Here is a 230,686-nt window from a genome sequence, read left to right as displayed (position 1 = left end):
TTGGGGCCGCCGCCGACGGTGACGCCGTACTCGTCGATGGCCTGGAGCCAGCGCAGCGGCCGCCTGACGAAGGACAGCGGGGTGACCTGGACGCTGTGGCTGCCGAGGAAGACCGGGTGCAGCAGATGGGCGACCAGCCCCATGTCGTGGAAGTAGGGCAGCCAGCTCCCGAAGACGTCCTCGCCGGTGGTGTGCAGCAGCTTCTGCAGGGTGGCCTGGTTGGCGAGGAGGTTGCGGTGCGAGACCGTCACCCCGCGCGGTTCGGAGACCGAGCCGGAGGTGTACTGGAGGAAGACGAGGTCGTCGGGGCGGGCGGCGACGGGCCGCCACTGCTCCGGGTCGCCGATGCCGGGCACGTCGGTGACCTGACAGGCGGCGCCGGAACGGGAGTTGCGGGCGAGCCACAGCGCGACCTCGGGCGCGGCGGAGGTCTCGGTGAGCACCACCTGGGCACCGGTGTCCTTGAGGACGGCGGTGGTGCGGTTGAGCCGCTTGTCGCGGCCGGCCTCGCCCGGCAGCGGGACGGGGACCGCCACGGCTCCCGCGTACAGGCAGCCGGCGAAGGCCTTGAGGAACTCCACCGTCGAGGAGTAGGCCAGCAGCACGGGCTGTCCGGCCGCCCCGTACTCCTGGAGGCAGGCCGCGATGCGTCTCGCCTCCCGGTCGAGCTCTCCGTAGGTGAGGTGCTCGGCCACTGCTCCGCCGGCGGTGTCGCGGAGGAAGATGTGCACGTCCTTCTCGGCGAGTTCGGCCGTCCGGGCGCGGAGCAGTTCGGTGAAGGTGGCGAAGCGTGGCTCTGACATCCGCGGCATCCCCTCGCGTGTGCGGGCCCGTGGATGGTGCGGCCCTCGTTCCCGCCGATCCTCCGCAAACGTCCTTAAGGTTCGCTTGCGCGGGCCGCCGGTCAGCGGCTGCCGGGCTGCCTCTCAGGGGGCGACAGGGGTGCTCGCGGGCCGGGGGGAAGGGCGAGGCTCGGTCCATGAACACTCACACCGAAACCGGGAGTGCGCCGGGCACGGCGATCGTCTTCCCCGGGATGCAGCCGACGGCCTTCTCCGAGGTCGCCCGATTCATGCTGGTCAACCCGTACGCGCGCGAGCTGTACGCGATCGCCGACGAGACCCTGGGATACCGGCTGGCCGACCGCTACCGGGAGACCGAGGGCGACTACTCCGTGTACGGGCAGATCTCCTTCGTGGTGAACTGCCTCGCCCTGGCCCGCTGGGCCGGTGAGCGGCTGGGGATCGAGCCGTCCATGGTGACGGGACCGAGCTTCGGCGCCCGCGCCGCCGCCGTCCACGCCGGAGTGCTCGGCTTCACCGACGCGGTGACGATGACCGCCCGCCTGGCCGACACGATGGAGGAGTACTTCACCCGGGAACACCCCGCCCTGGTCACCCAGTCGATCGCCCGGGTGCCGCAGGACAGGATCGAGGAACTGCGCGGGGAGCTCCAGGAGCGCGGTGAGTGGAGCGACATCTCCTGCGTCGTCGACCACGACTTCACCATGCTCACCGTGCACGAATCGGTACTGGACTGGCTCCAGCGCAGGATCCGGTCGTTCGGCGGGATGCCGATGTACACGATGAAGCCGCCCATGCACTCGCACCTGTTCGGCGGGCTGCGCGACCGGGTGGCCGAGGAGATCTTCGACGGGCTCACCTGGTCCGACCCGCGGCTGCCGGTCGTCGCCGACCAGGACGGCCGCATCGTGACCACCGGTGCGGGGGTGCGCGAGATGCTGCTGGACGGCTTCGTCCGCACGGTGCGGTGGCCCTCGGTGGTCTCCACGCTCCAGGAGGCGGGGGTCGGCCGGCTGTACGTGTCCGGCGCGGACGGGCTGTTCACCCGGGTCGCGTGCACCACCCGTGCCTTCGAGGTGGTGCCGGTGACTCCCAGGTCGGCGATGCGTCCGCAGCGGCGGCGGCTGCCCGTGGCCGCCTGACGCCTCCGGGCACGCACAACGGCGGGAGTGGCCGGCGCCTCCTCGGCGCCGGCCACTCCCGCCCGCTTGCTACAGGCCGCTTGCTACTGACCGTCCACGCTGAAGGCGTAGAAGGTGCCCTCGGTGCTGCTTCCCGTGGTGCCGGCGCCGGCGGAGAACCGGGCGTACCCGTTGCCCCAGTAGACGGTGCCGTCGACGACCGCGGGTCCCGCGTTCGAGGAGTACGGCGCGGTGAAGTCCCACAGGTAGGCGCCGGTCGCCGCGTCGAGCGCGTACATGTGACCGCTGGTGGATCCGCCGAAGACGACGCCGTTCGCGGCCGTCAGCGCGCCCCAGGCCAGTCCGTCGGTACGGTCGGCGACCTGCCACAGGATCTTGCCGGTCTGCGGGTCGAGCGCCGCGAAGGAGCTGCGCGTGGTGGTGGTGCCGTCGGCCAGCTGGTAGGCCAGCCGGTTGAAGTTGGCCTCGGCGATGTAGATCCGCTTGTCGTCGTTGGCCGTGCCCCACTCGATGCCGCCGACGTGGCCGCCGGGGCCTGCCGCCGCGCTCCAGACCACGGCTCCGGTGGAGGCGTCCATCAGCCAGTACTCGCCGCTCTTCTCACCCGCGCCGATCACCTTGCGGGGACGGCCGTTCGGGCCCTTGATGGTGAACAGGTGCGCACCGTCGCCGAAGTCGTAGTCGTAACCGGGGTTCGGCGGGCAGTTGTTGGGCGGGAAGCCGGGGAGGCAGCCGGTGTTCCAGGCGTCGAAGCGCTTGGCTCCGGTGTTCCACTTGATCCGGCCGGTCGTCATGTCGAGCGCCAGCACGGTGTCCACGTAGTTGTCGGCCGCGTAGCACTCGGCGGGAGTGCCGCCGGCCGTCTGGCAGTCGGAGACCTCCTTCGGAACGGTGTAGTTGTTGCCGGTGGTGAAGTACACCGTGTTCGTCGACGGGTCCAGGGCCGGGGTGCCCCAGACGGCGACGCCGCTGTAGCCGCCGGCCACGCCCCCGTTGTCCGGGGTCGTGTACTGGCGCCACAGCACCTTGCCGGTGGCCGCGGAGATGGCGTTCACACTGCCGCGGAAGGTGCAGCAGGGGTACGCGGGGTCCAGTGCGCCCTCGGACTCACGGGAGGAGACGCCCTGGTAGATCACGCCGTTGTGCACGACCGGCGACTGCGTCAGCACCGCCTTGGACTGGGTGTCGATCTCCCGGGACCACACGAGGTCGCCGGTGGTCGCGTCGACCGACATCAGGACGGCCTTCGTCCAGTCGGCTATGTAGACCCTGCCGCCCACCACCGTGGGACTGGACCGGGAGACGGAATCCGCGTCACCGGTGTACTCGGACACCTTGTGCGACCAGATCGGACGGCCGGTCCTCGCGTTCACCTTGTGCAGATAGCCGCCCCAGTCGGGGAAGTAGACGGCGCCGCCCACCACCGCCGGGGTCGCCGACACATCACCGTGGGTGGCGTACGTCCACTTGGCCTTCAGCCGGTTCACGTTGTACTTGTTGATCACCTGCTCCTGGGAACTGGAGCGGCTGTTGCCCAGGTCGTGACCGCCGGTCGGCCACTGGGCCTGGGGTACGGACGCGTTGACCGGAGCGGTGCCCAGCGTGGCCGCCAGCGCGAGTGCGGCGAGCAGCGTGAACCTGCGGACCGTCTTCCGCAGGGACCAGGGTCTTGTGTACATGGCTGACTGTCCTCCTGGGGACGTGAATGACGGGGTCGTTCCTCGGGCTGCCCGGGCCGCTGTCCGGCCGCTGCGCCCGCTGAGGGGGCGGAGCACGCGGTGCGGTCCCTCAGCCGGGTTCATGGGACGGGCACCGGCACCCGGGTGCCGTGCCGTTCGGCCGCCAGCGCGGCGAGCGCCAGCCGGTCGGTCTTCTTGTTGGTGTTGAGGGGGAACTCGTCCAGCCGGTGGAAGTGGCGCGGGATCAGCTGGGCGGGCAGCACGGTCTCCAGATCGCGGCGCAATTCCCGCGGCGAGCGTTCCTCGCCGAGGTAGAAGGCCACCAGTTCGGTGCTGTTGGCCACCGGTACGCCGACCACGACGGCCCCGCCGACCGGTGAGGCGGCGCGCAACGCGTGCTCCACCTCGGCCAGTTCGACGCGATAGCCCTGCACCTGCACCTGGGAGTCCATACGGCCCAGATAGACGAGCTCACCACCGGAGAGCCGGCGGACGCGGTCACCCGTGCGGTACCAGCGCACCCCGTCCTGCTCCAGATACTTGCCCAGGCCGTCCTGCGGATCGAGATAGCCGTCCGACAACTGCGGCCCGGCCAGCCACAGTTCACCCTCATCGGCGGCGGGCTCACCGTGCTCGTCGAGCAGCAGCTCCGCATGACCGTCGTGGAGCAGGCCGAGCGGGACCACCCCGTTGACGCCGAGCCGGGTCGACTCCTCGGGCGACCAGCGGTGCCGGTGGGTGGTGATGGTCATCTCGGTCGGCCCGTAGACATTGATCACCGCCGATCCCGGCGCGGCCCGCTGCCAGGCGTCGGTGTCCTCGAACTGGAGGGCCTCCCCGCCGAAGAACGTCCAGCGCAGCGACGGCATCCGGCCCGGCACCAGCCGGCCGGTGCGGCGGGACAGCGAGATCACGCTCGGCGCGGAGAACCACACGGTGATGCCGTTCTCGGCCACGAAACCCGGCAGGTCGCGGTAGGCGTGCGGGGAGACGGAGACCAGCGGGGCGCCGGCCGCCCAGGCACACCACAGGTCCGAGACCGCCGAGTCCCAGTTGAGGTTGGCGGCCTGGGAGAAGACGTCCGCCTCGGTGAAGTCGTACCAGTCGTCCATCAGGGCGAAGTAGTGCGCCATGTTGCCGTGGGTCAGCCGGACGCCCTTGGGCCGGCCGGTGGACCCCGAGGTGAACAGGACGTACGCCACGTCCCCGGGTGCGGCGGAGCGCGGCGCCCGCAGCGCGGTGTCCGGACCGGCCGTCAGCGGCAGCAGCCCGGTGCCGTCGGCCAGGGCCCGCGCCCCGGCGCCGTCGAGGTGGGGCGCCAGCACCGGCAGGCTCCCGAGCTCCGCCCCCATACCCCCGGCGAGCAGGGCCGCCCCCTCCTCGTCCACGACCAGGGCGGAGACCTGCGCTGCGCCGAGCATCGAGACGACCTTGCCGGCCGGGAAGTCGGCCGGGACCGGCACCGCGGGAAGTCCCGCGTACAGGCTCGCCAGAATGGCGAGGTACGCGACGGGGCTGCGGCCGGCCAGGATGCCGACGGCCTTCGGCGGACCGCCGGGGGCGGCCAGCAGCGCACCCGCCCAGGACAGGGCCGTCTCATGGGCACGCGTGTAGTCGACGGTCTCCTTGCCGACGCGCACCGCCACCCCGTGCGGCGATTTCTCCAGACCGCGCAGGAAACGTGCGTGCAGCGCCTCTGACGCCAATGATTCCATTTCCGCTCCTCATTTCCCGGCACATTCACGGGACACGTTGACAGCCATCGACGGCCGCCCTCATCATTCCCTTATGCCAGAACTCACGAATCACACCTGGGACGAAGCCTTCGAGGCCGTCATCCGCCCGTTCCTGCCCTATCTGTCCCCCGGCGAAAAGCTCGCCGACAATTCCCCGCTCAAGGACCTGGGGCTGGACTCGATGGGCACGATCGAGCTGCTCGCAGCGCTGGAAAGCACCTACTCCGTGCGCTTCCTGGATGACGCGCTGAATCTGGAGAATTTCGCGAGCCCGGACATTCTCTGGAATACGCTGATAACCAAAACAGAATCCGCCGCGTGAGAAAAAGCACTCACCGCACGGCCCGGCACGGATATCCCATCCGAGTCGGGCCGCTCCTTTTTGCAGAAACCGCCGGATCCACAGAAACCGCCGGATCCACAGAAACCACCGGATCCACAGAAACCGCCGCAGCTCCTACAGAAGCCGCTGGAAACTGTCCTCGATGCGGTCCAGAACGGACCGGACATGCGGCAGCGCGAGCGGGTCCTCGGCGGCCAGCGCCATTTCCTGCTGCTCCGCGTTCTCGCCGTACAGCATGCTGGTGGCGCACTTGAACCGCAGCGCCCCGGCCTCGTCGCCGAGCAGATGTCCGGCCAGGACCACGATGCCCAGGTCCAGCATCCGCCGGGCCAGCGACGCCGAGTCGTCCACGCCGTGCTTGGCGAGCTCCTCGCGGACCGGCTCGAAGTCGGGGTAGACGTAGAAGGCCCCGGTGGGCGGCCGGCAGCGGGCTCCGGCGCCGACGGCGATGCGGTGGACCTCGCGGGCGACGGCCCCGTGCAGCCTGGCACTGACGCGCAGCCGCTCGCGGACCTCCTCGGGCTCACCGAAGGCGTACTCGGCGACCTCCTGCATCGGTCCCGCCAGCGTCGACCACACCTCGCTGGCCACGGAGACCACTCCACTGCGGATCCACTCGCCCCACGGGCCCTCGGGGAAGCGGGCCACCCCGATGCGCCAGCCGCCCACGGCCAGGCTCTTGCTGAGACCGGTGGCGACCACGGTGATCCCGGGCGCCACCTCGGCGGGGCTGAGGTAGTCGGCGGCCGGATCGTGCATGACGTCCCGGTAGATCTCGTCCGAGACGATCAGCAGTCCCTCCTCCTCCGCGATCGCGCACAGTTCGCGGATCATCGCGGGCGGGGCGAGGGTGCCGGTCGGGTTGTCCGGCAGGGTGAGCACCATGATGCGCGGATCGTGGCCCAGCGTCCGGGCCGCCCGGATGCACTCCCGCAGCGCGTCGGGGTCCGGCACCCCGCCGCACTCCTCGGGGATCGGCACGGCGATCGGGTGCTTGCCGGCCAGCCGGGCCTGCGGCGCGTACGTGTTCCACGCCGGGCGGGGCAGCAGCACATCACCCGGGACCGCCAGATTGATGGCCATGAGCAGCGGCTTGCTGCCCGGGGCGACCACGATCTGGTCCGGATCGGTGGGCAGCCGGCGGCGCCCGAAGTAGCCCGCGGCCGCGGCACGCACCCCGGCCGAACCGGCCACCGGGCCATAGGCGTTGCGGTGCGCCCCCGCGGTGAGCCGTTCCACGAGCGGTCCGAAGGCGGGAAGCCTGGACTCGCCGAAACCGAGGTGGATCAGCTGCTCACCGGCCGCCTGACGCTGCGCAACCAGCTGGTTGAGCGCCAGGTTCGGAGACATCCTCATGTCGCTCATGCCTGGCTCCCCACCGCTGCGGCCGCCCTGGTCCCGAAGAGCTCGGGTTCGCCCGACCATACCGGCCCGGCGATCGCGCGGGCTATGTCGGCGGGGACCGAGCGGTCGAACCGCAGCTCGTCCAGCCAGGCGGCGTCGGGGTCGTAGTGCGCCAGGAACGGACGGCCGACGAGCGAGGGGTCGCGGGCCTGCATCATGCGCAGCTGGAAGAAGCGGCCTTCGGGCTTCTCGATGATCCCGTCCACGGCCACCTTGCCGGGGGTCGCGGACATCACCGGGCCCCGGACCGTGCGGGCCAGTCCCGGCAGGGCGCTGTAGGCGTCACGGTAGATCTCCGCCGCGCGGGCGAGCGGCACCCGGAAGTAGTCGTGCGGGCCGGTGTCGCGCTCCACGAACATGTAGTACGGCACGGCGCCGGCCGCGAGTTCGGCCCGCCACATCCGGCTCCAGACGTCCGGGTCGTCGTTGACCTTGGCGATCAGCGGGGCCTGGCAGTAGACCAGGGCGCCGGTGGACCGGATCCGGGCGATCGCCCGCTGGGCGAGGTCCGTCTCGAGCTCGCGGGGGTGGCTGAAGTGGGCCATCACGGCGAGGTTGCGCCCGGAGGCGATGACCTTCTCGAACAGCCGCAGGACGTCGTCCGCGTCGGGGTCGGTGACGTAGCGCTGCGGCCAGTAGGCGACGGACTTCGTACCGATCCTGATGGTCCGTACGCTCTCCAGGGAGAGCAGCGGCTCCAGGTGGGTGCGCAGCCGCTCGGTGGTCATGACCATCGGGTCGCCGCCGGTGACGAGGACGTCGCCCGCGTCGGGGTGGGCCTCCAGGTAGGACATGAGCCCGCGCGGGTCGGGGGCGGCGAAGCGCAGTTCGGTGTCACCGACGAACTGGGCCCAGCGGAAGCAGTAGGTGCAGTACGCGTGGCAGGTCTGGCCCTGGCTCGGGAAGTACAGGACCGTCTCGCGGTACTTGTGCTGGAGGCCGGGGATCTCGACGCCCTCACGAGTGGGGACGTTGAGTTCCTTCTGCCCGGAGGGGTGCGGGTTGAGCCGGCCCCGGATCTGCTGCACCAGGGCGCGCAGGGCGACCTTGGCGGCGGGGTCGGCGGAGAGGGCGGCCAGATCCCGTTCGTTCTGTTCGGTCAGCATCCCCCGTTGCGGGAAGACGAGTTGGAACATCGGGTCGTCGGGGATGCGGTCCCAGTCGATGAGCTGCGACAGCACGTACTCGTTGACCCGGAAGGGCAGCACCATCGACACGAGCCGGACGGTCTCCCGTATGTCGGCGGGCAGGCCGTGGCGGTCGGCGATCTCATCGAGCTGCCGTGGTCCGTAGGCGCGGAACCGTGCCGCCTCGGCCGAATCGGTTGCCAGCAGGGACATGCGGATATTCCTCCAGCCTGGTGCCTGGCAGTTCGAGCGTGTGCTCGAACACGATGCGATGCTAGGGACGCGAATCGGCCACCGGACCCCAGAACCGACCCCAGCCCTACCCTTACGACGGCCCCCCGCCCCACGGGTCCGGACATGGCGAAGCCGCCCAGGAACGACGGGGGTTCGGCCCTGGGCGGCTGTCTGCGGACCCGGCCGGAGCCGGGGTCGGACGGGGTTACGCCATGCCGGTGCCGGGCTCCTGGGCGGCGGCCTTCGGAGTCTGTGCGGCGTCGGCCGCCGGCTCGGCGGCGCGCGCGTTGTCGTGCTGCACGGAGCGCAGGCCGATCAGGGCGACCACGGCCGCACCGGCCATCACCACCGCACCGGCCACCGACGCGACGTGCACCTCGGTGGTGAACGCGGCACGGGCCGCGTCGACCAGGCTTGCGGACGCGTCGCCCGACAGCCTGCCGGCCGCGGCCAGCGCACCGCCGATGGTCTCCCGCGCCTGGTCCAGCGCGCCGGCGGGCACCCCGGCCGGGGCGTCCAGCTCGTCGCTGTTGCGGTAGGCGGCGGAGCCGATGCTGCCGAGGACGGCGACACCGAGGGCGCCGCCGAGCTCCTGGCAGGTCTGGAGCAGCGCGGAGGCGGTACCGGCGCGCTCCGGCGGCACCTGACCGACGACGAGTTCGGTGACCAGGGTGAGGACCGGGGTGAGACCGACCGCGAGCGCGATGATGCCGATCAGGATCAGCACCAGGCCGTCCTTCTCCGGCACCTGGGTGAGCATCAGCAGGGCGACGGTGGCGAGCCCGAACCCGCTCGCGATGATGACGGCCGGCCGGACGGTGCGGACGAGGACGGTGGCCAGCGGCACGACGGCGCCCACCGCGAGGGTGCCGGGGATCGTCCACAGCGCGGACTTGAGGGCGCTCATCCCGAGGACCGACTGCATGTACTGGGTGGAGAAGAGCGAGTAGCCGACCAGGGTGAAACAGGCCAGCATGTTGACGGTCACCGAGGCGCCGAAGGCCTTGTTGCGGAACAGGGAGATGTCGATCATCGGGTCGCTGCTGGTGCGCTGACGGCGCAGGAACACCGGGACGAGGGCGAGTCCGACCACGATGGCGACGGCGCTGGTGACGGAGAAGCCGTCCGCGGCGATCTTCTTGAAGCCGTAGACGACCGGCAGGATGACGGCGAGCGAGAGTGCGGCGCTGACCAGGTCGAACTTCCCGGCCGCGGCGTCCTTGAACTCCGGCAGCAGGAACGGCGCCGCGACCAGCAGGAGCAGCATCACGGGAACGTTGATGAGGAAGACCGAACCCCACCAGAAACCGGCCAGCAGGGCCCCGCTGACCACCGGGCCCAGCGCCGCGCCGGCGGCCATGCCGGTGGACCAGACGGCGATGGCGGTGCGGCGCTGGGTCTGGTCGTGGAACAGGTTCCGGATGAGGGCGAGTGTGGACGGCATCAGGGTGGCGCCGCCGATGCCCTGGAACGCGCGGGCGCTGATCACCATCTCCGGGCTGGAGGCGTACGCGGCGAGCAGGGAGCCGCCGCCGAAGACCACGGCACCGATCAGCAGCAGCCGGCGGCGGCCGATGCGGTCACCGAGCGCACCCATGGTGAGCAGGACCCCGGCCAGGACGAAGCCGTAGATGTCGATCATCCACAGCTGCTGGTTGCCGGACGGCCTGAGGTCCTCGCTGATGGAAGGGATCGCGAAGTAGAGGACGGTCAGGTCCATCGAGACGAGCAGCACGGGCAGGAGCAGGACGCCGAGGGCGATCCACTCCTTGCGGCCCGCTGTGGGCTCCGTTCCGGAAGTGCCGTTCTCGCTCTGGGAGCTGGTCATGGGAGCAGTCCAATGCTGTGGGGTAGGGACGTAGGTACCAGTGAACGGAAAGACCTGCACGGCAGAGCCCTCCCTGCACCGGAACAGGGGTGGGAACAGGGACCTGAATAGGGGTGGGTACAGGGGTCGGGGCCCGGACGCGATGCCCGGACCCCGGCCGCCTCCGTACCCCGCTCAGCCCTCCGCGGCGACGAGCGCCGCCAGGGCCCTGCGGTCGGTCTTGCCGTTGGGGGTGAGCGGGAGCGCGGGGATCAGTTCGACCTTCCGGGGCACCATGTAGTCCGGCAGGGTCTCCTTGCAGAAGGCGCTGACCGCCACGGGCCGGGCGTCGAAGTCACGGGCGGGCACCACGTACGCGTACAGCTCGGGGTCCTCGCCCGGCCGCGGCCGCACCACCACGGCGGCCGCCTCGACGCCCGGGAACTCCACGAGCCGGCGCTCGATCTCGCCCAGCTCCACCCGGTTGCCGCGCATCTTGACCTGGAGATCGGAGCGCCCGACGAAGTAGAGCTCGCCGCTCTCGCCCCGGTAGGCAAGGTCGCTGGACTTGTACACGAGCTGCCCCGACCTCGGGTTGAGGGGATCGGGTACGAGCACGGACCGGGTGGCCTCGGGGTCGTCCCAGTACCCGGTGAAGAGCGAGGGCCCGCGCAGATGGATCTCACCCACCGCCCCCGGTTCCTCCACGGGCCTGCCGTCCTCGTCGATCAGGAGCATCTCCGCGCCGGGGTAGGCGAATCCGATGGACAGCTTGTCGATGCCCTCGGGCAGCGGGCTGGGCACATCGGTGAGGGAGAACGCCATCGCCTCGGTCGGGCCGAAGCAGTTCACCACCCGCACCTGCGGCAACAGGCTCTGCAACTGCCGCAGTTCGGGCAGCGGGAACGCCTCTCCGGAGAACAGCACCCCGCGCACCTGCCCGGCCAGCGCGGCCAGGCCCTTGGGTTCGTGACGCAGCAGGGGCCGCCAGATGGACGGGACACCGTCGACCTGGGTGGCTCCGGTGTCGGCGAGGAACCGCAGCAGCCTGCGCGGCCAGTGCATCAGTTCGCGCGGTACGGGGATCAGCTGGGCCCCGGAACCGAGGGCCAGGCCGATGTCCAGGAGCGCGAAGTCGAACTGGAGCGGCGAGGTGGTGGCCAGCCGGTCCTGCGCGGTGACGATGGAGTGCCGGAGCATGCCCCGGTAGAAGGAGAGAACCCCGCGGTGGCTCATGACCACACCCTTGGGGCGGCCCGTGGTGCCCGAGGTGAAGATCATGTACGCGGCGTCGGTGGAGACCGGTTCGCGGCGGTGCCGGGTACGCGGCACCGGGGCCCGTTCCACGACCACCCCTTCGGGGCCGAAGCGCGCCGTCCCGATGGACTCGGGCACCCCCTCGCGCACCCCCCGCACCGTCTGGAGGTGCAGGGCGGGTTCCGCGGTGGCGGCGATCGCCAGCAGCCGGGGGGTGGGGACGTCGGGGCTCACCGGGATGAAGGTGAGCCCGAGCATCGAGCAGGCGAGCAGTGCGGCCACGGCCGAGGCCGAGTTGTCGGACTCCAGGATCACCCGGTCCCCGATGTCGAGGCCGAGCGAGTCCAGGGTCACTGCGTAGTCGTGTGCCCTGCGCTCCAGCTGACGGTAGCTCAGCACCCGGTGCGTGCCGTCGTCACCGGCCTCCCAGGCGGCCGGGCTGTCCGGCGCGGTCCTGGCCGCCGCCAGCATGAACTCGTGGATGCGCTCCGCCGGTCCGGCGACCGCTGCCGGGTTCTGTGTGCTCAGGCTCATCGCCCGGTCCCTCCTGCTTGTCCGTGTGCCCGTCGTCCCGCGCTCATGAGGAGATCCGCTCCTTGAGGTCGTTCAGGTCCTTGAGCCAGCTGTCGATCACGGGGGCCGTCGTGTCGACGTGCTGCTCGACGATGGTGAAATGCGTGCCGGGAACGGTCGCCACGGTGTCCGCGCCCTCCCAGTCGGCCTGCCAGCCGTCGCCGGAATCGATCCCGGCGTCCTCGCCCGTCTCGAAGAGGTTCCCGGCCCGTACGAACAGCACGGGCGCCTCGATGTCCGCCTGGGTGAACTGCGGCAGCAGCTCCACGTACCGGCCCATCGCGGAGAGTTCGGCGCTGCTGAACGATCCGAGCGTGGCCGCCTTGTCGGGGACCGCGAAGGCCATCTGGTCGAAGATCGCGTCGTTCGTCCGGCCCATGTAGTACGTGTCCAGGAGGACCAGACCGGCCGGCCGTACCCCGTGCACCCGCTCCAGGCGTGCCACGGTGGCATGGGCGAGCAGGCCGCCCGAGGAGAAGCCGAGCAGGACGAACGGCTCTCCTCCCGCGGTACGCAGCACGGCCTCGGCGAGAACGTCCACGGCCGCGTCGAAGGACTCGGGCAGCGAGTCACCGCGTGCGAACCCGGGGGTGGGGATCCCGGACACCGGCATCGACAGCCGGGCCGCGAGCCGGGCGTGCTGGTGCACGCCACCCGCCACGGTCGGGGTGCTGAGGCAGATCAGCCGGGGCGGCGTCCGCCCGTCGGTGCCCGTCGCGCCGCGGGCCCCGTACGAGACCGCTGCGGGCAGCTCCGCCAGATCGGCCGCCGTGGCGAAGGACGGCCGTAGTGCGGCCACCGAGCGCAGCATGGCCAGTCCGGGCTGGAGGTTCCCCGACATGATCGCGTCGAGGAACAGCCCGTACAGGGTGTCGTCGAGCCGGCTGCCGGTGTCCGTTGCGGGCGCTGCGCCCTGCCCCGCGTCGCCCTCGGCCGCGGCCAGTCGGCCGGCGAGCAGCCGGGCCAGATCGAGCGGGCTCCTGCTGTCGAAGACCACCATGGCCGGCAGCGCGAGCCCGGAGGCCGCGTTGAGCCGGTTGCGCAGTTCGACGGCGGTCAGCGAGTCGAATCCGGCCTCCAGGAAGCCCGCTTCGGCGTCCACCGCCCCGGCGTCGGCGTGCCCGAGGACCTCGGCGGCGTGGCTGAGGACCTCTTCGAGCACGACCCGGGTCCGGGCCGCTTCGTCCAGCCCGCGCACCTTCTGGGCGAGCCCGCCGGTCTCCCGGGCGACGGCCGCCGCACCGGCCCGGCGACGCCCGGCGGGCGCCAGGGCCCGCAGCAGCGCGGGCACTTCATCGGTACGGGCCCGCAGCGCGCCCAGGTCGACGCGGAGCGGCACGAGCGCCGCGGCGTCGGCGGCGACCGCCGTGTCGAAGAGCCACAGGCCCTCCTCCTCGGTCAGTGCCGGGGTTCCGGTGCGCCGCATCCGCTGGAGGTCGGCCTCGCCGAGCCACTGGCTGAGCCCGGTCTCGGTGGCCCACAGCCCGAAGGCCATGGAGGTGGCGGCCAGACCCCGCGAGCGGCGGTGGGCCGCGAGCGCGTCGAGGAAGACGTTGGCCGCGGCGTAGTTGCCCTGCCCGGCGGCCATGACCAGGCCGCCGGCCGAGGAGAACAGCGCGAACACCGTCAGGTCGAGCCCCGCGGTCAGCTCGTGCAGATGCCAGGCGGCGTCCGCCTTGGCCCGCAGCACATGGTCCATCTGCTCGGGGGTGAGCGCCCCGACCAGCCCGTTGTGGGCGACGCCCGCCGCATGGACGACCCCGCGCAGCGGGTGCTCCGGGTCGATGCCCCCGATCAGCGCGGCCACGGCCGCCCGGTCGGAGACGTCGCAGGCGGCGATCTCCACCCGGGCCCCGAGCGCGGTCAGTTCGTCGCGGAGCCCGGCCGCGTTGGGCGCCCCGAGCCCCCGCCGGCCGGCGAGCAGCAGGTGACGTACGCCGTGCTCGGTCACCAGGTGGCGGGCGACGATCGCGCCCAGCCCCCCGGTGCCGCCGGTGATCAGGACGGTTCCTTCGGGGTCCCACGGTGTGTCACCGCCGGGCGCCGCGGAACGGGCGAGCCGGGGCGCGAGCACCTTGTCCCGGCGGACGGCGAGTTCGGGTTCGTCCGAGGCGAGCGCTGAGGCCAGCGCGCGCGGCGACGGCTCGCCCTCCTCCAGGTCCAGCAGAACGAAACGGCCGGGGTTCTCGGCCTGCGCGGCCCGCACCAGACCCCACACCGGGGCCTGGCGCACATCGACCGGGTCGCCGTCGGCGACGGCCGCCGCGGCCCGGGTCACCAGCACCAGCCGCGACTGTGCGAACCCCGGCCCGTCCAGCCACTGCTGCACGGCGGCCAGTGCCCCGTCCACGGCGGTGCGCATCCCTGCCGGGACCTCGTCCTCACCGCCCGCTGCGGGCCCGTCCGCCAGGACGGGCAGCAGCACCAGGTCCGGCACGGCGGCGCCCGCCGCTCCCAGCGCGTCGAGTCCCGGCACCACCGGAACCCCGGCCACCTCCAGGCCGGGTCCGGCGATCGCCCAGTCCCCGCGCGGCCCGCTGCCGGCGCCGACCGGCTGCCACTCGACGGCCAGCAGCGCGTCCCGGAACCCGCCGGCGGAGAGCTGCCCTGCCGCGACCGGCCGCAGTTGCAGCGCGTCCACCGAGGCCACGGGGGCCCCGGCCGGGTCGGTGAGGTCCAGGCGCACCGCGTTGCGCCGGCCTTCGACCGGTGCGAGCCGGACCCGTACAGCGGTCGCGGACGCGGCGTGCAGGGTGACGCCCGCCCAGGAGAAGGGGAGCAGCGCCTGCCCGTCGTCCTCCTCGGCGCCGAGCCCGCCGAAGCCGAGCGCGTGCAGGGAGGCGTCGAGCAGGGCGGGGTGGAGCCCGAAGCGCCCGGCGTCGGCGTGTGCCTGCTCGGGCAGTGCGATCTCGGCGTAGAGCGCGTCACCGTGCCGCCAGGCCGCAGTCAGCCCCTGGAACACCGGGCCGTAGCCGAACCCGCGCTCCTGAAGGCTGTCGTACAGCCCGTCGGCGTCCAGTTCCTCGGCGCCGGCGGGCGGCCAGGCAGTGAGCGCGTCGCCCGCCGCACCGCCGGCCGGGGCCAGCATGCCGTCCGCGTGCCGGGTCCACGGCTCCTCGGGGTGGCTCTCCGGGCGCGAGTACACCCGTACGGCCCGCCGGGCCTGTGCGTCGGGCTCGCCGACGACGACCTGGAGGGCGACTCCGCCCCGTTCGGGCAGGACGAGCGGTGCGTAGAGGGTCAGTTCCTCCAGCAGCCCGCAGCCGACATGGTCGGCGGCCCGCAGCGCGAGTTCCACGAAGCCGGTGCCGGGAAGCAGGACGGCGCCGTGCACGGCGTGATCGGCCACCCAGGGCTGGGTGTCCAGGGAGATCCTGGTGGTGAAGGTCACCGCGTCGGAGTCCGGGGACGCGACGACGGCCGCGAGCAGCGGGTGGTCCAGGGCGTCCTGGCCGACGGCAACGGCATCCGTGGCCGGCTTGGCCGCGTCGACCCAGTAGCGGGTGCGCTGGAAGGGGTACGTGGGAAGGTCGACGCGACGTGCACCGCTACCGGCGTAGAACGCCTCCCAGTCGACCCGTACGCCGTCGACGTGCAGACGGCCCACGGCCGCGACCAGGGACTCCGGCTCGGGCCGGTTCCGGCGCACGGCCGGCACGAGAACTCCCTCACCGCCGCCATCGCCGCGCGCGCCGTCGCCGCCGATGATCTGCTGGGCGAGACCGGTCAGGATCCCGTCCGGGCCGATCTCCAGGAAGCGCGTGACTCCCTGCCGCTCCAGCGCGCCCACGGCGTCGACGAAGCGCACGGCCTCGCGGACCTGGCCGACCCAGTACTCCGGCGACTGCCAGTCCGAGGACAGTTCGCCGGTGACGGTGGAGACCACCGGGAGACACGGCTCGGAGTAGGACAACCCCGCTGCCACAGAACGGAATTCATCCAGCATCGGCTCCATCAGGGCCGAGTGGAACGCGTGCGAGACGGCGAGCCGACTGGTCTTTCGGCCTGCGGCGGCGAAGTGCTCACCGACGGCGAGCGCGGCGGCCTCGGTACCCGAGACGACGACCGCCTGCGGCCCGTTGACGGCCGCGATCCCCACACCTTCGGTCAGCAACGGCAGCACCTCGGCCTCCGTCGCCTGGATGGCGACCATCGCGCCACCAGCAGGCAGGGCCTGCATCAGCCGGCCACGGGCGACCACCAGCCGGGCCGCGTCGGCGAGGGAGAGGACCCCTGCCACATGCGCGGCGGCCAGCTCGCCGATGGAGTGTCCGACCACCACATCCGGGGTCACACCCCACGCCTCGACGAGACGGAACAACGCCACCTCGAACGCGAACAGGGCGGGCTGAGCAAGGGCGGTCGCATTCAGCGCATCCGCGTCCTCACCCCACACCACCTCACGCAACGACCTCCCGAGGTGACCGTCGATCTCCGCGCACACCGCGTCGAACGCCTCCGCGAAGACGGGGAACGCCTCGTACAGCCCACGACCCATACCCAGTCGCTGCGCCCCCTGCCCGGTGAACAGGAACGCCGTCCTTCCGCTGCGGCGAGCCTGGCCGACGGCCACAGCGGGCGCGTTGCGCCCCTGAGCCAGTGCGGTCAGACCACGCAGCAGTTCCTCGTTCCGCGCACCGACCACCACGGCCCGGTGGGCGAATGTGGTGCGTGTGGCGATCAGTGAGAGGCCGAGGTCGGCCGGACCGGTCCCGGGCTGCTCCATGACCCGCTCCATCAGCCGTTCGGCCTGAGCGGCCAGGGCCTGCGGGGACTTGGCGGACAACACCCAGGGCACGGAAGGAAGTTCGGAGCCGGCGACTGTGGCCTCCTCCGGCGCCGCCTCGGGTGCTTCCTCGACGATCACGTGGGCGTTCGTCCCGCTGATGCCGAAGGAGGAGACGCCGGCCCGGCGGGGCCGGTCCATGGGCTGCCACTCCCGGGCCTCGGTGAGCAGGGCGACGTTTCCGGCGGCCCAGTCGACCTGGTCCGAGGGCGCGTCCACGTGCAGGGTCCTCGGCAGGACGCCGTGCCGCATGGCCATGACCATCTTGATGACGCCCGCGACGCCCGAGGACGCCTGCGTGTGGCCCATGTTGGACTTGATGGAGCCCAGCCACAGCGGCCGGTCCTCCTCGCGCCCCTGACCGTAGGTGGCCAGCAGTGCCTGGGCCTCGATGGGGTCACCGAGAGTGGTTCCGGTGCCGTGGGCCTCCACCGCGTCGACCTCGGCAGGCGCCAGGCCCGCGTTGGCGAGGGCCTGACGGATGACCCGCTGCTGCGAGGGCCCGTTCGGGGCGGTCATCCCGTTGCTGGCGCCGTCCTGGTTGAGCGCGGAGCCACGGAGCACGGCGACCACCGGGTGGCCGTTGCGGCGGGCGTCGGAGAGCCGCTCCAGCAGCAGCACGCCCGCGCCCTCGCCCCAGGCGACGCCGTCCGCGGAGGCCGCGAAGGACTTGGACCGGCCGTCGGGGGCGAGCCCGCGCTGCCGGCTGAACTCGATGAACATGCCCGGGGTGCCCATGACGGCGACACCGCCGGCCAGCGCCAGCGAGCATTCGCCCGCCCGCAGGGCCTGGGCGGCCATGTGCAGGGCGACCAGTGAGGACGAGCACGCGGTGTCGACGGTGACGGAGGGGCCTTCGAGGCCCAGCGTGTACGAGGTGCGGCCGGAGACGAGACTGCCGCCACTGCTGGCCGCGGCCTCCACGCCGAGTGCGTAGTCGTGGTACATCACCCCGGCGAACACACCGGTCGGTGAACCCTTGAGCTTCGTCGGATCGATCCCGGCCCGCTCGATCGCCTCCCAGGACACCTCCAGCAGCAACCGCTGCTGCGGATCCATCATCAGTGCCTCGTTGGGGCTGATCCCGAAGAACACCGGATCGAACTCGGGTGCGTCATAGAGGAAACCGCCTTCGCGGGTGTACGTCCTGCCCGGCGTACCCGGCTCCGGGTCGTACACCTCCGGATCCCACCCACGGTCGCCGGGGAAGTCACCAACGGCGTCGACCCCGTCCGCGACCAGGTTCCACAACCCCTCGGGCGTGGTCACCCCACCCGGATACCGGCAGCCCATACCGACGATCACCACCGGATCGTCGTCCCGGTCCGCTCCGCCACCGACGGGCAGGGTGCGGGCGGGCACGAGCGCGGCGCGGTCCGAACCGGCAACCTCTTCACCCACGAAGGCGGCGACGGCCTGCGCGGTCGGGTAGTCGAAGATCAGGGTGGCGGGGAGCCGAAGGCCCGTCGTGGCACCGAGCCGGTTGCGCAGTTCGACCGCGGCGAGCGAGTCGAAGCCCAACTCACTGAAGGCCCGCTCCGGTTCGATGGCGTCGGCGGAGGCGTGGCCGAGCACGCCGGCCACCTGCGTCCGTACGAGGTCGAGGAGCGCGGCAGCACGCGCATCGGCGTCAAGTCCGGCCAGGCGGGCGAGGAGCCCGTCACCGCCGTCCGCGGACTGTGCGCTGCGGCGTACGGGAACCCGTACGAGTCCTCGCAGCAGGGCGGGAAGGGCGGTGGCACGGGCGCGCAGGACGTTCGTGTCGACCCGGAGCGGCACGGTGGCGGCCAGGCCCGACGCCAGTGCGGCATCGAACAGGGCCAGGCCCTCGGCCTCGGAGAGGGCGGGCAGCCCCTGGGCCGCCATCCGCTCCTCGGCAAGCCCCAGCATGTCGACGCTGGTCATGCCGGTGTCGACGGCCCAGAGGCCGAAGGCCATGGAGCAGGCCGGCAAGCCCTCGGCACGACGATGAGCCGCGAGCGCGTCGAGGAACACGTTGGCCGCCGCGTAATTACCCTGCCCCGCCGCCAGCACCAGACCACCGGCCGACGAGAACATCACAAACGCCGACAAACCCATTCCGGCAGTCAGTTCATGCAAATGCCAGGCCGCATCCACCTTCGGACGCAACACCGCATCCACCCGCGCCACCGTCAACGACCCAACCACACCGTTGTCCGCAACACCCGCCACATGCACCACACCCGACAACGGATACGCCGGATCCACCGACCCGATCACCCCGGCCAGAGCATCCCGATCCGCCACATCACAAGCGGCGACAGCCACCGAAGCACCCATGCCGGAAAGCTCCGCCACCAGATCAGCAACACCGGGAGCATCCGCACCCCGACGCCCCACCAGCAACAGACTCCGCACCCCGTGCACGGACACCAGATGCCGGGCCACCCGCGCACCCAGACCACCCGTACCACCCGTGATCAGGACCGTCCCGTCCCCATCCCACACCGGACCCGAACCATCCCCCGCGGCACGGACCAGCCGGGGAACCCACACCACCCCCTCACGCACCACCAACTCCGGCTCACCCAGAGCCACCACACGCTCCCACGGCACCGAACCATCCGAATCCACCAGCACAAACCGGCCCGGATTCTCCGCCTGCGCCGCCCGCACCAAACCCCACACCGGAGCCTGACGCACATCCACATCACTGTCATCGACAGCCACCGCACCCCGCGTGGCCACCACCAACACCGCACCCTCAGCCCGCTCAACCGACAACCACTCCTGCACCGCCCCCAACACACCACCCACCAAACCGCGCACAGCACCCGGAACATCCCCGTCCAGGCCGCGCGTTCCGCACTCGAAGACGACGGGGGCGGGCACCTCGGCGGATGTCCGGGTGTTGGTGGAGACGGCTTCGGGCAGCGGGTTCCACGCGATTCGGAAGAGGGAGTCGTGCCCGCCGGTGTCGAGCTGCTCGGTGGAGACCGGACGGCCCACGACCGCGCCGACGGTGGCCACCGGGGCCCCGGTGCCGTCGGCGACCTGCAAGGAGAGGCTTTCCGGGGTGGGCTGGGTGATGCGTACCCGTACGACGGAGGCGCCCGCCGCGTGCAGGGTGACGTCCCGCCAGACGAAGGGCAGCACGGTCTCATCGCCGCCCGTTCCGTTCACGAGTGCCGCGTGCATGGCGGCATCCAGGAGTGCCGGGTGGATACCGAACTTCTCGGCTTCGGCGTGTGCCTGCTCCGGGAGGGCGACCTCCGCGTACAGCACATCGCCGTCCCGCCAGGCGGCCTTGAGGCCCTGGAACGTCGGCCCGTATCCGAAGCCCCGCTCGCGCAGCCCCTCGTACGCGCCGTCCAGCGACAGTGCGTCCGCGCCTGCGGGCGGCCAGGCCGAGAGGTCGAATCCGGTGGCCCCGGCGCCGGAGGCGAGTACGCCGTCGGCATGCAGGGTCCACGGCAGATCCGGCCGGTCCTCGGCGCGGGAGTAGACGCTCACCGAGCGCCGGGCAGAGGCGTCGGCAGCACCGAGGACCATCTGCACGGTCACGGCCCCGCGCTCGGGAAGGACGAGCGGCGCCTGTAGCGCCAGCTCCTCGAGCACGTTGCAGCCGACCTGGTCACCGGCCCGGATGGCCAGCTCCACGAAGCCGGTGCCCGGCAGCAGGATGCTCCCGAGGACGTCGTGGTCGACGATCCAGCCGTGCGTACCGGCGGACAGCCGGCCGGTGAAGGTGACCACATCGGTGTCGGGCGACGGCAGCACCGCACCGAGCAGCGGGTGACCGGCATCGGTCAGCCCGGCCGTCGCGATGCTGCCGCTGCCGCTGCCGATCCAGGAGTTGGCGAGGTACTCCTCGGTGCCGATCCAGTAGCGAGTGCGCTGGAAGGCGTAAGTGGGAAGGTCGACGCGGCGAGCACCGGATCCGGCGTAGAACGCCTCCCAGTCGACCCGGGAGCCCTCCACGTACAACCGGCCCAGGGCCGCGACCAGCGCCTCGGACTCGGAACGCTTCCTGCGCAGCAGGGGGACGAAGGTGGCGGAGTCGGCGGCGGTTCCGGCCCCGAGAGCGGTCAGTACGGCGTCCGGGCCGATCTCGACGAACGTACGCGCACCGAACTCCTCGGCGGCACGGACGGCGTCCGCGAACCGGACGGGTCGGCGGACCTGATCGACCCAGTACTCCGCAGACTGCCAATCCGAGGACAGTTCGCCGGTGACGGTGGAGACGACCGGGATGCGCGGCTCGCTGAAGGTCAGCTCCTCCGCCACGGCCCGGAGGTCCTCCAGCATCGGCTCCATCAGAGCTGAGTGGAAGGCGTGCGAGACAGCGAGCCGACTGGTCTTGCGGCCGGCAGCGGCGAAGTGCTCACCGACGGCGAGCACGGCAGCCTCAGTGCCCGAGACCACGACCGACTGCGGTCCGTTGACGGCGGCGATACCCACACCGTCGGTCAGCAGCGGCAGCACCTCGGCCTCGGTCGCCTGCACCGCGACCATCGCGCCACCGGCAGGAAGCGCCTGCATCAGCCGGCCACGCGCCACGACCAGCCGGGCCGCATCCGCAAGCGACAGAACCCCCGCCACATGCGCGGCGGCCAGCTCACCGATCGAGTGCCCGACCACCACATCAGGCGTCACACCCCACGCCTCGACCAGCCGGAACAACGCCACCTCAAAGGCGAACAGCGCGGGCTGAGCGATAGCGGTCGCATTCAGCGCATCCGCGTCCTCACCCCACACCACCTCACGCAACGACCTCCCAAGGTGACCGTCGACCTCCGCACACACCGCATCAAAGGCCTCCGCGAACACCGGGAACGCCTCGTACAACCCACGACCCATACCGACCCGCTGCGCACCCTGACCCGTGAACAGGAAAGCCGTCCTGCCCTGCGCGACAAGCCCCCGCACCAGATCCGGGTGCTCCTCACCGGCCGCGAGAGCAGCAAGCGCACCCGGCCGGTCGCCGAGCACCACCGCCCGGTGCTCGAACGCGGACTTCGATGTCACCAGGGAGAGCCCGATGTCCTCGGGCCTGTGGTCGCCGGCCACGGCCAGCAGCTGTTCGGCCTGACCTGCCAGTGCCTCGCCGGTCTTGGCCGACACCGCCCAAGGCACGATGGGGAGTTCGGCCCGCTCAGCGGTCTCCTCCGCGTCCGCGGGCGCCTCCTCGACGATCACATGGGCGTTCGTCCCACTGATCCCGAACGAGGAGATGCCCGCGCGCCTCGGGTGACCGGCCTGCTGCCACTCCCGGGCCTCGGTGAGCAGTTCCACCTCACCGGCCGACCAGTCCACCTGGTCCGAGCGCTCCTCCGCGTGCAACGTCGGCGGCAGCACACCGTGCCGCATCGCCATCACCATCTTGATGATCCCCGCAACACCCGCCGCCGCCTGCGTGTGACCCATATTCGACTTGATTGAGCCCAGCCACAGCGGCTGGCCCTCGGGCCTGCCCTGGCCATAGGTGGCAAGCAGGGCCTGCGCCTCGATCGGGTCGCCCAGGACCGTGCCGGTGCCGTGCGCCTCCACCGCATCGACCTCCGCCGCCGACAGACCGGCGTCCGCGAGGGCGCGACGGATCACCCGCTGCTGAGCAGGACCGTTCGGAGCGGTCAGGCCGTTGCTCGCACCGTCCTGGTTCAGGGCCGAACCCCGGACCACCGCCAGCACCGGGTGGCTGTTGCGGCGCGCGTCCGAGAGGCGCTCCAGCAGCAGGACACCCGCGCCCTCGCCCCAGCCCGTGCCGTTGGCACCGATGCCGAAGGACTTGCAGCGGCCGTCCGGGGCCAGGCCTCGCTGACGGCTGAACTCGACGAAGACCTCCGGGGTGGCCATGACGGCAACGCCGCCGGCCAGCGCGAGCGAGCACTCGCCCGAGCGCAGCGCCTGAGCGGCCATGTGCAGGGCCACCAGCGAGGACGAGCACGCCGTGTCGACCGTGACGGCGGGGCCTTCGAGGCCGAAGACGTACGAGACGCGGCCGGAGGCGATGGCTCCGGTGCTGTTGTTGGCCGCGTAGTCGTGGTACATCATTCCGGCGTAGTAGCCGGTCATGCTGCCCCGGAGCGTCTCCGGGTCGATCCCGGCCCGCTCGAAGGCCTCCCAGGCCGTCTCCAGCAGCAGGAACTGCTGCGGGTCCATGACGGCGGCCTCGTTGGGGCTGATCCCGAAGAACGCAGGGTCGAACTCGCCCGCCTCGTGCAGGAATCCGCCCTCGTTGGCGTAGCTGGTGTGCGGGCGCTCAGAGGCCGGGTCGTAGATGCGGTCCAGGTCCCAGCCCCGGTTGGCGGGGAAGCCGGTGACGGCGTCCACGCGGTCGGCGACGAGCTGCCACAGCTGCTCGGGGGTTCGCACACCGCCCGGGTAGCGGCAGGCCATGGAGACGATCACGATCGGATCGCTCTCCACCGAACCCGACCGGGCCATGCTGCCCGCCTGGCTCAACTCCTCCACTGTGCCGCTGAGTTCGTCGAGCAGGTGGCGGGCCAGGGCGCGCGGGCTGGGGTAGTCGAAGGCCAGGGTCGCGGGAAGCCGGACCTCGGCGGCGGCGCTGACCGCGTTACGGAACTCGACGGCCGTGAGCGAGTCGAAGCCGAGCTCGCTGAAGGCGCGGGTCTCGTCGACCGCGTCCGGGCCGGGGTAGCCGAGGGCCACCGCGACCTGGGTACGCACCAGGTCGAGCAGGACGCTCTCCTGCTCCTCCCGGTCCAGCCCGGCCAGCCGGCCGTGCAGGGCCCCGGCCGCCTCCGGCGCGGACGCGGCGGTACGCCGGGCCCGTACGCGCACCAGTTTCCGGAAGAGCGGCGGCAGGGCGTCGCCGGCCTCGGCGAGGGTACGTACGTCCAGCCGGATCGGCAGGGCGACAGGGGTGTCGACCGTCAGGGCCCGGTCGAAGAGGTCCAGGCCGTAGGCCGAGGTCAGGGCTCCGATTCCGGTGCGGCTCATCCGCTGGAGGTCGGCGTCGGTGAGAGCGCCGGACATGCCGCTCGCCCACAGTCCCCAGGCGAGGGACAGGGCGGGCAGACCGTGGGCGCGCCGGTGGGTGGCGAGCGCGTCGAGCACGGCGTTCGCCGCCCCGTAGTTGCCCTGTCCGGGAACACCCAGCACACCGGTGGCCGAGGAGAACAGCACGAAGGCCGACAGCTCCAGGTCCCGGGTCAGCTCGTGCAGATGGAGCGCGGCATCGGCCTTGGCGCGCAGCACGATGTCCAGGCTCTGCGGGGTCAGCGAGGCGATGAGTGCGTCGTCGAGCACACCGGCGAGATGGACGACGCCGGTGAGGGGTGCTCCGGCGGCGCGCGGTGCGCCGTTGACGAGGTCGGCCAGGGCGTCGCGGTCCGCGACGTCGCAGGCCTCGACGGTGGTCTGCGCCCCGAGGTCCCGGAGCTCGGCGCACAGCTGCGCCGCGCCGGGGGCGTCGATGCCGCGCCGGGAGACCAGCAGCAGGCTCCGTACGCCGTGGATCTCGACGAGCTGCCGGGCCACCAGGCGTCCGAGCGCGCCGGTCGCGCCGGTGACCAGGACGGTGCCGTTGCCGAAGTCCGGCCGTACGCGCTTGCCGGGGTCGTCGCTGAGCCGGACGAGGCGTGCGCCGTACACGGCGGTGCCGCGTACGAGGGTCTGGGACTCACCGGTGGCCAGCGCGGTGGCGGCCTGGGTGTCGCTGCCGAGGTCGGCGAGGTCCGCGAGGAACAGCCGCCCGGGGTTCTCCGCCTGCGCGGAGCGCACCAGGCCCCAGACGGCCGCCCCTGCCAGGTCGAGGACGTCCTCGTGGGGTTCGCCGGTACGGGCGCACGCCCCGCTGGTCGCGACGAGCAGACGCGAGGCCGTGTACCGGTCGTCGGCCAGCCAGCGCTGAAGTGCGGCGAGTACCTCGGTGGTGGCGGCGCGGACGCTCGCGGGGTCCGCGCCGGCGTGCCGGGAACGCAGGACGACGCTCTCGGGTACGGACCCGTCGGCGCGCAGGGTGGACCAGTCGGCCGGCACGGACTCCTGGCCCGTGGCCGGGAGTTCGACCCATTCCAGGCCGAACAGGGACTCGTGGGCGACCGCACGGGCGGCGGCGAGCTGCTCGGCGGAGACCTCGCGCATGACGAGGGAGTCGACGGACAGGACCGGCCGGCCCGTCTCGTCGGCGACGGACAGGCCGACCGCTCCCGCACCGTCCGGGGCGATACGGACCCGCAGGCGCGTGGCTCCGGAGGCGTGCAGCCGTACCCCCGTCCAGACGAACGGCAGGACCGGGCCGGTCGCTTCGGCGAAGAGGTCCGTGAACACGGAACCGTGCAGGGAGGCGTCCAGCAGCGCCGGGTGCAGACCGAAGTCGGCGGCCCCGGGCCTGGCCCGGTCGGGCAGTTCGACCTCGGCGAAGACCTCGGTGCCGGACTGCCAGGCACCCGTCAGACCACGGAAGGCGGGCCCGTACGCGAGTCCGGCGGCGGCCAGCGTCTCGTACACGCCGTCCGTGTCGATCGGGGTGGCGGCGGCCGGCGGCCAGGCGGCCAGGTCGAAGGGGGCCGAGTCCGCGGTGGTGGCCGCCAGGACACCGGCCGCGTGCAGCGTCCAGGGCTGGTCGGGCTGGTCGTCGCGGCGGGAGTGAACGCTGACCGGGCGGCGCCCGGAGGCATCGGCGGCGCCCACCTCGACCTGAAGGGCGACGGCACCCCGCTCGGGAAGGACCAGCGGCGACTGGAGCATCAGTTCTTCGAGCGACTCGCAGCCGACCTGGTCACCGGCCCGGACGGCCAGTTCGACGAAGCCGGTGCCGGGGAAGACCACGGAGTCCCCGACGACATGGTCGGCCAGCCAGGGCTGGGACGAGACGGAGACCCTGCCGGTCAGGACGACACCGCCGGAGTCGGCGAGGGAGACGACGGCGCCGAGCAGCGGGTGCCCGGCGGCCGCGAGACCGGCGGCGGAGAGGTCACCGGCGGAGCCGTTGCCCTCGACCCAGTAGCGGGTGCGCTGGAAGGGGTACGTGGGAAGGTCGACGCGACAAGCACCGGTACCGGTGTAGAGCGCCGCCCAGTCGATGTCGGCGCCGCGCGCCCAGACCGCTCCGAGCCCGGCCAGCGCCTCCCGGGCCTCGTCGCGGTCGCGGCGCAGCAGGGGGATGAAGGTGGTGTCGTCGGTGGCGGCGCCGGCCCCGAGGGCGGTCAGCACCGCGTCCGGGCCGATCTCCACGAACGTACGCGCGCCCAGCTCCTCGGCAGTGCGCACCGCGTCGGCGAAACGGACGGGGTTACGGACCTGGCCGACCCAGTACTCCGCGGACTGCCACTCCGCGCACTGTTCGCCGGTAACGGTGGAGACCACCGGGAACCGCGGCTCGCCGAAGGTCAACTCCTGGGCCACCGCACGGAACTCCTCCAGCATCGGTTCCATCAACGCCGAGTGGAACGCGTGCGAGACAGCCAGCCGGGTCGTCTTGCGGCCGACGGCGGCGAAGTGCTCACCGATGGCGAGGGCGGCCGCCTCCGTACCCGAGACCACAACAGCCGAAGGGCCGTTGACGGCCGCGATCCCAACCCCGTCGGTCAACAGCGGCAGCACTTCAGCCTCGGTCGCCTGCACGGCCACCATCGCGCCACCGGCAGGAAGCGCCTGCATCAGCCGGCCACGCGCCACGACCAGCCGGGCCGCATCCGCAAGCGACAGAACCCCCGCCACATGCGCGGCGGCCAGCTCACCGATCGAGTGCCCGACCACCACATCAGGCGTCACACCCCACGCCTCGACCAGCCGGAACAACGCCACCTCGAAAGCGAACAGGGCAGGCTGGGCGAACGCGGTCGCATTCAGCTCATCCGCATCCGCATCCGCGTCCGCGTCCCGGCCCCACATCACCTCACGCAACGACTGCCCGAGGGGCGCGTCGACCTCCGCACACACCGCGTCGAACGCCTCCGCGAACACCGGAAACGCCTCATACAGCCCACGGCCCATACCGACCCGCTGCGCACCCTGACCCGTGAACAGGAACGCCGTCCGGCCCTGCGTGACGACCCCCTGCACCAGCCCGGGATGCGGCTGTCCCCCGGCCAGTGCCGTGAGACCGGACAGAGCCGCGTCACGGCCGTCCGCGAGGACCATCGCGCGGTGTTCGAGTGCGGCACGTCCGGTCGCCAGGGAGTACGTCAGATCGGCAGCGCGCAGCTCCGGACCGGCTGTGGCATGGGCGTGCACCCGGCCGGCCTGCGCGGCGAGAGCCGCGGCGTCGCGGCCGGAGACCAGCCAGGGCAGGAAGGCGGGCAGCGGCACCACGGCCGCGGGCGCCTCGGGAGCTTCGTCCGCGGCCTCCGGGGTCTCGGACTGCTCCGGCGGGGCCTCTTCGAGGATGATGTGGGCGTTGGTGCCGCTCACGCCGAAGGCCGAGACACCGGCTCGCCTCGGCCGGTCCTCGACGCGTTCCCACTCCCGGGTCTCGGTCAGCAGCCGCACCCGGCCGGCCGACCAGTCGACGTGGCTCGACGGTTCGTCCACGTGCAGGGTCTTCGGGAGCACGCCGTGGCGTATCGCCTCGACCATCTTGATGATGCTGCCGACACCGGCGGCGGCCTGTGCGTGGCCCATGTTGGACTTGATGGAGCCCAGCCACAGCGGCCGGTCCTCCTCGCGCCCCTGACCGTAGGTGGCCAGCAGCGCCTGGGCCTCGATCGGGTCGCCCAGGGTCGTGCCGGTGCCGTGCCCCTCGACCACGTCGACATGGCCGGCGGAGAGCCGGGCGTTGGCGAGGGCCTGGCGGATGACGCGTTGCTGCGCACGGCCGTTGGGGGCGGTCAGGCCGTTGCTGGCGCCGTCCTGGTTGACGGCGCTGCCCCGCACGACGGCGAGCACGGGATGGCCGTTGCGCCGGGCGTCAACGAGCCGTTCGAGTACGAGCATGCCCGCGCCCTCGGACCAGCCGGTGCCGTCCGCGGCCTCGGCGAAGGCCTTGCAGCGGCCGTCGGGAGCGAGCCCGCGCTGCCGGCTGAACGCGATGAAGGGCGACGGGGTGGACATCACCATGACGCCGCCTGCGAGGGCCAGCGAACACTCCCGCTGCCGCAGGGCCTGGGCGGCCAGGTGGAGGGAGACGAGCGAGGAGGAGCAGGCCGTGTCGACGGTGACGGCGGGGCCTTCGAGGCCCAGGGTGTAGGAGATCCGGCCGGAGATGACGGCGGCCGCGTTGGCCGTGGTCATGTAGGCCTCGGCGACCTCGCCGGCCGCTCCGGTGAGGTACTCGTAGTCCTGGATTCCGGAGCCCGCGAACACACCGACGGGCTTTCCGCGCAACGACTCCGGGTTGATCCCGGCCCGCTCGATCGCCTCCCAGGACACCTCCAGCAGCAGCCGCTGCTGCGGGTCCATGGTGAGCGCCTCGTTGGGGCTGATCCCGAAGAAGCCGGCGTCGAATCCGGCGACGTCACGGACGAAGCCGCCCTCGTCGACGTAACTGCTGCCGGACCCGCCGGCGGATTCGGGCTCGGCGCCGCGCAGCCCGTCGAGGTCCCAGCCGCGGTCGGTGGGGAAGGTGGTGATGGCGTCCCGGCCCTCGGCCACGAGCCGCCACAGGTCGTCGGGGGTGCTGACGCCTCCCGGGTAGCGGCAGCTCATCGCCACGATGGCGATCGGCTCGTGGTCCTGGTTCTCGGCCTCCTGGAGCCGGCGCCGGGTCTGGTGCAGATCCGCCGTGACCCGCTTGAGGTAGTCGAGAAGCCTTGCGTCGTCATTGGACATGTTGGGTCCCACCGAGTCCTTGTTCATGCCGTGAGGTCGAGTCGGGTCGCGGAGTTGCGGGGCGGGGCCCGGTGCCGGTGTCACAGCACTGGCCGCGCGGTCGGTCAGGTGAGGCCGAGTTCGTTGTCGATGAAGGCGAAGACGTCATCCGCGGAGGCGGTTTCGAGCTGCTCGCCCACCCCTGGGCCGCCGGTGCCGGTCTGCGCGTCGAGGGTGGCGGTCAGCCGTGCCAGCAGGCTCTGCAGACGGGCGGTGATCCGGGTGGCCTCGATGTCTTCGGCGGCGAGTGCCGCAGCAGCCTCTTCGAGCCGGTCGAGCCGGTCCAGTACGGGGAGTTCGCCCAGGCTCTCGTCCTGACAGAGCTCGGACCACAGGTGGGCCGCGAGCGCCCCGGGGCTGGGGTGGTCGTAGATCATGCTGGTGGGCAGGGGGCGTCCCGTGGCGGCGACGAGTTTCGTCCGCAGGTCGACGGCGGCGACGGAGTCGAAGCCGAGGTCGGTGAAGCCGCGGTCGGGTGCGACCTCGGCGGGGTCCTCGTAGCCGAGGAGTGCGGCCACGTGTGTACGGACCAGGTCGAGCACCACGGACCGCTGTTCGGGCTGGGCCAGAGCCGCCAGCCGTTCCGCGAGGCCGGGGCCGTCACCCGCACCGTCCTGCGTACCGTCCGCGCCGAGGGCGGCGCGGACTTCGGACAGGCCGTCCAGGAGCGGGCGCGGCCGGGCGAGCGTGTACGTGGGGGCGAAGCGCTCCCAGTCGAAGTCGGCGACGACCGCGTGCGAGGTGCGGCCCGCCAGAATCCGGCGCAGCGCTCCGACGGCCAGGCCGGGCGGCATGGCGGGGGCACCCATCCGGCGCATGACGGCAGCGAGTTCGGCGTCGACCATGCCACCGTCCCACGAACCCCAGGCCACGGACGTGGCGGCGAGGCCGCGTGCGCGGCGGCTGTGGGCGAGACCGTCGAGGTAGGCGTTGGCGCTGCCGTACGCGGACTGGCCGGCGCTGCCCCAGACGGCGGCGCCGGAGGAGAAGAGGACGAACGCGTCGAGCGGGGTGTCCCCGAGGAGTTCGTCGAGATGGCGGGCGCCGAGCACCTTGGCCTCGGCCACCTCGGCGAGCTCGGCGGTCGTCAGTTCGCCGAGCGGGGCGATGCGCTGCGCCAGACCGGCCGCGTGGAAGACGGCGGTCAGACCGGGCAGCCCGGCGAGCAGCGTACGGACGGCTTCACGGTCGCCCATGTCGCAGGCCTCGACGGAGACCCGTGCGCCCATCGCGCCTATCCCGGCGACGAGTTCGGCGGCTCCGGGCGCTTCGGGACCGCGCCGGCCGACGAGGACGATGTGCTCCGCCCCGTCCGCGGCGAGCATCCGGGCGACATGGGCGCCGATCCCGCCGGTGCCCCCGGTGACCAGGACGGTGCCGCGGGCCTGCCACGGACCGGCCGGGTCGGGCTGCGCGGGACGGACCAGGCGGCGGGCGTAGCTGCCTTCGGGGCGGACGGCGACCTGGTCCTCGCCGGTGGCCCCGGAGAGGGTGTCGCACAGCCGCAACGCGGCGGCTTCGTCGAGGTCGGAATCGGAGCCGGAGCCGGAGCCGGCCGGGAGGTCGATGAGGCCGCCCCAGGTTCCGGGGGCCTCCAGGGCGAGCGCTGCCCCCAGCCCCCAGACTGCGGTCTGCTCGGGCCGCACGGGGCGGGCCGCCGCGTCGGCGTCGTCGGTGGCCACCGCACCCCGGGTGAGGCACCACACCGGGGCGGTCCACTGCCGGGCGGCCGTCTCCTGCACCAGGGCGACGGTGTCCACCAGGCCCTGGGAGAGCGTGGGGTGGGCGGGGTGCGGGGTGCTGTCGAGGGCGAGCAGGCTCAGGACCCCGGCCGGGGCGGCCGACTGCGCGGGGAGCGCGGAGCCCTGCACCCCACCGGCCTCCACCAGCACGGGGGTCGCACCCCGCGAGGTGAGCGCGGCGGCGAGGACGGCCGCGAGCGGCTGGTGCCCGGCGGTGTGGAGGACGAGCCAGTCCCCGGTGAGCGGGACGGGCGGCGCGGGGTCGGCGACCGGCGCCCAGGAGATCCGGTAGCGCAACGCGTCCACCGCCGAGGCCTCCCGCCGGCCGGCCCGCCAGCCGGTGAGCGCGGGCAGCACGGGGGCGAGGTCGGCGGGATCGATCCCGAGCCGCTCCGCGAGCCCTGTCGTGTCCTCGCGCTCCACGGCCTCCCAGAACTGCGCCTCGCCGGGGTCGGCGGCGGCCGGGTCGGTGGTGGCGGACGGGGCGTCGGGCTGGGCGGCCCAGTAGGTCCGGCGCTGGAAGGCGTAGGTGGGCAGGTCCACGCGGCGGGGCCGGCGGCCGGTGGCTGTTGCCGTTGCCGTGTCCCTATCCGTATCCGTGGCCGTGGCCGTATCAGCCGTGGCCGTGAAGAAGGCGTTCCAGTCGACGGGGACGCCTCGGGTGTGGGCGAGCGCGACGGCTTCGGCCATGACGCGCTCCTCGTCCCGGCCGCGGCGCAGGACGGCGGTGAACACCGGCCGGTCCGTCGCCTCGTCGAGCCCGGTCAGGCAGTCGGGGCCGAGCGGGGTGAGTGCGGCGTCGGGGCCGAGCTCCAGGAAGGTATGGACTCCCTTGGCCGCGAGCACACGTACGGCGTCGTCGAAACGGACGCTCGCACGCACGTGGCGTACCCAGTAGTCGGCGCAGCCCAGTTCGTCGTCGCCCGCGAGTTCACCGGTGACGGTGGAGACGACCGGGGTACGTGCGGTGCCGTACGTGATGCTCTCGGCGACCGTACGGAACGCGTCGAGCATCGGCTCCATCAGCGGGGAGTGGAAGGCGTGCGACACGGCGAGCCGCTTGGTCCTGCGCCCCAGGGCGGCGAAGTGCTCGGCGACGGCGAGGGCGTCGCTCTCGCCGCCCGAGATGATCACGGACGTCGGTCCGTTGAGGGCGGCGATGGCGGTGGCCGGGGTGAGCAGCGGCGTCACCTCGTCCTCGGCCGCCTCGACCGCGACCATCGCGCCGCCCTGCGGAAGGGCCTGCATCAGCCGGCCCCGGGCGGCGACCAGCCGGGCGGCGTCGGGCAGCGTGAGAACCCCGGCGACATGGGCGGCGGCGAACTCACCGACGGAGTGGCCGGCCAGGAAGTCGGGCCGGACGCCCCAGGACTCGATGAGCCGGTACAGGGCCACCTCGCAGGCGAACAGGGCGGGCTGGGCCTGGGCCGTACCGTCGAGAAGCGCACTGTCCTCGCCCCACATCACGCCGCGCAGCGGGATGTCCAGGTGCGCGTCGAGGGCCTCGACCGCCTCGTCGAAGGCGCGGGCGAACACCGGGTACGCGGCGTGCAGCGCGCGCCCCGTACCGAGCCGCTGGGCACCCTGGCCGGTGAACAGTACGGCGCTCAGCGCATCGGGCCGGGCCTCGCCGGTGAGGGTGCCGGACGTTCCGGCTGCGGCGGACCCGGAGGGCCCGGCGGCAAGCGCGCGCAGGGACCGTACGAGCTCGCCGGGGTCCGCGGCGCGGCTGTCGGCGACGACCACGGCACGGTGTTCCAGAGCGGCCCGGGTGGTGGCCAGCGACCAGCCGACATCGGCGAGCGCCTCCCCGGAGCGGGACTCCCCGGACCCCTCGGACTGGGACTCCTCGGACTGGGAATCCTCGGAGTGCGACTCCAGGTGGTCGGCGAGCCGGGCAGCCTGTGCGGCCAGTGCCTCGGGGCGGCGGGCGGAGACGAGGACGGGCACGAAGCGGGGTGCGGCCGACGCGGTTTCTTCGGTGGCGGCCGGGGAGCCCGAGGCGTCCGGGGCGGGTCCGTCGGTGGCGGCCGGGGCTTCCTCCACGATCACATGGACGTTCGTGCCGCTCAGCCCGAACGAGGACACTCCGGCCCGCCTGGCATGGCCGCGGTCCGGCCAGTCGATGGGCTCGGTCAGCAGCCGTACGGTGCCCGCGCTCCAGTCGACGTTGTGGCTCGGCTCGTCCACGTGCAGGGTGCGCGGCAGGACGCCGGCCCGCATGGCCTGCACCATCTTGATGACACCGCCGACCCCGGCCGCGGCCTGCGTGTGGCCGATGTTCGACTTGAACGAGCCCAGCCACAGCGGCTGGTCCGCGGACCGGTCCCGGCCGTACGCGGCGATGAGGGCCTGGGCCTCGATGGGGTCACCGAGAGTGGTTCCGGTGCCGTGCGCCTCGACGGCGTCGACATCGGCGGGGGCCAGCCCGCCCGAGGCCAGGGCCTGCTGGATGACCCGCTGCTGCGAAGGGCCGTTCGGCGCGGTCAGGCCGTTCGACGCGCCGTCGGAGTTCATCGCCGAGCCACGGATGACGGCGAGGACGGGGTGGCCGTGGCGGCGGGCGTCGGAGAGCCGCTCGACGAGGAGCATGCCCGCGCCCTCGGACCAGGTGGTGCCGTCGGCGGCGGCCGCGAAGGACTTGCACCGCCCGTCGGGGGCCAGGCCCCGGTCCTGGCTGAAGCCGACGAAGGAGTCCGGGCTCGCCATCACGGTGACACCGCCCGCGAGGGCCAGCGTGCACTCGCCTGAACGTACCGACTGCACGGCGAGGTGGAGGGCGACGAGTGAGGAGGAGCAGGCGGTGTCCACGGTGACGGCGGGGCCCTCGAGCCCCAGCGTGTAGGCGACCCGCCCGGATGCGACGCTGGCCAGGCCGCCGGTACCGCCGCCGCCCGGGTAGTCGTGGTAGACGACACCGGCGAAGACCCCGGTGCGGCTGCCCTTCAGGGAGGTGGGGTCGATCCCGGCCCGCTCGATGACCTCCCAGGACACCTCCAGCAGCAGCCGCTGCTGCGGGTCGGTGTCCCGCGCCTCGCGCGGACTGATCTTGAAGAAGTCCGCGTCGAACCCGCCCGCGTCGTGGAGGAAGCCGCCTTCCCGGCAGTACGTCTTGCCGGGCGTCCCCGGCTCCGGGTCGTACAGGGCCTCGATGTCCCAGCCCCGGCCGTCCGGGAAGAGCGAGACGGCGTCCCGGCCGGAGTCCACCAGGTGCCAGAGGTCCTCGGGCGACGTGATGCCGCCGGGGTAGCGGCAGCCCATCGCCACGATCGCGACCGGCTCGCTGCCGCGCTCCTCGAGCTCCGACAACTGGCGTCGGGTGCGCTGGAGTTCGGAGGTGGCGCGCTTGAGATAGTCCCGGAGCTTCTCGTCGTTGCTCATCGAACCTCAACCAATCTAGAGCTGATCGCTGGCTAGGAGATGCCGAATTCGCTGTCGAGCACGTCGAACAGCTCCTCGTCGGTGACCGTTTCGAAGTCGGGTCCTTCGCCGGTCGACGCCGGGTCGCCGTGTACGTCGCGCCAGCGCCGCACGATGGCTTCCAGCCGGGTGGTGATCGCGCCCGCGCGGGCGCCGATCGTCTCCGCGATCCCGTCGGCGGCGGGGAATCCGCTGAGCACGGCCTCGATCCGGTCGAGCTCGGCCAGGGCCGTGGCGGCCGGGTCACCGGCCGCCGAGTCGGACTCGGACTCCAGTCGCTCCGCCAGGAAGGCGGCGACGGCGCGCGGGGTCGGGTAGTCGAAGATCAGAGTGGCGGGCAGATCGCATCCGGAGGCGGCGGTCAGCCGCTTGCGCAGATCCACGGCCGCCAGCGAGTCGAAGCCCATGTCACGGAAGGCGAGATCGGTCTCGACGACCGCGCTGGAGGCGTGACCGAGGACGACGGCGACATGTGTACGCACCAGCGCCAGCAGCACCCGCCCCCTCTCGGCCGCCCCGAGCCCGCCGAGCTCCGCCCGCAGATCCGCCGCCGCCTTCCGGGACTCCTCGGCGGAGGGAGCCTCGTGGTCCGCCGCAGGCCCCCTGGGCTCGGAGCCGACGGAACCGCTGCCCTCGACCCAGTACCGGGTGCGCTGGAAGGCGTAGGTGGGAAGCTCGACCCGGCCCGCACCGGATCCGGCGTAGAACGCCTCCCAGTCGACCCGGATGCCGTCCACGTACAACCGGCCGATGGCCGCGACAAGAGCCTCGGACTCGGAACGATTCCTGCGCAGCAGGGGGACGAAGGTGGCGGAGTCGGCGGCGGTTCCGGCCCCGAGAGCGGTCAGTACCGCGTCCGGGCCGATCTCGACGAACGTACGCGCACCCCACTCCTCAGCAGTACGCACCGCGTCCGCGAACCGAACGGGCCGGCGGACCTGATCGACCCAGTACTCCGCAGACTGCCAATCCGAACACAGCTCCCCGGTGACGGTGGAGACGACCGGGATGCGCGGCTCGCTGAAGGTCAGCTCCTCCGCAACAGAACGGAACTCCTCCAACATCGGCTCCATCAACGCCGAGTGGAACGCGTGCGAAACAGCCAGCCGGGTCGTCTTACGGCCGGCGGCGGCGAAGTGCTCACCGACAGCGAGCACGGCCGCCTCGGTACCCGAAACCACAACAGACTCAGGGCCGTTGACGGCGGCGATCCCCACGCCATCGGTCAGCGACGGCAGTACTTCAGCCTCGGTCGCCTGCACCGCGACCATCGCGCCACCGGCCGGCAGCGCCTGCATCAGCCGGCCACGAGCGACCACCAGCCGGGCCGCGTCGGCAAGAGAGAGAACCCCCGCCACATGGGCAGCGGCAAGCTCACCGATCGAATGCCCCACCACCACATCCGGGGTGACGCCCCAGGCCTCAACGAGCCGGAACAACGCCACCTCAAAGGCAAAGAGCGCGGGCTGAGCAATCGCGGTCGCATTCAGCGCATCCGTATCCGCGTCCCCGGCCCACATCACCTCACGCAACGACTGCCCAAGGTGCGCGTCAATCTCCGCACACACCGCGTCGAACGCCCCCGCGAACACCGGGAACGCCTCGTACAACTCACGGCCCATACCGACCCGTTGCGCACCCTGCCCCGTGAACAGGAAAGCCGTCTTCCCGCCACGGCGAACCCGGCCGGCCACGAACCCCGGGTGCTCCTCGCCCCCCGCAAGAGCTGCGAGCGCGTCCAGCCGGTCGCCGAGAACCACGGCCCGATGGGTGAAGGCCGTACGTGTGGTGGCCAGGGAGAGCCCGATGTCCGCCGCATCGGTGTCGGGCTCCCCCATGACCTGTTCCCGCAGGCGGGCGGCCTGAGCGCTGAGGGACTGCTCAGTCTTCGCCGACACCACCCAAGGAACCACGGGAAGCCCGGCCCGCACGGCCGTCTTCCCCGTCTCCGCCGGCGCCTCCTCGACGATCACATGGGCGTTCGTCCCACTGATCCCGAAGGAGGACACACCGGCCCGCCGCACCGCGCCGGTGGGCACCCAGGCCCGCGACTCGGCCAGCAGCTCCACCGCGCCCGCCGACCAGTCCACCTGGTCCGACGGCGTGTCCGCGTACAGGGACTTCGGCAGGGTGCCGTGGCGCATCGCCATGACCATCTTGATGATGCCCGCGACACCGGCCGCAGCCTGGCTGTGGCCCATGTTGGACTTGATGGATCCCAGCCAGAGGGGCTGTCCCTCGGGCCGTTCCTGTCCGTACGTCTCCAGGAGGGCCTGGGCCTCGATCGGGTCGCCCAGGGTCGTGCCGGTGCCGTGGGCCTCCACCGCGTCGACCTCGGCGGCCGACAGACCGGCGTCGGCGAGAGCGCGACGGATCACCCGCTGCTGAGCAGGACCATTGGGAGCGGTGAGGCCGTTGCTCGCGCCGTCCTGGTTCAGGGCCGAACCCCGGACCACCGCCAGTACCGGGTGGCCGTTGCGGCGCGCGTCCGAGAGGCGCTCCAGCAGCAGGACACCCGCACCTTCCGAGCAGGCGACGCCGTCGGCGGACGCGGAGAAGGATTTCGAGCGGCCGTCGGAGGCGAGGCCCTGCTGGGTGCTGAAGTACACGAACATGTCGGGGCTCGGCATGACCGTCACCCCGCCGGCCAGGGCCAGCGAGCATTCACCGGACCTCAGTGCCTGCGCGGCCATGTGCAGCGCCACCAGCGAGGACGAGCAAGCCGTGTCGACGCTGACCGCCGGGCCCTCAAGACCCAGCGTGTAGGCCACCCGGCCGGAGACGACACTGCCCGCCGTGGTGCTTCCGGGCTCCACGCCGAGTGCGTAGTCGTGGTACATCACCCCGGCGAACACACCGGTCGCCGAACCCTTGAGCGTCGTCGGATCGATCCCGGCCCGCTCGATGGCCTCCCACGAAACCTCCAGTAGCAACCGCTGCTGCGGATCGGTCATCAGTGCCTCGTTGGGGCTGATCCCGAAGAACACCGGATCGAACTCGGGGGCGTCATAGAGGAAACCGCCTTCGCGGGCGTACGTCCTGCCCGGCGTACCCGGCTCCGGGTCGTACACCTCCGGATCCCACCCACGGTCCGCCGGAAACTCTCCGATGGCGTCGACCCCGTCCGCGACCAGGTTCCACAAACCCTCGGGCGTGGTCACCCCACCCGGATACCGGCACCCCATACCGACGATCACCACCGGATCGTCATGGTGCGCGGGACGGCCGCCGGAACCCTTCGAAACGCTGAGGCGGTGCTCGGCCTCCGCCAGCCGGCGACGGACCTCGCGCAGGTCGGTCGTGGCCCGCTTCAGATACTCGAGAAGTCGCTCCTCGTTGCTCACCGAGACCTACTCCCTCTGGTCGACGATCCGTGGCGACTCACTCACGCGGCGTCCAACGTTGATCGGATTTGAACGCTACTGAGAGCGCCGAGGGGCGGCCTACCCTTAGCCCACCCCTGCCCAGGGGCCGTGGTCGGACAGGGGAAATCACGCCAAAGGCCGGGGTGCGTGACGGCTGTCGTGCAGCTGTCACGCACCCCGGCCGGGTGACCGGTCCGCCGGTCAGGCGGTCCGGCACATCAGGGGATCGCGGGGGTGCCGAGCTCGTTGTCGAGGATGTCGAACAGCTCGTCCGCGGTGACCTCGTCGAGGTCGGGGCCGGCATCCGGGATCTCCGGCATGGCAGGGCCCAGGTCATCGGTCAGGGGTCCGTCGAGCCGGCCGGCCAACTCCCGGAGCCGCTCGACGAGTCGGGTACGCCCGGGTCCGGCCGGCGGGGCGTCGGTCGTCAGCAGGGCCTCCAGCTTCCCGAGGTCGGCCTCTGCCCTGGAAACGGGTTCGGCCGGAACCAGGCGGGCGTCGATGTACGCCGCGACCTCCGCCGCGCTCGGGTAGTCGAAGATCAGTGTCGCGGGCAGCCGCACACCGCTGACCGCCGTGAGCTGGTTGCGCAGTTCCACCGAGCCGAGCGAGTCGAAGCCCAGCTCCCCGAACGCACGGTCCGGCTCGATCGCCTCACCGGAGGAATGCCCCAGTACGGCAGCCGCACGGTCCCGTACGACGTCCAGGATGATCCGGGTCCGCTCCTCCTCGCTCCGCCCGGCGATGCGTTCGGCGAGCGAGGCTCCCTGCGGCTCGCCTGCGGTGGACCGCTTACGGGCCGGCGGGGCCATGCCCCGCAGGAGGGCCGGGAGTTCGTCGGTACGGGTGCGCAGCGCACCCACGTCCACCCGGAGCGGCACGGTGGCGGCCAGGCCCGACGCCAGTGCGGCATCGAACAGGGCCAGGCCCTCGGCCTCGGACAGCGCGGGAGTGCCGGCGCGGCGCATGCGCTCCAGATCGACATCGGCGAGGTGGGCTGCCATGCCGGTGTCGACGGCCCAGAGGCCGAAGGCCATGGAGCAGGCCGGAAGCCCCTCGGCACGACGATGAGCCGCGAGCGCGTCGAGGAACACGTTGGCCGCCGCGTAATTACCCTGCCCCGCCGCCAGCACCAGACCACCGGCCGACGAGAACATCACAAACGCCGACAGACCCATTCCGGCAGTCAGTTCATGCAAATGCCAGGCCGCATCCACCTTCGGACGCAACACCGCATCCACCCGCGCCACCGTCAACGACCCAACCACACCGTTGTCCGCAACACCCGCCACATGCACCACACCCGACAACGGATGCGCCGGATCCACCGACCCGATCACCCCGGCCAGAGCATCCCGATCCGCCACATCACAAGCAGCGACAACCACCGAAGCACCCATGCCGGAAAGCTCCGCCACAAGATCAGCAACACCGGGCGCATCCGCACCCCGACGCCCCACCAGCAACAGACTCCGCACCCCGTGCACGGACACCAGATGCCGGGCCACCCGCGCACCCAGACCACCCGTACCACCCGTGATCAGAACGGTCCCGTCCCCATCCCACACCGGACCCGAACCATCCCCCGCGGCACGGACCAGCCGGGGAACCCACACCACCCCCTCACGCACCACCAACTCCGGCTCACCCAGAGCCACCACACGCTCCCACGGCACCGAACCATCCGAATCCACCAGCACAAACCGGCCCGGATTCTCCGCCTGCGCCGCCCGCACCAAACCCCACACCGGAGCCTGACGCACATCCACATCACCGTCATCGACAGCCACCGCACCCCGCGTGGCCACCACCAACACCGCACCCTCAGCCCGCTCAACCGACAACCACTCCTGCACCGCCCCCAACACACCACCCACCAAACCGCGCACAGCACCCGGAACATCCCCGTTCCGATCCAGCTCGCACTCGTAAACGGCGGGGGCGGGCACCTCGGCCGGTTGCTCGTTCAGGGGTACGGGCTGCCAGTCCACCCGGAGCAGAGAATCACCGGCTCCGGTGCCGAGCTGGTCGGCCGACACGGGCCGGGAGAGGAGCGATTCCACGGACAGCACGGGGTTGCCGTGTTCGTCGGCGACCGTCAGCGAGAGCCCGTCCTGCTGTGCGACGGGGGTGATCCGCACCCGGAGCGCCTTGGCGCCGGCCGCATGCAGAGCGACTCCGTTCCACGCGAAGGGCAGCAGGGTCTGCCCGCCGTCCTCACGACCCGGAATGTCGAGCAGTCCGACGTGCATCGCCGCGTCCAACAAGGCCGGATGGAGCCCGAAGCGGGCGGCGTCCTCGTGTGCCTCTTCCGGAAGGCGGACCTCTGCGTAGAGCACGTCACCGAGCCGCCAGGCCGCGGTGAGGCCCTGGAACGCCGGCCCGTAGTGGTACCCGGCGGACGCGAGGTCCGGATAGGCGCCGGTGACGGTGAGCTCCTCGGCCCCTGTCGGCGGCCAGTCGGTGAGCCCCTCCAGCCGGTCCGCCTCCACCGGCGGAGACAGCACCCCTTCCGCGTGGCGGGTCCACGGCAGATCCGGCTGGTCGTCGGCGCGCGAGTGGATCGTCACGGATCGGCGCCCGGTGTCGTCCGCCGACCCCACTGCCACCTGAACAGCGATCCCGCCCAGCGGTTGCAGAACCAACGGAGCCTGCAAGGTGAGTTCCTCCAGCAACCCGCAGCCGAGCTGCTCGCCCGCCCGGATGGCCAGCTCCACGAAGCCGGTGCCCGGCAGCAGAACGCTTCCGAGGACATCGTGGTCGACGATCCAGCCGTGCGTACCGGCGGACAGCCGGCCCGTGAGCACGATCCCGCTGTCATCGGGCAGAACAACGGCCGCCCGGAGCACCGGGTGATCAAGGGCGATCTGCCCCGACGCCGCAGCGGTGTCACCGACAGCGGCGGGGGCATCGAGCCAGTAGCGGGCACGCTGGAAGGGGTACGTGGGCAGGTCGACCCGGCCCGCACCGGAACCGGCGTAGAACGCCTCCCAGTCGACCGTGGCCCCCTCCACGTACAACCGGCCCAGGGCCGCGACCAGGGCCTCGGACTCCGTACGGTTCCTGCGCACCAGCGCAACGAAAGTGCTGGAATCAGCGGCAGCACCGGCCCCGAGAGCAGTCAGTACGGCATCCGGGCCGATCTCGACGAACGTACGCGCGCCCCACACCTCGGCGGCACGGACGGCATCCGCGAAACGGACGGGCCGGCGGACCTGATCGACCCAGTACTCCGCAGACCGCCAATCCGAACACAGCTCCCCAGTGACCGTGGAGACCACCGAGAGCCGCGGCTCGCTGAAGACCAGCTCCTCCGCAACAGAACGGAACTCCTCCAACATCGGCTCCATCAGAGCCGAATGGAACGCGTGCGACACAGCCAGCCTGCTGGTCTTACGGCCGAGAGCGGCAAAGTGCTCACCCACAGCCAGGGCCGCGGCCTCCGAACCCGAAACCACCACCGCCTGCGGCCCGTTGACAGCCGCGACCCCCACACCGTCAGTCAGCAACGGCAGGACCTCGGCCTCCGAAGCCTGCACGGCGACCATCGCGCCACCAGCCGGCAACGCCTGCATCAACCGACCACGCGCAACCACCAACCGGGCCGCGTCGGCAAGCGACAACACACCCGCCACATGGGCAGCGGCAAGCTCTCCAATGGAATGCCCCACCACCACATCAGGCGTCACACCCCACGCCTCGATCAGCCGGAACAACGCCACCTCGAACGCGAACAGCGCAGGCTGAGCGATAGCGGTCGCGTTCAACGCATCCGCATCCTCACCCCACACCACCCCACGCAACGACAGCCCCAGATGCGCATCGACCTCCGCACACACCGCATCAAAGGCCCCCGCGAACACCGGGAACGCCTCGTACAGTCCGCGCCCCATCGCCAGCCGTTGCGCACCCTGTCCCGTGAACAGGAAAGCCGTCTTCCCACCACGACGAGCCTGGCCTACCACCAGCCCCGGGTGCTCCTCACCGGCCGCGAGAGCAGCAAGCGCACCCGGCCCGTCACCGAGCACCACCGCCCGGTGCTCGAACACGGACCTCGACGCCACCAGGGAGTACCCGATGTCCGCCGCATCGGTGTCGGGCTCTCCCATGACCTGTTCCCGCAGGCGGACGGCCTGAGCGCTGAGGGACTGCTCGGTCCTCGCCGACATCACCCAAGGAACCACGGGAAGTTCGGCCCGCACGGCCTTCTTCGCCGCCTCCGCGGGCGCCTCCTCGACGATCACATGGGCGTTCGTCCCGCTCAGCCCGAACGAAGAGATGCCCGCGCGCCTCGGGTGACCGGCCTGCTGCCACTCCCGGGCCTCGGTGAGCAGTTCCACCTCACCGGCCGACCAGTCCACCTGGTCCGAGCGCTCCTCCGCGTGCAACGTCGGCGGCAGCACACCGTGCCGCATCGCCATCACCATCTTGATGATCCCCGCAACACCCGCCGCCGCCTGCGTGTGACCCATATTCGACTTGATTGAGCCCAGCCACAGCGGCCGGTCCTGCTCGCGCCCCTGACCGTAAGTGGCCAGCAGGGCCTGCGCCTCGATCGGGTCGCCGAGCCGGGTCCCCGTACCGTGCGCCTCCACCGCGTCGACCTCGGCCGCCGACAGGCCCGCATCGGCCAGCGCCTGGCGGATCACCCGCTGCTGCGCCGGGCCGTTCGGAGCGGTGAGGCCGTTGCTCGCGCCGTCCTGGTTCAGGGCCGAACCCCGGACCACCGCCAGCACCGGATGGCCGTTGCGGCGCGCGTCCGACAGCCGCTCCAGCAGCAGCATGCCCGCGCCCTCGCCCCAGCCCGTACCGTCGGCGCCTGCGCCGAAGGACTTGCAGCGCCCGTCCGGGGAGAGACCGCGCTGCTCGCTGAAGTACACCAGCATGTCCGGAGTCGACATGACCGTGACGCCGCCCGCGAGGGCCAGCCCGCACTCGCCGGACCGCAGCGCCTGGGCAGCCGTGTGGAGCGCCACCAGGGAGGACGAGCACGCCGTGTCGACCGTGACCGCCGGGCCCTCCAGGCCCAGCGTGTACGCGACCCGGCCGGAGACCAGACTCCCGGCCGTTCCGCCCGCGTAGTCGTGGTACATCACTCCGGCGTACACACCGGTCCGGCTGCCCTTGAGCGTGGTCGGGTCCACCCCGGCCCGCTCGATCGCCTCCCAGGACACCTCCAGCAGCAACCGCTGCTGCGGGTCCATGGCCAGCGCCTCGCGCGGACTGATCCCGAAGAACGCCGGATCGAACTCCGCCGCGTCATAGAGAAACGCGCCGTCACGGGCATACGACTTCCCCGGCACACCCGGCTCGGGGTCGTACACACCCGGGTCCCAGCCCCGGTCGTCGGGCAGCGGGGCTATCGCATCGACGCCGTCCGCGACCAGCCGCCACAGTCCGTCCGGCGTGTTCACACCGCCCGGGTACCGGCAGGCCATGCCCACGATCACGATCGGGTCCTCGCCGCCCGCCCGGACGGCGGCGGCTGACGGTCCCGGCTCCGGGGCCGCGTCCGGAGTGCCGTCGAGGAGTGTCAGGACATATGCCGCGACGGCCTCGGCCGTCGGGTGGTCGAAGATCAGCGTGGCCGGGAGGCGCAGTCCGGTCTCGGCATCGAGCCGGTTGCGGAGTTCAACGGCGGTGAGGGAGTCGAATCCCAACTCGTCGAAGGCGCGCCCGGGTTCGATGGCGTCGCCCGTGGCGTGTCCGAGTACTGCCGCGATCTTCGTACGGACCAGGTCCAGGACGGCATCGGCGCGGGCGGCGCCGGTCAGGCCGGCGAGCCGGGTGCGCAGGACCGGGGATCCGGCACGGGCGGCCCGGCGGGCGGGGACCCGCACGAGGCCGCGCAACAGGGCGGGGGTCTCGTCGGTGTGCGTGCGCAGCACCGCCAGGTCGAGGCGGACAGGGACCGTGGCGGCCGCGCCCGACCGCAGCGCGGCGTCGAAGAGCGCGAGGCCCCGGTCTGCGGGGATCGCGGGGGTGCCGGCCTGCCGCATGCGTTCCAGCTCGGCGGATCCGAGCTGGGTGCCCATGCCTCCGGGGGTGTCCCACAGGCCGAAGGCCAGGGACGACGCCGGCAGGGCGCCGGCCCGGCGATGGGCGGCGAGAGCGTCGAGGAAGGCGTTCGCGGCGGCGTAGTTGGCCTGTCCCGTCGAGCCGAACGTACCGGCGACGGAGGAGAACAGGACGAACGCGGTGAGGTCGAGGTCGTCGGTGAGCTCGTGCAGCCACCAGGCGGCATCCGCCTTGGGGGCAAAGACACCGCGGAGGCGCTCGGCGGTGAGCGAGGTGACCATCGCGTCGTCGAGTACGCCCGCCGCGTGGACGATCGCGCGCAGCGGGTGGACCGGGTCCACCCCGGCCAGCAGCGCGGCCACGGCGTCGCGGTCGGCCACATCGCAGGCGGCAAGAGTCACGCTCGCGCCCAACTCCACCAGTTCGGCCCGCAGTTCAGTCGCTCCCGGAGCCTGGTCGCCACGGCGGCCGGCGAGCAGCAGGTGCCGTACTCCGTGTTCGGCCACCAGATGGCGTGCCACGAGTGCGCCCAGGCCTCCCGTACCGCCTGTGATCAGTACGGTCCCGGCCGTGTCCCACACCGGTTCGGGCCCGGGTCCGGCGGGGGCGTCGACCCGGGCCAGTCCGGGGACCAGCATCCGTCCGTCACGGACCGCCGCCTCCGGCTCCTCCCCGACGCCGACGCGCCCGAGGTCCTCGGAACCGTCCGTGTCCAGGAGTACGAACCTGCCGGGGTTCTCCGCCTGCGCGGCCCGCACCAGACCCCACACCGGGGCCTGACACACGTCGACCGGTTCGCCGTCGGCCACGGCGACGGCGCCGCGCGTGACGACCACCAGGCAGGAGGCGGCGAAACGCTGCTCGCCCAGCCACTGCTGGACCACCTCCAGGACCCGTTCGACCACGGCGTGGGCGGCGGACGGCACGTCCTGGTCCGCCACCACCGGCCGGGCGCACTCCAGAATCACCGTGCCGGCCACCGGGCCTTCGGCGGGTACGTCCTCCCACCTCAGCCACTCCCCCGACGAGGCGGAGCCGGCCGGCTGCCATACGACCCGGTACAGCGGATCCACGACCGGGCCTCCCGCGCCGGGCGCCTCTTCCAGCGCCCGGCCGACCACACCGCCGACCGATGCGACCGGGGCCCCGGCGGCGTCCGCGATCTCCAGCGAGATGCTCTGCGGGGTCGGCCGGGACACACGTACGCGGGCCGCGGACGTCCCGACCGCGAACAGCCGCACGTCCTTCCACACGAACGGCAGGACCGTGCCGCCGTCGTCGTCCCCGGCACCGTCCACCAGCGCCGCGTGCATCGAGGCGTCCAGCAGCGCCGGGTGCAGCCCGTACGCGTCGGCCGCGACGTCCTCGTCCAGCGCGACCTCCGCGTAGACGGCTCCGTCGAGCCGCCAGGCGGCCGTCAGGCCCTGGAAGGCCGGACCGTACGCGAGGCCCTGCTCGCGCAGGCTCTCGTACGCGCCGTCGAGCGGGAAGGGGACCGCGCCCTGCGGGGGCCACGCGGTCAGGTCGAAGGCGGGCTCCCCCATGCCTTCGGCCAGCACGCCTTCCGCGTGCAGGGTCCAGTCGGGGCCGGAGTCGCTCTCGTCCCGCGCGTACACCCCGACCGTACGGCGGGCCGTTTCATCGGCGGCTCCGACGACGACCTGCACGGCGACAGCGCCGTCCTCGGGGAGAACGAGGGGTGCGTGCAGGGCGAGTTCCTCGAGCACCTCGCAGCCGACGTGGTCACCGGCGCGAACGGCCAGCTCCACGAACCCCGCACCGGGGAAGAGGACCGTGTCCCGCACCACGTGGTCGGCGAGCCAGGGCTGCGCGGCGACAGCGAGCCGGCCGGTGAGCACGGCGCCACCGGAGTCGGCCAGGGTGACCACCGAGCCGAGCAGGGGGTGCGAGTGCTGGGCACTTCCCGGCCTGACCGCGTCGAGCCAGTAGCGGGTGCGCTGGAAGGAGTACGTGGGAAGGCCGACGCGACGTGCGCCGCTGCCGGCGTGGAACGCCTCCCAGTCGACCGTGGCCCCCTCCACGTACAACCGGCCCAGGGCCGCGACCAGCGCCTCGGACTCCGTACGGTTCCTGCGCAGCAGCGGGACGAACGTGCCGGGACCGGAGCCGGCGCCGAGAGCGGTCAGTACCGCGTCCGGACCGATCTCCACGAACGTCCGGACACCCCACTCCTCGGCAGTGCGCACAGCGTCCGAGAAGCGCACGGCCTCGCGGACCTGGTTGACCCAGTACTCCGGCGACTGCCAGTCCGACGACAGTTCGCCGGTGACGGTGGAGATGACCGGGAGACGCGGCTCGGCGAAGGAAAGCCCCGCCGCCACGGCCCGGAACTCCTCCAGCATCGGCTCCATCAACGCCGAGTGGAAGGCGTGCGAGACAGCCAGCCTGCTGGTCTTACGGCCGAGAGCGGCAAAGTGCTCACCCACAGCCAGGGCCGCCGCCTCCGAACCCGAAACCACCACCGAAGCTGGGCCGTTGACCGCCGCGATCCCTACCCCGTCGTTCAGCAACGGCAGCACCTCAGCCTCGGCCGCCTGCACCGCCACCATCGCGCCACCAGCCGGCAACGCCTGCATCAACCGACCACGCGCAACCACCAGCCGGGCCGCATCCGCAAGGGAGAGAACCCCCGCCACATGGGCACCGGCAAGCTCACCGATCGAATGCCCCACCACCACATCCGGGGTCACACCCCACGCCTCGACCAGCCGGAACAAGGAAACCTCGAACGCGAACAGCGCAGGCTGAGCGATAGCGGTCGCATTCAACGCATCCGCATCCTCACCCCACACCACCCCACGCAACGACAGCCCCAGATGCGCGTCGACCTCCGCACACACCGCGTCGAACGCCTCCGCGAACACCGGAAACGCCTCATACAGCCCACGGCCCATACCGACCCGCTGCGCACCCTGACCCGTGAACAAGAAGGCCGTGCGGCCCTGCGTGACGACCCCCTGCACCAGCCCCGGATGGTCCTCACCACCCGCGAGAGCGGCGAGCGCGCCCACGCGGTCGCCAAGGACCACCGCTCGATGGGGGAAGGCGGTACGCGTGGTGGCGAGGGAGTATCCGATGTCCTCGGGACTGTGGTCGTCGGCCACGGCCAGCAGCCGTTCCGCCTGACCGGCCAGCGCCTCGCCGGTCTTCGCCGACACCATCCAAGGAGCGGCGGGGAGTTCGGCCCGCACAGCCGTCTCCTCCGCCTCCGCGGGCGCCTCCTCGACGATCACATGGGCGTTCGTCCCGCTCAGCCCGAACGAGGAGATGCCCGCACGCCTCGGACGGCCGACGGGCTGCCACTCCCGGGCCTCGGTGAGCAGTTCCACCTCACCGGCCGACCAGTCCACCTGGTCCGAAGGCGTATCCACGTGCAAGGACTTCGGCAGCACACCGTGCCGCATCGCCATCACCATCTTGATGATGCCCGCGACACCGGCCGCCGCCTGCGTGTGGCCGAAGTTCGACTTCACCGAGCCCAGCCACAGCGGCTGCCCCTCGGGCCTGTTCCGGCCGTACGTGGCCAGCAGGGCCTGGGCCTCGATCGGGTCGCCGAGCCGGGTCCCCGTACCGTGCGCCTCCACCGCGTCGACCTCGGCCGCCGACAGGCCCGCGTCGGCCAGCGCCTGGCGGATGACCCGCTGCTGCGCCGGCCCGTTGGGCACGGTCATCGCGCTCGACGCACCGTCCTGGTTGACCGCGGACCCGCTGACCAGCGCGAGCACCGGGTGGCCGTTGCGGCGGGCGTCCGAGAGGCGCTCCAGCAGCAGGACACCGGCGCCCTCGCCCCAGCCCGTGCCGTCGGCAGCGGCTGCGAACGGCTTGCAGCGGCCGTCGGGGGCGAGGCCGCGCTGCTCGCTGAAGTACACCAGCATGTCCGGGGTCGACATGACCGTGACGCCGCCCGCGAGGGCCAGGGAGCATTCCCCGGACCGCAGCGCCTGGGCGGCCGTGTGCAGGGCCACCAAGGACGACGAGCACGCCGTGTCGATCGTGACGGCCGGGCCCTCCAGGCCCAGCGTGTACGCGACCCGGCCGGAGACGAAGCTGCCCGCGCTGCCGTCGGCGTAGTCGTGGTACATCACCCCGGCGTACACACCGGTCCGGCTGCCCTTGAGCGTGGTCGGGTCGACCCCGGCCCGCTCGATCGCCTCCCAGGACACCTCCAGCAGCAACCGCTGCTGCGGGTCCATGCCCAGCGCCTCACGCGGACTGATCCCGAAGAACGCCGGATCGAACTCCGCCGCCTCGTACAAGAACGCCCCGTCACGCGCGTACGACTTGCCCGGCGCACCCGGCTCGGGGTCGTACACATCCGGATCCCAGCCCCGGTCGGCCGGGAAGCCGGACACCGCGTCGACGCCGCCGGCCACCAGCCGCCACAGATCCTCCGGCGTGCCGGCCCCGCCGGGGTAGCGGCACGCCATGGCCACGATCGCGATCGGGTCGTTGTTCACGGAGGTGAGCCGCGCGTTCTCCTCGCGCAGCCGCTCATTGTCCGTGAGCGACTTACGGAGTGCTGCTACGACCTGTTCCATCGATGTGCTGGTCACGTCATCCTCATCATCCAGGTCGGGATCAGCTGAGTTCGCCGCCGGCCATGGCGGCTCGTACGAGGTCGTCCACGGCCATCTCCTCGATGGCCGGCCCCTGTGCCTCCGCCGCCTCGGCAGCCTCTGCCGGGTCGGTCTGCGCCAGGCCGAGCAGGGTGTCGAGCAGGCCGGACTCGCGCAGCCGCGCGGCCGGGATGGACAGCAGGGCCCGCCTGATGCCCTCCTCGTCCAGGGGTTCCCCGCCTGCGGGGGCGGCCGGTTCGGGCGCCAGCTCATCGAGCAGGAACCCGGCCAGGGACGCCGAGTTGGGGTAGTCGAACATCAGGGTGGCGGGCAGCCGCAGGCCGGTCGCCTTCTGGAGCCGGTTGCGCAGTTCGATCGCGCCGAGGGAGTCCAGACCGAGTTCGGTGAAGCCCCGGTCGGCCGCGACACCCGCCGGATCACCGTGGCCCAGTACGGCGGCGGCGTGACCCCGCACCAGTTCCTCCAGATAGCGGGTCTGCTCCGGTCCGGGCCGGAGTCCGGCCAGCTTGGCCCGTACGAGAGAGCCGCCGGTGTCACCGGCCCCTGCCGACGGAACCGTGGCGGGCCTCGGCCCCTTGCGGACGGGCGGACCGGCCAGTCCCCGCAGCAGGGCCGGGATCTCGTCGGCCCGCTCGCGCAGCGCGGCGCGGTCGAGCCGGACAGGTGCGAGCAGGGCCGCGTCCACGCCCAACGCCGCGTCGAACAGGGCGAGTCCGTCGGCGAAGGACAGCTCCAGCACCCCGGAGCGGCCCATCCGGCGCAGGTCGGCGTCGGTGAGCTCCGGTCCCTCTCCGACCGTTCCCTCCCACAGGCCCCAGGCCAGGGAGGTGGCGGCGAGTCCGGCGGCACGGCGTTCGCCGGCCAGGGCGTCGAGGAAGACGTTGGCGGCCGCGTAGGTGGCCTGCCCGGCGGAGAGGATCTGGCCGCCGGCCGAGGAGTAGAGCACGAACGCCGACAGGTTCAGGTTCTTCGTCAGCTCGTGGAGGTGCCAGGCCGCGTCGACCTTGGGCCGCAGCACCCTGCCCACCTGTTCCGGGGTGACGGCGCCGACCAGCGCGTTGTCCATGACTCCGGCGGCGTGCACGACCCCGGTCAGCGGGTGACCGGCCGGGATCTCGTCGAGCAGCGCGGCGAGCGCGTACCGGTCGGCCACGTCGACGGCGGCGATCCGCACCGACTCGGCACCCGACTCCGTCAGTTCCGCCATCAGTTCCGTCGCACCCGGGGCATCCGCACCCCGTCGGCTGGTGAGCACGAGATGGCGTACGCCCTTCGCGGCGACCAGATGCCTGGCGAGTACCGCGCCCAGCAGGCCGGTCCCGCCGGTGATCAGTACGGTGCCGTCCCGGGACCACACCGGGGACTCGCCGGTGGCCGTGGTGACGGCGTAGCGGGGGACCAGGACCTGGCCCCGCCGGACGGCGATCTCGGTCTCGGCCGAGGCGAGGGCGGCGGGCAGGGCCGCCATCGATTCGGGGGCGTCGTCGAGGTCGACGACGGTGAAGCGGCCCGGGTTCTCGGCCTGTGCCGCGCGCAGGACACCCCACAGCGGGGCCTGTACGCAGTCCACCTCGTCCCCGTCGTCCGCGACCACGGCGTTCCGGGTGACGAGCACCAGCCGCCCATCGGCGAAGCGCTCGTCGGCCAGCCACTGACCGAGCCCGTCGAGGAGCCGCCCGACGGACGTACGCACCTGCTCGGGCACGCCGCCCGCGGTACCGAAGACATCGGAGATGTCGGGCGCGGTCAGCAGAACCGTGCCCGGAACCCCGGGTTCGGAGAAGGCCTCGGCGAACGTGGAGACCGACCGGATGCCCGGCAGTGCGGCACCGACGACGAGCCAGTCGTCGGTGGAGGTGGGCGTCAGGGGGGCCTGGTTCGCCTGAGGCGCCTGCCAGTCGATACGGAACAAGGCCGCGCCCCGGCCGTCCCCGTCGCCCGCCAGTTGCGCGGCGGACACCTCACGCACCACCAGCGACTCGACCGTGGCCACGGGCTCGCCCGTCGGCGCGGTGATCCGCAGGGCGACGGCGTCGGGGCCCGGCTTGGTCAGCCGCACACGCAGGGCGGGGGAGCCGGTGGAGTGCAGGGTGACGCCGTTCCAGACGAAGGGCAGGGAGGCCCGGACGGGCCCCTCGTGGTCCCCGTCGAAGATGCGCTCGGCGTGCAGGGCGGCGTCGAGCAGGGCGGGGTGCAGAGCGAACGCGGCGGCGTCCGTGCGGGCGTGCTCGGGCAGGCTGATCTCGGCGAAGAGTTCGTCCCCGCGCCGCCAGGCCGCCGTCAGGCCCTGGAAGACGGGGCCGTACCCGTAGCCGAGGCCCGCGAGGTCCTCGTACATGCCGCTCACATCGACCGCACGGGCACCGGCCGGGGGCCAGGCCTCCAGGTCCGGCACGGCGGGCGCCGGCTCGGCGGCGAGGACACCGCGTGCGTTGCGGGTCCACGGGGCATCGGCGGCCAGATCCTCGGCCCGCGAGTAGACGACGACGTCGCGCCGCCCGGACTCGTCCGCCTCGCCCACGGTGACCTGCACGGCGACTCCGGCCTTGGCCGGCAGCAGCAGCGGGGTCTCCTGGGTGAGCTCCTCCAGCTGGGCGCAGCCTGCCTCGTGGCCGGCCCGGAGCGCCATCTCGACGTACGCGGTACCGGGCAGCAGCACGCTGCCGTGCACGGCGTGATCGGCGAGCCAGGGGTGCGTGGCGGCGGAGAGCCGTCCGGTGAGCACCGGAGCCCCGGTCTCCGGGGAGACGACGACGGCACTGAGCAGCGGGTGACCGGCGGCCAGCTGTCCGAGACCGGCGGCGTCGCCGACGGCGGCAGGGGCGTCGAGCCAGTAGCGGGTGCGCTGGAAGGGGTACGTGGGAAGGCCGACCCGACGGGCCCCGGTACCGGCGTGGAAGGCATCCCAGCCGACGTCGGCGCCGCGCGCCCAGACCGCTCCGAGCCCGGCCAGGGCCTCCCGGGCCTCGTCACGGTCGCGGCGCACCAGCGGAACGAAGGCGCTGTTCTCGTCGGAGGCGCAGCCGGCCCCGAGTGCGGTCAGCACCGCGTCCGGCCCGATCTCCACGAACGTACGCGCACCCAACTCCTCGGCGGCGCACACCGCATCGGCGAACCGGACGGGATGGCGGACCTGGTCGACCCAGTACTCCGGCGACTGCCAGTCCGACGAGAGTTCGCCGGTGACGGTGGAGATGACCGGGAGACGCGGCTCGGCGAAGGAAAGCCCCGCCGCCACGGCCCGGAAGTCGTCCAGCATCGGCTCCATCAGAGCCGAATGGAACGCGTGCGAGACAGCCAGCCTGCTGGTCTTACGGCCGAGAGCGGCAAAGTGCTCACCCACAGCAAGAGCCGCCGCCTCCGAACCCGAAACCACCACCGCCTGCGGCCCGTTGACAGCCGCGACCCCCACACCGTCAGTCAGCAACGGCAGGACCTCGGCCTCCGAAGCCTGCACGGCGACCATCGCGCCACCAGCCGGCAACGCCTGCATCAACCGACCACGCGCAACCACCAACCGGGCCGCATCCGCAAGCGACAACACACCCGCCACATGCGCGGCAGCCAGCTCACCGATCGAATGCCCCACCACCACATCAGGCGTCACACCCCACGCCTCAACCAGCCGGAACAAGGAAACCTCGAAGGCGAACAGCGCGGGCTGAGCGAACCCGGTCCCATTCAGCTCATCCGCATCCTCACCCCACACCACCCCACGCAACGACAGCCCCAGATGCGCGTCAATCTCCGCACACACCTCATCAAAGGCCTCCGCGAACACCGGGAACGCCTCGTACAGCTCACGGCCCATCCCGAGCCGCTGCGCACCCTGCCCCGTGAACAAGAAGGCCGTGCGGCCCTGCGTGACGACTCCTGGCGCAGCCTCTCCGGCGGCGAAGGCGCCCAGCTCGTGCAGCGCGCTCTGGGTGTCCGTGGCCAGGACCACCCCGCGGTGTTCCAGCGTCGCCCGGCCGGTGGCCAGGGTGTACGCGACATCGTGGAGGTCCAGTTCCGGTTCGGCGAGCAGGCGGGCTCGGAGGTCCGCGGCCTGGCGGGCGGGGGCCCCGGCGTCCGAACCCGAGAGCACCAGGGGCAGGGTTCGGCCGGTCACGGGCCGCACCCGCGGCTCCTCGGCCGGCTCCACCGGCTGCGGGGCCTCCTCCACGATCAGGTGTGCGTTGGTGCCGCTGAGCCCGAACGAGGAGACGGTCGCGCGGCGCGGCCTGTCCGCCCGGCGCGGCCAGGGCCGGGCCTCGGTGAGCAGGCGTACGTTTCCGGCGTCCCAGTCCACCTCGGGTGAGGGCTCGTCCACGTGCAGGGTCCGGGGCATCAGCCCGTTGCGCAGCGCCATGACGGACTTGATGACGCCACTGACCCCGGCCGCCGCCTGGGCGTGGCCGATGTTGGACTTGATGGAGCCCAGCCACACCGGGTCGTCGGCGGGCCGCCCCTGCCCGTAGGTGGCGAGGAGGGCCTGGGCCTCGATCGGGTCGCCGAGCCTGGTGCCCGTGCCGTGGCCCTCCACGAGGTCCACGTCCGCCGTCGTGAGGCCGCTCGCGGCGAGGGCGCGGTGGATGACCCGCTGCTGCGAGGGGCCGTTGGGGGCGGTGAGCCCGTTGCTCGCACCGTCCTGGTTGATGGCGGAGCCGCGGATCACGGCGAGGACGTCGTGGCCGAGGCGTTCCGCGTCGGAGAGCCGTTCGACGAGGAGCAGGCCGACGCCTTCCGCCCAGCCCGTGCCGTCGGCGCCACCCGCGAAGGCCTTGCAGCGGCCGTCGGCGGAGAGTCCGCGCTGCTGGGCGAACTCCACATAGATCTCGGGGGTCGACATCACCGTGACGCCGCCCGCGAGGGCCATGCCGACCTCGCCGCGCCGCAGGGCCTGACAGGCCATGTGGAGGGCCACCAGGGAGGAGGAGCAGGCGGTGTCGACGCTGACCGCGGGCCCTTCCAGGCCCAGGGTGTAGGCGACGCGGCCGGTGAGGATCGAGGCCGCGGTGCCGTTGCCGAGGTAGCCGGCGACGTCGTCGGGGATGTGCTGGAGCCGGGAGGCGTAGTCGTGGTACATCACACCGGCGTAGACACCGGTCTGGCTGCCGCGCATGGCCGTCGGGTCGATGCCCGCGTCCTCGAAGGCCTCCCAGGCCGCCTGGAGCAGGAGCCGCTGCTGCGGGTCCATGGCGATGGCCTCGCGGGGGCTGATCCCGAAGAACGCCGGGTCGAACTCGGCGGCGTCGTAGAGGAATCCGCCCTCGCGGGCGTAGGTCTTGCCGTGCAGGCCGGGCTCCGGGTCGTAGATCCCGTCGGTGTCCCAGCCCCGGTCGGCGGGGAAGCCGCCGACGGCGTCGCGGCCTTCGGCGACGAGCGTCCAGAGGTCCTCGGCGGAGCGGACCCCGCCGGGGAAGCGGCAGCTGATGCCGACGATCGCGATGGGCTCGTCGTCCGAGAGGACCGCGGGGGCCGTGTCGGCCGCCGTGGCCTCGGAATCGTCCTGCGTACCGCCGAGTTCGGTGTCAAGGTAGTCGGCGACGGCCCGGGTGTTCGGGTAGTCGAAGACGAGGGTGACGGGAAGCCGCAGTCCGGTCACGGAGTTGAGCGCGTTGCGCAGTTCCACCGCCGCCAGGGAGTCGAAGCCGAGTTCCTTGAAGGCCCGGTCGATCCCGACGGTGTCGGCGGACTCGTGGCCGAGGACGGCCGCGACCTGGCCGGCGACCAGTTCGCGCAGGGTCTGGCGCCGTTCGGCGGCGGTGAGGGAACCCAGCCGGCGGGCCAGGCTGTCGCCGACGGGTGCGGCGGCCGCCGCGGTGCGGCGGAGCGCGGGCCGGGCTGCGGCCGCGACGGCACGCAGCAGCGGCGGGACGTCGGTGCCCCGGGCGTGCAGAGCGGCCGGGTCGACGAGGAGCGGGGCCAGCAGGGCGTGCCGGGTGCGCAGGGCCTCGTCGAAGAGTTCGATGCCGCGGGCGGCCGGCAGGGCCGGGAGGCCGAGCCGGTTCATCTTCTCCACGTCGGCGTCGGTGAGTTCGCCGCCGAGCCCGGTGTTGACGGCCCACAGCCCGTACGCGAGGGAGGTGGCCGGCAGTCCGGCGGCGCGCCGGTGGGCGGCGAGTGCGTCCAGGAACACGTTGGCGGCCGCGTAGTTGGCCTGGCCGGCGGGCAGGACGAGCCCGCCGGCGGACGAGAACATCACGAACGCCGACAGGTCCATTCCGGCGGTGAGTTCGTGCAGGTGCCAGGCCGCGTCCGCCTTGGGCCGCATGACGGTGTCGAGGCGCTCGGGGGTGAGGGCGCCGATCAGACCGGGATCGACCACTCCGGCCGCGTGGACGACGCCCCCGAGCGGGTGCCCGGACGGGACGGCGTCGAGGACACCGGCCAGGGCGGCCCGGTCGGCGACGTCACAGGCGGCGATCCGGACGTCCACGGCTCCGGCTGCGAGGAGCCGCTCACGCAGGGCGTCGGCGCCCGGGGCGTCGGGGCCCCTGCGGCTGGTGAGCAGCAGGTGGCGTACGCCGTGCCGTTCGACGAGATGGTGGGCGATGCGTGCGCCGAGGCCGCCCGTGCCACCGGTGACCAGGACGGTGCGGTCGCCGTTCCAGGGGGCGTCGGCCTCCGGTACGGCCGTGCGGACCAGTCGCGGTATGAGGAACCGGCCGTTACGGAGGGCGAGTTCGGGCTCTCCGTGGGCCAGGGCCGCAGCTGCGGCGGCCGGGAACCCTGCCGCGTCGATGTCGTCGCCGGGGTCGGCGTCGAGCAGGACGATCCGGCCCGGGTTCTCCGCCTGGGCCGCCCGGACGATGCCCCACACGGGGGCCTGGGTCAGGTCGGGGGCGGTGTCCTGGCCGGTGGCGACCGCGCCCCGGGTGACGACCACCAGGGTGGTGGACTCGAACCGCTCGTCCGTCAGCCAGGACTGCAGCAGGTCGAGCACGTAGGAGGTCACCGTGCGCGTGGCCTCGGGGGTCGGCCAGCCCACCGGGGTGGGGCAGCAGGCCAATACGACGGCCGACGGGTCGCCCAGGATGGCGAGCCCGTACTCGTCGAGCACGACGGTGGAGGACGCGAGGGGCTCGAACGGCTCGGGGAGCGGCGTCCACTCGATGTGGTGCAGAGCATCGGAGAGGGGGCCGTCGGCCGGGGCCAGCTGTTCGGCGGAGACGGGGCGGCAGATCAGGGACGACACGGTCATCACGGGGCTGCCGGTCTCGTCGGCGACGACCATCGCCGACTCCTCCGCACCCCGGATACGGCGTACGTACACACGCAGCGCGGCCGCTCCGGTCGCGTGCAGGGACACCCCGCTCCACGCGAAGGGCAGCAGCGCCTCGGTGCCGCCCTCCTCCTGGTCGACGAGGACGTCCACGTGCATGGCGGTGTCCAGGAGCGCCGGGTGCAGCCCGTAGTCGGCGGCTTCGGCGCGCACGGATTCGGGCAGGGCGACCTCGGCGAAGAGCTCGTCGCCGCGCCGCCAGGCTGCCGTCAGGCCCTGGAACGCGGGCCCGTAGCCGTATCCGCGCTCACGCAGCCGCTCGTAGGCACCCTCGACCTCTACAGGGGTGGCGCCGCGGGGCGGCCACTGGGTGAGGTCCACGTCCACCTTCGCGGGTTCACCGATGGCGAGGAAGCCGGTGGCGTGACGGGTCCAGGAGTTCTCGGGGGCGCCGTCGAGACGTGAGTGGATGTGCAGGGGGCGGCGGCCCGAGGCCTCCGGAGCACCGGCGGCGACGCGCAGGGCCGCACCACCGGCAGCGGGCAGGACGAGCGGCGCCTCCAGCGTCAGTTCCTCCAGGAGGTCGCAGCCGATCTGGTCACCGAGGCGGACCGCGAGCTCGACGAAGCCGGTGCCGGGGAGCAGTACCGCACCGTGCACTCCGTGGTCGGCGACCCAGGGCTGGGCGGCGGCCGAGAGGCGGCCCGTCAGGACCACGGATCCCGACTCCGGCGACAGGACGGCCGCGCTGAGAACGGGGTGGTCGACGGGGTCCAGCCCGGCCGAGCCGACATCCCCGGCCCGGGCGGTGACATCGAGCCAGTAGCGCTTGCGCTGGAAGGCGTACGTGGGCAGATCGACGAGGGTGCCGGTCGTGCCCGTGGCCCCGAGAACGGCGGGCCAGTCCACGTCGGCTCCGCGCGCCCAGACCGCTCCGACACCGGCCAGGGCGTCCCGGGCCTCATCACGGTCGCGGCGCACCAGCGGAACGAAGCCGCTGTTCTCGTCGGAGGCGGCGCCGGCCCCGAGGGCGGTCAGCACCGCGTCCGGGCCGATCTCCACGAACGTACGCGCGCCCAGTTCCTCGGCTGTGCGCACCGCGTCGGCGAAACGGACGGGGTTACGGACCTGGTCGACCCAGTACTCCGCGGACTGCCAGTCCGCCGAAAGCTCCCCGGAGACGGTGGAGACCACCGGGAACAGCGGCTCGCCGAAGGTCAACTCCTGGGCCACCGCACGGAACTCCTCCAGCATCGGTTCCATCAGAGCCGAGTGGAACGCGTGCGAGACAGCCAGCCGGGTCGTCTTGCGGCCGGCGGCGGCGAAGTGCTCACCGATGGCGAGGACGGCCGCCTCCGTACCCGACACCACAACAGCCGAAGGGCCGTTGACGGCCGCGATCCCAACCCCGTCGGTCAACAGCGGCAGCACTTCAGCCTCGGTCGCCTGCACGGCCACCATCGCGCCACCGGCAGGAAGCGCCTGCATCAGCCGGCCACGCGCCACGACCAGCCGGGCCGCATCCGCAAGCGACAGAACCCCCGCCACATGCGCGGCGGCCAGCTCACCGATCGAGTGCCCGACCACCACATCAGGCGTCACACCCCACGCCTCGACCAGCCGGAACAACGCCACCTCGAAAGCGAACAGGGCAGGCTGGGCGAACGCGGTCGCATTCAGCTCATCCGCATCCGCATCCGCGTCCCGGCCCCACATCACCTCACGCAACGACTGCCCGAGGTGCGCGTCGACCTCCGCACACACCGCGTCGAACGCCTCCGCGAACACCGGGAACGCCTCATACAGCCCACGGCCCATACCGACCCGCTGCGCACCCTGACCCGTGAACAGGAACGCCGTCCTGGCGTCCTGGACCGTCTCCGCGCCCGCGAGCAGCTCCAACGCGTCGGAGAGTTCCGCCCGGTCGGCGCCGAGAGCGACGGCGCGGTGCTCCAGTGCGGCCCGGCCGGTGGCCAGGGTGAGGGCGGCGGGTGTCAGTTCCTCGTCGGCCAGCTGCGTGAGCCGGCTGCGGAGAAGGCCGGCCTGGGCGTGCAGCGCCTCGGGGGTGGCGCCGGAGACCAGCCAGGGAAGGACGGGGAGCGCGGCCGGAGCGGCCACATCCTCAGCCTGCTCAAGGGACTGCTCGATGATCACGTGCGCGTTCGTCCCGCTGATCCCGAACGAGGAGATGCCCGCACGCCTCGGGCGGCCCACCGGCTGCCACTCCAGGGCCTCGGTGAGCAGTTCCACCTCACCGGCCGACCAGTCGACCTGGTCCGAGGGCGTCTCCGCGTACAGGGTCCTCGGCAGGATGCCGTGGCGCATCGCCATGACCATCTTGATGATGCCCGCGACACCGGCGGCGGCCTGTGTGTGACCCATGTTGGACTTGATGGACCCCAGCCGGAGCGGCTGTCCCTCGGGCCGTTCCTGTCCGTACGTCTCCAGCAGCGCCTGCGCCTCGATCGGGTCACCGAGCCGGGTCCCCGTACCGTGCGCCTCCACCACGTCGACCTCGGCGGCCGACAGACCGGCGTCCGCGAGGGCGCGACGGATCACCCGCTGCTGCGCCGGACCGTTCGGAGCGGTCAGGCCGTTGCTCGCACCGTCCTGGTTCAGGGCCGAACCCCGGACCACGGCAAGCACCCGGTGACCGTTGCGGCGCGCGTCCGAGAGCCGCTCCAGCAGCAGGACACCCGCGCCCTCGCCCCAGCCCGTACCGTCCGCTCCCACGCCGAAGGACTTGCAGCGCCCGTCGGAGGCCAGACCGCGCTGGCGGGCCATGTCGAGGAAGGTGTCGGGGGTGGACATGATCGTGACGCCGCCGGCCATGGCCAGCGAGCACTCGCCCGCCCGCAGCGCCTGGGCGGCCATGTGCAGGGCCACCAGCGAGGACGAGCACGCCGTGTCGACCGTGACGGCCGGACCCTCCAGGCCCATGGTGTACGCGACGCGGCCGGAGACCACGCTGGCGAGGCTGCCGTTGCCGTGGTAGCCCGCCACGTCATCGGGGAGCGGGCCGAGCCGCAGCCCCCAGTCGTGGTACATCACGCCGGCGAAGATTCCGGTGGAGCTGCCCTTCATGGACCGGGGGTCGATCCCGGCACGCTCGAAGGTCTCCCAGGCGACCTCCAGCAGCAGCCGCTGCTGCGGGTCCATGGCCTGGGCCTCGCGCGGGCTGATCCCGAAGAACGCCGGGTCGAACTGCGCGGCGTCGTACAGGAACGCCCCCTCGGTGGAGTACGTCCTGCCGGGCTTGCCGATCTCCGGGTCGTAGAGATCGCTGTCCCAGCCCCGGTCGGTGGGGAAGGGGCCGATGGCGTCGGAACCCTCGGCGACGAGCTGCCACAGCTCCTCGGGCGAGGTCACCCCGCCCGGGTAGCGGCAGGCCATGGAGACGATCACGATCGGGTCGTCGTCCGTGGACTGCGTACGGGACACCGGCGCCACCGTGCCCGCGGCCTCGGGAGCGGCCGAGGCCACGAGCTTGGTGACGAGGTGTTCGGCCAGGACGGTCGCCGTCGGGTAGTCGAAGGTCAGGGTCGCGCTCAGCCGCAGTCCGGTCGCGGCGGCGAGCCGGTTGCGCAGTTCCACGGCGGCGAGGGAGTCGAAGCCCGTCTCCATGAACGCCCGTGTGGCGGTGACCTCTTCGGCGCTCTGATAGCCGAGGACCGCGGCGGTCTCGGTGCGGACCAGCCGCAGAACGGTGGCGAGGCGGTCGGCCGCGCCCAGCTCCGCGAGACGCGCGGCGAGCGGCGTCGTACCGGCGGATGCGGCGGCGGACGCAGACATCGTCGCCGGCCCGGCGGCGCGGGCCGGGCGGGGCCGTACCAGGGCGCGCAGCAGAGTCGGTGTGCCGTCCGTACGGGCCCGCACGGCGCGCTGGTTGACGCGTACGGGGACCACGGCCGGCTCGTCGGTGGTCAGGGCCTTGTCCAGTTGGGCGAGGTTCTCCGCGAAGGACAGCGAGTCCAGGCCGAGCCGCTCGATACGGCTGAGGGCGGCCGCGTCGAGGCCCGCTCCCATTCCGCCGCCCCCGGCCCACAGTCCCCAGGCGAGGGAGGTGACGACCTGCCCCGCTGCCGCGCGGCGGGCGGCCAGGGCGTCGAGGAAGAGGTTGGCGGCGGCGTAGTTGCCCTGGCCTGCGCCGTCGAGGACGGTCGAGGCGGAGGAGAAGAGGACGAAGGCGGCCAGACCGAGGTCTGCCGTCAGCCCGTGCAGATGCCAGGCGGCGTCCGCCTTGGGCCGCAGCACGGTGTCGATGCGTTCGGCGCTCAGGTCGCCCACGAGGCCGTCGTCGATGACTCCGGCCGCGTGCACCACGGCCCGCAGCGGGTGCGCGGCCGGTACGGCGGCGAGCAGCGCGGCCAGGGCGTCCCGGTCGGCGGCATCGGTGGCGCTGACGGTGACCTCGGCGCCCGCCGCGGCGAGGTCGGCGAGGAGTTCGCGCGCACCGGGGGCGTCCGCCCCGCGCCGGCTGGTGAGCAGCAGGTGCCGTACGCCGTGCTCACGGACCAGGTGGCGGGCGAGTTCGGCGCCCACCCCGCCGGTGCCTCCGGTCAGGAGTACGGTGCCGGTCCCGTCCCAGGGCGCGGGCCGCTCCTCGTCGGGGACCGGTACGGCGGCCAGTCGGGGTACGTACGACTCGGCGCCGCGCAGGGCCAGTTCGGGTTCTGTCGTGGCGGCCAGGGCGCGCCCGAGGAGGGCCTCCCCCGCCTCGTCGGTGTCGACGAGCACGAAGCGGCCCGGGTTCTCCGCCTCCGCCGACCGTACGAGACCCCAGACGGGTGCCTGGGCGAGGTCGACATCGGTGCCCGGTACGGCGGCCCCGGCACGCGTGACGACGGCGAGCCGGGAACCGGCGTAACGCTCGTCGGCGAGCCAGGCCTGGACGGCGGCCAGCGCGTCGGCGGTTACGGCACGGACGGCGGCCGGCACATCGCCCGCCGGGGTGGGCAGGGCGCGGTACACGACGACGGGCGGCGCGGCGGCGTCGGCCACCTGCGCGAGCTCCATGAACTCGGCGCTGTCCCGCGGAAGTTCTACGGCGTTCCACCGTACGGCGAGCAGCGGGTCCGAGCGGTCGGCGGCGAGCTGGTCCGCGGTGACGGCGCGCAGCAGCAGCGACCCCACCCGGGCCACGGGGGCGCCGCTCGCGTCGGCGACCGTCACATCGAGTTCCTCGCGGCCGCGCGCGACGATCCGCACGCGTACGGCGGTGGCCCCGGCCGCGTACAGGGCGACCCTGTTCCAGGAGAAGGGGATCCAGGTCCCCTCGGGCCGGTTGCCGGCGGCGGAGAGGGCATGGTCGGCGGGGTGCAGGGCGGCGTCGAGCAGGGCCGGGTGCAGGCCGAAGCCCGCGGCGTCGGCGCTCGTCGGCTGCGGGAGTCCGACCTCGGCGAAGACCTCGCCGTCGAGGAGCCAGGCGGCGCGGACGCCGTGGAAGGCGGGTCCGTAGCCGTAGCCCTCCTCCGCCATGTCGGCGTACAGGGTACTGACGTCGAGCGGGACGGAGCCGGCCGGCGGCCAGGGTCCGGCAAGGACGGCGGTGTCGGTCTCCGGGGCGGCGGGGGCCAGGACGCCGGTGGCGTGGCGTACCCAGTCGTCCTCGGCCGCCTCGACGGTGTCGGGGCGCGCGTAGCACTCGACGGCGCGGCGGCCCGTGGCGTCGGCGGCGGCCACGACCACCTGGAGGACCACTCCGCCCGACTCGGGCAGCACCAGGGGGCTCTGGAGGGTCAGCTCCTCGACGAGCCCGCAGCCGGTCTCCTCCCCTGCGCGCAGGGCGAGTTCGACGAAGGCGGTGCCCGGCAGCAGGGTGACGCCGGCGATGGTGTGGTCGGCCACCCACGGGTGGGTGCGCAGGGAAAGGCGCCCCGACAGCACGGTGGTGCCGGCTCCCGCGAGTTCGACGGCCGAGCTCAGGACGGGGTGCCGGGAGGTGAGCCGGCCGGGTCCGGTGCCCGCGGAACTCTCGGGGTCGAGCCAGTAGCGGCGGGTGCGGAAGGCCTGGGTGGGCAGGTCGACCCGGCGGACGGGACGGCCCGCGTGGACGGCCTGCCAGTCGAGGCGCGCGCCGCGTACGTGGGCGAGACCGGCGGCGCCGAGCACCTCACGGACCTCGTCCTTGCCGGCGCGCAGTAGCGGGGCGAAGACGGTGTCGGCCTCGCGCTCCTCGGGCAGGCAGTTCTGGCCCAGCGCGCTGAGGACGCCGTCGGGGCCGAGCTCCAGGAAGGTGCGGGCGCCGCCCTGGCCGAGGAGCCAGTCCATGGCGTCGGAGAAGCGGACGGCGCTTCGGACGTGACCGGTCCAGTAGTCCGGCGAGCAGAGTTCCTCCGTGGTCGCGAGCCGTCCGGTGACGGTGGAGACGACGGGGATACGGGGCGCGGAGTAGGCCAGGATGCCGGCGATCCGCCGGAACTCCTCCAGCATCGGCTCCATGAGCGGCGAGTGGAAGGCGTGGCTGACCTGGAGCCGCTTGGTCTTGCGGCCCAGGGCGGCGAAGCGCCCGGCGAGCGCGAGGGTGGCGTCCTCCTCACCGGAGAGCACCAGGGAACCGGGGCCGTTGAGGGCGGCCACGGCAACCTGCTCGCCGAGGAAGGGCAGCACCTCCTCCTCGGTGGCCTGGACGGCGATCATGGCGCCGCCTGCGGGCAGTTCCTGCATCAGCCTGCCGCGCGCGGCGACGAGGGTGGCGGCGTCCTCCAGGTTCAGTACGCCGGCGACGTGCGCGGCCGCGATCTCGCCGATGGAGTGGCCGGCCACGAAGTCGGGCCGGATGCCCCAGGACTCGACGAGACGGAAGAGGGCCACCTCGACGGCGAACAGCGCGGTCTGCGCGTAACGGGTCTCGTCGAGCAGCGCGGCCTCCTCGGACCCCTCCTCGGCGAACAGGACGTCCCACACGGAGGTGTCGAGCTGGAGGTCGAGCCAGCCGATGGCGTCGGCGAGGGCGTCCGCGAAGACCGGGTAGGCGTCGTGGAGCCGTCGCCCCATGGCGAGCCGCTGGCTGCCCTGGCCGGTGAAGAGGAAGGCCAGGCGCCCGGCGGGCAGCGCGCCCGTCCGGGCGTGGGGGGTGCTGTCCCCCGCCGCGAGGGCGTGCAGTGCGGCGAGCAGTTCGTCGCGGTCGGCGGCGACGACGGCGGCCCGGTGTTCGAGCGCGGCGCGGCCCGTGCCGAGCGCGTGCCCGAGGTCGGCGGCGGAGAGTCCGCCCCGCTCGTCCAGGAACTCCGCCAGCCGCGCGGCCTGGGCCCGCAGCCCCTCGTCCGACCGCGCGCCGACGGGCACCAGCACCGGACCGGCGGCGTCGGTGGACGTCTCCGCCACGGCCCCGTCGTCGGCGGGCGGCTCCTCGACGATCACATGGGCGTTGGTGCCGCTGATGCCGAAGCCGGAGACGCCCGCCCGGCGCGGACGGTCCTGTGTCACCGGCCACGGAACGGGCTCGGTGAGCAGCCGTACGGTCCCCGCCGACCAGTCGACGTTCCCACTGGGGGTGTCGACGTGCAGGGTGCGCGGGAGCACCCCGTTCCGCATCGCCATGATCATCTTCATCAGGCCGGCCACGCCCGCGGCGGCCTGGGTGTGCCCGAGGTTGGACTTGACCGAGCCGAGCCACAGCGGCCGGTCCTCGGGCCGGTCCTTGCCGTACGTGGCGATCAGCGCCCGTGCCTCGATCGGGTCACCCAGCGTCGTACCGGTGCCGTGCGCCTCGACCGCGTCCACCTGGTCGGCACAGAGCCCGGCGTCGGCGAGGGCCTGCGCGATGACGCGCTGCTGGGCGGTCCCGCTCGGGGCGGTGAGCCCGTTGCTCGCGCCGTCCTGGTTCACGGCCGAGCCCCGGACGACGGCGAGCACCTGGTGCCCGTTGCGCCGCGCGTCGGAGAGCCGCTCCACCACCAGCAGGCCGACGCCCTCGGCGAAGGAGGTGCCGTCGGCGCCCGCCGCGAAGGCCTTGATCCGCCCGTCCGGGGCGAGCCCGCGCTGCCGGCTGAACTCGGTGAACAGCCCGGGGGTGCTCAGTACGGTCACCCCGCCCGCCAGCGCCATCGAGCACTCGCCCCGGCGCAGCGACTGGACGGCCAGGTGGAGGGAGACCAGCGACCCGGAGCAGGCGGTGTCGACGGTGAGCGCCGGGCCCTCCAGGCCCAGCGCGTAGGCGACACGGCCCGAGGTGACGCTCAGCGCGCCGCCCGTGACGAGGTATCCGGTCAGGCTCTCGGGGGCGTCCTGCACACGGGGCCCGTACTCGGAGGGCCCGGCGCCGATGAACACACCGGTCCTGCTGCCGCGCAACGAGGTCGGGTCGATCCCGGTGCGCTCCAGCGCCTCCCAGGCCGTCTCCAGCAGCAGCCGCTGCTGCGGGTCCATGGCCAGCGCCTCGCGCGGGCTGATCCCGAAGAACTCGGCGTCGAACTCGGCGGCGTCGTGCAGGAATCCGCCGGTGCGCGTGTAGCACGTACCGGGAACGGTGGGGTCGTCGTCGAACAGGGCGTCGAGGTCCCAGCCGCGGTTGTCGGGGAAGGGTCCGACAGCGCTGCCGCCGCCGTCGACCAGCTTCCACAGATCCTCGGCCGAGCGGATGCCGCCGGGGAAGCGCCCGCTGATGCCGACGACCGCGATGGGCTCGTCCACGAAGGCCGGGACGGTGTCCGGGACGGAGTTCACGGCGGCCGGCCCGGCGGACCCGGCGGGCTCGCCGAGCAGTTCCGTACGGACACAGCCGGCCAGCAGCTCGGGGCTCGGGTGGTCGAAGGCTGCGGTCACGGGCAGCGCCAGCCCGGTCGCCGCGTTGATCCGCGCGTGCAGGTCGACCAGGGCGATCGAATCCAGCCCCAGTTCCCTGAAGGAGGTTTGGGCGACGACCACCGGTTCCGTGTCGGGCCGGACCTTGCGCAGGCACTCGGCGGTCTGCTCGCAGACCAGGTCGGCCAGGAGCCGGGTCTGCTCGCTCCCGGGGAGTCCGGACAGCCGGCCGGCCAGGGCGGCCCCGGGGTTCTCCCCCGGACGGACCTCCGAGCGGCCCCCCGGGCGGACCTCCGCGCCGGACAAGTCATCAGCGACAGGATCGAAGCCCGCGGACATCTGCACGCTCCCAGCTCGAATCGAAAGCCCCGAGTCATTCCAGCCACGGGGTGACCGCACGCTAGGTCGGCTCCGAACGGCGGCGACACCCCTATCCCCCCAGGTGTTGACCCTGCCCGCCGCCCGTCCGCGCCCGGCCGGATGCGCCGCCCACCGTGGCCGCGCGGGGCGAGATGCCTGCTGGGCCGGGGTGCGGGAAGGCCGGGGAGCGGTCAGGGGGGTGGTCGGTGTTCTCCGCGCACGCCCCCGGCGCCTTCAATGGCACGCACTGCCCAGGGCGCCGCCATCGGCGGGCCCGATGGCCGAAGAGACGGGTGGAGCATGACCGTTGCCGATGTCAGTGTCCGAGTGGCCGAACGAGAAGCGATCAAGGAGGCCGTGGAGCTGGGCCCTTCCCCGAGCGCATCCGAGGCGCAGCACGCACGGGGCAAGCTGACCGTGCGCGAGCGGCTGAACCTGCTGTTCGATCCGGGGACGTTCCGGGAGATCGAACAGCTGCGGAGGCACCGGGCCTCGGGGTTCGGACTGGAGGACCGCAGGCCGCACACCGACGGTGTGGTGACCGGCTGGGGCAAGGTGGACGGCCGGAAGGTGTTCGTCTACGCGCACGACTTCCGGATCTTCGGCGGCTCGCTCGGCGAGGCGCACGCGCAGAAGATCCACAAGGTGATGGACCTCGCCCTGGCGTCGGGGGCCCCGCTCGTGTCGCTCAGCGACGGCGCGGGAGCCCGTATCCAGGAGGGCGTCACCGCGCTCGCCGGCTACGGCGGCATCTTCCGCCGCAACGTGGCCGCGTCCGGCGTGATCCCGCAGATCAGCGTGATGCTCGGGCCGTGCGCCGGCGGAGCGACGTACTCCCCCGCCCTGACGGACTACGTGTTCATGGTGCGCGACATCTCGCAGATGTACATCACGGGCCCCGACGTGGTGCAGGCGGTGACCGGCGAGAAGATCACGCACAACGACCTCGGCGGCGCCCAGGTGCACTCCACGGTCTCCGGCGCGAGCGCGTTCCTGTACGACACCGAGGAGGAGTGCCTCGAGGACGTACGGCACCTGCTGTCGCTGCTGCCGTCCAACAACCGCGAACTGCCGCCCCACGTCCCCTGCCAGGACCCGGCGGACCGGCGCGGCGACGCACTGTCGCGGCTCGTGCCGGCCGACCCGAACCGCTCGTACGACATGCGGGCCGTGATCGAGGAGATCGTCGACGACTCCGATCTCTTCGAGGTCCACGCCAACTGGGCGACCAACATCATCTGCGGTCTGGCCCGCCTCGACGGCCATGTGGTGGGCATCGTCGCCAACCAGCCCGCCTCGCTCGCCGGCGTACTGGACATCCACGCGGCGGAGAAGGCGGCACGGTTCGTGCAGACCTGCGACGCCTTCAGCATCCCGCTCGTCACCCTGGTCGACGTCCCCGGCTTCCTGCCCGGCAGCGACCAGGAACACAGCGGGGTCATCCGGCACGGCGCGAAACTCCTCTACGCGTACTGCTCGGCCACCGTCCCCCGGGTCCAGATGATCCTGCGCAAGGCGTACGGCGGCGCGTACATCGTCATGGACTCCCGCTCCATCGGCGCGGACCTGTCCTTCGCCTGGCCCACCAACGAGATCGCGGTGATGGGTGCGGAAGGCGCCGCCAACGTCGTCTTCCGCCGGGAGATCGCCGCCGCGGACGACCCGGACGCGGCGCGCGCCCAGCGCGTCAAGCAGTACCGCCAGGAGCTGATGCACCCGTACTACGCCGCCGAACGCGGCCTGGTCGACGACGTCATCGACCCGGCCACCACCCGCCAGGTCCTGGTCGACGCACTGGACGTCCTGCGGACCAAACACGTGCCGCTACCGGAACGCAAGCACGGCAACCCACCCTTCTGACATGAGGAGCACCCGCGATGAGCGAGCCGGCCGGGCCACACCTGACGATCGAGCGCGGCACCCCGGACGACACGGAACTGGCCGCCGTCCTCCTGGTGCTCCTCTCCGCGACCCGGGGCCGGGACCACGAGGCGCCGGCCCCGCCCCCGCCCCGGGCCACCTGGGGCCCCGCACGCGGCTGGCGCCCGCCCGGCACCTGGCCCGCCCTGTGAACCGACTACGTAAGGACCACCCATGACCCCGACCACGACCGTGCGCGCCCCCAGCGCCTGGCTGCGCCGCTTCCACCCCTCGGAACAGGCCCCGGTGCGACTGTTCTGCCTCCCCCACGCGGGCGGCTCGGCGAGCTACTTCTTCCCCGTCTCCCGCTCCCTGTCCCCCTCGGCCGACGTGGTGGCCGTGCAGTACCCGGGCCGCCAGGACCGCCGCGCCGAACCCTGCGTGACCGACGTACGCGACCTGGCCGACCTGGTGGCCGCCGAGATGCTTCCCTGGTGCGACCGCCCCGTGGCCCTGTTCGGCCACAGCCTGGGCGCCACGCTGAGCTTCGAGGTGGCCCTGCGCCTGGAGGCGGCCGGCGTCACACCGGCGGCCCTGTTCGCCTCGGGACGCCGGGCCCCGTCCCGTCACCGCGACAACGAGCAGGTCCACCTCGCCCCCGACGAGCAACTCCTGTCCACGATCCGCCGGATGAACGGCACCGACCCGGCGGTCCTGGCCGACGAGGAACTGCTGCGCGCGGTACTCCCCGCCATCCGCGGCGACTACCGCGCCGCGGAAACCTACCGCTACCGCCCGGGCCCGGCCCTGACCTGCCCGGTCGTCGTCCTCACCGGAGACAGCGACCCCGAGGTGACCCCCGAGGAAGCCCACGGCTGGACCACCCACACCGACGGCCCCTGCTCCTTCCGCACCTTCGCGGGCGGCCACTTCTACCTCAACGACCACGCGGCCGAGGTGATCGAACTGATCCGCGCCCGCCTCGCGTAGCGCATACGCGAGAGGCCCCCAGGATTTCTCCTGGGGGCCTCTGGCCTGCTGTGCACTCGGCAGGATTCGAACCTGCAACCTTCTGATCCGTAGTCAGATGCTCTATCCGTTAAGCTACGAGTGCTTGTGCGTCCGGGGCTTTTCTCTGCCCCGTCGGCGTTGCGAGAACAACATTACATGACCTGCGCCGTGACGCGAAATCCATTAGCCCCACCCCCGCTGAGCTGCGAGGACACCGGTTCGGCACGCTCACGAACGGGCTCGCTCCAGCCCCCTCCCGCACCCGGGAACCACCGAAGCCCCGGGCCAGTGGCCCGGGGCTTCGGTGATCAAGCGGAGGCGGAGGGATTTGAACCCTCGATGGGTTTTAAAACCCAAACCGCATTAGCAGTGCGGCGCCATAGACCGGACTAGGCGACGCCTCCAGCACACCCCGCGCGAGCGCGAGTGGTGCGTGCAGATGATGTCACAGCTTCTCGCCGTGTCACCAATCGCGGCCTACGGTACTAGGCAGTCGGCCACGAGGGCAAAGTGCCTGCGGTTGCGCAACGCCGTGGCGTGCGGAGCGTTAGTCATGCCGGGGCGCCGCCCCTGTCGTTTTCCTCCGCCGCCGGCCCGGTGCCGACGGCATGCACGACCACAGGAGCCCCGCATGATGCGCCGCCTCGCCCTCACCGCTGTCGTGTCGCTCGCCGCACTGTCCGCCGCCGCACCCCTGGCCACGGCCGCGGCCGGCCCCCTCCCGCTCCCCCTGCCGCTGCCCGTGCTCCAGGGCGAGGACAGCTCCACGCATCTGACCGTGGTCGTGTCGGGGTCGGGGAACCCGGAGGCGGACGGCACCTATGAGCTGGAGTGCGATCCGGCCGGCGGCAGCCACCCGGTCGCGCGGCAGGCCTGCGACCGGCTGGCGCAGCTGCCGGGCGAGAGCGCGGACCCGTTCGCACCGGTGGCGCGGGACGCGATGTGCACACAGCAGTTCGGCGGACCGGCCACCGCCCGGATCACGGGTACCTGGCAGGGGCGAAGCATCGATTCCTCGTTCGACCGGTCCAACGGGTGCGAGATCGGGCGCTGGAACAGCCTGCGCCCGGTGCTCCCGAACGTGCGGTGAGCTGCGGCGGCACCCGTTGCGGGGCGGCCCAGGGGGCACGTAATGGGCCAGAGTCGTACACCGTATGTACAGAACCTTGGTGAGAGCTCCCCCTCATCCGCCGCCCCATGCCCCTCCCCTGCCTTTAGACTCCTCCAGTGACAGCCTGCGGCCCGAGGGGCAAGATGGGGCCCGCTGTCGGCAAGGTGCAGTAATCAGGGAGGAAGCGTCGTCGTGAGCAGCAGGCCATCCCGAGGCGCTGCTCGCCTCGCAGCCATACTCGACGCCCTGCCGGACGGGCTTCTGCTCGTCAACTGCAACGGCACGGTCGTCAACGCCAACACCATCGCCCTCGAAATGTTCGAGACGCCGGGCACCGCGCTCGTCGGCCGAGGACTGCTGGATCTGCTGCCGGAGTTCGACTCCAAGCTGATCCCGGGATCGATGCGAAGGCCGGAGGCTGCGGACGAGCGGGGCCGTACCAAGCCCACGCGGATGACCGCGCGGCGTACCGACGGCAACGAGTACCCCGTCGAGGTGACGAGCGCCAGCCTGGAGGACGGGCAGGCGGCGTACAACGACGTCCAGAACTCCTACAGCGGCAGCTATACGGGTGACGAGCTGCTGATGCTCGTCGTCCGCGACCTGTCGGGCACCGTCGACACCGAGGCCGAGCTGGCCCGCTCGCAGCGCCAGACCGAGATGATCCTGCGCGCCGCGGCCGAGGGCGTCGTCGGCACGGACACCGACGGCCGGGTCGTCCTGGTCAACCCCGCCGCCGCGCAGATCCTGGGCTTCCGCGCCAGCGACCTCGGCGGCCAGGAGCTGCATCCGCTGATCCTGCACTCGCGTGCCGAGGGCGATCCGTTCCCGTACGAGGAATCGCCGCTCGCCGACACCCTCAAGTCGGGGCGCAAGCACCGGGTGCGCGGGCAGGTCCTGTGGTCCAAGAGCGGTGCGCAGGTGCCGGTCGACCTGACCACGGCGCCCGTGCGCGACGGCGACCAGCTCGTCGGCGCGGTCATGACGTTCACCGACCGCCGCCCGTACGAGGAGCTCGACGAGCAGCGCAGGACCGAGGTCGCCGAGCTGACCGCCGGGCACACCGCCGAGGTCACGGAACTGACGCAGCGGCACACCACCGAGGTCACCGGACTGACCGAGCAGCACGCCGCCGAACTGGCGGACCGCACCGAGCGGTACGCCTCCGAGCTGGAGGAGCAGGCCGAGCGGCTGGCGGACCTGTCCGCCCGGCACACCCAGCTGACCGCCGTGCTCGGCGAGTCGCTGCGCGGGCCCCTCCAGGAGCTGCGCGGCGAACTGTCCACGCTCGCCGCCGACCCCGCGGGCCAGCTGTGGCCCGAGGCCAACCAGATCCTGCACCACCTGGCGGCGGGCTACGCGCGTATGACGACGCTCGTCGACAACGTACTGAGCTACCAGCGTCTGGACGGCGGCGCCGAGGCACTCGTCAAGACGAACGTGCTGCTCGACGGTGTGGTGACGGCCGGTATCGATGCCGCGGTCGAGCTGATCGGTCCGGGCCGCGCCCAGTTCGCGGTGCACGCGCCGCCCATCGAGGCCGAGGTCGACGCGGGACGGCTGGTGACCGCGCTCGCCCACCTCGTCGCGGACGTCGCCGGGGTCGATTCGACCGGCAAGGCCCGGCTGGTGCCGGGCGGCGGCTACGTCGACTCGACGGTCGTCGTCGCAGCCGCGCAGCGCGGTGACGTCGTACGGATCGAGGTGCGCGGACCGTTCGCCGGGGGAGACCCGGTGCACGAGCCGATCGTGCGCGGGATCGTGCGGGCGCACGGCGGTGTGCTCCAGACGCACGAGATGCCGGGCATGAGCGGCAGCGCGTACGTACTCGAAGTGCCGCTGGGCGCGGGCTCGGGCACCGTGATGCCGCCGGTGGCTCCCGAGATGGTGGCCCCGGTTCCCCAGATGAACCCTGAGGCCCAGGGGGGACACGGGGAGTCGGGAGCCGTGGCGGCTCCTGAGGGCGGCAGGGGGCGGCGCCGGGCGCGCAGGGCCTCCACGGACGCCTTCCTGGAGAGCCCGGTGGGCGGTTCCGACGGCACCGGGGCGGCCGACGGGGACACCGGCGCGGCGGAGCCGACCGGCCGGCGGCGCGCGCGCAGGGAACCCGCGGCAGTGACCGACCCCAGGTCCGATTTCACTTCCCCTTCCGGCTCCATTTCCCCTTCCGGTTCCCCTTCCGATTCCATTTCCATGGATGCGGCCGCCGTCGCGCACGACGCGGGCCCGCACGGACTCGTTCCGGCCCCGCAGAGCGGGGGCTCCGGGCGCAGGCGCGGCCGGCCCAGCCCGGCGGAGACGGGTGGCGCTCAGGGCGCCGCCGGACAGCAGGCACCGGGGCAGGCCCTCGCGCTGCCTCCCGCCGCCCCCTCGGAGGGGTCGGTGGTGACAGCGGCCGAGGGCGCTCAGGGGGCCGGTGGCCGCCCGCAGCGCGGACAGACCGTGCCGCCGCAGGGCGTTCCGGCCGACGCGCAGATGCCGGTACCGGCCGGCGGGCACCGCGCCGTCGAGAACCGGGCCGGGGAGGGGCGGCTGGCGCTTCCGGCCGTCGCGAACGCCGTGGAGTCCGGGGTTCCCGCGGCCTACTCCGACTTCGACGACGCTCCCCGGATGCGGGGACAGGCCCCGGCCGACGCTCAGGCACCGGCACCGGAGATGCCCGCACCGGCGCAGCAGCCGTCCGGACGGCGGGCCCGGCGCGCCCTGTCGGCCGCCCAGGACCGGGCCGCACAGGCCGAGCAGACGGGTCCGCGTGTTCCTTTCGCGCTGCCGCCCGCCGACGCCGACCGGATGCCGCCGACCGCCGGTGAGGCGGACGCCTCGCTGCCCGGACGCCACGACACCGCGTCCGGTGCGCAGGAGCACGCCCCCGTCCGGTCTCAGGAGCACGCCCCCGTCCGGTCTCAGGAGCACGCCCCCGTCCGGTCTCAGGAGCACGCCCCCGTCCGGTCTCAGGAGCACGCCCCCGTCCCGTCCCAGGGGCACGCCCCCGTCCCGTCGCAGGCGCAGCCGGTACCGACCGGACGGCGCCGTGCCCGGCATTCCGACCCAGCTCAGCAGGACGAGGCCTTCGGGCTGCCGGGGCAGGAGGAGCCCTTCGCACTGCCCGGGCAGGACGAGGCCTTCGGTCTGCCGGGTCAGGACGAGGCCTTCGGTCCGTCCGCGGAGTCCGGCGGCCCGGCCGTTCTCTCCGACCAGCCGTTGCCGCCCGCACAGCCCGGCGGCTGGGGGCAGGACGACGTATCCGGTCAGGGCCCCGCCGCTCCGGCCGGAACGCCCGAGGGTGATCCGGAGCTGCCGGGGGCAGGCCGTACGACGCACACCACCGGTACGACCACGGCCGGGAACGCCCGCGGTGCCGGCCCCGACAGCGCTGCGGGCCCCGCGGACCAGGCCGCCCCCGACTCCAGCCGTCCGCGGGCTCTGTCCCTCGGTCCCGACGCCCGTAGGCAGCCGCTGCCCGCCGAGGCGCCCATGCCCGGGTCGCCGGACTCGACGCAGGGGCGGGCGTTCAGCGTGCGGACGCTCGGGCAGGGCGTGCCGTTCGCCCAGCACCTCGCCCACCAGCAGAACCAGACGCTCGGCGGCGGCAGCGCCGGCCGGCGCCGCAAGCTCGCCGCACCGCCCGGGAGCGACCACGACGAGCGCGAGCGCACCGCCCTGCCGGCACCGACCGCCGCCGCACCGCAGCCGGCCGCACCGCAGTCCGGCCCCGGCGGCACCGTGCAGGGCCAGGGTTCGGGGCAGCTCCTCGCCGCTCCGGCGGCCGAAGGCCGTGCGTACGCCATAGGGGCGCCCGACGAGGGCGCCGAGGGACCGGAGCCGCTGGACGGACCCGGCGGCGCGGTCGAGGTCGCCAACCGCCCGTCGCCGCAGCCCGTCGACGACGAACTGCCGCCCGAGCCGCTGGACAACCCGCGGCGCCTGCTCGTCTGGCCGGCGCCCGACGTCTCCACCCAGCAGGCACTGAGCGACCGCGGCTACCGGCCGGTGATCGTGCACTCGCGCGAGGAGGTCGACGCGCAGATCGCGGCGTTCCCCGCCGCACTCTTCGTGGACCCGCTGACCGGCCCCATCACCCGCAAGGCGCTGCAGTCGCTGCGCCAGGCGGCGGTGGCGGCCGAGGTCCCGGTCCTGGTGACGGCCGGTCTGGGCCAGGCGTCACGGGACGCGGCGTACGGCGCCGACCCCGCCGTACTCCTGAAGGCACTCGCCCCGCGCGACAGCGAACAGCATCCGCCCCGCGTTCTGCTGATCGAGGAGCACGAGGACATCGCACAGGCGCTGACGCAGACGCTGGAGCGCCGGGGCATGCAGGTCGCCTGCGCCGCGACGGACAGCGAGGCCGTGACGCTCGCGACCCGGATGCGGCCGAACCTGGTGGTGATGGACCTGATGCAGGTACGCCGCCGCCGGGCCGGGATCGTCGACTGGCTGCGCGCCAACGGCCGGCTGAACCGCACCCCGCTGGTCGTCTACACCTCCGCCGACATGAACGGGTCGGACCTGCCGATGCTGAGCTCGGGCGAGACCGTGCTCTTCCTCGCGGAGCGCTCGACGAGCGACGAGGTGCAGTCCCGCATCGTCGACCTGCTCGCGAAGATCGGCACGAACTGACCGCTTCGCGGCGGCGGAGCACAACGGCGGCGAGGGCGGTACGGGAGTGATCCGTACCGCCCTCGCCATGTCCACGAGCCGTGGACGGCCCTCGGCTCAGAGCTGGGTGATGTCCAGCTCGCCCTGCGCGTACTGCTTTCGGATGACCTTCTTGTCGAACTTCCCGACGCTCGTCTTCGGTACGGACGGGATCACCGACCAGCGCTCCGGCAGCTGCCACTTGGCGATGCCCGACTCGGCCAGGAACGACTTCAGCGCCTCGTAGTCGGCGGTGGCGCCCTCCTTGAGGACGACGGTCGCCAGCGGGCGCTCGCCCCACTTCTCGTCCGGGACGGCGACGACCGCAGCCTCGGCCACATCCGGGTGCGCCATCAGTACGTTCTCGAGTTCGACGCTGGAGATCCACTCGCCGCCGGACTTGATGACGTCCTTGGCGCGGTCGGTGAGCGTGAGGAACCCGTCGTCGCTGATCACGCCGACATCCCCGGTCTTCAGCCAGCCGTCCTCGCTGAACTTGTCCGCCGGCCGCAGTGCCTCGCCGTCCGCGCCGCCGTAGTAGGCACCGGCGATCCAGGCGCCGCGCACCTCCAGCTCACCGGCCGACTCCCCGTCCCACGGCAGGTGGTCGCCGCCCGGGCCGACCAGCCGCGCCTCGACACCGGCCGGGAAGCGGCCCTGCGTGACCCGGTAGGGCCACTCCTGCTCCGCGGTCAGTCCGGCGGGCGGGTTGGCCATGGTGCCGAGCGGTGAGGTCTCCGTCATGCCCCAGGCGTGGCAGAGGCGGACGCCGAGCCTGTCGTACGCCTCCATGAGGGAAGGCGGACAGGCCGCGCCGCCGATGGTGACGTTGGCCATGGAGGTGAGGTCGCGCGGGTTGGCGGTCACCTCGGCGAGGAGCCCCTGCCAGATGGTGGGGACGGCGGCGGCGTGGGTCGGCCTCTCGCGCTCGATCATGTCGGCGAGCGGGGCGGGCTGCAGAAAGCGGTCCGGCATCAGCATGTTGACGCCGGACATGAACGTGGCGTGCGGCAGACCCCAGGCGTTGACGTGGAACTGCGGGACGACCACCAGGGTGGTGTCCTTGTCGGTCAGGCCCATCGACTCGGACATGTTGACCTGCATGGAGTGCAGGTAGATCGAACGGTGGGAGTAGACGACGCCCTTGGGGTCCCCGGTGGTGCCGGAGGTGTAGCACATGGCGGCGGCCTGGCGTTCGTCCAGCTCCGGCCAGTCGTAGCTGGTGGGCCGGCCCGCGATCAGCTCCTCGTAGTCGTGCACCCGCACCGCCGCGCCGTCCAGGACGGAACGGTCACCGGGACCCGCGACGACCACGTGCTCGACCGACGTCAGCTGGGGGAGCAGCGGCGCCAGGAGCGGCAGCACGGAGCCGTTGACGATGATGACCTTGTCGTCGGCGTGGTTGACGACCCAGACCAGCTGCTCGGCGGGGAGGCGGAGGTTGAGGGTGTGGAGCACGGCGCCCATCGACGGGATGGCGAGGTACGCCTCCACGTGCTCGGCGTTGTTCCACATCAGGGTGGCGATCCGCTGGTCCCCGTCGACACCGAGCTCGTCACGCAGGGCGTGGGCGAGCTGAGTGGCCCGCCGGCCGATCTCGGCGAAGCTGCGCCGGTGCGGCTCGGGCTCTCCGGTCCAGGTCGTGACCTGCGACTTCCCGTGGATGGTCATCCCATGGGTCAGGATGCGGGTGACAGTCAGCGGTACGTCCTGCATGGTGCTGAGCACGGCGTCCTCCCGGTGGGCGCTACGCGGCAGTAAGGTTCCGCTGATTCTGCGCACATACCACTCGGTATGTCACTACTTCCGGGAGTACGAATCGGTGTCGTCCGGAAAAAATCACCCCGCCCTGCCGGGGTCCCCGAGTGTCCGAGCGTCCTCGGGTCCCCGGCCCGGGACCGGCTCAGCGGACCGGTGTCAGCTCCGGGTCCTGCCGCAGTTTGGCGAGTGCCCGGGACACCGCGCTCTTGACCGTGCCGACGGACACCCCGAGCACCTCGGCGGTCTGGGCCTCGCTGAGATCCTCGTAGTAGCGCAGGACGACCATGGCCCGCTGGCGGTCCGGGAGCTTCAGCACCGCGCGCCACATCGCGTCGTGCAGCGACTGCTTCTCGGCGGGGTCGGGCCCCGGGACCACCTCCTGCTCGGGCAGCTCCTCGCAGGCGAACTCGTCGACCTTGCGCTTGCGCCACTGCGAGGTCCGGGTGTTGAGCAGGGCCCGGCGTACGTACCCGTCCAGGGCCCGGTGGTCCTCGATCCGCTCCCAGGCGACGTACGTCTTGGTGAGCGCGGTCTGCAGCAGGTCCTCGGCGTCGCTGGGGTTCGCGGTGAGCGAGCGGGCGGTACGCAGCAGTACCGGCCCGCGGGCCTTCACGAACGACGTGAACGACGGGTACGGGACGTACGGCGCACGCGCGCCGTAGGACGTCCGCGCGGTGGCCGGGGTACGCGGCGCCGCATACGGGGCGAGCGAGGCGCGCGGTGCGCGCGGGCCCGGCGATGCGTGCGGCGCGTGCGCGGTGTGCTGCGCGTGTCCGGCGGTGGCAGCGGCTCCCCTGGAGGTGCCCGTGCAGACTGGCGTGGTCATGCCTCCACGCTAGGAGCGGGCACTGCGCCGGGGATCGCCCCCAGGTCCCGAAACCACGTCCGCCTCAGGGTGTAGGACCGGCGCCGCATCCACCTCCTGTAGGTGGAGGGGCCGCCCTCCGGGACTCAGGGTCGCCCCTCGGGGACACACCACCGGCGCAGAGCCATTCACTCCGGCCGTCCCCCGGAACCGGGCCGCCAGTTCACCCCGGTCGTCCCCGGAACCGGCCGCCCGTTCACTCCGGTCGTTCACACGGGACCCGCCAGCCCACTCACTCCGCCCGGCCCAGCACGAGGCCGGAGGTGGGTACGCCCGTACCGGCCGTGACCAGGGTGGTGGCCGCCCCGGGCAGCTGGTTCACCGACGTTCCGCGGATCTGCCGGACCGCCTCCGCGATGCCGTTCATCCCGTGCAGATACGCCTCACCCAGCTGACCGCCATGGGTGTTCAGGGGCAGTGCGTCGGCCGCCACGAAATCCGCCGCCTCGCCCGGTCCGCAGAAGCCGAACTCCTCCAGCTGCATCAACACGAACGGGGTGAAGTGGTCGTACAGGATCGCCACGTCGATGTCGGCGGGGGCCAGGCCGGAGTTCCGCCAGAGCTGGCGGGCGACGACCCCCATCTCCGGCAGCCCGGTCAGATCGTCGCGGTAGAAGCTGGTCATCTGCTCCTGCGCCCGACCGGCGCCCTGGGCCGCCGCGACGATCACCGCGGGCGGCTGCCGCAGGTCCCGGGCCCGTTCCGCGCTGGTGACGACGATCGCCTGGCCGCCGTCGGTCTCCTGGCAGCAGTCGAGCAGCCGCAGGGGTTCGACGATCCAGCGGGAGGCGGCGTGCTCGGCGAGGGTGATCGGCTTCCCGTAGAAGTACGCGGCCGGGTTACGGGCGGCGTGGCGCCGGTCGGTGACGGCGACATGGCCGAAGGCCTCCGGCGTCAGCCCGTACGTGTGCAGATACCGCTGGGCCGCCATGGCCACCCAGGAGGCGGGCGTGAGCAGTCCGAAGGGCAGATTCCAGCCGAGTGCCGCGCCCTCCGCCGTGGGCTCCCGCTGCTGCACACCGGAGCCGAAGCGGCGCCCCGACCGCTCGTTGAACGCGCGGTAGCAGACAACGACGTCGGCCACCCCCGAGGCCACGGCGAGGGCCGCCTGCTGGACCGTCGCACAGGCCGCGCCGCCGCCGTAGTGGATGCGCGAGAAGAACGACAGCTCGCCGATACCGGCCGCCTGGGCGACGGTGATCTCGGGGCTGGTGTCCATGGTGAAGGTGACCAGGCCATCGACATCGGCGGGGGCGAGCCCCGCGTCGTCGAGCGCGGCGTGCACCGCCTCGACGGCCAGTTTGAGTTCGCTGCGACCGGAGTCCTTGGAGAACTCCGTCGCCCCGATTCCGGCCACCGCCGCCTTGCCGCCGAGCGAATCGGCCCTGCGCACGCTCATGCGGATCCCTCCGGAACGCTGATGGTCACCGTGCCGGTGACGTGCCGGCCGAGCCCGTTGACGCCGACGACCGACACCTCGGCCGTGCCGTCCTCACCCACCGCGGTGACCGTGGCGCTCAACACCATGGTGTCGCCCGGATAGTTGGGCACCCCGAGCCTGATGGCGACCCGCCGGAGCACCGCCGAGGGCCCGAAGTGATCGGTGACGTAACGTCCGACGAGGCCGTTGGTCGTCAGGATGTTCATGAAGATGTCCGGGGAGCCCTTCTCCCGGGCCGACTCCGCGTCGTGGTGCACGTCCTGGTAGTCGCGGGAGGCGACGGCGCCCGCCACGATCAGGGTGCGGGTCACCGCTATCTTCAGCGGCGCCAGTTCCTCTCCGGCCTTCGCCTTCACTGCGGTCCCTCCGTCGTCAGCAGTACCCCGAGTTCCTGAAGCACTTCGCTGCCGCACCCGAGTTGTGCGTCGAGCTGACGTCCCCAGAGGAAGTGCCGGTGCACGGGGTGGTCGAGGTCGGCGCCCGTGCCCCCGTGCAGGTGCTGGCCCGCGTGCACGACCCGCCGGCCGGCCTCGGACGCCCACCACGCGGCGGTCAGCGCCTGCGCCCGGTACGGCAGCCCCTCGTCGTGCCGCCACGCCGCCTCGTACGCGGTGACGCGTATCGCCTCGGTGTCCATGTGCGCATCGGCGGCCCGCAGCAGGACCGCCTGGTTGGTCGAGAGCGGGCGCCCGAACTGCTCGCGTGTACCGGTGTGTTCGACCGCGCGGGCCAGCGAACCGGCGCACACGCCCGCCTGCAATCCGGCGAACGCCGTCCGGGCGGCGGCCAGCATCTCCTCGTACACCTCCTCGGACGTCTCCTCGCGCACCTCCTCGGACGCCTCCCCTGACACCTGCGCCCCGCCGAGCCGCTCCGCGGACGCCCCGCTCAGCACGAGCCGTCCGGCCGACCACGGAGCCGTCGTCTCCACGGGCTCGGTCAGCACACCGGGATCCCCGGTCCGTACGATCCACAGCGTCCGGTCCGCGGCCGCGACCAGGACATGGGTGGCGTCCCGCAGCCACGGCACCAGCGGAACGCTGCCGCTCAGCCGGCCGCCCGCCTCCGCGTGCACGGTGGCGCGGGCCCACAACGCCCCCGTCGCCACCGCCGTACCGTCCCGCAGCGCCGGCAGCAGACGCTCGCGCTGCTCGTCCGTGCCGTACCCGGCAACGGCCAGGAGCCCGTACACACAGCTCGCCGCGAAGGGCACCTGCGCGGTCGCGCGGCCCTGTTCCTCCAGCAGGAGCACCAGTCCGAGGAGTCCGGTCTCCTCGACGGCTCCGATCAGTCCGGCCGCGCAGAGCTCCTTCCAGAGCTCGGCGTCCGTACCGCTCCCGGCCGCGACCAGCCGGTCGTGCGTCGACAGGTCCCCGAAGATCCGGGCGGCGAGCCCCTGCGCCGCGGCCTGTTCCTCACTCGGCGTGAAATCCATGTCAGCCCTCACTCCCCCGGAAGACCGGCAGCACCGATTCAGGGTCCGTACGCAGGAACTCCAGCCGCACCGGCATGCCCACCCGCACCTTGTCGTACGGCACGCCGATCACGTTGCTGACCATCCGGACCCCCTCCGCGAGCTCGATCAGCGCCACCGCGTAGGGCCCGCCCTCGCCGTTCTCGCCGAATGCGGGGAACGGCGGATGATGCATGACGACGTAACTGAAGACGGTGCCCTCGCCCGACGCCTCGACGGTGTCCCACTCGGCCGATCCGCAGGCGTTGCAGCCGGGCAGCCAGGGGAAACGCAGTGCGGCGCACGCCCCGCAGCGCTGGATCAGCAGACGGTGCGCGGCGACGCCCTCCCAGAATCCGGCGTTGTCCCGGTTGATCACGGGCCGGGGGCGCGGCTTGCGATCGGTGCTCCGGGCCGCCACGACGCCCCCTTCGGCGGGGTCCGCCTTCGCGGCCTTCGCAGCCTTCGCGTCATCCGCGCCCTTCGCTGCCCTCGCTGCCTTCGCTGCCTTCGCCGGGCGGTACTTGAGGATCCGGAAGCGGTGGGTGCCGGCCGGCTCGTCCTGCGCGCGGACGTCCATGCGCGTGGTGACGAAGTAGCCCGTACCGAGCTTCGTCGTCTTGCGCTCGGAGACCGCCTCGATCACCGCGTCGAAGGTGATCCGGTCACCGGGCCGCAGGGGGCGCAGATACTCCTGCTCGCAGTCGGTCGCGACGACGGAGGTGTATCCGGCCCCGTCGAGCAGCCCGAACAGCTCGTCGTAGGCGCCGCTCCGGTCCGTGTGCCCCGACAGACCACCCATCGTCCAGGCCTGGAGCATCGTCGGCGGGGCGATGGCTCCGGGCCCGGTGTACGCCGGGTTCGTGTCCCCCATCGCCTCGCACCAGTGCCTGATCATCGGCTCGTTGACCTGGTCCTTGCCGACGCCCGCGGTGGCGGCCGCCCGGCCCTCGTACGCCCTGAGCCGCTCGTACAGCTTGTCGCGAACACCCTGCCCGTCGCTCACCGCTTCCCCCTCTTCATGCCGAGCCGCATCGTCGCGACGATCTCCCGCTGCACCTCGCTGACCCCGCCCCCGAAGGTGTTGATCTGGGCCGCCCTGTTCATCCGCTCCAGCTCCCCGTCCCCGAAGGCGCCGGACGAACCGCCGCGGATCAGTCCGGCGTCGCCCGTGATCTCCTGGCACATCCGGTACACCTCCACGGCGCTCTCGGTGCCCGCGAACTTCACGCCGCTCGCATCGCCGGGGGCCAGCGCCCCCGCGCCCACGTCCCCCACCAGGCGCCAGTTGAGCAGCCGGGTCGCCGCGAGCCGGGCGTACGCCTCGGCCAGCCGGGAGCGGACCCACGGCTCATCGGCCGGGCGCCGGCCGGTCACCGGATCGGGGGTACGGGCGAAGGTGAGCGCCGCGTCGTAGAAGTCCTCGGCCTGCATGCCGATCGCGGCGAGCGCCACCCGCTCGTGGTTCAGCTGGTTGGTGATGAGGCCCCAGCCGCCGTTCTCCGCCCCGACCAGTGCGGTGGCGGGCACCCGCACGTCGTCGTAGTACGTGGCGGTCGTGGTCAGCCCGCCCACGGTGTCGATCGGCGTCCAGGAGAAACCGGGCGCGTCCGTCGGCACGAGAAGGATGGAAATGCCCCGGTGCTTGGGCGCCTGTGGATCGGTACGGCAGGCGAGCCAGATCCAGTCCGCGTTCTGCGCGTTGCTGGTGAAGATCTTCTGCCCGTCGATGGCCCAGGAGTCGCCCTCGCGTACGGCCCTGGTGCGCAGCGCGGCGAGGTCCGTGCCCGCTTCCGGTTCGCTGTAGCCGATGGCGAAGACGATCTCGCCTGCCAGGATCCGGGGGAGGAAGTACTCCTTCTGCTCGTCGGTCCCGTACTTCATCAGGGTGGGGCCGACCGTGTTGAGGGTGACCATGGAGACGGGGGCGCCCGCCCGGTAGGCCTCGTCGAAGAACACGAACTGTTCGTCCGCGCCGCGGCCCTGTCCTCCGTACTCGACGGGCCAGCCGAGACCGAGCATCCCGTCGGCGCCGATCCGGCGCAGCAGCCGCCGCTGTTCGGCCAGGTCGTGGACGGTGCGGCCGGCGGGTTCGCCGGTCCCGGGCATGACATCGCGGAAATAGGCGCGGAGTTCGGCGCGCAGCTGCTGCTGGCGCTCGGTAGGGGCCAGGTGCACGTCGACTGCCTCCCGGGAGCGGGCATGTGGATGTCGAGGGGATCAGGGTTTCTGACTGTCCGTCAGATTCCGTTCGACTGTCAAGGCACACGACAGCCCCGGCACGATTCCCACCCACCACAGCTCCCCCGCCCCACACCCCCTCTTTTCCTCTCCCCCTCCCCCGAATGCCGAACGGCCTGCGTGGCGCCACCGAGGTGGCGCCACGCAGGCCGTCATCACCCCACCGCGGCCCGACCCCCCGACCGGACCGCGGCAGGCGCCGGATCACCAGAGATTGGTGAAGTTCACCGCGAGGTTGTGGTTGGACTGGTCGAGCGCGGTGAATCCGGAGCCGTTCACCTGGGCGGAGTTGCTCTGGTTCGACGCTCCGGAGCCGGTGGCCTGCTGCTGCGAGGTGGACGAATTTCCGAAGTTGTCACCGCCGACCCCACTGCCGCTGATCGTGGCCACACCCGCGTTCGACCCGTTGCTCGCGAACGAGCCGTTGTCGGCCTGGGCCACGCCACTGAAGAGCACGGCGGCAAGAGGCAGAGCGGCAACAACGGCGAGGACACGAGCGGTACGGATGCTTGCCATGTCTGTTCCTCCAGGAACCGAAAGTAAGGGTCATTCCGGGCCGGTTGGCCGACCGCCCGGGTGATGGTCACGACGTCGCGAGATCAAAGCTGCCCACCACCACCTCGGCGAACCACCCACACATTCCGATTCCCCCGCAAGCATGAGGAAGAGCGGCTAAACCCCCGGACAGCACAAAGACCCAGGTCGATCGGGGTGGACGACCACAGCCCCGGCCCCACGGGAGAAGAAGCGTTCCGCCACAGCGCCGCACACCCGACTGACCACACCGTGCACCCCTTCCTTTATTCGAACATTCGTACGAACATAGAACCATGGCCACCACCGACCGGCGAACCGCCACCCTGGCCCTGGCCCATGCGCTCTCCGCCGCCGAGCACGGGCTCCCCGTCATCCCGTTGTCCGCCACCAAACTCCCCGCCCTGCGCTCCCCGCACCACGACGAGGACCGTCCGGCCGTCTGCCGGGGCGCCTGCGGACGGCCCGGACACGGTGTCCACGACGCCACGACCGACCCCGCCGCCGTCCGCGCCCTGTTCGCCGCCGCCCCCTGGGCCACCGGCTACGGGATCGCCTGCGGCCGGGCGCCGCACCACCTCATCGGCGTCGACCTCGACATCGACTCCACCGGCCGGAACGACTCCGTGGCAGCCCTGCAACAGCTGGCCCTGCACCACCTGTTCACCATCCCGCCGACCGTCACGGTGCTCACCCCGAGCGGCGGCCGGCACATCTGGCTGTCGGGCCCGCCCGGCGTGGCCGTGCCCAACTCGGCCGGCCGCCTCGCACCCGGCATCGACATCCGCGGCACGGGCGGCTACCTGGTCGGCCCGGGCTCGGTCACCGCCCACGGCAGCTACCGCCTCGTGCCCGGCACCGGCAGCCTCCCCCCGGCCCCCTGCCCACGCGCACTCCTCGACCTGCTGACGCCCCCGCCCCGGCCCCGCCGGCACAACGGCCATCCCGACCAGGGCCAGGGCCTCATCCGCTTCGTACTCGCCGCGGATGCGGGGCAGCGCAACACCCGGCTCTTCTGGGCAGCCTGCCGCGCTTACGAACACGGCCTCGGCGACACCCTGGCCGACGCCCTCACCCGCGCCGCCGTCAGCACCGGCCTCCCCGAACACGAGGCCCGCGCCACGATCGCCTCGGCCGCCCGCCTCACCACCACCCGCTGCGAGCCTCCCGCAGGCCGGCAGGGGCCTTCGGCCTAGCCCTGAACGGGCAGCTCCGGATGCGTGAACACAAACACCATGTAGGCGAGCGCGGCCACGGTCCCCAGGGAAGAGAGCACCAGGGCGATCAGCGGCTGCGTACGGCTCCCGCCGCCACGCGAGGCGGCGCGGTACTCAATCACCCCCCGGACCAGACCCGTCACCCCCAGCGGCAGGGCCAGCACCCAGACGAGCATCCAGAACGGACAGCAGAACCAGAACGCGACGGAGGCCCCACCGAACGCAACAGCGGGAACCACCCGCTTCGGTATGCCACCACTCGATTGATCAGCAGAAATCACGAGGCGATCAAACCAGCCGACCACCCTCCGCCGGCCGCGGGCCCACAGTCACCCGCGTTCCGGAACGGCTCAGAGACGACTCTGAAGGAGCCCTGACCCACGTAGCCCAGGCATCAAGAGCGGCCGTACAGTCGTGGGCTGACGAAGGGCTGCGGCCGCCCCTTCTCCCCTTCGGGCCGGGAGTGTCATGACCGATCGAGACTGGTACGACGACAGCGACTACAGGAACGCGGTCGAGCAGGCCGAGCGCATGACCCGGGTCGGATGGACGGCAATCGGAGCTGTGTCGGGACTGCCGGCCATCGCCTTGGCCGGTGTCGTCGTTGTCGGTCTGGCCGTCGTGGCCGCCATGGCATACGTCGTTGTTTCCATGCCCTGATACCTCGCCGGATTCACCACGGACGCCCGGCAGGATCCGTTGCGCGGATCGCCTCGACGTACAGGACACACCCGATCAGCAACCGCGGCCGGTGACCGATCGAGAGGGCGGCAGCGATGCAATGGAAGATCCACGGGGAACGTCCGATCTACGAGAACCCATGGGTGAACCTGTGGCTCACCGATATCGAGACGCCGGACGGCGACCGCTGGGAACATCACGTCGTCAAGCTCCGGCACCTGGCAGTGGCCGCTGTCATCAACGACCGTCAAGAGGTCCTGATGATGTGGCGCCACCGCTTCATCACGGATGTATGGGCCTGGGAACTGCCCATGGGCCTGGTGGAGGCGGACGAGACGCCTGGAGAGGCTGCCGCCCGTGAAGTCCTCGAAGAGACCGGCTGGCGGCCGGGGCCGATGAGCCAACTGATCTACGCCGAACCGGCGAACGGCATCACGGACTCCCAACATCACCTGTTCCGCGCCAACGACGCCACGTACGAAGGGCCACCGACCGAGAAGAACGAGTCGGACCGGATCGAGTGGATCCCCCTGGCGAACATCCGGGGCATGATCGACCGCCGTGAGATCGTCAGCAGCGGCTCGCTCGTGGGCCTGCTCTACGTCCTGCTGGATGCAGGGGTCAGCTGACCGGGCAGGGGAAGCATCGGTCGTGGACACCCCTCGAAGACAACCGCGGCCGACGACCGGCACCCGGCGGTACGGCGCCACCTGATCGTTGAACTCGCGGAGGACGAGAGCGGCCCCCGACCGATTCTCCTGGTCAGGGGCCGTTCATCTGCGGTGGGTGTGGGATTTGAACCCACGGTGACATCGCTGCCACGACGGTTTTCAAGAGAGTGCTGCACGAGGCGTCCCAATGGCCCCTGAGCTGGCACTATTCCTGTTCTCGCGGGTCTTCCGGCCGGTCGTGGTCCACGCCTGGTCCACTGGCTCAGCTCGGGGTCTCGGCGCCGCACGGACCGGTCTGGAGAGGTTATCGGCATACGCAGGGAACGACCATGCCCCGCCGTTGTTGGACGGACGACGGGGCACACGGGTGGGTCGGCAATGGCTAGCTCTCTTCGAGCTGCCGCTGCTGGACGGCTGCGACGAACGAGGAGAAGGCGGACGGCGTGAACAAGAGCGCGGGGCCGTGCAGAGCTTTGCTGTCGCGGACCGGGACGGTTCCGTGGACGCCACGAGCGATCTCTACGCAGTTGCCCCCGCCGTTGCTGTAGGAGGACTTGAACCAGCTCGCGCCCTTCAGGTCCGATGCCGTCACCGTGGCAGGGTGAATGTTCATTCGTTGATCTCTCTCGCTAGTTGGTGCAGGAACTTCTGAGTTTCGCCCGGTGGCTTGGCGTTGGCCGCCATGGCGTCGAACATGCGGGAGAACCTGCCGACCTCGCGCGGCTTGTCCGTGACGGCAACGGTGAACCATGCGGTGTCGGTCTGGACGGTGGTCGGCAGCCCATCACCAAGGATCATGATGTTGACGTCATGGAACGCGACGTACCCGCCCCCGGTCTGGGGGAGAACTTGCAGAGTCACGTTCTCCAGGCCCGCCAGTTCGGCAAGCATCGCGTACTGCTCGCGCATGACCTCCACGCCGCCTATGGCGTAGCGCAGGGCCGGCTCGTACAGGACTGCCCACAGCTTGAGCGGCTCGTCATCGCGGGTCAGGGCCTCCTTCCTCTTCATGCGAAGCTGTACGCTCTTCTCGACGAACTCCGTGGTCGTTTCATCGATGGGCTTGTGCACTTCGTGCACTGCTTGCGCGTACGCCTGGCTCTGAAGCAATCCCGGAACGATGGTCGGGTGGAAGACCCGGATTTCACGGGCCGCAGATTCGACGCCGAGGAAGCGCGGCATCCCTGACAGCATCGTGGTGCCGGTTCCGGTCCACCATTCCCGGCTCGACGCCTCCCTCTGGAGAGCCACCATCCGGTCCACCTGCTCGTCATCGGTGACGCCGTAGCGCTCCAAGAGCTCTCGCAGATGCCCGGCCTGCCGGAACGACTTCCATCCGGTCTCGACACGTTGCAGCGTGCTCTCGTCGAAGTGCAATCCCTTTACCGCCTCCGCGATGGTCAGGTCTGCCTCCTTCCGTAGCTGTCGCAGTTCGTGTCCGAGCCCGATGCGCCTGGCGGTTGGCTGCGGTCTTGCGGCCATGTGCCCTCCATCCTGGCGCAGGTGCGCGCCAACATCTTCTTGTGTTCAGCCTGGCACCCGATGTGCACGCGGAGGAAGCCATGCGTATGGCCCTGCATGTGCCAGTTCTTCCGCTGAGGCTGATTCTCAGCAGATTCTATTGCGCCCAACTACGCCCAGAGGCAACGGTTGTAGCGACCGAAGGAAACTTCCGTCCGGCAGGCAGAGGCATCCGGGCATGACGCTCCGGCTTGCCGAACTCATCAGGAAGGGGGCGCAGTCGTGACTACGGAAGCCGTCGAAGATCCTCCAGCGCAAGGAGACTTCGCCATGGACCAGCAGACGGGACGCATGGGCATCGTCCAGATCGTTACCTCGCGCTACGTCCAGTTGCGTCCCTTCGATCATGGCGACCCGTGGGATGCGCCTCCGGTGGCTGTCCGAAAACTCACGGCACGCGAGCAGTTGAGTGCGCGGGTGGCTGTCGCCAATACGGTGGGGCGGCGGTTCCGGTGACGAAGGGCGAAGCCGTCAGGGCGATCGGGACCGTCGTGGAGTACGTGGAGGCTGGGCTCCGAGGCGTCTGCCTGGCTGCCGAGGACTGGGAGGACCCGGCTACGCGAAGAGTTGCGTTCCTGGTCTTCGTCCGGCCGGTGGGCGGTGGCACGGAGTGGACGGCTCCGCCCTCGAAGGTTCGCCGGGTGGTGAACAGCGGGTGAGTACCGACCGGGGCCGACGAGCGTTGTTGGTGAGGCAGTTCACGTCCTACGTCTGTCGGGTTGCCGACCCCGTGATGATCATCGCTATCAGCGGCTCATGCGGCTTCGTGCTCGGCGCGACGCTCGCGCACCCATATGCCCCCGCTCTGGTCACGGGAGCCCTCAGGAAGACCCGTTACCCGGCGGGGTAGGGCTCAGCGGTTTCGACTTCGCCAGCCGGAGCAGGAATAGTGACGGATACTCCTACGCCCTCGCCTCCCTTCTCGGACCACTCATCAAGAAGCCTCTCCAAGCGGGACACAACAAACTCCCACTCGTCAAGCACAACGGAAGAGGCGCTCAAAAGACTTGAACGCCCGTGCAGAATATCGGACGACTTCTTGTAAATGTGACGAGACAGCCTGATGACGCCAATAACCTCTCCATATCTCTCCTGCCCCACGAAGCCGAGCACAAAGGATAGATAGGAATCCGCGTCATTTGCGATAGTCGGCGGCCGATCTGGCTTACAAACAAGCCCATGAGCACGGAATGAAATCCTCTCAATGCGTAGTCTCAATTCCAAAACCTTGATTCTACGCAAGGAGAGTTCGGTCAGATCCATTCAGAAACTCCACTCACCCAGCGTGGTGCATGCATCGAGGCCTGCCTTGATCTCCCCCTTCAGATCAGACTTCACTTCCTCATTTCCATGCGCTGCACCATTCCACTTGGCGACGTGATGCGAACACGCCTGCTTAGCCTTATCAATCGGATGCGGGACAGCAGGATCCAAAGAGATGATCTCTTTGGCTGCATCGAGTCGTTTAACTGTCGTCCTTGCTTCATCTAGAATCCCCAGCAGCGTTGCCACATTCTCTCCGGAATGAAGCGAATACCTGACGACGCACTGCCTAAGTGCGTCGTCCAGCGCCTGCCGAAGCAGCCCTCGAATAATCTGCGCTTCGCTGAGGTGCCCGGTCGTAGAGATCCTTGGAGAGAACTGCCACACTGATTTCGCATCCTTGACGAGGACTCGCCAAAGTTCGTCAGTCTTTTCGACCGAGATCTCTCCCCGAATCCCATCACGACTCACGGACCATGCATCGCACACCTGACTCCGCGCCAAAAGATGTTCCTTCAACCGCTCATCGTGGGTAAGGACGATGACACGCCGAGCCTTGGCCAGATCAGAAATAACAGCTGCGAGCCTGTCTACTCTAATTTCATCAAACGAATGCACTGGATCATCGAGAATCAAGAAATTGAATGGCCCGGAGCCAGTCGTCGCAAAGAGCGGGGCGAGCAGAAAGGCGTTTCTCTGCCCTGCACTCAACATGGCAAGTTCCAACCTATTGCCGTCTGCTCCTTGCACGGAGACCTCAGCCCGTGTCCGCTTAAGGCTCACCGATTCCAGGACGATCCCAGCGTCCATCAAAAGCCGCTCAACCTGCACGCCTGCCTTGCCTTCGAAACGGACTGTTCGTCCTGAGCGCAGGCGGTCCTCAAGTTCACCGATGCACTTGCGCGTCGCCTCCCAAAGGGGCGCCGACTTGGCCTCCTCGTTCTCCTCCTCCCAGATCATGACGTACGGATCCAGTGCCGACCTGCGGCCACGTCGCCACTGAGCAGAAATATCACTCAACTCGATCGCCTTATTCGAAATGCTATTCCATGAATCCCCCAACAGCACATCGCGAATATTGAGGAATTCTTTCACAACAGGAGCAACTGGCTGCTCGCCGTAACCTTCAAACGTTGCCAGCAGATGCGAGTACGCTGATCGAAAACCCTTGAGGAGAGTTTCGTCGAACCCATCTACTCCTGAGACAATATCGAGAACAGTCGGGATGACCTCGATAGCCCTTCGGAGTTTCCTCAGCGAAGCGCCAGCAGCATTCCTCCTAGGAGTAGTCTCGGCTACACTTTCGATATTCGCAGCCAGGCGCTGCACCCAATCGGATACTTCGCTATCACAGACCGGGCAAACACATCCACTATTGGGTACATGCTCAACCTCTGAATGAAGCGAGGCCAGGTGAACCGCCAAGCGATGATGAACGGTAGGAACATCACCCAAAACTAGCTCCAAAGCACCATCCACGTCGCGCATAGAAGTCGCCAGCCTCTCAATTCCGGCGGACGTAACCTCAGGTAGCGTTGCACCTACTTCAGTGAGTTCGTTATCAGCCAGCCAGATCCGAATATCGTGCACTTCTTCGATCCATGAAACATCCGGAAGATGATGCCGTGGTTCGAGGTCCAGGAAGTGAGCGTCTACCTTAGCGACCCTCTCTTTAGCGCTTTTGAGTGCAGCTAGGAGACGCTTCCGGCTCGCAGCGGCAGAGGAACTGTTCTCTTCAACACGGCGCTCAAGGTGATCGAAACAACCACCGAGCGCGAGCAAGTTCTCAATATACCTGTGCAAATCTTCGTGCTGCTGCACCCGCCTTTCCACATCGGCATACGAGAATACCGGTGGATGAGATTCCACGGCATAGCGCCAAGGAGTATTCGAAATATCGAGATTCTCAGTCACGCCATCTGGAGACTCGCGGAGGCAACCCAGGTCACCAACCTCACCGTCCTTTCCGATTTTAGCTACAAGAAGTATTGACTCATCACCTCGTGCCAGCCTTACTTCAACCGTAGAACTCTCGGCATCGCGAGCACAGTTCACCTTTTCCCACAGTGGGCTCTTACCGCTCCTCGCAGTCGATCGACTGACTGCCGCCCACCAGTCAGATCGCCCGGAGAGGGCCGTACGAATTCCATCTGAGATGCTCGATTTGCCAGACCCATTGGGGCCATGCAGGATTGTCACGCCCGGCGTCGGGTCAAAATCCAGGGAAAATGGAACCGTAGCTCCCTGGAACCCTTCGATCCTCAGCGACACCAGGTCCCACCTGCGACCGATCGTGGGATCCCATTCGTCAGATCTCCCCGACCCCCCGATACCGTCGATCAAAGCGATGAGGTTCCTCCAAGCCTCCCTCTTCTGGGGGCTGTTCGCGCGAGCCAATGCGCCCTGGCTCTCCTCAGCAAGGTCCGAATACGTCAGAAGGCTCAGCTCGTCAGGGCTGGTCGCGGACTGGGCACCATCACCGTCGAGGGTCGAGCTGGTAGCCGTGTGGCGATGAGAGTCCATCGGTGCTCCCTGTGCAGAATGCTCTTTGAGATTCGCGATGCTACCCAGGTAACTGCTCCTGGTGCATGGGGTTTTGCCCGATTCCCTCTATCTGGTCTGCAGAGGCGCTCAGAGTGGTCCACGCCTGGTCCACAAACAATGATCCAAAGCGGTACAGGGGCGGTTCAAGCTGAGACAGGGCACACGCAGAAGGGGCGCCCCTGATCCGGGACGCCCCTTCTGACCTGCACATACTCTGAACTGGCGGTGGGTGTGGGATTTGAACCCACGGTGACATCGCTGCCACGACGGTTTTCAAGACCGTTCCCTTAGGCCGCTCGGGCAACCCACCCCTCGTCAGCCGTCAACGGAAGAACGGCTTCGACGCGGAGGACAGCCTAGCCGGTCAGCTGTCGCCCTTGCGCTCCCCCAGGGTGACTTCGGCGGTTGCCGTCTTACCGTCACGCTTGTAGGTCAGTGTGACCTTGTCGCCCGGCTTGTGGGTCCAGATCTCACCGATCAGGGTCGGACCGCTGTCGACGACGGTGTCGTTGAACTTCGTGATGACATCGCCCGCCTTCAGGCCCGCATTGGCCGCCGGGCCGCCCTTCGCGACCGCGGCCGTGCCGCCCTCGCCCTGGTCGGCGATGACCGCTCCGCCGGTCTTCTCGTCCATCGTCACCGTGGCTCCGATGACCGGGTAGACCGGCTGGCCGGTCTTGATCAGCTGCTGGGCGACGTTCTTCGCCTGGTTGATCGGGATCGCGAAGCCGAGGCCGATGGAGCCCGCCTGGCTCTGGCCGGTGCTGCCGGTCGACTGGATGGCCGAGTTGATGCCGATGACCGCGCCGCCGGCGCTCAGCAGCGGGCCGCCCGAGTTGCCCGGGTTGATCGAGGCGTCGGTCTGCAGGGCACTCATGTACGAGTTGCTGCCGCCGGCGCCGTCACCGGAGGCGACCGGGCGGTTCTTCGCGCTGATGATGCCCGTGGTGACCGTGTTGGACAGGCCGAACGGGGCGCCGATCGCGATCGTCGAATCGCCCACCGCGACCTGGTCCGAGTTGCCCAGTGACAGCGGGGTGAGCTCCGGAGGCGGGTTCTTCAGCTTCAGGACGGCGACGTCGTAGCCCTGGGCCCGGCCGACCACCTCGGCGTCGTACTTCTTGCCGTTGGAGAACGTCGCCGTGAGCTGGCCGCTGTCCGCCGCGGAGGCCACCACGTGGTTGTTCGTGAGGATGTGGCCTTCCTTGTCGTACACGAAGCCGGTGCCCGTGCCGCCCTCGCCGTCACCGCTCTGCGCGTCGATCGTGACCACGCTGGGCAGCGCCCTGGCGGCGACGCCCGCGACCGTGCCCGGGTCGCGCTTGAGGTCCTGGGGGTTGCCCGACGCCGAGACCGTGGTCGAACCGGAGGAGTCGGAGCTGTTGTTGTCCGCGGCCCAGAAGCCGAGGGCTCCGCCGATTCCACCCGCGACGAGTGCCGCCACGACCACCGCGGCCACCAGACCGCCTGCGCCCCGCTTGCGCGGCGCACCTGGAGCCTGCAACTGGCCGGGCGGGCCCCACGCGGGACCGCCGCCCTGCGCCCCTTGGGCGTACGCGGGAACCGCGGGAGGGGGCGGGGGCCAGCCGGCGTCGGCCGCGGACTGCGGTGCGGGAGGGGCGTGGTGGGGCGGGACCGCCGCAGGGACCGGATCCATGGGGGCTGTCACCGGATCCTGCGCCGGGGGAACCGGCTGCTGCTGCTGCGTGGCCGTCGCATCCGGGTGCGACGGGGCCACGGGCGCGCTCTCAGGAGTCCCCTGGGGAGCATCGGCCGGCACTGGAGGTGCGGACGGAACGGACGGGGCGGCCTCGGCCGCGGTGCCCTCGTTGCCCTCGTTCTCTGTGCTCACAGCTCTTTACTCCTCGGTTCCACATCATGATTCGGCAAGAGATCCGCTGTGTACGTGTCTGGAGTCAGCTTTTCCCACGGCACGTCAGGCCACTGTAAGCAGGACCTGTGCATCTGCGCACGGATCTTTACATCGGGCAAAACGGTCTTGCTGCCCAAGGTGTACGTACCCGTACGCTCCCGGTGACACCATGACTCGGTGACCCAAGCACGGCAGCAGCACACCATGCAGCATCCCATCCAGGTCATCGCACACCGGGGCGCGTCCGACGACGCCCCCGAGCACACCCTGGCCGCGTACCGGAAGGCGATCGAGGATGGCGCCGACGCCCTGGAGTGCGACGTACGGCTCACGGCCGACGGCCATCTCGTATGCGTACACGACCGCCGGGTGAACCGCACCTCCAACGGCCGGGGCGCCGTCTCCGCCCTGGAGCTCAGCGAACTCGCCGCCCTCGACTTCGGCTCGTGGAAGGACCGCGAGGAGTCGGAGTCCCCGGACTGGGATCCGGTGCCGGGCGAGCTCACCTCCGTACTCACCCTGGAGCGCCTCCTCGAACTCCTCGTCGAGACGAGAGCCGCCGGCCGCCCGCTCCAGCTGGCCATCGAGACCAAGCACCCGACCCGCTGGGCGGGACAGGTCGAGGAACGGCTGCTGCATCTGCTGAAGCGCTTCGAGCTCGACGCACCGCCTGCCGACGCCCCCTCGCCGGTCCGCGTCATGAGCTTCTCGGCCCGCTCCCTGCACCGCATCCGGGAAGCGGTACCGGATCTGCCCACCGTCTACCTGATGCAGTTCGTCTCGCCGCGCCTGCGTGACGGACGCCTGCCGGCCGGCGCCCGGATCGCCGGTCCGGGGATGCGGATCGTACGCAGTCACCCCGGCTACATCGACCGTCTGCACCGCGCCGGCCACCGGGTGCACGTCTGGACGGTCAACGAGCCGGAGGACGTCGAGCTCTGCGTCCGGCTCGGTGTCGAGGCCATCATCACCAACCGCCCCAAGCAGGTCCTGTCACAACTAGGACGCTCTTCACATCAGTGACAGGGAGTACACCGGCGCATTCGGCCTGTATTCGATCGTTACGAGTGCGTCACTGGCAGACGGTTGGCCGGTTTCCGGTCCAGTCCAGGAGGGCATCCACTCCGTGGCGTGGGGCAAAGGAGGTCTCGGGGGTGGCGTTGGTGGTGGCACAGGAAGTGCCCACGTCGTCGAGCATGGCCGTTCCCCATGGCCCTGCGGGCGTGGGTCAGGCACGGCACCGGATGCGTGAGCAATTGCGCAGCCATGGGGTGTCGGATTCGGTCGTCGACGATGCTGTATTGATCCTTTCCGAACTGCTCAGCAATGCCTGCCGGCACGGCAGGCCACTGGGCCTGCACAACGAGGTGGGGGACGGTGACGTGCGCGCCGCCTGGCGCGTCGACAGAACGGGCGGACTGACCGTCGAGGTGACGGACGGCGGCGGCCCGACCAGACCAATTCCGGCCACTCCCTCGGTGACCGCTCGCGGCGGTCGTGGGCTCAACATCATCAGCGCCCTCGCCGAGGAGTGGGGCGTGCGCGACGACTCTTCCGGCGAGGTCACGGTCTGGGTGCTGGTCAACGAAGGCCACGGGCACCCCGGCGAACAGCCGGGCGGTCGAGGCAATGGACATCCCGACGAAGAGCCGGGCGGGCGGTGAAACGGACGGGCGGCGGGCATGACCGGAGTCCCCGGCCGTTCCGGGGCAACGGACGCCTCCGACGCACCGGTACGTCGCTCCGACACAGGGGTACGTGGCTCCGGCACAGGCGGGCGTGGCTCGGGCACAGAGGTACGTGGCTCCGGCACAGAGGTACGTGGCTCCGGCACAGGCGGGCGTGGCTCGGGCGCGGCGGTGGGCGGTTCGGGGGCAAGGGGCGGCGGCTCGGGCGCGGCGGGCGTGCCCGGGTTCGACGGACTGGATTTCGCCGACGCCTTCGACGACGCGGGCTGACCCCCCGAGCCGTACGATGCCGCGCCCCGGAGCGGGGGCGCGGACCCGGCGGACGCGCCTCGCGCAGCGGTGTTCCCGTACCCGCGTCCACCGGCGCAAGGGCGGCTGTGCCCCGGACGCCGCAAGGGCGGCTAGGCTCGCGGCCCAGACCGCACTGTCGCAATCGGGAGAAAGCCCACCATGGCGAAGAAGCGCCCTCAGACCAAGGCCGGGAAGCAGCAGCTCCAGGACGGCGAGATCCCGGTGGTCGGGGCTCGTGAGCCCTGCCCGTGCGGTTCGGGCCGCCGCTACAAGGCCTGTCACGGCCGGGCCGCAGCCCAGGCCGTGGCCGAGCTGGTCCAGCGCCCCTTCGAGGGCCTGGCCGGCGAGTGCGACTGGGTCGCGCTGCGCGAGCTGGTACCCGCCGCCACGGTCGAACTGACGCTGAAGGGCGGACTGCCCGAGGGTGTGCCGTCGGTGACGCTCGCGACCGTTCTTCCGATGGCGTGGCCCGCGCTGCGCCGCGACGACGGTTCCGTTCTGCTCGCCCTGCAGAACGACACCTCTTCCGGAGACCTCAGCCGCGACCTCGCGGACACCCTGCAGCGGGCACTCGAGGCGGAGCCCGGTTCGCCCGTCGCGGCCCGGCGCGTTCCGGCGGACGGTCCGCGGCTCCAGGATCTCCTGGACGCCGGTGCGCCCTTCGAGCCCGTCGTGCACTCCGGCTTCGAGTTCTGGGTGCCGGACGCGGAGAACGCCACGTCCGAGGTGTCCGCTTCCCTGGAGCGGGCGAACGATGCCGCGATCCCGACCGTCCTGCTCTCCGGGGTGGACGCCGGGTACTGGTGCGAGACCCCGGAGAAGAACCACCTTCGCTGGGTCATGCCGCACCCCGAGGAGCAGCTCCTCGACGCACTCGCCCGGCTGCACGCCGCCGGTGCCTCTTCGCTCGGCGAGGGAACCCGGCTGGTCGGCTCCTTCCGTGCGCACGGGATGATGGTCCCGGTCTGGGACCTGCCGAGCGCGATGGGCGCGGATGACTGCGAGAAGCCCGCCGCGCAGTTCGCGGAGCGGCTCGCGACGGCGCTCGCGTCGGACGCACCGCTCACCGCCGAGGAGCGGCGGGCTCGTGGGGGGCTCACCAACCGCCAAGTGACCCTCAGCTGACAGTGACCATCACCCGCACCGCATGGTGACCCGCGTCACAACTCGCCGTACTCATAGGTAAATCGCTGTCCGAATACGCGAGATCGAATTTGCGAACGGCAGATCTCTTGTTACCGTTCTAGAAGCCCGGTCGCTGGTGCATCCCCCGTCGCCAGCGATCGGGCATCCTCATTTCCGGGTACGGCGCGCACGGCGCGCCACACGGCGCACAAGCCGCGTACAGACCTGCCACTGGTCCCCGAGTGAGCCCCTCGGCCGTACCACCCCCGCACTCGCCCGCACCTGACCCTCCGACGGCTCACAGCAACGGCCTCCGACGCGGTGGCCCAGCGGCGGGCCAGCGGTGGCCCTGCGTCAACCCGGCGCCGATCAGCCCCGGTTGACTCCGGCCCGGCCGGCGGCGCACCGGGAGAGCGGCCGGAACCGGACAGAGTTCCACGCTCGCCCCTTACCCAACGCGTCCCGGAACAGCATCGGAAGAGACCGTCGCAGGGGCGTCGAAGCGGTCCTCGGAGCAGCCCTCGAAGCGGTCCTCGAAAATGATTCGAACAAAATCGGAAGGGTCATCAGAAAGTCGGCTGCCGACCCACTTTGCATCGGCTTGCTTTGCATGGACCCGGGTATCCGCATCAGCCGCCCCGGGCGAAAGGGATACGCAGGAGATCGGCCGGAGATCAGCCGAGGGATACACCGGGGATCCGACAGGCATTCGACAGAGATCCGGCAGAGAAGCCGCAGAGGAGTCGCAGAGATCCAGCGGATATCCGGCAGAGATTCGGCAGAGATTCGGCGTACTCGGCAATGAAAGCAAGCCGAGAAGAACACGCCCGCACGCCTCCCTGACGGTGCGCCGGAATCACGACGCCCCGCACCGGCAGACCCCCACGCCGACAGAACCCCGCACCGGCAGTCAGTGGGTGAGTCTGCTTCCACCGTCCGGCGCGCCGGTGCTCGCCTCGACCAGTGCGTCCAGAACCACCCCCACGTCCGGCAGCCACGGCGCGGCGTCCGCCGGGGCCCGGCCGCCGTTCAGCCGCAGCCGGGAACCCCGCTCCGGCGCCCGTTCCCAGCGCACCTGCCCCGCGCCGATCTCGGACGGCGGAAGGACGAGGTAGCCGCCCTCACCGTGGAACCGCAGCGAGCTGGGCACCCAGTCCTGGGCGTACAGCAGCTCACCGAGCCGTTCGAGGGTGTACGGAGCGACCAGCAGCGACCAACGGGTCGGCGTCGCCACCACCGGGCCCAGCCGCAGCCCCGTCCGGTCGAACTCGGCCAGCGCCCGGGCACCGGCCACGGCCGGCAGGCTCAGCGCACACGGCGCGCGCCCGCCCGTGGCGAGCAGCACCGGCGCCGTGGGCCGGTTGGTCCACCACCAGCGCACCATCCGGGCGTCGGTGGTCGCGGCGAGCAGTCCGGGGTCGAAGGGGTGCGCGCCGGGCACGGCGCACTCGGGGTCGGGACAGGCGCAGCCACGGGCACGGTCACCGCGACTGTCGGCCGCCTGCAGCCCCACCCCGGGGAGCACCGGCCACCGCCATGCCGTGGCACAGGTCAGGGCCGCGTCGAGCCGGGCGGGCCCGCCCCTGCGTCCGAACCGGATCCTGCGTCGCCTTCCGAGGATCTCGCGCATGAGCGCTCGTTCCTTTCCGTTGAACGCCGAGGGTCCGCATCACACCATGCGTGCGTCGCACCATGCGTGCGGATCTTCACTGTGTGTACATGCTCGTCGAGCCTGCGGTACGGGTTGGTCGTCGTACCGAGCGTGAGCTGAGCCGTGCTGAGCCGAATCGAGCTGGTTCCAGTCGAAATCATGGCGAGGTGCAGGGCGCGTACCGCGCCTGCCGTCCGTGCGTACAAACTCGCCACTCGGGGGTGGGGCGTGGCCGTCACCAGTGAGGACGTCCGGGCCCGCTGCCAGGTTCCTGGAGCGGTCGGAACCGCCCCTGGCCATCTACCGATTTACGTACCCAGCATGCCCGGAATGACGCTCCCCCTGGGACCTCGCCCCAAGGGCCGAACCCCGTTGGGCAGACCCAGTCGACCGTAAATAGGGACCCCGGGGTGCATTTTTTGGCCAACTTAGTTATCACGTGGACACCACAAATCCCGTGGGGACAATGCTGGACATCGCCTTACTTGTACGTGTACATGTGGATGCACTGGTAGCGGCGCAGAATGACATGGGGGTTTGCGATGCTATTCGACAGAACACACCGGTCGGAAAGCGGACGACCATGAGTGCCCCGCACTTGCCGAAAGTGGCTGGAATCGATCCCACAGTTCCGGTTTCGACGCAGACTGCCGGGCCTCTCTCAGAGGTGCCCGCCGCACCAGGTGCCTTCATCCAGGACCGTCTGGCGGGCTGGGTCTCCGACCTCACCACGCTGCACGAGCTCACCGAGCGGCTGGCCGGAACCAGCACCCTCGACGACGCGCTGCACGAGCTCCTCGATGCCGGGGCGGCTCTGGTCGGCGCCCGTCGCGGGCTGATCGTGTTCGAACCGTCCGACCGCCGCGGCCCCGTCAGCACCATCGGTCTCGGGCTGGCCCACGCGGAACTCGGCCAGATCGAGACGGTGCCGCGCAGCGCCACCTCCTACGGCCGCGTCCTGGAAGGCCTGCCCAACGCCGAAGGCCCCCTCACCACCCCCGACCTGCTCGGCGACACCAGCCTGGACCCCCGCAGGCGCGAGGTCGCCGCCCAGCTGGGCTACGCCGCCAGCTACGCGCTGCCGATCACCACCGAGCGGACCGGACGCCTCGCCGCCGCCGTCTGGCTCTACGACGAACCCGCCGAACCGCTGGAGCGCCAGCGCCATCTCATCGGCCTGTACGCCGGATACGCCGCCGAACATCTGGCCCGGCTGCTGGAGCTGGAACGGGCCAGGGCCGACGTCGCCACCGTCACGGAGGAACTCCTGCCCAGCAGGCTGCCCCGCGTGCCCGGTGTCCAGCTGGCCGTACGCCACCAGACCGCTCCGCAGGGCGGCAGCGACTGGTACGACGCGCTGGCGCTCCCGGAGGGCGCACTCGGCCTCGCCGTCGGCTCGGTGAGCGGTTCCGGGCCCAGCGCCCTGGCCGCCATGGGGCGGCTGCGCGCCAGTCTGCGCGCGTACGCGGTGATGGAGGGCGAGGATCCGGTCGCCGTACTCTCCGACCTCGAGCTGCTGCTGCGGCTGACCGAGCCCGCGCGTTCAGCGACCGCGCTCTTCGCCTACTGCGAACCCGCCCGCCGCAAGATCGTGCTGGCCGGCGCCGGACACACCCCGCCGCTGATCATCGGCGACCGGCGTACCGAGTACGTCGAGACCACCCTGTCCGCGCCCCTGGGCATGCTCGCCTGCTGGGAGGCGCCCAGCGTGGAGATCGCCCCGGCACCCGGCGAGACCGTGCTGCTGTACACCGACGGTCTGCTGCGCCGCACCGGCGACTCGATGGACCGGGCGTTCGCGCGGCTCCACTCGGCGGCGGCGAGCGTCCCCAAGGCGCTGCGCCACGACGCCGGATCGGTGGCCGACCACGTTGTACGCACCGTGCTGCCCGACGGGATCGACCGGAACGACGGCACCGAGGACGTGGTCGTGCTGGCGGCCCGCTTCGACTGAGCCGTTGCGCGCCACGGCCCCGCCCCTCGGGCGTAGAGGTTCCTGGTGCGCAAGCGGTCCCTCGGGTGTAAACGATCCCTGATGTGTAAGAGGTCTTCCGGCCCTGGGCCCCCTTCCGTACGCCCGTACGATGGAGGGGGTCCAGCGTCGTATCAAGGAGAGACAAGTCGTGTCTGAGGAGCTCACCCCGGAGACCCCGGAGACCGAAGAGGCAGAGACGGTCAAGCAGCGGAAGAACGGCCTGTACCCGGGCGTCTCCGATGAGCTCGCCGCAAGTATGAAGTCCGGCTGGGCCGACACCGAGCTGCACGGTCTGGAGCCGATCGCCCAGGCCGCGCACACCGCCGACCGCCGAGCCGCCCTGTCCGCACGCTTCCCGGGCGAGCGGCTGGTCATTCCCGCAGGCCGGCTCAAGACCCGGTCCAATGACACCGAGTACGCCTTCCGCGCCTCCACCGAGTACGCGTACCTCACCGGCGACCAGACCCAGGACGGCGTCCTCGTCCTGGAGCCGAAGGGCGACGGCCACGAGGCGACCGTCTACCTGCTGCCGCGCTCCAACCGTGAGAACGGCGAGTTCTGGCTCGACGGCCAGGGCGAGCTGTGGGTCGGCCGCCGTCACTCCCTCACCGAGGCCGAGCAGCTGCTGGGCATCCCGGCGAAGGACGTGCGCGAGCTGCCCGCCGCACTGACCGAGGCCACCGGCCCGGTCCGTAACGTCCGCGGCCACGACGCCGGCATCGAGGCCGCTCTGACCGACAAGGTCACCGCGGAGCGCGACGAGGAGCTGCGGGTCTTCCTCTCCGAGGCCCGCGTGGTCAAGGACGCCTTCGAGATCGCCGAGCTGGCGAAGGCCTGCGACATCACCGCGCGCGGTTTCGAGGACGTCGTGAAGGTCCTCGACAAGGCCGAGGCGACGAGCGAGCGCTACCTCGAGGGAACCTTCTTCCTCCGCGCCCGCATCGAGGGCAACGACATCGGCTACGGCTCGATCTGCGCCGCCGGCCCGCACGCCACCACGCTGCACTGGGTGCGCAACGACGGCGCGGTGCGTTCGGGCGAGCTGCTGCTCCTGGACGCCGGTGTGGAGACGAACGACCTCTACACCGCCGATGTGACCCGCACCCTTCCCATCAGCGGCACGTTCACGCCGCTCCAGCGGAAGATCTACGACGCGGTGTACGAGGCGCAGGAGGCCGGTATCGCCGCGGTGAGGCCCGGCGCCGGTTTCCGTGACTTCCACGACGCGGCGCAGCGCGTCCTCACCGAGAAGCTCGTCGAGTGGGGTCTGCTCGGCGACCTGTCCGTGGACAAGGTCCTGGAGCTGGGTCTCCAGCGCCGCTGGACCCTGCACGGCACCGGCCACATGCTCGGCATGGACGTCCACGACTGCGCCGCCGCGCGGACCGAGTCGTACGTCAACGGAACGCTGGAGCCCGGGGTCTGCCTCACGGTCGAGCCCGGCCTCTACTTCCAGGCCGACGACCTGACCGTGCCCGAGGAGTACCGCGGCATCGGTGTCCGGATCGAGGACGACATCCTCGTCACCGAGGACGGCAACCTGAACCTCTCGGACAAGCTGCCGCGGCAGGCCGACGAGGTCGAGGCGTGGATGGCCCGGCTCAAGGGCTGACCCGCCCGCTCCACGCGCCGGAGGACGCCCCGCTCAGGACACCATGAGCAGGGCGCCCTCCCGCCATTTCAGGACCTTGTCGAAGCTCACCACCGCGCCGGCGCGACCCGGCCGGTTGCCGAAGTGGACGTGATCGGCGAGCTGCTCGATCAGGCACAGGCCCCGCCCGTCCTCGGCGGTGAGCGGCGGGTACTGCGCGTACTGCGGCTCCAGCGGATGCGATGCGTGCTGCGGTGCGTGCTGCCGCTTCGGTACGGGCGGCTGCGCCTCGTACGGCCCCTGTGGCTGGTCCTGCTGGTGTGCTTCGTGCTGACGCAGCTGCTGCTGTGGTTCGTGGTGCTGTGCGGCATTGCGAAGCACGCGCCGCGCGGGGAAGCCGGGCCCGGAATCGGCGACTTCGATCCGGCAGGTCTCGCCGTCCAGATATGCGGTGACCCGGTACTGCCCGCAGGCCGTGCCGGACGGGTCCTCCCAGCTTTCCCGGAAGTCCCCGGCATCGCCCGGGCCGCCATGGGCCCCGCCGTGCTCGACCGCGTTCGCACAGGCCTCGCTGAGCGCGACCGACAGGTCGAAGGAGATGTCCGGGTCCACGCCCGCGGATTCCATCGTCCCGAGCAGGAACCGACGGGCGAGCGGAACGCTCGCAGCCTCGCGCCGCAAATGGAGTGACCACCAGATGCTCATGCTCCAGCCTCCTGGCTGCGGCTCGACATACCGATACGTATTGCCGCCCGGGGCCATTCGTAAGCACGGACGGGGTGTGAGACCGCTCATTCGGCGGATACCCATGCTCGCCACACCTGTGCATCCCCGGCCCACACAACCGTTCTGCCCCGTCAGTAACCAGTCCGAACAGCCCGGCGCACGGTCATTCGGGCGGAAGGCGACCTTCCGGACCTGCCGTACGGAGGCGGGGGGCCCAGTGCGATGATGTCCCGGCCATGTCTACGTCTGTGGGACGCGCCGGAGCCGGTCTACGGCTGCTGAGGGCCGCGGTGTTCGCCGCGGTCTGCGTTGCGTTGTCCGCTGCGGGGCATGCGCTGGCCGCCGGAACGGCCGTCCCCGGGTGGACCCTGCTCGCCGGATTCCTCGGAATCCTCGCGGTGGCGGCACCCCTCGCGGGACGCGAACGTTCGCTGCCGTCCATCGCCGCCGCTCTCGCCGGCGGACAGATCGCCCTGCACACCCTCTTCGGCATGGGCACGCACACCGCCTCGCCCCGGGCAACGGGCGATGACGACGCGCTCATCCGGTTCGCAGCGAACCTCGTCTGCGGCGCGGGGCCGGGCCGGCTGAACGCGAGCGACGCCCATCGCATCGTCACGACCGCGGGCATCGACCCGGTGTCGGTGGCCGGGCAGCCCCATCAGCACATCGCCGCCACGGCCTCCGGCGGGATGTTCGGCACGGGTACGGCCGGCCTCGCCGGCATGCTGCCCGGCCTGCCCATGCTGCTCGGTCACCTGCTGGCCGCGCTGGCCACCGGGTGGCTGCTGCGGCGCGGCGAGATCGCCCTGTTCCGGCTCGCCCGGCTGTCGGCGCACGGCGCCCAGCAGGTCGCGGCCGGGGCCCGGCTGCGTGCCCTGCGGGCCGCGCTCGCGCTCGTGGCCGCCCTGCGCGCCGGCCTCCCCGGCGGACCGACAACCGGTCCGCGCATCCCCCGTACCGCCGTGGACGCAGTGCACCCGGCCACCGGGGATCCCTTGCAGCACATGGTGATCAGGCGCGGGCCGCCTCCCGTACTCGCCCTCGCAGCCTGACGCGACGCCCTCCACGCGATGCACGCACGGCCCCTGCCACGCACCCCCTGCGGTGCGGGCACGGACGCCGTACGCACGCCGCTCGTGAGGAAGAGGTGTCGCGATGCCGGTGCGCATCCGCGCGCCGGAGCACCTTTCCCTTCGTGCCTTGTGGAGTGATCCCTGCCATGAACATTTCCCGCATCGCCCTCGCCGGCGGCGTCGCCGCGTCCTCCGTGCTGCTCCTCGCCGGTACGGCCTCCGCCCACGTCAGCGTCCAGCCCCAGGGCGAGGCCGCCAAGGGCGGGTACGCCGTCATCAACTTCAAGGTCCCCAACGAGCGCGACGACGCCTCGACGACCAAGCTCGAGGTCAACTTCCCGACCGACCACCCGCTGGCGTCCGTCATGCCGCAGCCGGTGCCCGGCTGGAACATCGAGGTCACCAAGAGCAAGCTGGCCAAGCCGCTCGACATGCACGGCAAGAAGATCAACGAGGCCGTCTCCAAGGTCACCTGGACCGCGGACGGCGGCAAGATCGGGCCCGGCCGCTTCCAGCAGTTCCCGCTCTCCGTCGGCCAGCTCCCCGAGGACGCCGACCAACTGGTGTTCAAGGCCATCCAGACGTACGACAACAAGCAGGTCGTGCGCTGGATCGAGGAGCAGAAGGACGGGGCCCAGGAGCCCGAGAGCCCCGCACCGGTCCTCAAGCTGACGGCGGCGACCGACGACGCACACGGCGCTCCTGCCGCTTCCGGCTCCGACTCCGCCGACAAGAACGCGGCCGGTGACCACGCGAAGGACGAGCAGACGACGGCTTCGGCATCGTCCTCCTCCAGTGACACCACGGCCCGGGTCCTCGGCGTCGTCGGCATCGTCGTCGGTGCCGCAGGCGTCGCCTTCGGCGTCCTGGCCGGCCGCCGGCGTACCGCCTGACCGCCCCGAAGCCCCACCCGTTACACCGACCCTCCAGGAATCAGCTCCATGGTTAAGAAGTCTGTGCTGGCCGCGGCGCTCGTCGTCGCGGCCACGCTCACCCTGTCCGCCTGCGGCGGCAGTGACAACGACGGCAAGAAGCCGATCGCCGACGTTTCGGTGGAAGCGAAGACCCAGGCCGCGACGGTGCTCGACCAGCCGTTCACCAAGCCTGATCTCGTCCTGACCGACACCCACGGCAAGAAGTACGACCTGCGCGAGCAGACCAAGGGCAAGCCGACGCTCATCTACTTCGGCTACACCAACTGCCCCGACGTCTGCCCGCTCATCATGAGCAACATCGCGATCGCCAAGAAGGCTCTTCCCGAGGCCGACCAGGACAAGCTCCAGGTCGTGTTCGTCACCACCGACCCGGAGCGGGACACCCCGTCCTCACTGGGCAGCTGGCTCAAGGCCCAGGACCCGTCCTTCGTCGGTCTCACCGGCGACTTCCCGACCATCCAGGCGGGCGCACGGCAGATCGGCATCGGGATCGACGCTCCGAAGAAGGAGAAGGACGGCACGGTCGTCTCGATGCACGGATCCCAGGTCATCGCGTTCTCCCCGAAGACCGACAAGGGGTACGTGCTGTACAGCGAGGACACCACGCCCGACGACTACACCAAGGACCTCCCCAAGATCGTCAAGGGGGAGAATCCGTGAACCGCCGCACCACCCTCGCCGGCGTCCTGGCCCTTTCCACGGGCCTGACGCTGGCGGGGTGCTCGTCCTCGGACGGCAAGCCGGAACTGAAGGTCAGCGGTGCGTTCATGCCGCAGCCCGTCAGCGACATGGCAGCCGCCTTCCTCGTCGTACGGAACGACGGCGGCAGCGGCGACCGGCTCACCTCGGTCACCAGCCCGCTCTCGGACGACGTCACGATCCACGAGACGAAGAACCAGGCCATGCGCATGGTGACGTCCTTCGACGTACCGGCGGGCGGTGAGCTGGACCTGGAACGCGGTGGAAACCACATCATGTTCGCGAAGCTCAAGCAGCAGCCCAAGCAGGGCGAGAAGGTGTCCGTGGAACTGCACTTCGAGAAGGCCGGCCGCATCAAGGTCGACCTTCCCGTGAAGGAGACCACCCACAACCCGAAGAAGCAGTGAGGGACTGACCGACCATGACAGCCACCGCCCCGCACTTCGGGCCGTCCCCGTCCGCCGCACGACGGCCGCTCGCCGCGGCCGGACTCCTTGCCGCCCTGGCCGGCATGGTGTTCGGTCTGCTGCTGGCCGTCGCGGGCCCCGCATCGGCCCACGCCGCACTCACCGGGAGCGATCCGCAGGACGGGGCGGTGGTCGCCGCCGCACCCAAGGAGGTCACACTCACCTTCTCCGAACAGGTCGCCATGGGCGAGGGCTCCATCCGGATCCTGGACCCCGACGGCAAGCGCGCCGACACCGAGGGCGCCCCGCGCGACCTGGGCGCCGGCTCCACCGTGAAGTACGGCGTCACGCTGCACACCGGACTGCCCGACGGCACGTACACCGTCGCCTGGCAGGCCGTCTCCGCCGACAGCCATCCGGTCTCCGGCGCCTTCACGTTCTCCATCGGCGCCCCCTCCGAGACCACCGTCGCCCTCCCGGACAACGAGGCCGGCGGGGGTCTCGTCGGCACGCTCTACGGCATCGCGCGCTACGCCGCGTACGCCGGATTCATCGTGCTCGTCGGCGGCGCCGCCTTCGTGCTGGCCTGCTGGCAGCGCGGAGCGGGCGCGCGCCCGCTGCAGCGACTCGTCGTCCGCGGCTGGCTGACCCTCACCGCGGCCACGATCGCGATGCTGCTGCTGCGCACCCCTTACACCGGTTCCGGGAAGCTCGGCGATGCCTTCGACCTCGACGGTCTGAAAGCGGTCCTCGACACCAAGCCCGGCGCCGCGCTCGTCTCGCGGCTGCTGCTGCTGGGCGCCAGTGCGCTGTTCATCGCGGTGCTGTTCGGCACGTACGCGAAGCGCGAGGACGAACGCGAGAAGAAGGACCTCACCTTCGGCCTCGCCATCGGCGGCGCGGTCATCGCCGCCGGGATCGCCGGGACCTGGGCCCTTGCCGAGCACGCGTCGGCCGGGATCCAGCCGGGCATCGCCATGCCCGTGGACGTGCTCCACCTGCTGGCCGTCGCAGCCTGGCTGGGCGGGCTGGCGGCCCTGCTGGTCGCGCTGTACCGCACGCCCGGCATCACCGCCGCCGCAGTACGGCGCTTCTCCCGGATCGCGTTCATCAGCGTGCTCGTACTCACCGCGACCGGGATCTACCAGTCGTGGCGTCAGGTCGGTTCCTGGTCCGCGCTGACCGGCACCGGATACGGACAGCTGCTCCTCGTCAAGGTGGGGCTCGTCGCCGTTCTTGTCGGGGTCGCCTGGATCTCGCGCCGGTGGACGGCGCGGCTGGCAGTCGGTGGGGGCGTGGACGACGCCGCCCCGACCGGCACGACCGGGGCGGCGGACACGGAGGCTGCGGAGGGGACGGGATCACCGGAACCCGCCGGCCTCGACGATCCGGTCCGGGCCACCCAGCTCGCCCGGCAGCAGGCCGCCGTGGCAACCGCCGAGAAGAAGCGGATACGGGACGCCGACCCCGACCGGTCCGGCCTGCGCCGCTCGGTGCTGGCCGAGGTCGGCGTCGCGGTGGCACTGCTGGCGGTCACCACCATCCTGACCTCGACCGAGCCCGGCCGTACCGAGGAGGAGGCGGCGCGCTCCTCGACCGCGGCCGCCGCGCCCGCTGCGAGCGGCCCCATCAATCTCACCCTGCCCTTCGACACGGGCGGCAAGAACGGCAAGGGCACGGTCAAAATGGACCTCGACCCGGGGCGCACCGGAGCCAACGTGGTCCATCTGTGGATCGACGGCATCGACGGAAAGGCCATGGACGTCCCCGAGGTGAAGCTCGCCTTCACCCTGAAGTCCAAGGACATCGGTCCCCTTCCGGCCCTCCCCGTCCGGCTGACGGAGGGGCACTGGACCGCCACCGGCGTCCAGATCCCGATCGCGGGCAACTGGAACGTCGCGGTGACGGTGCGGACCTCGGACATCGACCAGACGACGGTCGACAAGAACGTGAAGATCGGCTGAGCGGGACCGTGAGCGGAAACAGCGCGAAGAGCAGGAACAACACCGGCGGGCCGGGCAGCACGAGCAGCAGAACCGGGCACACCGGCGGGGGCGCGGACGCCCCGGCCGCCGGCACGGTCTCCCGGCGCCGTCTGCTCGGCACGGCGGGCGCGGCCGGGGCGACCGGTCTCGTCCTCGGCGCGGCCGGTGGCGCGGCCGGCTATGCCGCGACGCGGGACGAGGCACCGACAGCGCTGACCTCCGTCGGCTCCTCCGAGGTGATGTTTCACGGGAAACATCAACCGGGGATCACCACTCCGCTTCAGGCACGCGGTCATCTCATCGCCTTCGACCTGTCCCCCGGTGCCGGGCGCAAGGAGGCAGCCGCTCTGATGCGCCGCTGGTCGGCCGTGGCGCAGCGCCTGATGGCCGGCGAGCCCGTCGTGGGCGGCGCGGCGGACGGCACGGGGCACGACACCGGCATCGCGCTGGACGCCGGGCCGTCCTCGCTGACCGTCACCTTCGGCTTCGGCGCAGGCTTCTTCGAACGCACGGGCCTGGCGGACCACCGGCCACCGGGACTCGACCCCTTGCCACCGTTCTCCTCCGATCACCTCGACACCGCCCGCTCCAACGGCGACCTCTGGGTGCAGATCGGCGCCGACGACGCGCTCGTCGCGTTCCACGCTCTGCGGGCCGTACAGAAGGAGGCTGCTTCGACGGCCACCGTGCGCTGGCAGATGAACGGCTTCAACCGCACGCCCGGCGCCACCACGAAGCCGATGACCGCCCGCAATCTCATGGGGCAGATCGACGGCACCGGCAACCCGAAACCCGCCGACGACGACTTCGACCGGCGCGTCTTCGTCCCGGCAGGTGGCAGCGACGCCAAGTACGACTGGCTGGCGGGCGGTTCGTACGCGGTGGTCCGGCGCATCAGGATGCTGCTCGACGACTGGGAGAAGCTCCCGGTGGAGCGCCAGGAACGAGTCATCGGCCGGCGCAAGGCGGACGGCGCCCCGCTCAGCGGCGGCACCGAGACCACCGCGATGGACCTCGACAAGGCGGGTCCCGGCGGCAAGCTCCTCATCCCCGACAACGCACACGCCCGGATCTCCTCCCCCGAGCGCAACAGCGGCGCGGCCATGCTGCGCCGCCCGTTCTCGTACCACGACGGCATCGCCGCGGACGGCACCCCGGATGCCGGGCTGCTGTTCATCTGCTGGCAGGCGGATCCGCTGCGGGGCTTCGTTCCGGTGCAGCGGAAACTCGACCGGGGAGACGCCCTTTCGCCGTTCCTCCGCCACGAGGCGAGCGGTCTGTTCGCGGTGCCTGGCGGTGCGGCGGACGGGGAGTACGTAGGTCAGCGGCTGCTGGAGTCCTGAGCCACCACGGCGCATTAGGGTGACGGTATGTCCGCCACGCGCTACGCCTATCTCGGCCCCGAAGGCACCTTCACCGAGGTCGCCCTCCGTACGCTCCCGGAAGCCGCCACCCGCGAACTCGTCCCGATGGTCTCCGTACCGGCGGCCCTGGACGCGGTACGCAACGGCACCGCCGCCGCGGCACTCGTACCGATCGAGAACTCCGTCGAGGGCGGCATCACCACCACCCTCGATCAGCTGACCAGCGGTGAACCGCTGATGATCTACCGCGAGGTGCTGCTCTCCATCACCTTCGCGCTGCTGGTGCGGCCCGGCACCAAGCTGTCCGACGTCAAGACGGTCACCGCACACCCTGCCGCTCAGCCGCAGGTGCGCAACTGGATGGCCGCCCATCTCCCGCAGGCCGTGTGGGAGTCGGCGGCCTCCAACGCGGACGGCGCGCGGCTCGTACAGGAGGGACGTTATGACGCCGCCTTCGCCGGGGAGTTCGCGGCGGCGACGTACGGCCTCGAACCGCTGGTGACCGAGATCCATGACGCGGAGAACGCTCAGACCCGCTTCGTGCTGGTCGGCCGGCCGGCCCGGCCGGCGGCGCCGACCGGCGCGGACAAGACCTCCGTGGTCATCTGGCTGGGAGACGACCACCCGGGCGCGCTGCTCGAACTGCTCCAGGAGTTCGCGGTGCGCGGGGTCAACCTGATGCTGATCCAGTCCCGGCCGACGGGTGCGGGGATCGGGAACTACTGCTTCGCGGTGGACGCCGAGGGTCATATCTCCGACCGCAGGGTGGGTGAGGCGTTGATGGGGCTGAAGCGGATCTGCCCCAGGGTGCGGTTCCTCGGCTCCTATCCGCGAGCCGGTGTGGAGCCGGCGGATGTGCGTCCGCTGCGCGCGGGCACATCGGACGCGGCGTTCACGGAGGCCTCCGACTGGCTGGCGCGGAACCAGGACGGCCGGGCCTGACGGACCGGTCGCCCAACGGCTCGGTGAGCCTGCCGACTCGGTCGCCCAACGGCTCGGTGAGCCTGACGGCTCGGTCGCCAACAGCTCTGTGGGACTGGCGGCTCGGCGGCTTGCAGGACTGGCCCCGAGCCGGCCGGACGCATGCCTGTGCGGCTGGTGCGATCAACGGATTGTCACTACCGCCCAAGTTATCCACAGGCGCACGTCTCGACCTGGGGACAAGTCGACACCGCAATGCGACAAGGTCGACAAATCCGTCCAGCTCACCCAGACCCGTCCACAGTCCGGCAGGTCGTGTGGTGTCAGTCCAATTCCGATGATCAACTCTTTAGAGCGAGCAATTCCCACCCGAACGAGCACGCGAAGCGGGTTTGAGCGGTGAATCCACATGCCGTCACGGGGCTTTCGGAATGATCTCTTCCATGTCCACAGAACTTCCTCACAGGCTGTGGATAACTTTGGCGAACTGCCCATTCCTGTGGACAAGCGGCAGCCAACTCCCTTTCCAGGCAAGGCCGATACGTCAAGAGACATGCGCCCTTCTGCCCCATTTAGGGGAATAGGACCTCGTTCTTGACGACGTCACCCAATGCCGATCACCGATTCCCCTTCAGCATTACCAATACCGGCAATTCGGGCAAAGTGACACGCTTGGCAATATCGGTTCGAGCTACCGAAGCCGACACCGGTAGCCTGGAGGGGTGATTGACCTTCGCCTGCTTCGTGAGGACCCCGACCGTGTTCGCGCCTCCCAGCGCGCCCGTGGAGAGGACGTCGCACTCGTCGACGCCCTTCTCTCCGCCGACGAACGGCGCAGGTCGTCCGGGGTCCGGTTCGACGAACTCCGTTCCGAGCAGAAATCGCTCGGCAAGCTCATCCCCAAGGCCTCTCCGGAGGAGCGCGCCGAGCTCCTGAAGAAGGCTGAGCAGCTCAAGGCCGACGTCAAGGCGGCCGACGCGGCTCAGGACGAGGCGGACGCGGAGACCAAGAGCCTGCTGCTGCGGCTCGGCAACATCGTCCACGCGGACGTGCCGGTCGGCGGCGAGGAGGACTTCGTCGTCCTCGAGACGCACGGCACCATCAGGGATTTCGGTGCCGAGGGCTTCGAGCCCAAGGACCACCTGGAGCTCGGCGAGGCTCTCGGCGCCATCGACATGGAGCGCGGCGCCAAGGTGTCCGGCTCGCGCTTCTACTACCTGACGGGCGTCGGCGCGCTGCTGGAGCTCGCCCTCGTCAATGCGGCGATCGCCCAGGCCACCGAGGCCGGCTTCATCCCGATGCTCACTCCGGCGCTGGTCCGTCCGCGCGCCATGGAGGGCACCGGCTTCCTCGGCCAGGCCGCGGAGAACGTCTACCACCTGGAGAAGGACGACTACTACCTGGTCGGCACCTCCGAGGTACCGCTCGCCGCGTACCACATGGACGAGATCATCGACGCGGACAAGCTCCCGCTGCGCTACGCCGGCTTCTCGCCGTGCTTCCGCCGTGAGGCCGGTACGTACGGCAAGGACACCCGTGGCATCTTCCGCGTCCACCAGTTCGACAAGGTCGAGATGTTCTCGTACGTCGACCCGGCGGACGCCGAGGCCGAGCACCAGCGCCTCCTGGACTGGGAGAAGCAGTGGCTCACGGCCCTGGGTCTGCCCTTCCAGGTGATCGACGTCGCCACCGGCGACCTGGGCTCCTCCGCCTCCAGGAAGTTCGACTGCGAGGCCTGGATCCCGACCCAGGGCAAGTACCGCGAGCTGACCTCCGCCTCCAACTGCGGCGGCTTCCAGGCACGCAGGCTGTCCGTCCGGATGCGTGACAACCGCGACGGCAAGAAGGTCCTCCAGCCGCTGGCCACGCTGAACGGCACGCTCTGCGCCGTACCGCGCACCATTGTGGCGATCCTGGAGAACCACCAGCTGGCCGATGGTTCGGTACGGGTGCCCGAGGTGCTCCGTCCGTACCTGGGCGGGCGCGAGTTCCTCGAGCCGGTCGCCAAGTGACCTTCCCCTACAAGCTCGTCGCGACCGACCTCGACGGCACGCTGCTGCGTGACGACGACACGGTCTCCGAGCGCACGCGCGAGGCACTGGCCGCGGTCACCGCGGCCGGTGCGGCGCACATCATCGTCACCGGCCGCGCCGTCCCGTGGACCCGGCACATCCTGGACGACCTGGGCTACGAAGGTCTTGCGGTCTGCGGCCAGGGTGCGCAGGTGTACCACGCGGGCGAGCACAAGCTGCTGACGTCACTGACGCTGGACCGTCAGCTCGCCGGCCTCGCCCTGTCCAAGGTCGAGGCCGAGGTCGGTCCACTGGCACTGGCCGCGAGCCGTGACGGGCTCGACGGCGAGGTGCTGGTCGGACCGGGCTACCGCGTACAGGAAGGTCCGCTTCCGGCCGTCCGTGTCGAGGACCCGGCCGAGATGTGGTCCGCTCCGCTGAACAAGGTCTACATACAGCACCCCGGTCTGGACGACGACGCGCTGGCGAAGGCCGCGCGGTCGGCGGTCGGCAATCTGGTGGACGTGGTCATGGCGGGTCCCGGGGTCGTGGAGATCCTGCCGCTGGGGCTCAGCAAGGCCACCGGCCTCTCGCTTGCCGCACGCCGGCTGGGCGTGAAGGCGGCGGACACGATCGCCTTCGGTGACATGCCGAACGACATCCCGATGTTCGCCTGGGCACAGCACGGTGTGGCCATGGCCAACGCGCACGAGGACCTGAAGGCCGTCGCCCAGGAGATCACCGCGTCGAACGAGCACGACGGAATCGCCGTGGTGCTGGAGCAGCTGCTCTAGGAGTCGGCGGCGCCGACTTCCGCGGCATCTTCGGGACCGGGACCTTGCGGCGTCCGCGGGGCCGGGTTCCTGCGGCGGAGGATGCGCGGATCGAACGCGCGCGGGGCTTTCGGCCCCGACGACGGCTTAGCAAGCCGCTGCCTTACCACTCGGCCAATCCTCCGGGAGGGCGGCCGTGCGCGATGCGCATGGACGGCCGCCCGGGCGTGCTGCTCGGAGCGGCTCGGCGGAGCAGTCGCTGACTACTCCGGTGCCCGCTCGGGCACGCCCTGCTGGGAGCTCGACGGACTCGGACTCTCGGTCATCGCCGCGCTCCTCTCCCGGTCTGTGGGCTCGTTCCCGGCGTGTGCCGTACTGCTTACTGTGCCGTGCCCCCGATGGCCGGTGCCACCCGATTTCGGGTGGCACCGGCCATCGGGTCTTCTCAGCGGTTCCTGTTGCGGCGGCTCAGGTCCTTCAGGTTGCGTGCGAGCTCGTCCATGCGCCCGTCGAGCCGGACGATGTCCTCGGACACCCCGCCCAGCCGCACGCTCATGGCGCCGACCACCTGATGCGTGACCTCCAGCCTCCGGTCGAGGACGTCGAGCCGGTGCGACATCCGGTTGAGGACCGGCCCGAGCTCCTGCAGAGCGGTGCCGACTCCCGCGAGGCAGCTTTCGACCCGGGTGACGCGGTGTTCGAGCGAGGCGTACCCCGCGCGCAGGTCCTGCTCGGCGTCGAGGAGATACGTACGGACGCATCGGGCGATGTCGCTGTCGCGAAGAAGCATGGCGACGTTGAGGACGGTCCTGCGGGTGTAGAGGCGGAGCTGAGTAGCCGCCTGTGGATAACTTTCCGCCTGCTCACCACCCCATAGCGACACCATGTCGCTATGGAAGGATCGCAGTTCAGAGCCTCGCAGTACGCGCATCCCGTTCTGCGCGAGCTCGTCCTGGTGCCGGTCGGTGAGCCTCCTGACTGCGCCTGTGGATACTTCGAAGTACCTGGCCACGTCCTCGGTGCGAACGTGAACTCCGTCCGGGAGCATGACAAGGCCCTTCACCTTGTCCAGGACGTCGACGCGCCCCATCTGTTCGACGCGCAGCGCGCGTGATTCGAGCAGGGCGACTTCCGTGGGCATGGGCGTGCCTTCCGTTCGTGGGATGCGGTGCCGGACTGACAGCCCTCTCCCCGGGCCTCAGGGGCGGAGGACGCTCACGGTTGCCACTCACTCAATGACCGACCGGTGGGTGTTCCCTCACCGCATCGGCTCTCCCGAATTTCACGAAAGCTCGACGCCACAGATTCCAGTTGCCTCCACGCATCACGGACAACGAGCCGATAACCGTACAGTCACGCGTGCGACTGTCCGATATACGGCAACCCCCGCCCGATGGGCGGGGGTTGCCGTATCGCTGGGCCTCTGTGCTCACTCCTCGCCGGCGAGCTTCAGGGTGCGCAGCTTCTGGCCCGCGTACCAGGTCGCCGCCACCGTGACCCCGGCCAGGAGCACCGTCGCGACCGGCAGCCCGACGTCGGAGGTGATCGCGCCGCCCCCGCCCACCTTCTCCGCCAGCGCGAGGGACCACTGCTGCACGCTGAGCGTGCGCGCACCGGGCACCAGACTGCCGAAGAGGGCCTCCCACACCAGTGCGTAGACGAGTCCGAGGACCACCGCGTGCCGGCTGACCGTGCCCAGCAGCAGGAACAGCGCGCTGTAGGCGATCGAGGCCACCAGCGCCGCGATCGTGTACGCCACCGCGATCTGCTGGCCGTTGCCGTTGAGGATCAGGCCGGCGATCAGGGTCGGGACCGCCGAGAACACCATCGTCACCGCGATCGCCACGATCAGCTTGGTGAAGATGATCGTCGGCCGGGTCACCGGCTTGGCCAGCAGATAGACGATCGAACCGTCGTCGATCTCCGGCCCGATGGCTCCGGTCCCGGCGATCACACCGATCAGCGGCACCATGGTGGCGATGGCGAAGCCGCCCAGCACGTCCGAGGCCACCTGGTCGTCGGCCCCGGCGAACATCCGTACCGCCACCGCGATGACGATCAGAAGTGCGGGCAGGACGAAGAGGATGGCGGCCCGGCGCCGGCCGAGCAGGGCCCGGTAGGTGAGCCGGGCGACTGTGGGGTCGTACATGACGTCACAGCTCCTTTCAGGCCACTACTCAGGCCGCTACGAGATAGGAAAAGACCGATTCGAGGGACTCGTCGGACGGCGAAACGGTCAGAAGGCGAATGCCCTGATCGCGTGCCACCTTCGGCAGCAGCGTCGTGAAGCGTCCGAAGTCGACGGCCTGGATACGCAGGGCGTTCTCGCCGAGGTCGACCTCGATCCCGGCCGTCGACGGGTCGGCGATGAGCGCGGCCGCAAGGGCGCGGTCGTCGCTGGACCGTACGAGATAGCGGTGCGGGCGGTCCGTCATCAGCCGGCGGATCTTCCGGAAGTCACCGGACGCCGCGTGCCGGCCGGCCACGATCACCTCGATGTGCGAGGCGAGTTGCTCGACCTCTTCGAGGATGTGGGAGGAGAAGAGAACCGTACGGCCCTCCGCCCCCATCCGTCGCAGCAGTTCCATCAGCTGCATTCGCTGACGCGGGTCCATGCCGTTGAACGGCTCGTCGAGCAGCAGCACGGACGGGTTGTGGACCAGGGCGGACGCCATCTTCACGCGCTGGCGCATGCCCTTGCTGTACGTGGAGATCTTGCGGTCCTGCGCGTACTCCATCTGGACCGTGGCCAGCGCGGCGGCGGCCTCCGCGTCGCCGAGGCCGTGCAGTTCGGCGTTGGCCACCACGAATTCGCGGCCGGTCAGGAAGTCGTACATCCCCTCCCGCTCCGGCACGATGCCGAGCTGCCGGTACACGGCTTCATTGCGCCAGATCGCCTTGCCGTCGAGCGTGACCGTGCCCGTCGACGGGGCGAGGAATCCGGCCATCATGTTGATCAGCGTGGACTTGCCGGCGCCGTTGGGGCCGAGCAGACCGGTGACGCCCGGCCCCACGGTCATGCTCACGTCGTTGACGGCGACCACATTGCCGAACCAGCGGGACGTGTGGTCGATCTCGATGGTGGTCACAGCCCGACCCTCCGGTAGCGGCGCATCAGTACGGCGTACGAGCCGGCGACGAGCGCGAGAACAACGATCAGATAGACCACACCTGCGCCGGCCCCCGGGCCTTCCCCTCCGGGGAAGGCGGAGGTCGCCCCGAGGAACGCGGTCTGTACACCGTCGACCAGCGTGATCGGGGAGAAGAGCCCCAGCCACGGCACGGCGCCGGTGGACCCCGTGGACCAGGCGATGCCCTGGATCGTGCTGACGGCGCCGAACGTGATGGTCAGCACCGCGATGACCGCCGCGACGCCGAAGCCGCGCCGCGGGGTGAGAGCGGCCATCACCAGGCCGAGACCGGCGAAGAGCACGGACAGCAGAGCCACCGACACCATCCCCTGGGCGAACCACTTGGTCTGGTCGGCGAAGTCGAACTTCCCCAGCAGCGCACCCACGTACAGGATGACCAGCGGCGCACCGGTGAGGACGAGGAGCGCGGAGACCATGGCCGCGAACTTGGCGAGAACGTAGTCGGTGCGCTCGATCGGCCGGGAGAAGTACAGCGGGACGCTCTTGAACCGCAGGTCCCTGGAGACCGACTGGGGCGCCTGCGCGGCGATGAACAGACCGATGACGGCCTGCAGATAGATCGCGAACCTGGTGTACTGGATCGGCAGCTTCGTCGCGTTCGGAGTGGCGATGGCGACCGCCACGAGAATCGCCGCGACCAGGCACATCACGCCGAACAGCAGCATGGGCAGCACCTTCGACTTGGCCGAGCGGCCGAGTCCGAATGAGCCCCGCAGCGACTGCGAGTACAGCGAGCGGCGGGCATAGGCACGTCCCAGCCGCGGGCCGTCGTAGGCGCGGTAGCCGATGTTGTGGATCCGGGAGGTCTCGCTCCCGGTCGCGGCGCCGGTCTCAGTGCTCATCGCTACCGCTCCCCTTCTGCTGTACGGCTCCGGCGGCCACGGACGCGTTCTGCGCCACGGCCTGAGCCGCCGGTGCCTCTTCGGTACGGAAGACCTCGGCGATGTGGTGGCGGCGCTGTTCCATCCGGACGAGGCCGAGACCGAGGCCGGCGACGGTGTCGCGGACGAGGTCGTACGTCTCCTCGCCGGTCGCCTCGATCAGCAGGATGTGGCCCGCGCCGGGCAGCCCTTCCGTGTCCAGTCCGTCGAGCCCCACCAGCTTGATCCCCGCACCGGTGAGGACCTGCCGCAGGGCGTCGGTCCCGTCGGGGTGGGTGTCGCTGTCGGTGACCTCGACCGCGAGGGTCGTGGTGGTCTGGGTGAAGTCGCTGGTGGAGCTGGAGCGCAGCAGCGCTCCGCCGTCGATGACGACGACGTGGTCGCAGGTGCGTTCCAGCTCGCCCAGGAGGTGGGACGTGACCAGGACCGAGATGCCGAAGTCGGTGTGGATCCGCCGGATCAGCCCGAGCATCTCGTCGCGGCCGACCGGGTCCAGTCCGTTCGTCGGCTCGTCGAGGAGGACCAGTTGCGGGTCGTGGACCAGGGCCTGGGCCAGTTTCACCCGCTGCTTCATACCGGTCGAGTAGCCGCCGATGGGACGGTAGCGCTCCTCGTACAGGCCGACGTGGCGCAGGGTGTCCGCGGTGCGTTCACGGGCGGCGGTCGGTGGCAGCCCGGACATCCGTGCCATGTGGACGACGAACTCGGTGGCCGAGACGTCGGGCGGCAGGCAGTCGTGTTCCGGCATGTAGCCGACCCGTTCCCGGATGGCGGCGCCGCTGGTCGAGACGTCGAGCCCGAGCACCGCGGCCCGGCCCTCGGTCGCGGGGGACAGACCCAGCAGGATCTTGATCAACGTGGACTTGCCGGCTCCGTTGGCGCCCACCAGCCCGGTCACACCGGGGCCGATGTCCAACGAGAGCCGGTCAAGCGCGGTCACCCGGGGGAACCGCTTGCTCAGGCTTTCGGTCGCAATCACAGTCACGTCATCGACGGTAGTGGCGCGGGCCACACCGGTCGTCAGACCTGGCGGCTGGATTCCCGTCAGACTCCAGATGTACGGACCCGTAGGGGGACCCCATGAAGGAGGACCGCGGCGCCGGCGGCTCGCGGTGGAGCGGACCGCTCCCGGAGTTGTCCACAGCTCCCGCACACCCCTTGACGTAGCCGCCGGACATTGTCACATTCATCAGTGTCACGTTACGGGCACGTACCGCACACGGCAGGGAACGGACGGTGGCATGGCTTCGCGAGTGAAAGACGAACAAGCCCCGGAGCTCGAGGGGTTCAGAGAAGTACAGCGTCTCGCGTACGCCTGTGCGGAAGCGGTCGCCGCCCGTCTGAAGCCGGGGGTGACGGAGCGGGAGGCGGCCCGGATGCAGCGCGAGTGGCTGCGCGAGCGCGGGGTGCGGGACTGGTTCCATCTCCCCTTCGCCTGGTTCGGGGACCGCACGGCGTTCACCGGGTTCAAGATCCCACTGCAGTTCTTCCCGACCGACCGGCAGCTGGAGCCGGGGATGCCGTTCATCCTCGACATGGCCCCGGTGTACAAGGGATTCACGGCGGACATCGGATACTCCGGCTGCCTCGGGCTCAACCCGCTGCACGACCGGCTGCTCGCCGACCTGGAGGCCCACCGCGAGCTCATCCTGCGCGAGGTGCGCGAGCGGCGCCCGCTGCGCGGGATCTACGAGGACGTCGAACGCCTGATGATCAGGCAGGGTTACGCCAACCGGCACCGCGCCTACCCCTTCGGCGTCATCGCCCACAAGGTCGACAGGGTCGTCGAACGCCGTTGGTCTCCCCAGGTGTTCGGGTTCGGCACCCAGTCACTCAAGGGGCTGCTGAGCGACGCGGTGCACGGACACCGGGATGGCTGGTCGCCGCTCTGGAGTCCGTACCGCTTCTCCGATCACCCCCCGCAGCCGGGCCTGTGGGCGGTCGAGCCCCACCTCGGATTCCGGGGTACGGGTGCGAAGTTCGAGGAGATCCTGGTCGTCACCGACTCCCGGGATCCGGAGCAGAGTGCCTTCTGGCTGGACGACGATCTGCCGCATGTGCGGCGCTGGGCCGAGGAGAAGGTGGCGGCGTGAGTCTGCTGAATCTGCCGGGGGCGCGCGAGCGCCGTGTGTCCACAGGCGGTATCGACCTGTGCGTCGTAGAGCTGGGCAACGCGACGAACCCCACGATCGTTCTGGTGCACGGCTATCCGGACAGCAAGGAGGTCTGGACGCAGGTCGCACGGCAGCTCGCCGAGCGGTGGCACGTCGTGCTGTACGACGTGCGCGGGCACGGCCGGTCGACGGCGCCCGTTCCGCTGCGCGGAGGCTTCACGCTGGAGAAGCTGACCGATGACTTCCTCGCCGTGGCCGACGCGGTGAGCCCGGACCGCCCGGTGCATGTGGTCGGGCACGACTGGGGTTCGGTACAGGCCTGGGAGTTCGCGACGGTCAGCCGTACCGAGGGCCGGATCGCCTCCTTCACCTCGATGTCCGGCCCGTCCCTGGACCACTTCGGGCACTGGATCAAACGGCGCATGTCCCGGCCCACCCCGCGCCGGGTCGGCGAGTTGCTGGGCCAGGGCGCCAAGTCCTGGTACGTGTACATGCTGCACACCCCGATGCTGCCCGAGCTCGCCTGGCGCGGCCCGCTCGGCAAGCAGTGGCCGCGCATCCTGGAGCGGCTGGAGAAGGTGCCCCCCGGCGACTACCCGACGCCGTCCCTGCCCGACGACGCGGCTCACGGGGCCTGGCTCTACCGCGACAACGTCCGGTCGCGGCTGCGCAGGCCGCGCGCCGACGCGTTCGCGCATGTGCCGGTCCAGCTGATCACGCCGACCGGCGACATATTCCTCTCGGAACAGCTCTACGACGAACTCGACTCCTGGGTACCGCAGCTGACCAGACGCTCGCTGCCCGCCAAGCACTGGGTGCCGCGCACCAGGCCGGACCAGCTGGCGTCCTGGATCGGCGAGTTCGCCGCTGCCAACGAGGCCGCGCTGCAGGGCGGCACCCCCGTGCAGGACACCGCGCCGAAGGGGACGTACGCAGACCGGTTCGGCGGGCAGCTCGTCCTGGTGACGGGCGCGGCCGGCGGAATCGGCCGGGCCACGGCGTTCGCGTTCGCCGAGGCCGGCGCCCGTGTGGTGGCGGTGGACCGGGACGCGGAGGGCGCGGGCCGGACGGCCGAGCTGGCCCGGCTGATCGGCGCCCCGGCCGCCTGGGCCGAAGCGGTCGACGTCAGCGACGAGCAGGCGATGGAGAAGCTCGCCGAGAAGGTCGCCGCCGAGTACGGCATCGTCGATGTGCTGGTCAACAACGCCGGGATCGGGCTCTCCGGCTCGTTCCTGGAGACGACGTCCGAGGACTGGAAGAACGTTCTCGACGTGAATCTGTGGGGTGTCATCCACGGCTGCCGGCTCTTCGGCAAGCAGATGGCCGACCGCGGCCAGGGCGGCCACATTGTCAACACGGCCTCAGCAGCCGCGTATCAGCCCTCCCGCGCGCTGCCCGCGTACAGCACGTCGAAGGCCGCCGTGCTGATGCTCAGCGAATGCCTGCGCGCAGAGCTCGCCGAGAAGTCGATCGGGGTCAGCGCGATCTGCCCCGGCATCGTCAACACGAACATCACCGCGACGACGCGTTTCGCCGGGGCGGACGCGGCGGAGGAGAAGCGGCTGCAGCAGCGGACGAGCAAGCTGTACGGGAAGCGCAACTACCCGCCGGAGAAGGTCGCCGAGGCGATCCTCAGGGCGGTGGTGCGCAATCAGGCCGTCGTCCCGGTGACCCCGGAGTCCCATGCGGCACGGTTCCTGTCCCGGCTCAGCCCGGGTGTGCTGCGCGGCGTCGCACGGCTGAAGCCGCCGCTGTGAGCGGCCCCGGGCCGTCGCCGGCGGGCGGACGGACAGCAGCCGAGTACCGGATCGAGGACCTGGCACACGCCAGTGGCGCCACGGTCCGCACGATCCGCGCCTACCAGGACCGCGGACTGCTGCCGACTCCCGAGCGGCGGGGCAGGGCCAACGTGTACCGCGACACCCATCTCGCCCGCCTCCGGCAGATCGCCGATCTGCTCGACCGCGGCTACACCCTGGCCAGCATCAAGGAGTTGCTGGACGCCTGGGACACGGGACGCGGGCTCGGCGGGGTGCTCGGGCTCGTTGCCGAGGTGCACGGTCCGTGGACGGACGAGCGGGCTGACCGGATCACCCGCGCCGAGCTCGAGGTGAAGTTCGGCGGTGCTCCCGACGAACAGGCAGTCGCCGAAGCGGTGGACCTGGGCGTGCTCGAGCGGATCCCGGGACGCGACGACGAGTTCCTGGTGCCGAGCCCCCAAGAGCTGGCCGTCGCCTTTGAGTTGTATGCGGCAGGTGTCCCGCTCTCCGCAATCTCCGGGCATCTGAGAGAACTTCGCGGCCAGGTCGAGCAGATAGCCTGCCGTTTCCTTGAGTTCACCACCGAGCACGTCTTCGCCCGCTATCTCGGTCACCGTCCGCCGACCGATGCGGACGCGTCCGAAGCGGCCTCGATGGTGCGGCGGCTCCGCCCGCTCGCGCAGCAGACGGTGGACGCGGAACTGGCGCGGGCGATGCGGACGTTCGCCACCCGGCATCTGGAACACCACCTCGCGACGACGGGCCCCCTGTCCTCCGGGTCCGCCACCCCGCCGCCGGTCTCGGTCACGCTGCCGGCCCGGACAATCACCGCAGTGGAGCGGCTCGTTGGCAGGGAGAGCACCACCGCCTTCATCGAAGCCGCCACCGAACGAGAGGTGCAGACAAGAACATTGGACACTCTTGCCTCATCTCACCACAACACAGACATAGTTGATCAAGTCGGTTAATTTGCCGCGCACTTGTCCACAGATTCATCAAATTCCCTGTGGATAACCCGAGTTGGCTGTGGATCAAACCTGTGGACGAATATTGCTGCCTCGAATCACGCACAAAACCGGATGCGCCGGTGACGTTGCCACGGGACGCTGAACGGATGGATGAAAGACGCACCGTGAAGGTGTCCAAGTACCTCTCGAAACACCTGCGGCATCAACCCGAGCGGATCGGGATCACGCTCGACCCAAACGGCTGGGTGGCCATCGACGAACTGCTGGCGGCAACGGCCCGCCATCGCTTCCCGCTCACCCGCGCCGAGCTCGATCACGTCGTCGCCTCGAACGACAAGCAGCGCTTCGCCGTCGAGGGCGACCGCATCCGGGCGAGCCAGGGGCACACCGTCGACGTGGACCTGGATCTGCCGCCCGCCGAGCCGCCCGCGTACCTGTATCACGGCACGACCGGCCGGTTCCTGGACGCGATCCGCGACGAGGGGCTGCGCCCGATGAACCGCACCCACGTCCATCTCTCGCCCGACCGCGAGACGGCGACCCGGGTCGGGGCCCGGCGCGGCCGCCCCGTCGTCCTGTCCGTGGACACAGGCGCCATGCACCGCGCGGGCCACATGTTCTGCGTCAGCGCCAACGGGGTCTGGCTCACCGCTTCCGTACCCCCGCAGTTCCTGCGCCTTCCCGGCTGACGCGGGAACGCGGCCGGCACGGGAACTGCGGCGGGATACCGGCTCACACAGGAACTACGGCTGACGCGGGAACGCAGCTGGCACGGGGACTACGGCTGTCGCTGGAGACCGGCCGAAGCGGTAGCCCGGCGGGCCACCGCGCCCCCGGGACGGCGCCGGCTACCCGGCGAGCTGGGCCTGTCCCTGCGTCACGATCTCTTCGAAGAGCTTCTCGTCGGCCACCGCCGCGGTGAACTCAGGGCCGTCGGCCGGCACCGGTGCGTGGATCACGATCTCGGTGAAACCGATCTCCGCGTGCCTGCCCGCGAAATCCACGAACGCGTCCACCGAGTCGAACGGCCGGCCCCGCCCCCCGGCGGGCTCCGGGTTGAACTCCGGCGTGAAACCGGTGAGCAGGATCTTGTCGAGCTCGTCCACATCCCTGCCGCTCTCGGCACAGGCCTTGCCCAGCTTGGCGATCTGGCCACGCATGGCGTCGAGTGACTCCGCCGCGCTGCCCGTCTCGTACAGCTTCGGATCCCCCGTGGTCACCCAGGCCTGCCCGTACTGCGCGGCGACCCTGAACCCTCGCGGCCCGGTGGCGGCGACGGCGAACGGCAGCCGCGGCCGCTGCACACAGCCCGGCAGGTTCCGCGCCTCGCTCGCCGAATAGAACTCGCCCTCGTACGTCATTCCGGCCGGCTCCCGCAGCAGCCCGTCCAGCAACGGAACGAACTCTCCGAAATGGTCGGCACGCCGACGCGGGGTCCACGGCTCCTCGTCACTCCGCAGGAGCGTCGTCGCGTCGAAGCCATTACCCCCTGCACCGATGCCCAGCGTGATGCGGCCGCCCGAGATGTCGTCGAGCGAGATCAGTTCCTTGGCCAGGGTGACCGGGTGGCGGAAGTTCGGCGAGGTGACGAGGGTGCCCAGGCGCAGGCCGGCGGTGGCACAGGCCGCCGCCGTCAGCGTGGGGACGGCACCGAACCACGGCCCGTCGCGGAATGCGCGCCAGGCCAGGTGGTCGTAGGTGTACGCCGCGTGCAGTCCCAGTTCCTCGGCGCGCTGCCACGGCGCGCGTCCGCCCTCGTTCCAGCGGCGGACGGGCAGGATCACGGTGCTGAGGCGCGGAGTGATGCTCATGCCTCAGAGCTTACGGCGCAACGGGCGCACCACACTTTTCGTGGTCCGAGCGCAGCACGGAACGCACGGTGCGGCCCGCCCGAAACCCGCGACATATGCCAGAGGAACGTTCCCCTGTTCAGAGGCGTACGCACTCAGATGTGCGCCCCTGCGCACGCCCGTGCACCCTCGTACGCGAGAATGGACCGGTGACCTCAGCTACCGAAACGCCCGTTCCTGCCGCTCCCAGGCTGATCGCCACCGATCTGGACGGCACCCTCCTGCGCGACGACAAGACCGTCTCGGACCGTACGGTCGCGGCGCTCGCCGCCGCCGAGGAGGCCGGGATCGAGGTCTTCTTCGTCACCGGCCGTCCCGCCCGCTGGATGGACGTCGTCAGTGAGCATGTCCACGGCCACGGACTGGCCATCTGCGCCAACGGAGCCGCCGTCGCCGACCTGCACGACGACGGCAGGCTGCTGAAGGTCCGGCCCCTGGAGCGGGAGAACGCCCTGGACGTCGTCCACACGCTGCGCGCGGCCGCCCCCGGCACCTCGTTCGCCGTCGAGCTGACCACCGGCATCCACTACGAGCCGGCCTACCCGCCCTTCCACCTCGACCCCGGCGCCACCGTGGCCCTCGCGGAGAAGCTGCTCCACGAGGAGAGGCCGGGCGCGGGCTTCCCCGTGCTGAAACTCCTCGCCCACCACCAGGAGCTGGCCCCGGACGAGTTCCTCACCCTGGCCCGTACCGTCGCCGGCGACCGGGCCTCCTTCACCCGGTCCAGCCCCACCTCGCTCCTGGAGGTCAGCGGACCGGGCGTCTCCAAGGCCAGCACGCTCGAGCTGTGCTGCGCCGAGCGCGGCATCACCGCCGCCGAGGTCGTCGCCTTCGGTGACATGCCGAACGACGTGGAGATGCTGACCTGGGCCGGCACCTCGTACGCGATGGGCAACGGACACCCGGACGCCGTGGCGGCCGCCTCCGGCCTCACCGTCACGAACAACGAGGACGGTGTCGCGGTCGTCATCGAGCGGATCATCGCCGAACGCGCCCGGTCCCGCGCCGAGCACTGAGAGGGCGGAGCACCGGTCCCCCGGGCTCCGGGACGCTCAGAGCGGCGCCTGCCACACCACCGTCGTACCGCCGCCGTTCTCCCCGATACCGGGTCCGAACCAGCTGGCCCCGCCGAGCGATTCCGCCCGGCGGGCCAGGTTCCGCAGTCCGCTGCGCCGGCCGCCCTCCGGGATGCCCACCCCGTCGTCGGCCACCGAGAGCCGCACCGCGTCCCGTCCGTCGGGAAGGGTGACGGTCGCGTCGACGATCACCTCGATCCGCGCCGCGCCGGCGTGCCGGAAGGCGTTGGACAGGGCCTCCCTCAGCGCCGCGATCAGGTTCTTGCCGGTCAGTTCGCCGACCAGGGAGTCGATCGCGCCGAGGAAGCGGTGGGCCGGCTTGAAGCCCAGCGGTACGGCCGCCATGTTGATCTCGCGCAGGACCCGGGTGCGCAGCCCGGAGGGTGCCTCGGCCGGCTCCTGCTGGAGCGCGAAGATCGCGGTACGGATCTCCTGGATGGTCACGTCCAGTTCGTCGACGGCCCGGCCGACGCCGGTCTGCACCTCCGGCACGTCCGACCTGCGCTGGGCGCTCTCCAGCATCATCCCGGTGGCGAACAGCCGCTGGATGACCAGGTCGTGCAGGTCCCGGGCGATCCGGTCGCGGTCCTCGTACACCGCGAGCCGTTCCCGGTCCCGTTGCGCCTCGGCCATCATCAGAGCCAGCGCGGCCTGTGAGGCGAACTGGGTGGCCAGCGTCCGTTCCGTCTCCGTGAACGGCCGGGCGCCCCGGGCCCGTGGGGTGGCGAGGGCGCCGAGCACCCGGCCACCGCTGTGCAGCGGAAGGAGCATGCTGGGCCCGAACCGGTCAGCCAGCCTGGTGATCATGCGGGAGTCGGTGGCCGAGTCGTCGACGAAGACCGCCTCACCGCCCAGCAGCATCCCCACCACCGGGCTCTGCGCCGGAATGATCACCCCGAGCGCGGCGGACGGGTCCTCGGCGGAGACGGCCACGATCTCCAGGCCGCCGTCCTCGGCCGGCAGCAGCACGATCCCGGCGGCCGACGCGGCGAGGTGCCGGGCCTGCTCGGCGACGACCGAGAGCGCGTCGTCGGCGTCCCCGCCGGAGAGCAGTGCGGTGGTCACGGCCACCGAGCCGTCGATCCACCGCTCGCGCTGCCGGGCCGCCTCGTACAGCCGGGCATTGCCGATCGCGATGCCCGCCTCGGTGGCCAGCACGCGCACCATGTGCAGGTCGTAGTCGTTGAACTCCCCGCCGTCGTCCTTCTCGGCCAGGTAGAGGTTGCCGAAGATCTCGCCCTCAACCCTGATCGGGGCGCCGAGGAAGGTACGCATCGGAGGATGGCCCGGCGGGAATCCGGCGAACCTCGGGTCGGCTGTGAGATCCGCGAGACGCAGCGGGCGCGGATCATGGATGAGGGCACCGAGCAGGCCCCGCTGCCCGTCCGGCCGGCGGCCGATCTCCCGCGCCTGCGGTTCCGGGACTCCGTAGGTGACGAAGTCGGAGAGCCCCTTGCCCTCCTCGTCCACGACACCGATGGCGGCGTAGCGGGCATGGGCCAGTTCGGCCGCCGTCTCACAGATCCGGTCGAGCGTGGAGTGCAGTTCCAGCCCTGTGCCCACGGAACGCATGGCTTCCAGCAGCCGCGGTACACGGGCGGTGAGTTCGGTGGACAGGCCCTGGAGGCTGCGGGTCGCCTCCGTCGCGGCGTCGAGCGCGTCCTGCGGGCCGCCCTTGTGGTGCTGACGGTCGTCCTTCGGATGCTTCGGGGCCGGTTCTGGCATACCCAGAGAGTAGTTAGTCCTTTTTGTGAGGGAAAGTCGGGAGCCTGCGATCGTCTCAGACCTGCGCGGCCACAGCCGCGTCCGGCTCCCGCACGCTCGGCCGTTCGCGCTCGAGCATCCGCTTCAACGGGCCGTCCACCGAGGCGAGTGCGGCGTAGGGACCGCGCTGCACGACCGCTCCGGCCTCCAGGACGACCACCTCGTCGACGGCCTCCAGCCCCACGAGCCGGTGGGTGATCAGTACCGTCGTGCGCCCCCGGGTGGCCGCCAGCAGGTCTGCGGTCAGGGCATCGGCGGTCGGAAGGTCGAGGTGCTCGGCGGGCTCGTCCAGTACGAGGACGGGGAAGTCCGCGAGCAATGCCCGGGCCAGGGCCAGCCGCTGGCGCTGGCCGCCGGAGAGGCGGGCGCCGTGTTCGCCGACGAGGGTGTCCAGACCGTCCGGGAGCGCCTCGGCCCAGCCGAGCAGCCGGGCCCGGGCGAGGGCGTCGCACAGTTCGGCTTCGGTCGCGCCGGTACGGGCCAGCCGCAGGTTCTCCCGGATCGAACTGTCGAAGATGTGGGCGTCCTGGGCGCACAGCCCGACCAGTTGCCTGACCGTGTCCCCGTCCAGCGATGAAACCTCCACCCCACCGATCCGGTAGGTCCCCTCCCGCGCGTCCAGAAAGCGGAGCAGGACCTGGGCGAGCGTGGTCTTGCCGGAGCCGGAGGTGCCCACGACGGCGATGCGCCGGCCTGCCTCCAGCGTGAGGTCCACGGAGTCCAGCGCGTCGTGACCGGCGCCCGGGTACCGGGCCGACAGTCCCCGTACCTCCAGCGGGAACGGCGACGCGGGTGCCTCGGCCGGGACGGCCGGCTCCCGCACCGGCACCGGGGCGTCCAGCACCTCGTACACGCGCTCCGCGCTCCGCTTGACGCGCTGGCGGTACTGCGCGGCGAGGGGCAGACCGGTCACGGCTTCGAAGGCGGCCAGCGGGGTGAGGACGACGACGGCGAGCTCCACACCGGCCAGCCGGCCGTCGGCAACGGCCGGGAGGGCGACGAGTGCGACGGCGACCACGGTGAGGCCCGCGATCAGGGCGGTGAGCCCGCCGCCGAGCGCCGTCGCGGTCGCCGCGCGGGCGGCGATCCTGGTCAGGGCCCCGTCGGCCTCCCGGGTCCTCGCCGAGCGCCCCGGCAGAGCGCCGGCGACCGTCAGCTCGGCGGTCCCGCCGAGCAGATCGGTGATCCGGGTGGCCAGGTCGGCCCGTGCGGGCGCCAGCCGGCGCTCCGCGTGCCGGGCGCAGGCGCCGCTGACGAGAGGGACCCCGACTCCGGCCAGCAGCAGCCCGGCCGCCAGAACCAGGCCCGCCTCCGGCAGCATCCAGCCGGTGAACCCGGCGCTCGCGACCCCCACGACGACCGCGGTTCCTGCGGGCAGCAGCCACCGCAGCCAGTAGTCCTGAAGGGTGTCCACATCCGCGACGAGCCGCGAGAGGAGGTCCCCGCGCCGGGTCCGTCGCAGACCGGCGGGAGCGATGCGCTCCAGGCTCCGGTACACGGCGACGCGCAGTTCGGCGAGCATCCGCAGCACCGCGTCGTGCGAGACGAGACGCTCGGCATAACGGAAGACCGCCCGGCCGATGCCGAACGCGCGGGTCGCTGTCACCGCGACCATCAGGTAGAGCACCGGGGGCTGTTCGGAGGCGCGGGAGATCAGCCAGCCCGAGACGGCCATGAGGCCGACGGCCGAACCCAGCGCAAGGCTTCCCAGCAGCAGGGCGAGGGCCAGCCGGCGGCGCTGCGCACCCGCGGCCTCCCGGACCCGGGCGAGCACGTGCCCCTTGCGGGCGGCGGTGTCCCGCAGCACCTCGGGTTCCGTCGCCACCTGGATGCCGGTGAAGCTCTCGGGTGCGCTCGCGGGGTGCGGCACGGTGGCGGACGCCTCCGGCCCCGACGACTCGGGCGCCGGGGTCAGGGTCACCACCCGGTCCGCGACCTCCAGAAGCGCCGGCCGGTGCACCACCAGCAGTACGGTCCGGCCCGCGGCCAGTCTCCGTACCGCCTCGACGATGCCCGCCTCCGTCTCGCCGTCCAGGCTCGCGGTCGGCTCGTCGAGGAGCAGTACCGGCCGGTCGGCGAGGAACGCGCGGGCGAGTGCGAGCCGCTGGCGCTGTCCGGCGGAGAGCCCCGCACCGTCCTCGCCGAGGAGGGTGCGGGCACCGTCCGGCAGCCGCGTCACGAAGTCGTACGCCCCCGCGTCACGCAGCGCTGCCGTCACCGCGCTGTCGTCCGCCCCGGGCCGGGCCAGCCGGACGTTCTCCGCGATCGTGCCCGCGAACAGGTGCGGGCGCTGCGGCACCCAGGCGATCCGCTCGCGCCAGCGTTCGGGGGAGAGGTCGGCCAGGTCGGTGGAGCCGATCCGTACCCGCCCCTCGTCGGGTTCGGTGAATCCCAGCACCACGTTCAGCAGGGTGGACTTGCCGACGCCGCTCGGGCCGACCAGGGCGACGGTCTCCCCCTGGTCCACCACCAGCGAGGCCGAGGCGAGCGAGGGTTCGGCACGCCCCGCGTGCCGGACGGTCACCCCTTCCAGCTCCAGCCGGATGACATCCGGCACGTCCTGCGTACCGCCTGTGCGCGGCTCGGTCTCCAGGACGGAGAAGATCTCCTCCGCGGCCGAGAGCCCTTCGGCGGCGGCGTGGTACTGCGCCCCCACCTGCCGGATCGGCAGATAGGCCTCGGGCGCGAGGATCAGCACCACCAGACCGGTGTAGAGGTCGAGTTCACCGTGCACGAGCCGCATGCCGATGGTGACGGCGACGAGCGCCACCGAGAGTGTTGCCAGGAGTTCCAGGGCGAAGGACGACAGGAAGGCGATCCGCAGGGTGCGCACGGTGGCCCGGCGGTACTGCGAGGTGATGGTGCGGATGGATTCGGCCTGGGCCTTGGCCCGTCCGAAGACCTTCAGCGTCGGCAGCCCGGCCACCACGTCGAGGAAGTGTCCGGAGAGCCGGGACAGCAGCCGCCACTGACGGTCCATCCGCGACTGGGTGGCCCAGCCGATCAGAATCATGAAGAGAGGGATGAGCGGCAGCGTGACGACGATGATCGCCGCCGAGATCCAGTCCTCGGTGACGACCCTGGCGAGGACCGCCACCGGCACGACCACCGCGAGTCCGAGCTGCGGCAGATAGCGCGAGAAGTAGTCGTCGAGCGCGTCGATCCCGCGTGTGGCCAGCGCCACCAGCGAGCCGGTGCGCTGTCCGCTCAGCCAGTCCGGTCCCAGTTCCGCAGCCCGGTCGAGCAGCCGCCCGCGCAGTTCGGACTTGACGGCCGCACCGGCCCGGTAGGCGGCCAGTTCGGTGAGCCAGGAGACCAGGGCCCGGCCGAGCGCGACCGCGGCGAGCAGCAGGAGCGGGGTGCGCAGTTGCGCACCGGTGAGCCCGTCCTCGAAGCCGCCCACCACCACTTCGGCGACGAGCATGGCCTGGGCGATGACCAGCGCCGCCCCGGCCAGTCCGAGCGCCACCACAGCTACCAGGAACAGGCGGGTGGCACGGGCGTGCCGGAGCAGACGCGGGTCGATCGGTTTCACGTGAAACAGCTCCCAGAGAGCTCAGCGGGGCGAGCGGATCCGACGCACATTCCGTGCGTCCTCAGTGCGCATCGGCGATGTGCTGCGTGCCGATCCGCTTGCGGAACACCCAGTACGTCCAGCCCTGATAGAGCAGCACGACCGGTGTGGCGATCCCGGCGCACCAGGTCATGATCTTCAGCGTGTACGGGCTGGACGAGGCATTGGTGACGGTGAGGCTCCACTCCTCGTTCAGCGAGGACGGCATGACGTTCGGGAAGAGCGTCAGGAACAGCATCGCGACCGCGGCCGCGATGGTCACCCCGGAGAAGGCGAAGGACCAGCCCTCGCGCCCGGCCGCAATGGTGGCGATCGCCGCGACCAGGGCCACCACCGCGATGATCATCGCGATCAGGCTCCAGCCGTCACCGTGCTCGGTCTGGGTCCAGATCAGGAAGGCGAGCGCCAGCACCGCGGTGACCGCGCCCAGCTTCAGCGCCAGACCGCGCGCCCTGGCCCGGATGTCCCCGACCGTCTTGAGGCCGGCGAACACCGCACCGTGGAAGGTGAAGAGGAAGAGCGTGACCAGTCCGCCGAGGATCGCGTACGGATTGAGCAGGTCCCAGAAGTTGCCCACGTACTCCATGTCCGCGTCGATCTTCACGCCGCGGACGATGTTGCCGAAAGCCACACCCCAGAGCAGGGCCGGGATCAGCGAGGTCCAGAAGATCGCGTGTTCCCAGTTGGTCTGCCACTTCGCCTCGGGCCGCTTCGCCCGGTACTCGAAGGCGACACCCCGCACGATCAGGCAGAGCAGGATGATCAGCAGCGGCAGGTAGAAGCCGGAGAACAGCGTGGCGTACCACTCGGGGAACGCGGCGAAGGTCGCTCCGCCGGCGGTGAGCAGCCAGACCTCGTTGCCGTCCCAGACCGGCCCGATCGTGTTGATCAGGACCCGCCGTTCCTTGCGGTCCCGGGCCAGCACCTTGGTGAGGACACCGATCCCGAAGTCGAATCCCTCCAGGAAGAAGTAGCCGGTCCAGAGAACGGCGATGAGCACGAACCAGACGTCGTGGAGTTCCATCTCTCGGCTCCTGTGCTCTCAGTAGGAGAAGGCCATGGGCCGGTCGGCGTCATCGTCGTCGCCGCCGATCCTGCTGGGCGGGTTGAGGTCGGCGTCCGTGAGCTCCGGCGGTCCGGCCTTGATGTACTTCACGAGCAGCTTGACCTCGATGACGGCGAGTACCGCGTAGAGCAGCGTGAACAGGATCAGCGAGGTGAGCACCTCGCCCTGCGAGACACCGGGGGAGACCGCGTCACGGGTCTGCAGGACTCCGTAGACGACCCAGGGCTGACGGCCCATCTCGGTGAAGATCCAGCCCCAGGAGTTGGCGATCAGCGGGAAGAGCAGCGTCCAGAGCGCGACGATCCAGTAGCACTTGGCGAGCTTCGGGCTCAGCGCCTTGTTCCTGAACAGGACCAGATGGGGCACCTCGTCCTCACCGGTGCGCATCCCCGGTGGCAGCATGAACTTCTTCCGGGTCAGCCACAGTCCGAGGATCCCGAGGGCGAAGGACGCCATTCCGAAGCCGATCATCCACCGGAAGCTCCAGAAGGCGACGGGAATGTTGGGCCGGTAGTCGCCGGGCCCGAACTTCTCCTGCTCGGCCTTGTTGATGTCGTTGATACCGGGGACGTAGGAGTTGAAGTCGTCGTCCGCGAGGAAGGACAGTATCCCGGGAATCGAGATCTCGACGGAGTTGTGCCCCTTGCTGACATCTCCGTACGCGAAGATCGAGAAGGGCGCGGAGTTCTGCCCGTCCCACAGCGCCTCGGCCGCCGCCATCTTCATCGGCTGCTGCTTGAACATCACCTTGCCGAGCTGGTCACCACTGACGGCGGTGAGCAGACCGGCGATCACGACGGTGATCAGGCCCAGCCGCAGCGAGGTCCGCATCACCGGGATGTGCCTCTTGCGCGCCAGGTGGAACGCGGCGATGCCGACCATGAACGCGCCGCCGACCAGGAAGGCCGCCGTGATGGTGTGGAAGAACTGGGTGAGCGCGGTGTTCTGCGTGAGCACGTGCCAGAAGTCGGTGAGCTCGGCGCGCCCGCGTTCCTTGTTGATGCGGTAGCCGACCGGGTGCTGCATCCAGGAGTTGGCCGCCAGGATGAAGTAGGCGGAGAGGATGGTGCCGATCGAGACCATCCAGATGCAGGCGAGGTGGATCTTCTTCGGCAGCTTGTCCCAGCCGAAGATCCACAGGCCGATGAAGGTGGACTCGAAGAAGAACGCGATCAGTGCCTCGAACGCGAGCGGGGCACCGAAGATGTCACCGACGAACCGCGAGTAGTCGGACCAGTTCATCCCGAACTGGAACTCCTGGACGATGCCCGTGACGACGCCCATGGCGATGTTGATCAGGAAGAGCTTTCCCCAGAACTTGGTGGCTCTGAGGTACTTCTCCTTGTTGGTCCGCACCCAGGCGGTCTGCAGGCCGGCGGTGAGCGCGGCGAGAGAGATCGTCAGGGGAACGAAGAGGAAGTGGTAGACGGTGGTCGTTCCGAACTGCCATCGCGCCAGGGTCTCCGGCGCCAGAGCTAGTTCCACGTCGTCTTCTCCTTACGTCGCCGTCGTTACACCGGCAGTTTGTCCTTTAAATCCGACTGATCATGGGAGGAAGCAGGACACGCTTGTGAACGCGTTCACATTCACAAGCAATTATGGCGCACAGACTTTCGGGACGTACGACCGGGGTACCCCTCAGGGGACGTACTGATCAATCCCCCCGAAGCAGACATCTCCCCGCCTCCCCGGGCCGCGTACGCAAGAAGGCCCCGCACCTCGCGAACGAGGTACGGGGCCCGGCCGCCCGAGCGGCTCCTGCGCCGGCCGCTACAGCTGCTTGCGGTACGACTCCGTCACCTTCAGGAACAGGTCGTTCGCCTCGTCCTCCCCGATCGAGACGCGCACACCCTCGCCCGCGAACGGCCTGACCACCACGCCGGCCTTCTCGCAGACCGCGGCGAAGTCGGCGGTACGGTCCCCCAGCCGCAGCCAGACGAAGTTCGCCTGGGACTCGGGCACCGTCCAGCCCTGCCGCACCAGCGTCTCGTACACCCGCTGACGCTCACACACCAAGGACCCCACCCGGCCCAGGAGTTCATCCTCGGCACGCAGCGACGCCACCGCCGCGTCCTGGGCGAGCTGGCTGACACCGAAGGGCACCGCCGTCTTGCGCAGCGCGGCCGCCACCGGCTCGTGGGCCACTGCGAAGCCGATCCGCAGCCCCGCCAGACCGTAGGCCTTGGAGAACGTGCGCAGCACCGCCACATTGGGCCGGTCCCGGTAGATCTCGATGCCGTCGGGAACCTCGACGTCGCGGATGAACTCCTTGTACGCCTCGTCGAGCACCACCAGCACATCGCCCGGCACCCGGTCCAGGAACCGCTCCAGCTCCGCCCGGCGCACCACGGTGCCGGTCGGATTGTTCGGGTTGCAGACGAAGATCATCCGGGTCCGGTCGGTGATCGCGTCCGCCATCGCGTCCAGATCGTGCACCTCACCGTCGGTCAGCGGCACCTTCACCGACGTCGCGCCGCTGACCTGCGTGATGATCGGGTACGCCTCGAAGGAGCGCCAGGCGTAGATCACCTCGTCACCCGGGCCCGAGGTCGCCTGCAGCAGCTGCTGCGCCACACCCACCGAGCCCGTGCCGGTGGCCAGATGCGAGACCGGTACACCGAAACGGTCGGCCAGCTCGTTCATCAGACCGGTGCAGGCCATGTCCGGGTAGCGGTTGAAGTTCGCCGCCGCGGCCAGCGCGGACTCCATCACTCCCGGCAGCGGCGGATACGGATTCTCGTTGGAGGACAGCTTGAACGCGACCGGTCCGTCCGCCGCGGCCGGCTTGCCCGGCACATAGGCGGGAACGCCGTCCAGTTCGGCACGCAGCTTGGGGCTCGTCTCGCTCACCGCAGGTCCTCCTCGACCGTCCGCACACATCAATACTGCTCACCTTATGAGGATTGGCGCCCGCTGCGAACGGCCGGACCGATGATTCGTCCGGTGAGCCCCGGAATGAGGGGGAGCGCTCCTCACTCTGGCGCGCGCCGGTGGCTCACTCCGTGGCGCGCGTCCCTCGAAGAGGTGAGTTGAGACCTCTTCGAGACCTCGCTCTATCGACAGGCCCATCCGGCCCTATGCACGACACATGATGGTTATCCCCTCCAACTTCCTTACTTCACAAGGCCTTTGATGCCGCATGACCTTGCAGAAACGTGCCTGTCAACGAGTGAATATGCGACCAGGCCAACTGCCCGCTCGAGCCCTACTATCGGCTCGCCATGACAGCAGCAGGGAAGCACCAGGTAAGCCGGACGGAGACCCCCCGGCGCGGCGGCAGGCAGGGACGAGCAGGAATCCGGGACGTGGCCGCCGCCGCCGGGGTCTCCATCACGACCGTCTCCGACGCGCTCAACGGCAAGGGCAGGCTCCCGGACGCCACCCGCCGCCATGTCCGCGAGGTCGCCGAGCGCCTGGGCTATCGCCCTTCCGCCGCGGCCCGAACGCTCCGTACCGGCAAGTCCGGCCTGATCGGCCTGACCGTGACGACGTACGGGGATGAACCTTTCACCTTCACCGAATTCGCGTACTTCGCCGAGATGGCCAGAGCGGCCACCTCCGCCGCGCTCGCCCGCGGCTACGCCCTCGTCATCCTCCCCGCCACCTCACGCCACGACGTCTGGTCGAACGTCGCACTCGACGGCACCGTCGTCATCGACCCCTCCGACCAGGACCCGGTCGTCACCGAGCTCGTACGCCAGGGGCTGCCCGTCGTCTCCGACGGCCGGCCGGCCGGGACCCTCCCGGTCACCGCCTGGGTCGACAACGACCACCGGGCCGCCGTGCTCGACCTCCTCGACCACCTGGCCGCCGCCGGGGCCCGCCGCATCGGCCTGCTCACCGGCACCACCACCGACACGTACACCCGGCTGTCGACCACCGCCTACCTCCACTGGTGCGAGCGCGTCGGCCAGGACCCGGTGTACGAGTCCTACCCCGCCCACGATCCGTGCGCGGGCGCGGTGGCCGCCGACCGCCTGCTCGCCCGGCCGGACCGCCCCGACGCCGTCTACGGGCTCTTCGACCCCAACGGCACCGATCTGCTGGCGGCCGCCCGCCGGTACGGCCTGCGCGTCCCCGAGGACCTGCTGCTCGTCTGCTGCAGCGAGTCCACCGTCTACGCGACGACCGAGCCCCCCATCACCACGCTCTCCCTCAAGCCGCGCAGAATCGGCACAGCGGTCGTCCAGTTGCTCATCGACGCCATCGAAGGCGTCGACCAGAACGGCCCGGTGGAGCAGGTGATACCGACGGAACTCATCGTCCGGACGTCCTCGCAACGCCGTCCGCCGCGCACCACGGTCAGCGCACCGCGCTCCCCGGCAGGGGATTGATCGGCCCAATTGGGACCAATCGACCCATGAACCTGGCATGCGTACGGATTCACCACCCCTGGTGCGTCACAGAGCACGATCCGCATTCCTATGATGGGCGCACGACACCGCGGACGACCCCGACCAGCAGGGCCCGTCAGGTGTACGGCGGCGCGACGGTGGTGGAGGGGTCGATGACACAGGGGGCCGGTCAGGAACCCGTGGTGCGGACGGCGACGTTGCGCGACTTCCGCGTACCGCCCTATGCGCAGTCCCCTGCGCCGCCCGCCGCACCACACCCGGGAAACGCCTTCCCGGGAGGTGAGCCGCCGGAGGGGTACACCCCGACGGCACGCGATCTTCCCGTGATCACCCTCGACGACACCGTCCCGGTACAGGCCGTGGCCGAACCGCGGCCCGCCCAGGACCCGGGTCTCGGGCCGCTGTACGTCGTGGGCGATGTGCACGGCTACCTGGACGAGCTCGTCGCGGCCCTCGCCGAACAGGGCCTCATCGACGCCGAGGGCAACTGGTCCGCGGGCAACGCGCGGCTCTGGTTCCTCGGCGACTTCACCGACCGGGGACCCGACGGCATCGGTGTCATCGACCTCGTGATGCGGCTGTCCGCCGAGGCCGCGGCCGCCGGCGGCTACTGCAAGGCCCTGATGGGCAACCACGAACTGCTGCTCATCGGCGCCAAGCGGTTCGGCGACACCCCGGTGAACTCCGGCGCCGGCACCGCCACCTTCCAGGCGGCCTGGCTCCTCAACGGCGGCCAGAAGACCGACATGGAGCGCCTCCAGGACGTCCACCTCCAGTGGATGTCCCGGCTCGACGCGGTCGTCGAGGAGGACGAGCACCTCCTGATGCACTCGGACACGACGGCCTACCTCGACTACGGCTCCACCATCGAGGACGTCAACGACACGGTGCACGCCATTCTCACGCGTAACGACGCCGACGAGTGCTGGGACCTGTTCCGCAAGCTCACCAAGCGGTTCGCCTTCCGTGACGAGTCGGGTCCGCAGGCCGTCCAGGAGTTGATGGCCGCCTACGGCGGGCGCCGCGTCGTCCATGGTCACAGCCCCATCCCGTACCTCCTCGGAGAGGTCGGGTCCGAGGACGGCGAGGACAGTGCCGGACCCCTGGTCGACGGCCCCCACGTGTACGCGGACGGGCTCGCCATCGCCATGGACGGCGGGGTGACCATGGCCGGAAAGCTACTGGTCGTCCAACTTCCACTGCATGACTGACGCTCTTCGGGGAAGACGCATCCTGACCTGACCACGCCGAACGCTGGGCCTATTTCCGGAAACCCCCTGTCACCCCGTGCCGTGGGCGCTCTACCATCGGCGTATCAGTAGCAGGCTCTCCTCCGTTTCCGCCCAACTGCCCGGTTCTGCCTGGCACACAGGCCCTACGGAGCATCGGGGGATGCACATGAACAGCGCTCCGCACCTGCTGACCGAGGACCGGCCCGAGTACGAGCGGATCCTCGACGACGCACTGCGTCACGCCCATGAACGACCGGATCTGGCCGCCATCGGTGAACGGCTCAACTCCGTCCAGCTGCGCACCATGGCCATGGCGGCCATTTCCCTGATCACAGCCGCGGCCGCCGCCGAGTACGAGCACTATGTGAAGGCCCGCGACGACCTGCGGGCCACCGGCCCGGACCGGGAAACGGTCCAGGGCCCCGGCCCGGACGATCCGAGCCGGCCGGGCGCAGGGATAGGCGCCGTCGTCACCGTCCTGGCGCCGGTACTGGCAGGTACCGCGGCGGTCATCTTCCTGTTGTTCGGCTACGTCCTGAAGATGCTCGACCCGCCGCCGGCGTTCGCGAGAACCATGGTCGGCGCGGGTTGGTTCTTCACGGCGGTCACCGCGGCCGCCATGCTGGTCGCCGCCGCCGGTCTGCTCGTCGCCGCCCTGCGCAACGGCTCGACGTCACTGACGGCCGAGGAGTTCGGCGAGGAGCTGCCGCAGGACGTGGCACAGGCCCGGGACGCCTGGCGGCACGCACTGCTGGAACGGGGCATCCTGCCCTTCCTCCGGGACGCGCTCGCCGACCCCGGCGCCGGTCCCGCCGCACGGACCCCGTACCGCCCGGCACGCCGCATCCCGAAGATCGGCTACAGCAGCCCGGACTTCACCGGCCCGGACGACGGCCCGGCAGCCGCACCCCGTCCGAGCTTCACCAGCCCGGACTTCTCCAGCCCCGACTTCGGCGGTCCGGAACACGAACTGGACTGACCGGGGCCACCGCCCCGGCCCCCGGCCGCCGTCATGTGTTCCGTACGATCCGCGCCACCGCTCTCTCGACCGGCGCACGCCCGTACGCACGGACCAGCGCTAGGTGGAAGAGAGACGGCGCGACCGGGGCCCAGTGGTCGATGCGGCCGGCACTCAGCACATACGTGATCACGGCCGCGGGACGGAAGGGCACATAGTCGATTGTCTGGGCCTCCCACCGGTCCGCGACCCCTCTGCTCATCCGCGCCCGCAGCTCGTCGCGGGTCAGGTCCTTCAGCCGGGCGTGGAAGTGGACACCCCACTGGTGTCTGCCGACGTCCAGCACAAAGGCGAGCAGTTCGAGCGTGTACTCACCGGGCTCGAGGGACAGCTCCTCGCGCATCCCTCGCCGGGCCACCGCGTAGAGGTCGGGGGCGCCCCCGCCGGCCGAGTCCATACGGCCGGCCAGCCCCTCGTTGACAGAGGAGTTCCAGGCGCCCGGCGCCATCCGGACCCGGTCACTGCGCCGGCTGACGACCAGCAGACCGTCGGCGGTCACCACGGCGACGTTGACGCCGAAGCTGCACTGCAGGAACGCGGGCGCACGCAGCGGATCGTCCGGATCGAGATAGCGGGAGCGGGGGGTGGTCCCGTCGTCCAGCCGGCGGTCGAGCTGCTGAGCCGCGAGAAAGGTGTAGTAGTCCGTCGGGCGCAGCCGCAGACGGACCTCGGGCCGCTCGTCGAGAGCGGCCCGCGAGATGCCGAACGATTCGACGGCGTACCGAGGCCCGTTCCACGGCGGTGTGCGGCCCTCCTCGCGGGCCCTCGCACTCTCCTCCTCGATCTCGGTGCGCCAGCGGGCCATCTCCTCGGGCAGCTCGATCTCCTCGTCGAGCACCTCGATGCGAACGGCATCGGCGGATATGGAGGCCTCGCCGTCCCCTTCGACGATCAGCGCCGGGGTGTGCAGGGGGCCCAGCGAGAAGGTCGTCCACGCGGGACCGGAATCCGCCTGCGGCTCGCCCCGGAATGCCGTACCGGACAAGCGGGTACGCAGCCCGGCCCAGCCTCTCCGTAAGGGCTGCGCGACCAGCAACCCCAGTACCGCGCCGACGGCTCCACTGACCAGTTCGTTCCCACTCATGCCCGCAGGGTAAGGAAAATGATCACGCCGCACGCGATCTTGCCTCTTCCGATACGCCATTGCGCACTATGTGCACCGGCCCCGAAAGGCCCCGGCAGTCACTGCCGAGGCCCCGGAGGCCGGTCGCCCCCGCGCGGTTTCAGTCCGCCAGCGGCAGGTACACGCGGTTCCCGCTCGCCGCGAACTCCTTGGACTTCTCCAGCATCCCCGCCTCGATCTCCTCGTCCGAGGCAGCGGAGGCCAGGTCGGGGGCGAACTGCTCCGTGATGCTTCTGCTGATCTTCATCGAGCAGAACTTCGGACCGCACATCGAGCAGAAGTGCGCCGTCTTGGCCGGCTCGGCCGGCAGCGTCTCGTCGTGGAACTCCCTTGCCGTGTCCGGATCGAGAGCCAGATTGAACTGGTCCTCCCAGCGGAACTCGAACCGGGCGTCCGACAGCGCGTCGTCCCACTCCTGCGCTCCCGGATGCCCCTTGGCGAGATCCGCGGCATGGGCCGCGATCCTGTACGTGATGACTCCGGTCTTCACGTCGTCCCGGTTGGGCAGGCCGAGGTGCTCCTTCGGCGTCACGTAACAGAGCATCGCCGTCCCCCACCAGGCGATCATCGCGGCGCCGATGCCCGAGGTGATGTGGTCGTAGGCCGGAGCCACATCGGTCGTCAGCGGGCCGAGCGTGTAGAACGGCGCCTCCTCGCAGATCTCCTGCTGGAGGTCGATGTTCTCCTTGATCTTGTGCATCGGGACGTGGCCCGGGCCCTCGATCATCGTCTGCACCCCGAACCGCTTGGCGACCGTGTTCAGTTCGCCGAGCGTGCGCAGTTCGGCGAACTGGGCCTCGTCGTTGGCGTCCGCGATCGACCCGGGCCGCAGCCCGTCTCCCAGCGAGTACGTCACGTCGTACGAGGCGAGGATCTCGCAGAGCTCCTCGAAGTTCTCGTACAGGAAGGACTCCTTGTGGTGCGCGAGGCACCACGCCGCCATGATCGAGCCGCCCCGGGAGACGATGCCGGTCTTGCGGCGGGCCGTCAGCGGTACATAGGGCAGGCGCACGCCGGCGTGGACCGTCATGTAGTCGACGCCCTGCTCGGCCTGCTCGATGACGGTGTCCTTGTACATCTCCCAGGTCAGTTCCTCCGCCCTGCCGTCGACCTTCTCGAGGGCCTGGTAGAGCGGCACGGTGCCGATCGGCACGGGGGAGTTGCGCAGAACCCACTCACGGGTGGTGTGGATGTTGCGGCCGGTGGACAGATCCATAACGGTGTCGGCGCCCCACTTGGTCGCCCAGGTCATCTTGTCCACCTCCTCCTCGATGGAGGACGAGACCGCGGAGTTGCCGATGTTGGCGTTCACCTTGACCAGGAACTTCTTACCGATGATCATCGGCTCGATCTCCGGGTGGTTGACGTTGGCCGGCAGTACCGCCCTGCCGGCGGCGATCTCCTCGCGCACCACCTCGGGCCCGACGTTCTCCCGGAGCGCGACGTACTCCATCTCCGGGGTGATCTCGCCCCGGCGGGCGTACGCGAGCTGCGTGACGGGCCGGCCGTCCCTGCTGCGCCGCGGCCGGCGCGGACGGCCGGGAAAGACCGCGTCCAGATTGCGCAGCCCGCCGCGCGGCGAGGTGTGCTTGAGCCCGTCGTCCTCGGGACGGGAGGCGCGTCCCGCGTACTCCTCGGTGTCACCGCGGGCGGTGATCCAGTTCTCCCGCAGAGGTGCGAGCCCGCGGCGGACGTCGGTCTCGACGGCGGGGTCGCTGTACGGCCCGGACGTGTCGTACAGCGTCACGTCCTTGCCGTTGGTGAGGTGCACCTGACGGACCGGCACCCGGATGTCCGGGCGCGAGCCCTGGAGGTATCCCTTGTGCCAGCCGATGGACTTCCCGGCCTCGTCGCTCTGGTTGGAGGCAGGCGTGCGTGCGTCCGATGTGGTCATGAGACCTACTCCCTACGCCGGCATTACCCGGTAACAGGTTCGGCGGTCGGCGCAGCGTGTCCCGTACAGATGTACGGAGATCAGCGCCCTCTCAGCCCGGTGCTCCGAGCTCCCGCGTGTGCAAAGGTGCCACCACGCTAGCGCCCTCGCCGTGCGGCTGAACAGAGGGCCCTTGTCTTCTTGCGAAGATCGGCCGGTGACGTCCACTCATCTCAGCCCCGGACCGCCGGACCATCAGCACGGCCACACACACAGCCATGGCCCCGCCGCACCCGTCTCCACCCGTCTGCGCAAGGTGATCGCCGCCGTACTGATCCCGTTCGCGGCCGCGGTCGTCGTCGGCCTCATGGTGCTCTGGCCCGGTGGTGCGCCTGCGCACGAACGCACCGGTGTCGGATTCGACCGGCAGACCCAGCAGGGCAGGGTGATGAGCGTCGGCAAGGTCGACTGCAAGGACGTGAACGCCTCCCAGATGCCCGTTGGCGGCGAGACCTCACCGCCCACGGGTGACGGCGGGAGCGAGCTCTGCAAGAGGGCCACCGTCGAGGTCACGAGCGGGCAGGACGAAGGACGCAGATTCATCGAGGTGGTCCACCCGGGCGCACCCCGGCAACTACGGGAGGGACAGGAGGTGGTCCTCGCGTACGCCCCCGACGCGCCCCACGACCTCCAGTACTCCGTGACCGATGTGAACCGGAAGTTCCCGCTGGTCCTCCTGGCCGGGATCTTCGCGCTGGTGGTGGTCGCCGTGGGCAGAATGCGCGGGGTGATGGCCCTGGTGGCACTCGCCCTGTCGTTCGCCGTCCTGACCCTGTTCATCCTTCCGGCCATACTTCAGGGCTCGAACCCGCTGGTCGTGGCGGTCGTCGGAGCCGGCGCGATCATGCTGATCGCGCTCTACATCTGTCACGGGCTGACCGCCCGCACCTCGGTCGCCGTCATCGGCACCCTGATCTCACTGCTGCTGATCGGGCTGCTCGGCTCCCTCTTCATCGGCTGGGCGAGTCTGACCGGGAACACCGACGACAGCACCGGCCTCATCCACGGCCTGTATCCGCACATCGACATGAGCGGTCTGCTGCTGGCCGGCGTCATCATCGGTTCCCTGGGGGTGCTCGACGATGTGACGGTCACCCAGACATCGGCGGTCTGGGAACTGCATCAGGCTGACCCGACGATGAGTGCGAAGCAGCTCTACCGGGCAGGGATCAGAATCGGCCGTGATCACATCGCCTCTGTGGTCAACACCCTGGTGCTCGCCTATGCGGGCGCCGCGCTTCCGCTGCTGCTGCTGTTCTCGATCGCGCAGAGCAGCGTGGGGACGGTGACCAACAGCGAACTGGTGGCGGAGGAGATCGTGCGCACTCTGATCGGCTCGATCGGGCTGGTCGCCTCGGTGCCGGTGACCACGGCGCTGGCGGCGCTGGTCGTCTCCGCGGACCGCACAGGGCTCGGCGCGGAAGCCGGAGCTTCGGCACCCGTACGGAACGGCAGAGGACGCCGCCGGCGGACGAAGGTCTGAACGTCCGGTCACGGAGAGCGATTCACCCGTTCGGCAGGTGTGCTGTTCGACCGGCATACCTGCAACTGGGCACGTCCTTCTTCAGCCGGCGTTCTGCTCCTCGGCCAGAATCCGCCCCAACGCCTCTTCCAGATTGCCTTCGAAGTCACCCAGCGTGCACTCCTGTCCGAGCGGCACGAGCTTGTCCGTCCGGTCGAGAAATGCCACGAGGGGTGCCGTTCCAGCCCGGAAGAGCGCGCGGTCAGCACCCACCTGGAGCCGGATGTGGACGTCGGACAGCCCTTCGGGCTCGGTCGGCCCGATGTGCACGTCGCCGTCGCCACTGGGGCTGTTGAGACCGTCGAGCAGCAGCTCACGGCCGAAAGCCCAGGTGACGGGGGCATCGCCGGGCAGATGGAAGGTCATCCGGATCGCGTACGGATCGCACACTTCGTACCGGAGCTCCACCGGGATACGGAAGGAAAGCTCCTCGGAGACGAGGAAGCTCATCATGACTTCAGCTTGAACCGACTCGCGCATCGTTCAACCCCGCAGTAGATGAATCTGGCCAGGAATGATCCCCCATGGCCCTATTGACGCCATCGTGGTGCACGCGATAGCAGATCACAAGGAGTGATTTTTCAGATACTGATAGAGAACACGAACGAACGCAAGAGGCTGGCCACTTCGCCACGTAGTCGTTCGACTGCGGGGAGCAACCGTTCTTCCTGGTCGAGAGGTACCGAAATGGCCATCGCGGCGGCCGTGAATCCGGCCGTGATCGGGATGGCCGCGCAGACCGTCCCGAGGGCGTACTCCTGTCGTTCGATGACAGGTTCCATCCGCTCAAGTGACCTCAGCCGCTCAAGGAGGGCCGGGCGGTCGCGCACGGAGTAGCGGGTCAGCGGACGCACCGGATGCCGGTCCAGGTGGTCCTCGCGGGCCCCCTCGTCGAGCTGGCTCAGCAGACACTGGCCGATCGCGTGGGCGTGCCCGGTCTCCCGGAAGGCGGCCCACTCGTCCACCGCCGGCGCCGCGGGGGTGTCGGCGACCGCCACGAGCTCGATCTCGCCCTCGCGGTAGACGGCGCAGTACACCGGGGCCCCGATGATGTCCCGCCATCGCCCCAGTGACTGGGTCATTCTGCTGCGACGATTCTGCAGGGAGCCGTCGCCCACCAGCCGCTCCGCGGCGGCGCCGAACAGGAAGACCCCGTTCTCACGGCGCAGATATCCCTCATGGGTCAGGGTCCGCAGCAGGTGGTAGGCGGTGGGAAGGGGAAGCCCCGCCTCCCGCGCCAGCTGTTTGGCCGGCGCCCCGTCGCGATGGGTGCCCACAGCCTCCAGCAGCCTCAGCGCCCGCTGCACCGATCCGATCAACGTCGGAACAGCCGTACTCGATGCCGTGGTCAACGGTCACCCCCAGGCATGGTGACGGGCGATCAGCCCGCCTGTGGGGGCCGCCCCCACAGATCTGCCGCAGGCCTGGGGTCCGAAGGCCGGATCCCGTACAAACCACTGGTCAGGGTGGTGACTGACGGTGTATTCCCAGGCGGCGGCAGCGGACTGCCACTGTATCGGCAGCAGCGGAACGGGGTGTCGATTCGGTCGACCCTTAGCTCAGCTGGGCTAATCGCCCGGTCGGTACTGCCCTTCCCAGTCGCTTCCCAGTCGCTGCTACCAGTCGCTGCGCGAGGAGGAGGAAGACATGAACTTCCGTACGACGAAAACCAGCCCGCCGACCAGGATCACGAAGATCAGGACCTTGAAGAGCAGACCCACCACGAAGCCGACCACGGTGGCGATCAGCCCGCCGAACACGACGATCGCGATGACGGGCACCGCGATCCACTTCACCCACCAGGGCATTCCCGCGAATATCTCCCGCACGGCCATCGTCCTTACCTCGTCTCTGTGAGTTCCTGCTTCGATGCTAGAGGCGAGAGGTGGCCGACGGAGCCTCCGCAGCCCTTGAACTCCCCTGATCGATCCCCTAGGGATCCCCGAGAGGCGGCTCAGCCCTCGGGCGGCGAGAAGACCACCATCACGCGCAGGTCCTCGGTGATGTGATGGAACTTGTGGGCCGTGCCGGCAGGTACATACACGACACTTCCTCTGCCCACATGCGTGGTTTCCATGCCCACGGTGATCGACGCACGCCCGCTGACGACCAAGTAGACCTCGTCCTGGTTGTGCGGCTGCTGCGGGTCGAGCTCACCGGCGTCCAGTGCGTACAGGCCGACAGACATGTTCCGTTCGCGCACGAACTGCAGGTACGCGCCGTCGTTGGCGGCCCGTTCCGCCTCCAGTTCGTCCAGCCTGAATGCCTTCATGGCCCGTCCGCCCCTTGTCTCTGTCCAGCCGGTGTCGGCCACCGATCATGTCTGCCACGATCAGACACATGAAGAATTTCGTAGTCAAGACGATCGCCAACGCGGGTGCGCTGGCCGTGGCCATCTGGCTGCTCCAGGACATCACGCTGAGCGGCGGCTCCACCGGCCGCAAGATACTGACCCTGATCGTGGTCGCGCTGATCTTCGGTCTGGTCAACTTCCTGGTCAAGCCGGTGGTGAAGCTGCTCACACTGCCGCTCTTCATCCTCACGCTGGGACTGATCACCCTGGTGGTGAACGCCCTGATGCTGCTGCTGACCTCATGGCTGGCCGACGTGCTGGATCTGAGCTTCCATGTCCACGGCTTCTGGACCGCCATCCTCGGCGGTCTGATCATCTCGATCGTGTCCTGGGCGCTGAACGTCGTCCTGCCCGACGAGGACTGATCCGCGGACACCTGAAACAGTGCAGGCAGGACCGGCGACAGACCGGGGAGAGAAGCGAGGACGCGGTATGAGCACCATGGGCGAAGGAACCCGGGCGGTACGTGCCGGGCTGCCGGAACCGCAGCAGTACGAGCCCACTCTCCCCGGTCCGGTCTTCGCCGCGCACTTCCACCTTTCCGGGGAGCCGACCGGCCCCTATACCTATGGCCGCGACACCAATCCGACCTGGACCCATCTGGAACGGGCCATCGGTGAGCTCGAGGCACCGGGTGAGAGCGTCGAGACCACGGTCTTCGCCTCCGGAATGGCAGCGGTCTCGGCCGTCCTGCTGTCCCAGGTGCGCACCGGCGACGCCGTCGTGCTGCCCGACGACGGCTACCAGGCGCTTTCGCTGGTACGGGCGCAGCTGGAGGCGTACGGCGTCGAGGTACGGACCGCCCCGACCGGGGGAGAAGCCCAGTCGGCCCTCCTGAAAGGGGCCAGGCTGCTGTGGATCGAGACCCCGTCCAATCCGGGCCTCGACGTCTGCGACGTGCGGCGACTCGTCGAGGCGGCGCACGAAGGCGGCACGCTGGTCGCCGTCGACAACACACTCGCCACCCCGCTCGGCCAGCGTCCGCTGGAGCTGGGCGCAGACTTCTCGGTGGCCAGTGACACCAAGGGCATGACCGGCCACGGTGACATCCTGCTCGGCCATGTGACCTGCCGCGATCCCGAGCTGGCGGCGGGGGTACGGCGCTGGCGCAAGGTCGTCGGCGCGATCCCGGGGCCGATGGAGGCCTGGCTCGCGCACCGGTCGCTGGCCACGCTGGAGCTGCGGATCGAGCGGCAGTGCGCGAATGCCCTCGTACTCGCCGAGGCCCTCGCCAAGCACCCGCACGTGACCGGACTGCGGTACCCCGGGCTGCCCACCGACCCCTCGTACCCGGTCGCCGTGCGACAGATGAGGCGCTTCGGCTCCGTGGTGTCGTTCGTACTTGCCGACCGGGAGACCGCGGAACGCTTCCTCTCGGCGCTGCACCTGGCCGAGGACGCCACCAGTTTCGGCGGCGTGCGTTCCACCGCCGAGCGGCGGGCCCGCTGGGGCGGTGACGCCGTACCGGAGGGCTTCATCCGCTTCTCCGTCGGCGCCGAGAACGCGGCGGACCTGGTGGCCGACGTCGAGCGGGCACTGGCCGGTACGGTCACCGGGAACTGAGCACACGCACCGGCCGGCACCGGTGCGGTACGGACGGTCCGAGCCTCCCCCCTCGTGGCTCGGACCGTCCCGGCCCTCCGCCTTCTCCACGCGAAGAACCGCCTCGACAAGGCTAGTTGACTCTGCGTCAGTGTCCAATCACAGTAGCGACAGCGACCTATCGACATATTTATAGTTGTCCGGGTCCGACGCGTCGCGAAGGTGGGAGGGGACGGACATGGACCTCGCACTTCTACGCACCTTCGTCGCCGTGCACCGGGCCGGCTCGTTCACCCGCGCCGCCGCGCTCCTGGGCCTCTCCCAGCCCGCCGTCACCTCGCAGATCCGCACCCTGGAACGGCAGCTGGGCCGTCCGCTCTTCCTGCGCAGAGCCCGCGGGGTGACCCCGACGACCATCGGCGACGAACTCGCGCACCGGGCAGCCCCTCACCTGGACGCGCTGGTCGAGATCGCCGAGACCGAACTCGACGAGGAGTCGGGCGTACGGACCCTGCATCTGGCGGGTCCACCGGAATTCACGTCGTTACGGGCCCTGCCCGCCCTCACCCCGCTCATCGCCCAGGGCCTCGCGCTGCGCAGCTCGTTCTCCGCGGATACCGACGAGATCCTGGAGGGCCTGGCCGCCGGACACCATGATCTGGCCATCGTGACGGCCCGGCCACGCGGTGAACTGCTCACCGCCACTCCGCTCTGCGACGAGGAGCACGTCCTGATCGCCGCACCACGCTGGGCCGGACGTCTCGGGCCGGGGACACTGCGGCGCAACGGCCCCGTGGTCCTGGACCAGCTGCCCGTGGTGGAGGTGCACGAGAGTCTGCCGCTCGTCTCCCGCTACTGGGCCGCGGTCTTCGACGGCCGGCCTGCGGCCGCCGGCGCCGTGATCGCGCCTGATCTGCGGGCGGTACTGGAGTGCACGGCAGCGGGTGCCGGGCTCGCCGTGCTGCCGCGCTATCTGTGCGAGGGCGCACTGGAGCGGGGCGAGGTGGTGGCGCTGCTCGACCCTCCGGTACCGCCCCTTCGCACCTACTTCCTGGCCGCGCGGACCGGCACGCTCGCACTCCCGCATGTCGCTCGGGCGCACGAATGGCTGCTGCGTGCCGCGGCCCACTGGTGACCGCGGAGCGGTCCAGCGGCCCTCAGGTGTTTCAGAACCGCTTCAGCGGGCCACTCTCTTGCCATGACCGAACGTCCTGTGGTCAAGCGCACCGCACGTGCCATCCTGCTCGACGGCAACGACCTCATCCTCATCAAGCGCACCAAACCGGGGGTGGATCCGTACTGGCTCACACCGGGCGGCGGGGTCGAGCCCGAGGACGCCACCGTCGTCGACGCCCTGCACCGTGAGGTGGACGAGGAACTCGGCGCCAAGATCACCGATGTGGTGCCCTGCTTCGTCGACACCGTGGAACACATCGAAGGCGGTGGGGTGAAGGGGGTCAAGGTCCAGCACTTCTTCGTCTGCCGCCTCGACTCGATGGACCTGTCCCTGCGCCACGGCCCCGAGATCGACGACCCCTGCGGGGAGTACGACATCGTCCGGATTCCGTTCAGCCGGGTCGGGATCGCCGCCGTACATCTCGTACCGCTGTCGTTGCGGCATTACCTGGACGGCAACATCGAAGGCGTCCGCGCGATGCACGCGACCGATCTGAGCTGACCCTCGACGCTGCGGCGCACCCCCGGGCGGCACAGCAGTGGGCGGCACGGCGCGGGCCGCCCGGTTCCGGGCGGCACGAACCCGGGTCCGGCCGGGTCTCGGCGTTTCACGTGAAACCACTCAAGCGCCGCACCCGCCGAAGCCTGCTCGTCGTACATGTCCCGCTATCCGTCAGCCGGCTGCGCGTCTCGGCCACATCCGTTAAAGGGGTGGACTAGCGATCCCTGTGTCGGAGAGCCTGACCCTTATGCCCAGCTCACTGCCCCTACCGCTCGCCGATCTGCCCATCCGGCGTCTCACCCGGGACGACCTGGTCCCCTGCGCCGACCTCAGCGAGGACCGTGACTGGCCACGCGACGAGCAGCGGTGGGGACTGCTCCTCGCCGCGGGAACGGTCTACGGCATCGACGACCCCGCGGGCAAAGGCCTGATGGCCACCTGCGTCGTGACCTCGTACGGCCCCCGCCAGGCAGCCATCGGCATGCTCCTGGTCTCCGGACGGTACGCCCGGCAAGGGGTCGCCCGGCATCTGATGCAACAGGTGATCGCATCGACCGGGGACACTCCCCTCGTTCTCCACGCGACGGAGGCGGGCCAGCCCCTCTACGAACAACTGGGATTCGTTGCCGTGGGCCGGACCGTGAGGGTGAGCGGGCAGTTCCCGCAGAGCGGGGACGGGACCGTTGCGCAGAGCCCCGCCGTCCGTCCGGGCCTCACCGTTCGCCCTGCCTCCGCCGGGGATCTGCAGGCCATGCTCCGGCTCGACTCGGACGCCTTCGGCCTCGACCGGACACATCTCCTCACCCGTCTTCCGGCCTTCGCCGACCATCTGCGGGTGGCCGAGGAGAACGGCGAGCTCGTCGGGTACGGCGCGCTCTGGCCCAGCTCGGAAAGCCACGTGGTCGGACCGCTGATCGCGCGGGACACCGTTACGGCGAAAGCGCTCGTGGCCTCTCTGGCCGAGGCGACGGACCGGCCTCTGCGCGCGGACATCGACGCCCGCCACGACGGCCTGCTCGACTGGTTCGGGGAGTGCGGCCTGCAGCAGGTATCAGCGACCACGGTGATGAGCCTCGGGAGCGGTCGGCACGGGGACTGGACCCACCGCTTCGCGCCGCTGAGCGTGGCGACGGGCTGACGCCCGGCACGGGTAGCGGTGCGATGAGCGGTCCTTGTCAGCGTCGAACCGGATGGTGAGCCGGGTGAGGCGGGCGGACCCTCGAACGGGAACTCAGACGAGACCGGCCACGGCCGTGCTCGCGAACCCGTGATCCTGCTCGGGGGCACCGCCGCCGACGCCTATGGCGCCGATCAGCCGCCCGTCACGGTGGACCGGGACGCCACCTGCGATGAAGAGCAACGGCCGGTCCAGCGCAGTCGGCAGGGTGTGGAAGAGCCCGCCCGGCTGGACCGCATCGACGAGGTCGGCCGTGGGGGTGTCGAGCTGAAGTGCCGTGTAGGCCTTGCGCGTGCTGGTCTCACCGGCGATCAGGACGGCCCGGTCGTCGCGGCGGAAGGCCAGCAGGTGACCACCGGCGTCCAGAACGGTGACGGCGGCAGCGACGCCTGCGGCCTCGGCGGCCCTGCGGGCGGCGTCGACGAGTGCTTCCGCGTCCTGCGTGGTCAGCGGGGCAACAGCGGCAGTGGGGGTGCTCATGGGGATGACTCCTTGGTGCGATGCGGTGGGGGCTTGCGGGGCTGTGCGATGGGGAGTGGGGTGGGTGGTCAGCGCCGGGCCGCGGGTACGGCGGCCGGCTCCGGGGTGCTGCTGGCGACGAGACGGCTGCGGGTGACCGTGCGGCGCTCCAGGGTGCTGGAGACGACGGCGAGGACCAGGGCGGAGGCGGCGAGCGCCGCTCCGACCCAGTTGGGTGCGGTGTAGCCGAGACCGGCGGCGATGACGATGCCGCCGAGCCACGCCGACAGCGCGTTGCCGAGGTTGAAGGCGCCGATGTTCACGGCGGAGGCGAGAGTCGGGGCTCCCGCCGCCTGGTCGAGCACACGCTTCTGCAGCGGGGGCACGGTCGCGAATCCGAGCGCGCCGATCAGGACGATGGTGACGGCTGCCGCGATCTTGTTGTGAGCGGTCAGGGTGAACAGCGACAGGACCACTGCGAGGGCGCCCAGTGACACGTAGAGCAGGGGCATCAGGTGGCGGTCGGCGAATCTGCCGCCGAGCAGGTTCCCTCCGACCATGCCCAGACCGAAGAGGACCAGCAGCCAGGTCACGGAGGACGTCGAATAGCCGGCGATCTCGGTCATCATCGGCGTGATGTAGGTGATCGCGGCGAAGACTCCGCCGAAGCCCAGCACCGTCATCGCCATGGCGAGGAGGACCTGCACATTGCGGAAGGCGGCGAGTTCGTGGCGGAGGCTGACACCTTCGGCACGGGGCTGTTCGGGCACGAGCCTGGCAACGCCGAGCAGGCCGACGACGCCGAGCGCGGCGACGACGAGGAACGTGATCCGCCAGCCGGCACTCTGCCCGAGGTAGGTGCCCAGCGGCACACCGACCACGTTGGCGACGGTGAGACCCGTGAACATCATGGCGATGGCGCCGGCCTTCTTGTGCGGGGCGACCAGACCGGCCGCCACGACCGACCCGATGCCGAAGAAGGCACCGTGGGCGAGCGAGGCGATCACACGCCCGGCGAGCATCACTCCGAAGGACGGAGCGGTCGCGGACACCACATTGCCGATGACGAACAGTCCCATCAGGATCATCAGCATGCGCTTGCGGGTGACCTTGGTCCCGAGCACGGTCATCAGCGGGGCGCCGAGGACGACGCCGAGCGCGTAGCCCGTGACGAGGAATCCTGCGGTCGGGATCGAGACCCGGAAGTCCGCGGCCACCTCGGGAAGCAGCCCCATGATCACGAACTCGGTGGTTCCGATACCGAATGCCCCGATGGCGAGGGCGAGGAGCGCGAGCGGCATGGGTTTCACCTTCCCTGGAGATTGCGTCTGCGCCTTACGAGCGTCCACAATAATTGCAGACGCGGGTTAATTGCAAGCGCGGGCTATTGCAGTCGTCGCCTATCCTGGGGTGCAAGCAGCTCCGGCACGGAGGAGAGACCCATGACAGCTACGGACCCGGCACTGACCGCCCTCTCCCAGGGCTGGTGCGCGCTCTCCCTGCTCCACGGAAAGATCGAGGCCCATATCGAGCGGGCCCTGCAGAGCGGGCACGGGCTCAGCGTGCGGGAGTACTCCCTGCTGGACGTGCTGAGTCGGCAGCACAACGGCCCCGGCGGGCATCTGCAGATGAAGCAGGTGGCGGACGCCGTCGTACTCAGCCAGAGCGCCACCACGCGTCTGGTCACCCGGCTCGAGGACCGCGGACTGCTGACCCGGTATCTCTGCGACACCGACCGCAGGGGCATCTACACCGACGTCACCGACGCCGGCCTCGCCCTCCTCTCCGAGGCCCGGCCGACCAATGACAGCGCGTTGCGGGCGGCACTCGACGAGGCCGCCAGGAATCCCGAGCTGGCCCCCCTCGTCCGGGCGGTCGAGGAACTCAAGGTCCCCGCATAACTCCGGCGCCACCACACGGCCACCCTCTGCTGCGTAGGCTGCCGATCATGAGCGATCTGGAAATACGCCCAGCGGCCGTAGGCGATCTCGCCGAGATCGTGGCGATGCTCGCGGACGATCCACTGGGCGCCCTGCGCGAGTCGCCGGACGATCTCACCCCTTACCGGGTGGCGTTCCGGCGGCTGGCCGACGATCCGAACCAGCACGTGATGGTCGCCGTGCGCGCGGACCGCGTTGTCGGCACACTGCAGCTGACGGTGATCCCCGGGCTTTCCAGGCGTGGCTCGACCCGCTCGGTGATCGAGGGCGTCCGCGTCCATGCGGACGAGCGCGGCAGCGGTCTCGGCACTCGGCTGATCCAGTGGGCCGTGGATGAATCCCGGCGGCAGGACTGCCAGTTGGTTCAGCTCACGTCGGACGCGACCCGGACCGACGCGCATCGTTTCTACGAGCGGCTCGGCTTCGTGGCGAGCCATGTGGGCTTCAAGCTCGCTCTCTGACCGAAGCCGGCACCCGAAGCCCGGCACCCAGCGCACCCAACACATCCGGTACCCGGCACCGGCATCCAAGGAGACCGCTGTGCACCGCATCAGCGACGAACAGCGCCGCATCAGAATCGGCCGCCGTCACCTGCTGGCCCCTTCCGCGCGGACAACGTCCCCCGTCGCGGTCGCCGACGCCGTGATCGCCCTGCATGCCACCGACGCGGCCACCGTCTTCCTCTCCGCCTGTGCCCGGCTCTGCGAGCCGGGCATCGCCAAGGTGGAACAGTCCCTCTACGAGGACGTCTCGCTGGTTCGGCTGCTCTCGATGCGCAACACCCTCTTCGTCGTATCGGAGGAGATGGCGCCACGGGTCGTGGCGGCGAACGCGCGCGCTGTCGCGGCCAAAGAACGCCGGACCCTGCTCAAGCACCTGCGGGATGACGGAAACGGGCTGGGCGAGCGCTGGCTGGCCGACGCGGAACGGGACGCCCTCGCGTTCCTCGACGGCCACGGTCCGGCCTCCGGCAGTGAGCTCTCCGCCGCCGTGGCCGCACTCCGTACAAAGATCACGGTGTTCCCCGGCAAGAAGCAGGAGACGGTACAGGGAGTGGCCACGCGTGTCATCCGCTTGCTGGCTGCCGAAGGCAGGATCCGACGGGACCGGCCACGGGGGGCCTGGACCTCAAGCCAGTTCCGCTGGACGCCCTCAGAGCCCCGGCCCGAGCAGGACACGGCCCGGGCCCAGGCGGAGCTTGCCCTGCGCTGGCTCCGTTCCTACGGCCCGGCAACCGAGGAAGACCTCAAGTGGTGGACGGGCTGGGGGCTCGGCCAGGTACGCAAGGCGCTGGCGGCCGTCGGCGCCGAGGAGGTACGGCTCGACAACGGTGCCACCGCCTGGGTCGCACCGCAGGACATCGAACCCGCACCGGCGCCCGCCCCCTGGGCGGCGCTGCTGCCCGCGCTCGACCCGACCGCGATGGGCTGGGCCGACCGCGGCTTCCACCTCCCGGCCGAGTACCGGGCAGCGCTCTTCGACCGCTCCGGCAACATCGGCCCCACCGTGTGGTGGAACGGCCGGATCGTGGGCGGCTGGGCCCAGCGAGGTGACGGCGAAGTGGTCTGGCGTCTGCTCACCGACACCGGCCGGGACGGCTCCGCGGCGATCGAGGCGGAGGCATCCCGGCTGACGGACTGGGTGGGCGGCGCACGAATCACACCGCGCTTCCGGACGCCGCTGGAAAGGGCGTTGACGGCCTGAGCCGCCAACGCCTCGTTTCACGTGAAACGAGGCACTCAGCCCCCCAGGCCTCGCCACCCTCCCTCGTCCACACCACCAGGAACGGCCGATGCAGGATCGTACGGCTCCCGTGTGAAGACGAATGAGGCCAGGTCCAGATGGTTCACGCTGCCGTCGTCGTTCCGGACGACCCGCAGTGTCTCCCCTGCGTAGTAGCCGTCCAGCCCGATCCAGGTACCGTCCGGACGAGCCGTGAACCGAGCACCACGGCCCTGACCGTTCAGCGTCTGCAGTTCCAGGCCCCGATCGGGAGTCAGGCGCAGGATGTTCGTACGCGTGCCCCAGTACCAAGGTCCGGTCAGCGCGAGAAGATCCGCGTCCACCTCGGGCAGCGGCCGCCACGGCTCAGGAATGCGGGGCTCGGACTCGGCGACGATGTCCACGAGTTCGGCCGCCACCTCACCGACCAGCACCCCGGATGTGACGTTGGCGAACGCGACGGCTGCCACATCGTCCTCGGCGCTGAGCCAGAGGGCGGCCAGGAATCCGGGAAGCGACCCTGTGTGCCCGATGAGCGTGCGGCCCTTCCTCCGGACCACCTGAAGTCCCAGACCGTAGGACCCGTCCCAGTCCCCCGGCTCAGGCGGTGTGGACGGCTTCTTCATCTCCGCGACGGACGAGGCACCCAGCACCCGGTCGTCTCCCTCGGCGAGGAAGGCTGCAAAGCGAAGGAGGTCGGCGGTGGTGGACCAGAGCTGCCCCGCCGGAGCCATCAGCCCGAGATCCTCGGCCGGTTCGGGCAGCATGACATCCGCCCACGGATGGACGGCCCAACCGCCGGCATGCGGTGCCTGCGCCTGCGGGCTCGTACGGTGCATTCCCAGCGGCTCCAGGAGTTCGCTGCGCAGCACCTCTGCCCACGACGCACCGCGTACCGCTTCGATCAGCGATCCGAGCAGCGTGTAACCCGGGTTGGAGTAGTGATGCCGGCGGCCGGGAGGATGCATCCTGGTCTGGTCACCCAGCACATCCGCGAGGCCGGGACGCAGACTGCCCGGCGTCCGCTCCCACCACGGAGCGGGCGATTCGGCGCCGAGTCCCGCGCTGTGACTCAACAGCTGGTGAATGGTGGCCTCGCCCGACCCCGTTCCGGGGAGGTGCTTCTCCAGCGGATCGGCCAGGTCCAGCAGCCCCTCGTCACGGAGTCGAAGGACCAGCACCGCGGTGAACGTCTTGGTAAGGGAACCGATCCTGAACTGCGTATCGGCATCCGGGGCGTGGCCGTCGACACAGGTGCGGGAGCCGTTCCACACGATCTGGCCCTGCCGCTGCACCGCTGCGGCCATGGAGGGTGAGCGGCCTTCGGCCTGAGCGGTGGCGATGCGATGCAGCAGAGCGCGCTGGGTACTCGGAAGCAATTGTTCGGCAGAAGAAGTCATCGTCCACAACTACCGCCCGTGCAAGCGCTTGGCGACTCCATTTCCCTGGCCACGTGCATCTCTCGGCTGAGCTACCCCCGTACGCCTCGGCCTGCGGAGAGCGGGGGCCGATTCCCCAGCCCGCCGGCAGGCCGTCCTCCGACCGTGGCGGAGCATCAGCCGGCCGTCTCTCCGTCCCGGTGTGTGCCGTCCGATTCGTGGGGAAGCAGGGGGAACAGCCGGGTGATGAGGGCCACGGGTAGAGCACGGTCGGGCCGGGCCAGAGGGCGTTGTTCGCGGTCCTGGTAGGGCGCGAGCGCCCGTCGGATCACGTCCGCGACCCGGCTCATCTCTTCGGGTGTCAGGTAGGCGACGGCGCTGAAGGCCTCGTCGTGGCGCCAGTCGGCCGGTGCCCCATCGCGCTGGGCCAGCCAACGTTGCCAGCTCTCGTCCTCCAGCCCTCGGGCCAGGTCACCGAACTGATCCTCTGTGGCAGCCGGTTCGGCAGCGGAATGGTGCTGCTTGATGCGCCAGGGGCGGGCGCGCCCCCCGCTGCGGGGGGCTTCCTCGATGAATCCGTGGCGTGCGAGCTGCCGTAGATGGAATGAGCAGAGGCCGGAGCTGTGGCCCAGCCGGGACGCGGCCTCGGTCGCCGTGACGGCGCCGACTTCGGCGAGCAGGCGCAGCAGAGCTGTGCGGACCTCGTGCTCACGCAACTCTTCGCCCGTGCTGCGCGTCCGGTCGTTCGGCGCGTTGACGTCATCTTCAGTCACTTTGCAAAGTCTGCTACTTTGCAAAGGGCTTGGCAAGCAGTCCTTGCTGAAGGCATCAGACCGCGATGACCTCCGCCGCGCCTGCGGCGTGCGCAAAAGGGGAGACAGCTATGTCTGTTCATCACGAACGGTCCCGGCCCACCGACCGGCGAGTCCGCGTGCAAGGCCGCCCGGTCGACTCCTGTCCGGCTCTGCCGCCCGAGACGGAACGGGGATCGGTGCGCCGGGTCACGGTGGTGGGTGAGGAGATCCTGAGCCGTCCCTGCCGGACGGTGCGCGAGTTCGGCTCCCCCGAACTGTCGAGCCTGATCGACGACATGTTCCTCACCATGCATATCGCCGACGGTGCCGGCCTCGCCGCCAACCAAGTAGACGTCGACTTGCGACTGTTCGTGTACGACTGCCCGGACGACTACGGGATCAGGCATGTGGGCCACATCATCAACCCGGTCCTGGAGCCGCCCGATCCGCGGAGCCGCCGGCTCGTCGACGACCTCGAGGGCTGTCTGTCCGTGCCCGGTGCGGGCATGACGGTTCCCCGCACCGATCATGCCGTCGCTCACGGGTTCGACAAGGAAGGCAACGCCGTCGTCATCGAAGGAACGGGCTACTTCGCCCGGTGTCTTCAGCACGAGACCGATCACCTGCTCGGCCACACGTATCTCGACCGGCTCTCCAAGCGGGACCGCAAAGAAGCGCTGCGGCAGATGGCAGCCCGCCGCGAGGACGTCTTCGCCCAACGCGTCATCAAGGCTGCCGGCCTGGGCCGGTGACAGCTCGGTGCACGGCCGACTCGTCCTTCCGCAAGGATCCCGGACAAGTGGAGGTTCCGACACGGGATCCGAGACCCCGCATCAACCGGATCAGGTCTGCGCCATGTCCACGAAGCGCGAGTAGTGACCCTGGAAGGCGACCGTGATGGTTGCCGTCGGGCCGTTACGGTGCTTGGCCACGATCAGGTCCGCCTCGCCCGCGCGCGGTGACTCCTTCTCGTAGGCGTCCTCGCGGTGCAGCAGGATCACCATGTCGGCGTCCTGCTCGATGGAACCCGATTCGCGGAGGTCGGAGACCATCGGCTTCTTGTCCGTCCGCTGCTCCGGGCCACGGTTCAGCTGGGAGAGCGCGATGACCGGCAGCTGCAGCTCCTTGGCCAGCAGCTTGAGGTTTCGCGACATGTCCGAGACCTCCTGCTGACGGCTCTCGGCACGCTTCGAACCGCCTGACTGCATCAGCTGCAGATAGTCGATGACCACCAGCTTGAGGTCGTTGCGCTGCTTGAGGCGACGGCACTTCGCCCGGATCTCCATCATGGAGAGGTTCGGGGAGTCGTCGATGTAGAGCGGGGCCGCGGAGACATCCGGCATCCGTCGCGCCAGCCGCGTCCAGTCCTCATCGGTCATGGTGCCGGAGCGCATGTGGTGCAGAGCCACCCGTGCCTCGGCGGACAGCAGACGCATCGCGATCTCGTTGCGCCCCATTTCGAGGGAGAAGATCACGCTGGGCAGGTTGCTCTTGATCGAACAGGCACGGGCGAAGTCCAGGGCGAGGGTCGACTTACCCATGGCGGGACGGGCCGCGATGACGACCATCTGGCCCGGGTGGAGGCCGTTGGTCAGGGCATCGAGGTCGGTGAAGCCGGTGGGCACACCGGTCATCTCCCCGCTGCGTGACCCGATCGCCTCGATCTCGTCGAGCGCACCCTCCATGATGTCGCCGAGGGGCAGGTAGTCCTCACTGGTCCGCTGCTCGGTGACGGCGTAGATCTCGGCCTGCGCGGAGTTGACGATGTCGTCGACGTCGCCGTCGGCCGCGTATCCCATCTGCGTGATCTTCGTACCGGCCTCGACGAGCCGGCGCAGGACGGCGCGCTCGTGAACGATCTCCGCGTAGTAGGAGGCGTTGGCCGCGGTCGGCACCGACTGGACCAGGGTGTGCAGATACGGGGCTCCGCCCACCTTGGTGATCTCGCCGCGCTTGACCAGTTCGGCCGCCACGGTGATCGGGTCGGCCGGCTCACCCTTGGCATAGAGGTCGAGGATCGCCTGGTAGACGGTCTCGTGGGCGGGACGGTAGAAGTCGTGGCCCTTGATGATCTCCACGACGTCGGCGATGGCGTCCTTGGACAGAAGCATGCCGCCGAGCACGGACTGCTCGGCGTCGAGATCCTGGGGCGGCACCCTCTCGAATCCCGCGGAACCGCCTTCCCAGTTACCGCTCTCCCGGCCGCGGTCGTGCTGCTCACCGCGGTCCCGGCCCTCACCCCGGCGCTGGCGGGAAACGGGCAGCCGGTCGCTGGGACCGGTGTCGGCCCAGGGGTCGTCCAAAGGCTCGGGAATGCTCATCCGGCCACCTCCTCCCGTCCGCTCCGCGGACCTAGCCGTGCCACTCTTTCTTACGGCACGGCACCGACAAACAAGACGCCCGACTCCGGTTCCGGTGTGTCGGGTTCCGCGGGTTTCCAGGGCCGAAACGAGGTGGGGGCGCCGCACCACGGTAGGCGGCCCGGCACCGTCAGCCAATCTGGTTATCCACAGGGCATGTGGACGACGGACCAGATGCTGTGGAGAACCCCTCAGAACCTGTGCACGGACCGGGGGACAGCACTGTGGACAAACTCATACCACCTTCACCATCACCGGCTTGACCTGCACCTTCTCCATCCACGGGCTGTGGGGGAGAAAAAGTTTCCGAGTCGGCCCAAGATCACGGCAACTGGCACGCAGGAGAACGCCACACCCTCACAAATGTAAGGATCACTAAGGGATTGCATCTATTACCTGTGGAAGATTAGATTGGCTGCCATGATCCAGGCACCGGCACCCCCGCCGTCCAGTCGTCGGCGACACGACCGCGAGATCATCGCGCTCGCTGTCCCCGCCTTCGGCGCTCTCGTGGCCGAACCTCTTTTCGTGATGGTCGACAGCGCCATCGTCGGCCATCTCGGGACTCCGCAACTGGCCGGCCTGGCCGTTGCCGCTGCTCTGCTGACGACCGCCGTGAGCATCTTCGTCTTCCTCGCCTACGCCACCACGGCAGCCGTCGCCCGACGGGTCGGCGCGGGCGATCTGGCCTCAGCGATCCGCCAGGGCATGGACGGCATCTGGCTGGCGGTCCTGCTAGGCCTGGCCGTCATCGCGCTGACCCTCCCCCTGGCCCCCTGGCTCATCGATGTGTTCGGCGCCTCCGACACCGCAGCCCCCTACGCCACCACCTATCTGCGGATCTCCAGCCTCGGCATCCCCGCGATGCTGGTGGTGATGGCCGCGACCGGTGTGCTCCGGGGACTTCAGAACACCCGCACCCCGCTCTATGTCGCCATCGGGGGCTTCGCCGCCAACGGAGTCCTCAATGTGGCCCTCGTCTACGGCGCCGGGCTCGGTATCGCAGGATCGGCCTGGGGCACGGTGATCGCCCAGATCGGGATGGCGATCGCCTATCTCGTTGTCGTGGTCCGCGGCGCCCGGCGCCACGGAGCCTCGCTACGACCCGACGCCGCGGGCATCAGGGCCAGCGCCCAGGCAGGCGTGCCGCTTCTGGTCCGTACGCTGTCGCTCCGCGCCGTCCTGCTCATCGCCACGGCCGTCGCCGCCCGGCTGGGCGACACCGACATTGCCGCACACCAGATCATTCTGTCCCTGTGGAGCCTGATGGCCTTTGCGCTGGACGCCATCGCCATCGCGGGGCAGGCCATCATCGGACGCTACCTGGGAGCCGACGACACAACGGGCGCACGTGAGGCCTGTCGCCGCATGGTGCAGTGGGGCGTCGCTTCCGGTGTGGTGTTCGGAGTTCTGATCGTTCTCGCCCGCCCCTTGTTCGTACCGCTCTTCACCAGCGACCAGTCCGTCCAGGACACGCTGTTCCCGGCCCTGCTCGTCGTCGCGCTGACCCAGCCGATCGCAGGGGTCGTCTTCGTCCTGGACGGCGTACTGATGGGCGCCGGGGACGGGCCCTACCTGGCCTGGGCCATGCTCGTCACCTTGGCTGTCTTCGCTCCGGCGGCGCTGCTGGTCCCCGTCCTCGGCGGAGGGCTGACCACTCTGTGGTGCGCGATGGCCCTGATGATGGTCGTCCGCCTGGTGACGCTCTGGCTCCGCGCCCGCTCGGGCAAGTGGCTGGTCACCGGCGCCTCCCGCTGAGTGCGGGTCGCAGCAGGCCTTCCCGGACACCCGTGCAGACTTCTCTGTCCGTTTCACGTGAAACAGGCAGCTTCATCCGGAATGGACAGCCTCATCTGAAACGGACAGCCTCATGACGCCGGCATCCGGAAACGGCGAAGGGCCGCACCCCTGAGGATGCGGCCCTTCACTGTTCTGCTGAGATGCGGCCCAATCAGGCAGCAACAACCTCGATGCCGAGCTTCGCAGCGACCTCGGGGTGCAGACGCACGGACACCTGGTGTCCGCCGAGCGTCTTGATCGGCGAGCCGAGCTCGACGCGACGCTTGTCGACGTCCGGTCCACCGGCAGCCTTGATCGCCGAGGCGATGTCGGCCGGGGTGACGGAGCCGAAGAGACGGCCGGCGTCGCCGGAGCGAACAGCCAGACGGACCTTCACGGCCTCGAGCTTGGTCTTGATCTCGTTGGCCTGCTCGATCGTGGCGATCTCGTGGATCTTGCGGGCGCGGCGGATCTGCGCCACGTCCTTCTCGCCACCCTTGGTCCAGCGGATGGCAAAGCCACGCGGAACCAGGTAGTTACGGGCGTACCCGTCCTTGACGTCAACGACGTCGCCAGCAGCACCGAGGCCGGAGACCTCGTGGGTGAGGATGATCTTCATGATTCGGTCACCCTTCCCTTATCGCGCGGTGGACGTGTAGGGCAGCAGCGCCATCTCACGGCTGTTCTTGACAGCCGTGGCGACGTCACGCTGGTGCTGCGTGCAGTTGCCGGTGACGCGGCGGGCACGGATCTTGCCGCGGTCGGAAATGAACTTCCGCAGCATGTTCGTGTCCTTGTAGTCCACGTACTGGGTCTTGTCCTTGCAGAACGCGCAGACCTTCTTCTTAGGCTTGCGCACAGGCGGCTTCGCCATGGTGTTTCTCCTGTGTGATCAAGAAGTGGGGGTACGAGCTGCCCTAGAAGGGCGGCTCGTCCGAGTAGCCGCCGCCAGAACCGCCGGAACCGCCGGAGCTTCCGCCCCAACCGCCTCCGCCGCTCTGCTGGCCCCCGCCCTGCTGGCCGCCGGCCGGCGCGCTCGTGGCCCACGGGTCGTCGGCGGGAGCGCCGCCACCACCCTGCTGGCCACCAGCACCGGGACCGCCGCCCCAGTTACCGCCACCCTGCTGACCGCCGCCGTATCCACCCTGGCCGCCCTGGCCACCACGACCGGTGGTCTTGGTGACCTTGGCGGTGGCGCTCTTGAGACTGGGGCCGACTTCCTCGACGTCCAGCTCGTAGACCGTGCGCTTGACGCCCTCGCGGTCTTCGTACGACCGCTGCTTCAGCCGGCCCTGCACGACAACGCGCATGCCTCGCGTGAGCGACTCGGCGACGTTCTCCGCCGCCTGTCGCCAGACCGAGCAGGTGAGGAACAGGCCTTCGCCGTCCTTCCACTCATTGGTCTGCCGGTCGAAGATGCGGGGAGTGGACGCGACACGGAACTTCGCGACCGCCGCACCGGACGGGGTGAAACGCAGCTCGGGGTCGTCGACGAGATTGCCGACGACCGTGATGACGGTCTCGCCTGCCATGGATGAACCTCTCGGCGGGGATTGCTTCTGGCTGCTTGCTGCTACTCGAACCCGATGACCACTGAGCTAGAAGCTCAGTGGATCTCGGGACGGAGGACCTTGGTCCGGAGGACCGACTCGTTCAGGTTCATCTGGCGGTCGAGCTCCTTGACGACCGCAGGCTCGGCCTGCAGGTCGATGACCGAGTAGATGCCCTCGGGCTTCTTCTTGATCTCGTAAGCGAGACGACGACGGCCCCAGGTGTCGACCTTCTCAACCTTTCCTTCGCCCTCACGGACGACGGAGAGGAAGTTCTCGATCAGCGGGGAGACTGCTCGCTCCTCGAGATCGGGGTCGAGGATGACCATCACCTCGTAGTGACGCATGTGGAACCCACCTCCTTTGGACTCAGCGGCCACGGTCGTTCCGTGGCAGGAGGGTCGTGATGCGTAAGCAACAGTGTCTCCGAGTAAAACAGCCGCCACTGACAACGCCCTCCGTCGAGAAGGGGTCGATTGTGCTGGCCTGGGCAGACACCGGTGCAGACCGTACAGAGTACCTGCTGACGGGCTTCCGGTTGAAATCCGGTGGTCAGGAGACGCAATCTGGACACATCGGGTGTGAGCGGCGCCACGATGCGCCGCCTTTCGGCCAGGAGGTACTCCATGGCACAGACAATGCGGCCCCGCCCTTCCGTCTCCCTCTTCGCCACGGACGGAAGGCCCCATCCCCTGCAGGACACCCTGGTGGCGGTGACGGCGGTCCTGGGCGTCCTCGCGTTCGTGACGGCGATGTTCCACAACCTGCATCTGCTCAGCTCGTGGGCCGGACTCATCGGAATCCTCACGGGCGCATACGGGCAGTACATCTCCGTGACCACACGTGAGAGGTTCCCGCTGATCCTCGGCATGGGCGCGTCCGCCATCGGGTTCTTCCTCGGCATGGCCCACGGCGGACTCTTCGGCGGCGTGGTGGGCTGACCGCGGCAACGGCCCGGCAGGGTGGCCGGGGCGGCACCGTCCCCGGACGGGACCGCCCCGCTCACCGTGCCGGGCCGTACGGGTACGACGGGGCCAGACCGCGCGCTTCCCGGTCACAGTAGGCTTCGGCGCGAGAGCCGGAGCCCCTGACCGATGGGGACACACCTGCCGAGGAGCGCCCCGCATGAGCCTGACCCTGAGGACCATCAGCCGTGAGCAGCATCTGGCGTACATCCAGAGTCTGCCCGCGGCCAGTCACATGCAGGTCCCGGCATGGGCGGATGTGAAGGCCGAGTGGCGCTCGGAGAGTCTGGGCTGGTTCGACAGGAACGGCCAGCTCGTCGGCGCCGGGCTCGTGCTCTACCGGCAGCTGCCCAAGATCAAGCGGTACCTCGCGTATCTGCCCGAGGGCCCGGTCATCAACTGGTACGCCCCGAACCTGAACGACTGGCTGCAGCCGATGCTGGCCCACCTCAAGCAGCAGGGCGCCTTCTCGGTGAAGATGGGCCCGCCCGTCGTCATCCGCCGCTGGGACGCCGCCGCCATCAAGGCCGGCATCCAGGACCCCGAGGTCAAGCGCCTGCGCGACGTCGAGGCCACTCACATCGAGCCGCGCGCCTTCGAAGTCGCGGACCGGCTGCGGAAGATGGGCTGGCAGCAGGGCGAGGACGGCGGCGCCGGGTTCGGTGACGTACAGCCGCGCTACATCTTCCAGGTGCCGCTGGCGAACCGCTCGCTCGAAGACGTCCACAAGGGCTTCAACCAGCTCTGGCGGCGCAACATCAAGAAGGCCGAGAAGGCCGGTGTCGAGGTCGTCCAGGGCAGCTACGCGGAGCTCGCCGAGTGGCAGCGGCTGTACGAGATCACGGCGGAACGCGACCACTTCCGGCCGCGCCCGCTCGGTTACTTCCAGCGCATGTGGACGGCCCTCAACAACGAGGACCCCAACCGGATGCGGCTCTACTTCGCCCGTCACGAGGGCGAGAACGTCGCCGCCGCGACCATGCTGATCGTCGGCGGCCACGTCTGGTACTCCTACGGCGCGTCGGCCAACCACAAGCGCGAGGTCCGGCCCTCGAACGCGATGCAGTGGCGCATGCTGCGCGACGCGTACGCCATGGGAGCCACCGTCTACGACCTGCGCGGCATCTCCGATTCGCTGGACGAGACCGATCACCTCTTCGGTCTGATCCAGTTCAAGGTGGGCACGGGCGGCCAGGCCGCGGAGTACCTCGGCGAGTGGGACTTCCCGCTCAACAAGCTGCTGCACAAGGCGCTCGACATCTACATGTCACGCCGCTGATCCGCCGCGGTTCCGCCGCGCAAGGCTGACGAAACCGGCTTCATTCGTTTCAATGGGCTCTTCCGGAAGCTCCTCGGCAGGATCGTCCGGAAGCACCGCACACCTCTGACACCACCGCAGCCACCAGAAAGGTTCCGGACCGGCCATGGCGCTCTCCCTGTACGTCGACACCGCGCGCTGGCGGGCGCACCAGAAATCCGTACTCGACCAGTTCCCCGGCCTCGTACCGGTCTGCAAGGGCAACGGCTACGGCTTCGGCCACGAGCGGCTGGCCGACGAGGCGATCCGCTTCGGCTCCGACACGCTCGCGGTCGGCACCACCTACGAAGCGGCCCGCATCAAGGACTGGTTCAGCGGTGATCTTCTGGTGCTCACCCCGTTCCGGCGGGGCGAGGAGCCGGTGCCGCTGCCGGACCGGGTCATCCGGTCCGTGTCGTCCGTGGACGGTGTGCACGCTCTGGTGGGCGCCCGGGTCGTCATCGAGTGCATGAGCTCGATGAAGCGTCACGGCGTCAAGGAGGAGGAGCTCGGGCAGCTGCACGCCGCCATCGAGGACGTACGTCTCGAAGGCTTCGCCCTGCACCTGCCGCTGGACCGCACGGACGGCTCCGACGCTGTCGAAGAGGTCATCGCCTGGATGGACCGCCTCCGCGCGGCCCGGCTGCCGCTGCACACGATGTTCGTCAGCCACCTGCGGTCCGAGGAGCTGGCCAGGCTGCAGCAGCAGTTCCCGCAGACCCGTTTCCGCGCCCGCATCGGGACCCGGCTCTGGCTCGGCGACCACGAGGCGACGGAGTACCGGGGCGCCGTCCTCGACGTCACGCGCGTCGTCAAGGGCGACCGGTTCGGCTACCGGCAGCAGAAGGCCGCCTCCGACGGCTGGCTGGTCGTCGTCGCCGGCGGCACGTCGCACGGTGTGGGCCTGGAGGCCCCGAAGGCCCTGCACGGCGTGATGCCGCGTGCCAAGGGTGTCGCCCGCGCGGGCCTGGCCACCGTCAACCGGAATCTGTCGCCGTTCGTCTGGGCCGGCAAGCAGCGCTGGTTCGCCGAGCCGCCGCACATGCAGGTGTCGATCCTGTTCGTGCCCTCGGACGCCGAGGAGCCGCGGGTGGGTGACGAGCTGGTGGCCCATCTGCGCCACACGACCACGCAGTTCGACCGCCTCGTCGACCGCTGAGGCACCGGCCCGCCCGGCCCTCAGTCGGCGGCAGGTGCCCCCGCCGTGCCCCACTCCACCCGCGGCCCCGCGACGTTGAGTGCGGCACGGTTCGGCGGATACACCACCGCATGCCCCAGTACGAAGACGTCCTCGGCCCCGTCGAGCACCCCGCCCGACGGGTCGTCGGAGCCGTCGCGCCGCACACCGTCGCGCTCGGGCATCAGGATGTCCCGTACGACCACGGCACAGAGGTAGAGCGTGCCCAGCAGGTGCAGGATGATCGCCAGCTGGTAGCCCTCCGTCGGCAGTCCCTGGTGCTTGTCGCCGCTCGTCGTGTACGCGAGGTACATCCAGATGCCCAGGAAGTACATGACCTCGCACGCCTGCCAGATCAGGAAGTCCCGCCAGCGCGGCCTGGCCAGCGCGGCAAGCGGAATCAGCCACAGCACGTACTGCGGTGAGTAGACCTTGTTGACGAGGATGAACACCGCGACGACGAGGAACGCGAGCTGGGCGAACCGTGGCCTGCGCGGCGCCGTCAGCGTCAGCCATCCGATGGCGGCGCACAGAGCGGCCGTCGCGAGCGTCGAGACGGTGTTGACCGTGCTGACCTCGATCGAGGTGCCGGTGCGCTGCGTGATGACCAGCCAGAAGGACCCGAAGTCGATCGAGCGCTCCTCGCTGAAGGTGTAGAACTTCTTCCACCCCTCGGGCGCGAACACCATCACCGGCAGGTTCACGACCAGCCAGGACCCCGCGGCACCGAGTGCGGCCACCCCGAACTCCCGCCACTTCCCGGCCCGCCAGCACAGCACGAACGCGGGACCCAGCAGGAGTACCGGATAGAGCTTGGCGGCCGTGGCCAGCCCGATCAGGATGCCGAACGCCAGGGGACGGCTCCTGGACCACATGAGCATCGCGGCGGCCGTGAGGGCGACGGCCAGCAGGTCCCAGTTGATCGTGGCGGTGAGGGCGAATGCGGGAGCGAGCGCCACCAGGAGGCCGTCCCAGGGGCGCCGCCGGTGCGTGCGGGCGACACACACGGCGATGATCGCGGTACAGATCATCAGCATGCCCGCGTTGACCAGCCAGTAGGCCTGCTCCTGCTCCTGGATGGATCCGCCCGGAGTCAGCCAGGACGCGATCTGCATGAACACGCCCGTGAGAACGGGGTACTCCAGGAACTGCATATCGCCCGGCAGCCGGTCGAAGTACGGCACCAGGCCTTCGGAGAAGCCGCGACCGGTGTACAGGTGCGGGATGTCCGAGTAGCAGGCGTGCGTGTACTGGGAGCCGGCGCCCCTGAACCACGCCCAGTTGTAGCAGGGCAGTTTCTGCACCATGCCGAGCGCGAACATCCCGAGCGCCACCAGGGCGATGACGCCCACGGGAGTGAGCGCGGTGGAGCCGAGGCGCGTCCAGCGGCCCGACCTCCCACCGATCAGCTCGCTGCCGGCCGCGGCGATCTCGTCCTGGTGCGTGGGCCGTACGACGGACCGTTCCTGATGCACGCTCGTGTCCTCTGCGCTTGGCATGCCGCACATCCTGCCGTACCGGACGGTGGAAGCGACGAGGGCCGCCGCACCCGGTGGTGCCGCGGCCCTCGTCATCGTGCTCGGATCACCTCGCGGAAGCCTGTCGGACCCGCTGGGTGCACTGCCTGCCGGGCGCTACCCGGCCGGGCCACCGAAGAATCCGCCGTTCCCGTTCCCGTTGCCGTTCCCGTTGCCGCCGGTATCCGGTGAGGGGCTGGTGCCGCCGGTGCCCGCTGTCGTGCCGTCCGTCGTGCCGGTGTCCGCACCACCGGTGGTGCCGTTCGTCGTGCCGGTGTCCGCACCGCCGTCGGCACCGCCGTTGGAATTGCCGCCGTTGTTGTTCTGGCAGTCCCAGTCCCACGTACCGCAGGTCTCGGACGGGTCGGGCGTCGGAACGTCAGGAGTCGGCGAGGGCGTGCTGGACGGTGTCGGGGTCGGCGTCGGGGTCGGCGTCGGAGTGGGGGTCGGGGTGGGGCTCTGCGCGCCGCCGCCGAAGACCGTGTCGCCGATCGGCTCGGGCTTCGGGAACGGCACGGCCTTCTCGTTCTGCATGGCCTCGGCCATGTAGTCGTGCCAGATCTGTGCCGGGAACGAGGCGCCGTGGATCTTGTCCTCGCCGCCGGTTCCGTACATCTTCTCGAACTTGCGGTTTTTGTTGCTGTCGTCGTCGTCCAGCCGGTACATGCTGATCGCCGTCGACAGCTGCGGGGTGTAGCCGACGAACCAGGCCGACAGGTTGTCGTCCGTCGTACCCGTCTTGCCCGCGACATCACGGCCCGGGAGCCTGGCCGGCGTGCCGGTTCCCTTCTCGACGACGTTCTTGAGGACGTCCGTCACGTTGTCGGCCACCTCGTTGGGGAAGGCGCTCTTGACGACCGTCTTGTGCTGGTAGACCACTTCGCCGCCCTTCTTCACCTGGGTGACCGAGTAGGGCTCACGCTGCTGGCCACTGGCCGCGAACGTGGCGTACGCGGCGGCCATGCGGGTCGTACTGGGCGAGGAGGTGCCGATGGAGAACGACGGGACGTTCGCGTCCGCCATGTACTTGTCGTCCTTCAGGCCGGCCGCGATGGCCGCTTGCTTCACCTTGTCGGTGCCGACGTCCATGCCCAGCTGCACATAGGGGGAGTTGGCGGACCACTGCATCGCCTCACGAAGGGTGATGTTGCCCCTCGACTCATGGCCGTCGTTGGTCTGCAGCCATTCCTCGCCCTTCTCGTTGGTCCAGACCTCGCCGTTGTACTTCTTGATCTTCAGCTTGTCGTCGGCGTTGTAGATGCTCTTCGGCGAGACCTTCGTACGCTGCGACTCGGGCTGATCGGCAGCGCCCGAGGGATCCCGCTTGCCGTACTCCATCGCGGCAGCCAGCACGAACGGCTTGAAGGTGGAGCCGACGGCGGCACCGGTGGGGTCGGCGTTGTTGGTGTAGTGCTTGGTCGCGTCCGCACCGCCGTAGATCGCCTCGATGGCACCGGTCCTCGGATCCACGGACGAGCCGCCGAACTGGACGTGAGTGTCCGTCTTCGGGCGCTTCTTCTCGTTGATCTTCTCGTCGTAGACCTTCTTGACGGCCTTCTTGAGCTGGTTGACCTTCTTACTGTCGAAGGTCGTGTGGATCTCGTATCCGCCCTGGTCGAGCATGTCCGAGGTGACGTGGTCGGTGTTGTTGTTGAGGTAGTACGTCCTGGCGAGACCGACCAGATAACCGATCTGCCCGCCCAGCTGGGCGTCCTTCTTCGGCTTGTCCGGCGTCGGGAAGTGCCGGTACTTGTCCCGCTCGGACTGCTTCAGCCGGCCGTCCTTCACCTCTTCGTCGAGGATCCACTTCCAGCGCTTTATCGCCCGTGCCTTGTTCTTCTCCGGGGTCGCCTCCTCACGGTCGACGTCCGGGGCACCGGCGGGGTCGTAGTAGCTGGCCCCCTTGAGCAGGGTCGCCAGGAAGGCGCACTGGCTCGGGTTCAACTGCCTGGCGTCAATGCCGTAGTAGGTACGGGCCGCTGCCTGGATGCCCGAGGCGCCCCGCCCGTAGTACGAGACGTTGAGGTACCCGGCCATGACGTCTTTCTTGTCCATCTCGCTGCCGACCTTCAGCGTGATGAACAGCTCCTGGAACTTCCGGCTCAGGGTCTGTTCCTGGGAGAGGCGCGAGTTCTTCACGTACTGCTGGGTGATGGTCGAGCCACCCTGGGTCTCGCCGCCCTTGGCCATGTTGAACAGGGCCCGGCCGATACCCATCGGGTCGATGCCGCGGTCGTGGTCGAAGGACTTGTTCTCCGCGGAGATGACGGCGTTGCGCATCGCTTCGGGAATCTGGGCGTAGTCGATGACCTGGCGGTTCACCTCACCGCCGGTGGCCACCATCTGGGAGCCGTCTTTCCAGAAGTAGACGTTGTTCTCCGCCTTCGCGGCATCCTGGACCTCGGGCTTGGCCACCATCGCGTACGCGAGACCGGCGAGTCCCATCAGCAGACCGAGGAAGCCGATACACAGGCCGGAGATCAACTTCCACGACGGCGTCCAGCGCCGCAGGCCTTGCCTGCCGGCCCGCGGGTAGTCGATGAAGCGCTTCTTGGCCGGGCGCTGGCTGCCGCGCCCACGGCCCCTGCCGGGGCCCTCCTGGCCGCCGTCCCCGCCTCCGCGACGCCGGCCACCGCCGCCGTCGGAACCGCCGCGGCCACCACTGCCGCGCTGGGCGGCCCGTCTGGCAGCGGCTCGCCCGCCGTGCGGACTCTCCTCGCCGTACGAACCGGAAGGTGATTCAGAAGTTACTCCGCGTGACGGTGCCGCACGGCGTCCGGAGGACTGCTGAGTGGCTCGTCTGGCCGCGGCACGCCCGCCACCTTGCGGTTGGGGCGTTTTGCGACGGTGCTCGCTCATCGAACGACTACTCCTCGGGCAGGCGAGAGCGCCTGGAAGCGGCAGCTGAGATCCGGTCCCCCCGAATTACGGACCAGCCCTGCGACAGGCTCATCCGCAGTGCATCCGGTTAGTCCGCGAAGACTGACGCGCTCGCACGTCACACGGTTCCCGGTGGTCTGCATGCCGCACAGACTACGCACGGTCAAAACACTCCTAGGGCCGAAGTTCACCCCAAATCACGCAAGTCGGTTGCTACGAATTAGTGATGTGACGCCGTTCACTAAGGCCCCCCTTGTCGCAGCGAGCAGACCGATCTATCGTGCTGATGTATCGAGTCGATACATCAGCTCGGTACATCAGCTCGGCACAGGGCCACGCGAGAGCACTCGGACAAGGAGGAGGCGAGGTTGAGCAGACGCTCAGGCATCCTCGAGTTCGCCGTCCTCGGTCTGCTCCGCGAATCCCCGATGCACGGCTATGAGCTGCGCAAACGCCTCAACACATCGTTGGGGATCTTCCGCGCTTTCAGCTACGGCACCCTCTACCCCTGCCTCAAGACGCTGGTCGCCAACGGCTGGTTGATCGAGGAGCCCGGGAATGTACCGGCAGAAGCACCGCCCGGCTCCGGCCGCGGGGTCGCTCCTGCCTCTTCCCTGGCAGGGCGCCGCGCCAAGATCGTCTACCGATTGACGGCGGAAGGTAAGGAGCACTTCGAGGAGCTGCTCTCGCACACCGGCCCCGACTCCTGGGAGGACGAGCACTTCGCGGCTCGATTCGCCTTCTTCGGACAGACGGAGCACGAGGTGCGGATGCGGGTGCTGGAAGGCCGTCGCAGCCGGCTGGAGGAACGCCTCGAGAAGATGAGCGCCTCTCTGGCCCGCACCCGCGAGCGCCTCGACGACTACACACTTGAGCTGCAGCGACACGGCATGGAGTCCGTGGAGCGCGAAGTGCGCTGGCTGAACGAGCTCATCGAGAGCGAGCGGTCGGGACGGGATCAGCGACGATCCTCGCCCGAGAGCTCAGCTCAGCAGAACACCGCAGGAGAGCCGGACGGCCTGCCCCGGCGGGGTAACAACCCGCCGGATCCGTCCGGCGACACCGCCAAGTGAGACCCCCGCAGATCCGCGGGGGCTCATCAGAAACATCCATTACACACAGGGAGCAACCGGAATGGGTTCGGTTCGCGTAGCCATCGTCGGCGTGGGCAACTGCGCCGCCTCGCTGGTCCAGGGCGTCGAGTACTACAAGGACGCCGATCCGGCCGGCAAGGTGCCCGGCCTGATGCACGTCCAGTTCGGCGACTACCACGTGCGGGACGTCGAGTTCGTCGCCGCCTTCGACGTCGACGCGAAGAAGGTCGGCCTCGACCTCTCGGACGCCATCGGCGCCAGCGAGAACAACACCATCAAGCTCTGCGACGTGCCGAACGCCGGCGTCACCGTCCAGCGCGGCCACACCCACGACGGCCTGGGCAAGTACTACCGCGAGACCATCGAGGAGTCGGCCGAGGCCCCGGTCGACATCGTCCAGATCCTCAAGGACCGCAAGGTCGACGTCCTCGTCTGCTACCTGCCCGTCGGTTCCGAGGTCGCTGCGAAGTTCTACGCGCAGTGCGCCATCGACGCCAAGGTCGCGTTCGTCAACGCCCTCCCGGTCTTCATCGCCGGCACCAAGGAGTGGGCGGACAAGTTCACCGAGGCCGGTGTCCCGATCGTCGGCGACGACATCAAGTCGCAGGTCGGCGCCACCATCACGCACCGCGTGATGGCGAAGCTGTTCGAGGACCGGGGCGTCGTCCTGGACCGCACGATGCAGCTGAACGTCGGCGGCAACATGGACTTCAAGAACATGCTCGAGCGTGAGCGCCTGGAGTCCAAGAAGATCTCCAAGACGCAGGCCGTCACCTCGCAGATCGTCGACCGCGAGCTCGGTGCGGACAACGTCCACATCGGCCCGTCGGACTACGTGGCCTGGCTGGACGACCGCAAGTGGGCGTACGTGCGCCTCGAGGGCCGCGCCTTCGGTGACGTTCCGCTGAACCTGGAGTACAAGCTCGAGGTCTGGGACTCCCCGAACTCGGCCGGTGTCATCATCGACGCCGTCCGCGCTGCGAAGATCGCCAAGGACCGCGGCATCGGCGGCCCGATCCTCTCCGCGTCCTCGTACTTCATGAAGTCCCCGCCGGTCCAGTACTTCGACGACGAGGCCCGCGACAACGTCGAGAAGTTCATCCGCGGTGAGGTCTCCAACTGACGTCACCTGACACGGTGCGTCGGCGCGACGTGGTGAGGAGCGGCAACGCTCCTTGACCCCCGCACCGTTGAGGGTCCCCGGGCAATCCGCCCGGGGACCCTCAACGTATGTGACCCTTGCTCCCATGCCCGTCGTGCGTGACCTGCGCATACTCCTGCGCCTTCGGAACTTCCGCCGCCTGCTGGCCGTGCGGATCCTGTCCCAGTCGGCCGACGGCGTCTATCAAGTGGCCCTCGCCACGCACGTGGTCTTCTCCCCCGAGAAGGAGACGTCCGCGGCTGCCATCGCCTCCGCCATGGCCGTACTCCTGCTGCCCTACTCGCTCATCGGCCCGTTCGCCGGTGTCCTGCTGGACCGCTGGCCACGCCGCCAGGTCTTCCTCTACGGCAATCTGCTGCGCACCGCACTCGCCTGCTGCACCGCGCTCCTGATCCTCGGCTCCGCCCCCGACTGGCTCTTCTACGCCTCGGCCCTCTGTGTCACCGCGGTCAACCGCTTCGTCCTGGCCGGCCTCTCCGCCGTGCTGCCACGCGTCGTCGACCGGGACCGGCTGGTGCTGGCCAACTCCCTGTCACCGACCGCGGGCACCCTTGCGGCCACGGCCGGCGGAGGCCTCGCCTTCACCGTGCGGCTCCTGCTGGCGGACTCCGACGCCGCGGTGGTGCTTCTGGGCGCTGCGCTCTATCTCGGCTCGGCTCTGGCCTCTCTGAGCCTTGCTTCCGGACTTCTCGGGCCGGACACGAACGACAACCGCCTGCGTCTGGGGAAGGCTCTCACCACCACCGCCCACGGGCTCATGGACGGACTGCGCCACCTGGCCGAACGGAGAGGTGCCGCACGGGCGCTGGCTGCGATGACGGTGATCCGCTTCTGCTACGGAGCGCTGACCGTCATGGTCCTGATGCTGTGCCGGTACGCCTGGGCGGACAGCGAGTCCGCCGGCCTGGCGCTACTGGGACTGGCTGTGGGGGCATCCGGCGCGGGCTTCTTCGCGGCGGCCGTACTGACTCCATGGGCCGCTGGGCGGCTCGGCCGGTTCCGCTGGATGGCGGTATGCGCGGCGGCCGCCGCCGTCCTCGAGCCGGCGCTGGGCCTCTGGTTCACGCCTGTGCCGATGCTCGTCGCCGCGTTCGTCCTGGGACTCGTCACCCAGGGGGCGAAGATCGCGACGGACACAGTGGTGCAGACCGCGGTGGACGACTCCTTCCGCGGCAGGGTTTTCTCCCTCTACGACGTGCTGTTCAACGTGGCCTTCGTGGGCGCTGCCGCAATCTCCGCGGTGGTACTGCCTCCTGACGGGAAGTCGGCAGCTGTGGTGATCGGGGTGGCTGTTCTCTACGCGGCCGTGGCCGTGACCATGGCCCGTTGGAGTCGGAGCGGTGAAGTCCTATAGCGTGCCCGCGTCAAGAACACACACAGCATGATTCACGGGGGTACACGCATGACCTATCCGCCTCAGCAGGGCGCCGGCCCATACGGACAGCAGCCTGCTCAGCCCTACCCGCAGCAGCCGGGGTATGGCACCCAGCAGCCCTACCCTCCGCATCAGGCACAGCAGCCTTACGGCGGCCAGCCCGGCGGTCCGCCCCCTCAGGGGATGCCTCCGCAGGGACCGCCCCAGAACATGTCCGGCGGCAAAAAGGCGTTTCTCGCGGCACGCAACCTCATCATCATCGTGGTGGCGCTCGCTGCGCTTGCCGGCCTGAAGTTCGGCTGGGACAAGATATTCGAGTCCGACGCCAAGGCCGCAGCGGTCGGTGACTGCCTGGAGAACAAGGGCACCAATCTCAGCCCGGACATGGAGTCCGCCGACTGCGGTTCGTCCGCGGCCGAGTTCAAGGTCGCCGAAGTACACGACAACACCTCTGACACGGACCTTTGTGACGCGGAGAAGTACGTCGCCTACTACGAGACCTCGGGCCGCCGGAAGAGCCGAAGCAGTGTGGTGCTCTGCCTGACACCGGTGAAGCCGGGCAGCTGATCCCCGTACCGAGAGCAGAACCGACAACCGAGGGCGCTGTTTCACGTGAAACAGCGCCCTCGGCGTTCGTATGGGTGGTCATGTTTCACGTGAAACATGACCGGCGGATCTCCAGGACGGGTCGGACCCGCAGGCCTCAGCCCTGTGCTTCCCACCACTTCTTAAGTTCCGCGACAGCAGCGTCGCGCTCCATCGGCCCGTTCTCCAGGCGCAGTTCCAGTAGGAACGCATACGCCTTGCCGATGACCGGCCCGGGTCCGACATCCAGGATCTGCATGATCTCGTTACCGTCCAGGTCCGGCCGGATCGCGTCCAGCTCCTCCTGGCCCTGCAACTCGGCGATGCGCTCTTCCAGCGCGTCATAGGTTCGCGAGAGAGCACCGGCCTTGCGCTTGTTCCGCGTGGTGCAGTCCGAGCGGGTGAGCTTGTGCAGCCGATCCAGCAGCGGACCGGCGTCACGCACATAGCGACGCACTGCCGAGTCGGTCCACTCCCCGTCGCCGTACCCGTGGAAGCGCAGATGCAGCTCCACCAGCTTCGCGACGTCCTTGACCATGTCGTTGGAGTACTTGAGGTCGGTCATGCGCTTCTTGACCATCTTGGCGCCGACCACCTCGTGGTGGTGGAAGGAGACCCGTCCGTCCTTCTCGAACCGCCGGGTCCTCGGCTTGCCGATGTCATGGAGCAGGGCGGCAAGACGCAGAACCAGGTCCGGGCCGTCCTCCTCGAGGTCGATCGCCTGCTCCAGAACGGTCAGCGAGTGCTCGTACACGTCCTTGTGCCGGTGATGCTCATCACTTTCCAGCCGCAGCGCCGGAAGCTCCGGAAGGACCTGCTGCGCCAGTCCCGTGTCGACAAGGAGGGCCAGACCCTTCCGCGGGTGCGAGGAGAGCAGGAGCTTGTTGAGCTCCTCCCGGACCCTCTCGGCGGAGACGATCTCGATCCGTCCCGCCATCTCCGTCATGGCCGTGACGACATCCGGGGCGACCTCGAAGTCCAGCTGCGCGGCGAACCGTGCGGCGCGCAGCATGCGCAGCGGGTCGTCGGAGAAGGACTCCTCGGGGGTGCCAGGGGTGCGCAGCACCCGCTCCGCCAGGTCCTCCAGACCACCGTGCGGATCGACGAACTCCTTCTGCGGGAGCGCGACAGCCATGGCATTGACCGTGAAATCACGTCGGACCAGGTCGTCCTCGATGGAGTCACCGTAGGAAACCTCGGGCTTGCGCGAGGTCCTGTCGTACGCCTCGGACCGGTATGTGGTGACTTCGATCTGGTAGCCGTCCTTCTGCGCGCCGACCGTACCGAAGGCAATCCCGACCTCCCATACAGAGTCCGCCCAGGGCCTGACGATCTTCAGCACATCCTCGGGGCGGGCGTCGGTCGTGAAGTCCAGGTCGTTCCCGAGCCTCCCGAGAAGCGCGTCCCGGACCGAGCCACCGACCAGTGCGAGGCTGAATCCGGCATCCTGGAATCGGCTTGCGAGATCGTCGGCGACCGGGGACACCCGCAGCAGTTCGCTGACTGCGCGGAGCTGCACCTGGGTCAGGGCGCTGGAGTTGTCTTCATTGGCGTTCGGCACAACAGAAAAGGGTACGTGCCCGGACCGGTCCGGGCGTCATGGTTTCCTTCCGCCCTGCAAGACTCTCCCGATCATGCAGCGCACTCCCCAGCACTTAGTCCCGGCGCACCTCGTTACCATGCGAGGACGCAGCAACGGACAACGATCGACAGCAGCTGACGACGACGAGGGACGGGTACGCGTGGCCGAGGCGGCAGACATCCAGGGGATGAGTCCCTCTCCTGCCCGCCGGTGGCTGCGGCGCACAGCCGCCGTGCTTACCGGGGCTCCGCTCGTCGCCGCTCTGCTGGCCGGAGCGGCTGCTCCGCAGGCGCAGGCCGGCGCTCCGGGCAAGGCTCCGACGGGTTCCAGCACCGTTTCGGTGTCGCTGGACACCCTGACGCCGAGCGCCCCTGTGAAAGGGGACACGCTCACCGTCTCCGGCACTCTGACCAACAAGAGCAAGGAGACGGTCACCGAGGCGCAGGTAGACCTGCGTGTGGGGCCGCGGCTCTTCGGCAGGACCGCCATCGATACGGCCGCTCGGCGCACCGGCTACGTGCCCGGTACCGATCCGTATCCGATCGGGGGCAAGTACACCGTCAAGATCGCCAAGCTTCCGTCGGGCATCAGCCAGGACTTCACCCTGTCCGTGCCGGTCAGCAAGCTTGAGCTCGGCGACGACGGCGTCTATCAGCTGGGCGTCTCACTGTCGGGCCGCACGCCTCAGGCCCAGTACGACCACGTACTCGGTATCCAGCGGACCTTCCTGCCCTGGCAGAGCGAGGAACGTGACTCCAAGACCGGGATCAGCTACCTCTGGCCGCTGATCGCATCGGCGCACCTCACTGCGGAGACCGGCTCCGACGAACAGCAGACCCCGGTGTTCGCCGACGACGACCTGGCTGCGGAGATCGCACCGGGTGGCCGCCTGGAACAGATGGTCTCGCTCGGCAGCCAGCTTCCCGTGACCTGGGTCATCGACCCGGATCTGCTGGCCAGCGTCGATGCCATGACCAAGAGCTACCGGGTCAGGTCCGGGAACACCACGGTTGCCGGTACGAACCAGGCCGTGGCCAAGAAGTGGCTCACCTCGCTGGAATCGGCAGTGGCCGACGGCAAGGTCGTCGCACTGCCCTTCGGCGATCCCGACCTGGCATCGATCGCGCACCGCGGCAAGAACGTGTCGGGCACCCTCAGCCATCTCCAGACCGCCAGCGAGGTCGCCGGGATGACCGTGGAGACGATCCTCCATCTGAAGCCCTCAACCGATTTCGCCTGGCCGGTCGACGGTGCGATCGATCCGTCCATCGTGGATGTCGCCACCTCGACCGGCGCCCACAACGTGATCGCCCGCAGCGACAGCCTTCAGGAGACCGGGGGCCTGCTGTACACGCCCACCGCTGCCCGCCCGATCGGCGGCGGCACCACCGCCGTGGTCTCCGATGCCAGGCTCTCCACGGCCTTCCAGGGCGACATGGCGACGGCGGGGGACTCCACGCTCGCCGTACAGAAGTTCCTCGCCCTCAGCCTCGCTCTGTCCGAGCAGGACACGGACAAGGACCGCAGCATCGTCGTGGCGCCCCAGCGCATGCCGACGGTCGCCCAGGCCCAGTCGATGGCCCGCGCCCTGCACGCCCTGGACGACGACCGCTGGACACAGTCCCAGGGGCTGGCCCAGGCGGCCGCCGCGAAGCCCGACTCCGAGGCGACGACCGCGGTGCCCCGGACGTCCCAGTACCCGAAGAAGCTGCGCAGCCAGGAGCTGCCCACCCAGGCCTTCCAGGACATCAAGTCCATCCAGGCCTCCCTCAACAACTTCCAGGTCATCCTGACCCACCCCGAGCGGGTGGTGACCCCGTTCGGCAACGCGGTCAACCGGTCCATGTCGACGTCGTGGCGGGGCAAGCCCCTGGAGGCCCAGCAGTACCGGGACTCGGTGCGCACCTACCTTCAGGGGCTCATCAACGAGGTCCAGCTGATCTCGAAGTCGGATGTCACCCTGTCCGGCCGCAGCGCCACGATCCCCGTGACGGTGCAGAACAGACTGCTGCAGGATGTCGATCATCTGGTACTCCGGCTGAAGTCGGAGAACGCGACACGGCTCAAGCTGAACGACGGCGGCGCCGTGGCGGAGCAGCCGATCCGGATCGGCGCCGGGCACAGTCAGTCCGTGAAGTTCGACGCTGCGGCGAACATCAACGGCCAGGTCCAGATGACCGCACAGCTCTACACCGAGGACGGGACTCCGTACGGCGAGGAGATGGCCTTCACCGTGAAGGTGTCCGAGCTCACGCCGACCGTGCTTCTCGTGATCGCCGGCGGGCTCCTGCTGCTGGTCCTCGCCGGCATCAGGATGTATGCACATCGCAAGCGTGCCAACGCGGGCGGCGCGGCGGGCGACGACGGCAGTGAACCCGAGCAGCCGAGTGACCCGACGCCGGACACCGGTCCCGAAAGCACGGAGCCGTCGGGCACGGGTGAGAAAGTGGACCGTTGAGCGATGTCTGTCGTGGCCGGTCGGCCGGGGACGATGAGGTGGGGTTTCGATGAACGCGCCGTACGACGGTGACCGCGGTCAGGGTACGGGCGGGGCTGGGTTCTCCGGCGGGCCTCCGATGCCCCCTGGGCCGGGTCAGGAACCGCCGGCTCCAGACCCGTATCTTCAGGCTGCGTACGACTACGACCCCTACCGGTCGCAGGACCTCTCCGCCCAGGACCCGGTGAACGAGGCGCTGTACGACCGCGCCGCGCATCCGCCGCCGCCCCCGGGCACCTACCAGCAGCCGCAGCCGCTCTACCAGCAGCCGCCTGTTGCGCAGTACGCCCCCGACCCCAGGATCTGGGCGCAGACCCCGCCGCCCGAGCCGGACGGCCCGTCCCGTCATCTGCCGTACGGCGACAATGCCGCGACCACCCAGTTCGTCGGTGTGGACGATCTCGTCACCCAGGCGTCGGCGAACCGCGAGGAGCCGGACGCCTTCGCCCACCTCTTCCGCGACCAGGAGGGCCCCGCGGGATCGCCCGCCCAGGACCGGCCCGAGCCTGCCCCCGCCCCGGCGCCGCCGAAATCCGGCGGCGGCCGGGCCTCCGGTCTCCTGAGGTCCAGTGCCGTCATGGCCGCCGGCACGCTCGTCTCACGGCTCACCGGCTTCGTACGCAGCCTGGTGATCACCGCGGCGCTCGGCGCGGCCCTGCTCGGCGACAGCTTCACCATCGCCTACACGCTGCCGACGATGATCTACATCCTCACCGTGGGCGGCGGACTCAACTCGGTGTTCGTCCCCCAGCTCGTCCGCTCGATGAAGGACGACGAGGACGGCGGTGAGGCCTATGCGAACCGGCTGCTGACTCTCGTGATGGTCGCGCTCGGCCTGATCGTCGCCATCGCGGTCTTCGCCGCGCCCTTCCTCATCCGTCTGATGTCATCGACGATCGCGAACGACCCGGCGGCCAACAACGTGGCCACGACATTCGCCCGGTACTGCCTGCCCACCATCTTCTTCATGGGTGTGCACGTCGTGATGGGCCAGATCCTCAACGCCCGCGGAAAGTTCGGCGCGATGATGTGGACCCCGGTCCTCAACAACATCGTCATGATCTTCACGTTCGGCATGTTCATCTGGGTCTACGGCACCTCGCACGAGTCCCACATGGGCGTCCAGACGATCCCGCCGGAAGGCGTCCGGCTGCTGGGTATCGGCACCCTGCTCGGTCTCGTCGTCCAGGCCCTGGCCATGATCCCGTATCTCCGCGAGGCCGGGTTCCGATTCCGCCCGCGGTTCGACTGGAGGGGCCACGGCCTCGGCAAGACGGTCAAGCTGGCCAAGTGGACGGTGCTGTTCGTCTTCGCCAACCAGGCCGGTGTGCTGGTCGTCACCCAGCTCGCCACGTCCGCCGGCAAGGCGTCGGGCCAGAACGGGGCGGGCTTCCTCGCCTACTCCAATGCCCAGCTGATCTGGGGCATGCCGCAGGCGATCATCACGGTCTCCGTCATGGCCGCCCTGCTGCCCCGGATCTCCCGTGCCGCTCACGACAACGACCCCGGCGCCGTCCGGGACGACATCTCGCAGGGTCTGCGGAATTCCGCCGTGGCCATCGTGCCGGTCGCCTTCGCGTTCCTGGCCCTGGGCGTTCCGATGTGCACGCTGCTCTACTCCTCCAGCGGCCCCGAGGCCGCCCGCTCCATGGGCTTCATCCTGATGGCCTTCGGCCTCGGCCTGATCCCCTACTCCGTCCAGTACGTGGTGCTGCGAGGGTTCTACGCGTACGAGGACACCCGCACGCCCTTCTACAACACGGTCATCGTCGCTCTGGTCAACGCGGCCGCCTCGGCCGTCTGTTACGTCGTACTGCCCGCGCAGTGGGCCGTGGTCGGCATGGCCGCCTCGTACGGGCTCGCCTACGCCGTCGGTGTCGGTATCGCCTGGCGTCGGCTGCGCAACCGGCTGGGCGGCGATCTGGACGGCGCCCACGTCCTGCGCACCTATGCCCGGCTGTGTCTCGCCGCTCTGCCCGCGACCGTCGTCGGCGGCGCTGTGGGATTCGGTCTGCTTCACGTGCTCGGCGACGGCGCCTTCGGCTCACTGGTCGCGCTGGTCTGCGGCGGGGCCATGCTGCTCGGGGTGTTCTTCGTCGCGGCCAAGCGGATGCGCATCGAAGAGATCAACGGAATGGTCGGCATGATCCGAGGACGGCTCGGCCGCTGAGGATCTACTGGCCCGCACAACCATCGACGGTCTCCGCGTGTCGTGCATAGCGCTGGAGTGTGGGCACAATTGGCGTGACTGTGCAGAGCTGGCTGGCATCGCGCAACGGATGGGGAGGCAGGAACGACGGTGGCGGAACGTAGCACGGCTGCCGTCGACGTGGCCGACAACGGCGGGGACGAACCGCCGACCGCCAAGGCGGACGAGGCCACGACCGACGGGACGGCAGAAGCTCAGAAATCGACGGGCGCAGGCCCTCAGGACGCGGACAGCGAGCCGACCGGCTCCACCGATGCGTCCATGGTGACCCCTGATCTGCACAGCGGTCACAAACTGGCAGGACGGTACCGGCTCGAGGAGTGCGTCACCCGTCTGGACGGATTCAGCAGCTGGCGCGCCGTCGACGAGAAACTGCGTCGCGCGGTGGGTGTCCATCTCCTTCCGGCCGACCACCCGCGGGCCCGCTCCGTGCTGGCCGCCGCCCGTTCCTCCGCCCTGCTCGGGGATCCCCGCTTCGTGCAGGTCCTGGACGCCGTCGAGGAGAACGACCTCGTCTACGTCGTCCACGAATGGCTCCCGGACGCCACCGAGCTCACTGCTCTGCTGGGCGCGGGCCCCATGGATGCTCACGACGCCTACCAGCTCGTCAGCCAGATCTCCCAGGCCATGGCAGCCGCACACCGTGAGGGCCTGGCCCATCTGAGGCTCACTCCCGGAGCGGTGCTGCGCAGTTCCTCGGGTCAGTACCGCATCCGCGGCCTCGCGGTGAACGCCGCGCTCCGGGGCATCACCTCCGACGGACCCCAGCGCGCCGACACCGAGGCGATCGGCGCCCTTCTGTACGCCGCGCTGACCCAGCGCTGGCCGTACGAGAGCGACGCCTACGGCCTCACCGGGCTTCCCAAGGGCGTGGGTCTGATCGCACCCGACCAGGTCCGGGCCGGGGTCCACCGCGGTCTCTCCGAGATCGCCATGCGCGCCCTTGCCAACGACGGAGCCACGGCCTCCCGTCAGGAACAGCCCTGCACCACCCCGGACGAGCTCGCCAAGGCCGTTGCGGCGATGCCGCGCATCCGGCCGCCCGAGCCCACGTTCACCGCACCGCCCGAGTACCAGCGGACGACGTACCAACAGGGCACGTACGGCCGCCCGGCCGTCCCCGGCGTCACCCAGCCCGTGATCGCCGTGCCTCCTGCGCCGCTCCAGAGCCGTACCGGTAAGGCCCTCAAGTGGGCCGTCTCCGCGCTGCTGATCGCCGCACTGGGCCTCGGCAGCTGGCAGCTCGCCGAGACACTCCTGGACCACGACAACAACACGAACGATCCCGGCACGACCCAGACCAACCCGGAGAACGGCGACCACGACAACCCGGCCACGGAGAGCAAGCCGGTCCCGATCGTCGGTGCTCAGGATTACGACCCGCTCGGCGACGGGGGCGAGAAGCCCCAGGACATAGATCATGTCTACGACGGGGACACATCGTCCTACTGGCACACGGACGGCTACTTCACTGCCGACTTCGGCAATCTGAAGGAAGGCGTCGGCGTCGTACTGGACCTCGGCAAGGTGCAACGGGTCGGGGCGGTGGACGTGACCTTCCTGGGCGGCACCACATCGGTCGAGTTGCGGACGACCACCGGCGCCGAAGTGCCGAGTAGGCCCGACGGCTTCACTCAAGTTGCCAAGGGTTCCGGAACGAAGGTGTCACTCAAGCCCGGAGAACCCGTCCAGGCGCGGTACCTTCTGGTCTGGCTCACCAAGCTGCCACCGAGCAGCGAGGGAAATTTCCGGGGCAAGATCTCGGACATCAAGGTCACGAGCTGACGGCACCAGGGGAGGGGGCTCACCGTTGGACAACTCCAGATTCGCCGACACGAACGACCAGGACCTCCTGGCCGGCCATGTAGCCGGTGAACCGGATGCCTTCGGTGAGCTCGTACGACGTCACCGCGACCGGCTGTGGGCCGTGGCGCTGCGGACCCTGGGCGACCGCGAGGAAGCGGCCGATGCCGTACAGGACGCCCTGGTCTCCGCCTTCCGCGCCGCACACACCTTCCGCGGCCAGTCCGCCGTCACCACCTGGCTGCACCGCATCACCGTCAACGCCTGCCTCGACCGGGCCCGGAAGGCCTCCTCCCGGAAGACAGCGCCAGTGGACGACCCGGAACGGCTCGACCAGCTCCTGGAGCCGCACGAATCCGCGGAGGCGCCGGCCGAGCGCCAGGATCTCCACCGTGAGCTGCTCGCTGCTCTGGCCACCCTCCCCGCAGAGCAGCGCGCCGCACTTGTCCTCGTCGATATGCAGGCGTACCCGGTGGCAGAGGCGGCCCGCATCCTCGACGTACCCGTCGGCACCGTGAAGAGCCGCTGCGCCCGGGGGCGTGCGCGGCTGGCCCCGCTGGTCACTCATCTCCGCAGTGACAGCGGCGACAGCACAGAGCCCAGCGCGGAAAGGAACCGGACGCCGAGAGCATCCGTCCCACCCCCAGCGGCGCCAAGAGACGCGGAAGTGAACGATCCAGCCGCAGTGAAGGGCGGAGGTGGACACGCATGACATCGTCGACGGACACGACCCAGCACCCGGATGTCTCGGAGATCTCCGACCTCACCGAAGGCCTGCTCTCCCCCTCCCGCACTGCTGATGTCCGGCGCCACATAGCTGACTGCGAGCTCTGCGCCGACGTACATGCCTCTCTGGAGGAGATCAGCGCGCTGCTCGGCACCATGCCCGCCCCCCAGCGCATGCCCGCCGATATCGCAGACCGCATAGACGCCGCACTTGCCGATGAAGTCCGTTCCGCGTCCGCTGCCCTCGACGCGGCAGCCGATGTTTCACGTGAAACGGGACCCGACAGCACGGTGCACGACCTCGCAGACCGCCCGGCCGGGCATTCACGCGCCGCCACCGGACCCGGCCGTCGGCCTGCCCGGCGACGTCGTCGCGCCTCGGTGCTTGCCGCCGCACTCGGCGCGGCCGCCGTGGTCGGCGCCAGCGTCTTCCTGCTGCAGAACATCCAGCTGTCCCAGGGCAGTGATGACGCCAGCGCCATGGACCGCAGCGCCAGCGGCACAGCGAAGACTCATTCGCAGGCGTTCTCCCCGTCCACGCTCGAAGACCAGGTGCAAAGCCTTCTGAGTCCTCGCGCGGACGCTGCCAGCCCACAGGAAGCCGGCGGACAGGAAGAGGCCCCCTCCGCCGACAAGAAGTCATCGCCAGGGATCACCTCCCCTGATTCCGCATCACCCCAGACCCCGCTTCGCGCTCCCTCCGTGACCGTTCCCCCCTGCGTGGAACAGGGCATCGGGCGCAACACCGCCGCCCTCGCCATCGAGAAGGGCACCTACGAAGGTGCCAATGCCTTCCTTGTCGTCCTTCCCCATCCCACGGACAGCACCAAGGTCCAGGCCTACGTCGTCGACGCGGCATGCATCGGTGCCGAGCCCGCGGCCAAGGGAGAGCTCCTCCTGACGCACACCTACGCACGCCCCTGAGAATCACGCCGGATGCCACCCCGGCACGTCGGGAATGCATCCCCCGTAGGATCCGTTGGGTGGGGTGAGAGTCGTTGAACCGACCCCAGTAGGCGTGGACAGTAGGCAGTCTGCAGAGACGAGGAAGAAACCCGTGAGCGACGTGCGTAATGTGATCATCATCGGCTCCGGCCCGGCGGGCTACACGGCCGCCCTGTACACGGCGCGCGCCTCGCTGAAGCCGCTGGTCTTCGAGGGCGCCGTCACCGCCGGTGGCGCGCTGATGAACACCACCGACGTGGAGAACTTCCCCGGCTTCCAGGACGGGATCATGGGCCCGGAGCTCATGGACAACATGCGCGCCCAGGCCGAGCGCTTCGGCGCCGAGCTCATCCCGGACGATGTCGTCTCCGTGGACCTCACCGGTGACATCAAGACGGTGACCGACACCGCCGGCACCGTGCACCGTGCCAAGGCCGTCATCGTGACCACCGGCTCGCAGCACCGCAAGCTCGGTCTCCCCAACGAGGACGCTCTCTCCGGACGCGGCGTCTCCTGGTGCGCGACCTGCGACGGCTTCTTCTTCAAGGACCAGGACATCGCCGTGGTCGGCGGCGGCGACACCGCGATGGAAGAGGCCACGTTCCTCTCCCGCTTCGCCAAGTCGGTCACCATCATCCACCGTCGCGATTCCCTGCGCGCCTCCAAGACCATGCAGGACCGCGCATTCGCCGACCCGAAGATCAAGTTCGCCTGGGACAGCGAGGTCGCCGCTGTCAACGGCGAACAGAAGCTCTCCGGTCTGACCCTGCGCAACACGAAGACCGGCGAGACGTCCGAGCTGCCCGTGACCGGCCTGTTCATCGCTGTCGGCCACGACCCGCGCACCGAGCTCTTCAAGGGCCAGCTCGACCTCGACGACGAGGGCTACCTCAAGGTCGCCGCCCCCTCGACGCGCACCAACCTCGCCGGTGTCTTCGGCGCCGGCGATGTTGTCGACCACACCTACCGGCAGGCCATCACCGCTGCCGGCACCGGCTGCTCCGCCGCCCTCGACGCCGAGCGCTTCCTGGCCGCGCTCGCCGACGACGAGAAGGCCGCTGCAGCCACCGTCTGATCCACGCCTCACCCCACACCCCACGAGTTAAGGAGGCCGCCGTGGCCGGCGCCCTGAAGAACGTGACCGACGACTCCTTCGATGAGGTCGTCCTCAAGAGTGACAAGCCCGTGCTGGTGGACTTCTGGGCTGCCTGGTGCGGTCCGTGCCGTCAGATCGCCCCCTCTCTGGAGGCCATCGCGGCTGAGCACGGCGAGATCGAGATCGTCAAGCTCAACATCGACGAGAACCCGGCCACCGCTGCCAAGTACGGCGTCATGTCCATCCCGACGCTGAACATCTACCAGGGCGGCGAGGTCGCCAAGACCATCGTCGGCGCCAAGCCGAAGGCCGCGATCCTCCGCGACCTCGAAGGCTTCATCACCGAGTAGGCAGTGCACTGTTTCACGTGAAACGGGCCCATCCCTCAGGGGATGGGCCCGTTTCACGTTCCCGGACATGCGCCACTCAGAGCGGACGCAGTACTGGTTCCTTCTGCACGGCCCCCAGCAGCCGGTCCAGAGCCATCTCGACATCTTCCTTCCACGAAAGCGTCGTACGCAGCTCCAACCTCAGCCGTGGGTGCACCGGATGGGGCCGTACGGTCTTGAACCCCACTGCCAGAAGATGATCTGCGGGAAGCACACAGGCAGGTTCCTTCCAGCGGGCGTCACCGAAGGCTTCGATCGCCTTGAAGCCACGACGGAGAAGATCCTTGGCCACGGTCTGCACCATGACCCGCCCCAGTCCCTGCCCCTGGTACCCCGGCGTGATCAGGGCCGTCATCAGCTGGACGGCATCAGGGGAGACAGGGCTCGTCGGAAAGGCCGTCGCCCGTGGCACATAGGCGGGCGGTGCGTAGAGAACGAAGCCAACCGGCACATCGTCGACGTAGACAACGCGTCCGCAGGATCCCCACTCGAGCAGAACAGCAGAGATCCAGGCTTCCTTCTCCAGCTCGGGTCTCCCGCCCTTGACCGCAGCATCCCCACGGACCGGGTCCAGCTCCCAGAACACGCACGCGCGGCATCGCTGCGGGAGATCGGAAAGGTTGTCCAGCGTGAGCGGTACGAGCCGACGCCCCATGAAGGCAGTTCCTCACTTCCCTCGCCCACCGCATCAGATGCGAAGGGCGGTGTACTCCGATCGCGGAGGTGGATCAACTGGATGGGCCCTACCAGAACGCATCGTATCCACCACACGATCAAGCCGACACCGTGAGAAAGCAAAGGGCGGACTGTCTTCCGTCACCCACCGGAAAACAGCCCGCCCTTCGGCGCTCAGCTCGTCAGCTCTCGCTGTCCTCGGCCGTCTCCTCCGACGGATTGCGGTCCAGCACACGGCCTTCCCCCGGAGCAAGACTGCCGAGAATGCGATCCAGATCCTCCATCGAGGCGAACTCGACGACGATCTTTCCCTTCTTCTGCCCCAGGTCGACCTTCACCCGGGTCTCGAACCGGTCGGAGAGACGGGATGCCAGGTCGGACAGCGCCGGCGACAGGCGCCCACCTGCCCGGGGCCCCTTGGACTTCGACGCGCTCGTGGGCCTGGAGCCCATGAGCGTCACGATCTCCTCGACTGCCCGCACCGACAGCCCCTCGGCCACGATGCGATGCGCCAGCTTGTCCTGCTCCTCGGAGTTGTCCACCGACAGCAGCGCCCGCGCATGTCCCGCCGACAGCACCCCGGCAGCCACCCTGCGCTGCACCGGCGGAGACAGCCGCAGCAGACGCAGAGTGTTGGACACCTGCGGCCGCGAACGCCCGATCCGGTCGGCCAGCTGGTCATGCGTGCACTTGAAGTCCTTGAGCAGCTGGTCGTACGCAGCCGCCTCCTCCAGCGGGTTCAGCTGAGCCCGGTGAAGGTTCTCCAGGAGCGCGTCCAGAAGCAGCTTCTCGTCGTCCGTGGCTCGGACGATCGCCGGGATGTGCTTCAGGTCGGCCTCTCGGCAGGCCCTCCAGCGCCGCTCGCCCATGATGAGCTCAAAGCGCCCGGCCCCTGCCTGCCGCACAACGACGGGCTGGAGAAGACCGACTTCCTTGATGGAGGTGACCAGCTCGGCGAGCGCGTCGTCGTCGAAAACCTCGCGGGGCTGACGCGGGTTCGGCGTAATCGAGTCGATGGGGAGCTCGGCGAAGTACGCCCCTGCCACCCCTCCGGGACCCTCTGGCGCCTCGGACACCGACACCGGCGAGCTCGGCTCCGGAACGACAGGGCCTGAGCCGAGTGTGGTCACCTTCGCGACAGCCACCCCCCGCTCGGACGTCAGGACCGGCATCGTCCCGGACGAGGACGCGCCCATCCCAGGGGACGGCACCTGCTTCTCCTGCGGAGCGGCAGGGATCAAGGCACCCAGCCCACGCCCCAAGCCTCTACGACGCTCACTCACTGGATCCCCTCCGAAGTAATCTGCTGGCTGTTCCGGCTGCCCGTATGGGCATGCTGGGCGTCGTACTGCATCCCGACCCCCCGCAGCGCGATCTCCCGGGCCGCTTCGAGGTACGACAGCGAGCCACTGGAACCCGGGTCATAGGTCAGTACGGTCTGCCCGTAGCTCGGCGCCTCGGAGATCCGCACCGAACGCGGAATGCTGGTCCGCAGCACCTCCTTGCCGAAGTGACTCCGCACCTCCTCCGCGACCTGCGACGCGAGCCTGGTACGGCCGTCGTACATGGTGAGCAGGATCGTCGACACATGGAGATCGGGGTTGAGATGACCCCGCACCAGATCAACGTTGCGCAGCAGCTGACCCAGCCCCTCCAGTGCGTAGTACTCGCACTGGATGGGGATCAGCACTTCCGCGCCGGCCACCAGGGCGTTGACGGTCAACAGGCCGAGCGAGGGCGGGCAGTCGATCAGGATGTAATCCAGCGGCTGCTCATACGCCTGGATCGCTCGCTGCAGTCGACTCTCCCGCGCCACCAGTGACACCAGCTCGATCTCCGCACCGGCGAGATCGATGGTGGCTGGGGCGCAGAAGAGACCTTCGACGTCCGGGACGGGCTGAACCACATCGGAGAGCGGCCTGCTGTCCACGAGGACGTCATAGATCGAGGGAACTTCGGCATGGTGGTCAATACCCAGAGCCGTAGAGGCATTGCCCTGTGGATCGAGGTCGACCACCAGAACCCGTGCACCATGGAGCGCAAGGGACGCGGCAAGGTTGACCGTCGAGGTGGTCTTCCCCACCCCGCCCTTCTGGTTGGCCACCACCATGACGCGCGTCTGGTCAGGTCGCGGCAGCCCCTCGCCGGCTCGGCCGAGGGCCTCCACCGCCAGCTGGGCCGCGCGACCGATAGGTGTGTCGTCCATCGGCGGCGGTGTTTCACGTGAAACACCGTCCCCCGCCGATTCGGTTCGGGGACCGGGGACCGGATCGGTCATCGGTCCCGCGATGTTGGCGTCGGACCGCAAGGATTCACTCTCCTCGACTTCAGGCTCGCAATGAGCAGAGCCTGCCATGGTTTCGGGGTCGTGAACCAGCGAGGCCCGCTCTTCTGTGGATGAATCCACTTCTGTGGACAACTCCGTAGCCCTAACGGGCCTGCGATGGCGAGGGGTGGCAGCCGCACGACCGCGGCCGATGATTCCATGCAGCAGAGAGCGACGTTTCACGTGAAACACGATGCCCCTGCAGCGTAGCTACAGGGGCACGACACTCCGCGCGGGGTACGGGCAGCTCCTTGACTGACACACCACCGAGACCGGGATCAAACAGTATGTAACGGTCAGATGCGTAGCGTAATCGTGTCGCTCAACGGCGACGGCGTGTCCGGCTGACCCTCGCGGCCTTGGCTCGCTTTGCGGCGAACCTCACACCGCCAGGACTCTCCCCGACCACCACACGCACCACGGTGGACATCGGATCGACGACTCCTTCGCCCACGTGGAGCACCTCCGTCTCCACCACCCCGAGCTTGCTGAGGGCCGCCCGGGCGCCATTGATCTCTTCCTCGGCGGTATCACCCTTGAGTGCCAGCATCTCCCCGTACGGGCGAAGCAGGGGCACTCCCCAGCCCGCCAGCCGGTCCAGCGGGGCCACCGCCCTGGCCGTCACCACATGCACAGGCTGAAGCGTCCCCAGGACCTCCTCGGCCCGGCCGCGGACAACCGTCACATGGTCCAGCCCCAGCAGCTCGACGACCTCCTGAAGGAAATTCGTCCGCCGCAGCAAGGGCTCAAGCAGGGTGATCTTCAGATCCGGACGCACCAGCGCCAGCGGAATCCCCGGAAGCCCGGCACCGGAGCCCACATCGCAGACCGTGACGCCCTCTGGAACGACCTCGGAGAGAACCGCACAGTTCAGCAGATGCCTCTCCCACAGGCGCGGCACCTCCCGGGGGCCGATCAGCCCTCGCTTGACCCCCGCATCGGCCAGCAGTTCCGCGTACCGGACGGCCTCGGGGAAGCACTCACCGAATACCTCTCGGGCCTCGTCGGGCGCCTGGGGAAGCTCTACTTCCTCCGTCACGGGAACCGTCCTTCCATACCGCATTACCGCACCATGGGTGGCTGACTATCAGGCTGACAAAGATCGGCCCCGCCTGCGAACAGACGGGGCCGACAGGAGAGGGTCCGGTCAGGCCGGAAGGACGACGACGAAGCGCTGCGGCTCCTCGCCCTCCGATTCGCTGCGCAGACCTGCGGCCGCAACCGCATCGTGCACAACCTTGCGCTCGAACGGCGTCATGGGGTCCATCTTCACCGGCTCACCGGTGCTCTTGACCTCGTCCGCAGCCTTGGCACCCAGCTCGGCAAGCTCCGTGCGCTTCTTGGCCCGGAAACCGCCGATGTCCAGCATCAGACGGCTCCGGTCACCGGTCTCCCGGTGCACGGCCAGCCGCGTCAGCTCCTGGAGAGCCTCCAGCACCTCACCGTCGCGGCCCACGAGCTTCTGCAGTTCACGTGCCGATTCACTGATGATCGAGACCGCGGCCCGGTCCGCCTCGACGTCCATGTCGATGTCGCCGTCCAGGTCGGCGATGTCGAGCAGGCCCTCAAGGTAGTCCGCTGCGATCTCCCCTTCCTGCTCGAGGCGGGTCAAGGTGTCGCTGCCCTCAGCGGCCGTGGAGGTGGTGCCTTCCGTCACGGATGGACTCCTTCTTACTTCTTGGACGGGTGCTTGGGCCGCTGCGGACCCTTGCGCTGTCCGGACTTGGCTTGGCGTGAGGAGCCGGACGCGGGCTTACCCGCCGGCTTGGGCTTTTCATCCTCCGGTGCGCTCTTCTCCAGGGAGGTCTTGGACTCCGATTCGCTGGAATCGCTGTCCTTCGCTCCGCCCTGGGCCGCACCGGTCTGGCGCTTCGCCTTGGTCTGGCGCTTGGGCTGCTGACGCCGCTGGGGGGCTCCACCCTCGGCTTCGGCCACAGCGGTATCGCTCTTTGCCACCGAGCCGTCCTCCTGCGGGGCGAGGCCGAGCTTGGCCAGTCCCGTGACGAACTTCCGCTCGATGTCATTGCGGTCCGGGCCCTTGGCGAAGATCCGCTTGACCGTGTTGCGCCTGGTCCGGCCCCGCACCTCACCGTGAGCGGTGACGCTCTTCAGGAGGCGTCCGAGGTACTGCTCCTGCGCCTTGCTGCCCGGAGTCGGGTTCTGGTTGATCACGTACATCTGCTGACCCATGGTCCAGACGTTGGTGGTCAGCCAGTAGACGAGGACACCGACGGGGAAGTTGATACCCATGACGGCGAAGATCAGCGGGAAGATGTACATGAGCATCTTCTGCTGCTGCATGTAAGGCGTCTTGACCGTCAGGTCGACGTTCTTCGTCATCAGCTGGCGCTGCGTGAAGAACTGCGAGGCCGACATCATCACGATCATGACCGCGGTGACGACCCGTACATCCACCAGCGAGGCTCCCAGCGCCTCGACCTTCTCGGCGCTGTCCATGAACTTGGCAGCCAGCGGAGCACCGAAGATGTGGGCCTGACGAGCGCTGTCCAGCAGCGACTGGTCGATGACACCGATCTTCTTGTTCGACGCGATGGCCGAGAGCACGTGGTAGAGCGCGAAGAAGAACGGCGACTGCGCAAGGATGGGAAGGCACGAGGAGAGCGGGTTGGTACCCGTCTCCTTGTACAGCTTCATCATCTCTTCGGACTGACGCTGCTTGTCGCTCTTGTAGCGCTCCTGGATCGCCTTCATCTTCGGCTGGAGCACCTGCATGTTCCGCGTCGACTTGATCTGCTTGACGAACAGCGGGATCAGACAGATACGGATCAGCACCACGAGGGACACGATGGAAAGACCCCAGGCCCATCCCGTGTCAGGGCCGAAGATCGCCCCGTACAACTTGTGGAACTGGACGATGACCCAGGAAACGGGCCACGTGATGAAGCTGAACAGACTGGCAATCGTGTCCACTAATCAGGCTCCTTGAGCATTGGGCGAAGTCTCTGCGGCCGAGCTCGGGAGATCGGTGGCCGACCCCCCGGGAGGCACATCAGCGGCGGAGTCCCCGCCCTTGCCGCCGCGCATGGCACTACGCAGCAGTTCGTGCCAACGCGGACGTTTGCGTGGTGGAACGTGATCCACGCCGCCGGGTGACCACGGATTGCACCGCAGGATGCGCCAGGCTGTCAGCGCTGTTCCCTTGATCGCTCCGTGCCGGTCGATCGCCGTATATCCATAGTGGGAACACGACGGGTAGTAACGGCAGACAGGCCCGAGGAGTGGGCTGATCGTCCACTGATACAGCTTGATGAGAGCCAGCAGCGGGTACTTCATCGCGCGCCCCCTCCCAGCAGCCGCTGAAGAGCGGCATCCAGGTCTCGGGCCAGCTGTTCATGGTCGGCGTCGCCCGAACCGGGCAACGCGCGTACGACCACCAGGCTACCGGGGGGCAGCAGGGCGAGCCGTTCGCGGACCAGATGGCGAAGCCTTCGCTTCACCGCTGTGCGGACGACCGCGCCACCCACTGCTTTGCTGACAACGAAACCCGCACGCGGCGGGGGAGCAGTCTCCCCAGTCACGTGCGGGTCCGTTGCACCGCTGCGTAGATGGACGACGAGTAGCGGGCGGCCGGCCCTGCGTCCTCGCCGTACTGCGGTCGCGAAGTCCTCGCGCCGCCTCAGCCGATTCTCGGTAGGCAGCACGTCATGACGACCTGTACGCGATCAGGCAGACAGGCTGGCGCGGCCCTTGCCACGGCGGGACGCGAGGATCGCGCGGCCGGCACGGGTCCGCATACGCAGACGGAAACCGTGGGTCTTCGCGCGACGACGGTTGTTCGGCTGGAAGGTGCGCTTGCTCACTCGGGGGCTCCAGAAATGATTGTGTGTTGGCGGGACATCGCCTGGCTGTCACCGTGCGCCCACGAGAGACTCGCGTAAACGCCCTAGTGCACCGCTTCACAATCACAGATCGTGATCTTTGCCCATCGGAGGCAGGCGGCAGCAGCCATCGACAACTCGACCTGGTCACGGTACGCGCGGCTACGCCATCCGGTCAAACCGGTCCCTTGAGACCCCCCATTGTGCACAGCCTGTGGACAACGACTTGAACCGCACGGGTCGGCCCGCCTACCGTGGCTGAACCCCGGTTCTTTTTCTTCCCGCCTGCCGGTCCTCACCCATCCCGACCCATACGTCCCGAGAAACACACATTCGTGGGACCAGCGAGAGAGCGTGCCTTGTGGCTGACGTACCTGCCGATCTTGCCGCAGTGTGGCCACGAGTGCTGGAGCAACTCCTCGGGGAGGGCCAGCAGGGCATCGAGCCGAAGGACAAGCAGTGGATCGAGCGCTGCCAGCCCCTCGCCCTGGTTGCCGACACCGCACTGCTCGCCGTCCCCAATGAATGGGGCAAGCGCGTCCTCGAAGGCCGTCTCGCGCCGCTCATCAGCGAGACGCTGAGCCGCGAGTGCGGCCGGCCCATCCGGATCGCGATCACCGTCGACGACTCCGTCGGTGAGCCGCCGAACCCGCCGGCGCCCCCGATGCACCAGTCCCAGCAGCCGCAGCAGCACCGCTACCAGGGACCGCAGCACGACGAGAGCCGGCACAGCGACTCCTACGACGGCTACGGCCACCGGCCCTCGGACGACGGCATGCCGACCGCCCGGCCCGCGTACCCCGACTACCAGCAGCAGCGTCCCGAGCCCGGCGCCTGGCCACGCACCCAGGAGGACCTCTCCTGGCAGCAGCCCCGGCTCGGCGGGTTCCAGGACCGCGACCCGTCCGCCGAGCAGTGGCGCGAGCCGTACGGGGGCGGCCGCTCCCCGCAGCAGCCGCAGCACGACTACCGTCCGCAGCCGCCCGAGCGCCAGGGGTACGAGTCCCAGCGCCCCGAGCGCCACGACATGCAGGAGCCCCAGCACCGGCAGGCCGGCACCGGCCGGCCCGGCGGCGGCACCGGTCCGATGGGAGCCCAGCCCGCACCGGCGCCCGGCCCCGGCGAACCGCACGCCCGGCTCAACCCGAAGTACCTCTTCGACACCTTTGTGATCGGGGCGTCGAACCGGTTCGCGCACGCCGCGGCCGTCGCCGTCGCCGAAGCGCCCGCGAAGGCGTACAACCCGCTCTTCATCTACGGGGAGTCGGGGCTCGGCAAGACCCACCTGCTGCACGCCATCGGTCACTACGCCCGCAGCCTCTACCCGGGCACCCGGGTGCGGTACGTGAGCTCGGAGGAGTTCACCAACGAGTTCATCAACTCGATCCGTGACGGCAAGGGCGACACCTTCCGCAAGCGGTACCGCGATGTCGACATCCTGCTCGTCGACGACATCCAGTTCCTGGCGAGCAAGGAGTCGACGCAGGAGGAGTTCTTCCACACCTTCAATACGCTCCACAACGCCAACAAGCAGATCGTGCTCTCCTCGGACCGCCCGCCCAAGCAGCTGGTGACCCTGGAGGACCGGCTGCGGAATCGTTTCGAGTGGGGTCTGACCACCGATGTGCAGCCTCCGGAGCTGGAGACGCGCATCGCGATCCTGCGCAAGAAGGCCGTGCAGGAACAGCTCAACGCCCCGCCCGAGGTCCTGGAGTTCATCGCCTCCCGCATCTCGCGCAACATCCGTGAGCTGGAGGGCGCGCTGATCCGGGTGACGGCCTTCGCCAGCCTCAACCGCCAGCCGGTGGACCTCGGTCTGACCGAGATCGTGCTGAAGGACCTGATCCCCGGCGGCGAGGACTCGGCTCCGGAGATCACGGCGACGGCCATCATGGCGGCGACCGCGGACTACTTCGGTCTGACGGTGGAGGACCTCTGCGGATCCTCGCGCAGCCGTGTGCTGGTGACGGCACGCCAGATCGCGATGTACCTGTGCCGCGAACTGACGGACCTCTCTCTCCCTAAGATCGGCGCGCAGTTCGGCGGACGGGACCACACGACGGTGATGCACGCCGACCGCAAGATCCGCGCGCTGATGGCCGAACGCCGCTCCATCTACAACCAGGTCACCGAACTCACCAACCGCATCAAGAACGGCTGAGGCCACTCGCACCGTCACCGGCAGGCATCCGGGCACAACGGGAAGGGCGCTTCGCGGACTCGTAAGGAGTCCGCGAAGCGCCCTTCCCGCTTCTGTGGGAAGGCTCGTGAGCCGGCTGTGCGGCGCGCTCACACGGCTGCGAGGACGCCCGGAACGCTCCACGGGCGGCCCGGCGGGTGCTCCGCGGCCCCTTCGGAGGGGGCGGAAGCAGGCTCCTGACCGGCCGCGCTGTTCGAATACGTGCCGCAGAAGGGCTGTTCTCCACAGATCCGGGAAGAATTTTCCCTCCACAGCCTGGGGATCCAAAAGTTGTCCATACTGCTTCCACAGGCGCGACAGCCGATACTCCATCAGGCCTGCTCAGGGGCCTGGGGATTTGTGGTCAACAATGATCCACAGGCTGTGGACAAGTTTTTCGTCCACAGGGGGTGCTCGGCGTTGTCCACCGGCAACCCACAGGTCCATGGTCGTTTTCCCCAGATGGAGCAGGCTTCTCCACAGCGCTGTCCACTGTTCGGCAACGCAACACCCGCTTTCACCGCACCGAGTGAAAGGCGTCACACCGAGAGGGTCGGTTGGGCTGTGGGGAAGGTGGGTAAAGCTGGGGACAGACCTGGGGAGAAACCCCCCTGCCCTGTGCATCGGTTGTGCAGAACTTTCGGGTGTCCACAGAAACCCCCGGTTGTCCACCGGTGCCACCCACAGGGTCGGTGGACAAAAAACAGGGCCTGACCTGGGAAAACGACGTTATCCACCGTTTCCACAGGCCCTACTACTACTGCCACCTATAGTTAGCTCGGAATCCGCTTCGAAGTGGGGCCTGTGCACAACTCGGCGCCGGAGCTCTCCGAACCTCTTGTCGCGACTTGACCCCGAGCAGCACCGAGTGTCGGTGCCGTACGTCAGACTGGTCCCCGGCGTCCTCCCCCCGGCATCGGCGGAGCGACCCGACCAGACGACGAAGGCCAGCAGGGCGAGCGAGCAACAGCAGGAGGCGGTTCCGGTGAAGATCCGGGTGGAGCGCGATGTACTCGCGGAGGCTGTGGCCTGGGTGGCCCGTAGCCTCCCGGCCCGTCCGCCGGCGCCCGTTCTTGCGGGCCTCCTGCTGAAGGCCGAGGACGGTGCCCTCAGCTTCTCGAGCTTCGACTACGAGGTCTCGGCCCGGGTCTCGGTGGACGCCGAGATCGAGGAGGACGGCACCGTCCTCGTCTCCGGCCGGCTGCTCGCCGACATCTGCCGCGCCCTGCCCAACCGGCCGGTGGAGATTTCCACCGACGGTGTACGGGCCACCGTGGCCTGCGGCTCCTCGCGGTTCACACTCCACACCCTGCCTGTGGAGGAGTACCCCGCACTCCCGCAGATGCCGACCGCGACCGGCACCGTGCCCGGTGAGGTCTTCGCCTCCGCCGCCGCCCAGGTCGCCATCGCGGCGGGCCGCGACGACACGCTGCCCGTGCTCACCGGTGTGCGCATCGAGATCGAGGGCGACACGGTCACCCTGGCCTCCACCGACCGCTACCGCTTCGCGGTCCGCGAGTTCCTGTGGAAGCCGGAGAACGCCGACGCCTCCGCCGTCGCGCTGGTCCCCGCCAAGACCCTTCTGGACACCGCCAAGGCGCTGACCAGCGGTGACACCGTGACGCTGGCCCTGTCGGGCTCCGGCGCCGGTGAAGGCCTCATCGGCTTCGAGGGCGCCGGCCGCCGGACGACCACCCGGCTGCTCGAGGGCGATCTGCCGAAGTACCGCACGCTGTTCCCCACCGAGTTCAACTCGGTCGCCGTCATCGAGACCGCCCCGTTCGTCGAGGCCGTCAAGCGCGTGGCCCTGGTGGCCGAGCGCAACACCCCGGTGCGGCTCAGCTTCGAGCAGGGCGTGCTGATCCTGGAAGCCGGTTCCAGCGACGATGCACAGGCTGTGGAGCGCGTCGACGCCGTGCTCGAGGGCGACGACATCTCGATCGCCTTCAACCCGACCTTCCTGCTGGACGGTCTGAGCGCCATCGACTCCCCGGTCGCCCAGCTCTCCTTCACGACCTCCACCAAGCCCGCGCTGCTCAGCGGCCGGCCTGCCGTGGACGCCGAGGCGGACGACGCGTACAAGTACCTGATCATGCCGGTCCGCCTCTCCGGCTGATCCGGTCACCGGTCCTGCCGCGGCAGGACCCGACGGGCACGTTCAGCGCCGAGCGTGCCCGGCGTCCTGTCCCCTGCCGGGCGTAGGCTCGGTCCTGGGTACGAATCGGCACAACGCTTAAGGAATCTCTGATGGAGCTCGGTCTCGTCGGTCTCGGCAAGATGGGCGGCAACATGCGCGAGCGCATCCGCCGCGCAGGCCACACCGTCATCGGTTACGACCGCAACCCGGACGTCGCCGATGTCCACAGCCTCGAAGAGCTTGTGGGCAAGCTGAAGGGCCCGCGGGTCGTCTGGGTCATGGTCCCGGCCGGTGCCGCGACCCAGTCCACGATCGACGAGCTGGCAGAGCTGCTCTCCCCGGGTGACATCGTCGTGGACGGCGGGAACTCCCGCTGGACGGACGACGAGAAGCACGCGGTCGAGCTGGGCATCAAGGGCATCGGCTTCGTCGACTGCGGCGTCTCCGGCGGCGTCTGGGGCCTGGAGAACGGCTACGCCCTGATGTACGGCGGCGACACCGACCACGTCGCGAAGGTCCAGCCGGTCTTCGACGCCCTGAAGCCCGAGGGCGACTTCGGTTCCGTCCACGCGGGCAAGGTCGGCGCCGGCCACTTCGCGAAGATGGTCCACAACGGCATCGAGTACGCCATGATGCAGGCCTACGCCGAGGGCTGGGAGCTCCTGGAGAAGGTCGACTCCGTCACCGACGTGCGCGAGGTCTTCCGCTCCTGGCAGGAGGGCACGGTCATCCGTTCCTGGCTGCTCGACCTGGCGGTCAACGCGCTGGACGACGACGAGCACCTGGACAAGCTCCGCGGTTTCGCCGCCGACTCCGGCGAGGGTCGCTGGACGGTGGAGGCGGCCATCGACAACGCGGTGCCGCTGCCCGCGATCACCGCGTCGCTCTTCGCGCGTTTCGCCTCGCGCCAGGACGACTCCCCGCAGATGAAGATGATCGCCGCGCTGCGCAACCAGTTCGGCGGCCACGCGGTCGAGAACAAGAAGTAGCAACAACAAGCGGGACGGACCAGGGCGTCCCTCCCGCACGACGGAGCACGGAGCAGGAAGCCGGGAAGGTCGGCGCACACCATGCATGTCACGCATCTGTCGCTGGCCGACTTCCGCTCGTACGCCCGGGTCGAGGTGCCCCTCGATCCGGGCGTCACCGCGTTCGTGGGGGCCAACGGACAGGGCAAGACCAATCTGGTCGAGGCCATCGGCTATCTCGCGACGCTCGGCAGCCACCGCGTCTCCTCCGACGCGCCGCTGGTGCGCATGGGTGCGGACCGGGCTGTCATCAGGGCCGCCGTGACCCAGGGCGAGCGCTCGCAGCTGATTGAGCTGGAGCTGAATCCGGGCAAGGCCAATCGCGCCCGGATCAACAGGTCCTCGCAGGTCAGGCCGCGTGACGTGCTGGGCATCGTGCGCACGGTGCTGTTCGCGCCTGAGGACCTCGCACTGGTCAAGGGTGATCCGGGTGAGCGCCGCCGGTTCCTGGACGAGCTGGTCACGGCGCGCTCGCCGCGGATGGCCGGGGTCCGCTCGGACTACGAGCGGGTCCTGAAGCAGCGCAACACCCTGCTGAAGTCGGCGGCGATGGCGCGCAGGCACGGCGGCCGCTCCATGGACCTGTCCACGCTCGATGTGTGGGACCAGCATCTGGGCCGGGTGGGCGCCGAACTGCTGGCGCAGCGGCTGGACCTGATCGCGACGCTCCAGCCGCTGGCCGACAAGGCCTACGCGGACGTGGCGCCTGGCGGCGGTCCGGTGACGCTGGAGTACCGCAGCTCGGTGGGCGCCGACGTGGAGCCCGCGCGCACCCGCGACGAGCTGTACGCCCAGCTGATCGCGGCCCTCGCCGAGGTGCGCAAACAGGAGATCGAGCGGGGCGTGACGCTGGTCGGCCCGCACCGCGACGACCTGGTACTGGGGCTGCGCGGGATGCCGGCCAAGGGGTACGCGAGCCACGGGGAGTCGTGGTCGTACGCGCTGGCCCTGCGGCTGGCCTCGTACGATCTGCTGCGCAGCGAGGGCAACGAACCCGTACTGGTGCTGGACGACGTCTTCGCCGAGCTGGACGCCCGGCGCCGGGAGCGGCTGGCCGAGCTGGTCGCCCCGGGTGAGCAGGTGCTGGTGACGGCCGCGGTGGACGACGACGTCCCGGGGGTGCTCGCGGGGACGCGGTACGCGGTGTCGGCCGGCGAGGTGGAGCGGCTGTGAACGGCGACGGAGACGGCACGGGCCCGTCGGAGCCGGGCGGGGACCGGGCGAAGCCGCCGGAGCCCTCCGGCATCGACCTGGCACGAGTGGCCCTGCGCGCCGCGAAGGAGCAGGCGCGGGCGCGGGGCGCGGCCGCGCAGCAGAAGAAGCAGGCGCGCAGGGGCGGTGGGCTGCGCTCCGGCGCACGGGCCGACGGCCGGGATCCGCTGCCGCTGGGGGCCGCGATCAACCGTCTGATCACCGAGCGCGGCTGGGAGACGCCGGCGGCGGTGGGCGGTGTGATGGGCCGCTGGCCGCAGATCGTCGGTGACGATCTGGCGAATCACTGTGTGCCCCTGCGTTACGACGAGGATCCCGATGAGCGGGTCCTGACGGTGCAGTGCGATTCGACGGCGTGGGCGACGCAGCTGAGGCTGCTGGCGCCCCAGCTGGTGGCCCGGCTGAACGCGGATCTGGGGCACGGCACCGTGCGGCTGATCAAGGTGCTGGGGCCCGGAGGTCCGCAGCGCAGGTTCGGTCCGCTGCGGGCTCCGGGAAGCACGGGTCCGGGCGACACCTACGGCTGACCTGCACGGATCCGGTCCTGCGCGCCGGTTGGACGGTGGCTTCCGCGCTGTGCCGAAGAGGCGTGCGGTGGTGCGTTGCCCTGGTGCCACCGATGGCCCGGGGACCCGTGTTGTGCGGATGCGGAGTGGTTGAAACCCCCCGGCGCCGAGCGGGCGTTCCTCATCGTAGTGGGGGGCTGACAGGCCGAAGCGCTCCAAGCCCGTGTGAGCCTCTTGAGGCCCCTTCCCGAATATGGGGAGTCGTCAGGCTCTCATTCAGGGCGGCACATGCGGACTCAGGTACCGGCAAACCCCCATTCGGGTCGGCGCTACCGGTAGACTGATGGACAATCCCGCGTCCTTGCGGGAATCGTCGATACAAGCCGAACGACGCAGCCGCTCCCGCCTGCCCGGAGAACGGCCTGTGCTGTGCCAGAAAGGGCGCTTCGTGGCCGATTCCGGCAACCCCAACGAGAACATTCCGTCCACCCTGGGTGAGAGCGGTGCCGCTCCCGCCCCGGGCGAGGTGAAAGCCTCGTACGACGCCAGCGCGATCACCGTGCTGGAGGGCCTGGACGCGGTCCGCAAGCGACCTGGCATGTACATCGGCTCGACCGGTGAGCGCGGTCTCCACCACCTCGTGCAAGAGGTTGTCGACAACTCGGTCGACGAGGCCATGGCCGGGCACGCGGACACCATCGACGTCACGATCCTCCCCGACGGCGGGGTGCGCGTGATCGACAACGGCCGTGGCATCCCGGTCGGCATCGTGCCGTCCGAGGGCAAGCCGGCCGTCGAGGTCGTCCTCACCGTGCTGCACGCGGGCGGCAAGTTCGGAGGCGGCGGCTACGCGGTCTCCGGCGGTCTGCACGGCGTCGGTGTCTCCGTGGTCAACGCGCTGTCCACCCGGGTGGCCGTCGAGGTCAGGACGGACGGCTACCGCTGGACCCAGGACTACAAGCTCGGCGTCCCGACCGCCCCGCTGGCCCGTAACGAGGCCACCGACGAGACGGGCACGTCGGTCACCTTCTGGGCCGACGGGGACATCTTCGAGACGACCGAGTACTCCTTCGAGACCCTCTCGCGGCGCTTCCAGGAGATGGCCTTCCTCAACAAGGGCCTCACCCTCACGCTGACCGACGAGCGCGAGTCGGCGAAGGCGACGGCCGGTGCGGACAGCGCCGAGGCGGTGGACGTCCCCGAGGAAGAGGCGACGCGCTCGGTCACGTACCACTACGAGAACGGCATCGTCGACTTCGTCAAGTACCTCAACTCCCGCAAGGGCGATGTCATCCACCAGTCGGTGATCGACATCGAGGCCGAGGACAAGGACCGTCTTCTCTCGGCCGAGATCGCCATGCAGTGGAACACGCAGTACAGCGAGGGTGTCTACTCCTTCGCCAACGCGATCCACACGCATGAGGGCGGTACGCACGAGGAGGGCTTCCGTGCGGCACTGACCTCGCTGGTCAACCGGTACGCGCGCGACAAGAAGCTGCTGCGCGAGAAGGACGACAACCTCACCGGTGAGGACGTCCGCGAGGGTTTGACGGCGATCATCTCGGTGAAGCTGGGCGAGCCGCAGTTCGAGGGCCAGACGAAGACCAAACTGGGCAACACGGAGGCCAAGACCTTCGTGCAGAAGGTCGTCCACGAGCAGCTGACGGACTGGTTCGACCGGAACCCCAACGAGGCCGCCGACATCATCCGCAAGGGCATCGCCGCCTCGACCGCCCGTGTGGCGGCCCGCAAGGCGCGTGACCTGACCCGCCGCAAGGGGCTCCTGGAGAGCGCCTCGCTGCCGGGCAAGCTGAGCGACTGCCAGTCCAACGACCCGACGAAGTGCGAGATCTTCATCGTCGAGGGTGACTCCGCCGGTGGTTCGGCGAAGTCCGGCCGTAACCCGATGTACCAGGCCATCCTGCCGATCCGCGGCAAGATCCTGAACGTCGAGAAGGCCCGGATCGACAAGATCCTGCAGAACACCGAGGTCCAGGCGCTGATCTCGGCCTTCGGCACCGGGGTTCACGAGGACTTCGACATCGAGAAACTCCGCTATCACAAGATCATTCTGATGGCGGACGCCGACGTCGACGGTCAGCACATCAACACCCTGCTGCTCACGTTCCTCTTCCGCTTCATGCGACCGCTGGTCGAGGCCGGGCACGTCTACCTCTCGCGCCCGCCGCTCTACAAGATCAAGTGGGGCCGGGACGACTTCGAGTACGCGTACTCGGACCGCGAGCGCGACGCCCTCGTGGCACTCGGCAAGCAGAACGGCAAGCGGATCAAGGAAGACTCGATCCAGCGCTTCAAGGGTCTCGGCGAGATGAACGCCGAGGAGCTGCGTGTCACCACGATGGACGTCGACCACCGTGTGCTGGGCCAGGTCACGCTCGACGACGCGGCGCAGGCCGACGACCTGTTCTCCGTGCTGATGGGCGAGGACGTCGAGGCGCGGCGCTCGTTCATCCAGCGCAACGCCAAGGACGTCCGCTTCCTCGACATCTGAGTCGGCCGTACAAGCAAGCCGCAGCGCGAAAGGACTTTGACCAGCAATGGCCGACGAGAACACCCCTGCCCCCGTGACGCCCGAAGAGGTCCCGCCCGTCGAGGGAGTGGGCATGCGTGTCGAGCCCGTCGGGCTCGAGACGGAGATGCAGCGCTCCTACCTCGACTACGCGATGTCCGTCATCGTGTCGCGTGCCCTGCCCGACGTGCGGGACGGCCTCAAGCCCGTCCACCGCCGGGTCCTGTACGCGATGTACGACGGCGGCTACCGGCCCGAGAAGGGCTTCTACAAGTGCGCCCGTGTCGTCGGTGACGTCATGGGTACGTACCACCCCCACGGCGACTCCTCGATCTACGACGCCCTGGTGCGCCTGGCCCAGCACTGGTCGATGCGCATGCCGCTGGTGGACTCCAACGGCAACTTCGGTTCCCCGGGCAACGACCCGGCCGCCGCCATGCGGTACACCGAGTGCAAGATGATGCCGCTGTCCATGGAGATGGTCCGGGACATCGACGAGGAGACCGTCGATTTCAAGGACAATTACGACGGCCGCAACCAGGAGCCGGTGGTTCTGCCGGCGCGCTTCCCGAACCTGCTGATCAACGGTTCGGCGGGCATCGCGGTCGGTATGGCGACCAACATCCCGCCGCACAACCTGCGTGAGGTCGCGTCCGGCGCCCAGTGGTACCTGGAGCACCCGGAGGCCTCGCAGGAGGAGCTCCTGGAGGCCCTGCTCGAGCGCATCAAGGGTCCGGACTTCCCGACGGGCGCGCTCGTCGTGGGCCGCAAGGGCATCGAGGACGCGTACCGCACGGGCCGTGGCTCGATCACGATGCGCGCGGTCGTGGCGGTCGAGGAGATCCAGAACCGCCAGTGCCTGGTGGTCACGGAGCTTCCGTACCAGACCAACCCCGACAACCTCGCGCAGAAGATCGCCGACCTGGTGAAGGACGGCAAGGTCGGCGGCATCGCGGACGTCCGTGACGAGACCTCGTCGCGCACGGGCCAGCGTCTGGTCGTCGTGCTGAAGCGGGACGCGGTCGCCAAGGTCGTACTGAACAACCTGTACAAGCACACCGATCTGCAGACCAACTTCGGCGCCAACATGCTGGCGCTGGTGGACGGGGTGCCGCGCACCCTGTCGATCGACGCGTTCATCCGCCACTGGGTGACGCACCAGATCGAGGTCATCGTCCGGCGTACGACGTTCCGGCTGCGCAAGGCCGAGGAGCGGGCGCACATCCTGCGCGGCCTGCTCAAGGCCCTGGACGCCATCGACGAGGTCATCGCACTCATCCGGCGCAGCAACACCGTCGAGATCGCGCGCGAGGGCCTGATGGGCCTCCTGGAGATCGACGAGATCCAGGCGAACGCGATCCTGGAGATGCAGCTGCGCCGGCTGGCCGCGCTGGAGCACCAGAAGATCACCGCCGAGCACGACGAGCTCCAGGCGAAGATCAACGAGTACAACGCGATCCTGGTGTCGCCCGAGCGGCAGCGGCAGATCGTCAGCGAGGAGCTGGCGGCGATCGTCGAGAAGTTCGGCGACGACCGGCGCTCCAAGCTGGTGCCCTTCGACGGCGACATGTCCATCGAGGACCTGATCGCCGAGGAGGACATCGTCGTCACGATCTCCCGCGGCGGCTATGTGAAGCGCACGAAGACGGACGACTACCGCTCGCAGAAGCGCGGCGGCAAGGGCGTGCGCGGCACGAAGCTCAAGGAAGACGACATCGTCGACCACTTCTTCGTGTCGACGACGCACCACTGGCTGCTGTTCTTCACCAACAAGGGCCGGGTCTACCGGGCGAAGGCGTACGAACTGCCGGACGCCGGCCGGGACGCGCGCGGTCAGCACGTGGCCAACCTGCTGGCCTTCCAGCCGGACGAGCAGATCGCGCAGATCCTGGCGATCCGCGACTACAACGCCGCGCCCTATCTGATCCTGGCCACGAAGGGCGGTCTGGTGAAGAAGACCGCCCTGAAGGACTACGACTCGCCCCGTTCCGGCGGCGTCATCGCCATCAACCTGCGCGAGACGGCCGACGGGTCCGACGACGAGCTGATCGGTGCGGAGCTGGTTTCGTCCGAGGACGATCTGCTGCTCATCAGCAAGAAGGCCCAGTCGATCAGGTTCACTGCGACGGACGATGCGCTGCGTCCGATGGGCCGTGCCACTTCGGGCGTCAAGGGCATGAGTTTCCGCGAGGGAGACGAACTGCTCTCGATGAATGTCGTCAGGCCCGGTACTTTCGTGTTCACTGCCACTGACGGCGGGTACGCGAAGCGGACCCCTGTCGACGAGTACCGCGTCCAGGGTCGCGGCGGCCTGGGAATCAAGGCCGCCAAGATCGTGGAGGACCGGGGCTCGCTGGTCGGCGCGCTGGTGGTCGAGGAGACGGATGAGATCCTCGCCATCACGCTCGGCGGTGGTGTGATTCGTACGCGAGTCAACGAAGTCAGGGAGACGGGCCGTGACACCATGGGCGTCCAACTGATCAATCTGGGCAAGCGCGATGCCGTTGTCGGTATCGCTCGTAACGCCGAGGCGGGTCGCGAGGCCGAAGAGGTCGACGGTCCCGTCGACGCTGACGCCGAGGGCGAGACGGCTGAGGCCACATCGGCCGACGCGGCTGCCGAGAGCACAACAGAGGGCACTGTCGAGGGCACCACGTCCTCGACCGGGGAGCACGAGGAGTAGAGCGTGAGTGGAGCCACGGGCGCCGGTTCGACCGCTTCCGGAGCCGGCGCGAACGGCGCCCGTGGCCCTGCCACGGACTCCCAAGGGGGCACTGTGACGGATACCCGGGGCCCTCAGCCCCAGTACGAGGGTTACGCGACCGGGCCGCTGCCCGGCGAGCGGGAACCCGCGCCGGGGCAGGCGGGCCCGTACCACCCGCCGCAGGCCTACCCCTCGCCCCCGGGCGGGACGCAGGGCGGCCGGCCCCGCGGGGCGCAGCAGGGTGGCATGCCGGGCGTGGGCGCGGCACAGGCGGCCCGCAAGCCGCGTACGGGGGCGCGGACGACTCCGCGTACCCGTAAGGCGCGTCTGCGGGTGGCCAAGGCCGATCCGTGGTCGGTGATGAAGGTCAGCTTCCTGCTGTCCATCGCGCTCGGCATCTGCACGGTGATCGCGTCGGCGGTCCTGTGGATGGTGATGGACGCGATGGGCGTCTTCTCCACCGTGGGCGGCACGATCAGCGAGGCGACCGGTTCCAACGAGAGCAACGGCTTCGATCTGCAGTCGTTCCTTTCGCTGCCGAGGGTCCTCATCTTCACGTCGGTCATCGCCGTGATCGACGTGGTGCTGGCGACCGCGCTGGCGACGCTGGGTGCCTTCATCTACAACCTGTCGGCCGGCTTCGTGGGCGGCGTCGAGCTCACGCTGGCCGAGGACGAGTAGGGCCGCGGGTATCGATTTTGGGACTGGCCCCGACGTGCGCTAATCTTCTTCACGTCAGCGCGACACAAAAGCGCGGCGGGGCTATAGCTCAGTTGGTTAGAGCGCATCCCTGATAAGGATGAGGCCACAGGTTCAAATCCTGTTAGCCCCACAGTGACAACAGAAGGCCCGGTTCCTCTTCGGAGGGACCGGGCCTTCTGCGTATGTGGCGGGGGTGGTTGTCCGCCTGCCGGTGTCCGGCGGCGTGCGGCGCAGGAAGCTCACCCGGGGCCGTCGTGCCCCGCCCCCGGGGGCGTGCCGTACGGGAGGGAGAGCGGGCATACCGGTCGGCTGCCCCCATGGGCGAGGGCGGGTGCTGCCGGCGCCTGTACGGGGGCGAGCGGGGCGGGCGCCCCCGTACAGACGCCAGGGGGTTGCCTCAGTGGTGGTCCGTACGCGGGCGCACGGAAAAGCCCCCGTCCGGTGTGAACCGGCCCGGGGGCTCTGGGCGTCAGGTGCGCCGCTCTCAGGGTGGGAGGAGGGATGCGTCCCCCGCCGGGGCGCCGTGCGAGGCGCGAGCGGTGCTGGTGGTGTTCGCGGTGTCCTTCGTGTCTGCGGACAGTTGGCGGGTCGCGGGTGAGGAGCCGTGCGCCTCGGCGCGGATGCGCTGCTTCATCGTGGGTGGCAGTGCCCGGTCACGCGGGAGGGTCCATCGCACCGACGGGGTGGTCACGGTTGCAGCGGTCGCGCCCCTGTGCTCGTGGGTCGTGGCCGCCGGCTCCGTGACCGTGGCTTCCGTGGCCGCGGCGGCGGAGCTTGCGAGGCCCAGCGACGCGAGGAGTGCGAAGAACGCGGTGATGAAGGCGGTCCAGATGCTCTTGGCCTTGAAGGTGCTCATGGCCCCTCACTTTCAGGTGGTCCGGTTTGCTTACCTTTCTGATGATGTGGATCGGGCCCGCGATTTCATGGACCGACGCCGCCGATGTGCCGATCTTCAGATGAACACCACTCGTATGGTGCAACCGGTCCCGAGGGGCGGTGTCCGGGCCGGGTCCGGACGGCCGCTCCGTGGCCATCGGCACCGGTTCGCCGGGGATGCACAATTCTCCGACGATCGCTTTTCCATAGGCGCCAGTTGGGTTGCGGGGAGGTCACCGGTCGATATCGGCCGATGTGTATAGTCGGGCAGCAGAAGTCCCCAACGCCAAGGAAAGACGAGGTCGCGCGGTGAAGAAGCTTCTCCTGGTCGCACTGGCCGCCATCGGCGGGCTCCTCGTGTACCGCCAGATCCAGGCGGATCGCGCCGAGCAGGATCTGTGGACGGAGGCGACTGACTCCGTGCCCGCAGGTTCGGGTGTGTGAGACAGAACAGCCTGTTGCGAGCCCCGGTCGTGGATGCGGCCGGGGCTTCGTGCTGTTGCGGGACCGTGACACCTGTGCACTTGAGTTCGCCTACGCAAATTAATAGGTTGCTCAAGCAAAGAAGCCGGGATTTCGGTCGAGGGGGCACGGGTGAGGGCACGCAATCACGGCCGCACTGCGCGGGCGGGGACATTGATCGGCGGGGCGCTGTTCGCCCTGGTCGCGGGCGCGCTGCCGGCTCTTGCGGAGCCTTCCGCCGCCCCTGCGGCACCCAGGGCGGCCAAGGCGGACGATAACGGCGGTCTGGTCATGGTCCTCGACTCGTCCGGCTCCATGGCGGACGACGACGGCACGGGGCGCACCCGGATGGAGAGTGCCCGCGCCGCCGTCGGCACGGTCGTCGACGCACTTCCCGACGGTTACCCGACCGGCCTGCGGGTGTACGGAGCCGACCGGCCGCAGGGCTGCACGGACACCCGTCTCGTCCGTCCCGTACGGAAACTCGACCGGGCCGCGGTGAAGCGGGCGGTCGCCGGCGTGCGGCCCCGGGGGGACACCCCCATCGGCCTGTCGCTCCGTAAGGCGGCGCAGGACCTGCCGAGGCCCGCGGACGGCGCCATCGCCACACGCACGATCCTGCTGATCTCCGACGGTGAGGACAACTGCGGTACGCCGCAGCCCTGCGAGGTCGCCGAACAGCTCGGCGGCGCGGGGGCCGGGCTGCGGATCGACACCGTCGGCTTCCAGGTGAAGGGTGCGGCCCGCAAGCAGCTCGAATGCGTCGCGGCCGCGGGCAACGGCCGCTACTACGACGCCCCGGACGCCAAGGCGCTGGCCCGCCAGTTGCAGCGCGCCGCGCAGCTCTCCGCGGACGGCTACCGCTTCCGGGGCCGGCGCGTGGCGGGAACCCCCACGACCGCCGGGGCACCCGCGCTGGCGCCCGGCCAGTACCTGGACACCATCGGTCCGGGCGAGAAGCGGTACTACGCGGTCGGTCTGGACGATGTGTCCACGGCGGACTTCGCGGCGACGGCGGTGCCTCAGCCGGGGGCGGCCGTCGACGCGTTCGACGCGCTGAGCACCCGGCTCGAGTACGACCACGGGTCCTGCGGGACGGACACCGCACGCTTCTCCCAGAAGGAGGGGGCGACACCGCTGACCTCGGCGGTCGCCCGTATCCGCTCGCAGGAGGGCACCCGCACCTGTGACCGGGCGGGCCGCTACCGCCTGGTGGTGGAACGGGAGAGCAAGAAGGGTTCCGATGCGGCCCGTTGGCCCCTGGAGCTCGTGTACGGGGTCGAGGCGCCGCTGGGAAAGGGGGTGACGCCCGCCCAGTCGCAGGCGGAGTACGGCAGCGGCGGCAAGGATGCCGTGCTGCCCTCGGGCGACCCCCGCGAGGTGCGGGGCGGCACCGGCTTCAACGATGCCGAGGAGATCGGCCGGGGTGTGTGGCGCGACCGGATCCTGCCGTCCCAGACGCTCTGGTACAAGGTTCCGGCGGGCTGGGGCCAGCAGGTGGTCTACGACGTGGAGTTCGCGAACGAGCCCACGGTGGACCGTACGGGTTCCACGTACTCCTACGGGGCGAGCCGGCTCTACACGCCGGCCCGCCATCCGCTCACCGGGGGAACCGAGTTCAACGCGAGCACGATGTACGACGGCCGCCCCGCGGCCGTCAGGATGGGCGGTGTCCCGGTCGCCTGGACCAACCGCTACGAGGACCGGACGGACGTCCAGCCGGTGCACGCCGGGGGCGACTTCTACATCTCGGTGACGCTGGGCGCGGACACCGCCGAGATCGCGGAGAATCCGCAGATCGGTCTGGTGCTGCGGGTGTCGGTGCTGGGTGACGCGCGCACCGGCCCGGAACACGGCGCCCCCGTGGCGGCAGGGAAGCCGGGCGGCGTTGCCGACGGGAAGGCGGACGGGAACACCGCCAAGGGCGGGGACACCGTCAAGGGCAGGGACAAGAAGGGCGATTCGACTTCGTCCGCAGACAGCGGCGGTACGGGAGGGGCAGGATGGACCGGCGTTGCGGCCGCTGCCGGGGCGGCCGTCATGGCCGCGGTGCCGGCCGTGTTCGTATATGCACGCGGCCGCCGCAGGGCAGCCGCACGGACGACGAGGGGAAGCGCGTGATGAGGCAGCGCAGCAGGAGCCGGGCGGCGCTGGCCGCGGTCGCGGCGATGTGCGCGGTGGCGGCGCTGCCGGGGCAGGTGTACGCGGCCGGCGGGCCCGCCGCGTACACCTTCGATCCGGGCGCGAAGGCGGTCAGCGGTGCGGAGGTCAGCACCGACGCCACGGAGCTGAAGTCCGGCTCGGTCTACAAGAGTTCGATCAAGGTGCAGCAGAAGCTCTACTACCGGCTGGCCCTGGACGCGAAGACGAACGTGTACGTCTCGGCCGTCGTCGTGCCCAAGGACGACGGCCAGGTGGCCTACGGGGACGGCATCACGATCAGCATCAGGGACAGCTCGGACCAGCAGTGCAGTTCGGAGCACGCCCAGTTCGAGTCCGCCGGGTACTCGCGCCCTATCGCCGCCTACGCCCACCGGGACGTGGAGGAGGACAGCAGCAGCTGCCGGGCCGCGGGTACGTACAACGTCCTGATCGAGCGGGAGAGCAAGGACACCTCCGGCCCGGGGGACTGGGACCTGGAGATCCGCTACGTCTCGGAGCCGAAGCTCGGCAGCCAGGCCGCCCCGATCCCGACCGAGGCGCCTGAGGAATGGCCGTCCGCGTCACCGCTTCCGCCGACACCGGCCGCGGACAACCGCAGGTACGGCGGCAGTAGTTACTACGACGCGACGAGCCTGGAAACCGGTGAGTGGAAGGACGAGGTCGCGCCCGGACAGACCCTCTTCTACCGGGTTCCGGTGGACTGGGGACAGCAGATCTTCGCCACGGCCAAGCTGAGCAACAGCACCGCGGCCGGCAAGAAGGAGTACGTCAGCAGCGCGCTCGCGATGTCCCTGGACAATCCGGCTCACGGCCATGTCACCGATGTCTCGCCTCTGGCGTACCAGGGCGAGCCCGCCTCCGTCGCCTTCGATCCGGTGCCTCCGGTGGCGTACGAGAACAGGTTCGACTCCGACAGCAGCGTCAGCGCCATGCGCTTCGCGGGCTGGTACTACCTGTCCGTCACGCTGAGCCCCGAGGTGGCCGAGGACTACGGCGACAAGCCGTTCCCGCTGACTCTGGTGGTCAAGGTCGTAGGAAAGGCCGATGAGACGCCGTACGCGGGTGATGCCGGGATCTTCGGCGTCACGCAGGACGACAAGGACATGGCGAGGAACGGCCAGAGCGGCTCGCAGGCGGCCGAGAGCGGGAGCAGCACGATGAAGCTGGTCGCGGCGGCCGGCATCGGTGCGGGCGCCGTGCTGGTCCTCTGGCTGGGCGTGTGGACGCTGCTCGCGCGGCGCCGCGCGAGCAGCGCACCGGCCGGCGGGCAGCAGCATCCGTACGGAGGGCCGCCGCAGGCCTGGTAGCCGGACGGCAGCCGCCGCTGCCGGGGGAACGCCCCGGTGGCGGCGGCTGTGCTCAGGCCTGGGTCAGCGCCCAGATGCCCACGGCGAAGCAGACCAGCGCCACCAGCAGCACCGGGACCGCCACCTTCGGGGACGGTCCGGGTCGTGTGCGCGGGGCAGGTGCGGGCGCCTGGGCGAAGGGCTGCGGGAACGCGGGCCCGGGGACCGGAGCCTGCGGATGCGGGGCGGTGTAGGGGCGGGTGAGGGGCTGTTGGTACCGCATCGCGTCCGTGGTGGACTGCGAGGCTTCCGGTACGCCGCCGGGGAAGGGGGCCGCCGGATGCGGAGCGAAGGGGGCGGCGGGCTGCATGGCCTGGGGCGCCGGAGAGGGGTGCTGCGGGGGCGGCGGCAGGTGGAAACTGCCCGTCTCCGACATGGCGGAGGGGGCCTGGGGCTGGGCGTACGGCTGCTGCGCGGCTTGCGGGGGCGGCGCCTGTGGGGGCGGCGCGTGCGGGGGCGGCGTCTGGGGGTCCGGTGTTTGCGGGGCTGACGCCTGTGGGGGCGGTGTTTGCGGGGCTGACGCCTGTGGGGACGGTGCTTGCGGGTCCTGTGCCTGTGGGGACGGTGTCTGCGGCGCCGGTGTCTGCGGGGCCTGGGTCTGCGGCGCCGGCAGGGGGCCATCGGAGCCGAATCCGTCGGGCAGCGGGCCGATCTGGTCGAAGACCTCCACCGGCTCGCCGTCGGCTCCGGGTTCGGGCAGCATCTCGACGGCGGCCGTCAGGGCCTTGCGGGCACCCGTGGCGGTACGGAACCGGTCCTGGGGGTCCGGCTGGAGCAGCCCCGCGATGACCTGCCACAGCGGCTCGGGGATGTCCGGCGGGGCACCGGGTGTGCCGTGCGCGGCGAATTCCTCGATGAGCTCCTGGGAATCGGGCTTCGTGCCCTGCAACAGATAGAGGGCGACCAGGCCGACCGCGAAGAGGTCCGCCGGGAAGTCCGGCTCCGCGCCCAGCATCTGCTCGGGTGCGAAGTAACCCAGCGTTCCCACCACGTAGTTCGTCTCGGTGAGGCGAGGTTCCCCCTTGCGCATGGAGATCCCGAAGTCGGACAGCCGCAGATGCGGCCGGCCGGTTCCGGTGGCCTCCATCAGGATGTTCGCCGGTTTGATGTCCCGGTGCACGACCCCCTCGGCGTGCACCGTCGACAGCCCGGACAGCAACTGGTCGAGCAGCGTGCAGACGAACCGAGGGGGCAGCGGGCCGTAGTCACCGATGACGTGGGCCAGCGAACCGCCACTGATGAGGTCCATGGTGAACAGGACCTTGTCGTCGTCGGCGGCCCAGCTGGCCGGCGCGAGTACATGCGGGTGTTCGATCCGCAGCGCCTGCTCGCGGACGAAGCGCAGCAGTGTGTACGCGTCGCTCTGCTGGAGGACCTTGGCCGCCACATAGCGGCGGCGCCGGTGATCCCAGGCCCGCCAGACAGCACCGACCCCACCGCGTCCGATCGGATCGACCAGTTCGTACCGACCGGCGAAGACCTCACCCATTGCGCTGTGCTCGCTCCCCGTTCCTGTGGCGGCCGGTGCCCGTGCCCGGCCGGTCCAGACGAAAGTCCCTAGCTCTGGTGGCCCTCGTAGTGCGCCACCGCGTCCGCGGTGCGCCCTGCGCCGTACACCCTGAGGAACTCTGCCAGTTCGGGATGGGTCGGGGCGAGGGAGTCCGCAGCATCGATGATGTCACCGGCGGCCGCGACGGACCGCAGCAGCGACTGGATCTCGCGGACGACACGACGCACGGTGGGCGCCCCGCCGGTCGTCGTCGTCTGGCCGGTGCCGGAGAGCACGGAGCCGCCCTGGGACTTCTTGATCTCTTCCATGCGGTCGGTGGCCTCTCCAGCGCTGACGCTGCCGTCCGCGACCTGACTGGCCAGTTCCTGAAGTGCCTGGACGCGCTGGACGACCGCCGGGTTGCCGATCTTCGCCCGCTGACCGCTCATGAGCTGGGAGAGCATGGGGGCGGACAGCCCGAGCGCCGCGGCGAGCCGGGCCTGGTTCAGGCCGAGATCATCGATCAGCCGGCGGAAGAGCGCACCCAGTGGCTCTCCGTACCAACTGCGCTGAAGATCTCTGGCTCTGGCCGTTGCCTCTTGCTGCGCTGCATCCATGGCGTCTCCCCTTCGCTGCGGCTTCGCTGCTGCGAACCTCGACGAGCATCTTACGGAGAGTGGTCGCCGACCGGGAGTCCCTATCTATTTGGAGGATTCCGGGGGTCACCCGGTACTCTGGGCTGCGGCGGTGGCCACGACGCTGATGCGTCGGATGCTGCTCGCTTTTCGGGGCCTTAGCTCAGTTGGTAGAGCGCTGCCTTTGCAAGGCAGATGTCAGGAGTTCGAATCTCCTAGGCTCCACATCGACAGACCCCCCTGACCTGCATGAATGCAGAAAGGGGGGTCTTTTTGTCCCGTTTTCCCGTGCTGACATGTCAGCACGGCGGTGCTGACGAGCCGCGGTCAGGACGTCGAGATTTCGGGGGATCTCAAGGTTGCTGATCACCGCTGCTCTCCTGTGGATCTCCTAGGCTCAGCCGGGGTGGTGGGGCGGAAACAGGTGGGTCGCGTAGGGCTGGGATGAGATCTGCCTAATGGTGCAGGCCCTCATGCGCGCGGAGGCCAGGCGGAGCCGGGTCCGGTGGTGGGCCTGTCTGTCCCTGCCCCGCCACAGGGCGCTCTCTCTATACTCGTGGCATGGACCAGGAACTGGAGCGGGCTGCGCTCGTGGCGCTGCTGCGACGCGGCGATCGCTCCTGGTCCGAGATCACGGACCAGGTCGAGGCCGTCGGAAGTGCACGCGACGTACTTGAGGACGCACTCGATGCCGCTGGGCAAGGTGCGCTCTTCGACACTCGGCCGCCTGTCGATCTGGAGGCCATCGCCGCGGAAATCGCCGCGTGGGAAGGCGAGGGCATGCGGTTGGTAACCATCCTGGACGAGAGCTACCCGCTCAACCTGCGGCTGGTCCACCAGCGCCCGCCTTTCCTGTTTTTGCGCGGTACACCTGACGAGGATGACCTGCGGGTCGCTGTGGTCGGCACCCGTACCCCGACTCCGGAAGGTGTCGCGCATGCGCGAGCCATTGCGGGCGGGCTTGCCGAGCGTGGTGTCACCGTGGTCAGTGGGCTGGCAGCGGGGATTGACACCGCAGCGCATGGAACGGCCCTCGCTGTCGGTGGTCGCACTGTTGGTGTCCTTGGGACCGGCCTGCGGATCTCCTATCCCGCGCAGAATGCCCGGCTGCAGCAGGAGATCGCTGAACGCGGGCTGCTGCTCTCTCAGTTCTGGCCGGACGCGCCGCCCTCGAAGGCCTCGTTCCCCATGCGCAATGCGGTGATGAGCGGCTACAGCCTGGCTACCGTCGTCGTTGAGGCTGCCTACCGCAGCGGGGCCCGTATGCAGGCGCGCCTCGCCCTGGAGCACGGTCGCCGCGTCTTCCTCATGCGCTCTCTCATGACACATGAGTGGGCACGGGAGTACGCGTTGCGGCCGAACACCACTGTCATTGACGGCCCTGACGAAGTCTTTGCCGAACTCGACTCTCTCGTCCCCACCACGGGCGAGCTGACCTGGGTTTAAAGGACGGCCGCAGGTGGCATCTGTCGTCGGGCTGTCTGCCCGGTACGCCAACTTCCTCGTGCACCCCCTGCTGGCCGGGCCGGGCGTTTGCCAGACTTGCCGTGGGCCGGCGACCCTCGGCTACCCCGCCTGCTGGCCATGCCAGCAGGCGGCCACGACCCTCGGAGCAGGTGTCGCCGATGTGGTGGTGCCGATCAGCCTGGCACTCAAGGGTGGGCAGTACGCCAACGAATTGTGGCGTTACAAGAACGCCCAGGGCCCACAAAAACAGCACTTCAGTATGGGTTTGGCAGCAGTGTTGTGGCGTTTTCTTGCCGCACATGAAACCTGCATCAGCGAGGGCTGCGCCGTTCCTCGATTCGACACGGTCACCACAGTGCCCAGCACCAGCGGCCGTACGACTCATCCATTACGCGGCATGGTGGCAGGGATAGTCGGTCCGACCCGCGCCCGTTACCGCGACCTACTCACCCCAGTACCGGATGCGGCGACGCTCGGCCGCACAGCCTCGCCCGCTCGATACACCTCAGTCGGGCTGTGGGGCAGCGACATCCTGCTTATCGATGACACCTGGACCACCGGTAACCATGCCCAGTCCGCCTCGGCTGCGCTGAAGGCCGCCGGAGCGAACAGCGTTGCTGTCGTGGTTCTCGGCCGTCATCTCAACATCGCCTACGGCGACACCGCCACACATGTCGAGCAGGCGCGACTACGCCGATTCTCCTGGGACGTCTGCGCACTGCGTCACTGGACCCACAACTGACCACACCTTCTCCGCAAGCCCCGGTTGAACTGGGTGCTGTCCGGTCTGCGTGCTGTTCCGCTGGGCGCCGAGGAGGCGCGGGCGGCCTCAGCGTTATTGATGGAGGCCGGGCTGCATGGTCACAAGTACGCTATCGATGCGGTTGTGGCCGAGGCGGCCCTGTGCCGCGATGCCCGGTGGTCATGCTGACCTCCGACATCGACGATATGAGCAAGCTGTGCGGCGACCGGGTTCGCCTGTTCGCGGTGGGACCCGTCGGCGCCGGTGGTTTACCGATCCAGGTGCGCGGAGGTGAATCTCTCCTCACTACGCCTTTCGAGAGACCACGGAAATTAACTGAAGGCTGCCCTAGCTAGTAGCGCTCTCCCGGCGGCTCGTCGACGACCCACCATTCGTTCGATTCATACATTTGTGCTGCCAATTCATCCGCGATGAGCCCGATGTACGCCTCGGCCGAATCCTGAGCGAGGTTGGCATCGGTGATGCCGCGTCTCGTCCCAGTACGCCCGGAAGATGTGGTTTTGAAAGAGGATGCACAGGTTCCCGACTAGCTCCTGCCGGGTCATGGTCCCGACGCGCCACTCCAACAGGCATGTCCTGTACACGGCCTCGATGAAGAGGAACTGTCGAAGCCTTTTGGTCGATATTTCGGATTCGTACGTGTCCAGGGTTGCCGCGAGATCCGGGTCGTCGATTGCCTTAACGAGCAGACCGAGGCGCATGTCGTGCAGCGATACCAGGCTTCTTGGATGGCCGGTCTGACGGCGACGCCAGTCTCCACCTAGATCCTTGACTGCGCTGCGAGTGGCACTTCCTCGGCGGGCAAGCCCGCCTGCGAGGTCGGTCAGGAATCGGCTCGCGCTGATGCCGAACCTTCGGCCGCGAGTCCTCCACACCACCCCTGTCCTGTTGCGCAGTCTCAAAAGCCGACGCAATTCGTCGATGTCCGCGCCGGTAGGAGCGAGCCGCATGCCGATGTCCGCGATCATGGACGCAGCGCGATGAACTTCGCTAGCCCCCTGTTCGGGAGAGGCGTCACGCAGCATCTGTCCGATGACCGCATCGACCGGCTTTCGCGTCGGCATCGAGTCCTCCTCATCTGAGGGGACGTGAGGTCATAGCGCACATGCCCAGCACTTGTGCACCCGAGCCAATGCCCAGGCCAGCGTTCGCGCAAGAGTCTCGGCCCGGCCTTGCGCCTCGCCCGCGTGCATGCTCTCCAGTTCCTTGGCGTTGTGCGCGATGTGTTCCACGGTCCGCGACCAGTGATCCTTTGCACTGCTCCATCGGCCCCCGTGCCGGCCGTTGACGAACTGCTCGACGAATTCACGTGACCCGCCACCCTCCGCGTGGAGCTGGTGGAGCGACTTCATTCGCGAATCTGAGGCGGTTGCGGCGAGGGCCCTGCCTCCCTGCGCATCTGGGCCAGAAGTTCCTCCGCGTCCACAGTTCTGCGCCGATCGATCTGTCGTGTTACGAGGTAGCCCGCGGCGCCACCGATGAGGGCCGGCACCAGCAACCAGCCCAGCACATATGCGTAGGCGGGAAGGTCCGTGTCGCCTGGCGATTGGAGGCCGACCAGCACTTCGTAAGCAGCACGCCACCCGAGGACCATGCCCCCCACGACGTACAGCAGGCCGAACACCGTGAGCCATACGGGGCCTCGGGTCACTAGCCAATACCGAGGGCGGTTCAGTCGCGAGAGGGAGCGAAACATGTCGCGTGTCCGCTCCACCCAAGTTGCCTTCAGCGGAACCGTCACAGGCTCGGACATGTGGCCACCGTAGTGAGTAGACGCCGCCCGGGGCAGACCCATCACAGGATCAACCAGGAACACCGGCGCGGTTGGCCAGGGCGCTCGTTGCTGGGGCGTGAGGCACCCCGTACCGGCAATGGTAGGGCCGTCACCGCTGAGCAGCGGGAACGTGCAGAACGGGGGGCGCAGACTGGATGGCATGACGACACCCGCAGAGCTGCTTCGGTCCTTCGCCCGTACACGGGCCTCGCTCGACGGCGAGGAGGCCACCTACTGGTGGTCTGGTGACGTGTACTCCTGGGCCCCTGACGAGCCCTAGCAGCGCCTCTTCGGCTTCGAGGGGCTCAACGTCTCCCGCCTTGTCGAGGACCCCGAGAACGGCTCGGACGCCTACCAGCTCCTCACCCGTGAGGCCGCCTTCTACCTGGACCCCCTTAGCCGCGAGATCCTGGATACCTGGAAGGACCTGCCCGTGGTGCACATCTGAACGACCCCGCGAACCAGAGGTGGCGCCCCTTCCCGATCCCGACGACAAGGCGCTCGAACTCTTCCAGTTCTTCGCCGACCGCGCCGACCTGGCCGGGACTGCGCCCAGCGTCCCGGCCACGATGTCGTGGAGCCGGATGTCCCCGTGGCTCCCGTGGATGGGCCACGGCCAGCGCCCCGGCGGACTCACCTACCACTGCCGGGGCCGCAAGCTCAGCTCGTACGACGAAGTCCCCGCGCGCACCCGCGCGTACATCGCCGAGCACCACCCGGAGTTCGCCCACGCCCCGGAGCAGTGGAGTGCGCCGAACGAGACCAGTTTGACGTACTGGCGCAAGCTGCACCCGCCGAAGTAGCAGCTGAGCGCCCCCTTCCACCCCCTGAGCTGGAAGGGGGCCCGTGGCCGTGGCTCCGCCCCCCCCAGGAGCCTAGAAGAACCATCTGCCGGTGTCAGCGGCGGGAGATACGCTACGTGAGCGTCTACCGGGGGAGGTCCCGTTGCGGGAGGGCGAGGTACTCGACGGCCGCTTTGCGTTGCTGCGACAGCTTTCGGCCACTACGACCAGCGAGGTCTGGCAGGGGTTTGACCAGGAGATGAGTCGACCCGTGGCGCTGAAATTCCTACCGGCCGACGTCGACGAGTCTCTTCGTGACTCACTGGTCGAGAGGTTCAAGCGAGAAGCTGCTGTTCTCAGCCTTCTTGAACACCCATCAATTCCGAGTATTTACGAGATCCGTAACCGTGAGAACGGTTTTGACTCGGCACCCTACCTCGTTAGGGAGATGGTTACTGGTTCGACGCTGGCTAGCGTCCTGTCCCGCACGCGACCTCCAACTTCTCAGGTTCTGCAAGTTGCACTCCAGGTCAGTGAAGCTTTGGAGGCAGTGCATAGCCGCGGCGTTATTCATCGTGATCTGAAACCCAGCAATCTAATTATTGATGAATCAGGCAAGGTTCATCTGCTGGATTTCGGGATTGCCCAGGTGATGGGATCAGGGCCGCCGAAGGCCACGGTCGCCGGTACGCCTCGGTACATGGCCCCTGAGCAGGTAACAGCAGGTCAGCTAGATGGCAGTGTTGATGTATACGCGTTGGGGATCATTCTCTATGAGATGCTCTCCGAGCGGCCGGAAATCAGAGATGAAGAAACCCCTCCAGAGGACCCATTCCGCCTGGTGTGGGATTCTCCAACACCTCTCCGGCTGAATCATCTGGAAGTCCCGGTCGGGCTTTACGAGCTCACCTCGCAGATGATGGCGAAATCTCCCGAGAGTCGCCCTAATGCAGCTGAAGTTTTGGCGGCCATCCGTGCCTTTCTTCCCTCAGATAATGGTGAGCCCGTCTCTGCTCTCTCAGAAGTTGAGTATGAAGGGCTTGAAACGGAGGCACAGCCCGCAGAGATCGTTCCGCCGAGTTGGTATATCCAAGCGCGTGATCTGAGTGACTCGACTATTGAGCGCCCTGTTACGTCGCTTGATCCCACAGCCAGTTGGCGACTCGCGAGAATGGCTTGGGGGAGCGGGCTTGATGTGCCGCGCGTGGATCGAGGGGAGGACAGCCCGCACGTTCCATTGGTGTCGGCTGAATCAGAAGGCCCGGCGCTGAGTGGCCAGGCGGTTGACGAAGAGGACCTGGGATCAGCCGTTGAGACCGTTGAGAGCGCGCTTGCCCGGCTGTTTGTCCGCTTGGGGCCACCGCCAGAGTCAGCGGTCAACGAGACAGCCCCTGCGGGGTCTGACGGTGGAGGGGTAGCGGAGTGACGGGGTCCACGGAGAACGTTCCGTCTCCACAAGAAGATCCGATGATCAGTGCGGGCTTGGATATTGCTGCGAGATGGGGTGATGCTCTCGGGCCGGAGCAGTTGCAGCTAGCACTGAAGGCGCTGGAGCCTCAGCTCAAGCGGGAGCACGAGATTCGCATGAAGCAACTGGACAACCTGCGCGCGCAGGCCGAGCGTGCGGCGACGCTGGAGAAGGCGGCTGGCGACCGTAACGTTCGAGACGCCGAGCGTCGCCGCAACCACGTCTATCGCATGAGTGGTCTGGTCGCCGGTGTGGCTTTGTCCCTTGCTCTCCTTGGCGCTGGGGTGGTTGTGGCACCTGAGCAGCCGTGGTTGGCTGCTGGGCTTTGCGGGCCGAGCCTTCTCGCACTGGTTAAGGTCTTTGTCCTTCGGCGGAGTGATCCATCGGACATGAAAGCGGTTGAGAGGGCGGCTCGCGAATCAGCGGCGGCTTCCGCTCCGCCGCCGATCGTCCCGTAGGTCTGAACCGTCCCCGGAAGCCCTACCTACTCCCACTGCTCGGGGACCGCAGCTCATTTAGTGCGCCAAGGTCCCCGAGGCCCCCGAGTGCGCACCCCCGCAAGATCCACCTGCCGAAGCGGCTTTCCCCCGAGGTACGAGCCGGATTCGGGGCGCGAGGCATGTCAGCGCCTCTTGGCCCGATTTCCGGCCCGCTCGAAGGCAGGCTTGGCTAGGCCCAACGTGTTTCCCAGAACCGTCACGAAGCCGTTGACCTGTTGGCGGGCTGCCTGTTCTTGGTCTACCGGCAGCTCGAAGATATCGGCCAGCCCGCCGGCCTGAGCCATCAGTTGCGGGCGATGCTGCTGGTACTGCTTCCACTGCCGCCGGTGTTCCTCGCGCGCGCGGAGCAACACCGCCTCGTTGACGCTCTCGAAAGCCAACTCGCTGTTCGTCCGATGCCGCAATTCCCACATGGCGACCGCCATGTCTGTGGTGAGAGGCATTTGCGGGGGTCCGAGACCACGCACGATCTCGGGAAGGCCGAGGTGGCGCCACGGACTGGCCACAGCGCTGAGGGCGTCCGCAACGGCGTCCCAGTTCGGCTTGCCGGACTCCTCTCCTTCACGAATCCATGCTTTGGCTGTCGCGAGCTGGCTGCGTGTGGCCGAAGGGTGCGCGAACTGGTCGATCACCCTCTGGGCGCTCTCCTTGCGACGCGTGGCCGACTTGACGCCCGCTGATTGGGCGTGGGTCCGAAAGGCTCGTCGCGCTTGCTCGGAGGGGATCACCGCGTCATCGAGGCACCACATGTGCAACACGATGGGGATCATCGTCCTGTAGGGCGTACGAGGAAGTGTGGTCCGAAGGCGCGCGGCGTGCAGCTCGTAAGAGAGGCGACGCTGCCCACTGGGGAAGACGGCCGGATCGCTACCTCGCTGAGTGCTCTTCCGACGTAGCGGGGGCGCCAGCAGCCCGTACTCCACGTGATTTTTGACCGTGCGCGTGGTGATCTCAACGCCGAGCGTGAGGGCATCGGCAACGAGATCTTCCGCAGTCCCGGGCCCCCACCCGTCGTCCCAGTTCGCCACGTCTGGAACGTACATCGAGATTCGACGTCCAGGACGGGACATCAGCGATGTTGCTGCCGCAGTGTGAAGCCGTGACAGAGAGCCCTGCACCACACCTTCTGGCGGAGTCGGTGGCGCAGGGCCCGACAACCCATGAGGAGGCTGTATGCACAACCGTACGCGCCGCCCGCTGCGGCGCCGCCGCTACGCTCAGACGGGTAGGAACCCGCGAGTCGGTGAGATCCTGCATCGTTGTGTTCAGACAAGTGCGGTGGCTGTTGCCGTCGCGGTGACCACCAAGCTCACCGACTTCTTGTTGGCTCTCACGGGCCTCAAGTGAGGGCCTTCCGGAGCGGTCCGGGCAGGCTGCGGCACACCCCAGCCGAGGTCTCAGTGATTTGCTTGAGTGCAGGGGCTGAAATGGGCTTCTTCCCAGTGCTGGTAGGGAAGAGGCGGTCTGCTCGTATTGCAGGTGCAATGCACTGAGAAGCGTGCTGACATGTCAGCACGGGTGGCCGATCGAGGCGGATGGAGCCGGACGGAGGAGGGTCGAAACAGGGTCGAATGTCCGACTCTTCGGCTAAGCCCCAGGTCGGAAAGGTAACGATCTCGGGTTCGAATCTCCTAGGCTCCACACCCGAAATGCCCCCTGGACTGCGGAAATGCAGCTTCAGGGGGCATTTTTTGTGCCGAGAGGCGCTAACCGGGCAGGCGGGTCGCGGCGGCGTGGTCCGCCTGCCCGGCTTCGTCGCCTCCGCAGCTGAAGTCCTCCGGCGAGGTCCGCAGCTTGCCGAGCGCCTTGCGCAGTGCGGTGCGCTCGCGCTCGGAGAGGTCGGCGAAGAGTTCGCGTTCCACCGTGTCGAGCGCGGAATCCGCCGACTCGAGGCGTGCGGTCCCCTCGGGGGTGATCTCCACGATGTGCCGGCGGCGGTCGGCCGGATCGCGGCGGCGGTGCACGAGATCGTCTCTCTCCAGGTCGTTGAGGAGCGAGACGAGGATGCTCGGGTCCACCCCGAGGGCCTCGATGAGCGACTTCTGGGTGACCGGCCCGTCGGTGAGGAGCATGAGCGTCATCGAGTGCCGGGGAGTGAGCCCGGCCACGCCCAGGGCCCTTCGGAGCAGGGTGTCGGTGATGCCGCCGTGGTACGCGAGCAGGAAGCAGAGCCGGTCTGCCGATCCGTCCGGGGGCCCCGCGTCCTTTGCTGCCATACCCCCAAGGTATCAGCGCACCAATGATGGATGAGGGTTAATCGTTGATGTGCTTCAATCATATAGCTGCGCACGTCATCGGCGTCATTCAACTTTGGAGTCTCCTCATGTTCATTGCGTACGCCGTTGTCGGCATCCTGCTCGCCCTGGTCCTGTCCGCGTCGGCCTTCCTGACCTTCACCGCCAACGACAAGATCACCGGGAACATGGCCAAGGTGGGTGTGCCCGACTCCTGGCTCCCGCGCCTGGCCGCGCTCAAGGCGCTGGGTGCGGTCGGCCTGCTGATAGGCCTGGGGGTGCCGCTGATCGGCGCGGCGGCCGCGGCCGGCGTCGTCCTCTACTTCATCGGCGCGGTCGTCGCCCATGTCCGGGCGAAGGACCACGAGATGGCGCCGGCGGTCGTACTGGCCCTGATTGCGGTGGCTGCGCTGGTACTCAGGCTGCTTTCCGCCTGAGGCTAAGGGCTGGCCCGTGATCCCGTGCGCCCGCCAGGGATTACGGGGCGGCCCTTAGGGACTCAACCCCGCTGTACGGCCTGACCGGCACCGCGGACCCATAAGCAGAACTCCCTCGCCCTGCGCAGACGCAGGGCGAGGGAGTTCTGTTGTGCCACGGGGTGCACGGCGACGGATCAGGCGCGGTCGTCCAGGTCCGTGCCGTCCACGGCGTCCGGTCCGTCCGCGTCGGCCTGCTTGGCCTCGACCTCCGGGTCCAGGACCGTGGGACCGCTGCCGTCGACCGAGGTCAGCGGCGCGCGGTCGTCGACCTCGGTGGGGGCGGGGGGCTCGACCAGCCAGTCGGGGTTGGCCTGCTTGTCCCACCACCGCCAGACGGCATAGGCGCCGCCCGCGAGAATGCCCGCCACGGCCAGCCCCTTGAACAGCTTGCCGGCCTTGGCCCGCCGCTCGTGCTTCCGGGTCAGCTTCCTGATCTCCTTCGGCGTGACCTGCCCGCGCAGTGCGGCCAGCGCGGCCGCGCTGCGCGCGGTGGCCTCCTCGGCCATGGGCTGGGCGACGGCGATGGCGTGCTCGAAGCGGGGAACGGTGTAGTCCGTGGCGCTCCGGGCGGCCTGACGGGTGCGCAGCGCGGCCCGCTGCGCCGCCTCGTCGACCTTTGGGGGTACGTGTGCGAGGGCGAGTTCGATACGGGGTGCGAGATGCGCGTCGTACTGGACACGGGCCTGCTGAGCTGCCTTCGACACCTTCGGCGCGAGCAGGGTGCGGGCCTCGTGCGCGTAGTGAACGGCCTGTTCCTTGGCCGAGTCGGCGTAGGGCGCCACCACTTCCGCGGCGTGCTGCACGCTGTCCTTCGCCGAGTCGGTTGCGGCGCGCACGCTGTCGATGCGGGTCACGGGATCCTCCTCCTTGGTGGCGGGTAGGTACTCCGCCTATCCACCCAATTCGAGATCATGCCTGCGTGGGGCCTGTGCGGCACGCGGGACGGGCATCCGGGTCATTTCACTTCATACAGGACGTCAGGGATGTCCTTGGGCAATGCGGTGCAAGGGGAGCCTGCTGACGACAATGCCACGGTTCGGTCCGGCACGCGCCGGTTCGTCACACACTTGGCCGCATCGGTTCCCGCGGTGAGCGGCACGGGAAGCCGCAGGCGGGCGATCCGGACGCCGGTGGGACGGCCGGGACAGGGGCGCGCGGCACCGGCGGGCCGGGCGCCGGGCGGGGTGGTCCGTGCGAGGATCGGTGGACGTTCAGAGCAGACTTACGGAAGGCAGATCGTGGCCGAGCAGCTTTACGCCACCTTGAAGACCAACCAGGGCGACATCGAGATCCGGCTTCTGCCGAACCACGCGCCCAAGACCGTCAAGAACTTCGTCGAGCTCGCCACCGGTGAGCGCGAGTGGACCCACCCCGCGACGGGCACCAAGTCCATGGACCGGCTGTACGACGGCACCGTCTTCCACCGGGTCATCAGCGGCTTCATGATCCAGGGCGGCGACCCCCTGGGCAACGGCACCGGTGGCCCGGGGTACGAGTTCGGCGACGAGTTCCACCCCGACCTCGCCTTCACCAAGCCCTACCTGCTGGCCATGGCCAACGCCGGCCCGGGTACCAACGGCTCGCAGTTCTTCCTGACGGTCTCACCGACCGCCTGGCTGACCGGCAAGCACACCATCTTCGGCGAGGTGGTGGACCCGGCGAGCCAGAAGGTCATCGACACCATCGCGGCCACGCCGACCAACGCGCGCACCGACCGTCCGGTCGAGGACGTGGTCATCGAGTCGGTCGTCGTCGAGAAGCGCTGACCATCGAGAACCGTTGATCGTCGAGAGCCGTTTGATCAGCGAGAACCGTTGATCGTCGAGAGCCGCTGGTCGCCGTTTGTCACTGGCCGGTCACTCTCCGGTCCCTCTCCGGTCCCTCGTCCGGGAACCAACCGCCCGGCCCGTCCGTATTTGATGACAGAAGGGATGTGCAGGGCGGTGGCGTGCGCGCCGCCGCCACGACGAGGACCGAGGGGACCGGGAAGCCATGGGACCGATGGACCAGCAGCCGCCGGGCGCACCCGGTCAGACCCCGCCCGGCGGTCCGGCCGACTGCTACCGCCATCCGGGCCGTGAGACGGCGATCCGCTGCACCCGGTGCAACCGCCCGATCTGCCCCGACTGCATGGTCAGCGCCTCGGTCGGCTTCCAGTGCCCGGACTGCGTGCGCCAGGGGTCCGGTACGGGACACCACCCGGCTGCCAGTCAGCCGCGGACGATCGCCGGCGGCGCGGTCGCGGCCGACCCCCGGCTGATCACCAAGATCCTGCTGGGGATCAACGCCGCGGTGTTTCTCGCGGTGCTGGCCAATGGTGCGCTGACCAAGGATCTGGCGCTGCTCGGCCGGGCTCCCTACGAGTTCGGCGGCCCGGTCGAGGGCGTGGCGGAGGGCCAGTGGTACCGGCTGGTGACGTCCATGTTCCTGCACGAGGCGTGGTTGCACTTCGCCTTCAACATGCTGGGGCTGTGGTGGCTCGGCGGTCCGCTGGAGGCAGCGCTCGGCCGCGTGCGCTTCACCGCGCTCTATCTGCTCTCCGGACTGGCGGGCAGCGCACTGACCTACTGGCTCGCGGCGCCGAACCAGCCCTCGCTGGGCGCCTCGGGTGCCATCTTCGGCCTGCTGGGCGCCACCGCGGTGCTGATGCGCCGGCTGAACTACGACATGCGCCCGGTCTTCATGATCCTGGCGATCAACCTGGTCATCACCTTCAACCCCTGGGGCGGTATCGCCTGGCAGGCGCATGTCGGCGGACTGATCGCGGGTGCGCTGATCGGGTTCGGCATGGTGCACGCCCCGCGTGAGCGGCGGAATCTGGTGCAGTTCGGCACCTGCGCCGTGGCCCTGGTCGTGGTGGTCCTGATCGTGGTGGCCAGAACGGCTGCGCTGACCTAGCCGGCAAGCGGCAGCCGCGAGCGGTCCGTCGCAAGCCGTCAGCCGTCAGCCGTCAGCCGCAAGCGGCCAGCCGTAGCCGATGACAGCCGCAGTCGATGACAGCCGCGGTCGAGCAGCCGTAATCGATCAGCTGTCAGCCCTAGATGGACCGTTTGCGATCGAAGTTGTCCACAGCGTGTATCCGATCTTGTGCATTGTGTGGGTACAACTGTGCCCCTTGTCGCCGGCCTGGGTTTCTCCAGCAGGGACAAGGGGCGTTCCACCCTCGCAGAGGGTGGCGGCAGTCACACCGGCGTCAACGGCCGAGGAGTTATCCACAGATCGTCTGACCTTTTCCCCCGCCTGTGGATAACGCTGTGGGTAACTCAGGGCAAGGGTTGCGGGGCCGGTACCCGCTGTGGCGCCGCACAGACCGCGGAGCCGCAGAACTGCGGGGCTGTGGAGCCGCAGGAGCTACGGAGCAGCGGGAACTAGCGGGCTACTTCCACTGGGTCGAGACGCCGAAGCCGCCGGCGATGAAACCGAAGCCGACGACGATGTTCCAGTTGCCCAGCGAGTCGATCGGGAGGTCGCCGTCGGTCACATAGAAAACGACGATCCAGGCCAGACCGATCAGGAACAGCGCCAGCATCACCGGCGCCACCCAACTGCGGTTGGTCAGCTTTATGTTGGTTGCCTGCTTCGCCGGAGGGGGCGTGAAGTCGGCCTTCTTGCGGATACGTGACTTCGGCACGAGGAACTCTCCTGTCGATGCGCTGCGTGACCGCGCAGGGAACTGTGGCTGACGCCGGGGCGGGCGCGAGGGGGAATGCTGCCTCCCCCGGGCGTCCGTTAGCGTAGTGCTTCCGCGGCGCCGAAGGAGATAAGGGTACGTTGAGCAATTCTGCCGACTCTCCCCCAGGGCCGGTCCGGCGCACCTTCCGGCATCCGGTCAGAGTGCTCACCGCTGCCGTTTTCGCCCTGGCCGGCCTCATCTTCGTCACCAGCGCGAACACGGCCAAGGGCACCAATATCCGTACGGACTCCTCGCTGCTGAAACTCTCCGACCTCATTCAGCAGCGCAGCGAGAAGAACGCCGCCCTCGATGAATCCGCCACATCCGTGCGCGAGGACATCGACACCCTCGCGCAGCGGGACAACGGCAGTACCGAGGCGGAGGACGCCAAGCTCAAGGCGCTGGAGCGGGCCGCGGGTACCACGAAGCTCTCCGGCCGGGCCGTATCCGTCACGCTCGACGACGCCCCGCCGAACGCCACCGCGAGCCCCGGCTACCCCGATCCGCAACCCAATGACCTGGTCATCCACCAGCAGGACCTGCAGGCGGTCGTCAACGCCCTGTGGCAGGGCGGTGCCCGCGGGATCAAGGTCATGGACCAGCGGCTGATCTCGACCAGCGCGGTGCGCTGCGTCGGCAACACCCTGATCCTCCAGGGCCGGGTCTACTCGCCGCCGTACAGGATCACCGCTGTCGGTGACCCGGACAAGCTCGACCAGGCCCTCAACGCCTCCCCGGCGATCGAGAACTACCTGCTGTACGTGAAGGCGTACGGGCTCGGCTGGAAAGTGGACGAGCACGAGGCGGTGACTCTTCCCGGCTACTCGGGCACAGTGGATCTCCACTATGCGGAGCCGGTGAAGTAGCGAGCAGTTTCGGGGAGGCCGACCGGTGTCGGTGCGACTGATCGTCAGGACGTTCAGCGAGCTGTGCATCACGATCGGCGCGCTGATCGTCCTCTTTGTGGTGTACGTCTTGTTCTGGACCGGAGTGAAGGCCGCCGGTGCGACCGAGGGCCAGATCGACGACCTGCAGAACCAGTGGGCGCACGGGGCGGTGGCCGCACCCGCGCCGCAGCCCTCTTCGGGGACCTCGAAGCCGGCGGCCCCGGCGCACGAGGCGTACCGGGACGGAAAGCCGTTCGCGATGCTCTACATACCCCGCTTCGGTAAGGGGTGGGAGCGGCCCGTCCTGGAGAACACCGAGGTCAAGACCCTGCAGAAGGGTCTCGGTCACTACCGCGGTACGGCGGGGCCCGGCGAGACGGGCAATTTCGCGGTGGCCGGGCACCGGCGCACCTACGGCGACCCGTTCAAGGACTTCCCGAAGCTGCGTCCCGGTGACGCGGTGCTGGTGACGGACGGGACGACGTGGTTCACGTACCGCATCGACAAGAAGCCGTACCGCACCGTGCCGAGCGATGTCGGTGTCATCGACCCGGTCCCGCGCAAGTCCGGCTTCGACGGGCCCGGCCGCTATCTGACCCTGACCACGTGCGAGCCGGAATGGGGCAGCAGCCACCGGCTGATCGCCTGGGCGCACCTGGACGCGACCCAGCCCGTGACCAGCGGCAGACCGGCAGCTTTCCACAGCTGACCCACGGCCGAGCCTTGGCCCTTTAGTCTGGTTCCCGTACCGAATGAATGGGGTCAGCATGTACGGCTGGATCTGGCGGCATCTGCCGGGCAACGCGTGGGTGCGTGCGGTCATTTCGCTCGTGCTCGCCCTGGCGGTCGTCTATGTGCTGTTCCAGTACGTCTTCCCGTGGGCGGAGCCGCTGCTTCCGTTCGGCGACGTGACGGTCGACGGTGCGAGCGCGACGGGGGCCGGCCGATGAGCGCCCGCATCCTGGTCGTCGACAACTACGACAGCTTCGTCTTCAACCTCGTGCAGTACCTCTACCAGCTGGGCGCCGAGTGCGAGGTGCTGCGCAACGACGAGGTGACCACGGCCCACGCCCAGGACGGCTTCGACGGGGTCCTCCTCTCGCCCGGCCCCGGCACCCCCGAGCACGCGGGCGTCTGCATCGACATGGTGCGGCACTGCGCGGAGACCGGGATCCCCGTCTTCGGCGTCTGTCTGGGGATGCAGTCGATGGCGGTGGCGTACGGCGGTGTCGTGGACCGCGCCCCCGAGCTGCTGCACGGCAAGACGTCCCCGGTGATCCACGAGGGCAAGGGCGTGTTCGCCGGTCTGCCCTCCCCGTTCACCGCGACCCGCTACCACTCGCTCGCCGCCGAGCCGGACACGGTCCCCGAGGAGCTGGAGGTCACCGCGAGGACGGCCGACGGCATCATCATGGGGCTGCGCCACCGGGAGCTGGCGGTCGAAGGGGTGCAGTTCCATCCGGAGTCGGTGCTCACCGAGCACGGCCATCTGATGCTGGCGAACTGGCTGGGGCAGTGCGGTGACGCCGGAGCCGTCGAGAGGTCGGTGGGGCTCGCGCCGGTGGTGGGCAAGGCCGCCGCGTGACCCCACCCCGCCACGGACGCGAGGCCGGAACGGACGGTCCGTACGATCCGGGGGCGTTCGAGGCGGCAGGCGCGTTCGAGGCGGCGGTCGACCAGCTGGCGGACCCGCTGAACGATCCGCTGCCGGGGGAGCACGCCTCACCCTGGTTCCGGGCGGAGGACGCTTCAGCGGGGCCGTCCGGCCCGGACACCGCCGCGGCGGGGCCGGATGCCGGCGGGATCTCGGCGGCGCAAGGGCCACGCGGGCCGCAGACGTCCCAGGAACCTCCGCGCGAGTGGTACGACCCCGACGGGTACGAACGGGACTGGTACGGCCACCAGGAGCCCGCACAGGCTCCCTCCACCGCACCGCTCCCCCGGGACGACGAGACCGTCGCGCTGCGCACGGCGGACCTGCGGCGCATGACGGCGGCCGGCCTGACGGTGCCCGCCCCCCGCCCGGCGCCGGAACACGGTCCCGGACCCGGTGAACCGGAGGGCGATCCAGGACTCGCTGACCCGGACGGCCTCGCCGAACCGGATCGCCCCGCTGGACCGGATCGCCTAGCTGGGCCTGGCGGTCCCGTTGAACCAGACGGGACGGCTGACCCGGACGAGGTGGTCGCGGAGGACGGTGCGGCCGGGAGTCCGCAGGGCACCGGAGGCCGGGCCGAGCGCCGCCGCGCGGCGAAGGGCCGGGGGCGACGCCGTGCCGAACAGCCGGCGGCGTCCGGCACCGGGCCGGCGGCGGGTACGGCCGTACCGGCGCGGCCGATGTCCCGCATGGAGGCGCGGCGGGCGGCCAAGGCGGCCAAGGACAGCCCCGCGGTCGTCGCCAGCCGGGTGGTCGGCGAGCTGTTCATCTCGCTGGGTGTGCTCATGCTGCTGTTCGTCACGTACCAGCTGTGGTGGACGAACGTGCGCGCCGACCAGATCGCCGGCAAGGAGACGCACAAGATCCAGGACGACTGGGCCAGCGGCAAGCGCGCCCCCGGCACCTTCGAAGCGGGACAGGGCTTCGCCATCATCCACATTCCGAAGCTGGACGTGGTGACGCCCATCGCCGAGGGCACCAGCAAGGAGAAGGTCCTCGACCGCGGCATGGTCGGCCACTACGGCGAGGAGCCGCTGCGCACGGCGATGCCGTCGGACAAGCAGGGGAACTTCGCCCTGGCCGGTCACCGCAACACGCACGGCGAACCCTTCCGCTACATCAACCGGCTGAGCCCCGGTGACCAGATCGTGGTCGAGACGCAGGACGCCTACTACACGTACGAGATGACGAGCGTGCTGCCCCAGACCTCGCCGTCGAATGTGTCGGTCATCGGTGCGGTGCCGCCGCAGTCGGGGTTCAAGAAGCCCGGCCGGTACATCACGCTGACGACCTGTACGCCCGAATTCACGAGTACGTACCGTTTGATCGTCTGGGGCAAGATGGTCGACGAACGGCCGCGCAGCAAGGGGAAGCCCGACGCGCTCGTGAACTGAGCGGGCTGAGCGGGCTGAACGACATCACGACAGGGGCGGTGCGGTGGCAGCGAGGACCGAGGACCAAGAGCAGACCGGCGAGTCCGCGCCCCCGGTGCGGCCCAGGGGACGCCATCCCGTCGCGACCGCGGTCAGTCTCTTCGGCGAACTCCTCATCACCGCAGGCCTGGTGCTCGGGCTCTTCGTCGTCTACTCCCTCTGGTGGACGAACGTGCTCGCCGACCGCGAGGCCGTCAAACAGGGCCACACCGTCCGCGACCGTTGGGCCGGCGGCCCCGGGGCGCTGGACACCAAGGACGGCATCGGCTTCCTCCACGTCCCGTCGATGAAGAACGGCGAGGTGCTCGTCAAGAAGGGCACCGACACCGAGAACCTCAACAACGGCATCGCCGGCTACTACACCGATCCGGTGAAATCGGCGCTCCCCTCGGACAAGCAGGGCAACTTCACCCTGGCCGCCCACCGCGACGGTCACGGCGCGAAGTTCCACAACATCGACAAGGTGCGGACCGGGGACGCGGTCGTCTTCGAGACCAAGGACACCTGGTACGTCTACAAGGTCTTCAACGAACTGCCCGAGACCTCGAAGTACAACGTCGGCGTACTGGGCCCCGTCCCGAAGGGCTCGGGTGCGAAGAAGCCCGGCCGCTACATCACGCTGACGACGTGCACCCCCGTCTTCACGTCGAAGTACCGCTACATCGTGTGGGGCGAGCTCGTCCGTACGGAGAAGGTCGACCGCGACCGTACGCCCCCGGCTGAGCTGCGCTGACGCCGGGCCGCTGCGAGGAGCGGCGGTGCGCAACGCGGAACGCCCGGCCGGGAAATCCCGGCCGGGCGTTCGCTTGTGCGCTGGGTCAGTTCCGTCGGCCGGACGGGCCGCCGAAGATGTTGCCGTCCCCTCCGCCGCCCTCCATGGTCGTCAGGGTGACCGTGGACCCCTTGTCGACCGGGGTGTTGGGCATCGGGTTGCTGAGGATCACCTTGGCGTTGGGCTTGTCGACCGAGGTGGGACCGAGCACGACCACCAGGCCCATGCCTTCGAGCTGGCCCTTCACTTCCTGGTAGGTCTTGTTGAGGATGTCGGCCGGGATGGTGACCTGCTCGGGCTGAGCCGGCCCCTTGGACACCTTGAGGATGATCGCGGTGTCCTTGCCCACCTTCTCGCTGGGCTTCGGTGTCTGGTCGACCACCTCGCCGGCGGGCTTCTCGGAGTCGACATCGCTCCGGCCGACGTTGGTGAAGCCGTTTCCGGTGAGCTGGGCGACCGCGTCGTCGTAGTTGCGGCCGATCACCGGGGGCACCGAGAGCAGCTTCTCCGTGGCGACGGAGATCTTGACCTCGGAGTTCTTCTCGGCCTTGGAGTCGCCCTTCGGCGTCTGGTCCAGGACCGTGCCCGGCTTCGCTTCGGAGGACTCGACCGAGTTGACCGTGACCGTGAACCCCTTGGCTTCGAGAAGCTTGCGGGCGGTGTCCTCGGTCTCGTTCGTGACGTCCGGCACCTCGATCTTGGGTGCGCCGCTGGAGACGAAGACCGTGACGGTGTCACCCGCCGAGATCTTCTGGTCCTTCGTCGGCGTCTGCCGGCAGATCTTGCCCTCGGGCTGCTCCTCGCACTCCTCCTTCGGGCCCCTCTTGAGCACGATGTCGGTGTTGTCGGCGAGCCCCTGAGCTTCCTTGAAGGTCGATCCGACCATGTTCGGCGCGTTGAACGTGTCGCCGGTGCTGTTCGTGTCGCCGAAGACCGCCTTGCCGATGAGGACCGCGCCGATCAGCACCAGGATGCCCGCGATGACCAGCAGGATCGTCGAGGTGTGGCTCTTCTTCTGCCGGCGGCGGTCGGGGCGGTCGTCGTAGCCGTCGTCCGGGTTGACCGGGGGCAGCATCGACGTCTGGGCGCCGTTCTGGTCCGCGGCGCGCAGGGCGGTGGTGGGCTGGTCGTTGCCGTAACCGTCGTAGCCGCCGTAACCGGCCGCACCCATCGCCGCGGTGGCGGCGACCGGCTGGCCGTCGAGGCACGCCTCGATGTCGGCGCGCATCTCATCGGCCGACTGGTAGCGGTAGTCGGGGTCCTTGACCAGGGCCTTCAACACGATCGCGTCCATTTCGGGCGTGATCTCGGGGTCGAAGTTGCTGGGCGTCTGCGGCTCTTCCCGCACGTGCTGGTAGGCAACCGCGACGGGCGAGTCCCCGATGAACGGCGGCCGGACCGTCAGCAGCTCGTAGAGCAGGCAGCCGGTCGAGTACAGGTCGGACCGCGCGTCGACCTGCTCGCCCTTGGCCTGCTCCGGGGAGAGGTACTGGGCTGTGCCTATGACGGCTGCGGTCTGGGTCATCGTCATGCCGGAGTCGCCCATGGCGCGGGCGATGCCGAAGTCCATGACCTTGACCTGGCCGGTGCGCGTCAGCATGACGTTGGCCGGTTTGATGTCACGGTGGACGATGCCCGCGCGGTGCGAGTACTCCAGCGCCTGGAGGATGCCGACGGTCATCTCGAGCGTGCGCTCGGGCAGCAGTCTGCGGCCGGAGTGCAGCAGCTCCCTGAGCGTCGACCCGTCGACGTACTCCATGACGATGTACGGGATCGAGACCCCGTCGACGTAGTCCTCGCCCGTGTCGTACACCGCGACGATCGCCGGATGGTTGAGCGAGGCGGCGGACTGGGCCTCACGGCGGAACCGGGCCTGGAAGGACGGGTCGCGGGCGAGGTCCGCCCGGAGCGTCTTCACAGCTACGGTGCGGCCGAGCCGGGTGTCGTGGGCGAGGTAGACCTCGGCCATGCCACCACGGCCGAGCACCGAGCCCAGCTCGTACCGGCCGCCGAGGCGACGCGGCTCTTCCATAACTGTTCCAGCCCTCTCCGTCAGTCCTGACCGCACCGGTGTGCGGTCCGGCGGTGTGCTGTTCGCGCATACGCTACCGGCCGCGCACTACCTGATCAGCCCGCAGGCAATACCTGATATCCGACCGGTATCCCAATGTGCAGATATGGAGTCCGGTGTGAGCGGCGTCACTTCTTGCTGTCGATGACTGCCTTCATGACCGCCTTCGCGATGGGCGCGGCCAGACCGCCACCGGAGATGTCGTCGCGGAGGGCCTTGCCGTCCTCCACCACCACGGCGACGGCGACGGGGGAACCGCTGTCCGTCTTCGCGTACGAGATGAACCACGCGTACGGCTTCTCGCTGTTGTTGAGACCGTGCTGGGCGGTGCCCGTCTTGCCGCCGACGGTGACGCCCTGGATCTTGGCGTTCTGTCCCGTGCCGGTCTCGACGACGGTCTGCATCATCTGCTGGAGCTTCTGCGCGTTCTCGCCCGAGAGGGGCCGGCCGAGCTCCTCCTTCTCGTGCGTGTAGATGACGTCCAGGTTGGGCGCCTGCCGCTGGGCGACCATGTACGGCTGCATCAGCTTGCCGTCGTTGGCGACCGCGGAGGCGACCATGGCCATCTGGAGCGGAGTGGCGCGGTTGGACGCCTGGCCGATGCCCGCCATCGCGTTCTGCGGGCGGTTGTCCTTGGGGTAGATGCTCGCGCTGGAGCGGACCGGCGTGAAGATCTCCTCGTTGAAGCCGAACTTGTTGGCCTCGTCGATCATCTTCTGGTTGCCCAGGTCATCGCTGATCTTGCCGAAGACGGTGTTGCAGGACATCCGGAGCGCTTCCCGGAGCGAGGCGTTCTCGCACGGGATGTTGCCCTCGTTGTCCAGCGTGTCGCTCGACTGCGGCAGTTTGTACGGCAGCGGCGACTTCGTGTCTTCGTCGATGTCTGTGTAGAGCCCGTTCTCCAGGGCGGCGGCCGCGGTGACGACCTTGAAGGTCGAGCCGGGCGGGTAGGTCTCGCGCAGCGCCCGGTTGAGCATCGGCTTGTCCTTGTCCTTCAGCAGCGACTGCCAGGCCTTGGTGTCGGCCTTGTCGTTGCCCGCGAAGGTCGAGGGATCGTACGAGGGGGTGCTGGCGAGCGCCAGGATGGCGCCGGTCTCCGGGTCGATGGCGGCGACAGCGCCCTTCTTGTCGCCGAGCCCTTCGAAGGCGGCCTTCTGCGCGGCGCTGTTGAGCGTGGTGACGATGTTGCCACCCTGCTTCTTGTTGCCGGTGAACATCGACATGGTGCGGTCGAAGAAGAGCTGGTCGTCGTTGCCGGTGAGGATGCCGTCCTCGATGCTTTCGAGCTGTGTGGCGCCGAAGGCCTGCGAGGAGTAGCCGGTGACGGGGGCCCACATGGGGCCGTTCTTCCACACCCGCTTGTACTTGAAGTCGCTGTCCTCGGTCTCGGCGGACCCGGTGACCGCTCTGCCGCCGTCGACGATGATGTTGCCGCGCTCGTGGGCGTACCGCTCGATGCGGACGCGTCGGTTCTCGTCGCGGGTGTTGAGCTCGTCGGCCTTCACGTACTGGAGATAGTTCGTCCGCGCGAGCAGGGCGAAGATGAGGACGCCGCAGAAGATCGCGATCCGGCGCAGGGGCTTGTTCACGGTCGGACCACCTGGGTCATCTCGGCGTCGGAGGACGGGGCGGGGGCCGGAGCGGGGCGGCGGGCGGTGTCGCTGATCCTGATGAGGATGGCGATCAGCGCCCAGTTGGCCAGCACGGACGAACCACCGTACGCGAGGAACGGCATGGTCATACCGCTCAGCGGAATGAGTCCCATGACACCGCCGGCGACCACGAAGACCTGGATCGCGAAGGCGCCGGAGAGACCGATTGCCAGGAGCTTGCCGAAGGGGTCGCGCGCGGCGAGCGCGGTACGCACACCCCGCTCGACGATCAGACCGTAGATCAGCAGGACGGCCATCATTCCGGCGAGCCCGAGCTCCTCGCCGACGGTGGAGAGGATGAAGTCGGCGTTGGCGGCGAACATGATCAGGTCCGAATGGCCCTGGCCGAGTCCGGTGCCGAGTGTGCCGCCGGAGCCGAAGGACATGAGGGACTGAGCGATCTGATCGCTCTGCGCGATCGTCGCCTTGGAGAACGGGTCGAGCCAGGCGTTCACCCGGTCCTGGACGTGATGCTCGAAGGAGGCGACACCCACCGCGCCGGCAGCCGACATCAGGAGACCGAAGACGATCCAGCTGGTCCGCTCGGTGGCGACGTACAGCATGACGACGAAGAGGCCGAAGAACAGCAGAGAAGTACCGAGGTCGGTTTCGAAGACCAGGATCAGGATCGACAGGGCCCAGATCGTGATGATCGGTCCGAGGTCACGTCCACGCGGCAGATACAGACCCATGAAACGGCGGCTGGCCAGCGCCAGCGCATCCCGCTTCACCATGAGGTAGCCGGAGAAGAACACCGCGATGAGGATCTTGGCGAACTCACCCGGCTGGATGGAGAACGGACCGAGGCTGATCCAGATCTTCGCACCGTTCACCGCGGGGAAGAACATCGGGATGATCA

161 protein-coding genes, 6 tRNA genes, 3 pseudogenes and 1 riboswitch (2 of these 171 only partly in view) are annotated in these 230,686 nt (G+C 69.7%); of the genes and pseudogenes, 86 read left to right on the top strand and 84 right to left on the bottom strand.

Annotated elements, in window-relative coordinates; translation table 11 throughout:
* On the bottom strand, positions 1-812 hold the 5' end (the start) of the coding sequence (locus tag OG782_RS18985; protein WP_406452500.1) for a fatty acyl-AMP ligase. It extends 1,009 nt beyond the left edge of the window; 812 of the gene's 1,821 nt are visible here — the first part of the coding sequence; its start codon is at positions 810-812; the stop codon falls past the left edge of the window.
* Positions 813-979: 167 nt separating this feature from the next.
* Here OG782_RS18985 and OG782_RS18980 point away from each other — a divergent pair, with 167 nt between their 5' ends.
* Positions 980-1,945, top strand: a complete 966-nt coding sequence (locus OG782_RS18980) for an ACP S-malonyltransferase (RefSeq protein ID WP_406452498.1) — start codon at positions 980-982, stop codon at positions 1,943-1,945.
* A gap of 83 nt (positions 1,946-2,028) precedes the next feature.
* Here the strand turns inward: OG782_RS18980 and OG782_RS18975 are convergent, their stop codons facing one another.
* Together OG782_RS18975 and OG782_RS18970 are read right to left on the bottom strand one after the other, a co-directional pair.
* Complete coding sequence (locus tag OG782_RS18975) at positions 2,029-3,624, bottom strand: PQQ-binding-like beta-propeller repeat protein (RefSeq protein WP_406452496.1); 1,596 nt, start codon at positions 3,622-3,624, stop codon at positions 2,029-2,031.
* 119 nt (positions 3,625-3,743) lie between these two features.
* Positions 3,744-5,339 (bottom strand): AMP-binding protein, encoded by a 1,596-nt coding sequence (locus tag OG782_RS18970; RefSeq protein WP_406452494.1) that lies wholly within the window; start codon positions 5,337-5,339, stop codon positions 3,744-3,746.
* Positions 5,340-5,412: 73 nt separating this feature from the next.
* Between OG782_RS18970 and OG782_RS18965 the strand changes: the two genes are divergently transcribed.
* Positions 5,413-5,682 (top strand): phosphopantetheine-binding protein, encoded by a 270-nt coding sequence (locus OG782_RS18965; protein ID WP_406452492.1) that lies wholly within the window; start codon positions 5,413-5,415, stop codon positions 5,680-5,682.
* Positions 5,683-5,817: 135 nt separating this feature from the next.
* Here the strand turns inward: OG782_RS18965 and OG782_RS18960 are convergent, their stop codons facing one another.
* The 9 genes from OG782_RS18960 to OG782_RS18920 all read right to left on the bottom strand — a co-directional run bounded on the left by OG782_RS18960 (position 5,818) and on the right by OG782_RS18920 (position 64,064).
* Positions 5,818-7,068: a pyridoxal phosphate-dependent aminotransferase gene (locus OG782_RS18960; RefSeq protein WP_406452490.1), complete on the bottom strand. Its 1,251-nt coding sequence runs from the start codon at positions 7,066-7,068 to the stop codon at positions 5,818-5,820.
* The gene (locus OG782_RS18955; protein WP_406452488.1) at positions 7,065-8,447 is read right to left on the bottom strand and encodes a KamA family radical SAM protein; all 1,383 of its coding nucleotides are present in this window, start codon (positions 8,445-8,447) and stop codon (positions 7,065-7,067) included. Before OG782_RS18955 ends, OG782_RS18960 begins: the two co-directional genes overlap by 4 nt.
* A gap of 226 nt (positions 8,448-8,673) precedes the next feature.
* A complete protein-coding gene (locus OG782_RS18950) occupies positions 8,674-10,296 on the bottom strand; it encodes an MFS transporter (RefSeq protein ID WP_406452486.1) in 1,623 nt (540 codons plus the stop codon).
* 174 nt (positions 10,297-10,470) lie between these two features.
* Positions 10,471-12,066, bottom strand: coding sequence for an AMP-binding protein (locus OG782_RS18945; RefSeq protein ID WP_406452484.1), 1,596 nt, complete (start codon positions 12,064-12,066; stop codon positions 10,471-10,473).
* 43 nt (positions 12,067-12,109) lie between these two features.
* Complete coding sequence (locus OG782_RS18940) at positions 12,110-28,618, bottom strand: SDR family NAD(P)-dependent oxidoreductase (protein ID WP_406452482.1); 16,509 nt, start codon at positions 28,616-28,618, stop codon at positions 12,110-12,112.
* A gap of 77 nt (positions 28,619-28,695) precedes the next feature.
* Complete coding sequence (locus OG782_RS18935; protein ID WP_406452480.1) at positions 28,696-33,753, bottom strand: type I polyketide synthase; 5,058 nt, start codon at positions 33,751-33,753, stop codon at positions 28,696-28,698.
* A 32-nt stretch (positions 33,754-33,785) separates the two neighbouring features.
* Positions 33,786-37,136: a type I polyketide synthase gene (locus tag OG782_RS18930; RefSeq protein WP_406452478.1), complete on the bottom strand. Its 3,351-nt coding sequence runs from the start codon at positions 37,134-37,136 to the stop codon at positions 33,786-33,788.
* A gap of 239 nt (positions 37,137-37,375) precedes the next feature.
* Positions 37,376-47,749: an SDR family NAD(P)-dependent oxidoreductase gene (locus OG782_RS18925; protein WP_406452476.1), complete on the bottom strand. Its 10,374-nt coding sequence runs from the start codon at positions 47,747-47,749 to the stop codon at positions 37,376-37,378.
* Positions 47,750-47,774: 25 nt separating this feature from the next.
* Positions 47,775-64,064, bottom strand: a complete 16,290-nt coding sequence (locus OG782_RS18920; protein ID WP_406452474.1) for an SDR family NAD(P)-dependent oxidoreductase — start codon at positions 64,062-64,064, stop codon at positions 47,775-47,777.
* A gap of 321 nt (positions 64,065-64,385) precedes the next feature.
* Between OG782_RS18920 and OG782_RS18915 the strand changes: the two genes are divergently transcribed.
* From OG782_RS18915 to OG782_RS18905, 3 genes are read left to right on the top strand one after another with little or no spacing between them, the layout of a single operon-like run.
* The gene (locus OG782_RS18915) at positions 64,386-65,945 is read left to right on the top strand and encodes an acyl-CoA carboxylase subunit beta (RefSeq protein ID WP_406452472.1); all 1,560 of its coding nucleotides are present in this window, start codon (positions 64,386-64,388) and stop codon (positions 65,943-65,945) included.
* Between the two features lie 17 nt (positions 65,946-65,962).
* Positions 65,963-66,157, top strand: coding sequence for an acyl-CoA carboxylase epsilon subunit (locus tag OG782_RS18910; RefSeq protein WP_406452470.1), 195 nt, complete (start codon positions 65,963-65,965; stop codon positions 66,155-66,157).
* A gap of 22 nt (positions 66,158-66,179) precedes the next feature.
* Entirely contained in the window at positions 66,180-66,935 is a 756-nt protein-coding gene (locus tag OG782_RS18905) for a thioesterase II family protein (RefSeq protein ID WP_406452468.1), read from the top strand.
* Positions 66,936-66,986: 51 nt separating this feature from the next.
* Here OG782_RS18905 and OG782_RS18900 read toward each other — a convergent pair.
* A tRNA-Arg gene (locus OG782_RS18900) sits at positions 66,987-67,059 on the bottom strand.
* Positions 67,060-67,269: 210 nt separating this feature from the next.
* A tRNA-Ser gene (locus tag OG782_RS18895) sits at positions 67,270-67,360 on the bottom strand.
* Between the two features lie 227 nt (positions 67,361-67,587).
* On the opposite strand from OG782_RS18895, the gene OG782_RS18890 reads away from it, so the two are divergent.
* Positions 67,588-68,046, top strand: coding sequence for an SSI family serine proteinase inhibitor (locus OG782_RS18890; RefSeq protein WP_406452466.1), 459 nt, complete (start codon positions 67,588-67,590; stop codon positions 68,044-68,046).
* A 213-nt stretch (positions 68,047-68,259) separates the two neighbouring features.
* Positions 68,260-72,684 (top strand): PAS domain-containing protein, encoded by a 4,425-nt coding sequence (locus tag OG782_RS18885; RefSeq protein WP_406452464.1) that lies wholly within the window; start codon positions 68,260-68,262, stop codon positions 72,682-72,684.
* A 96-nt stretch (positions 72,685-72,780) separates the two neighbouring features.
* Here OG782_RS18885 and OG782_RS18880 read toward each other — a convergent pair whose 3' ends face one another.
* From OG782_RS18880 to OG782_RS18845, 8 genes are all read right to left on the bottom strand, one after another.
* The gene (locus OG782_RS18880; protein ID WP_406452462.1) at positions 72,781-74,430 is read right to left on the bottom strand and encodes a long-chain fatty acid--CoA ligase; all 1,650 of its coding nucleotides are present in this window, start codon (positions 74,428-74,430) and stop codon (positions 72,781-72,783) included.
* Between the two features lie 175 nt (positions 74,431-74,605).
* Entirely contained in the window at positions 74,606-75,289 is a 684-nt protein-coding gene (locus OG782_RS18875; protein ID WP_406452461.1) for a SigE family RNA polymerase sigma factor, read from the bottom strand.
* Positions 75,290-75,560: 271 nt separating this feature from the next.
* Entirely contained in the window at positions 75,561-76,727 is a 1,167-nt protein-coding gene (locus tag OG782_RS18870; protein ID WP_406452459.1) for a lipid-transfer protein, read from the bottom strand.
* On the bottom strand, positions 76,724-77,125 hold the full coding sequence (locus OG782_RS18865) for a MaoC family dehydratase (protein WP_406452457.1): 402 nt from the start codon (positions 77,123-77,125) through the stop codon (positions 76,724-76,726). Before OG782_RS18865 ends, OG782_RS18870 begins: the two co-directional genes overlap by 4 nt.
* Entirely contained in the window at positions 77,122-78,204 is a 1,083-nt protein-coding gene (locus OG782_RS18860; RefSeq protein ID WP_406452455.1) for an acyl-CoA dehydrogenase family protein, read from the bottom strand. Before OG782_RS18860 ends, OG782_RS18865 begins: the two co-directional genes overlap by 4 nt.
* A gap of 1 nt (position 78,205) precedes the next feature.
* Positions 78,206-79,228 carry a bifunctional MaoC family dehydratase N-terminal/OB-fold nucleic acid binding domain-containing protein gene (locus OG782_RS18855; protein WP_406452453.1) on the bottom strand — a complete coding sequence of 341 codons (1,023 nt, stop codon included), beginning with the start codon at positions 79,226-79,228 and terminating at the stop codon, positions 78,206-78,208.
* A complete protein-coding gene (locus tag OG782_RS18850; protein WP_406452451.1) occupies positions 79,225-80,400 on the bottom strand; it encodes an acyl-CoA dehydrogenase family protein in 1,176 nt (391 codons plus the stop codon). The genes OG782_RS18855 and OG782_RS18850 overlap by 4 nt, the downstream gene beginning before the upstream one ends.
* A 267-nt stretch (positions 80,401-80,667) precedes the next feature.
* Positions 80,668-80,979, bottom strand: coding sequence for a hypothetical protein (locus tag OG782_RS18845; protein ID WP_406452449.1), 312 nt, complete (start codon positions 80,977-80,979; stop codon positions 80,668-80,670).
* 314 nt (positions 80,980-81,293) lie between these two features.
* Between OG782_RS18845 and OG782_RS18840 the strand changes: the two genes are divergently transcribed.
* Positions 81,294-82,193, top strand: coding sequence for a bifunctional DNA primase/polymerase (locus OG782_RS18840; protein WP_406452447.1), 900 nt, complete (start codon positions 81,294-81,296; stop codon positions 82,191-82,193).
* Here the strand turns inward: OG782_RS18840 and OG782_RS18835 are convergent.
* Positions 82,190-82,495, bottom strand: coding sequence for a hypothetical protein (locus tag OG782_RS18835; protein ID WP_406452445.1), 306 nt, complete (start codon positions 82,493-82,495; stop codon positions 82,190-82,192). The genes OG782_RS18840 and OG782_RS18835 overlap by 4 nt on opposite strands.
* A gap of 187 nt (positions 82,496-82,682) precedes the next feature.
* On the opposite strand from OG782_RS18835, the gene OG782_RS18830 reads away from it, so the two are divergent.
* Together OG782_RS18830 and OG782_RS18825 are read left to right on the top strand one after the other, a co-directional pair.
* Positions 82,683-82,874 (top strand): hypothetical protein, encoded by a 192-nt coding sequence (locus OG782_RS18830; RefSeq protein ID WP_406452443.1) that lies wholly within the window; start codon positions 82,683-82,685, stop codon positions 82,872-82,874.
* 116 nt (positions 82,875-82,990) lie between these two features.
* On the top strand, positions 82,991-83,524 hold the full coding sequence (locus tag OG782_RS18825; RefSeq protein WP_406452441.1) for an NUDIX hydrolase: 534 nt from the start codon (positions 82,991-82,993) through the stop codon (positions 83,522-83,524).
* A gap of 424 nt (positions 83,525-83,948) precedes the next feature.
* On the opposite strand, the gene OG782_RS18820 is transcribed toward OG782_RS18825, so the two are convergent.
* Both OG782_RS18820 and OG782_RS18815 read right to left on the bottom strand, forming a co-directional pair.
* Positions 83,949-84,179 (bottom strand): DUF397 domain-containing protein, encoded by a 231-nt coding sequence (locus OG782_RS18820; protein WP_406452439.1) that lies wholly within the window; start codon positions 84,177-84,179, stop codon positions 83,949-83,951.
* Positions 84,176-85,048, bottom strand: coding sequence for a helix-turn-helix domain-containing protein (locus OG782_RS18815; protein ID WP_406452437.1), 873 nt, complete (start codon positions 85,046-85,048; stop codon positions 84,176-84,178). Before OG782_RS18815 ends, OG782_RS18820 begins: the two co-directional genes overlap by 4 nt.
* Positions 85,049-85,357: 309 nt before the next feature.
* Here OG782_RS18815 and OG782_RS18810 point away from each other — a divergent pair, with 309 nt between their 5' ends.
* A complete protein-coding gene (locus OG782_RS18810) occupies positions 85,358-85,543 on the top strand; it encodes a hypothetical protein (protein ID WP_406452435.1) in 186 nt (61 codons plus the stop codon).
* Between the two features lie 378 nt (positions 85,544-85,921).
* Here the strand turns inward: OG782_RS18810 and OG782_RS18805 are convergent, their stop codons facing one another.
* The 5 genes and pseudogenes from OG782_RS18805 to OG782_RS18785 all read right to left on the bottom strand — a co-directional run bounded on the left by OG782_RS18805 (position 85,922) and on the right by OG782_RS18785 (position 90,746).
* Positions 85,922-86,350 carry a hypothetical protein gene (locus tag OG782_RS18805; RefSeq protein ID WP_406452433.1) on the bottom strand — a complete coding sequence of 143 codons (429 nt, stop codon included), beginning with the start codon at positions 86,348-86,350 and terminating at the stop codon, positions 85,922-85,924.
* Positions 86,351-88,264, bottom strand: coding sequence for a hypothetical protein (locus OG782_RS18800; protein ID WP_406459475.1), 1,914 nt, complete (start codon positions 88,262-88,264; stop codon positions 86,351-86,353). It abuts the gene before it with no gap.
* Between the two features lie 216 nt (positions 88,265-88,480).
* Positions 88,481-88,873 (bottom strand): annotated as a pseudogene (locus OG782_RS18795) (AAA family ATPase); the annotation flags it as partial.
* Between the two features lie 241 nt (positions 88,874-89,114).
* Positions 89,115-89,204, bottom strand: a tRNA-Ser gene (locus OG782_RS18790).
* Positions 89,205-89,258: 54 nt separating this feature from the next.
* Positions 89,259-90,746, bottom strand: a complete 1,488-nt coding sequence (locus OG782_RS18785; RefSeq protein WP_406452431.1) for a S1C family serine protease — start codon at positions 90,744-90,746, stop codon at positions 89,259-89,261.
* 225 nt (positions 90,747-90,971) lie between these two features.
* On the opposite strand from OG782_RS18785, the gene OG782_RS18780 reads away from it, so the two are divergent.
* From OG782_RS18780 to OG782_RS18770, 3 genes are all read left to right on the top strand, one after another.
* Entirely contained in the window at positions 90,972-91,790 is an 819-nt protein-coding gene (locus OG782_RS18780) for a glycerophosphodiester phosphodiesterase (protein WP_406459149.1), read from the top strand.
* 131 nt (positions 91,791-91,921) lie between these two features.
* Positions 91,922-92,431: an ATP-binding protein gene (locus tag OG782_RS18775; protein ID WP_406452429.1), complete on the top strand. Its 510-nt coding sequence runs from the start codon at positions 91,922-91,924 to the stop codon at positions 92,429-92,431.
* Positions 92,432-92,905: 474 nt separating this feature from the next.
* Positions 92,906-93,871 carry a DUF5926 family protein gene (locus tag OG782_RS18770; protein WP_406452427.1) on the top strand — a complete coding sequence of 322 codons (966 nt, stop codon included), beginning with the start codon at positions 92,906-92,908 and terminating at the stop codon, positions 93,869-93,871.
* Between the two features lie 910 nt (positions 93,872-94,781).
* On the opposite strand, the gene OG782_RS18765 is transcribed toward OG782_RS18770, so the two are convergent.
* Positions 94,782-95,501 carry a bifunctional DNA primase/polymerase gene (locus tag OG782_RS18765; RefSeq protein ID WP_406452425.1) on the bottom strand — a complete coding sequence of 240 codons (720 nt, stop codon included), beginning with the start codon at positions 95,499-95,501 and terminating at the stop codon, positions 94,782-94,784.
* A gap of 487 nt (positions 95,502-95,988) precedes the next feature.
* Between OG782_RS18765 and OG782_RS18760 the strand changes: the two genes are divergently transcribed.
* On the top strand, positions 95,989-97,476 hold the full coding sequence (locus OG782_RS18760) for a PP2C family protein-serine/threonine phosphatase (RefSeq protein WP_406459148.1): 1,488 nt from the start codon (positions 95,989-95,991) through the stop codon (positions 97,474-97,476).
* 169 nt (positions 97,477-97,645) lie between these two features.
* A complete protein-coding gene (locus OG782_RS18755; protein WP_406452423.1) occupies positions 97,646-99,109 on the top strand; it encodes an aminopeptidase P family protein in 1,464 nt (487 codons plus the stop codon).
* Positions 99,110-99,142: 33 nt separating this feature from the next.
* Here OG782_RS18755 and OG782_RS18750 read toward each other — a convergent pair whose 3' ends face one another.
* The gene (locus OG782_RS18750; protein WP_406452421.1) at positions 99,143-99,793 is read right to left on the bottom strand and encodes an ATP-binding protein; all 651 of its coding nucleotides are present in this window, start codon (positions 99,791-99,793) and stop codon (positions 99,143-99,145) included.
* Positions 99,794-100,050: 257 nt separating this feature from the next.
* Here OG782_RS18750 and OG782_RS18745 point away from each other — a divergent pair, with 257 nt between their 5' ends.
* The 9 genes from OG782_RS18745 (at position 100,051) to OG782_RS18705 (ending at position 110,007) form a co-directional block, all read left to right on the top strand.
* Positions 100,051-100,869 carry a hypothetical protein gene (locus tag OG782_RS18745; RefSeq protein ID WP_406452419.1) on the top strand — a complete coding sequence of 273 codons (819 nt, stop codon included), beginning with the start codon at positions 100,051-100,053 and terminating at the stop codon, positions 100,867-100,869.
* A 167-nt stretch (positions 100,870-101,036) separates the two neighbouring features.
* Positions 101,037-101,783, top strand: a complete 747-nt coding sequence (locus OG782_RS18740; protein WP_406452418.1) for a YcnI family protein — start codon at positions 101,037-101,039, stop codon at positions 101,781-101,783.
* Between the two features lie 48 nt (positions 101,784-101,831).
* Positions 101,832-102,485 (top strand): SCO family protein, encoded by a 654-nt coding sequence (locus OG782_RS18735; protein WP_406452416.1) that lies wholly within the window; start codon positions 101,832-101,834, stop codon positions 102,483-102,485.
* Entirely contained in the window at positions 102,482-102,931 is a 450-nt protein-coding gene (locus tag OG782_RS18730) for a copper chaperone PCu(A)C (protein WP_406452414.1), read from the top strand. The genes OG782_RS18735 and OG782_RS18730 overlap by 4 nt, the downstream gene beginning before the upstream one ends.
* 14 nt (positions 102,932-102,945) lie before the next feature.
* Entirely contained in the window at positions 102,946-104,895 is a 1,950-nt protein-coding gene (locus tag OG782_RS18725) for a copper resistance CopC/CopD family protein (RefSeq protein ID WP_406452412.1), read from the top strand.
* A gap of 8 nt (positions 104,896-104,903) precedes the next feature.
* A complete protein-coding gene (gene efeB / locus OG782_RS18720) occupies positions 104,904-106,259 on the top strand; it encodes an iron uptake transporter deferrochelatase/peroxidase subunit (RefSeq protein WP_406452410.1) in 1,356 nt (451 codons plus the stop codon).
* Between the two features lie 27 nt (positions 106,260-106,286).
* Positions 106,287-107,222 (top strand): prephenate dehydratase, encoded by a 936-nt coding sequence (gene pheA, locus OG782_RS18715; protein WP_406452408.1) that lies wholly within the window; start codon positions 106,287-106,289, stop codon positions 107,220-107,222.
* 701 nt (positions 107,223-107,923) lie between these two features.
* Positions 107,924-109,213 (top strand): serine--tRNA ligase, encoded by a 1,290-nt coding sequence (gene serS / locus OG782_RS18710; RefSeq protein ID WP_406452406.1) that lies wholly within the window; start codon positions 107,924-107,926, stop codon positions 109,211-109,213.
* Entirely contained in the window at positions 109,210-110,007 is a 798-nt protein-coding gene (locus OG782_RS18705) for an HAD family hydrolase (protein WP_406452404.1), read from the top strand. The genes serS and OG782_RS18705 overlap by 4 nt, the downstream gene beginning before the upstream one ends.
* A gap of 75 nt (positions 110,008-110,082) precedes the next feature.
* On the opposite strand, the gene OG782_RS18700 is transcribed toward OG782_RS18705, so the two are convergent.
* The 6 genes from OG782_RS18700 to OG782_RS18675 all read right to left on the bottom strand — a co-directional run bounded on the left by OG782_RS18700 (position 110,083) and on the right by OG782_RS18675 (position 114,998).
* Positions 110,083-110,170, bottom strand: a tRNA-Ser gene (locus tag OG782_RS18700).
* 261 nt (positions 110,171-110,431) lie between these two features.
* Complete coding sequence (locus OG782_RS18695) at positions 110,432-111,127, bottom strand: hypothetical protein (protein ID WP_406452402.1); 696 nt, start codon at positions 111,125-111,127, stop codon at positions 110,432-110,434.
* Between the two features lie 288 nt (positions 111,128-111,415).
* Positions 111,416-112,135: an ABC transporter permease gene (locus OG782_RS18690; protein ID WP_406452400.1), complete on the bottom strand. Its 720-nt coding sequence runs from the start codon at positions 112,133-112,135 to the stop codon at positions 111,416-111,418.
* Between the two features lie 28 nt (positions 112,136-112,163).
* Complete coding sequence (locus tag OG782_RS18685) at positions 112,164-113,075, bottom strand: ABC transporter ATP-binding protein (RefSeq protein ID WP_406452398.1); 912 nt, start codon at positions 113,073-113,075, stop codon at positions 112,164-112,166.
* Complete coding sequence (locus OG782_RS18680) at positions 113,072-113,980, bottom strand: ABC transporter permease (protein WP_406452396.1); 909 nt, start codon at positions 113,978-113,980, stop codon at positions 113,072-113,074. Before OG782_RS18680 ends, OG782_RS18685 begins: the two co-directional genes overlap by 4 nt.
* Positions 113,970-114,998, bottom strand: coding sequence for an ABC transporter ATP-binding protein (locus OG782_RS18675; RefSeq protein WP_406459146.1), 1,029 nt, complete (start codon positions 114,996-114,998; stop codon positions 113,970-113,972). Before OG782_RS18675 ends, OG782_RS18680 begins: the two co-directional genes overlap by 11 nt.
* Positions 114,999-115,260: 262 nt before the next feature.
* Here OG782_RS18675 and OG782_RS18670 point away from each other — a divergent pair, with 262 nt between their 5' ends.
* The 4 genes from OG782_RS18670 to OG782_RS18655 all read left to right on the top strand — a co-directional run bounded on the left by OG782_RS18670 (position 115,261) and on the right by OG782_RS18655 (position 119,550).
* Positions 115,261-116,112: a M24 family metallopeptidase gene (locus OG782_RS18670; RefSeq protein WP_406452394.1), complete on the top strand. Its 852-nt coding sequence runs from the start codon at positions 115,261-115,263 to the stop codon at positions 116,110-116,112.
* Between the two features lie 5 nt (positions 116,113-116,117).
* A complete protein-coding gene (locus OG782_RS18665) occupies positions 116,118-117,890 on the top strand; it encodes an SDR family oxidoreductase (protein WP_406459144.1) in 1,773 nt (590 codons plus the stop codon).
* Positions 117,887-118,861, top strand: coding sequence for a MerR family transcriptional regulator (locus OG782_RS18660; protein WP_406452392.1), 975 nt, complete (start codon positions 117,887-117,889; stop codon positions 118,859-118,861). The genes OG782_RS18665 and OG782_RS18660 overlap by 4 nt, the downstream gene beginning before the upstream one ends.
* Positions 118,862-119,007: 146 nt before the next feature.
* Positions 119,008-119,550: an RNA 2'-phosphotransferase gene (locus tag OG782_RS18655; RefSeq protein WP_406452390.1), complete on the top strand. Its 543-nt coding sequence runs from the start codon at positions 119,008-119,010 to the stop codon at positions 119,548-119,550.
* Positions 119,551-119,709: 159 nt separating this feature from the next.
* Here OG782_RS18655 and OG782_RS18650 read toward each other — a convergent pair whose 3' ends face one another.
* The gene (locus OG782_RS18650; protein ID WP_406452388.1) at positions 119,710-120,672 is read right to left on the bottom strand and encodes an LLM class flavin-dependent oxidoreductase; all 963 of its coding nucleotides are present in this window, start codon (positions 120,670-120,672) and stop codon (positions 119,710-119,712) included.
* A gap of 188 nt (positions 120,673-120,860) precedes the next feature.
* Here OG782_RS18650 and OG782_RS18645 point away from each other — a divergent pair, with 188 nt between their 5' ends.
* Positions 120,861-121,727, top strand: coding sequence for a Cof-type HAD-IIB family hydrolase (locus OG782_RS18645; protein ID WP_406452386.1), 867 nt, complete (start codon positions 120,861-120,863; stop codon positions 121,725-121,727).
* Positions 121,728-121,763: 36 nt separating this feature from the next.
* On the opposite strand, the gene OG782_RS18640 is transcribed toward OG782_RS18645, so the two are convergent.
* From OG782_RS18640 to hisC, 5 genes are all read right to left on the bottom strand, one after another.
* The gene (locus OG782_RS18640) at positions 121,764-123,512 is read right to left on the bottom strand and encodes a GAF domain-containing sensor histidine kinase (RefSeq protein ID WP_406452384.1); all 1,749 of its coding nucleotides are present in this window, start codon (positions 123,510-123,512) and stop codon (positions 121,764-121,766) included.
* 55 nt (positions 123,513-123,567) lie between these two features.
* Entirely contained in the window at positions 123,568-127,086 is a 3,519-nt protein-coding gene (gene cydD, locus OG782_RS18635; protein ID WP_406452382.1) for a thiol reductant ABC exporter subunit CydD, read from the bottom strand.
* 61 nt (positions 127,087-127,147) lie between these two features.
* The gene (gene cydB / locus OG782_RS18630; RefSeq protein WP_406452380.1) at positions 127,148-128,149 is read right to left on the bottom strand and encodes a cytochrome d ubiquinol oxidase subunit II; all 1,002 of its coding nucleotides are present in this window, start codon (positions 128,147-128,149) and stop codon (positions 127,148-127,150) included.
* 18 nt (positions 128,150-128,167) lie between these two features.
* The gene (locus tag OG782_RS18625) at positions 128,168-129,676 is read right to left on the bottom strand and encodes a cytochrome ubiquinol oxidase subunit I (RefSeq protein ID WP_406452378.1); all 1,509 of its coding nucleotides are present in this window, start codon (positions 129,674-129,676) and stop codon (positions 128,168-128,170) included.
* Between the two features lie 285 nt (positions 129,677-129,961).
* Complete coding sequence (gene hisC / locus OG782_RS18620) at positions 129,962-131,041, bottom strand: histidinol-phosphate transaminase (RefSeq protein WP_406452376.1); 1,080 nt, start codon at positions 131,039-131,041, stop codon at positions 129,962-129,964.
* A gap of 371 nt (positions 131,042-131,412) precedes the next feature.
* Here hisC and OG782_RS18615 point away from each other — a divergent pair, with 371 nt between their 5' ends.
* The 3 genes from OG782_RS18615 to OG782_RS18605 all read left to right on the top strand — a co-directional run bounded on the left by OG782_RS18615 (position 131,413) and on the right by OG782_RS18605 (position 134,757).
* Positions 131,413-132,525: a LacI family DNA-binding transcriptional regulator gene (locus OG782_RS18615; protein ID WP_406452374.1), complete on the top strand. Its 1,113-nt coding sequence runs from the start codon at positions 131,413-131,415 to the stop codon at positions 132,523-132,525.
* 173 nt (positions 132,526-132,698) lie between these two features.
* On the top strand, positions 132,699-133,757 hold the full coding sequence (locus OG782_RS18610) for a metallophosphoesterase (protein ID WP_406452372.1): 1,059 nt from the start codon (positions 132,699-132,701) through the stop codon (positions 133,755-133,757).
* 181 nt (positions 133,758-133,938) lie between these two features.
* Entirely contained in the window at positions 133,939-134,757 is an 819-nt protein-coding gene (locus OG782_RS18605; RefSeq protein WP_406452370.1) for a hypothetical protein, read from the top strand.
* Between the two features lie 31 nt (positions 134,758-134,788).
* Here the strand turns inward: OG782_RS18605 and OG782_RS18600 are convergent, their stop codons facing one another.
* Together OG782_RS18600 and thiC are read right to left on the bottom strand one after the other, a co-directional pair.
* Entirely contained in the window at positions 134,789-135,880 is a 1,092-nt protein-coding gene (locus tag OG782_RS18600; RefSeq protein WP_406452368.1) for a hypothetical protein, read from the bottom strand.
* A 139-nt stretch (positions 135,881-136,019) separates the two neighbouring features.
* Entirely contained in the window at positions 136,020-137,813 is a 1,794-nt protein-coding gene (gene thiC, locus OG782_RS18595) for a phosphomethylpyrimidine synthase ThiC (protein WP_406452366.1), read from the bottom strand.
* A riboswitch (TPP riboswitch) is annotated at positions 137,806-137,939 on the bottom strand. Its footprint overlaps the gene before it by 8 nt.
* A 70-nt stretch (positions 137,940-138,009) precedes the next feature.
* On the opposite strand from thiC, the gene OG782_RS18590 reads away from it, so the two are divergent.
* Complete coding sequence (locus tag OG782_RS18590) at positions 138,010-139,335, top strand: YibE/F family protein (RefSeq protein WP_406452364.1); 1,326 nt, start codon at positions 138,010-138,012, stop codon at positions 139,333-139,335.
* An 81-nt stretch (positions 139,336-139,416) separates the two neighbouring features.
* Here the strand turns inward: OG782_RS18590 and OG782_RS18585 are convergent, their stop codons facing one another.
* The 4 genes from OG782_RS18585 to OG782_RS18570 form a co-directional block, all read right to left on the bottom strand.
* The gene (locus tag OG782_RS18585; protein WP_114245561.1) at positions 139,417-139,854 is read right to left on the bottom strand and encodes an SsgA family sporulation/cell division regulator; all 438 of its coding nucleotides are present in this window, start codon (positions 139,852-139,854) and stop codon (positions 139,417-139,419) included.
* 101 nt (positions 139,855-139,955) lie between these two features.
* Positions 139,956-140,726, bottom strand: coding sequence for an IclR family transcriptional regulator (locus OG782_RS18580; RefSeq protein ID WP_406452362.1), 771 nt, complete (start codon positions 140,724-140,726; stop codon positions 139,956-139,958).
* 264 nt (positions 140,727-140,990) lie between these two features.
* On the bottom strand, positions 140,991-141,203 hold the full coding sequence (locus tag OG782_RS18575) for a DUF5326 family protein (protein WP_406452360.1): 213 nt from the start codon (positions 141,201-141,203) through the stop codon (positions 140,991-140,993).
* A gap of 125 nt (positions 141,204-141,328) precedes the next feature.
* Positions 141,329-141,646, bottom strand: a complete 318-nt coding sequence (locus OG782_RS18570; RefSeq protein WP_406452358.1) for a cupin domain-containing protein — start codon at positions 141,644-141,646, stop codon at positions 141,329-141,331.
* 68 nt (positions 141,647-141,714) lie between these two features.
* On the opposite strand from OG782_RS18570, the gene OG782_RS18565 reads away from it, so the two are divergent.
* The 5 genes from OG782_RS18565 (at position 141,715) to OG782_RS18545 (ending at position 146,085) form a co-directional block, all read left to right on the top strand.
* Positions 141,715-142,092, top strand: coding sequence for a phage holin family protein (locus OG782_RS18565; RefSeq protein ID WP_406452356.1), 378 nt, complete (start codon positions 141,715-141,717; stop codon positions 142,090-142,092).
* 67 nt (positions 142,093-142,159) lie between these two features.
* Positions 142,160-143,290: a cystathionine gamma-lyase gene (locus OG782_RS18560; protein WP_406452354.1), complete on the top strand. Its 1,131-nt coding sequence runs from the start codon at positions 142,160-142,162 to the stop codon at positions 143,288-143,290.
* Positions 143,291-143,507: 217 nt separating this feature from the next.
* Positions 143,508-144,404 carry a LysR family transcriptional regulator gene (locus tag OG782_RS18555; RefSeq protein ID WP_406452352.1) on the top strand — a complete coding sequence of 299 codons (897 nt, stop codon included), beginning with the start codon at positions 143,508-143,510 and terminating at the stop codon, positions 144,402-144,404.
* Positions 144,405-144,467: 63 nt separating this feature from the next.
* Complete coding sequence (locus OG782_RS18550) at positions 144,468-144,947, top strand: NUDIX domain-containing protein (RefSeq protein ID WP_406452351.1); 480 nt, start codon at positions 144,468-144,470, stop codon at positions 144,945-144,947.
* A 247-nt stretch (positions 144,948-145,194) separates the two neighbouring features.
* Positions 145,195-146,085, top strand: coding sequence for a GNAT family N-acetyltransferase (locus OG782_RS18545; RefSeq protein WP_406452349.1), 891 nt, complete (start codon positions 145,195-145,197; stop codon positions 146,083-146,085).
* A gap of 93 nt (positions 146,086-146,178) precedes the next feature.
* On the opposite strand, the gene OG782_RS18540 is transcribed toward OG782_RS18545, so the two are convergent.
* On the bottom strand, positions 146,179-146,604 hold the full coding sequence (locus tag OG782_RS18540) for a heme-binding protein (protein WP_406452347.1): 426 nt from the start codon (positions 146,602-146,604) through the stop codon (positions 146,179-146,181).
* A 68-nt stretch (positions 146,605-146,672) separates the two neighbouring features.
* Positions 146,673-147,884 (bottom strand): MFS transporter, encoded by a 1,212-nt coding sequence (locus tag OG782_RS18535; RefSeq protein ID WP_406452345.1) that lies wholly within the window; start codon positions 147,882-147,884, stop codon positions 146,673-146,675.
* A 141-nt stretch (positions 147,885-148,025) separates the two neighbouring features.
* Between OG782_RS18535 and OG782_RS18530 the strand changes: the two genes are divergently transcribed.
* From OG782_RS18530 to OG782_RS18520, 3 genes are all read left to right on the top strand, one after another.
* Positions 148,026-148,484 (top strand): MarR family winged helix-turn-helix transcriptional regulator, encoded by a 459-nt coding sequence (locus OG782_RS18530; RefSeq protein WP_406452343.1) that lies wholly within the window; start codon positions 148,026-148,028, stop codon positions 148,482-148,484.
* 47 nt (positions 148,485-148,531) lie between these two features.
* Positions 148,532-148,984, top strand: coding sequence for a GNAT family N-acetyltransferase (locus OG782_RS18525; RefSeq protein ID WP_406452341.1), 453 nt, complete (start codon positions 148,532-148,534; stop codon positions 148,982-148,984).
* Positions 148,985-149,063: 79 nt separating this feature from the next.
* A complete protein-coding gene (locus OG782_RS18520; protein WP_406452339.1) occupies positions 149,064-150,227 on the top strand; it encodes a winged helix DNA-binding domain-containing protein in 1,164 nt (387 codons plus the stop codon).
* A gap of 35 nt (positions 150,228-150,262) precedes the next feature.
* On the opposite strand, the gene OG782_RS18515 is transcribed toward OG782_RS18520, so the two are convergent.
* Together OG782_RS18515 and OG782_RS18510 are read right to left on the bottom strand one after the other, a co-directional pair.
* Positions 150,263-151,645, bottom strand: a complete 1,383-nt coding sequence (locus tag OG782_RS18515) for a serine hydrolase domain-containing protein (protein ID WP_406452337.1) — start codon at positions 151,643-151,645, stop codon at positions 150,263-150,265.
* 155 nt (positions 151,646-151,800) lie between these two features.
* Positions 151,801-152,397 carry a helix-turn-helix domain-containing protein gene (locus OG782_RS18510; protein ID WP_406452335.1) on the bottom strand — a complete coding sequence of 199 codons (597 nt, stop codon included), beginning with the start codon at positions 152,395-152,397 and terminating at the stop codon, positions 151,801-151,803.
* A gap of 110 nt (positions 152,398-152,507) precedes the next feature.
* Here OG782_RS18510 and def point away from each other — a divergent pair, with 110 nt between their 5' ends.
* Positions 152,508-153,170 carry a peptide deformylase gene (def, locus tag OG782_RS18505; RefSeq protein WP_406452333.1) on the top strand — a complete coding sequence of 221 codons (663 nt, stop codon included), beginning with the start codon at positions 152,508-152,510 and terminating at the stop codon, positions 153,168-153,170.
* A gap of 90 nt (positions 153,171-153,260) precedes the next feature.
* Here the strand turns inward: def and dnaB are convergent, their stop codons facing one another.
* A complete protein-coding gene (dnaB, locus tag OG782_RS18500) occupies positions 153,261-154,739 on the bottom strand; it encodes a replicative DNA helicase (protein ID WP_406452331.1) in 1,479 nt (492 codons plus the stop codon).
* A gap of 459 nt (positions 154,740-155,198) precedes the next feature.
* On the opposite strand from dnaB, the gene OG782_RS18495 reads away from it, so the two are divergent.
* Complete coding sequence (locus OG782_RS18495) at positions 155,199-156,536, top strand: MATE family efflux transporter (protein WP_406452329.1); 1,338 nt, start codon at positions 155,199-155,201, stop codon at positions 156,534-156,536.
* Between the two features lie 193 nt (positions 156,537-156,729).
* On the opposite strand, the gene rplI is transcribed toward OG782_RS18495, so the two are convergent.
* The 4 genes from rplI to rpsF all read right to left on the bottom strand — a co-directional run bounded on the left by rplI (position 156,730) and on the right by rpsF (position 158,454).
* Positions 156,730-157,176: a 50S ribosomal protein L9 gene (rplI, locus tag OG782_RS18490; RefSeq protein ID WP_093895069.1), complete on the bottom strand. Its 447-nt coding sequence runs from the start codon at positions 157,174-157,176 to the stop codon at positions 156,730-156,732.
* 18 nt (positions 157,177-157,194) lie between these two features.
* Positions 157,195-157,431, bottom strand: coding sequence for a 30S ribosomal protein S18 (gene rpsR, locus OG782_RS18485; protein WP_003967857.1), 237 nt, complete (start codon positions 157,429-157,431; stop codon positions 157,195-157,197).
* 43 nt (positions 157,432-157,474) lie between these two features.
* The gene (locus OG782_RS18480; protein ID WP_406452327.1) at positions 157,475-158,089 is read right to left on the bottom strand and encodes a single-stranded DNA-binding protein; all 615 of its coding nucleotides are present in this window, start codon (positions 158,087-158,089) and stop codon (positions 157,475-157,477) included.
* Positions 158,090-158,163: 74 nt separating this feature from the next.
* Positions 158,164-158,454 (bottom strand): 30S ribosomal protein S6, encoded by a 291-nt coding sequence (gene rpsF, locus OG782_RS18475; RefSeq protein WP_018101872.1) that lies wholly within the window; start codon positions 158,452-158,454, stop codon positions 158,164-158,166.
* Between the two features lie 279 nt (positions 158,455-158,733).
* Here rpsF and OG782_RS18470 point away from each other — a divergent pair, with 279 nt between their 5' ends.
* The 3 genes from OG782_RS18470 to OG782_RS18460 all read left to right on the top strand — a co-directional run bounded on the left by OG782_RS18470 (position 158,734) and on the right by OG782_RS18460 (position 161,528).
* Complete coding sequence (locus OG782_RS18470; protein WP_406452325.1) at positions 158,734-159,048, top strand: hypothetical protein; 315 nt, start codon at positions 158,734-158,736, stop codon at positions 159,046-159,048.
* A 184-nt stretch (positions 159,049-159,232) separates the two neighbouring features.
* Positions 159,233-160,351 (top strand): lipid II:glycine glycyltransferase FemX, encoded by a 1,119-nt coding sequence (locus tag OG782_RS18465; RefSeq protein ID WP_406452324.1) that lies wholly within the window; start codon positions 159,233-159,235, stop codon positions 160,349-160,351.
* Between the two features lie 145 nt (positions 160,352-160,496).
* The gene (locus OG782_RS18460) at positions 160,497-161,528 is read left to right on the top strand and encodes an alanine racemase (protein ID WP_406452322.1); all 1,032 of its coding nucleotides are present in this window, start codon (positions 160,497-160,499) and stop codon (positions 161,526-161,528) included.
* A gap of 20 nt (positions 161,529-161,548) precedes the next feature.
* Here OG782_RS18460 and OG782_RS18455 read toward each other — a convergent pair whose 3' ends face one another.
* Both OG782_RS18455 and OG782_RS18450 read right to left on the bottom strand, forming a co-directional pair.
* Positions 161,549-163,045 carry a glycosyltransferase family 87 protein gene (locus OG782_RS18455; protein WP_406452320.1) on the bottom strand — a complete coding sequence of 499 codons (1,497 nt, stop codon included), beginning with the start codon at positions 163,043-163,045 and terminating at the stop codon, positions 161,549-161,551.
* A 135-nt stretch (positions 163,046-163,180) separates the two neighbouring features.
* Positions 163,181-165,922 carry a transglycosylase domain-containing protein gene (locus tag OG782_RS18450; RefSeq protein WP_406452318.1) on the bottom strand — a complete coding sequence of 914 codons (2,742 nt, stop codon included), beginning with the start codon at positions 165,920-165,922 and terminating at the stop codon, positions 163,181-163,183.
* 389 nt (positions 165,923-166,311) lie between these two features.
* Between OG782_RS18450 and OG782_RS18445 the strand changes: the two genes are divergently transcribed.
* The 4 genes from OG782_RS18445 (at position 166,312) to OG782_RS18430 (ending at position 170,141) form a co-directional block, all read left to right on the top strand.
* Positions 166,312-167,016, top strand: a complete 705-nt coding sequence (locus OG782_RS18445) for a helix-turn-helix transcriptional regulator (RefSeq protein WP_406452316.1) — start codon at positions 166,312-166,314, stop codon at positions 167,014-167,016.
* 61 nt (positions 167,017-167,077) lie between these two features.
* Positions 167,078-168,160, top strand: a complete 1,083-nt coding sequence (locus OG782_RS18440; RefSeq protein WP_406452314.1) for an inositol-3-phosphate synthase — start codon at positions 167,078-167,080, stop codon at positions 168,158-168,160.
* 124 nt (positions 168,161-168,284) lie between these two features.
* Positions 168,285-169,553 carry an MFS transporter gene (locus OG782_RS18435; protein WP_406452312.1) on the top strand — a complete coding sequence of 423 codons (1,269 nt, stop codon included), beginning with the start codon at positions 168,285-168,287 and terminating at the stop codon, positions 169,551-169,553.
* Positions 169,554-169,784: 231 nt separating this feature from the next.
* Positions 169,785-170,141, top strand: a complete 357-nt coding sequence (locus OG782_RS18430; protein ID WP_406452310.1) for a hypothetical protein — start codon at positions 169,785-169,787, stop codon at positions 170,139-170,141.
* Positions 170,142-170,277: 136 nt separating this feature from the next.
* Here OG782_RS18430 and OG782_RS18425 read toward each other — a convergent pair whose 3' ends face one another.
* Positions 170,278-171,720 (bottom strand): CCA tRNA nucleotidyltransferase, encoded by a 1,443-nt coding sequence (locus OG782_RS18425; protein ID WP_406452308.1) that lies wholly within the window; start codon positions 171,718-171,720, stop codon positions 170,278-170,280.
* Between the two features lie 181 nt (positions 171,721-171,901).
* Between OG782_RS18425 and OG782_RS18420 the strand changes: the two genes are divergently transcribed.
* From OG782_RS18420 to trxA, 7 genes are all read left to right on the top strand, one after another.
* The gene (locus tag OG782_RS18420; protein ID WP_406452306.1) at positions 171,902-174,199 is read left to right on the top strand and encodes a DUF6049 family protein; all 2,298 of its coding nucleotides are present in this window, start codon (positions 171,902-171,904) and stop codon (positions 174,197-174,199) included.
* Positions 174,200-174,248: 49 nt separating this feature from the next.
* Complete coding sequence (gene murJ, locus OG782_RS18415; protein ID WP_406452304.1) at positions 174,249-176,408, top strand: murein biosynthesis integral membrane protein MurJ; 2,160 nt, start codon at positions 174,249-174,251, stop codon at positions 176,406-176,408.
* Positions 176,409-176,537: 129 nt separating this feature from the next.
* Positions 176,538-178,232 carry a protein kinase family protein gene (locus OG782_RS18410; RefSeq protein WP_406452302.1) on the top strand — a complete coding sequence of 565 codons (1,695 nt, stop codon included), beginning with the start codon at positions 176,538-176,540 and terminating at the stop codon, positions 178,230-178,232.
* 25 nt (positions 178,233-178,257) lie between these two features.
* Positions 178,258-178,962, top strand: a complete 705-nt coding sequence (gene sigM, locus OG782_RS18405) for an RNA polymerase sigma factor SigM (protein ID WP_406452300.1) — start codon at positions 178,258-178,260, stop codon at positions 178,960-178,962.
* Complete coding sequence (locus OG782_RS18400; RefSeq protein ID WP_406452298.1) at positions 178,959-179,900, top strand: anti-sigma factor family protein; 942 nt, start codon at positions 178,959-178,961, stop codon at positions 179,898-179,900. The genes sigM and OG782_RS18400 overlap by 4 nt, the downstream gene beginning before the upstream one ends.
* A 133-nt stretch (positions 179,901-180,033) precedes the next feature.
* Positions 180,034-180,996 carry a thioredoxin-disulfide reductase gene (gene trxB, locus OG782_RS18395; RefSeq protein ID WP_406452296.1) on the top strand — a complete coding sequence of 321 codons (963 nt, stop codon included), beginning with the start codon at positions 180,034-180,036 and terminating at the stop codon, positions 180,994-180,996.
* Between the two features lie 41 nt (positions 180,997-181,037).
* Complete coding sequence (gene trxA, locus OG782_RS18390) at positions 181,038-181,367, top strand: thioredoxin (protein WP_406452294.1); 330 nt, start codon at positions 181,038-181,040, stop codon at positions 181,365-181,367.
* A gap of 76 nt (positions 181,368-181,443) precedes the next feature.
* On the opposite strand, the gene OG782_RS18385 is transcribed toward trxA, so the two are convergent.
* The 9 genes from OG782_RS18385 to rpmH all read right to left on the bottom strand — a co-directional run bounded on the left by OG782_RS18385 (position 181,444) and on the right by rpmH (position 188,228).
* On the bottom strand, positions 181,444-182,061 hold the full coding sequence (locus tag OG782_RS18385) for a GNAT family N-acetyltransferase (RefSeq protein ID WP_406452292.1): 618 nt from the start codon (positions 182,059-182,061) through the stop codon (positions 181,444-181,446).
* A gap of 202 nt (positions 182,062-182,263) precedes the next feature.
* Entirely contained in the window at positions 182,264-183,364 is a 1,101-nt protein-coding gene (locus tag OG782_RS18380) for a ParB/RepB/Spo0J family partition protein (protein WP_406452290.1), read from the bottom strand.
* Positions 183,361-184,437, bottom strand: a complete 1,077-nt coding sequence (locus tag OG782_RS18375) for a ParA family protein (RefSeq protein ID WP_406452288.1) — start codon at positions 184,435-184,437, stop codon at positions 183,361-183,363. The genes OG782_RS18380 and OG782_RS18375 overlap by 4 nt, the downstream gene beginning before the upstream one ends.
* Before the next feature lie 292 nt (positions 184,438-184,729).
* Entirely contained in the window at positions 184,730-185,446 is a 717-nt protein-coding gene (rsmG, locus tag OG782_RS18370) for a 16S rRNA (guanine(527)-N(7))-methyltransferase RsmG (protein ID WP_385277578.1), read from the bottom strand.
* Positions 185,447-185,554: 108 nt separating this feature from the next.
* A complete protein-coding gene (locus OG782_RS18365) occupies positions 185,555-186,064 on the bottom strand; it encodes a protein jag (protein WP_406452285.1) in 510 nt (169 codons plus the stop codon).
* 14 nt (positions 186,065-186,078) lie between these two features.
* Positions 186,079-187,338: a membrane protein insertase YidC gene (gene yidC, locus OG782_RS18360; RefSeq protein ID WP_406452283.1), complete on the bottom strand. Its 1,260-nt coding sequence runs from the start codon at positions 187,336-187,338 to the stop codon at positions 186,079-186,081.
* 3 nt (positions 187,339-187,341) lie between these two features.
* The gene (yidD, locus tag OG782_RS18355; RefSeq protein ID WP_406452281.1) at positions 187,342-187,701 is read right to left on the bottom strand and encodes a membrane protein insertion efficiency factor YidD; all 360 of its coding nucleotides are present in this window, start codon (positions 187,699-187,701) and stop codon (positions 187,342-187,344) included.
* Positions 187,698-188,069, bottom strand: a complete 372-nt coding sequence (rnpA, locus tag OG782_RS18350; protein WP_148019659.1) for a ribonuclease P protein component — start codon at positions 188,067-188,069, stop codon at positions 187,698-187,700. The genes yidD and rnpA overlap by 4 nt, the downstream gene beginning before the upstream one ends.
* A 21-nt stretch (positions 188,070-188,090) precedes the next feature.
* On the bottom strand, positions 188,091-188,228 hold the full coding sequence (rpmH, locus tag OG782_RS18345; RefSeq protein ID WP_010985740.1) for a 50S ribosomal protein L34: 138 nt from the start codon (positions 188,226-188,228) through the stop codon (positions 188,091-188,093).
* A 379-nt stretch (positions 188,229-188,607) separates the two neighbouring features.
* On the opposite strand from rpmH, the gene dnaA reads away from it, so the two are divergent.
* The 9 genes from dnaA (at position 188,608) to OG782_RS18300 (ending at position 201,374) form a co-directional block, all read left to right on the top strand.
* Positions 188,608-190,407, top strand: coding sequence for a chromosomal replication initiator protein DnaA (gene dnaA, locus OG782_RS18340; RefSeq protein WP_406452279.1), 1,800 nt, complete (start codon positions 188,608-188,610; stop codon positions 190,405-190,407).
* A 1,003-nt stretch (positions 190,408-191,410) separates the two neighbouring features.
* Positions 191,411-192,541 carry a DNA polymerase III subunit beta gene (gene dnaN / locus OG782_RS18335; RefSeq protein ID WP_250968712.1) on the top strand — a complete coding sequence of 377 codons (1,131 nt, stop codon included), beginning with the start codon at positions 191,411-191,413 and terminating at the stop codon, positions 192,539-192,541.
* Between the two features lie 131 nt (positions 192,542-192,672).
* A complete protein-coding gene (gnd, locus tag OG782_RS18330; RefSeq protein ID WP_406452277.1) occupies positions 192,673-193,551 on the top strand; it encodes a phosphogluconate dehydrogenase (NAD(+)-dependent, decarboxylating) in 879 nt (292 codons plus the stop codon).
* An 81-nt stretch (positions 193,552-193,632) separates the two neighbouring features.
* The gene (gene recF / locus OG782_RS18325; RefSeq protein WP_406452275.1) at positions 193,633-194,763 is read left to right on the top strand and encodes a DNA replication/repair protein RecF; all 1,131 of its coding nucleotides are present in this window, start codon (positions 193,633-193,635) and stop codon (positions 194,761-194,763) included.
* Positions 194,760-195,329 carry a DUF721 domain-containing protein gene (locus tag OG782_RS18320; protein ID WP_406452273.1) on the top strand — a complete coding sequence of 190 codons (570 nt, stop codon included), beginning with the start codon at positions 194,760-194,762 and terminating at the stop codon, positions 195,327-195,329. Before recF ends, OG782_RS18320 begins: the two co-directional genes overlap by 4 nt.
* 403 nt (positions 195,330-195,732) lie before the next feature.
* Positions 195,733-197,820 carry a DNA topoisomerase (ATP-hydrolyzing) subunit B gene (gene gyrB / locus OG782_RS18315; protein ID WP_406452271.1) on the top strand — a complete coding sequence of 696 codons (2,088 nt, stop codon included), beginning with the start codon at positions 195,733-195,735 and terminating at the stop codon, positions 197,818-197,820.
* Positions 197,821-197,866: 46 nt separating this feature from the next.
* Positions 197,867-200,521, top strand: a complete 2,655-nt coding sequence (gyrA, locus tag OG782_RS18310) for a DNA gyrase subunit A (RefSeq protein WP_406452269.1) — start codon at positions 197,867-197,869, stop codon at positions 200,519-200,521.
* 93 nt (positions 200,522-200,614) lie between these two features.
* Positions 200,615-201,223: a DUF3566 domain-containing protein gene (locus OG782_RS18305; RefSeq protein WP_406452267.1), complete on the top strand. Its 609-nt coding sequence runs from the start codon at positions 200,615-200,617 to the stop codon at positions 201,221-201,223.
* 77 nt (positions 201,224-201,300) lie between these two features.
* Positions 201,301-201,374, top strand: a tRNA-Ile gene (locus OG782_RS18300).
* A 354-nt stretch (positions 201,375-201,728) separates the two neighbouring features.
* Here the strand turns inward: OG782_RS18300 and OG782_RS18295 are convergent.
* Entirely contained in the window at positions 201,729-202,100 is a 372-nt protein-coding gene (locus OG782_RS18295) for a DUF6344 domain-containing protein (RefSeq protein ID WP_406452265.1), read from the bottom strand.
* Positions 202,101-202,429: 329 nt separating this feature from the next.
* On the opposite strand from OG782_RS18295, the gene OG782_RS18290 reads away from it, so the two are divergent.
* The 3 genes from OG782_RS18290 (at position 202,430) to OG782_RS18280 (ending at position 206,052) form a co-directional block, all read left to right on the top strand.
* Positions 202,430-202,564 (top strand): DLW-39 family protein, encoded by a 135-nt coding sequence (locus OG782_RS18290; RefSeq protein WP_003958712.1) that lies wholly within the window; start codon positions 202,430-202,432, stop codon positions 202,562-202,564.
* Positions 202,565-202,714: 150 nt separating this feature from the next.
* Positions 202,715-204,703, top strand: coding sequence for a vWA domain-containing protein (locus OG782_RS18285; RefSeq protein WP_406452263.1), 1,989 nt, complete (start codon positions 202,715-202,717; stop codon positions 204,701-204,703).
* A complete protein-coding gene (locus tag OG782_RS18280; RefSeq protein WP_406452261.1) occupies positions 204,703-206,052 on the top strand; it encodes a hypothetical protein in 1,350 nt (449 codons plus the stop codon). Before OG782_RS18285 ends, OG782_RS18280 begins: the two co-directional genes overlap by 1 nt.
* Before the next feature lie 52 nt (positions 206,053-206,104).
* Here OG782_RS18280 and OG782_RS18275 read toward each other — a convergent pair whose 3' ends face one another.
* Positions 206,105-207,580, bottom strand: coding sequence for a protein kinase domain-containing protein (locus OG782_RS18275; RefSeq protein WP_406452259.1), 1,476 nt, complete (start codon positions 207,578-207,580; stop codon positions 206,105-206,107).
* Between the two features lie 68 nt (positions 207,581-207,648).
* The gene (locus OG782_RS18270; RefSeq protein WP_406452257.1) at positions 207,649-208,197 is read right to left on the bottom strand and encodes a DNA-binding protein; all 549 of its coding nucleotides are present in this window, start codon (positions 208,195-208,197) and stop codon (positions 207,649-207,651) included.
* Between the two features lie 170 nt (positions 208,198-208,367).
* Here OG782_RS18270 and OG782_RS18265 point away from each other — a divergent pair.
* The 4 genes and pseudogenes from OG782_RS18265 to OG782_RS18250 form a co-directional block, all read left to right on the top strand.
* Positions 208,368-208,440 (top strand) — tRNA-Ala (locus OG782_RS18265).
* 336 nt (positions 208,441-208,776) lie between these two features.
* Positions 208,777-209,661 (top strand): DNA-processing protein DprA, encoded by an 885-nt coding sequence (locus OG782_RS18260; RefSeq protein ID WP_406452255.1) that lies wholly within the window; start codon positions 208,777-208,779, stop codon positions 209,659-209,661.
* Between the two features lie 13 nt (positions 209,662-209,674).
* A complete protein-coding gene (locus tag OG782_RS18255) occupies positions 209,675-210,424 on the top strand; it encodes a hypothetical protein (RefSeq protein ID WP_406452253.1) in 750 nt (249 codons plus the stop codon).
* Positions 210,425-210,439: 15 nt separating this feature from the next.
* A pseudogene (locus OG782_RS18250) lies at positions 210,440-210,672 on the top strand (DNA-binding protein); the annotation flags it as partial.
* 174 nt (positions 210,673-210,846) lie between these two features.
* Here the strand turns inward: OG782_RS18250 and OG782_RS18245 are convergent.
* Genes OG782_RS18245 through OG782_RS18235 form a run of 3 tightly spaced genes read right to left on the bottom strand, consistent with a single transcriptional unit; the run spans position 210,847 to position 212,198 of the window.
* On the bottom strand, positions 210,847-211,509 hold the full coding sequence (locus OG782_RS18245; protein WP_406452251.1) for a DUF6082 family protein: 663 nt from the start codon (positions 211,507-211,509) through the stop codon (positions 210,847-210,849).
* A 30-nt stretch (positions 211,510-211,539) separates the two neighbouring features.
* Positions 211,540-211,797 carry a DUF6313 family protein gene (locus OG782_RS18240; RefSeq protein ID WP_406452250.1) on the bottom strand — a complete coding sequence of 86 codons (258 nt, stop codon included), beginning with the start codon at positions 211,795-211,797 and terminating at the stop codon, positions 211,540-211,542.
* The gene (locus OG782_RS18235) at positions 211,794-212,198 is read right to left on the bottom strand and encodes a DUF6313 family protein (RefSeq protein ID WP_406452248.1); all 405 of its coding nucleotides are present in this window, start codon (positions 212,196-212,198) and stop codon (positions 211,794-211,796) included. Before OG782_RS18235 ends, OG782_RS18240 begins: the two co-directional genes overlap by 4 nt.
* A 181-nt stretch (positions 212,199-212,379) precedes the next feature.
* Here OG782_RS18235 and OG782_RS18230 point away from each other — a divergent pair.
* The 3 genes and pseudogenes from OG782_RS18230 (at position 212,380) to OG782_RS18220 (ending at position 214,927) form a co-directional block, all read left to right on the top strand.
* Positions 212,380-213,022: pseudogene (locus OG782_RS18230) on the top strand (DUF1838 family protein).
* Between the two features lie 142 nt (positions 213,023-213,164).
* Positions 213,165-214,427 (top strand): serine/threonine-protein kinase, encoded by a 1,263-nt coding sequence (locus OG782_RS18225; protein WP_406452246.1) that lies wholly within the window; start codon positions 213,165-213,167, stop codon positions 214,425-214,427.
* A gap of 41 nt (positions 214,428-214,468) precedes the next feature.
* Positions 214,469-214,927: a hypothetical protein gene (locus tag OG782_RS18220; RefSeq protein ID WP_406452244.1), complete on the top strand. Its 459-nt coding sequence runs from the start codon at positions 214,469-214,471 to the stop codon at positions 214,925-214,927.
* A gap of 164 nt (positions 214,928-215,091) precedes the next feature.
* Here OG782_RS18220 and OG782_RS18215 read toward each other — a convergent pair whose 3' ends face one another.
* A complete protein-coding gene (locus tag OG782_RS18215; protein WP_406452242.1) occupies positions 215,092-215,997 on the bottom strand; it encodes a hypothetical protein in 906 nt (301 codons plus the stop codon).
* 678 nt (positions 215,998-216,675) lie between these two features.
* Positions 216,676-217,185 carry a MarR family winged helix-turn-helix transcriptional regulator gene (locus tag OG782_RS18210; RefSeq protein WP_406452240.1) on the bottom strand — a complete coding sequence of 170 codons (510 nt, stop codon included), beginning with the start codon at positions 217,183-217,185 and terminating at the stop codon, positions 216,676-216,678.
* A gap of 107 nt (positions 217,186-217,292) precedes the next feature.
* Between OG782_RS18210 and OG782_RS18205 the strand changes: the two genes are divergently transcribed.
* Positions 217,293-217,640, top strand: a complete 348-nt coding sequence (locus OG782_RS18205) for a DoxX family protein (RefSeq protein ID WP_406452238.1) — start codon at positions 217,293-217,295, stop codon at positions 217,638-217,640.
* Positions 217,641-217,816: 176 nt separating this feature from the next.
* On the opposite strand, the gene OG782_RS18200 is transcribed toward OG782_RS18205, so the two are convergent.
* Positions 217,817-218,536, bottom strand: a complete 720-nt coding sequence (locus tag OG782_RS18200) for a DUF5324 family protein (protein WP_406452236.1) — start codon at positions 218,534-218,536, stop codon at positions 217,817-217,819.
* Positions 218,537-218,920: 384 nt separating this feature from the next.
* Between OG782_RS18200 and OG782_RS18195 the strand changes: the two genes are divergently transcribed.
* Positions 218,921-219,448, top strand: a complete 528-nt coding sequence (locus tag OG782_RS18195; protein ID WP_406452234.1) for a peptidylprolyl isomerase — start codon at positions 218,921-218,923, stop codon at positions 219,446-219,448.
* A gap of 235 nt (positions 219,449-219,683) precedes the next feature.
* Complete coding sequence (locus OG782_RS18190; protein WP_406459142.1) at positions 219,684-220,580, top strand: rhomboid family intramembrane serine protease; 897 nt, start codon at positions 219,684-219,686, stop codon at positions 220,578-220,580.
* A gap of 478 nt (positions 220,581-221,058) precedes the next feature.
* Here the strand turns inward: OG782_RS18190 and crgA are convergent, their stop codons facing one another.
* Complete coding sequence (gene crgA, locus OG782_RS18185) at positions 221,059-221,313, bottom strand: cell division protein CrgA (protein ID WP_136326732.1); 255 nt, start codon at positions 221,311-221,313, stop codon at positions 221,059-221,061.
* Between the two features lie 140 nt (positions 221,314-221,453).
* Here crgA and OG782_RS18180 point away from each other — a divergent pair, with 140 nt between their 5' ends.
* Genes OG782_RS18180 through OG782_RS18155 form a run of 6 tightly spaced genes read left to right on the top strand, consistent with a single transcriptional unit; the run spans position 221,454 to position 226,065 of the window.
* Complete coding sequence (locus OG782_RS18180; RefSeq protein WP_406452232.1) at positions 221,454-222,221, top strand: DUF881 domain-containing protein; 768 nt, start codon at positions 221,454-221,456, stop codon at positions 222,219-222,221.
* 25 nt (positions 222,222-222,246) lie between these two features.
* Positions 222,247-222,951: a class E sortase gene (locus OG782_RS18175; protein ID WP_406452230.1), complete on the top strand. Its 705-nt coding sequence runs from the start codon at positions 222,247-222,249 to the stop codon at positions 222,949-222,951.
* Between the two features lie 58 nt (positions 222,952-223,009).
* Positions 223,010-223,192, top strand: coding sequence for a hypothetical protein (locus tag OG782_RS18170; protein WP_406459140.1), 183 nt, complete (start codon positions 223,010-223,012; stop codon positions 223,190-223,192).
* Positions 223,189-223,827: an aminodeoxychorismate/anthranilate synthase component II gene (locus OG782_RS18165; protein ID WP_406452228.1), complete on the top strand. Its 639-nt coding sequence runs from the start codon at positions 223,189-223,191 to the stop codon at positions 223,825-223,827. The genes OG782_RS18170 and OG782_RS18165 overlap by 4 nt, the downstream gene beginning before the upstream one ends.
* On the top strand, positions 223,824-225,293 hold the full coding sequence (locus tag OG782_RS18160; RefSeq protein ID WP_406452226.1) for a class E sortase: 1,470 nt from the start codon (positions 223,824-223,826) through the stop codon (positions 225,291-225,293). Before OG782_RS18165 ends, OG782_RS18160 begins: the two co-directional genes overlap by 4 nt.
* A gap of 43 nt (positions 225,294-225,336) precedes the next feature.
* Positions 225,337-226,065, top strand: a complete 729-nt coding sequence (locus tag OG782_RS18155) for a class E sortase (RefSeq protein ID WP_406452224.1) — start codon at positions 225,337-225,339, stop codon at positions 226,063-226,065.
* Positions 226,066-226,150: 85 nt separating this feature from the next.
* Here OG782_RS18155 and pknB read toward each other — a convergent pair whose 3' ends face one another.
* The 3 genes from pknB to OG782_RS18140 form a co-directional block, all read right to left on the bottom strand.
* Positions 226,151-228,136: a Stk1 family PASTA domain-containing Ser/Thr kinase gene (pknB, locus tag OG782_RS18150; protein WP_406452222.1), complete on the bottom strand. Its 1,986-nt coding sequence runs from the start codon at positions 228,134-228,136 to the stop codon at positions 226,151-226,153.
* 167 nt (positions 228,137-228,303) lie between these two features.
* Complete coding sequence (locus tag OG782_RS18145) at positions 228,304-229,764, bottom strand: peptidoglycan D,D-transpeptidase FtsI family protein (RefSeq protein ID WP_406452220.1); 1,461 nt, start codon at positions 229,762-229,764, stop codon at positions 228,304-228,306.
* Positions 229,761-230,686, bottom strand: the 3' portion of a protein-coding gene (locus OG782_RS18140) for an FtsW/RodA/SpoVE family cell cycle protein (RefSeq protein WP_406452218.1). Its footprint extends 484 nt past the window's final position; only the last 926 of its 1,410 coding nucleotides appear in the window; its start codon lies beyond the right edge, outside the window — the gene reads right to left on this strand; its stop codon occupies positions 229,761-229,763. Before OG782_RS18140 ends, OG782_RS18145 begins: the two co-directional genes overlap by 4 nt.

This window comes from Streptomyces sp. NBC_00876, assembly GCF_045207435.1.
Classification (GTDB): domain Bacteria; phylum Actinomycetota; class Actinomycetes; order Streptomycetales; family Streptomycetaceae; genus Streptomyces.
Note: the sequence above shows the minus strand (reverse complement) of the source record. Positions and strands in the feature narration are given on the sequence as shown.

What these genes read in the sequence shown, in the direction of transcription:
- OG782_RS18920 (WP_406452474.1), bottom strand. Translation starts at nt 64,064, where the DNA reads ATGTCCGCGGGCTTCGATCCTGTCGCTGATGACTTGTCCGGCGCGGAG.
- OG782_RS18525 (WP_406452341.1), top strand. Translation starts at nt 148,532, where the DNA reads ATGAGCGATCTGGAAATACGCCCAGCGGCCGTAGGCGATCTCGCCGAG.
- OG782_RS18430 (WP_406452310.1), top strand. Translation starts at nt 169,785, where the DNA reads ATGTCCGGCGGCAAAAAGGCGTTTCTCGCGGCACGCAACCTCATCATC.
- yidD (WP_406452281.1), bottom strand. Translation starts at nt 187,701, where the DNA reads ATGAAGTACCCGCTGCTGGCTCTCATCAAGCTGTATCAGTGGACGATC.
- OG782_RS18825 (WP_406452441.1), top strand. Translation starts at nt 82,991, where the DNA reads ATGCAATGGAAGATCCACGGGGAACGTCCGATCTACGAGAACCCATGG.
- OG782_RS18740 (WP_406452418.1), top strand. Translation starts at nt 101,037, where the DNA reads ATGAACATTTCCCGCATCGCCCTCGCCGGCGGCGTCGCCGCGTCCTCC.
- OG782_RS18440 (WP_406452314.1), top strand. Translation starts at nt 167,078, where the DNA reads ATGGGTTCGGTTCGCGTAGCCATCGTCGGCGTGGGCAACTGCGCCGCC.
- OG782_RS18550 (WP_406452351.1), top strand. Translation starts at nt 144,468, where the DNA reads ATGACCGAACGTCCTGTGGTCAAGCGCACCGCACGTGCCATCCTGCTC.
- OG782_RS18260 (WP_406452255.1), top strand. Translation starts at nt 208,777, where the DNA reads ATGGACCAGGAACTGGAGCGGGCTGCGCTCGTGGCGCTGCTGCGACGC.
- OG782_RS18210 (WP_406452240.1), bottom strand. Translation starts at nt 217,185, where the DNA reads ATGGCAGCAAAGGACGCGGGGCCCCCGGACGGATCGGCAGACCGGCTC.
- recF (WP_406452275.1), top strand. Translation starts at nt 193,633, where the DNA reads ATGCATGTCACGCATCTGTCGCTGGCCGACTTCCGCTCGTACGCCCGG.
- OG782_RS18460 (WP_406452322.1), top strand. Translation starts at nt 160,497, where the DNA reads ATGGCGCTCTCCCTGTACGTCGACACCGCGCGCTGGCGGGCGCACCAG.
- OG782_RS18535 (WP_406452345.1), bottom strand. Translation starts at nt 147,884, where the DNA reads ATGCCGCTCGCGCTCCTCGCCCTCGCCATCGGGGCATTCGGTATCGGA.
- OG782_RS18745 (WP_406452419.1), top strand. Translation starts at nt 100,051, where the DNA reads ATGTCTACGTCTGTGGGACGCGCCGGAGCCGGTCTACGGCTGCTGAGG.
- OG782_RS18650 (WP_406452388.1), bottom strand. Translation starts at nt 120,672, where the DNA reads ATGAGCATCACTCCGCGCCTCAGCACCGTGATCCTGCCCGTCCGCCGC.
- OG782_RS18680 (WP_406452396.1), bottom strand. Translation starts at nt 113,980, where the DNA reads ATGAGCACTGAGACCGGCGCCGCGACCGGGAGCGAGACCTCCCGGATC.
- OG782_RS18830 (WP_406452443.1), top strand. Translation starts at nt 82,683, where the DNA reads ATGACCGATCGAGACTGGTACGACGACAGCGACTACAGGAACGCGGTC.
- OG782_RS18480 (WP_406452327.1), bottom strand. Translation starts at nt 158,089, where the DNA reads ATGGCAGGCGAGACCGTCATCACGGTCGTCGGCAATCTCGTCGACGAC.
- OG782_RS18240 (WP_406452250.1), bottom strand. Translation starts at nt 211,797, where the DNA reads ATGAAGTCGCTCCACCAGCTCCACGCGGAGGGTGGCGGGTCACGTGAA.
- OG782_RS18875 (WP_406452461.1), bottom strand. Translation starts at nt 75,289, where the DNA reads ATGACCACGCCAGTCTGCACGGGCACCTCCAGGGGAGCCGCTGCCACC.
- OG782_RS18245 (WP_406452251.1), bottom strand. Translation starts at nt 211,509, where the DNA reads ATGCCGACGCGAAAGCCGGTCGATGCGGTCATCGGACAGATGCTGCGT.
- OG782_RS18670 (WP_406452394.1), top strand. Translation starts at nt 115,261, where the DNA reads ATGGCTTCGCGAGTGAAAGACGAACAAGCCCCGGAGCTCGAGGGGTTC.
- OG782_RS18945 (WP_406452484.1), bottom strand. Translation starts at nt 12,066, where the DNA reads ATGAGCCTGAGCACACAGAACCCGGCAGCGGTCGCCGGACCGGCGGAG.
- pknB (WP_406452222.1), bottom strand. Translation starts at nt 228,136, where the DNA reads ATGGAAGAGCCGCGTCGCCTCGGCGGCCGGTACGAGCTGGGCTCGGTG.
- dnaB (WP_406452331.1), bottom strand. Translation starts at nt 154,739, where the DNA reads ATGAGCATTCCCGAGCCTTTGGACGACCCCTGGGCCGACACCGGTCCC.
- gyrA (WP_406452269.1), top strand. Translation starts at nt 197,867, where the DNA reads ATGGCCGACGAGAACACCCCTGCCCCCGTGACGCCCGAAGAGGTCCCG.
- OG782_RS18400 (WP_406452298.1), top strand. Translation starts at nt 178,959, where the DNA reads ATGACATCGTCGACGGACACGACCCAGCACCCGGATGTCTCGGAGATC.
- OG782_RS18295 (WP_406452265.1), bottom strand. Translation starts at nt 202,100, where the DNA reads ATGAGCACCTTCAAGGCCAAGAGCATCTGGACCGCCTTCATCACCGCG.
- rpsF (WP_018101872.1), bottom strand. Translation starts at nt 158,454, where the DNA reads ATGCGTCACTACGAGGTGATGGTCATCCTCGACCCCGATCTCGAGGAG.
- rpsR (WP_003967857.1), bottom strand. Translation starts at nt 157,431, where the DNA reads ATGGCGAAGCCGCCTGTGCGCAAGCCTAAGAAGAAGGTCTGCGCGTTC.
- OG782_RS18805 (WP_406452433.1), bottom strand. Translation starts at nt 86,350, where the DNA reads ATGGATCTGACCGAACTCTCCTTGCGTAGAATCAAGGTTTTGGAATTG.
- OG782_RS18600 (WP_406452368.1), bottom strand. Translation starts at nt 135,880, where the DNA reads ATGAGTGGGAACGAACTGGTCAGTGGAGCCGTCGGCGCGGTACTGGGG.
- cydB (WP_406452380.1), bottom strand. Translation starts at nt 128,149, where the DNA reads ATGGAACTCCACGACGTCTGGTTCGTGCTCATCGCCGTTCTCTGGACC.
- OG782_RS18465 (WP_406452324.1), top strand. Translation starts at nt 159,233, where the DNA reads ATGAGCCTGACCCTGAGGACCATCAGCCGTGAGCAGCATCTGGCGTAC.
- OG782_RS18565 (WP_406452356.1), top strand. Translation starts at nt 141,715, where the DNA reads ATGAAGAATTTCGTAGTCAAGACGATCGCCAACGCGGGTGCGCTGGCC.
- pheA (WP_406452408.1), top strand. Translation starts at nt 106,287, where the DNA reads ATGTCCGCCACGCGCTACGCCTATCTCGGCCCCGAAGGCACCTTCACC.
- OG782_RS18910 (WP_406452470.1), top strand. Translation starts at nt 65,963, where the DNA reads ATGAGCGAGCCGGCCGGGCCACACCTGACGATCGAGCGCGGCACCCCG.
- OG782_RS18190 (WP_406459142.1), top strand. Translation starts at nt 219,684, where the DNA reads ATGGACCAGCAGCCGCCGGGCGCACCCGGTCAGACCCCGCCCGGCGGT.
- OG782_RS18545 (WP_406452349.1), top strand. Translation starts at nt 145,195, where the DNA reads ATGCCCAGCTCACTGCCCCTACCGCTCGCCGATCTGCCCATCCGGCGT.
- OG782_RS18905 (WP_406452468.1), top strand. Translation starts at nt 66,180, where the DNA reads ATGACCCCGACCACGACCGTGCGCGCCCCCAGCGCCTGGCTGCGCCGC.
- OG782_RS18570 (WP_406452358.1), bottom strand. Translation starts at nt 141,646, where the DNA reads ATGAAGGCATTCAGGCTGGACGAACTGGAGGCGGAACGGGCCGCCAAC.
- OG782_RS18735 (WP_406452416.1), top strand. Translation starts at nt 101,832, where the DNA reads ATGGTTAAGAAGTCTGTGCTGGCCGCGGCGCTCGTCGTCGCGGCCACG.
- OG782_RS18605 (WP_406452370.1), top strand. Translation starts at nt 133,939, where the DNA reads ATGCACATGAACAGCGCTCCGCACCTGCTGACCGAGGACCGGCCCGAG.
- OG782_RS18615 (WP_406452374.1), top strand. Translation starts at nt 131,413, where the DNA reads ATGACAGCAGCAGGGAAGCACCAGGTAAGCCGGACGGAGACCCCCCGG.
- OG782_RS18455 (WP_406452320.1), bottom strand. Translation starts at nt 163,045, where the DNA reads ATGCCAAGCGCAGAGGACACGAGCGTGCATCAGGAACGGTCCGTCGTA.
- OG782_RS18980 (WP_406452498.1), top strand. Translation starts at nt 980, where the DNA reads ATGAACACTCACACCGAAACCGGGAGTGCGCCGGGCACGGCGATCGTC.
- gnd (WP_406452277.1), top strand. Translation starts at nt 192,673, where the DNA reads ATGGAGCTCGGTCTCGTCGGTCTCGGCAAGATGGGCGGCAACATGCGC.
- OG782_RS18810 (WP_406452435.1), top strand. Translation starts at nt 85,358, where the DNA reads ATGGACCAGCAGACGGGACGCATGGGCATCGTCCAGATCGTTACCTCG.
- OG782_RS18220 (WP_406452244.1), top strand. Translation starts at nt 214,469, where the DNA reads ATGATCAGTGCGGGCTTGGATATTGCTGCGAGATGGGGTGATGCTCTC.
- OG782_RS18970 (WP_406452494.1), bottom strand. Translation starts at nt 5,339, where the DNA reads ATGGAATCATTGGCGTCAGAGGCGCTGCACGCACGTTTCCTGCGCGGT.
- OG782_RS18235 (WP_406452248.1), bottom strand. Translation starts at nt 212,198, where the DNA reads ATGTCCGAGCCTGTGACGGTTCCGCTGAAGGCAACTTGGGTGGAGCGG.
- OG782_RS18385 (WP_406452292.1), bottom strand. Translation starts at nt 182,061, where the DNA reads ATGGGGCGTCGGCTCGTACCGCTCACGCTGGACAACCTTTCCGATCTC.
- OG782_RS18555 (WP_406452352.1), top strand. Translation starts at nt 143,508, where the DNA reads ATGGACCTCGCACTTCTACGCACCTTCGTCGCCGTGCACCGGGCCGGC.
- OG782_RS18585 (WP_114245561.1), bottom strand. Translation starts at nt 139,854, where the DNA reads ATGCGCGAGTCGGTTCAAGCTGAAGTCATGATGAGCTTCCTCGTCTCC.
- OG782_RS18640 (WP_406452384.1), bottom strand. Translation starts at nt 123,512, where the DNA reads ATGCCAGAACCGGCCCCGAAGCATCCGAAGGACGACCGTCAGCACCAC.
- OG782_RS18435 (WP_406452312.1), top strand. Translation starts at nt 168,285, where the DNA reads ATGCCCGTCGTGCGTGACCTGCGCATACTCCTGCGCCTTCGGAACTTC.
- OG782_RS18375 (WP_406452288.1), bottom strand. Translation starts at nt 184,437, where the DNA reads ATGGCAGGCTCTGCTCATTGCGAGCCTGAAGTCGAGGAGAGTGAATCC.
- OG782_RS18530 (WP_406452343.1), top strand. Translation starts at nt 148,026, where the DNA reads ATGACAGCTACGGACCCGGCACTGACCGCCCTCTCCCAGGGCTGGTGC.
- OG782_RS18935 (WP_406452480.1), bottom strand. Translation starts at nt 33,753, where the DNA reads ATGAGCAACGACGAGAAGCTCCGGGACTATCTCAAGCGCGCCACCTCC.
- OG782_RS18560 (WP_406452354.1), top strand. Translation starts at nt 142,160, where the DNA reads ATGAGCACCATGGGCGAAGGAACCCGGGCGGTACGTGCCGGGCTGCCG.
- OG782_RS18280 (WP_406452261.1), top strand. Translation starts at nt 204,703, where the DNA reads ATGAGGCAGCGCAGCAGGAGCCGGGCGGCGCTGGCCGCGGTCGCGGCG.
- OG782_RS18780 (WP_406459149.1), top strand. Translation starts at nt 90,972, where the DNA reads ATGCAGCATCCCATCCAGGTCATCGCACACCGGGGCGCGTCCGACGAC.
- OG782_RS18890 (WP_406452466.1), top strand. Translation starts at nt 67,588, where the DNA reads ATGATGCGCCGCCTCGCCCTCACCGCTGTCGTGTCGCTCGCCGCACTG.
- OG782_RS18915 (WP_406452472.1), top strand. Translation starts at nt 64,386, where the DNA reads ATGACCGTTGCCGATGTCAGTGTCCGAGTGGCCGAACGAGAAGCGATC.
- OG782_RS18495 (WP_406452329.1), top strand. Translation starts at nt 155,199, where the DNA reads ATGATCCAGGCACCGGCACCCCCGCCGTCCAGTCGTCGGCGACACGAC.
- OG782_RS18170 (WP_406459140.1), top strand. Translation starts at nt 223,010, where the DNA reads ATGTACGGCTGGATCTGGCGGCATCTGCCGGGCAACGCGTGGGTGCGT.
- OG782_RS18815 (WP_406452437.1), bottom strand. Translation starts at nt 85,048, where the DNA reads ATGGCCGCAAGACCGCAGCCAACCGCCAGGCGCATCGGGCTCGGACAC.
- OG782_RS18725 (WP_406452412.1), top strand. Translation starts at nt 102,946, where the DNA reads ATGACAGCCACCGCCCCGCACTTCGGGCCGTCCCCGTCCGCCGCACGA.
- OG782_RS18470 (WP_406452325.1), top strand. Translation starts at nt 158,734, where the DNA reads ATGGCACAGACAATGCGGCCCCGCCCTTCCGTCTCCCTCTTCGCCACG.
- OG782_RS18965 (WP_406452492.1), top strand. Translation starts at nt 5,413, where the DNA reads ATGCCAGAACTCACGAATCACACCTGGGACGAAGCCTTCGAGGCCGTC.
- OG782_RS18270 (WP_406452257.1), bottom strand. Translation starts at nt 208,197, where the DNA reads ATGGATGCAGCGCAGCAAGAGGCAACGGCCAGAGCCAGAGATCTTCAG.
- OG782_RS18450 (WP_406452318.1), bottom strand. Translation starts at nt 165,922, where the DNA reads ATGAGCGAGCACCGTCGCAAAACGCCCCAACCGCAAGGTGGCGGGCGT.
- OG782_RS18760 (WP_406459148.1), top strand. Translation starts at nt 95,989, where the DNA reads ATGCTGGACATCGCCTTACTTGTACGTGTACATGTGGATGCACTGGTA.
- OG782_RS18770 (WP_406452427.1), top strand. Translation starts at nt 92,906, where the DNA reads ATGGCGAAGAAGCGCCCTCAGACCAAGGCCGGGAAGCAGCAGCTCCAG.
- OG782_RS18540 (WP_406452347.1), bottom strand. Translation starts at nt 146,604, where the DNA reads ATGAGCACCCCCACTGCCGCTGTTGCCCCGCTGACCACGCAGGACGCG.
- OG782_RS18655 (WP_406452390.1), top strand. Translation starts at nt 119,008, where the DNA reads ATGGATGAAAGACGCACCGTGAAGGTGTCCAAGTACCTCTCGAAACAC.
- OG782_RS18205 (WP_406452238.1), top strand. Translation starts at nt 217,293, where the DNA reads ATGTTCATTGCGTACGCCGTTGTCGGCATCCTGCTCGCCCTGGTCCTG.
- OG782_RS18860 (WP_406452455.1), bottom strand. Translation starts at nt 78,204, where the DNA reads ATGGATTTCACGCCGAGTGAGGAACAGGCCGCGGCGCAGGGGCTCGCC.
- OG782_RS18840 (WP_406452447.1), top strand. Translation starts at nt 81,294, where the DNA reads ATGGCCACCACCGACCGGCGAACCGCCACCCTGGCCCTGGCCCATGCG.
- OG782_RS18940 (WP_406452482.1), bottom strand. Translation starts at nt 28,618, where the DNA reads ATGAACAAGGACTCGGTGGGACCCAACATGTCCAATGACGACGCAAGG.
- murJ (WP_406452304.1), top strand. Translation starts at nt 174,249, where the DNA reads ATGAACGCGCCGTACGACGGTGACCGCGGTCAGGGTACGGGCGGGGCT.
- def (WP_406452333.1), top strand. Translation starts at nt 152,508, where the DNA reads ATGTCTGTTCATCACGAACGGTCCCGGCCCACCGACCGGCGAGTCCGC.
- OG782_RS18975 (WP_406452496.1), bottom strand. Translation starts at nt 3,624, where the DNA reads ATGTACACAAGACCCTGGTCCCTGCGGAAGACGGTCCGCAGGTTCACG.
- thiC (WP_406452366.1), bottom strand. Translation starts at nt 137,813, where the DNA reads ATGACCACATCGGACGCACGCACGCCTGCCTCCAACCAGAGCGACGAG.
- OG782_RS18845 (WP_406452449.1), bottom strand. Translation starts at nt 80,979, where the DNA reads ATGGCAAGCATCCGTACCGCTCGTGTCCTCGCCGTTGTTGCCGCTCTG.
- OG782_RS18165 (WP_406452228.1), top strand. Translation starts at nt 223,189, where the DNA reads ATGAGCGCCCGCATCCTGGTCGTCGACAACTACGACAGCTTCGTCTTC.
- OG782_RS18960 (WP_406452490.1), bottom strand. Translation starts at nt 7,068, where the DNA reads ATGAGCGACATGAGGATGTCTCCGAACCTGGCGCTCAACCAGCTGGTT.
- OG782_RS18955 (WP_406452488.1), bottom strand. Translation starts at nt 8,447, where the DNA reads ATGTCCCTGCTGGCAACCGATTCGGCCGAGGCGGCACGGTTCCGCGCC.
- OG782_RS18695 (WP_406452402.1), bottom strand. Translation starts at nt 111,127, where the DNA reads ATGCCCACGGAAGTCGCCCTGCTCGAATCACGCGCGCTGCGCGTCGAA.
- OG782_RS18610 (WP_406452372.1), top strand. Translation starts at nt 132,699, where the DNA reads ATGACACAGGGGGCCGGTCAGGAACCCGTGGTGCGGACGGCGACGTTG.
- OG782_RS18820 (WP_406452439.1), bottom strand. Translation starts at nt 84,179, where the DNA reads ATGAACATTCACCCTGCCACGGTGACGGCATCGGACCTGAAGGGCGCG.
- OG782_RS18275 (WP_406452259.1), bottom strand. Translation starts at nt 207,580, where the DNA reads ATGGGTGAGGTCTTCGCCGGTCGGTACGAACTGGTCGATCCGATCGGA.
- OG782_RS18950 (WP_406452486.1), bottom strand. Translation starts at nt 10,296, where the DNA reads ATGACCAGCTCCCAGAGCGAGAACGGCACTTCCGGAACGGAGCCCACA.
- OG782_RS18515 (WP_406452337.1), bottom strand. Translation starts at nt 151,645, where the DNA reads ATGACTTCTTCTGCCGAACAATTGCTTCCGAGTACCCAGCGCGCTCTG.
- OG782_RS18870 (WP_406452459.1), bottom strand. Translation starts at nt 76,727, where the DNA reads ATGAGCGTGCGCAGGGCCGATTCGCTCGGCGGCAAGGCGGCGGTGGCC.
- rplI (WP_093895069.1), bottom strand. Translation starts at nt 157,176, where the DNA reads ATGAAGATCATCCTCACCCACGAGGTCTCCGGCCTCGGTGCTGCTGGC.
- OG782_RS18765 (WP_406452425.1), bottom strand. Translation starts at nt 95,501, where the DNA reads ATGCGCGAGATCCTCGGAAGGCGACGCAGGATCCGGTTCGGACGCAGG.
- OG782_RS18690 (WP_406452400.1), bottom strand. Translation starts at nt 112,135, where the DNA reads ATGTACGACCCCACAGTCGCCCGGCTCACCTACCGGGCCCTGCTCGGC.
- OG782_RS18750 (WP_406452421.1), bottom strand. Translation starts at nt 99,793, where the DNA reads ATGAGCATCTGGTGGTCACTCCATTTGCGGCGCGAGGCTGCGAGCGTT.